Annotated in this window: 211 protein-coding genes and 1 other annotated feature (2 of these 212 running past the window's edge); of the genes, 9 read left to right on the plus strand and 202 right to left on the minus strand. The window is 47.7% G+C overall.

The window, feature by feature from the left end; genetic code table 11:
* The 15 genes from mftF to DCMF_RS09270 all read right to left on the minus strand — a co-directional run.
* On the minus strand, positions 1-657 hold the beginning of the coding sequence (mftF, locus tag DCMF_RS09200) for a mycofactocin biosynthesis glycosyltransferase MftF (protein WP_148134157.1). Its footprint begins 804 nt before the window's first position; the window shows 657 of its 1,461 coding nt (coding positions 1-657); its start codon is at positions 655-657; the stop codon falls past the left edge of the window.
* Between the two features lie 21 nt (positions 658-678).
* Positions 679-1,689 (minus strand): mycofactocin radical SAM maturase, encoded by a 1,011-nt coding sequence (gene mftC, locus DCMF_RS09205; protein WP_148134158.1) that lies wholly within the window; start codon positions 1,687-1,689, stop codon positions 679-681.
* Positions 1,667-1,924: a mycofactocin biosynthesis chaperone MftB gene (gene mftB / locus DCMF_RS09210; protein WP_148134159.1), complete on the minus strand. Its 258-nt coding sequence runs from the start codon at positions 1,922-1,924 to the stop codon at positions 1,667-1,669. The genes mftC and mftB overlap by 23 nt, the downstream gene beginning before the upstream one ends.
* Positions 1,925-1,942: 18 nt before the next feature.
* Entirely contained in the window at positions 1,943-2,833 is an 891-nt protein-coding gene (locus tag DCMF_RS09215) for an electron transfer flavoprotein subunit beta/FixA family protein (protein ID WP_148134160.1), read from the minus strand.
* Positions 2,834-2,854: 21 nt separating this feature from the next.
* Positions 2,855-3,127: a ferredoxin family protein gene (locus DCMF_RS09220; RefSeq protein WP_148134161.1), complete on the minus strand. Its 273-nt coding sequence runs from the start codon at positions 3,125-3,127 to the stop codon at positions 2,855-2,857.
* Positions 3,124-4,434, minus strand: a complete 1,311-nt coding sequence (locus DCMF_RS09225; protein ID WP_148134162.1) for an FAD-dependent oxidoreductase — start codon at positions 4,432-4,434, stop codon at positions 3,124-3,126. Before DCMF_RS09225 ends, DCMF_RS09220 begins: the two co-directional genes overlap by 4 nt.
* Entirely contained in the window at positions 4,412-5,437 is a 1,026-nt protein-coding gene (locus tag DCMF_RS09230; RefSeq protein ID WP_214659217.1) for an electron transfer flavoprotein subunit alpha/FixB family protein, read from the minus strand. Before DCMF_RS09230 ends, DCMF_RS09225 begins: the two co-directional genes overlap by 23 nt.
* Positions 5,438-5,459: 22 nt before the next feature.
* Positions 5,460-7,418: a mycofactocin system FadH/OYE family oxidoreductase 2 gene (locus DCMF_RS09235; RefSeq protein WP_148134164.1), complete on the minus strand. Its 1,959-nt coding sequence runs from the start codon at positions 7,416-7,418 to the stop codon at positions 5,460-5,462.
* Between the two features lie 10 nt (positions 7,419-7,428).
* On the minus strand, positions 7,429-9,381 hold the full coding sequence (locus tag DCMF_RS09240; protein ID WP_148134165.1) for an oxidoreductase: 1,953 nt from the start codon (positions 9,379-9,381) through the stop codon (positions 7,429-7,431).
* A gap of 66 nt (positions 9,382-9,447) precedes the next feature.
* A complete protein-coding gene (gene mftA, locus DCMF_RS09245) occupies positions 9,448-9,555 on the minus strand; it encodes a variant-type mycofactocin precursor (protein WP_148134166.1) in 108 nt (35 codons plus the stop codon).
* Between the two features lie 48 nt (positions 9,556-9,603).
* Positions 9,604-10,707 carry a zinc-binding dehydrogenase gene (locus DCMF_RS09250; RefSeq protein WP_148134167.1) on the minus strand — a complete coding sequence of 368 codons (1,104 nt, stop codon included), beginning with the start codon at positions 10,705-10,707 and terminating at the stop codon, positions 9,604-9,606.
* Positions 10,708-11,000: 293 nt separating this feature from the next.
* Positions 11,001-11,876, minus strand: coding sequence for a methyl-accepting chemotaxis protein (locus tag DCMF_RS30060; RefSeq protein ID WP_269467160.1), 876 nt, complete (start codon positions 11,874-11,876; stop codon positions 11,001-11,003).
* A 326-nt stretch (positions 11,877-12,202) separates the two neighbouring features.
* Positions 12,203-12,763, minus strand: coding sequence for a helix-turn-helix domain-containing protein (locus DCMF_RS09260; RefSeq protein ID WP_148134168.1), 561 nt, complete (start codon positions 12,761-12,763; stop codon positions 12,203-12,205).
* A 295-nt stretch (positions 12,764-13,058) separates the two neighbouring features.
* Complete coding sequence (locus tag DCMF_RS09265) at positions 13,059-14,540, minus strand: amino acid permease (protein WP_148134169.1); 1,482 nt, start codon at positions 14,538-14,540, stop codon at positions 13,059-13,061.
* 124 nt (positions 14,541-14,664) lie between these two features.
* Entirely contained in the window at positions 14,665-16,089 is a 1,425-nt protein-coding gene (locus DCMF_RS09270) for a class-III pyridoxal-phosphate-dependent aminotransferase (RefSeq protein WP_148134170.1), read from the minus strand.
* A gap of 410 nt (positions 16,090-16,499) precedes the next feature.
* Between DCMF_RS09270 and DCMF_RS09275 the strand changes: the two genes are divergently transcribed.
* On the plus strand, positions 16,500-17,168 hold the full coding sequence (locus DCMF_RS09275) for a nitroreductase (RefSeq protein WP_148134171.1): 669 nt from the start codon (positions 16,500-16,502) through the stop codon (positions 17,166-17,168).
* 112 nt (positions 17,169-17,280) lie between these two features.
* Positions 17,281-17,949 carry a DUF998 domain-containing protein gene (locus DCMF_RS09280; protein WP_148134172.1) on the plus strand — a complete coding sequence of 223 codons (669 nt, stop codon included), beginning with the start codon at positions 17,281-17,283 and terminating at the stop codon, positions 17,947-17,949.
* Positions 17,950-18,008: 59 nt separating this feature from the next.
* On the opposite strand, the gene DCMF_RS09285 is transcribed toward DCMF_RS09280, so the two are convergent.
* The 78 genes from DCMF_RS09285 to DCMF_RS09675 all read right to left on the minus strand — a co-directional run bounded on the left by DCMF_RS09285 (position 18,009) and on the right by DCMF_RS09675 (position 113,504).
* On the minus strand, positions 18,009-19,508 hold the full coding sequence (locus DCMF_RS09285; protein ID WP_148134173.1) for an Ig-like domain-containing protein: 1,500 nt from the start codon (positions 19,506-19,508) through the stop codon (positions 18,009-18,011).
* Positions 19,509-19,633: 125 nt separating this feature from the next.
* Positions 19,634-20,080, minus strand: coding sequence for a DUF7878 domain-containing protein (locus DCMF_RS09290; RefSeq protein WP_148134174.1), 447 nt, complete (start codon positions 20,078-20,080; stop codon positions 19,634-19,636).
* Positions 20,056-20,829 carry an RHS repeat-associated core domain-containing protein gene (locus DCMF_RS29150; protein WP_214659218.1) on the minus strand — a complete coding sequence of 258 codons (774 nt, stop codon included), beginning with the start codon at positions 20,827-20,829 and terminating at the stop codon, positions 20,056-20,058. Before DCMF_RS29150 ends, DCMF_RS09290 begins: the two co-directional genes overlap by 25 nt.
* Positions 20,822-21,076, minus strand: a complete 255-nt coding sequence (locus DCMF_RS30470) for an RHS repeat-associated core domain-containing protein (RefSeq protein ID WP_148137817.1) — start codon at positions 21,074-21,076, stop codon at positions 20,822-20,824. Before DCMF_RS30470 ends, DCMF_RS29150 begins: the two co-directional genes overlap by 8 nt.
* A gap of 81 nt (positions 21,077-21,157) precedes the next feature.
* A complete protein-coding gene (locus DCMF_RS09305) occupies positions 21,158-21,649 on the minus strand; it encodes a hypothetical protein (protein ID WP_148134175.1) in 492 nt (163 codons plus the stop codon).
* Positions 21,650-21,664: 15 nt separating this feature from the next.
* Complete coding sequence (locus DCMF_RS09310; protein WP_214659220.1) at positions 21,665-28,462, minus strand: RHS repeat-associated core domain-containing protein; 6,798 nt, start codon at positions 28,460-28,462, stop codon at positions 21,665-21,667.
* A 942-nt stretch (positions 28,463-29,404) separates the two neighbouring features.
* Positions 29,405-29,974, minus strand: coding sequence for a helix-turn-helix domain-containing protein (locus tag DCMF_RS09315; RefSeq protein WP_148134177.1), 570 nt, complete (start codon positions 29,972-29,974; stop codon positions 29,405-29,407).
* A gap of 114 nt (positions 29,975-30,088) precedes the next feature.
* Positions 30,089-31,456, minus strand: coding sequence for a PFL family protein (locus DCMF_RS09320; RefSeq protein ID WP_148134178.1), 1,368 nt, complete (start codon positions 31,454-31,456; stop codon positions 30,089-30,091).
* 195 nt (positions 31,457-31,651) lie between these two features.
* Positions 31,652-31,927 carry an ACT domain-containing protein gene (locus tag DCMF_RS09325; protein WP_148134179.1) on the minus strand — a complete coding sequence of 92 codons (276 nt, stop codon included), beginning with the start codon at positions 31,925-31,927 and terminating at the stop codon, positions 31,652-31,654.
* A 98-nt stretch (positions 31,928-32,025) separates the two neighbouring features.
* Positions 32,026-34,800 (minus strand): isoleucine--tRNA ligase, encoded by a 2,775-nt coding sequence (ileS, locus tag DCMF_RS09330; RefSeq protein ID WP_148134180.1) that lies wholly within the window; start codon positions 34,798-34,800, stop codon positions 32,026-32,028.
* A 61-nt stretch (positions 34,801-34,861) separates the two neighbouring features.
* Positions 34,862-35,077: a binding site (T-box leader), on the minus strand.
* 64 nt (positions 35,078-35,141) lie between these two features.
* A complete protein-coding gene (locus DCMF_RS09335; RefSeq protein ID WP_148134181.1) occupies positions 35,142-35,432 on the minus strand; it encodes a DUF167 domain-containing protein in 291 nt (96 codons plus the stop codon).
* A 22-nt stretch (positions 35,433-35,454) separates the two neighbouring features.
* The gene (locus DCMF_RS09340) at positions 35,455-36,243 is read right to left on the minus strand and encodes a YlmH family RNA-binding protein (RefSeq protein WP_148134182.1); all 789 of its coding nucleotides are present in this window, start codon (positions 36,241-36,243) and stop codon (positions 35,455-35,457) included.
* Positions 36,244-36,254: 11 nt separating this feature from the next.
* A complete protein-coding gene (locus tag DCMF_RS09345; protein ID WP_148134183.1) occupies positions 36,255-36,512 on the minus strand; it encodes a YggT family protein in 258 nt (85 codons plus the stop codon).
* Positions 36,509-37,333, minus strand: coding sequence for a pyrroline-5-carboxylate reductase (proC, locus tag DCMF_RS09350; protein ID WP_148134184.1), 825 nt, complete (start codon positions 37,331-37,333; stop codon positions 36,509-36,511). The genes DCMF_RS09345 and proC overlap by 4 nt, the downstream gene beginning before the upstream one ends.
* Before the next feature lie 15 nt (positions 37,334-37,348).
* Positions 37,349-37,792: a cell division protein SepF gene (locus DCMF_RS09355; protein ID WP_214659221.1), complete on the minus strand. Its 444-nt coding sequence runs from the start codon at positions 37,790-37,792 to the stop codon at positions 37,349-37,351.
* Positions 37,793-37,873: 81 nt separating this feature from the next.
* Positions 37,874-38,563: a YggS family pyridoxal phosphate-dependent enzyme gene (locus DCMF_RS09360; RefSeq protein WP_236860227.1), complete on the minus strand. Its 690-nt coding sequence runs from the start codon at positions 38,561-38,563 to the stop codon at positions 37,874-37,876.
* A gap of 20 nt (positions 38,564-38,583) precedes the next feature.
* On the minus strand, positions 38,584-39,570 hold the full coding sequence (locus DCMF_RS09365; protein WP_148134187.1) for a biotin/lipoyl attachment domain-containing protein: 987 nt from the start codon (positions 39,568-39,570) through the stop codon (positions 38,584-38,586).
* Between the two features lie 4 nt (positions 39,571-39,574).
* Complete coding sequence (pgeF, locus tag DCMF_RS09370) at positions 39,575-40,402, minus strand: peptidoglycan editing factor PgeF (protein WP_148134188.1); 828 nt, start codon at positions 40,400-40,402, stop codon at positions 39,575-39,577.
* A gap of 255 nt (positions 40,403-40,657) precedes the next feature.
* Complete coding sequence (locus tag DCMF_RS09380) at positions 40,658-41,896, minus strand: (Fe-S)-binding protein (RefSeq protein ID WP_148134190.1); 1,239 nt, start codon at positions 41,894-41,896, stop codon at positions 40,658-40,660.
* A 1-nt stretch (position 41,897) separates the two neighbouring features.
* Positions 41,898-43,292: an FAD-binding oxidoreductase gene (locus DCMF_RS09385; RefSeq protein ID WP_148134191.1), complete on the minus strand. Its 1,395-nt coding sequence runs from the start codon at positions 43,290-43,292 to the stop codon at positions 41,898-41,900.
* Between the two features lie 89 nt (positions 43,293-43,381).
* A complete protein-coding gene (locus tag DCMF_RS09390; protein ID WP_148134192.1) occupies positions 43,382-44,698 on the minus strand; it encodes a lactate racemase domain-containing protein in 1,317 nt (438 codons plus the stop codon).
* Positions 44,699-44,784: 86 nt separating this feature from the next.
* The gene (locus DCMF_RS09395) at positions 44,785-45,420 is read right to left on the minus strand and encodes a hypothetical protein (protein ID WP_148134193.1); all 636 of its coding nucleotides are present in this window, start codon (positions 45,418-45,420) and stop codon (positions 44,785-44,787) included.
* A 2-nt stretch (positions 45,421-45,422) separates the two neighbouring features.
* A complete protein-coding gene (gene hisD, locus DCMF_RS09400; protein WP_148134194.1) occupies positions 45,423-46,718 on the minus strand; it encodes a histidinol dehydrogenase in 1,296 nt (431 codons plus the stop codon).
* A gap of 7 nt (positions 46,719-46,725) precedes the next feature.
* On the minus strand, positions 46,726-47,397 hold the full coding sequence (locus DCMF_RS09405; RefSeq protein ID WP_148134195.1) for a hypothetical protein: 672 nt from the start codon (positions 47,395-47,397) through the stop codon (positions 46,726-46,728).
* A 91-nt stretch (positions 47,398-47,488) separates the two neighbouring features.
* Positions 47,489-48,601, minus strand: a complete 1,113-nt coding sequence (locus DCMF_RS09410; protein WP_148134196.1) for a sugar ABC transporter substrate-binding protein — start codon at positions 48,599-48,601, stop codon at positions 47,489-47,491.
* Positions 48,602-48,705: 104 nt separating this feature from the next.
* Entirely contained in the window at positions 48,706-49,734 is a 1,029-nt protein-coding gene (locus DCMF_RS09415; protein WP_148134197.1) for an ABC transporter permease, read from the minus strand.
* Positions 49,735-49,770: 36 nt separating this feature from the next.
* A complete protein-coding gene (locus DCMF_RS09420; RefSeq protein WP_148134198.1) occupies positions 49,771-51,255 on the minus strand; it encodes a sugar ABC transporter ATP-binding protein in 1,485 nt (494 codons plus the stop codon).
* A 70-nt stretch (positions 51,256-51,325) separates the two neighbouring features.
* Positions 51,326-52,591 (minus strand): histidinol dehydrogenase, encoded by a 1,266-nt coding sequence (hisD, locus tag DCMF_RS09425; RefSeq protein ID WP_148134199.1) that lies wholly within the window; start codon positions 52,589-52,591, stop codon positions 51,326-51,328.
* Between the two features lie 40 nt (positions 52,592-52,631).
* Positions 52,632-53,630 carry a zinc-dependent alcohol dehydrogenase gene (locus DCMF_RS09430; RefSeq protein ID WP_236860228.1) on the minus strand — a complete coding sequence of 333 codons (999 nt, stop codon included), beginning with the start codon at positions 53,628-53,630 and terminating at the stop codon, positions 52,632-52,634.
* A 21-nt stretch (positions 53,631-53,651) separates the two neighbouring features.
* Complete coding sequence (locus tag DCMF_RS09435) at positions 53,652-54,416, minus strand: SDR family NAD(P)-dependent oxidoreductase (RefSeq protein WP_148134200.1); 765 nt, start codon at positions 54,414-54,416, stop codon at positions 53,652-53,654.
* 243 nt (positions 54,417-54,659) lie between these two features.
* A complete protein-coding gene (locus DCMF_RS09440) occupies positions 54,660-55,331 on the minus strand; it encodes a GntR family transcriptional regulator (protein ID WP_148134201.1) in 672 nt (223 codons plus the stop codon).
* A gap of 249 nt (positions 55,332-55,580) precedes the next feature.
* A complete protein-coding gene (gene sucD, locus DCMF_RS09445) occupies positions 55,581-56,453 on the minus strand; it encodes a succinate--CoA ligase subunit alpha (RefSeq protein WP_148134202.1) in 873 nt (290 codons plus the stop codon).
* A 3-nt stretch (positions 56,454-56,456) separates the two neighbouring features.
* A complete protein-coding gene (gene sucC, locus DCMF_RS09450) occupies positions 56,457-57,578 on the minus strand; it encodes an ADP-forming succinate--CoA ligase subunit beta (protein WP_148134203.1) in 1,122 nt (373 codons plus the stop codon).
* Positions 57,579-57,776: 198 nt separating this feature from the next.
* Positions 57,777-58,241, minus strand: coding sequence for a pyridoxamine 5'-phosphate oxidase family protein (locus DCMF_RS09455; RefSeq protein WP_148134204.1), 465 nt, complete (start codon positions 58,239-58,241; stop codon positions 57,777-57,779).
* 198 nt (positions 58,242-58,439) lie between these two features.
* Positions 58,440-59,891: a trimethylamine methyltransferase family protein gene (locus DCMF_RS09460; RefSeq protein ID WP_148134205.1), complete on the minus strand. Its 1,452-nt coding sequence runs from the start codon at positions 59,889-59,891 to the stop codon at positions 58,440-58,442.
* Positions 59,892-59,936: 45 nt separating this feature from the next.
* A complete protein-coding gene (locus tag DCMF_RS09465; protein WP_148134206.1) occupies positions 59,937-61,670 on the minus strand; it encodes a hydantoinase B/oxoprolinase family protein in 1,734 nt (577 codons plus the stop codon).
* On the minus strand, positions 61,663-63,726 hold the full coding sequence (locus tag DCMF_RS09470; protein WP_148134207.1) for a hydantoinase/oxoprolinase family protein: 2,064 nt from the start codon (positions 63,724-63,726) through the stop codon (positions 61,663-61,665). Before DCMF_RS09470 ends, DCMF_RS09465 begins: the two co-directional genes overlap by 8 nt.
* Before the next feature lie 220 nt (positions 63,727-63,946).
* A complete protein-coding gene (locus DCMF_RS09475; protein WP_148134208.1) occupies positions 63,947-65,356 on the minus strand; it encodes a sigma-54 interaction domain-containing protein in 1,410 nt (469 codons plus the stop codon).
* 190 nt (positions 65,357-65,546) lie between these two features.
* A complete protein-coding gene (locus DCMF_RS09480; protein WP_148134209.1) occupies positions 65,547-66,995 on the minus strand; it encodes a sodium:solute symporter family protein in 1,449 nt (482 codons plus the stop codon).
* 35 nt (positions 66,996-67,030) lie between these two features.
* Entirely contained in the window at positions 67,031-67,156 is a 126-nt protein-coding gene (locus DCMF_RS30065; protein WP_257790953.1) for a hypothetical protein, read from the minus strand.
* A 382-nt stretch (positions 67,157-67,538) separates the two neighbouring features.
* Complete coding sequence (locus tag DCMF_RS09485) at positions 67,539-69,191, minus strand: L-aspartate oxidase (protein ID WP_148134210.1); 1,653 nt, start codon at positions 69,189-69,191, stop codon at positions 67,539-67,541.
* A 53-nt stretch (positions 69,192-69,244) separates the two neighbouring features.
* Positions 69,245-70,234 carry a cytochrome b/b6 domain-containing protein gene (locus DCMF_RS09490; RefSeq protein WP_148134211.1) on the minus strand — a complete coding sequence of 330 codons (990 nt, stop codon included), beginning with the start codon at positions 70,232-70,234 and terminating at the stop codon, positions 69,245-69,247.
* A gap of 16 nt (positions 70,235-70,250) precedes the next feature.
* Positions 70,251-71,108, minus strand: coding sequence for a fumarate hydratase (locus DCMF_RS09495; RefSeq protein WP_148134212.1), 858 nt, complete (start codon positions 71,106-71,108; stop codon positions 70,251-70,253).
* An 18-nt stretch (positions 71,109-71,126) separates the two neighbouring features.
* A complete protein-coding gene (locus DCMF_RS09500) occupies positions 71,127-71,627 on the minus strand; it encodes a fumarate hydratase C-terminal domain-containing protein (RefSeq protein ID WP_148134213.1) in 501 nt (166 codons plus the stop codon).
* Between the two features lie 18 nt (positions 71,628-71,645).
* Positions 71,646-73,277 carry an FAD-binding protein gene (locus tag DCMF_RS09505; RefSeq protein WP_148134214.1) on the minus strand — a complete coding sequence of 544 codons (1,632 nt, stop codon included), beginning with the start codon at positions 73,275-73,277 and terminating at the stop codon, positions 71,646-71,648.
* A gap of 12 nt (positions 73,278-73,289) precedes the next feature.
* Positions 73,290-73,970: a 4Fe-4S dicluster domain-containing protein gene (locus DCMF_RS09510; protein ID WP_148134215.1), complete on the minus strand. Its 681-nt coding sequence runs from the start codon at positions 73,968-73,970 to the stop codon at positions 73,290-73,292.
* Between the two features lie 5 nt (positions 73,971-73,975).
* Positions 73,976-75,313, minus strand: a complete 1,338-nt coding sequence (locus DCMF_RS09515; RefSeq protein ID WP_148134216.1) for an MmgE/PrpD family protein — start codon at positions 75,311-75,313, stop codon at positions 73,976-73,978.
* A gap of 46 nt (positions 75,314-75,359) precedes the next feature.
* On the minus strand, positions 75,360-77,243 hold the full coding sequence (locus DCMF_RS09520; RefSeq protein ID WP_148134217.1) for a TRAP transporter permease: 1,884 nt from the start codon (positions 77,241-77,243) through the stop codon (positions 75,360-75,362).
* Between the two features lie 92 nt (positions 77,244-77,335).
* A complete protein-coding gene (locus DCMF_RS09525) occupies positions 77,336-78,337 on the minus strand; it encodes a TAXI family TRAP transporter solute-binding subunit (protein ID WP_148134218.1) in 1,002 nt (333 codons plus the stop codon).
* A gap of 132 nt (positions 78,338-78,469) precedes the next feature.
* Positions 78,470-80,011, minus strand: a complete 1,542-nt coding sequence (gene citF, locus DCMF_RS09530; RefSeq protein ID WP_148134219.1) for a citrate lyase subunit alpha — start codon at positions 80,009-80,011, stop codon at positions 78,470-78,472.
* Positions 79,992-80,897: an HpcH/HpaI aldolase/citrate lyase family protein gene (locus DCMF_RS09535; protein WP_148134220.1), complete on the minus strand. Its 906-nt coding sequence runs from the start codon at positions 80,895-80,897 to the stop codon at positions 79,992-79,994. Before DCMF_RS09535 ends, citF (DCMF_RS09530) begins: the two co-directional genes overlap by 20 nt.
* A gap of 15 nt (positions 80,898-80,912) precedes the next feature.
* On the minus strand, positions 80,913-81,185 hold the full coding sequence (citD, locus tag DCMF_RS09540; RefSeq protein WP_148134221.1) for a citrate lyase acyl carrier protein: 273 nt from the start codon (positions 81,183-81,185) through the stop codon (positions 80,913-80,915).
* A gap of 235 nt (positions 81,186-81,420) precedes the next feature.
* Positions 81,421-82,128, minus strand: coding sequence for a FadR/GntR family transcriptional regulator (locus tag DCMF_RS09545; protein ID WP_236860229.1), 708 nt, complete (start codon positions 82,126-82,128; stop codon positions 81,421-81,423).
* Positions 82,129-82,542: 414 nt separating this feature from the next.
* Positions 82,543-83,337 carry a methyl-accepting chemotaxis protein gene (locus tag DCMF_RS09550; RefSeq protein ID WP_214659222.1) on the minus strand — a complete coding sequence of 265 codons (795 nt, stop codon included), beginning with the start codon at positions 83,335-83,337 and terminating at the stop codon, positions 82,543-82,545.
* 50 nt (positions 83,338-83,387) lie between these two features.
* Complete coding sequence (locus DCMF_RS09555) at positions 83,388-84,353, minus strand: EamA family transporter (protein WP_148134223.1); 966 nt, start codon at positions 84,351-84,353, stop codon at positions 83,388-83,390.
* A 249-nt stretch (positions 84,354-84,602) separates the two neighbouring features.
* Positions 84,603-86,144, minus strand: coding sequence for a citrate lyase subunit alpha (gene citF / locus DCMF_RS09560; RefSeq protein WP_148134224.1), 1,542 nt, complete (start codon positions 86,142-86,144; stop codon positions 84,603-84,605).
* On the minus strand, positions 86,125-87,030 hold the full coding sequence (locus DCMF_RS09565) for an HpcH/HpaI aldolase/citrate lyase family protein (protein ID WP_148134225.1): 906 nt from the start codon (positions 87,028-87,030) through the stop codon (positions 86,125-86,127). The genes citF (DCMF_RS09560) and DCMF_RS09565 overlap by 20 nt, the downstream gene beginning before the upstream one ends.
* Positions 87,031-87,045: 15 nt before the next feature.
* Positions 87,046-87,318, minus strand: a complete 273-nt coding sequence (citD, locus tag DCMF_RS09570) for a citrate lyase acyl carrier protein (protein WP_148134226.1) — start codon at positions 87,316-87,318, stop codon at positions 87,046-87,048.
* Positions 87,319-87,439: 121 nt separating this feature from the next.
* Positions 87,440-88,246: a dihydropteroate synthase gene (locus DCMF_RS09575; RefSeq protein WP_148134227.1), complete on the minus strand. Its 807-nt coding sequence runs from the start codon at positions 88,244-88,246 to the stop codon at positions 87,440-87,442.
* 20 nt (positions 88,247-88,266) lie between these two features.
* The gene (locus DCMF_RS09580; RefSeq protein WP_148134228.1) at positions 88,267-90,741 is read right to left on the minus strand and encodes an oxidoreductase; all 2,475 of its coding nucleotides are present in this window, start codon (positions 90,739-90,741) and stop codon (positions 88,267-88,269) included.
* Positions 90,742-90,775: 34 nt separating this feature from the next.
* On the minus strand, positions 90,776-91,255 hold the full coding sequence (locus DCMF_RS09585; RefSeq protein ID WP_148134229.1) for a (2Fe-2S)-binding protein: 480 nt from the start codon (positions 91,253-91,255) through the stop codon (positions 90,776-90,778).
* Positions 91,255-92,136 (minus strand): FAD binding domain-containing protein, encoded by an 882-nt coding sequence (locus DCMF_RS09590; protein WP_214659223.1) that lies wholly within the window; start codon positions 92,134-92,136, stop codon positions 91,255-91,257. The genes DCMF_RS09585 and DCMF_RS09590 overlap by 1 nt, the downstream gene beginning before the upstream one ends.
* Positions 92,133-94,421 carry a xanthine dehydrogenase family protein molybdopterin-binding subunit gene (locus DCMF_RS09595; RefSeq protein WP_148134230.1) on the minus strand — a complete coding sequence of 763 codons (2,289 nt, stop codon included), beginning with the start codon at positions 94,419-94,421 and terminating at the stop codon, positions 92,133-92,135. Before DCMF_RS09595 ends, DCMF_RS09590 begins: the two co-directional genes overlap by 4 nt.
* A 29-nt stretch (positions 94,422-94,450) precedes the next feature.
* The gene (locus tag DCMF_RS09600; RefSeq protein WP_148134231.1) at positions 94,451-95,329 is read right to left on the minus strand and encodes a UPF0280 family protein; all 879 of its coding nucleotides are present in this window, start codon (positions 95,327-95,329) and stop codon (positions 94,451-94,453) included.
* Positions 95,330-95,434: 105 nt separating this feature from the next.
* Positions 95,435-96,958, minus strand: a complete 1,524-nt coding sequence (locus DCMF_RS09605) for an indolepyruvate ferredoxin oxidoreductase subunit alpha (RefSeq protein WP_148134232.1) — start codon at positions 96,956-96,958, stop codon at positions 95,435-95,437.
* A 25-nt stretch (positions 96,959-96,983) separates the two neighbouring features.
* Positions 96,984-98,234, minus strand: a complete 1,251-nt coding sequence (locus tag DCMF_RS09610; protein ID WP_148134233.1) for a methylaspartate ammonia-lyase — start codon at positions 98,232-98,234, stop codon at positions 96,984-96,986.
* A gap of 72 nt (positions 98,235-98,306) precedes the next feature.
* The gene (locus DCMF_RS09615; RefSeq protein ID WP_148134234.1) at positions 98,307-99,653 is read right to left on the minus strand and encodes an amidohydrolase; all 1,347 of its coding nucleotides are present in this window, start codon (positions 99,651-99,653) and stop codon (positions 98,307-98,309) included.
* 191 nt (positions 99,654-99,844) lie between these two features.
* Positions 99,845-100,708, minus strand: coding sequence for a fumarate hydratase (locus tag DCMF_RS09620; RefSeq protein ID WP_148134235.1), 864 nt, complete (start codon positions 100,706-100,708; stop codon positions 99,845-99,847).
* A 13-nt stretch (positions 100,709-100,721) separates the two neighbouring features.
* Positions 100,722-101,300 (minus strand): fumarate hydratase C-terminal domain-containing protein, encoded by a 579-nt coding sequence (locus tag DCMF_RS09625; protein WP_335582429.1) that lies wholly within the window; start codon positions 101,298-101,300, stop codon positions 100,722-100,724.
* Between the two features lie 154 nt (positions 101,301-101,454).
* Entirely contained in the window at positions 101,455-102,051 is a 597-nt protein-coding gene (locus DCMF_RS09630) for a UbiX family flavin prenyltransferase (protein WP_148134237.1), read from the minus strand.
* Between the two features lie 149 nt (positions 102,052-102,200).
* On the minus strand, positions 102,201-102,413 hold the full coding sequence (locus DCMF_RS09635; RefSeq protein ID WP_148134238.1) for a 4Fe-4S dicluster domain-containing protein: 213 nt from the start codon (positions 102,411-102,413) through the stop codon (positions 102,201-102,203).
* 30 nt (positions 102,414-102,443) lie between these two features.
* Positions 102,444-104,162, minus strand: a complete 1,719-nt coding sequence (locus tag DCMF_RS09640) for an FAD-dependent oxidoreductase (protein ID WP_148134239.1) — start codon at positions 104,160-104,162, stop codon at positions 102,444-102,446.
* Between the two features lie 44 nt (positions 104,163-104,206).
* Positions 104,207-105,652 carry a UbiD family decarboxylase gene (locus tag DCMF_RS09645; RefSeq protein WP_148134240.1) on the minus strand — a complete coding sequence of 482 codons (1,446 nt, stop codon included), beginning with the start codon at positions 105,650-105,652 and terminating at the stop codon, positions 104,207-104,209.
* Positions 105,653-105,884: 232 nt separating this feature from the next.
* Positions 105,885-107,357: a tripartite tricarboxylate transporter permease gene (locus tag DCMF_RS09650; protein WP_148134241.1), complete on the minus strand. Its 1,473-nt coding sequence runs from the start codon at positions 107,355-107,357 to the stop codon at positions 105,885-105,887.
* Between the two features lie 15 nt (positions 107,358-107,372).
* Positions 107,373-107,825, minus strand: a complete 453-nt coding sequence (locus DCMF_RS09655) for a tripartite tricarboxylate transporter TctB family protein (RefSeq protein ID WP_214659224.1) — start codon at positions 107,823-107,825, stop codon at positions 107,373-107,375.
* Positions 107,826-107,877: 52 nt separating this feature from the next.
* Complete coding sequence (locus tag DCMF_RS09660; RefSeq protein WP_148134243.1) at positions 107,878-108,891, minus strand: tripartite tricarboxylate transporter substrate binding protein; 1,014 nt, start codon at positions 108,889-108,891, stop codon at positions 107,878-107,880.
* A 1,370-nt stretch (positions 108,892-110,261) separates the two neighbouring features.
* Positions 110,262-112,178: a sigma 54-interacting transcriptional regulator gene (locus DCMF_RS09670; protein WP_148134245.1), complete on the minus strand. Its 1,917-nt coding sequence runs from the start codon at positions 112,176-112,178 to the stop codon at positions 110,262-110,264.
* Positions 112,179-112,379: 201 nt separating this feature from the next.
* Positions 112,380-113,504 (minus strand): AbrB family transcriptional regulator, encoded by a 1,125-nt coding sequence (locus DCMF_RS09675; protein WP_148134246.1) that lies wholly within the window; start codon positions 113,502-113,504, stop codon positions 112,380-112,382.
* 755 nt (positions 113,505-114,259) lie between these two features.
* Here DCMF_RS09675 and DCMF_RS09680 point away from each other — a divergent pair.
* Complete coding sequence (locus DCMF_RS09680) at positions 114,260-114,952, plus strand: FadR/GntR family transcriptional regulator (protein WP_148134247.1); 693 nt, start codon at positions 114,260-114,262, stop codon at positions 114,950-114,952.
* Between the two features lie 108 nt (positions 114,953-115,060).
* Here the strand turns inward: DCMF_RS09680 and DCMF_RS09685 are convergent, their stop codons facing one another.
* The 75 genes from DCMF_RS09685 to DCMF_RS10040 form a co-directional block, all read right to left on the minus strand.
* Positions 115,061-115,609 (minus strand): 2-oxoacid:acceptor oxidoreductase family protein, encoded by a 549-nt coding sequence (locus DCMF_RS09685; RefSeq protein ID WP_148134248.1) that lies wholly within the window; start codon positions 115,607-115,609, stop codon positions 115,061-115,063.
* A 1-nt stretch (position 115,610) separates the two neighbouring features.
* On the minus strand, positions 115,611-116,432 hold the full coding sequence (locus DCMF_RS09690) for a thiamine pyrophosphate-dependent enzyme (protein WP_148134249.1): 822 nt from the start codon (positions 116,430-116,432) through the stop codon (positions 115,611-115,613).
* Between the two features lies 1 nt (position 116,433).
* The gene (locus DCMF_RS09695; protein ID WP_148134250.1) at positions 116,434-117,573 is read right to left on the minus strand and encodes a 2-oxoacid:acceptor oxidoreductase subunit alpha; all 1,140 of its coding nucleotides are present in this window, start codon (positions 117,571-117,573) and stop codon (positions 116,434-116,436) included.
* Positions 117,563-117,766 (minus strand): 4Fe-4S binding protein, encoded by a 204-nt coding sequence (locus tag DCMF_RS09700; protein ID WP_148134251.1) that lies wholly within the window; start codon positions 117,764-117,766, stop codon positions 117,563-117,565. Before DCMF_RS09700 ends, DCMF_RS09695 begins: the two co-directional genes overlap by 11 nt.
* Positions 117,767-118,100: 334 nt before the next feature.
* Complete coding sequence (locus DCMF_RS09705; protein WP_148134252.1) at positions 118,101-119,828, minus strand: hydantoinase B/oxoprolinase family protein; 1,728 nt, start codon at positions 119,826-119,828, stop codon at positions 118,101-118,103.
* Positions 119,829-119,832: 4 nt separating this feature from the next.
* Entirely contained in the window at positions 119,833-121,890 is a 2,058-nt protein-coding gene (locus DCMF_RS09710) for a hydantoinase/oxoprolinase family protein (RefSeq protein ID WP_148134253.1), read from the minus strand.
* Positions 121,891-121,915: 25 nt separating this feature from the next.
* Complete coding sequence (locus DCMF_RS09715) at positions 121,916-123,010, minus strand: M24 family metallopeptidase (RefSeq protein WP_148134254.1); 1,095 nt, start codon at positions 123,008-123,010, stop codon at positions 121,916-121,918.
* A 41-nt stretch (positions 123,011-123,051) separates the two neighbouring features.
* Entirely contained in the window at positions 123,052-123,336 is a 285-nt protein-coding gene (locus DCMF_RS09720; protein ID WP_214659226.1) for a DUF6092 family protein, read from the minus strand.
* Positions 123,333-123,857, minus strand: coding sequence for a nitroreductase family protein (locus DCMF_RS09725; RefSeq protein WP_214659227.1), 525 nt, complete (start codon positions 123,855-123,857; stop codon positions 123,333-123,335). The genes DCMF_RS09720 and DCMF_RS09725 overlap by 4 nt, the downstream gene beginning before the upstream one ends.
* Positions 123,858-123,903: 46 nt before the next feature.
* On the minus strand, positions 123,904-124,680 hold the full coding sequence (locus DCMF_RS09730; RefSeq protein ID WP_148134257.1) for an aspartate/glutamate racemase family protein: 777 nt from the start codon (positions 124,678-124,680) through the stop codon (positions 123,904-123,906).
* The gene (locus DCMF_RS09735; RefSeq protein ID WP_148134258.1) at positions 124,680-125,654 is read right to left on the minus strand and encodes an ABC transporter ATP-binding protein; all 975 of its coding nucleotides are present in this window, start codon (positions 125,652-125,654) and stop codon (positions 124,680-124,682) included. The genes DCMF_RS09730 and DCMF_RS09735 overlap by 1 nt, the downstream gene beginning before the upstream one ends.
* A 12-nt stretch (positions 125,655-125,666) precedes the next feature.
* Positions 125,667-126,638 carry an ABC transporter ATP-binding protein gene (locus DCMF_RS09740; RefSeq protein WP_148134259.1) on the minus strand — a complete coding sequence of 324 codons (972 nt, stop codon included), beginning with the start codon at positions 126,636-126,638 and terminating at the stop codon, positions 125,667-125,669.
* On the minus strand, positions 126,631-127,548 hold the full coding sequence (locus DCMF_RS09745; RefSeq protein ID WP_148134260.1) for an ABC transporter permease: 918 nt from the start codon (positions 127,546-127,548) through the stop codon (positions 126,631-126,633). Before DCMF_RS09745 ends, DCMF_RS09740 begins: the two co-directional genes overlap by 8 nt.
* The gene (locus DCMF_RS09750) at positions 127,549-128,571 is read right to left on the minus strand and encodes an ABC transporter permease (RefSeq protein ID WP_148134261.1); all 1,023 of its coding nucleotides are present in this window, start codon (positions 128,569-128,571) and stop codon (positions 127,549-127,551) included.
* Positions 128,572-128,857: 286 nt separating this feature from the next.
* Positions 128,858-130,591 carry an ABC transporter substrate-binding protein gene (locus tag DCMF_RS09755; RefSeq protein ID WP_236860231.1) on the minus strand — a complete coding sequence of 578 codons (1,734 nt, stop codon included), beginning with the start codon at positions 130,589-130,591 and terminating at the stop codon, positions 128,858-128,860.
* A 55-nt stretch (positions 130,592-130,646) separates the two neighbouring features.
* Entirely contained in the window at positions 130,647-130,985 is a 339-nt protein-coding gene (locus tag DCMF_RS09760) for a cupin domain-containing protein (RefSeq protein WP_148134263.1), read from the minus strand.
* Positions 130,986-131,027: 42 nt separating this feature from the next.
* Entirely contained in the window at positions 131,028-131,570 is a 543-nt protein-coding gene (locus tag DCMF_RS09765) for a helix-turn-helix domain-containing protein (protein ID WP_148134264.1), read from the minus strand.
* Positions 131,571-131,931: 361 nt separating this feature from the next.
* Positions 131,932-132,318 carry a 4Fe-4S binding protein gene (locus tag DCMF_RS09770; RefSeq protein WP_148134265.1) on the minus strand — a complete coding sequence of 129 codons (387 nt, stop codon included), beginning with the start codon at positions 132,316-132,318 and terminating at the stop codon, positions 131,932-131,934.
* A gap of 230 nt (positions 132,319-132,548) precedes the next feature.
* Positions 132,549-133,697, minus strand: a complete 1,149-nt coding sequence (locus DCMF_RS09775; protein WP_148134266.1) for an NAD(P)/FAD-dependent oxidoreductase — start codon at positions 133,695-133,697, stop codon at positions 132,549-132,551.
* A 1-nt stretch (position 133,698) separates the two neighbouring features.
* Positions 133,699-133,965: a (2Fe-2S)-binding protein gene (locus DCMF_RS09780; protein ID WP_148134267.1), complete on the minus strand. Its 267-nt coding sequence runs from the start codon at positions 133,963-133,965 to the stop codon at positions 133,699-133,701.
* Positions 133,955-134,458 (minus strand): 4Fe-4S dicluster domain-containing protein, encoded by a 504-nt coding sequence (locus tag DCMF_RS09785; protein WP_148134268.1) that lies wholly within the window; start codon positions 134,456-134,458, stop codon positions 133,955-133,957. Before DCMF_RS09785 ends, DCMF_RS09780 begins: the two co-directional genes overlap by 11 nt.
* Entirely contained in the window at positions 134,452-135,546 is a 1,095-nt protein-coding gene (locus tag DCMF_RS09790) for an NAD(P)/FAD-dependent oxidoreductase (RefSeq protein ID WP_148134269.1), read from the minus strand. Before DCMF_RS09790 ends, DCMF_RS09785 begins: the two co-directional genes overlap by 7 nt.
* Positions 135,543-135,848 carry a (2Fe-2S)-binding protein gene (locus DCMF_RS09795; RefSeq protein ID WP_148134270.1) on the minus strand — a complete coding sequence of 102 codons (306 nt, stop codon included), beginning with the start codon at positions 135,846-135,848 and terminating at the stop codon, positions 135,543-135,545. The genes DCMF_RS09790 and DCMF_RS09795 overlap by 4 nt, the downstream gene beginning before the upstream one ends.
* Before the next feature lie 244 nt (positions 135,849-136,092).
* Complete coding sequence (locus tag DCMF_RS09800; RefSeq protein WP_214659228.1) at positions 136,093-137,844, minus strand: sigma-54 interaction domain-containing protein; 1,752 nt, start codon at positions 137,842-137,844, stop codon at positions 136,093-136,095.
* Positions 137,845-137,956: 112 nt separating this feature from the next.
* A complete protein-coding gene (nrdG, locus tag DCMF_RS09805) occupies positions 137,957-138,463 on the minus strand; it encodes an anaerobic ribonucleoside-triphosphate reductase activating protein (protein ID WP_148134271.1) in 507 nt (168 codons plus the stop codon).
* A gap of 129 nt (positions 138,464-138,592) precedes the next feature.
* Positions 138,593-140,605 carry an anaerobic ribonucleoside-triphosphate reductase gene (nrdD, locus tag DCMF_RS09810; protein ID WP_148134272.1) on the minus strand — a complete coding sequence of 671 codons (2,013 nt, stop codon included), beginning with the start codon at positions 140,603-140,605 and terminating at the stop codon, positions 138,593-138,595.
* 23 nt (positions 140,606-140,628) lie between these two features.
* Complete coding sequence (gene nrdR / locus DCMF_RS09815) at positions 140,629-141,081, minus strand: transcriptional regulator NrdR (RefSeq protein ID WP_148134273.1); 453 nt, start codon at positions 141,079-141,081, stop codon at positions 140,629-140,631.
* Positions 141,082-141,235: 154 nt separating this feature from the next.
* Entirely contained in the window at positions 141,236-141,514 is a 279-nt protein-coding gene (locus DCMF_RS09820) for a YlmC/YmxH family sporulation protein (protein WP_418219642.1), read from the minus strand.
* A 179-nt stretch (positions 141,515-141,693) separates the two neighbouring features.
* On the minus strand, positions 141,694-142,329 hold the full coding sequence (gene spoIIR / locus DCMF_RS09825) for a stage II sporulation protein R (protein ID WP_148134275.1): 636 nt from the start codon (positions 142,327-142,329) through the stop codon (positions 141,694-141,696).
* 151 nt (positions 142,330-142,480) lie between these two features.
* The gene (gene sigG / locus DCMF_RS09830) at positions 142,481-143,254 is read right to left on the minus strand and encodes an RNA polymerase sporulation sigma factor SigG (protein ID WP_148134276.1); all 774 of its coding nucleotides are present in this window, start codon (positions 143,252-143,254) and stop codon (positions 142,481-142,483) included.
* 296 nt (positions 143,255-143,550) lie between these two features.
* Positions 143,551-143,781 (minus strand): hypothetical protein, encoded by a 231-nt coding sequence (locus tag DCMF_RS09835; RefSeq protein WP_148134277.1) that lies wholly within the window; start codon positions 143,779-143,781, stop codon positions 143,551-143,553.
* 26 nt (positions 143,782-143,807) lie between these two features.
* On the minus strand, positions 143,808-146,903 hold the full coding sequence (locus DCMF_RS30220) for an ATP-binding protein (RefSeq protein ID WP_148134278.1): 3,096 nt from the start codon (positions 146,901-146,903) through the stop codon (positions 143,808-143,810).
* Between the two features lie 23 nt (positions 146,904-146,926).
* Positions 146,927-148,249, minus strand: a complete 1,323-nt coding sequence (locus tag DCMF_RS09845) for a B12-binding domain-containing radical SAM protein (protein ID WP_148134279.1) — start codon at positions 148,247-148,249, stop codon at positions 146,927-146,929.
* A gap of 4 nt (positions 148,250-148,253) precedes the next feature.
* Positions 148,254-149,618, minus strand: coding sequence for a B12-binding domain-containing radical SAM protein (locus DCMF_RS09850; protein ID WP_148134280.1), 1,365 nt, complete (start codon positions 149,616-149,618; stop codon positions 148,254-148,256).
* 19 nt (positions 149,619-149,637) lie between these two features.
* Positions 149,638-150,972 carry a B12-binding domain-containing radical SAM protein gene (locus DCMF_RS09855; RefSeq protein WP_148134281.1) on the minus strand — a complete coding sequence of 445 codons (1,335 nt, stop codon included), beginning with the start codon at positions 150,970-150,972 and terminating at the stop codon, positions 149,638-149,640.
* The gene (locus DCMF_RS09860; protein WP_214659229.1) at positions 150,953-151,615 is read right to left on the minus strand and encodes a class I SAM-dependent methyltransferase; all 663 of its coding nucleotides are present in this window, start codon (positions 151,613-151,615) and stop codon (positions 150,953-150,955) included. Before DCMF_RS09860 ends, DCMF_RS09855 begins: the two co-directional genes overlap by 20 nt.
* Positions 151,616-151,639: 24 nt before the next feature.
* Positions 151,640-152,668, minus strand: a complete 1,029-nt coding sequence (locus DCMF_RS09865) for a GNAT family N-acetyltransferase (RefSeq protein WP_148134283.1) — start codon at positions 152,666-152,668, stop codon at positions 151,640-151,642.
* Complete coding sequence (locus DCMF_RS09870) at positions 152,623-153,711, minus strand: GNAT family N-acetyltransferase (RefSeq protein WP_148134284.1); 1,089 nt, start codon at positions 153,709-153,711, stop codon at positions 152,623-152,625. Before DCMF_RS09870 ends, DCMF_RS09865 begins: the two co-directional genes overlap by 46 nt.
* Before the next feature lie 38 nt (positions 153,712-153,749).
* Positions 153,750-155,108, minus strand: coding sequence for a B12-binding domain-containing radical SAM protein (locus DCMF_RS09875; RefSeq protein ID WP_148134285.1), 1,359 nt, complete (start codon positions 155,106-155,108; stop codon positions 153,750-153,752).
* A gap of 159 nt (positions 155,109-155,267) precedes the next feature.
* Positions 155,268-156,476: a uroporphyrinogen decarboxylase family protein gene (locus DCMF_RS09880; RefSeq protein ID WP_214659230.1), complete on the minus strand. Its 1,209-nt coding sequence runs from the start codon at positions 156,474-156,476 to the stop codon at positions 155,268-155,270.
* A gap of 8 nt (positions 156,477-156,484) precedes the next feature.
* On the minus strand, positions 156,485-157,138 hold the full coding sequence (locus DCMF_RS09885) for a cobalamin B12-binding domain-containing protein (protein ID WP_214659231.1): 654 nt from the start codon (positions 157,136-157,138) through the stop codon (positions 156,485-156,487).
* Positions 157,139-157,196: 58 nt separating this feature from the next.
* Complete coding sequence (locus DCMF_RS09890; RefSeq protein WP_214659232.1) at positions 157,197-157,925, minus strand: GntR family transcriptional regulator; 729 nt, start codon at positions 157,923-157,925, stop codon at positions 157,197-157,199.
* Positions 157,926-158,109: 184 nt separating this feature from the next.
* Positions 158,110-158,751: a cobalamin B12-binding domain-containing protein gene (locus tag DCMF_RS09895; RefSeq protein WP_236860232.1), complete on the minus strand. Its 642-nt coding sequence runs from the start codon at positions 158,749-158,751 to the stop codon at positions 158,110-158,112.
* 53 nt (positions 158,752-158,804) lie between these two features.
* Positions 158,805-158,981 (minus strand): hypothetical protein, encoded by a 177-nt coding sequence (locus DCMF_RS29160; protein WP_214659233.1) that lies wholly within the window; start codon positions 158,979-158,981, stop codon positions 158,805-158,807.
* A gap of 17 nt (positions 158,982-158,998) precedes the next feature.
* On the minus strand, positions 158,999-160,171 hold the full coding sequence (locus DCMF_RS09900) for a uroporphyrinogen decarboxylase family protein (RefSeq protein ID WP_148134288.1): 1,173 nt from the start codon (positions 160,169-160,171) through the stop codon (positions 158,999-159,001).
* A 362-nt stretch (positions 160,172-160,533) separates the two neighbouring features.
* Positions 160,534-163,872: a UvrD-helicase domain-containing protein gene (locus tag DCMF_RS09905; RefSeq protein WP_148137824.1), complete on the minus strand. Its 3,339-nt coding sequence runs from the start codon at positions 163,870-163,872 to the stop codon at positions 160,534-160,536.
* A gap of 189 nt (positions 163,873-164,061) precedes the next feature.
* Positions 164,062-164,727 (minus strand): NUDIX hydrolase, encoded by a 666-nt coding sequence (locus DCMF_RS09910; protein ID WP_148134289.1) that lies wholly within the window; start codon positions 164,725-164,727, stop codon positions 164,062-164,064.
* A gap of 197 nt (positions 164,728-164,924) precedes the next feature.
* The gene (locus DCMF_RS09915; protein WP_148134290.1) at positions 164,925-165,443 is read right to left on the minus strand and encodes a hypothetical protein; all 519 of its coding nucleotides are present in this window, start codon (positions 165,441-165,443) and stop codon (positions 164,925-164,927) included.
* Positions 165,444-165,552: 109 nt separating this feature from the next.
* Positions 165,553-165,720 (minus strand): hypothetical protein, encoded by a 168-nt coding sequence (locus DCMF_RS29165; protein WP_214659234.1) that lies wholly within the window; start codon positions 165,718-165,720, stop codon positions 165,553-165,555.
* A complete protein-coding gene (locus DCMF_RS09920) occupies positions 165,717-166,172 on the minus strand; it encodes a DUF4870 domain-containing protein (RefSeq protein WP_148134291.1) in 456 nt (151 codons plus the stop codon). Before DCMF_RS09920 ends, DCMF_RS29165 begins: the two co-directional genes overlap by 4 nt.
* 255 nt (positions 166,173-166,427) lie before the next feature.
* Positions 166,428-167,126 carry an RNA polymerase sporulation sigma factor SigE gene (gene sigE, locus DCMF_RS09925; RefSeq protein WP_418219643.1) on the minus strand — a complete coding sequence of 233 codons (699 nt, stop codon included), beginning with the start codon at positions 167,124-167,126 and terminating at the stop codon, positions 166,428-166,430.
* Between the two features lie 50 nt (positions 167,127-167,176).
* Positions 167,177-168,076 carry a sigma-E processing peptidase SpoIIGA gene (spoIIGA, locus tag DCMF_RS09930; RefSeq protein WP_148134293.1) on the minus strand — a complete coding sequence of 300 codons (900 nt, stop codon included), beginning with the start codon at positions 168,074-168,076 and terminating at the stop codon, positions 167,177-167,179.
* A gap of 397 nt (positions 168,077-168,473) precedes the next feature.
* The gene (gene ftsZ / locus DCMF_RS09935) at positions 168,474-169,523 is read right to left on the minus strand and encodes a cell division protein FtsZ (protein ID WP_148134294.1); all 1,050 of its coding nucleotides are present in this window, start codon (positions 169,521-169,523) and stop codon (positions 168,474-168,476) included.
* Between the two features lie 30 nt (positions 169,524-169,553).
* Entirely contained in the window at positions 169,554-170,789 is a 1,236-nt protein-coding gene (ftsA, locus tag DCMF_RS09940; protein ID WP_148134295.1) for a cell division protein FtsA, read from the minus strand.
* A 142-nt stretch (positions 170,790-170,931) separates the two neighbouring features.
* Positions 170,932-171,702 carry a cell division protein FtsQ/DivIB gene (locus tag DCMF_RS09945; protein ID WP_214659235.1) on the minus strand — a complete coding sequence of 257 codons (771 nt, stop codon included), beginning with the start codon at positions 171,700-171,702 and terminating at the stop codon, positions 170,932-170,934.
* 135 nt (positions 171,703-171,837) lie between these two features.
* Positions 171,838-173,196, minus strand: a complete 1,359-nt coding sequence (murA, locus tag DCMF_RS09950; protein WP_148134297.1) for a UDP-N-acetylglucosamine 1-carboxyvinyltransferase — start codon at positions 173,194-173,196, stop codon at positions 171,838-171,840.
* A 20-nt stretch (positions 173,197-173,216) separates the two neighbouring features.
* Positions 173,217-173,354, minus strand: a complete 138-nt coding sequence (locus tag DCMF_RS29170) for a hypothetical protein (protein ID WP_214659236.1) — start codon at positions 173,352-173,354, stop codon at positions 173,217-173,219.
* A 21-nt stretch (positions 173,355-173,375) separates the two neighbouring features.
* A complete protein-coding gene (murC, locus tag DCMF_RS09955) occupies positions 173,376-174,773 on the minus strand; it encodes a UDP-N-acetylmuramate--L-alanine ligase (protein ID WP_148134298.1) in 1,398 nt (465 codons plus the stop codon).
* Between the two features lie 93 nt (positions 174,774-174,866).
* Positions 174,867-175,988: an undecaprenyldiphospho-muramoylpentapeptide beta-N-acetylglucosaminyltransferase gene (gene murG, locus DCMF_RS09960; RefSeq protein ID WP_148137825.1), complete on the minus strand. Its 1,122-nt coding sequence runs from the start codon at positions 175,986-175,988 to the stop codon at positions 174,867-174,869.
* Between the two features lie 5 nt (positions 175,989-175,993).
* Positions 175,994-177,100: a stage V sporulation protein E gene (gene spoVE / locus DCMF_RS09965; protein WP_148134299.1), complete on the minus strand. Its 1,107-nt coding sequence runs from the start codon at positions 177,098-177,100 to the stop codon at positions 175,994-175,996.
* Positions 177,101-177,111: 11 nt separating this feature from the next.
* The gene (murD, locus tag DCMF_RS09970) at positions 177,112-178,476 is read right to left on the minus strand and encodes a UDP-N-acetylmuramoyl-L-alanine--D-glutamate ligase (protein ID WP_148134300.1); all 1,365 of its coding nucleotides are present in this window, start codon (positions 178,474-178,476) and stop codon (positions 177,112-177,114) included.
* A 155-nt stretch (positions 178,477-178,631) separates the two neighbouring features.
* On the minus strand, positions 178,632-179,615 hold the full coding sequence (gene mraY / locus DCMF_RS09975) for a phospho-N-acetylmuramoyl-pentapeptide-transferase (protein WP_148134301.1): 984 nt from the start codon (positions 179,613-179,615) through the stop codon (positions 178,632-178,634).
* Positions 179,616-179,685: 70 nt separating this feature from the next.
* Positions 179,686-181,173: a UDP-N-acetylmuramoyl-L-alanyl-D-glutamate--2,6-diaminopimelate ligase gene (locus tag DCMF_RS09980; protein ID WP_418219644.1), complete on the minus strand. Its 1,488-nt coding sequence runs from the start codon at positions 181,171-181,173 to the stop codon at positions 179,686-179,688.
* 140 nt (positions 181,174-181,313) lie between these two features.
* Positions 181,314-183,473 (minus strand): stage V sporulation protein D, encoded by a 2,160-nt coding sequence (locus DCMF_RS09985; RefSeq protein ID WP_148134302.1) that lies wholly within the window; start codon positions 183,471-183,473, stop codon positions 181,314-181,316.
* A 16-nt stretch (positions 183,474-183,489) separates the two neighbouring features.
* Positions 183,490-184,017, minus strand: coding sequence for a cell division protein FtsL (gene ftsL / locus DCMF_RS09990; protein ID WP_236860322.1), 528 nt, complete (start codon positions 184,015-184,017; stop codon positions 183,490-183,492).
* Positions 184,018-184,025: 8 nt separating this feature from the next.
* Complete coding sequence (gene rsmH / locus DCMF_RS09995; RefSeq protein WP_148134304.1) at positions 184,026-184,985, minus strand: 16S rRNA (cytosine(1402)-N(4))-methyltransferase RsmH; 960 nt, start codon at positions 184,983-184,985, stop codon at positions 184,026-184,028.
* A gap of 29 nt (positions 184,986-185,014) precedes the next feature.
* Positions 185,015-185,452 carry a division/cell wall cluster transcriptional repressor MraZ gene (mraZ, locus tag DCMF_RS10000; protein WP_148134305.1) on the minus strand — a complete coding sequence of 146 codons (438 nt, stop codon included), beginning with the start codon at positions 185,450-185,452 and terminating at the stop codon, positions 185,015-185,017.
* A gap of 197 nt (positions 185,453-185,649) precedes the next feature.
* A complete protein-coding gene (locus tag DCMF_RS10005; RefSeq protein ID WP_148134306.1) occupies positions 185,650-186,795 on the minus strand; it encodes a M20 metallopeptidase family protein in 1,146 nt (381 codons plus the stop codon).
* 67 nt (positions 186,796-186,862) lie between these two features.
* Positions 186,863-187,594, minus strand: a complete 732-nt coding sequence (locus DCMF_RS10010) for a tetratricopeptide repeat protein (protein ID WP_148134307.1) — start codon at positions 187,592-187,594, stop codon at positions 186,863-186,865.
* 119 nt (positions 187,595-187,713) lie between these two features.
* Positions 187,714-187,932, minus strand: a complete 219-nt coding sequence (locus tag DCMF_RS10015; protein ID WP_148134308.1) for an FmdB family zinc ribbon protein — start codon at positions 187,930-187,932, stop codon at positions 187,714-187,716.
* Positions 187,933-187,984: 52 nt separating this feature from the next.
* A complete protein-coding gene (locus tag DCMF_RS10020) occupies positions 187,985-189,274 on the minus strand; it encodes a vWA domain-containing protein (protein ID WP_148134309.1) in 1,290 nt (429 codons plus the stop codon).
* A gap of 1 nt (position 189,275) precedes the next feature.
* On the minus strand, positions 189,276-190,169 hold the full coding sequence (locus DCMF_RS10025; RefSeq protein ID WP_148134310.1) for an AAA family ATPase: 894 nt from the start codon (positions 190,167-190,169) through the stop codon (positions 189,276-189,278).
* 53 nt (positions 190,170-190,222) lie between these two features.
* Positions 190,223-190,612 carry a Fur family transcriptional regulator gene (locus tag DCMF_RS10030; protein WP_214659238.1) on the minus strand — a complete coding sequence of 130 codons (390 nt, stop codon included), beginning with the start codon at positions 190,610-190,612 and terminating at the stop codon, positions 190,223-190,225.
* 75 nt (positions 190,613-190,687) lie between these two features.
* Positions 190,688-191,047 carry a YlbF/YmcA family competence regulator gene (locus tag DCMF_RS10035; RefSeq protein ID WP_148134311.1) on the minus strand — a complete coding sequence of 120 codons (360 nt, stop codon included), beginning with the start codon at positions 191,045-191,047 and terminating at the stop codon, positions 190,688-190,690.
* Between the two features lie 112 nt (positions 191,048-191,159).
* A complete protein-coding gene (locus DCMF_RS10040; RefSeq protein WP_214659239.1) occupies positions 191,160-191,930 on the minus strand; it encodes a histidinol-phosphatase HisJ family protein in 771 nt (256 codons plus the stop codon).
* A 199-nt stretch (positions 191,931-192,129) separates the two neighbouring features.
* On the opposite strand from DCMF_RS10040, the gene DCMF_RS10045 reads away from it, so the two are divergent.
* Complete coding sequence (locus DCMF_RS10045; protein ID WP_236860235.1) at positions 192,130-192,438, plus strand: DUF6951 family protein; 309 nt, start codon at positions 192,130-192,132, stop codon at positions 192,436-192,438.
* A 111-nt stretch (positions 192,439-192,549) separates the two neighbouring features.
* On the opposite strand, the gene DCMF_RS10050 is transcribed toward DCMF_RS10045, so the two are convergent.
* Both DCMF_RS10050 and DCMF_RS10055 read right to left on the minus strand, forming a co-directional pair.
* Positions 192,550-193,446 carry an MBL fold metallo-hydrolase gene (locus DCMF_RS10050; RefSeq protein ID WP_148134314.1) on the minus strand — a complete coding sequence of 299 codons (897 nt, stop codon included), beginning with the start codon at positions 193,444-193,446 and terminating at the stop codon, positions 192,550-192,552.
* Between the two features lie 162 nt (positions 193,447-193,608).
* Positions 193,609-194,379: a class I SAM-dependent methyltransferase gene (locus DCMF_RS10055; RefSeq protein WP_148134315.1), complete on the minus strand. Its 771-nt coding sequence runs from the start codon at positions 194,377-194,379 to the stop codon at positions 193,609-193,611.
* 202 nt (positions 194,380-194,581) lie between these two features.
* On the opposite strand from DCMF_RS10055, the gene DCMF_RS29175 reads away from it, so the two are divergent.
* Complete coding sequence (locus DCMF_RS29175; RefSeq protein WP_214659240.1) at positions 194,582-194,731, plus strand: hypothetical protein; 150 nt, start codon at positions 194,582-194,584, stop codon at positions 194,729-194,731.
* A 37-nt stretch (positions 194,732-194,768) separates the two neighbouring features.
* On the opposite strand, the gene DCMF_RS10060 is transcribed toward DCMF_RS29175, so the two are convergent.
* From DCMF_RS10060 to DCMF_RS10075, 4 genes are all read right to left on the minus strand, one after another.
* Positions 194,769-195,113 (minus strand): MGMT family protein, encoded by a 345-nt coding sequence (locus DCMF_RS10060; RefSeq protein WP_236860236.1) that lies wholly within the window; start codon positions 195,111-195,113, stop codon positions 194,769-194,771.
* A 109-nt stretch (positions 195,114-195,222) separates the two neighbouring features.
* Positions 195,223-195,543 (minus strand): DMT family transporter, encoded by a 321-nt coding sequence (locus tag DCMF_RS10065; protein WP_214659241.1) that lies wholly within the window; start codon positions 195,541-195,543, stop codon positions 195,223-195,225.
* A gap of 574 nt (positions 195,544-196,117) precedes the next feature.
* Positions 196,118-197,206, minus strand: a complete 1,089-nt coding sequence (locus DCMF_RS10070; RefSeq protein WP_148134317.1) for a BPL-N domain-containing protein — start codon at positions 197,204-197,206, stop codon at positions 196,118-196,120.
* A 2-nt stretch (positions 197,207-197,208) separates the two neighbouring features.
* Positions 197,209-198,678 carry a sodium/proline symporter gene (locus tag DCMF_RS10075; RefSeq protein WP_148134318.1) on the minus strand — a complete coding sequence of 490 codons (1,470 nt, stop codon included), beginning with the start codon at positions 198,676-198,678 and terminating at the stop codon, positions 197,209-197,211.
* Between the two features lie 452 nt (positions 198,679-199,130).
* Between DCMF_RS10075 and DCMF_RS10080 the strand changes: the two genes are divergently transcribed.
* Positions 199,131-200,393 carry a MerR family transcriptional regulator gene (locus tag DCMF_RS10080; RefSeq protein ID WP_148134319.1) on the plus strand — a complete coding sequence of 421 codons (1,263 nt, stop codon included), beginning with the start codon at positions 199,131-199,133 and terminating at the stop codon, positions 200,391-200,393.
* 81 nt (positions 200,394-200,474) lie between these two features.
* Here the strand turns inward: DCMF_RS10080 and DCMF_RS10085 are convergent, their stop codons facing one another.
* The 17 genes from DCMF_RS10085 to DCMF_RS10165 all read right to left on the minus strand — a co-directional run bounded on the left by DCMF_RS10085 (position 200,475) and on the right by DCMF_RS10165 (position 214,261).
* Positions 200,475-200,951, minus strand: a complete 477-nt coding sequence (locus DCMF_RS10085; protein ID WP_148134320.1) for a GNAT family N-acetyltransferase — start codon at positions 200,949-200,951, stop codon at positions 200,475-200,477.
* A 201-nt stretch (positions 200,952-201,152) separates the two neighbouring features.
* Positions 201,153-202,325 carry a pyridoxal phosphate-dependent aminotransferase gene (locus tag DCMF_RS10090; protein WP_148134321.1) on the minus strand — a complete coding sequence of 391 codons (1,173 nt, stop codon included), beginning with the start codon at positions 202,323-202,325 and terminating at the stop codon, positions 201,153-201,155.
* A gap of 115 nt (positions 202,326-202,440) precedes the next feature.
* Positions 202,441-203,292 carry a 3-methyl-2-oxobutanoate hydroxymethyltransferase gene (gene panB, locus DCMF_RS10095; RefSeq protein WP_148134322.1) on the minus strand — a complete coding sequence of 284 codons (852 nt, stop codon included), beginning with the start codon at positions 203,290-203,292 and terminating at the stop codon, positions 202,441-202,443.
* 66 nt (positions 203,293-203,358) lie between these two features.
* Positions 203,359-204,747, minus strand: a complete 1,389-nt coding sequence (locus tag DCMF_RS10100) for an amino acid permease (RefSeq protein WP_148134323.1) — start codon at positions 204,745-204,747, stop codon at positions 203,359-203,361.
* Between the two features lie 120 nt (positions 204,748-204,867).
* Positions 204,868-205,665 (minus strand): alpha/beta hydrolase, encoded by a 798-nt coding sequence (locus DCMF_RS10105; RefSeq protein ID WP_214659242.1) that lies wholly within the window; start codon positions 205,663-205,665, stop codon positions 204,868-204,870.
* 193 nt (positions 205,666-205,858) lie between these two features.
* Complete coding sequence (locus tag DCMF_RS10110; RefSeq protein WP_148134325.1) at positions 205,859-206,680, minus strand: DNA-binding domain-containing protein; 822 nt, start codon at positions 206,678-206,680, stop codon at positions 205,859-205,861.
* Positions 206,661-207,965, minus strand: coding sequence for a sensor histidine kinase (locus DCMF_RS10115; protein WP_148134326.1), 1,305 nt, complete (start codon positions 207,963-207,965; stop codon positions 206,661-206,663). Before DCMF_RS10115 ends, DCMF_RS10110 begins: the two co-directional genes overlap by 20 nt.
* Before the next feature lie 41 nt (positions 207,966-208,006).
* Positions 208,007-208,546 carry a methyltransferase family protein gene (locus DCMF_RS10120; protein ID WP_335582402.1) on the minus strand — a complete coding sequence of 180 codons (540 nt, stop codon included), beginning with the start codon at positions 208,544-208,546 and terminating at the stop codon, positions 208,007-208,009.
* Positions 208,547-208,686: 140 nt separating this feature from the next.
* Entirely contained in the window at positions 208,687-209,280 is a 594-nt protein-coding gene (locus DCMF_RS10125; RefSeq protein WP_148134327.1) for a DJ-1/PfpI family protein, read from the minus strand.
* 160 nt (positions 209,281-209,440) lie between these two features.
* On the minus strand, positions 209,441-210,205 hold the full coding sequence (locus DCMF_RS10130; RefSeq protein WP_148134328.1) for a GNAT family N-acetyltransferase: 765 nt from the start codon (positions 210,203-210,205) through the stop codon (positions 209,441-209,443).
* A gap of 86 nt (positions 210,206-210,291) precedes the next feature.
* Positions 210,292-210,666 (minus strand): DUF4870 domain-containing protein, encoded by a 375-nt coding sequence (locus DCMF_RS10135; RefSeq protein WP_214659243.1) that lies wholly within the window; start codon positions 210,664-210,666, stop codon positions 210,292-210,294.
* Positions 210,667-210,789: 123 nt separating this feature from the next.
* Positions 210,790-211,230, minus strand: coding sequence for a DUF3788 domain-containing protein (locus DCMF_RS10140; RefSeq protein WP_148137830.1), 441 nt, complete (start codon positions 211,228-211,230; stop codon positions 210,790-210,792).
* Positions 211,231-211,262: 32 nt separating this feature from the next.
* Positions 211,263-211,781, minus strand: coding sequence for a GNAT family N-acetyltransferase (locus DCMF_RS10145; protein WP_148134330.1), 519 nt, complete (start codon positions 211,779-211,781; stop codon positions 211,263-211,265).
* A gap of 91 nt (positions 211,782-211,872) precedes the next feature.
* Positions 211,873-212,487: a methyltransferase family protein gene (locus DCMF_RS10150; RefSeq protein WP_214659244.1), complete on the minus strand. Its 615-nt coding sequence runs from the start codon at positions 212,485-212,487 to the stop codon at positions 211,873-211,875.
* A gap of 235 nt (positions 212,488-212,722) precedes the next feature.
* Positions 212,723-213,139, minus strand: a complete 417-nt coding sequence (locus DCMF_RS10155) for a DUF3795 domain-containing protein (RefSeq protein WP_148134331.1) — start codon at positions 213,137-213,139, stop codon at positions 212,723-212,725.
* A 59-nt stretch (positions 213,140-213,198) separates the two neighbouring features.
* Positions 213,199-213,663: a VOC family protein gene (locus tag DCMF_RS10160; protein ID WP_148134332.1), complete on the minus strand. Its 465-nt coding sequence runs from the start codon at positions 213,661-213,663 to the stop codon at positions 213,199-213,201.
* 154 nt (positions 213,664-213,817) lie between these two features.
* The gene (locus DCMF_RS10165) at positions 213,818-214,261 is read right to left on the minus strand and encodes a DUF3795 domain-containing protein (RefSeq protein WP_148134333.1); all 444 of its coding nucleotides are present in this window, start codon (positions 214,259-214,261) and stop codon (positions 213,818-213,820) included.
* A 511-nt stretch (positions 214,262-214,772) separates the two neighbouring features.
* On the opposite strand from DCMF_RS10165, the gene tnpA reads away from it, so the two are divergent.
* The 3 genes from tnpA to tnpC all read left to right on the plus strand — a co-directional run bounded on the left by tnpA (position 214,773) and on the right by tnpC (position 217,171).
* A complete protein-coding gene (gene tnpA / locus DCMF_RS10170) occupies positions 214,773-215,084 on the plus strand; it encodes an IS66 family insertion sequence element accessory protein TnpA (protein ID WP_148132924.1) in 312 nt (103 codons plus the stop codon).
* On the plus strand, positions 215,075-215,431 hold the full coding sequence (gene tnpB / locus DCMF_RS30070) for an IS66 family insertion sequence element accessory protein TnpB (RefSeq protein ID WP_148132925.1): 357 nt from the start codon (positions 215,075-215,077) through the stop codon (positions 215,429-215,431). Before tnpA ends, tnpB begins: the two co-directional genes overlap by 10 nt.
* A gap of 108 nt (positions 215,432-215,539) precedes the next feature.
* On the plus strand, positions 215,540-217,171 hold the full coding sequence (gene tnpC / locus DCMF_RS10180) for an IS66 family transposase (RefSeq protein WP_148132926.1): 1,632 nt from the start codon (positions 215,540-215,542) through the stop codon (positions 217,169-217,171).
* A gap of 156 nt (positions 217,172-217,327) precedes the next feature.
* Here tnpC and abc-f read toward each other — a convergent pair whose 3' ends face one another.
* The 11 genes from abc-f to DCMF_RS10235 all read right to left on the minus strand — a co-directional run.
* Positions 217,328-219,016 carry a ribosomal protection-like ABC-F family protein gene (gene abc-f / locus DCMF_RS10185; protein ID WP_418219645.1) on the minus strand — a complete coding sequence of 563 codons (1,689 nt, stop codon included), beginning with the start codon at positions 219,014-219,016 and terminating at the stop codon, positions 217,328-217,330.
* Between the two features lie 488 nt (positions 219,017-219,504).
* Positions 219,505-220,395, minus strand: coding sequence for an alpha/beta fold hydrolase (locus DCMF_RS10190; protein ID WP_148134335.1), 891 nt, complete (start codon positions 220,393-220,395; stop codon positions 219,505-219,507).
* A 180-nt stretch (positions 220,396-220,575) separates the two neighbouring features.
* Positions 220,576-220,983 (minus strand): molybdenum cofactor biosynthesis protein MoaE, encoded by a 408-nt coding sequence (locus DCMF_RS10195; protein ID WP_148134336.1) that lies wholly within the window; start codon positions 220,981-220,983, stop codon positions 220,576-220,578.
* Positions 220,984-221,003: 20 nt separating this feature from the next.
* Positions 221,004-221,237, minus strand: a complete 234-nt coding sequence (locus DCMF_RS29180; RefSeq protein ID WP_214659245.1) for a RidA family protein — start codon at positions 221,235-221,237, stop codon at positions 221,004-221,006.
* Positions 221,213-221,413: a hypothetical protein gene (locus DCMF_RS29185; RefSeq protein WP_214659246.1), complete on the minus strand. Its 201-nt coding sequence runs from the start codon at positions 221,411-221,413 to the stop codon at positions 221,213-221,215. Before DCMF_RS29185 ends, DCMF_RS29180 begins: the two co-directional genes overlap by 25 nt.
* 249 nt (positions 221,414-221,662) lie before the next feature.
* Positions 221,663-224,170 (minus strand): WG repeat-containing protein, encoded by a 2,508-nt coding sequence (locus DCMF_RS10210; RefSeq protein ID WP_214659247.1) that lies wholly within the window; start codon positions 224,168-224,170, stop codon positions 221,663-221,665.
* Between the two features lie 69 nt (positions 224,171-224,239).
* Positions 224,240-226,147: an S-layer homology domain-containing protein gene (locus DCMF_RS10215; RefSeq protein ID WP_148134338.1), complete on the minus strand. Its 1,908-nt coding sequence runs from the start codon at positions 226,145-226,147 to the stop codon at positions 224,240-224,242.
* Positions 226,148-226,491: 344 nt separating this feature from the next.
* Complete coding sequence (locus DCMF_RS10220; RefSeq protein WP_148134339.1) at positions 226,492-227,790, minus strand: hypothetical protein; 1,299 nt, start codon at positions 227,788-227,790, stop codon at positions 226,492-226,494.
* A 186-nt stretch (positions 227,791-227,976) separates the two neighbouring features.
* Positions 227,977-228,795 carry a metallophosphoesterase gene (locus tag DCMF_RS10225; protein WP_148134340.1) on the minus strand — a complete coding sequence of 273 codons (819 nt, stop codon included), beginning with the start codon at positions 228,793-228,795 and terminating at the stop codon, positions 227,977-227,979.
* Positions 228,796-229,096: 301 nt separating this feature from the next.
* Positions 229,097-229,918 (minus strand): CPBP family intramembrane glutamic endopeptidase, encoded by an 822-nt coding sequence (locus DCMF_RS10230; protein ID WP_148134341.1) that lies wholly within the window; start codon positions 229,916-229,918, stop codon positions 229,097-229,099.
* A gap of 605 nt (positions 229,919-230,523) precedes the next feature.
* Positions 230,524-230,686: the 3' portion of a hypothetical protein gene (locus DCMF_RS10235; RefSeq protein WP_236860238.1), read on the minus strand. 608 nt of this gene lie beyond the right edge of the window; only the last 163 of its 771 coding nucleotides appear in the window; its start codon lies beyond the right edge, outside the window; it ends in the stop codon at positions 230,524-230,526.

Below are 230,686 nucleotides of genomic sequence, written 5' to 3' on the forward strand. Positions count from 1 at the left end.
GTCTACGGCACTGGATTGATAATAGCCGGCGACAAAACCGCCCATGGCCCCAATCCCGGGTAAACTAAAAAAACGGACCATCTCCTTCAGCCAAGAAGGGCTCACGGTACAATCGCTGTCCAGGAAAGCCAGAATCTCCCCGGAGGCGGCTTCCCCGCCCCGGTTCCGGCATGCTCCCGGCCCTTTACAAACATCATGAGAAACAAGCTTTACGCCGAATTCCCGGATCACTCCGGCCGTATCATCGGTAGAGGCATCATCCACCACGATGATTTCCAGCTTCTCTTTCGGATAGTCCAGGTTGCCCAGAGAGCTCAGGCAATCCCGGATATCCTCCGGCCGGTTTCTCACCGGGATAATAACCGTAACGGCGGGGAGGCCGGGATCCTGCTCCTGATCCCCATCCTGGCTGCTCAGCTCCAGAAATCCTTTGGCGACCAGGGTAAAGATCACTTCCACAATTTTTTTCTGCTCCGGCCAGGTTTTGGGGCCGGTGATCCCATCCAGGCTCGCTCCCGCGCTGATCATCTTGATGATTTCGTAAAGCTGCTGATTCAAGCGCAAGTAACGGATGGGCGTTTGGGATGTGATGAAATAGCGATCATCTTTTTCCATCAGAGTGATGCCGCGGGCTAATTTGAAAACAAAGGGAAACATCTCCCCACCCCCTTCCGTTAATCACACATTACAGATACAGGCCGGATCCGGGTAATCCAATGCTTTCTTCAGGAAGAAAGCAACCGCCGGACAGCCCCCGTGACAAAAATCAAAGCGGGCACAATTTTGGCAGGATTCTCCGCGCAGATTTCTGATCCTGTTAAATACGGTTGCCTCTAGCCAGATTTCCTGTAAAGATTGTTCCAGGATATGGCCCGAAAAAAACTCTGGCTCCTGGAGAAAGGCACAGGGATAAACACTGCCGTCCGGGGCCACGCTGCAGGTCATTTTTGCCGCCCCGCACATATTCAGGCCCAAATGCTTCCGGTCTGCCGCCGTAATGGAAAAAAAGGAATCACCGGTCAGCACGTCCTTGTGTTTGCTTAAAATATCGGCCAGTTCCCGGGTTTGTTCTTTGGTAAGATGGTACTCTTGCCAAACCTCCTTGGCACTGCCCGAGGGTCGGAACCGGGAGAGCCTGGTTTTCGCCCGGTAGAACTTTCCCAGTAAATACATCTCTTTGATCTCCCGGAAGTTCTTGGCCGTGACCACGGTATTGATGCTCAAATGGGGAAAATGATATTTGTTCAGGTTTTCGATCCCGGAAACAGCTGCGTCAAAGCTTCCTTTTCCTCTGATCCGGTCGTTTGTTTCCCGTGTCGCCCCATCCAAACTAACCTGAATATAAAGCAGGGCCATTTGAGACAGCCTTTGGGCCAAGGCCTCATCCACCATGGTCCCGTTGGTGCTGACACAGGTGACAATTCCTTTTTGGTGGGCATAGTCCAGAATATCAAGGATATCCTCCCGCAAAAAGGGCTCGCCGCCGCCCAGGTTTACCTGGAAAACCCTGATCCGGGCCAGGTCGTCCATAAAATGGCGGCACTGTTTTAAGGTCAGATCCGGCGCCCCCGCCGCCCTTTGATGAGCGGAAAGGCAGTGCACGCAGGATAGATTGCATTGATGGGTAATCTCCCAGGTGACATTGACGGGAGCTGAAAGCCGTTTTTCATGAAGATTTTGTCTCTGCACGGAGAAGCCCCCTTTTCACTAAGTGATGCAGAATACCTTGAATTTTTTGATTGGTCTCTCCATCCCTGTCCAGATAGTCTGAGTCCGGACTTTCTTTTTCCAGCGTCTCGACCCGGATCAAGCTGCCGCTTTTGATAAAAGTAAGGTTGGTATTCCGGGTATTGTAAAACAACAAGCCAAATGACTCTTGGCGCACCTTGATGTCAGGGGACAATTGATAATAAATTGCGCTCATATTTTGCCTCCGCCCCTCCTAGTTTTCCTGGCTTCGCTTTGTGATGAGATCCGCTGCTTCCAAAAACGCCACCATCGCCCGGGCCGCCTGCTCAGGAGATCCCTGGACCAACTCCGACTTCTTCCCGGACATTCCCCCGGATACCACACGGTTGATCCGCTCCGCCCCGGGCAAGGAGCAATCGGGGCTATCGATGCTCTGGGCCGGCGGCCTCAGGGGCCGGACCTGATAAATCATGTCCCGGGACACATGGGGGGGAATCATGCGGGCTACCGTTCCTAAAAGCAAGGGGGCGACAGGAATCTCAGCCTGCATCACCGCCAGAAGATCCGGCATCGCCCACCGCCGGGGCTGACTGAAAGATTCTGACAGGGCCAGCAGGGCAGGCAGCTCACAGCGCAGCACCTGTCTTTTTCCTTTTTCCAGCTTTCTTTTCACGGTCATTGTCTGTAATTTTTCTTCCCTATGTAAAGCCACGACACCTGTGATAAAAGGCAGGTGCAAATATTCCGCCAGCCAGGCCGGGACTTCCGAAGCGTGAAAATTTCCTCCGCCGTCCCCGCACAGGACTAAATCACAGGGCATTTTTTTAATAAAATAGGCCAAAGCAAAGGCGACAAAATGAGGGGCGCATACATTTTCCCAGTCATCTTCCCAAATGCGCAAGACCTGATCGGCCCCCATAGCCCATGCTTCTCTTAAACTTCTCTCGGTCCGGGCCGGACCCAGGCTAAGCACGGAAACCCGGCCTCCCAGCTGCTCTTTCAGGGCCAAAGCCGCTTCCAGGGCAGAAAGATCGGCTGGATGCGTCACATAAACGGAACGCTTTTCCTCAACCCGCCCTGTGCCAGGATCGATTTCTACCGAACCAGGGTCGGCTACTTGTTTTAAACACACCACGATGTCCATCCCAACCACTCCTTGCCTTTTCTAAGCCTCCCGGAAGCTTACCCCGCAGCCCCCTTTGGGATAATGCCAGGTAATACTTTTCCCGGGACAGATCACATAACAAGTGCCGCATTCCAGACATCCCTCATGGCTGTATAAAACCTCCGACTCGGCCAGAGTAAACATCCCGGCCGGACAGGCAAACAAGCAGGGTTTGCTTGCACAGGCGGCACACTTTTCCTGGTCGATGGTAATATGGCTTTGCCGGTCCAGGCGGAAGCGGAGCAAATTGATTTTATCCTGCACATTGATCATGCTAAGGTCCTCCCGATTTGGATGACGTCCTTGACCATTTTTCCCACCGATAATCCGGATTTCTTCAATTCGGCTAATCCTAAGCCGGCCAGCTTCGGTACCGGTCCCCGGTCCACCCGGTATAAGGACTCCATAAAACTGCACACAAATTCCGGATATACATTCTGAATATGGGGGTTGCTGACAAACTCCGGCGTATGCCTGAATTTCTTAAAAGTAGGCAAGACCTGATTATCGGTTAAATATTTTTCGTAAAGAGCCATGCTGGGGCTGGAAAAATCCCCTTTTTTCGCTGCCGCCGTCACCGCATCGGCGGCAGCCGCCCCGGACAACATGGCAAAATTGATGCCCAGCAAAAGATAGCCCGTGACCAGGACAAAACCGGCCGCATCCCCCGTCACCAGCAGGCCTGGGGCGTACAGCCTGGGAAACATCTTCCAGCCCCCTTCCGGAATCATATGGGCGGCATACTCTTTTGTTCTTCCCCCCCGGATCAGAGGCCGGATGGTAGGATGATTCTTGAAAAGCTCTAAAAGCGCATAAGGTTGGACCCGGTATTGCATGAGGGTGGAAATTTGGCCCACCACCCCGAGGGAAACGCTGTCCCGGTTGGTATATAAAAAACCGCCCCCGTTCACTTTTCCCGTAATGGCACCCACCGTTTCCATGGCGGTCCCTTCATTTCCGTTTAATTGGAAGCGGTCTTCGATGATCTCAGGGGAGAGCTGAATCACTTCTTTTACGCCCACCGACATCTCATGGGCGTGAAATTCCCTTTGCAAACCTGCTTCTTTGGCTAAAAAGGAATTCACCCCGTCAGCCGCGATCACCGCATCGGCAAAGAGATCCCCTTGTTCCCGGTCGGTATGCACGCCCACGATCTGTCCCTTTTCTTTGATTAAACCCGTGGCGACAGTTCCGCAAATTAAGCATGCCCCGGCTTCTTCCGCCCGTTCCGCCAGCCAGCGGTCAAACTTGGGCCTTAAAATGGAGAAACCGTTAAACGGGAAGGCGGCAGCCCTCTCGTTTTTAAAGTCAATCAACAAGGAAGAAGTGTCCGTCAAAAATCCTAATATTTTACGGGAAATACATCTTTCCAGAGGGGCAGTCTGGGAAAAACCCGGAATTAAATTTTCCATAAAGTCCATGCCATAGAGGGCGGCACCCGAAACATTTTTTGCCCCCGGATATTCACCCCGCTCCAGAAGGGCCACTTTCAGGCCGGCCCGGGCTAATTTCAGAGCGGCGGTGGAGCCGGCGGGGCCTGCCCCCACTACAATGGCGTCAAATTGCTTTTTCTCTTTCATGTTCAACCAGCCCCTCTTCCCTTTTGGGCAGATACTCCCCTAATTGTTTTACGAAAGCGGGCAATATTTCCCGCACGTCCCCGATCACAGCCAGGTCTGCAGCCTGGATGATCTCCGCCCGGGGATTTTTATTCACGGCGATTACCTTTTGACAATCCTTGATCCCCATCCTGTGCTGCACCGCTCCCTCAATACCCCAGGCCAGGTACACCCGGGCCCGGAGCACTTTTCCGGTGGCCCCGATCATGCGCTCCGGCGGGATCCATCCTTTATCCTGGGCCACCCGGGATCCCCCGAGAGACCCGCCCATCAGGTCTGCCGCTTGTTGGAGCAAGGCAAAGGTTTCTTGGTCACCCATGCCGTTGCCCCCGGCCAGCACCAGATCCGCCTCCGCCAAATCAATTTCCCCCGGGTCGGAAACATAGGTATCCACATGGTGCACGCGTAAAGGGGAAGGACACACCCGGTCAATGGATACGATCCTGGGACTTGCCGCCGCCGGCTTCTCAATGCCCTGGATGTCCGGAGGAATCCCTAAAATCACGGCTTGGGGATTTTTCAGCGTTACCAATTCCTGACCGAAACCGTCAAACCGGAACCGGGTCACGGCCGCTTCCCCGGCCCCGCGCCAGGAAATATCCCCGCATCCGGCAATAAATACCGTCCTCAACCGGGCGGCCAAACGGGTGCCCAGATCACGCCCGTTCGCCGTCATCCCGCACAAGACAAACTCCGGCTGCTGTTTCCGGATCAAACTCTCCACGGTGGCCAGATACAGCTCCCCGTTATAATGATTAAAATCCGCATGCGCGCCCAGATAAACCACCTCCGCCCCGTAAGAAGCCAAGGCGTCTGTCAAGTGGTCATATCCTGCGCCTAAAACAAGGGATGTTAAAGAAGCGCCTGTTTCCCGGGCAAATCTTCTTCCCACACCCAACATTTCTTTGGTTAAACCCGTAATATCTTTCCGGTCATATTCGGCAACCACCAAAATCTCTCTCATCTTTGCCCTCCTTAGCAGCCCCTTATAAAGCGCTCCCGGTTTTAAACCCCTCGGAAACGGCGGCATCTAAGCGCCGGGGAGCTACACAGTCCCCAATGCGATAGAGCTCCCGGACCTTCCCTTTGAGAGAAAAATAGAAGGCATCATTGGCCCGGTGGGGTACGGCAAGAACGACATGATCGATATGCTCCCACAGCAACTGCTGGCCGGAATAATTATGAATCCCTTTCACGGTATCACCGTCCACGCCGAGGAAGGATACGTTGGGGGTGAGGACAATCTGCTTTTTCCGGGCTCTCTGATACCACAGGTCTAAATCCAGGGTGCGCCCCAGCCCTTGCCCCACATAGAGGGAGGAGGATAAAATTTCCACCTTTTTCCCCTGGTCCGCCAACATTTCCGCCACGCCGGTAGCCTGATAAAAGCCCAATTGGTCTACAATTAAAACCTTTTCTCCTAAAGGCACATCCTGAGTGAGAAGCTGCAAAACGGTAAGAACATTCTTTTGATCACAGCCCGGCACCGGAAGGGCCTGAGGCAGTGAGCCTGTAGCCACGATTACGGCATCAGGGCTTTTCTCCGCCACTTCTTCTGACCTGATTTCATGCCCCAAATACACCTGGACAGGAACCGTCTTCAGCTCATTGAGCAAATTGCGGATATGATCGCCAAATTCCGACCGGTAGGGCAGCCGGCTGGCGAATCTTACCTGTCCCCCCAGCTCATGGTCCTTTTCAAAAAGGCTGACCCGGTGCCCCCGTTGGGCAGCAGCGAGAGCGGCCTGCATTCCGGCCGGTCCGCCGCCGATGACATAAACCTGTTTGGTCCTGGGAGCCGGTTTCACCATCCCCTGGCCCCAGATTTTCTCTTTGCCCACCGCCGGGTTTTGCACACAGCCGATGGTTTGGTTCAGGCCCACCCGGCCGATGCAATCCTGGTTGCAGGATAAGCAGCCCCGGATCAATTCTTCCTGCCCATTGAAGGATTTCCGGGCAAAATAGGCGTCCGAGATTTGGGCCCGGACCATGCCCACCAGATCGGCATGCCCTTGCCGGAGCACCTGTTCCCCTTGATGAGGGTCTTTGATCCGGCCCACGGTAATCACAGGCAGCTTCACCGCCTGCTTAATGGCGGAGGACATGTAAACCGCATAGGCGGGAGGCAGGCACATGGGCCCTTCTACCAAATAAAGGGCATGGGTCGCAATCCCCACACTGGTATTCAAATAATTAAAGAGATCCATTCCCTCGATGCTGCGGGCAATGTCTACCACGTCGTTTAAGGTCAGTCCCTGATCCACAAATTCTTCTCCGGACAGCCGGATGCCTAAACAGAAATCCGGTCCCACCGCCTCCCGCACCGCCTGCCCCACTTCCCGGAGCAAACGGATGCGGCCCTCGGCACTCCCGCCATAGCCGTCCCGGCGCCGATTGGTATAAGGAGACAAAAACTGGCGCAGCAGGGAGGAATGAGAGCCCTGGAACTCTACCCCGTCAAAGCCGCCTTCTTGGGCCAGAAGGGCGGACTTGGCATAAAACCGGATCAGCTCGTCGATCTCCACCTGATCTATTTCTTTGGGAACTTCGCAAAACAAGGGATCGGCCACCGGGGAGGCGCCCCACACAGCAAGCTGGTTATACAAGCCCGTGCCCTGGTTGCCGTTATGATTCAGCTGGGCAAAGATCCTGGCCCCGTATTGATGCACCATGCCGGTGATCATGCGGTACCCCGGCAATGCTTCTGCCGAAAAGGCATCGACCAGCTTCTCATAGGCATGATCGGAAGGATGTACCGACAATTCTTCCGTAATGATTAGACCGGCTCCCCCTTTCGCCCGTTCCCCGTAATAATAGGCATGCCGCTCCCCGGGCAGATTCCGCTCCGCAAAATTCGTCAGGTGTGCGGAAAAAACAACCCGGTTCCTTAACTGGATATTGCCGATCTTGATGGGACTTGACAAATAAGGAAATTGTTTTGACATCTTACACCCCTCAGATTCTGCTCCCGGCTTCAAAGCCTTCTCTCACTGCCGCACCGTAATTTCTCGGGGCCACACAATCGCCTGCCGTCCAGACTTCGATCCCTCTCCCGAGCAGGCCTTGATATAAGTCATTTTGGGGAACATTGGGGGCAGCCAGAATCATCCCGTCGATGCCGCCGATGCTCCATTTTTCCAGGGAAAATTTATCCCGCACCTCCATGCTATTTCCCCTAATACGGGTTACTTCCGTCTGGGGGATAAATTTGATCCCATAACGGCAGGCCTCCTGATACAACCTAACAAACTCCCCTTTGGCCGCCAGTTGCGCCCCCACAAAAAAGTCGGACGTGACGATGTGCACGGATTCCGCCTGATCCGCCAGGGCGACGGCCGTGCCGAGGGCGGGCCAGGACCCCTCCAGGTCAACTACCATCAGGTTTCCCCTAATTTTACTGCTGTCTTCTAAAACTTCCTCCGGGCGGAATATGCGCGCATCCGCATCGACGTCTAAAGAAACCGGGGCCGGTTTGCTCCCGGTGGCCAAAACGATGGCATCAGGCGCTTCTTCCTCCAGTGTATCCAGGGAAAATGCCCGGTCCATCCGAAATTCCACCCCATGGTCCCGGGCGGTCCGGAAGAGGTAATCAATGGCCCGGGGAAAACCCCCGTTGCCGGGAATTCTTGCCGCCCATCTCAGCCTTCCCCCGGGAATAGGCTCCTTTTCAAACAAAACCACTTGATGCCCCCGGGCCGCAGCGCTCGCCGCCGCCTCCAGACCCGCCGGACCTGCCCCGATCACAAATACTTTTTTGCGCCATAAGGGGGGAGAGATTTTCTTCCGGCTGGGGTCACTTTCTCTGCCTGCCCGAGGATTCATGGCGCAGGACAGGGGGGGATTGGTGATCAAATGGGTATAACAACCCTGGTTGCACAAAATACAGGGCCGGATTTTCTGCTGAAGTCCTTCACGGTATTTAAGGGGTAACTGAGGATCGGCAATTAAAGGCCGGGTCATGTCCACCATGTCTATGCCATCCCGTACCACCTGCTCTGCCAAATCCCCGCCGGCAATGCTTCCGGTGGCGCAGACAGGAACATTTACTTCCTTTTTGATCACCTGAGCGGGACCAACTGCATAATTCTCAGGAACCCGCATGGATGCCATGGTCATGTGAACCGTAAAAATGCTTCCTACTTCCACGGCAATATAATCCAGGGCAGCATGCTCACATAAGTAACGGGCGATTGCTCCGCTTTGTTCCGGCGTCAATCCCCCCCAGGGGGCATATTCATCGCCGCATAATCTCAGTCCTAAAATGATCTCGCCGCCGATCTGTCGGCGTACCCTTTTTAAAGTTTCCAGGCAAAGCCTGGCCCGGTTTTCCGGAGCACCGCCGTAGGAATCGGTCCGGAAATTGGTCAGGGGGGACAAAAACTGCCTCAGCAAAGAAAACTGACCGGCATTGATCTCGATCCCGTCCAAACCGGCACCAATAATTTTTTCCGACCCGGCAGCAAAACCGGCGACCAGGGCTTCCATATCTTCTTCTTCCATCACCTTGGGTACTTCTCCCGAATTGACCTCCGGGACAGGGGAAGGCGCCCATGATTCCCGCCCGGAGAAGCCGCTCACCGCCTGACCCCCGTAATGATTCAGCTGGGCCACCAAAAGACAGTCATAGGGCCGCACCGCCCGGGCTACTTTTTCATACCCTTCCGGCGCACCTTTCTCGCAAATATTCAGCGCCCTTTCATAAGGGTAATCAGAAGGAAGTACGCTACACCCCTCGACAATGATCAAACCTGCTCCGCCCCGGGCCCTTTCCCCGTAATACAGGGCATGCCAGTCGCTTAAAACATGTTTTTCCGCCCGGTTCGTCCGGTGCGGGCCAAAAACAAGGCGATTCTTCAATTGACGCTTTCCCAATGAAAGGGACCGGAACAAACCTGATTCCTCACCCATGGCCGGTCACTTCCCCCCTTTCCCTATTTATTGCTGCAAAGCCTCTCTTAAGCCCCGGGTACCTGCTTAATACACGCCGCAAATTCCATCGATGGCCAATTCTTCCACTTCCACCTCTTCCAGGATTTCCGGACTTTCCTGATTCTGGCATTTCTGATTTTCCTGTTCCGGCATGTTCAACCCTCCTTTAGGCAAAATAGGTATGCTGTTTACCGGCGGCCTTTAGTACCGAATAATCCCGCAAATGTTCTTCCCGGCAAACATGTCTGCATATCCTTCATTGATCTGGTCCAGGGTATATTCTTTGGTAATCAATTCATCAAACTTGATCTGACCCGCCTTGTACATTTCGATCATTTGCGGGACCAGTTCAAAGGGACTTCTTCCCCCATAACAGGTTCCGGAAATCCGTTGTTGGTACAAGGTCATTTTCCAGGTATTTAATTCTACATGGGTTTGAGTGATGGGCGCTACGCCCACGAAAACGGCATGGCCCCCCTTATGAATGGCTTTGACGCATTGGGCCTGCACTTCTCCTAAGCCAATGCAGTCAAAGGAATAATCCACCCCGATCCCGGTGATTTTATAAACCTCTTCCACCACATCCTGCTTGGACGCATCAATATAATGGGTGGCGCCGAATTCCCGGGCCCATTTCTCTTTGTCGTGAATATCCGCGGCAATAATCACATTGGCATTTACCGACTTCAGGCCTTGAATCACGTTCATGCCCACACCGCCTAAGCCAACCACCAGGGCGGTACATCCATGGTGAGCCTGGGCAGTATGAACCACCGCTCCCCACCCGGTGGGTATCCGGCAGCCCACAACAGGAATCTTGTCCAGGGGGAGAGAGGGATCGACTTTAATGCAGCACTTTTCATTGGTGACAATATAATCGCTGAAGGTACCTAAAAAGGAAAGCTGCCAGCAGTCCCGGCCGTCTTTCATATGTACCCGGAAGCTGCCGTCATCCCGGGCCCCGTCCATTAAGTGCTCTCCCCGGTCGCAAAGCTGTCCTTGCCCCTTGACACACCAGGGGCAGACGCCGCAGGAAGCCATCCAGGACATCACAATATGATCGCCCGGCTGGACCTTCGTTACATTCTTGCCCACAGCTTCCACAATACCGACCCCTTCATGACCGGCCAAAATGGGAAATTGGACGTCATAATCCCCGTTGATACAGTGCCAGTCTGAATGGCACAATCCGCTCACAACTACCTTCACAGCTACTTCATCGTCTCTGGGATCATCCCACACCACTTCTTCAATTTCAAAGGGCTGATTCAATCCTTTCAGAATAGCGGCTCTTGAAGTACGCATATTTGCCACCTCTCCTCTTATTTTTGTATTTTAAGTGCATGACACTTTTTCGTACAGTATTTTTGCGCCTCTGCCGTCACCGTTCACTGGTTCCCGGCAGGTCTTTTCTCCCAAGGGCTCTTTTTTCATCGTCTTCTTACCCAGTTCAACAAAGAGCAGCTTGCCCATATTCCTCAGAACCGCTCAATCCCTCTAGAGAAAAAGTAAAGTGTGACTGTACAATTTAATTCTATTATTCTATGTTCAGTCTAATTTTCCTTCACACAATTAAAAATATTTCTGCAATTAATTATTTATGTCTGATATTCCTTATTTTGGCTGTCCTTGGACAGGCCCTGGGCCATCATCACCAGGGTATTTGCCAATTTGATCAGTTCTTCCAGGGCCGGATTCGCATCTGTGAGCACCTGGGCCTGATGGTTGGCAACGGCTGACACTTCCTTGACCGCGGCATCAATTTGCTCCACCGCGTTTTTAATGCTGTCCAGGGTACTTTTAATGTTTTTTGTGGACTCTCCGCTGGTGTGGGCCAGCTTCCGCACTTCGTCGGCCACCACGGCAAAGCCCCGGCCATGTTCCCCCACCCGGGCGGCCTCAATGGCTGCGTTCAAGCCGATTAAATTGGTTTGTCCGGCAATTTTGCGGATCACTTCGATAATTTGGTCCGTTTCTCCCACCTGGGCATGGGTATGCTGAGAGATGCCGCCCAATTCCTGGCCCGTGGCCGACAATTCTTCCGCTTCCGCCGCAATCTGCTGAAAGGTATGATCAAAAGTTTGAATATGCTGCTCCAAGGATTGGGCAATGGCCAGAAGCTGTTCTCTCTTTTCCGTCAACTGATAAAGCTCGATCCCCCCCACCACTTTGTCCTGTTCATAAATGGGGACGGCCACGCAAATATAATTGACTCCCCACACCTCTTTGGGCACCTCTTCCACAATGCGTCTTTTTTGCCGCATGGCATGATAAATGGGCAGATTATCCTCCAATGGGTCTCCTACATAGGTGGGCCGATCAAAGCTAAATACCTGCAGATTCAGATCGTCCCAAATCACCTTTTCCGTGTCACAAATCGACAATCCCATTTCCTCCACGCTAAATTGCCTGATGTAAGGTGCAATCGCCAGTAAATGCTGAAGCATGTGACATGTTTCATGATCCTTTTCCACCGTTGCTCCCCCCTATCCCTCTTAAAAATCAGATTCGGTTTTTAGTCCAGCGTGACTGTACAATTTTTACTCTTATTATTCTGTGTGCATTTTAAATTTCCTTCTCTGCTTAACAATATTTGCCTAACTGAGAGATATCTGTCAAAAAAAATTAGACTCTCTAAATGAGAGTCTAATGAAAGATCCGTTTCTTTTTTGATGCGAACCCTATTTTTGAAGCAAGTTCTTAACTTGGTAAGTGCTTTTCTTATCAAGTTTTAGAACTGCAAATGCATGACTAACTTGGCGTTGACTCCCGGCGGGAGACCTACGCCAAGTTAGTCAGGTTAAAATAAACTGGAGGTGGCGGCAATTAAAAAATAAGCGGTTTTATCCGTAAAGTTCTTGAAAATATGTTTTTTGCTGCTGTCAAAACAGCCGCTGTCCCCTTCGTTCAAGACATATTTTTTATCTTCCAGGAAAAGATTCAGCTCACCGCTCAGGACCAAAAAATACTCTTTCCCTTCATGCTTAAAAGTATCCACTTTTTCCCGGTCCGCATGGGGCGGCACTTCTATGACCAGAAACTCCATATTGTCCCGCAAACTTGGCGTAAGCAGATAATAGATCATGGAAGAATTAGGAATGATAATCTTTTTCCTGTTTTCCTTTCTTACCACAACCTCTTCCTCTTCTACCTGGGTATTTTCTATTTTAAATACTTCGGTAATCGGTACTTTTAAAGCAATGGAAATTTTCTCCAGGGTGGGCAGTGAGGGAAGCACCTCTCCCCGTTCCACCTGGCTGATTAAGCTTTTCGACACGCCCACCATATTTGCCAATTCCGTAATGGTAATGTGCTGGGACTGTCTAATTTCTCTAATTCTACTACCCGTAGTATTAATCAATCGGAATGTCTCCCCTTTAACAAGAACTCATGGCACACAAAATCAAATCATGGGGCCGGTGGAAAATCTCTTTTTTCCCTCCCGGAACCCTTCCCCATGAAACCATTTTCACCCCATTTTCCACTTAAGTCATACCACCTCTTCCAGTATACAGTATTTTTAAACTAATGTCATCAAAATTCCCTTACCGCCACCTCCTTCTTTCATCTTCTTGCCGCAAAATAAAAGACCACAGGAAGACATCTATCCTGTGGTAATTGTTTTGCGACACCTTGCTCCATGCAAAGAGATCTGCTTATTCCTTGATGCCGTTGGTTTTCAGGAATTGCTCAAAAACATTTACCCCACCCAACCCGGCTTTATGTTTTTCTTTATCGCCGAACAAATGATACAGGATCATGGGAACCACCAGCATGGGAATGCCGATGTAGGAAGAAATGCGCAGATCCGGATTGATAAAGGTATAGAGCATGATCACCGCCATAATCAGGATAGCAAAGCAGGTCACATAGGGGAAATAGGGCATGGTGAATTTTAGGGTCTTCTTCGCATCCACGCCCATTTTCTCCAGACGGCGGCGAAAATTGTACTGACACCAGCAAATGCAAATCCAGGATAATAAGCCGGTAAAGCCGGACAGGGAAAGCAGGATGGTATAAATCTGGCCGCTGGTGTCCAGGGTATAAGCAAATAAAGCAATCCAGGCCGGTATCATGCAAACAATGACGGCAGCATAGGGTACGCCCCGGCGATTGGTTTTTGCCATCCATCTCGGCGCCATGCCGGTTTGCGCCATGCCCACCACGGCCCGGGACGACCCGTAAATCCCGCTGTTGGCGCAAGAAACGGCGGCCGTTAAAACCACCAAAGACATCACCACGCCAGCCCAGTTAAAACCGTAGGCATTCAAGGCCGCCGCAAAAACGCTTTCTTCCAGTCCCGCCTGTTTCCAGGGAAAGATGACGGTGAGCAAAAGGGTAGGAATACTGAACATGGCGACGATGCGGAAAGTAACATTGCGCACCGCCACCGGAATCGCTTTTTCCGGCTGCTCGCTTTCCCCGGCCGCAATCCCAATCAGTTCGGACCCTAAATAATTGTTGATGATCAAGGACATACTCAGTAAGACAATGACAAATCCGCCCGGGAAGAAGCCCCCGCTGCCTAAAAGAATTGAGGTGCCTAAGACATGACCCTGTTGGTTGCCGATCAGCCCGAAAAAGATGAGCACCGCCAGCACGGTGAAGATGACAATGGCGCATACTTTGATTAAGGCCAGCCAGAATTCCAGTTCTCCAAAGGTTCCTACATACAACATGTTGACGATGGTCAAAATAATGCCGAAAATAATGGACCAATAGAGAGGGTCAACAGCAGGAAAAAAGTTGTTCATGATGATCCCGGTAGCAATAAACTCAGCCGGGATGTAGACAACCCAGTTGGTATAATAGGACCACCCCACTCCCGCCGCCCAGGTGGGAGAAATCAAATCGTTGGCGTAGTTCACAAAAGAACCGCATACCGGCATCGCCACCGCCAATTCCCCCAAACAATAGGTGACCATAAAAACGATCATGCCGCCAAAAAGAAACGCCAGACACGCCGCCGGGCCCATGGTATCAATCAGGTAACCGTTGCCCAGGAAATAACAGCTGCCGATAATCCCGCCCATGGCAATCAACTGGATATGACGATTTTTTAATCCCCGTTGCAATGCGACTTGCTCCTGGCAAGCCAGGTTTACCCCTTCTTGGTTTCCTATGCGTTCCAAATCCATGCAGCAAATCCCCCTTTATCCTCTTTATACTCTATACTCTCTTTTTGGGAATTGATTTTTTACTGACAAAATCACGCTGCTTATTCATGTACCGTCTGATGCACCATAAATTGCCTGCTCTATTTTAAACCATGGTATCCAAATAATCCAAGGCATAATCCAAGGCGTCAATGGCTTTGTCCATATCTGCCTGAGAAACGGTGAGAGAGGCGCCGATTCTTAAGGTATTGGGGACAAACCCGCCCAGCAGAACTCCCTTTTCCAAACACTTGCCTAAAACAATGCCCGTGGGATTTTTGCTCTGGTCCCCGGCAAAAGCGGTGTACCTGTCCGCGGCAACAAAGGGTTCTCTCGTCTCTTTGTTTTTCACCAGTTCCACCTGCCAAAACATCCCTGCCCCGGCCACCAAACCGACGGTCTTATGCTTCTGCTCCAGTTCCTGCAATTTGGCCCCAAAATACGCGCCTGCTTTTTCGGCCACTTGGGGAATGTTGTGTTCAATCATATACTCCAGGTTGCCCTGAGCCGCAGCCAAGGCAATGGGATGGCCGGCAAAAGTACTGACATGATTCCAGCGCATCCCATCCATGAATTGGGCAATTTCCTTGTTCACTAAAACCGCCCCGCAGGGAACCTGAGAACTGGTAATCCCTTTTGCCATGGTCATGACATCCGGTTTTAAATTTTTGCCGTACTTTTGGTGACCAAACCAGGCGCCCAAGCGGCCAAAGCCCATCAGCACTTCGTCAACAATCCAAAGAATGCCCAGTCTCCGGGTCATCTCAGAAATTTGGGGCAGGTATTCTTCCGGGGGAACAATGGTGCCCGCCCCATAGGCCGGCTCCGTAATAATGGCCGCAACCTGGTCCACCCCATGGTTCAAAATCAGCCGTTCCGTGTTGAGCACGCAGGGAAGCTGGGTGCCGCAGGATTTGCACGCCGGATAGGTATGTCCCAAGGAGCACCGGTAGCAAAAAGGCGTGGGGCAAACAAAAGAATTAAAGAATCCCTGTCCCGGAACATTGCGCACAGTTTGATCACTGCCTCCGCCGGACAAATGGGAGCGTCCGGGATAGACCCGGTTTAAGGAGACGGCGCCGCCGGTCACCCCATGGTAAGCATGCTCTCTGGTCGCAATCAGCGACTTTCCCGTGAAGAGCCGGGCAATGATGCAGGCAACTTCCACCGACTCCCCGCCGGAATTGGTGTAGCGGATCTTTCCCGGCCAATCCTGGCTGCCCAGAATATCCTCAATAATTAACTTCGCCACTCTTGCCTTGTAATCCGTGGTATAAATATCCCACACAAAGCCATACCGGTCTAGAGCCTCTTTAATGTACTCCACAATTCTCGGATTCTTCTGGCCCACGTTGACGCAATAGAGCTGATTAAAAAAATCCAGCAGCCGTGTGCCGTCAGGCATAATCAGATAATCCCCTTCCGTTCTTTCCACCGGCGTCCAATGATATTCTTCCTTGGTGTAAAAGCACTTCATTACATATTTGGTATTCCACTCTTCAATTTTTCCCCAGTCTATGGTGTGTTCCATGTCTTTCCCCTCCCGCTCCTTAAAGTAATTACACCTTACAAAAGACTCCGCTCCGGAAACACCTCCCTCGTCCTGCTTCCCCCTTGGTATTTAAGATTCTATTACATTCCCGGTTTATTATATTGGGAAATTCCATTATATATGTTCTAAGTTCATTATTATTTTCCTGCTTGTTTTTAAAATTTTTCCATATATAATGGAATTATTTTAGTTATATAGAACCTCCTGGTCTTACCTTCCTAAAATTAAAAAGGGCCCCTTGGGGTGGAGTCCCTGTTTGCTGCCTCATTTAATTTTTTTATTTTACTGCCTAAACATATTTTTCCCCACTTCAACCCATAATATGGTATAATTTCAAAATAACATTTAGCCTTTTGCATCTTTAAATTTGAACCAGGGAGGTTTACACAATGGATGTGATCGAAGCTTTAAAATCACGCCATAGCACCAGGGCTTATCAGCCTAAGGCAGTAGACAAAGAAACCATTCTGAAAATAATGGAAGGGGCAAACAGCACGCCGTCATGGGCGAATACCCAACCATGGGAAGTGTTTGTGGCGGTGGGAAAGACACTGGACAGTATCCGCAGCCGTTACCGGGAACATTTCACAAACCAGGTTCCCCTCAATCCCGACATTCCCAGACCTCAACAATGGCCTGAGGCCCATCAGGAACGCACCCGGGAAATGGGCGCGGCTCACCTGAAACTCCTGGGCATTGACCGGGATGATCAAGAAGCCAGGGCAATTATGGTGGAAAGAAACCTGAACTTTTTCGGGGCGCCGGCAGTGATCTTTCTCTGCCTGGACAAGGACTTGTCCCAGTGGTCCCTCTATGATCTGGGTTCTTTCTCCCAGAGCATCATGCTAGCGGCTCAGCATTACGGGTTGAATACCATCCCCGCTATTATGCTGGTAGCCTATCCGGATGTGATCCGTACAGAGCTTAAAATCCCGGCCCACTTGAATATTGCCATGGGTATCGCTCTAGGCTACGGGGACTCGGATCACATTGAGAGTAAATTCATCACCACCCGGAGACCCGTTGCTGAATTCGTCAGGATTTCAGGCATTGAATAACGAAAACAGGATGAGTAAGAGCCAAGAGGTCTTCCTTTTGGCTCTTTTCTAACAAAACGCCGCTTCTCAGCCTGTTGGCTTAAAGCGGCCTTTACCTCTGGAGGATGTAACCATGTTTCATGTTCAAACAAGAAAACTTTTGATATCAGGAATTATGGCAGGTCCGGTATTTACACTTTCCTGGCTAATAGCCGGCGCTACGCGTGCAGGATATAATCCGCTGCGCCACCCTATCAGCTCTTTATCAATCGGCCATCTCGGCTGGACGCAGATTACGACCTTTCTTGTTGTCGGTATATTACTTTTCGGTTTTGCTATTGCGCTCATGCGCATCACAAAATCTCAAGGCGTTTCGGTTTGGGGGCCACGTATTATAGCACTTTGTGCAATTGGGCTGATCGGGGCTGGTTTTTTCACAACCGATCCCTTGAGCGGTTATCCGTCAGGCTTGCACACACTCCGCGAAAACAGGAGCCTGTCCGGGGTATTGCATGATCTCTTTTCCGCATTTCTTTTCATCGGATATCCGTTTGCCGCTTACAAATTCGCCCGAATCTTCATCAAGAAAAAAGAGACTGGTTGGGCAATTTATACGATAGTTTCAGGGCTCGCTTTCATCTGTTTTTTTATCATAACAAGCATCGGGTTTGCACAAGTAGCGGGCTTTGTTGAGTACGGCGGCCTGTTTCAGCGTATCACGATCACCATCTTATGGTGCTGGATGACGTTAGTTGCCATACATTTTTTGCGTGTCTATGACAATATTGTCCCGAGGGAATAGGGAAGTGCGACAGGGGAGAACCATCCTCTGTCGCACTATTTTTTAACTCCTGATATCCCCTATAATACAGAAACCTCGCAAGTCGCTGTAAAGCTTCCATCAACGGTCGTAACAGTTATTATGGTTTCACCTGCACCCACTCCAGTCACTGTCCCATCCGAATCAACTGTGGCAATTTCTTCGTCACTGCTTGTCCAAATCACAGCTTTATTTGCAGCATTTTCTGGAGATATTGTTGCCATTAAAGTTTCAGTACTTCCCGTATTAATACTGATACTGCTCTTATTTAAACTTACTCCCGTCACTGCTATAGGCTGCGCTTCTGTCACTGTTACCTCGCAATCTTCCGTAAAGCTTCCATCAACAGTCGTAACAGTTATTATAGCTTCACCCGCACCCACTCCAGTCACTGTCCCATCCGAATCAACTGTGGCAATTCCTTCGTCACTGCTTGTCCAGGTCACAGCTTTATTAGCAGCATTTTCAGGAGATATTGTTGCCACTAAAGTTTCAGTACTTCCAGTTTCAATACTGATACTGCTCTTATTCAAACTTACTCCCGTTACTGCTATAGGCTGTGCTTCTGTCACTGTCACCTCACAATCTGCCGTAAAGCTTCCATCAACAGTCGTAACAGTTATTATGGTTTCACCAGCACCCACTCCAATCACTGTCCCATCCGAATCAACTGTGGCAATTCCTTCGTCACTGCTTGTCCAGGTCACAGCTTTATTAGCAGCATTTTCAGGAGATATTGTTGCCACTAAAGTTTCAGTACTTCCAGTTTCAATACTGATACTGCTCTTATTCAAACTTACTCCCGTTACTGCTATAGGCTGCGCTTCTGTCACTGTCACCTCACAATCTGCCGTAAAGCTTCCATCAACAGTTGTAACAGTTATTATAGCTTCACCAGCACCCACTCCAGTTACTGTCCCACTGGAATCAACTTCAGCAACTTCTTCGTCACCGCTTGTCCAGGTTACAGATTTATTGGTGGCATTTTCTGGGGTAACAATTGCCACCAGTGTTTCAATGCCATTTACAGGGATAGTAGTGGTTGTCTTATTTAAGCTGACTCCCGATACAGCGGCACCGGCTTCTGTAGTAAAACTGAAAACCAAATTATTCTCTAGGGTGTTTCCCATACTATCTTGTATGGCTCCTACCGGGATAATGACGGTATAAGATGTATTTGCAACTAAACTTTGGGTCGGTGTCAGGCTCAATTTGCTTCCATTTATATCATATGTATATTCTGTGGCTGTTTCACCCTGCCTGATGGTGATGTCACTTATATTACTTCCTGACTGAATTTCCTTAGCAAAAGTTACTTCAATTACTTTCCCAACCGACACATTAGAGGCCTGATCCACTGGGTCGATAGAGACAATATTCAATAGCTCAACCCCGTTACTGGCAATACTCACCAGGTTGCCTGAATCATTATAAGTGTAGGTAAGAACTTTTCCATTAGAAAAAGTGACCGTGGAAATACGGTTGGCGTCATCATAGGTATATACAGCCGCATTAACCGGTATAGTAAGAAAAAGCATCATTATAACTATACATATTGTTAAACATAAACGGGTCTTAATTGTAATCCCCTCCCTATCTTATTCTTAATTATCATGACACATTACTTATGTAATTGTAAGCCAAATGGGATCAGCCTCTATTATGTTTATATATATATATCCATGTCAATATTGTACCTATTCATCAACTGATTCTTTATGTTTTCCAAAAACTTATCTACTTCGTTTAGTAATGTATGTAAATCAAATTTTATCCCCACATCAAATTTTTGCCATATAGAGATTATTCTCCAACCGTCTTGGTCTTGTATAAAACCTAGAATCGGCCCGTCATCATGGTCCATTGTGTGATATTGAAAATTTTCCACCATACCTAATTTGACAGTTCTTAACCATTTTGTTAGAGCAACCCCTAATTCCATCAATAGAATATATTGGTCATAAAAAAATATCCTCCCATTAATTAAAATGGCTAATTCTCCCTCGATATCTGCAAGAACTTTGAAATTCCTAGTCATAACAAGTTCGTGTTCTATTGTTTTATCTAAATCAATTTTAAACTTTATCTCTATTTTATTGGGAATGCAGTCCATATTTTTCCATCATCTCCTATTATTACTCGAACTTTTGTTTCACCTTTTGCACCTATGCTTCTGCCAAGATCCACTTCAATTTTAAATGAGTTTGGTTGGTTATTAGGTAAGAACTGAGCATTCTGTGATTCAAGAGCTTCTTTTATTATTCTGTTTACTTTGTTAGCATCATTTGTGTTGAACTTGTTCCAGTTGCCTCCTGCACCATATAAATGCTTATTTGATACCGTAAAACTATCAATATTATCGGCTGCTTTATAGGCTGCTTCAGATGCTTTTTTTAATACACTATTTGCCTCAGCCGCAATAACTTTCTTTGCTGTTTTAGTAGAAGTAACCATTTTGTCTATTACTTTTATTCCGGTCTTGACTGCCCCGCCAACGGCTATGGCTTCCTGTATGACATAGCCCAGGTTTTTGCCATATTGCTGGACTTGCGCATCGGTGGGATCGCCAAACCATACTTTTCCGCTGTTGGCCATTAGATGCTTGATTGGACCTGCTACTGATTCACCTAAGGCATCCGCTAAATCTTGCAGAGATAAGTTGCCATTTTTAATGTCTTTCACTAATGCCCAAGCTGCCAATGGTGAATAAATAATATCCTTGATGGATTCGCCAAGTGATTGAACAAGCCCATACAGAAGATCGTCAACCTGGTTACACCTCATGTTTCCCGACGGGTCCGTATAGGATATAGGATTGTTGCCGCAGTATGCGTACAGGTTATGCGATAAGGGATTATCCACTTCTCCTGCAACGGTGGGTAATAAATCTTCCTGCCGCAGGGTCGTAATACCGGGCTCTCAGATAAATGAAGCCGCTTTGGTCATAAAGTTCTCCGGTAAAAAGAATACTGTTCTCTACGGTTTCCCGGATCACGGTGGGATTGCCGAAAGCGTCATATTTGTACTTGTTCTTTACATCTCCCGCTTCGTCCGTGATGACCAGGATACTGCCTAACCCGTCCTGATGGTAATAAAAGGTTCCGTCCAGAGCAGTGAGTCAATTGGGCCACCCTCATTGACCCAAGGTACATACCTTTAAATACGGTAACCGCCATGTGTACGATATTAATTACTCAAACTCTACTTCAAGTACTGGTGTAGCCATCATCTTATATCCCTCATATTTATAAAGGTTATAAGCAGCAGTACCTATATAAAAATCCCGACATTTACTTATTTTGTACTGTTTTTCTATCCATTTTTTATAAGCGTTGTACTTGTTACTTAACCATTTATCTTTTGAGACGTTCTGCCCTAGTGTATTAAAGTATTTAGTTTCAACCCATAACCTTCCATACTGCACTTGATTCTGATTTCTTATCATGCTTCTCGAGTATTCAATTAAGTCTGAAATTAGTACATCAATAAAACCATTACTACTGTAAACAATTTTTGACTGCTGAGATAAAATGTAAAATATTGATCTATTGGAGTTAATAATATCTTCACTTGACAAAACTTTTCCCATATTATCAACTAAAGTATCACCAAATTCTTCTATTAATTTGATAAATTCCTTTTCATCCTTATTTAACATAAAGAACCTGATTTGATTCCCCATTATTATACCTCCGAATTAATTATATGGTACAAATTCCACCTTATATCCTGCCTTCTCTAAATCAGCCTTAGCTGCTGCTTCTCTTGAAACAGGAGCTCCAGTTTTAGTTTTTTTGCCAATTTGTACTATAAATTGTTCTCCAGTCTTAGGGTCAGTAACTAACAAATCACCATATCGAGCATTCTTAGAACCTCCTGGGTTTTTTACATAATACTCCAGTTTAACTTCATACCCTTGCCCTTCATATTTTGCTTTTATATCCTGAATTTTACCTTGGTGTGCTGGGCCACCACTCCTACCATATGGGTTAGGTACTTTTTTCTCTTCGGCCGCAATAACTTTCTTTGCTGTTTTAGTAGAAGTAACCAGTTTGTCTATTACTTTTATTCCGGTCTTGACTGCCCCGCCAACGGCTATGGCTTCCTGTATGACATAGCCCAGATTTTTGCCATATTGCTGGACTTGTGTATCGGTGGGGTCGCCAAACCATACTTTTCCGCTGTTGGCCATTAAATGCTTGATTGGACCGGCTACTGACTCACCTAAGGCATCCGCTAAATCTTTCAGAGATAAGTTGCCATTTTTAATGTCTTTCACTAATGCCCAGGCTGCCAATGGTGAATGAATAATCCCTTTGATGGATTCGCCAAGTGATTGAACAAGCCCATACAGAAGATCATCAACCTGGTTACACCTCATGTTTCCCGACGGGTCCGTATAGGATATAGGATTGTTGCCACAGTAGGCGTACAGGTTTTGTGATAAGGGATTATCCACTTCCCCTGCGAGGGTATCCTGGGTAATAAATCTTCCTGCTGCAGGGTCATAATACCGGGCTCTCAGATAGATGAAGCCGCTTTGGTCATAAAGCTCTCCGGTAAAAAGAATACTGTTCTCTACGGTTTCCCGGATCATGGTGGGATTGCCAAAAGCGTCATATTTGTACTTGTTCTTTATATCTCCCGCTTCATCCGTGATAGCCAGGATACTGCCTAACCCATCCTGATGGTAGTAAAGGGTTCCGTCCGGCCCGATCCGGCTGTATAGTCTGCCCGCATAGATGTAATTGTAAGTTTCGTCTCCTGCTTTTTCCACAAGCAGACGGGGAAGTCCTGCTGAATAATCATAGAGATATCCATATTCTTCTCCATCGCCATATACGGAACCGGTCACGGTCTTTTTGATGAGGTTCCCGTCGCCGTCATAGGTATAATTGATCGTTTTGTTTTGATCCTGAAAGAGGATAAGTCGATCTTCATAATCATAGTTTAGATATACGGCCCCTGAAACGGTTTCCAATATGTCCGGGGCATTGCCGCTAGTTGTAAGCCGGTTTCCCACTGGGTCGTAGGTGTATTGGGCAGATGTCCCGTCGGGATAAATGACCTCAGTCAGCTGTCCCAGAGGATCATAGGTGAATTCGGTAAGATCGTCGTTTTCGTCGGTAATACTCAGTCTGTTGCCATTTTGATCCAAGGTATAGGCAGCTTGCGCCAGGACAGTATCAGCCAATTGATGTTTAAGTAAAGTGAGCCTTCCGCTCTGATCATACTGATAGGTGACCTCTACTCCGTTAGGCATGGTCTCTCCTGTACGCAACCCCAGCTCATCATAATCGATATCCAGGATTTGGCCGTCTACCGTTGCGGAATCCAGCAGGTTTAGCTCGTTAAAGCTATACTCTGCTTCCATGCCGTCGGGGTAAGTGATTCCGGTGATGTTTCCGGCAGAGTCATAGGTGTAGGAAATAGTGTCTCCGTCCCGGGTTATACTCTCCAAGCGATTGTTTTGATCATAGGTATAAGTGGTGGTGCCATTGGAGTCAACCATGTATAATCTTTTTCCCGTTGGATCGTAGGAATAAGATACTTCGCTCTGATCCGGATATGTGATCCGGATTAAACGATTATTATCGTCGTAGGTGTAATCAATGGTTTCATGATCGGGATTAGTCCTGGTAACCAGGTTTCCTACGGCGTCATAAGCCTTTGCTTTTACGTTGCCCAGAGGATCTGTTTCTGTGATGAGCCTGTTTAAGGCGTCATATTCGAAGGTACGTTCTTTTTCCCGGGCATCGGTGATAGTTTCCAAGTTTCCGTTGGCATCATAGGTGTAGGAGGTAATCTGATTCAGTGCGTCGGTGACTTGAGCTAAACGTCCGAAGTCGTCGTAGGTATACTCGGTGCTTTCTCCATTGGTGTCGATACGGGAAATAATATTGCCACACCCGTCATAGGTGGTCCGGGTGGAGTGGTTTTCAGGATCGGTTGTTTTGATCAGCCTGTTTACATCATCATAGTCGTAGGTCCAGGTTCCTTTGGCGTTGGTCATGGACAATTTATTGCCCACGGGATCATAGTCGTAGGTGATGGTATGACCAAAGGCATCCGTTTCGGTGACCAAGCGGGACAAGGCATCATAGGTATAGACCGTGGTGTGATTATTAGCATCGGTTACCGCCGTTTGATTGCCGTTGGCGTCATAGGCGTAGGTAATGGTGTCTCCAAGAGGGCTGGTTTCAGTAAGGAGACGACCCAGTTCATCATAAGTATTTTCCGTGGTCTGTCCGTTTTGGTCCGTATTTGCGATGAGGTTGCCGGTACTGTCATATTCAACTTCAGTGAAGTATCCGTCCGGATCTGTGACCTGGATGAGCCGGTTGGCATCGTCATAGGTGTAGGCCCAGGTTTTCCCCCGGGCATTGGTCATGCTGAGCTTGTTTCCTACCTGGTCGTAAGTGTACGTGGTGGTGTTGTTTAAAGGATCGGTCACGGTTAGGAGTTGGGCATCTTCGTTATATGTATAATTTATGGTTTGTCCTTTGGCGTCGGTTTCATTGGTTTTGTTGCCCAGGGCATCGTACTGGATCTGCCGGATGCCGCCGAGGGAGTCAATGACTGTGGTTAGGCGGTTTAGGACATCGTATTGATACTGGGTCACCTTGCCGTTCTGGTCCGTTTTTGTGAGGATGTTGCCGTTGCCATCCAGGGTGTAGCTTTCTGTATTTCCGACCGCATCGGTCCCTCCGGTCAATCGGTTGCGGTCATCGTAGGTGTAGGTAGCAGTATGTCCGTTGGCATCGGTTACCGCTGTCTGGTTGCCATTGGCATCATAGGTGATGGTGGTGCTATGTCCTAAGGGATCGGTGATTTCGATCAGTTTGTCATTTTCATCATAACTGAAGGTAGTGGTATTTCCCATGGGATCCGTTTTGCTTAAGAGATGATTGACGGCATCATAGGTATTGGTGATAACACCGTTTAAGGGATTTGTTTCGGTGAGAAGATTGCCGTTGTTGTCATAGGTATAGGTCCAGGTATGGTTCCGGGCATCGGTCCGGGTCAGTTTTTTCCCCACAATGTCGTAAGTATAACCGGTAACATTATTATTAGGATCAGTGGTCTGGATCTGGTTTCCGTGCTGATCATAAGTAACCTGACTGGTCTTGCCGTTGGCGTTTGTGATTGTGACAACCTGTCCATACTGATCATAGGTGTAACTGGTCGCGGCTGTTTGTCCGTCGATAGTTTTACTGGACTGAAGCAGATTTCCTTTGGCATCATAGGTGAAATTGGTGATATGTCCCGCCTCATCTGTAATACTGGAGGGGTTATTTTTACTGTCATAGGTGTAAGTAGTAGTATAGCCAAGCGGGGCCGGGGCTGCCTGAGTCAACATATTACCCATGGTGTCATAAGTGTAGATGGTGGCATTACCCCTGGCATCGGTCTCACTGGTCTTATTGTAGTCGTTATCATAGGTATATGAAACGGACGTGGCGTCCATGTATTCTATTTTGGTATTCCGGTATTTGTCGTCATAATAATAGGCAGTGGTTTTGCCCATGGCGTCCGTAAAGATATTTTTCTGATTGGTAGTATCATAACTGATGGCCACCATTTGCCCTTTGCTGTCCAGTTGCTGTATGACCCGGGATTCATCGTCGTAAGTGTTCCTGACGATATAATGGTTTAAAGGATCCAGAATGGAGGTTAGTCCATATTGTCCATAAGTGTAGGTAGTAATTCCTCCGTTTAAGTCAGTAAAGGTGACCATATTTCCATTGGCATCGTAACCAAATTGCAGGGTTCGCCCGGCAGGATCCGTGATTTGTTGCAGCTTACCATCCGAATAATAGGCAAATTGCAGTGATCGGCCACCAGGTTCTGTGACTTGAGTTAATAAAGAATTGCTGTATGCTAATTGAGTTATATTATCATTTTTATCAATAATCTGAATTAGTCTGCCATTGGAGTCAAAAAGGTGTTTGAGCTGATCTTTGAAAGTAAGAGTGTAGGTGTTATCTGCATTCTTTTGTAATTTTTCAAAGCATCCTGCAGGGTGTGTGTATACACCGTTTTGCCATGGAAACACCGCACTGTGGCCATCACCATAATAGACGGTTACCGAATTATCCTGATTATCAATTAAGTAAGAATTGTAATTATATGTCCACCCCTTGCCCAAAGAGCCGTAATAGTCTGAGCGGGAATTATATGACCGGACAAATTCCAGGGGAACAGATTTGGTATTGATACTTAAATCTTTATCGGTGGAATAGTAGTTGCCTGTGGTAATATTTACCGGCTCGGCTACTGAGGTGCACCATTGTACGTCTCCCAAGCTTAGCTTAAGTTCTTGGAGGGTTGTACTAGGCTCAATTAGTCTGTTCCATACAGGAACATAATTAAACACATACCCCGTGTTAAATGGTTTCGTTAATTCCAGAATGTTGAATTTAGATTCTAAATAATCCTCAAAGCTCACCCTTTGTGCTCCACTTCCACTCAATAAAACTTTATGGGTTCCTGTTGCAACGAAGTTATAAAAACTACCTGCTCCATACTTTTGAGTAAAATCTCCTTTTACTTCGAGCGTCCCTGCTGTTAAATATCCAGAATGGACACGTTTACTTCGAGTTACAAAATTCCCTCCTACCTGCACATAATCTGCCGAATTTACCATCTTTAAATATCCATAACTAGAACCACCACTTTCTGTCTGGATCCAGTAATTCCCTATTACATTTAATCGGCCTCCATTTACATAAAGTGTTCCGTCTGTTTGTATTAAATTTCCATTTACCGAAAGGATACCACTATTTAAATCCAGTGTTCCCTGGTTTTGATACAGATTGTTTTCTACAGTAAGGCTACCGCCATTTAAATTTAATGTTCCTGCGCTACCATGCGGAGTATTTCCTAGAGTAAGGCTGGAACTAGTAAGGCCAAATCCATTTATATTTCCACCCAATGCATTTACTGTTCCCTCAATGACCAAATCATGCTGTAATGTCCAGTCGTCCCATAGTCCTAAATCGTAATGCCAGTTCCCTCCGCTCACTATGGCTGTCCCTGATAAATATAAATTAATGCCGTTAACAATTGGCGTTGTAGTTGACTTTAATTCTTTCCTTACTTTGGCCAATACAAAATTTATACCGGCTGCAGAAGTGTTTGTTATCTCCAATATATTGAAGTATGGGTCAGGAATTTGAAAGTCTACTGTTTGTGCTCCAGTCCCACTCAATAGAACCTTATGGGTTCCCGTTGCAATGAAGTTACTAAAACTACCTGCGTATCTTTCAGTAAAATCCCCTTTTACTTCAAGTGTCCCTGCTGTTAAATATCCAGAATGGACACGTTTACTTCTAGTTACAAAGTTTCCTCCTACCTGCACATAATCTGCCGGATTTATCATTTTTAAATATCCATAACTAGAACCACCACTTTCTGTCTGGATCCAGTAATTCCCTATTACATTTAATCGGCCTCCATTTACATAAAGTGTTCCGTCTGTTTGTATTAAATTTCCATTTACCGAAAGGATACCACTATTTAAATCCAGTGTTCCCTGGTTTTGATACAGATTGTTTTCTACAGTAAGGCTACCGCCATTTAAATTTAATGTTCCTGCGCTACCATGCGGAGTATTTCCTAGAGTAAGGCTGGAACTAGTAAGGCCAAATCCATTTATATTTCCACCCAATGCATTTACTGTTCCCTCAATGACCAAATCATGCTGTAATGTCCAGTCGTCCCATAGTCCTAAATCGTAATGCCAGTTCCCTCCGCTCACTATGGCTGTCCCTGATAAATATAAATTAATGCCGTTAACAATTGGCGTTGTAGTTGACTTTAATTCTTTCCTTACTTTGGCCAATACAAAATTTATACCGGCTGCAGAAGTGTTTGTTATCTCCAATATATTGAAGTATGGGTCAGGAATTTGAAAGTCTACTGTTTGTGCTCCAGTCCCACTCAATAGAACCTTATGGGTTCCCGTTGCAATGAAGTTACTAAAACTACCTGCGTATCTTTCAGTAAAATCCCCTTTTACTTCGAGCGTCCCTGCTGTTAAATATCCAGAATGGACACGTTTACTTCTAGTTACAAAGTTTCCTCCTACCTGCACATAATCTGCCGGATTTATCATTTTTAAATATCCATAACTAGAACCACCACTTTCTGTCTGGATCCAGTAATTCCCTGCTACATTTAATCGGCCTCCATTTACATAAAGTGTTCCGTCTGTTTGTATTAAATTTCCATTTACCGAAAGGATACCACTATTTAAATCCAGTGTTCCCTGGTTTTGATACAGATTGTTTTCTACAGTAAGGCTACCGCCATTTAAATTTAATGTTCCTGCGCTACCATGCGGAGTATTTCCTAGAGTAAGGCTGGAACTAGTAAGGCCAAATCCATTTATATTTCCACCCAATGCATTTACTGTTCCCTCAATGACCAAATCATGCTGTAATGTCCAGTCGTCCCATAGTCCTAAATCGTAATGCCAGTTCCCTCCGCTCACTATGGCCGTCCCTGATAAATATAAATTAATGCCGTTAACAATTGGCGTTGTAGTTGACTTTAATTCTTTCCTTACTTTGGCCAATACAAAATTTATACCGGCTGCAGAAGTGTTTGTTATCTCCAATATATTGAAGTATGGGTCAGGAATTTGAAAGTCTACTGTTTGTGCTCCAGTCCCACTCAATAGAACCTTATGGGTTCCCGTTGCAATGAAGTTACCAAAACTACCTGCGTATCTTTCAGTAAAATCCCCTTTTACTTCAAGTGTCCCTGCTGTTAAATATCCAGAATAGGATTTGGCACTTCTAGTTACAAAATTCCCTCCTACTTGTACATAATCCGCTGAATTTACCATCTTTAAATATCCATTACTGGAACCGCCACTCTCTGTCTGGATCCAGTAATTCCCTGCTACATTTAATCGACCTCCATTTATATAAAGTGTTCCACTTGATTGTATTAGATTTCCATTTACTGTCATTATATGACCATTCAAATCAACCGTTCCACTATCAATATAAACATTACCCTCATAAGTTACATCTCCAGTTAAAGTCATGTTTAAAGTAATATGTGTTGTATCTGCATAAGTTGGCATAAAAGTAATTGTAAATATCGTTAAAAAAAACATTACAAAAAATAGACTCCATTTTACTATCTTTCTCACAAAATTGCCTCCTTAAGATTTATAAACAATAAATGAATTGAGATAAACTACATAATTTCACAAAATAAAACATTATTCTTTTAATGTTATTTTATAAGTCAAAATAATAATTGTAAATAATTACTAATCGACATTAATTTTATAATTGATCCCCAATTTCGACATTATAAGGGCACAAGGTCTATGTCTAAAAAAAACTAGACCCTATATCAGAGTCTAGTTTCTATAATATTAAAGTTGTTTTATAACATTTTTCGTTTTTCAGTATCGTAATTACAGCTTCGGAGAAGTAGCGGCAATGAGAAAAGAACCTTTTTTACTGGAATTGTTTCTCCACACATGTCCGTGGCTGCTGTCAAAACATCCGCTGTCCCCTGCGTTAAGCGAATATTTATGATTCCCGACCACCAATTCCAACTGACCTTCCAGAACCAGGAAGTACTCTTCCCCGTCATGCTTAAAAGTCTCAATTTCACTTTCTTCTTTTACCGAGTTGGGAGGAATTTCAATGATCAAAAACTCCAAACTTTTCCGCAAAGTGGGGGTTAACATATAATAAACCATCGATGAATTAGGCATGGTGATCTTTTTTCGGTTATTTCCCCGCACCACAATATCTTCCTCGGTTATTTTCGGCGACTCGATCTTGAAAAATTCCGTGATTTCCACTTCTAAGGCATCGGCAATTTTCTCTAAAGTTTGTAGAGAAGGAAAAATATCCCCTCTTTCCACTTGACTGATCAAGCTTTTTGACACGCCCACTATACTAGCCAATTCCACAATGGAAATGTTCTTACCTTTTCTAATCTGTCTAATTCTTCCTCCGGTAATTTTAGAAACCAAGTTCTTTGTTCACCCCATTAATCTTATTCTTGAAAGGATATGTCTTAAGTATACAGTATATATAAACTTCTGTCATGCAAAATTTAGTGTGCCTGCATCACGGCACCAAAGTTCCTAATTTGTCAACGCATTGATGGGGGCGGGGATTCTCCCCCCTCTTTGGACAAATTTACTGGATTCGTACTGATTGACCGGCATCACAGGTCCTTTTCCCAGCAACCCGCCAAACTCCACGGAATCCCCCACCTTTTTCCCGGGGGCAGGAATAATTCTTACGGCGGTAGTTTTGTTGTTAATCATGCCGATCGCCGCTTCATCGGCAATGATGGCGGCGATAGTTTCCGCCGTGGTATCGCCGGGAACAGTGATCATGTCCAGTCCCACGGAACAGACACAGGTCATGGCCTCCAGTTTGTCTATGGACAAAGCATTTTCCTCTACCGCCCGGATCATTCCGGCATCTTCGCTGACGGGGATAAAGGCGCCGCTCAGGCCTCCTACATAGGAAGAGGCCATGGAACCGCCTTTTTTCACCGCATCATTGAGCATGGCTAGGGCTGCCGTCGTACCATGAGTCCCACAGCGCTCCAAACCCATGGCCTCTAAAATATCCGCCACACTGTCGCCGATGGCCGGGGTAGGCGCCAAAGACAAATCGACAATGCCGAAAGGAACATTCAGTTTCTTTGAGGCTGCTCGTCCTACCAATTCTCCCATGCGGGTAATCTTAAAGGCCGTTTTCTTGATCACTTCCGCCAGGGTTCCTAGATCAGAATCCGGATGTTTCTTCACGGCATTCAGTACCACTCCCGGTCCGCTTACACCCACATTGATCACGGCCTCCGGTTCCCCAATGCCATGGAAGGCCCCGGCCATAAAGGGGTTGTCCTCCGGAACGTTGCAGAAAACCACCAGCTTGGCGCAGCCGAAACCGCCTTTTTCTGCCGTCAGCGCCGCTGTTTCTTTGATCACCCGGCCCATTTCCAGTACGGCATTCATATTGATTCCTGCTTTGGTCGTGCCAATATTCACGGAAGCACATACTCTTTCCGTTGTGGCCAAAGCTTGGGGAATCGCTCTGATTAAATTCCAATCGCCGTAGGTGAACCCTTTATGTACTAAAGCGGAAAAACCCCCGATAAAGTTTACCCCCACATCCTTCGCCACCCGGTCCAAAACTTCCGCGTAGGGCAGGTAGTTTTCCCCCTCCGACGCTTCAGCGACTAAGGCAATAGGGGTTACGGAAATCCGTTTGTTGACAATGGGGATCCCGTAATCCGACTCAATATTTTCTCCCACTTTAACTAAATCCCGGGCAAACTTATAAACCTTATCATAAATCTTTTGGCAAGCAATCTTACTATCGGAATGGGCACAATCCCTTAAATTAATCCCCATGGTAATGGTCCGAACATCCAAGTTCTCCATTTCCACCATATGGATCGTTTCCCTGATCTCGTTTGGATGAATCGTTAATGGCATGTCTTTCTCCTTTCTATTTATAACCTAACCGGTGAGTGATTGAATGTTCCCATGATAATCTCCGGAAACAACGAGGATAACGAGGACGAAAAATCCGTCCGTAGTCTATTGTTTTTATAAAAAAAGCAAGAGGCTTTTCAGAAGACAGTTGACCGTAAATAATACCTGCCCCGGCACCAGGATCCCAGAACCCGTTTAGATCCGATGCATAAACTGGAACACTTCTTCATGCTGCACGGTAATCTTAACGCCGATGCGGTCTCCTTCATCGTCCAAAGTGTTTTTCAAAGCCGATAAATCCATGATGGCGCCGGACATATCACAGATCATGATCATCATGAAAAAATCCTGCATAATGGTTTGACTGATATCCAGAATATTTACATTCGCCTTCGCTAAAGCGGCCGTCACACCGGCAATAATACCCACCTTATCTTTTCCTACCACGGTGACAATTACTTTCTCTTTCATAATTTTATCTCCTTTGCAAAATATAACGGATTTAAGAAATTTTATCAGAAAACAGGAAATCCTGCAACCGCTCACCTGGTTGCAGGATTCGAGTGATCTTACAAGTCCTTGACTACGTCCAGACAGCGCTGGCACAAAGTGGGATGCTCCCCGTCTGCCCCTACCGTTTCCGAATAGGTCCAGCACCGCTCGCATTTTTCTCCCGGCGCCCCGCTGACTTGAATAAACAGGGGCATATCTTCCGCTTTGTTTGCTTCCTCGGGAACCTTTTCTCCCGGGGCATACAACCCGGTGGAAGAAACAATAAAAATCGTGGACAGTTGATCTTCCACCGGTTTCAAGAAATCGTATATTTCTTGATCGGGGTACAAGGCTACCGCGGCATTTAATGAATGTCCGATGACCTTTTGCTGGCGGGCAATCTCCAGTTCCTTGGATACTTTTTCTCTGATCGCCAGAATCCGGTCCCACTTTTCCTCCAGGGGGCCATTGATATAGGACTGATTCACTTCCGGCATCTGCACCATCTGCACGCTGACCGGAGCGTCGCCCTCTTTGGGCAGATAACGCCAGATCTCCTCAGAAGTAAAGGCCAAAACCGGCGTGATTAACCGCACCAAAGCATGAATGGTTTCGTACATCACGGTCTGGGCCGCCCGGCGGCCCAGGTCCTGTGCCGGCGACGTATAGACCCGGTCCTTCACAATATCCAGGTAAAAGGCACTCATATCGACGACACAGAATTTATGAATAGCATGATAGACGATGTGAAACTCGTAATTCCGGTACCCGTTGGTAACCCGTTCAATGAGTTTATGCAGCTTGTGCAGGGCCCATTGATCCAATTCCCGCAGGTCCTCATAGGCTACCTTATCTTTGGCCGGATCAAAGTCGTAAAGATTGCTCAACAAAAACCGGGCCGTATTGCGAATTTTCCGGTAGGCTTCCGAAACCTGCTTCATAATGCTGGAAGAGTTGGCCAGGTCGGAGCGGTAATCCGCCGATGCTACCCAGAGCCGCATCACATCCGCGCCCATTTGTTCGATTACTTTTAAAGGATCGACCACATTGCCCAGAGATTTAGACTGTTTCCGTCCCTGTTCATCCACCACAAAGCCATGGGTGAGTACAGTTCTGTAAGGAGCATGTCCCTTGGTCGCCACAGCGGTGGACAAGGAAGAATTGAACCAGCCCCGGTGCTGGTCGCTGCCCTCTAAATACAGATCGGCGGGCCAGCGATGGTCTGCCCGGGTATCCAAAACAGCGGCATGGCTGGACCCGGAATCAAACCACACATCCATGATATCCGTTTCTTTGCGGAAAGCATGGTGACCGCATTGGTCACATTTTAATCCCTGGGGAATCAGGTCCTGCGCCTCTTTGGCAAACCAAATCTGGGACCCGTGCTCCCGGAACAGCGCTTGAATGTGGCTGATAGTGGCATCATTAATCACCGGGTGGCCGCATTCCAGGCAATAGAAAATGGGGATGGGCACGCCCCAGGTGCGCTGGCGGGAAATACACCAGTCGTTCCGGTCGTGGATCATATTGTAGATGCGGTCTCTGCCCCAGGAGGGAATCCATTGTACCTGATCGATTTCCTTCAGAGCCAGTTCCCGGAAGCCATCTATAGAGGCAAACCATTGTTCCGTAGCCCGGAACAAAATGGGGTTCTTACAGCGCCAGCAATGGGGATACTGATGCCGGATGGAAATCAGCTTGAGCAGAACTCCCTTTTCATCTAGTTCTTTGACCACGGCTTTATTGGCATCCCCGGTCTTCATACCCTGGAACTGGGCTCCTTCCGCCGTAAATACGCCCCGGTCGTCCAGAGGGGAGATCACAGGCAGCTTGTATTTCCGTCCCACTTCAAAGTCTTCCGCCCCATGTCCGGGAGCGGTATGGACGCATCCGGTGCCCGCCTCCAGCGTCACATGTTCTCCCAGAATGATCAGGGAATCCCGGTCCATAATGGGATGGCGGCAGACGATATATTCCAAGTCCGACCCTTTAAATTCCTTGAGGATGGCGGCATGTTGCTTTTCGATATCTTTCAGGAAGGGCTCCAGCAGTTCTTTGGCCACGACCAGTTTTTGCCCCTCTACATCCGCCAGCACATAGGTAAAGTCCGGATGGAGGCAGATGGCCACGTTGGCCGGAATGGTCCAGGGCGTGGTGGTCCAAATCACAAAATAGCAATCCGGGTCCAGGATGCCCTTGCCGTCCTGCACGGGAAACTTGACATAGATGGAAGGCGATTTGGCATCCGCATACTCAACTTCCGCTTCCGCCAGAGCGGTTTCACAATCGGCACACCAGTACACCGGCTTCAATCCTTTATAAATGTAGCCTTTTTTGGCCATCTCGCCGAAAACACCGATCTGGATCGCCTCATATTCCGGAGCCAGGGTCAGATAAGGGTGCTCCCAGTCCCCGCGCACACCTAGTCTTTTAAACTGTTCCCGCTGGATATTGACATACTTCAGGGCATAGTCGGCACACTTCTGCCGGAACTCCACCGTGCTTACCTTATGCCGGTTTAGCCCCAGGTCTTTAATGGCCCGCTGCTCAATGGGGAGGCCGTGGGTATCCCACCCGGGAATATAGGGGGCGTCAAATCCATCCATGGACTTGAACTTGACGATGATGTCCTTCAATACCTTATTCAGCGTGTGTCCCAGGTGAATATCCCCATTGGCATAGGGGGGGCCGTCGTGCAGAATGAATTTCGGTTTCCCGGCCGTCTCTTGCTGCACCTGTTTGTAAAGGTCTATTTCCTCCCAAAACTTCAAAAATTCCGGTTCCCTTTGGGGCAAATTTCCCCGCATGGGGAACTCGGTTTGCGGTAAATTCAGTGTTTGTGAATAATCCATGCTTGGTCTCCTCTCAATATAAAAATAAAATAAGGAAAATAAAAAATCCTTCCAATCCCCTCTTAGGGACGGAAAGATCCGCGTTACCACCCTAGTTGCTTCCCGGGACAAAACCCTGGGAAACCCCTCTCTCGTTTAACGGCCGATACCGGATAACCTTACTGCTCTTTCAGGCTACCACTCCTGGGTGATCATTTCAACAGTTCAGGACCCGGCTTGCACCACCCCGGATTCGCTTTACGCTTAGCTGTTTACTTATCCCAATCATCGTTTTTTCATTTATTGTCGATTGTTACTTGTTATTATATGAATATTAGGCAAAAAGTCAACCATGAGATCCATTATTCTATCTGAAAGGCCTTTTTCGCCTCGCTCAGGGAAAGGCCGGAAATCTCCACAATTTTGTTTCGGGATAACAGTCCGGAAATAATGGCAATATCTTTGGCTGGTTTGCGGAACAAATCGGCGAAAAACCGGATCACCGCCTCATTGGCCGCCCCGTCCACGGGAGGAGAAGTGATGCGCAATTTCACGGCATCCCCGATGATGCCGGCGATCTCACTTTTGGACGCCCGGGGCTGTACTTTCACCTTAAAGGCAATTCTGTTGCCTTTGTCTACGAGATCGATCATAAAAGATCATTCCTTTATTCGTTCACACATATCGGGAAACATGAATAAAATACCGGCCTTTTTGGGTCGGCCCGGAAAAGGAATCCACCACCATCCGTCCTTTTCCCCGGTAGGAGATGGTGTCTCCGGCCTGGATATGAAAAGAGGGATCGGTAGTCACTTTCCAGTTGACGCGGATTCTGCCCCCTTTAATATCAGGGAGCGTTTTGGTGCGGGAACAACTGAACCCCACCCCTAAAACGGCATCCAGCCGGGGCGACGCCACGGTGGATGTAATTTCTTTTCTCTCCTGAACCGGTACCGTTAACTGGTGCGGTGAAATTTCTTTTACCCGTACCGAAACACAGTTGACCTTTTCCCAGTTTGCCGTCACATAGCGGGCAATGTCCTGATCCAATATCACCTGGCACCCGTTCTCTATTATTAAGATATCTCCAATTTTTTCCCGCCCTATACCTAATCCCAGCAACGCGCCCAAAAAATCCCGGTGATTTACCTCTTTAAATTTAAAGTTTCCTTCCACCTGCAAAAAAGCAAGCTGAAAGTCAAGAGAAGTCTCCGGGCAGGCGGGAGGAAAAATGATCAGTCTGGCCCTTTCCGCCCCGTCATAGCCGCCCCATGCGGAAAACAACAGGTCGGGAAGTCCCCGGAGCATCCCTTCTCCCGCCTGACGAAAATAAGGGTCGAGAAATCCTGTAATTTCCCAACTATTCCGCACATAGGCCCGCTCCCATTGATCCAGCAGGCGAATCATGGCCTGGCGCAATTCTTTGTCCGTGACGTGGGTAAGACATTTTTCCCGGTCCAGCATGCTCTTTTTACCTAATAGAACAGATTCAAAATAACATGCTCAATAAACTGGAGAATCAGGATCGCCAAAAAAGGGGAAAAATCAATAGGCATGCCCGGTCTCATCGGTATCAAGCGCCGGAAGGGAGCTAGCACAGGCTCGGTAATTTCATAAATAAACTTAATCACGGGGTGATAAGGGTCGTGTCTGATCCAGGAAAGCAAAACCCGGATGATAATCAACCAGTTTAATACCTCAAATGCCGTTCGGATGATAAAAACAACCGTCATTTTTTCCCTCCTTCTTCTGAACCAAGTTCTTGAGAGCGCTCCGCAGCAGCCATAATGGCATCCATAAAGGCCACCCGCACCCCGGCCCGTTCCAGGACATGAAGTGCCGCGATGGTGGTCCCCGCGGGGGTGATTACCTTGTCCTTCAAAATGGCCGGATGGGTCTTGGTGCTGTTCACCATGGCCGCCGCTCCCATCACAGTCTGCACCGCCAAATCCAGAGAAATTTCCCGGGGCAACCCGGCCCGCACCCCGGCGTCACATAAGGCTTCAATCACCAAAAAGATATAGGCCGGACCGCTGCCGGACAACCCGGTCACCGCATTCATCAGTTTTTCCGGAAGAATATGTACCGCCCCTACTGAACCCATGATATTCAAAGCCAGGTTTTTTTGTTCTTCCGTGATATTCGCAGAAAAGGCCAGTGCGCTGACCCCTTTCCGAATCAGACAAGGGGTATTGGGCATGGCTCTGATCACACTGACACTCTTGGGAATATACTGATATAAGGAATCAATGGAGAATCCGGCCACAATGGAGATCACCAGCTGCCCTTTGGTGAATTTATCTTTCAAGTGCAAAAGCACCTCGCGCACATTCTGCGGCTTTACCGCCAGAATTACCACATCGCTGGTTTCCACCAGCTCCTCGTTGTCAGAAACAGTAATGATACCATATTTTTCTCTCAGATACGCCAGCCGCTCCTCTTTGGTGTCACTCGCCCGGAGAGACGCGGGCAAGTACTCGTCGGTCTTCAGCAAACCGCTTATAAAGGCTTCCGCCATGGCGCCGGCGCCCACAAACCCGATATTCGAACCCACAATATTGCCTCCGCCCTACTTTTTTGTCCAGGAAAAGCCTTTAAAAAACGCTTTTTCCCGATCCTCTTCGTTGATTTGCCCTACCACATCCACATTGCAGGTGGCAAAAAGGAAGGTGCCGGCCGCTACTTTTTGCACGGAGCCGTCTAAAGCAAATACAGACCCGCTTAAAAAATCCACCATCCGTTGTGCCGTGTCTTTATCCGCTTCATCAAAATTGACGATTACCGGTCGCCGTTCTTTAATATTCTGCGCCACAGATTCTACTTCGTCAAAAGATTTGGCTTTGATCAGCATCATTGTCACCGGCCTTTGCGTAGGAAGGCTTAATAAATTAGCCTTCTTTTGTCTTCTTATTCTGTCCGAGTCCTCCATCTGGGATTCCAACCGGTCCTCCGTTTCACCGTCTTCCACCTCAAAGCCGATCACACCCATGACTTTGTCAATTATTTTGCTCACCTTAAGACCTCCTTTTAATAACAATGTTTGGGGACACACCTCTCTATCAGGCATTTCTATCCGCCGAGGAATGTCCCCAATTTATATTCTTTTCCCAAATATGGCACTGCCAATACGCACAATATTGGCTCCTTCCTCAACGGCTACATGATAATCGTTGGTCATGCCCATGGATAAATATTCCATTTCCACCCCGGGTAAGGCCAAGCGGTGAATCTCATCCCGCAGGGTCCTCAGTTCCCGAAAAACCGGTCTTACCTCTTCCGCATCTTCCACCAAAGGTCCAATGGTCATCAGTCCCTGAACCCGAAGATGGGGGTAGCGGGAAATTTCTCTGATAAAATCAATGGTTTCCCGGGGCGCCACGCCAAACTTTGTTTCTTCATCGGCCACATTCACCTGTACCAGAACGGGCATCTCCCGTCCTGCCTGTCCGGCCCGCTTGTCTATTTCCCCGGCCAAAGATAGGCTGTCCAAAGAATGAATCAAGGATACCTTGTCGATAATGTACTTCACCTTGTTGGTCTGGAGATGTCCGATCAAGTGCCAGTCCACTTTTCCCTTTACCTGATCATATTTATTCAGTATTTCCTGGACCCTGTTTTCCCCAATGGCAGAAATACCGTACCCCACCGCTTCATTCATCTTCTCCGCCTGGACATTCTTTGTCACAGCCAAGAGCAGCACCTCTTCAGCCGCCACAGCACTTTTTTGTTGGGCTTGCCGGATCACTGCCCGGATATGGTCGATGGCCCCCAAAATTTCCGACACCTGTATCACTCCCTTACACCCTAATCTAGCCGCTGGCCTTCCCGGACCCAAGACGTGTTCAGGATGTACCGGCTGCCCACGTCAAGTCCGGAAACCACCACCTGGTCCTTGACCGATCCCTTCACCTCTACTTCCGTCCACCGGCATACGCCTTCCCGGTCCATAAAGACTCCGGGTCGGCCGTCTTTTTCCACTAAAGCTTCCTTGGCGATCGTCACCCCTTCATAGGAGCCCGCGATGATATTTAAGGTCATAAATCTATTTTTCAAATCCAAATCAGGGGCATCCAGTATTTCGCCGATGGCAACAAGCTGATCATTACTCTTTTTTACCTCCCGGAAAACAATCTCTGTCTTGATGCCGTCGGAGAACTTCACCGTCATGCTTTTCCCTTTCACCGGAACAGGAGTAAGCCCCGCCGGGTAGGGAAGATACACATAAGGATTTGCCAAATTATCTACTATTTTTAACAGGGGCTTGCCCCGCTCCGCTTTTGGGGGCGCGGAAACGCCTCCCTGCTTGTCCGCCAGCAATTGAGAAATTTTCTCAATATCTAATTTATCCAGCATGTCCGGTTTTAAAACGCCCTCCAAATCATCGGGATGATAGGATACCAGCCCGGCCCGGGGCGCTTTCACCGCAATTTTCACCAGATCACTTGAGGAGGTAGCCGCTTGGGTTTGCACATAGCCAATCACTCTCCCTACCGCCACCTTTTCCCCTTCGGGGACAGCCGGCTCAAAGGTGCCGTCCGCCGGAGCGGCGACCACCGTTTCATCCCTGATCAGGGCAGCTGCCACCGGCTCAGACTGCTCCAGAACCTTCCATTCCGCAGTGCCGTATTTAACCATTTTGGTCACAACCATATTTTTCACGGGATGATAGACCAGCCAGAGACCAAATACGAGAAGCACCAGCACGAGTACTTTATTTTTAACGGTACGCCCTTCCCTTTTAGGCATAGTGGCAGGTTTTCTGGTTTTGGCCTTCGGTCTCACACGTGCCATGATCTTAATTACACCCTTCTTTGAGCATGATCAGTGCTGCCTGTCTGCCCGTCTGCCCCTGCTCTTGCCGATGGGAAAAAAAGATGTCGTGGTTACACGCCGTACACAGGTTGCTCTGTGTGATGTTTTCCCCAGGGATCCCTGCACGGATCAACTGTTGTTGATTCAATTTGGGCAGGTCGATCTGCCATTTCCCTTGCCCGTCGGCCAAGCAAAAACTCTCTGGATTGGTAAATGTTTGGGCAAATTGCTCAAAAACCGGCCGGTCCACCTGAAAACAGCAGGGCCCGATGGAAGGGCCGATGGCTGCCAAACAGCACCCGGGATCCGATCCAAATACCTCCCGCATGCGGTGCACAGTTTCCCGGGCAACTTGCTGAAGGGTTCCTTTCCAGCCCGCATGGGCCAAAGCAACCGCCTTTTTAACCGGATCCAATAAAAATATGGATACACAATCCGCATAGTACATACTTAACAGCATGCCCGGGACATTGGTGATCAAGGCGTCTGTCTGGAGAATGGCATCCTCCATGGAAGCGCTGCCTCTCCCCCCATCCCGGGATTCCACCACGTGCACGTTCCGGCCGTGGACCTGTTCCGCAGCCACCAGCCGGTCTAAAGATGATCCCAGTAAATTGACCACCTGGCGCCGGTTGTTCCGGACCGCCACAGGATCGTCTCCCACATGGAAAGCCAGATTCAGGGAAGCATAATCCCCTGCGCTGGCCCCGCCCAACCGGCAAGTATAGCCGTGTGCTACCAAGTTGGTTGCCGTAAAAGAAGGAACGGTAAAAAAATATGTATTTTCTCTTTGTTCTTTCACAAAGCCCATTTTTAATTCTCCTGCTACAAGACCTTACTCTGGATATTATACCATTTGTTTCCCTCCGGTACAACTAAAGAAAAAGCGCGTAGCTAGGGACGCGCTTTTTTCCTGTTTTTTCTATCTTGAACGTTATTTCATTTTCTGTCCCACATTCCGCAGCCAGTTTATGGGCATACAACCCTTCCGGCTGGGCGAGGCGGGATGCCGCCGGACCAATCGACTGAAAGCCATTCTTGGTAATACGCTGATGGGTAACCATCTTTAAAAAAGTTCCACAGTATGCCTGACCTGAAGATTCAGGCCTTTTCGGACGATCGCATCTTCCAGCTGCATGCGGCAGGCCAGACAACCTGTTGCCACAATGTCCGCCCCGGTCTCAGACAGATTATTTAGGCAATGGTCTGTAATTTTTGTGGCTAAGTCGTAATGCTTTAAGCAGAAAGAGCCTCCGGAACCGCAGCAATGTCCCTGTTTCGCTTCGATAAAGGTGAGCCCGGGGATTCTTTTGAGTATGTCCCGGGGCTGCTGCGTCACTTTCAGGCCATATTTTAAATGGCAGGGATCATGATAGGTGACTTTTCCTTCCCTCCTGCCCATTTCTGGGGCAAAGTTTCTTTCAGAAATGAACTCTGTGATGTCCTTTACTTTCTCTGCCACTTTCCGTGCCATTTGCCCCCAGGGATCCTTCTCTTCAAAGAGTTCCGGATAATGTTCCTTTAAAGCCAGGCCGCAGGAACCGCAGGAAACCACAACCGCATCCACGTCCAAGCCGGCCAGTACTCTTAAATTCTCTTTCGCCATGATCCGGGCAGTAGCCATATCACCTGAGGAAAACACCGGCATGCCGCAACAGTGCTGCAGTGGAGGAATCATTACTTCGACCCGGTGCTGGTTTAGGACCCGGACCAGGGCTTCCCCTACCTGGGGATAAATATAATTGGCCATACATCCGCTGAAATAGGCCACCTTCAGCACCGGAGAAGGAACTGCGTTTACTTCAGCCAGTTTTTTCTTCAAAGTCTGAGGAGCTAAAGGAGCAAGTACCCGTCTCCGGTCCAAACCCAAAGGGATCCGGGGCAGCATGCCTTGCCCGTGGGGGCCGGGACGGAAAAGGATTTTCTGGCCCCATTTGCCCATGCGCAAAGTTGCATTAAATATTCCTCGTCTCGGCAGCAAAAGCCTGGCAATCAGTTGATAAAGGAGGGAAACGCCCAGCTTCTTTTGCATTTCCGCCCGGCCCCAGCGAATGATGGTATCCCCTTCCGCTCCCCCCGGACAATTTGCCGTACACTGTTTACATTGGAGACACAGGTCCAGCCTTTTGGTCAGGCCTGGTGTGCTGTCCAATTCCCCCTGCCGGAGCGCCTTAACCAGGCTGATTTTACCCCGGGCTAACCCTGATTCCACACCGAGTTCTTGATAAACCGGGCAGACGGACTGGCAAGCGCCGCACCGATTGCATTTCTGCACGAGATCTGCTATATGGTCCCGGTACGCCATATCACCATCTCCTGTTCCCAAACATTTTTCCGGGATTGAGGATATTTTGGGGATCTAGGGCGTCTTTCACGGCCTGCATCACATGCATTCCCTCTCTTCCTGCCTCCCAAGGAAGAAATGGCGCCTTCACTATTCCGACACCATGCTCTCCCGTAATGGTCCCCCCCAAATCAAGGGCAGCTTTAAAGAGTTCCGGAAGTGCCTGCCGGACCCGGTTCATTTCTTCGCTATTTTTTTCGTCGGTGAGAATATCTGCGTGGAAGTTCCCATCACCGGCATGAGCCAGGATGGCGACGGTCAATTGATAGGCTTCCGCAATTTTACGCACCTGGCTGATTGCCTGGGGTATTTTATCACGGGGAACGGTAACATCTTCCGATAGGATCGTGGGATAATTTCTGGCAATGGCGCCAAAAGCCCCTCTTCTGGCCGCCCAAAGTCTTTCTCTTTCATCTTCGGAACTGGCGGCACGGATTTGCATTGCCCCCTGGTCCCGGCAAATTTTTTCGATCTCGCTGATTTGATCATTTAATGCGTTTTTCGGGCCATCGACTTCTATTAAGAGTATACCTTCCGCGTCTAAAGGAAGACCTGACGGCATAAAAGCTTCGATATGATGGATAAAGACCTGGTCCAGTAATTCTAAAGAGGAGGGGATCATCCCCCGGGAAAGAATTTCTACCACCGTTTCCGCCGTTTGATCAAGATTGGGGAAGGAGGCCAGTACGGTCTGCCTGGCCTGGGGCATGGGAAGCAATTTTACTGTGATTTGGGTGATGATTCCCAGGGTGCCTTCTGATCCGGTAAAAAGCCGGGTTAAATCATAACCGGCGACACTTTTCATCGTCGAGGCCCCGGTTCTGGTGATACTCCCGTCCGCAAGGACAACTTCCAAACCGAGGATATAATCCCTGGTTACCCCATATTTTACCCCTCTTGGCCCGCCGGCGCACTCCGCCACATTCCCCCCCATGGTAGAAAAAGCCAGGCTGGCTGGGTCAGGCGGGTAAAACAAGCCCTGTTTGGCCAGCTCTTCTTGAAACACTCCCGTAACAACTCCCGGTTCCACAACAGCAATCATATTCCGACCGTCAATCCTGATAATCCGGTTCATCCTGGTCATTTGAATAATCATGCATTCCGCCAAAGGTACACTGCCCCCGCTTAAATTGCTCCCGGCCCCCCTGGGGATCACCGGAATTTGACAAGCAGCTGCCAATTTGATGATCCGGGAAATTTCCCTACTATTTTCCGGCAATACAACAACGCCAGGCATGGATGGCTGTTCAAAAAGAAAGCTGCCGTCATAAGTGTAGCAAAACAAATCTTCCTTTTCGGTAAAAACATATTCCTTCCCCACAATTTCCCTAAGCTGGGAAATGATTTCCGGTTTCATGTGATATCCTCCCTTAAAAGGTCAGGGGACACACCTCTATATCAGGCATTCCTATCCCGCCGAGGAATGTCCCCAATTTACCCAAAAGCTTAGTCCCGGCAAAAAGCATAAGAAATTCCCCCATAAGGCATGGAATATACGACCTTTGCTTCAGGCATCAGCTCTATTGCTCTTTTAAGCAAATCATGAATATCTGAGAACAATTCAAATACACCCAATTTAGTCCCCGTTTCCGCCGGTATCGCCGGGGCATAAACCAAAACCTGATGTCTTTTTGCCATTTCCGTTAAAAATTGCAGCATATATTTTTCATCCAAATTCATTTCCTGGGAAAATTGCTCCCGGATATCCACCATCCGCTCCGTACCGCATTCCTTGGCAAAAGTACGCATGAAAGCTGCCGGCAAAAAATACTCCGGAATTTTCATGTCGCCAATCCCGTTGCTGCACCGCATCAAAGCAATTAATAAGCCATCCTCTTTAAGTGCTCCCGAAGCGTTTGCTAAACACTTTGTGGCCTGTCTTAAATCAATATCCATGGGGTGAGACCCGGTGATCATCACATCGGCCTTTTCAGGAACCAAACTCCCATATATTTTCTCGGCCAGCCGGCATCCTTCCCGGTGTGCTTTGACAGGTTCTCCGCAAAACACGCCCACAGGCTCTCCTTTGACATTAAGTACGGTATTAATCAGCAAAATCTCCCCGGGAACCTTTGCTGCCCCTTCTTCGATCATTAAGCGCGTGGGACACTCTTCACCCATTTTCCCCACTCCGCTGAATCTTTTGGAAGCAGGCCCCATTAAATGGGTAGCGCCGATCGTTTTTATCCCGGCACATCCCGGAATAATATTTTTTAAACCTCCGCCAAATCCAGCCAATAAATGAGGTTCGATTGTCCCAATAGAGATGATCAGATCAGCCTCACAAACATGCCGATTCACGATGATTTCTGCTCCGCCGCTTGTTTTCCCTAAATTGGCCAACATTTGGTCCTGATAGCAATTATGGTTTATCACGGGAAATTGGCCCCATTCCTTTGTTCCCAAACGTGCGCAAATTTCCTTCTCACCCATGGAAGAATGGGTCCCCAAGGAAACCACCACGGTGATTTTAGCAATTTCAGCGCCTGCTGAAAGCAGCCTTTTCATCACCTCGGGAAAAATCAAGTGTACAGGGGTAGGCCGGGACACATCATCGACAATAACGGCAATTTTGCATCCGGGCAAACTCCTTGCAGATAAAGGAACCTGATCGATCGGGTTCTCCAATGATTGGTCCAGCATTTGCTTCATGTCTGTCAGTGGTCTGAAATCATCGGGTAAGATTTCCCTTTGGAAATTCCATGATTTCGGCAGGGCAATATTCATAAAATCCTGCTTTCCCCACGGCAACATCACATCCATAAAGTTTTTCTCCTCTGCCTCAAAAAATATTGCATGCTATCTGGATTCAACCTGCATGCAGTTAAGGACAAATTTTTTGAGAAGAATTATTCCATCTCGATTTCGTAACTGATACTTCCTGCAACACCGGATGTTCTTCCTTTTCTGATTTCGTTTAATGCTAATGCCCGGTTTAAGGCAACCCCAAAAGACCGGTAGATTGCTTCCCAAATATGATGTCCATTATGGCCTTTGACCAGCTCCACATGGAATGTACAATTTGCCCCCTGGGTAAAACCTTCCAGAAATGTTTCCAGATCATCGACAGACATTTCTTCTGTTACTGCAGGTATTTCTATATGGTTGTAGTCAATCGCAAAAAACGTCCGGTGTTCAAAACTTAGAGCAGAAATGGCCCTGGCTTCGTCAATCATTGCCATGCCGTCTCCAAAGCCCATAACTCCGTTTGAGGCATTATCTCTGAAATATTCCGCCACAACTTTGCCGAAAGTGATCCCCACATCTTCACAGACTAAATGGGTCAAATTAAATTCATCAAGCTGCACTTCAACTTCGATATTCATATCTGACCTCCAGGCAATATGTTCGATCAGGTGATTTAAAAATGGCAATGGTGTGGCAATTCTCTTCCGGTAGTCTTCTTTAAATTCATTAAAATCTAATGTTACCCTGACCAAAGATTCACTTGTTTTTCTTCTTACCGTATAAATTGTATTTTTCATACTTATGACCTCTCCTTCACAGCCAAGGCATGGGTATCGAATCCTTCAACAACGGCAATTTTATACGCATAGTCGCGCACCCTCTCAAAGCCTTCTTTGCTTGCATAGCCTACTGAGGAACGTTTAACAAAGTCCATCACCGAAACACTGGAATATGTTTTGGCAAATTGGCCTGTAGGCAGGATGGCATTTGGCCCCAAAAGGAAATTACATAAGGTGATCGGCGTGTATTCTCCCAGTAAGATTTCTCCGGCATTTTTAATTTGCGGAAGCACACCGAAGGGATCCTGGGTCATCACTTCCATATGCTCCGGTGCATAGAGATTGACGAAATCAATAGATTTCTGCACAGAATCGGTCAGAATGACGCCGCCGTAAGTGTTGTAATTCGTATTAACAAAATCTCTTCTCTTTTCGGAGAGCTTCGCCAGCTGCCTGTGCACAAAAGGCAGGACCTTTTTAACCAATTCTTCGCTGTGCGTAACCAACAAAGCCGCTGAATCCGGGCCATGTTCGGCTTCAATCATCCAATCCAGCGCTACCTTTTCAGGATCGGCAAATTCGTCGGCCAAAATGATCGATTCACTGGGACCGGCTGGCAGTCCGGCGTCAATATAGTTGCTCAGAACACGTTTGGCAGCGGTAGCATATGAATTGCCCGGACCTATCACCTTATGGCACTTGGGAATAGTTTCCGTACCGAAGGCCACGGCAGCGATGGCTTGAATACCACCCACCTTATATACTTCATCGATGCCGATTATTTTACAGCACGCTAATAAGGAATCATCAATGCTGCCCTCTTCATTAGGAGGTGTCACTACCACGATACGAGGAACTTTGGCCACTTTTGCCGGAATACCTAACATTAATAATACCGAGGGAAAACTGCCTTTACCGCGCGGTACATATAAGCAAACGTCGACGATTGGGGTAGTCTTCTCTCCCGCCATCAATCCCTTGTCAACATTAGTAAACCACATCTCTTCAGGCATTTGGGCAGCGTGAAAATGGGTGAGATTTTTCGCGGCATACGCAAGAGCTTCCCTGGTTTCGGCATCCAGGCGCTGATATCCCTCTTCGATCTCTTCCGGTTTAACTTTCATGCTGCCGGCAGTCAGTTTTACCTGATCGAATTTTTCCGTATATGCCAAAACCGCGGCGTCGCCTTCTGTTTTGATCCTGTCCGACACTTCCTGGGCCAGTTTCATATGTGCGCTGATATCAAATTCCGCCCTTTTTAAAACAAATTCCTGTTTTTCTTTTGATAGTTCTTTCCATTTATAAATGTTCATCATATCCTCCTTAAATCAAAGATGCATCTCCCATACCTTCCTCTGCGTAAAACGGATTATTCTTTGCTATTCTCCATGGATTGGTGGCATATGCTGCTCTTAGCGCATTACCCAACGCCATGAAAGCCGATTCCCATACATGGTGGGGGTCTCTGCCTTGCAATAGATCGATATGGATGGTCGCAGGGAATCCCTGGGCAAAACCTTCAAAAAATGCTACAAAATCAGCTGTTAAGATATCTTCACATATTTCATTACGGGAACCGGGGCAATCCTGTCCGTAAGTAATAAAACAATTTCTGCGGCCTTCCATATTCACCATTGCCCTTACCAATGCTTCGTCAAGGCCAAAGACCGAGAACCCGTCAATATTGATCCCCTCATCCTGCATTTTACGATAGAATAATTTCTTTAGACCTGCGCCAAAAGTAATTCCTAAATCTTCGGCGATGGTATGGGTTGACCGGTATTTGCCCACATCAACTTTACAACCTATGGACATATTCATGGCCCAGCCCAGATTCCACATGAAATGGTCAAGGATATTGATCGTCGTTTCGGGTTTGAGATTATGATCGAAAACAGTAGAGATCTCAACCATAATATCAACTTCTTGCTGATACTTTTGGATCTTGACATAGTTTTCACTCTCTTTATGGAGTGTAAAGAGTTTCGTCATCATTCTATCCTCCAATTATTAATGAAGTATCATTGGGGCACATTGATCCGTGCTCAATTGATTGTGCCCCATATGCCGTATTGTTCCTCAGGTTTTACCATTTTTTAAGCATATTTTCCCACAACCGTTCATCATCGGCAGAAACTTCGGTAGGAATCAGCTTACCCTGGACAGCCAGGTATAAGCCATCCGCATTGGGACTTTGGGTTTTGATATCTTCAACTACGGCAGGCGACCAGATGGCGCCTTCTTTGGTAATGGTATCGCCAATCTTCGGCAGAGGTATGCCCTGATTCATATCGTCTATGTATTTTACGGCCAGATTCGCGCAGTCATAGCCGGGGAATTCAACCGTGGCCAAAACCTTACCTTCTTTGATATACTCCAGCCATTCCGGACCGATGTGGATGCCGCATACCCCATAATCTTTGGGGTCAAGATTTGCCGTCTCGATCGCCCTGACAGCGCCGGCGCCCATGATATCCGGGGTTTGAACATAGACTCCGACTACTTTATCACCGTAACGGGTCAACAGTTCCGCAGTCCTCTCATAGGAATCCTCATTGTTCCATTTGCCTTCTCCCGGAGCGATGGTAAGCTGAGGATATTGAGCCATCACTTCCTGGAATCCTTTATCGATCAACCCGGTGATCATATCCTGCAGGGCACCGGTGATGTATATGACTACACCTTCGGGGACCTCACCGTTGTTTCTGGCCTTGATACCCTCAATAAATACATTGGCTGCTCTCTTGGTTTCATTGATGTTGTCGAAGTTAACAAACATATCCACATGGCCCCCTTCAGGACAACTGTCCAAGGCCATGACAGGAATTCCGGCCCCATTCAGTTTTTTAATGCCGGGAACTACTCCTTTCAGGTCGATGGCGCCCGCCATAATATATCCGCTAACTCCCTTGCTGATGAAATTGTCGATATGTTCAAGGATCTGCAAATTATCGCCGCGTCCGTCCTGAACGTCAAGGGTATACCCCAGTTCATCGCATTTTGCCTGTGCGCCCTTAATCATCGCTATCACATAAGGGGTATTAATATCTCTGACTACCATACCAATGATCTTCTTTTCCGCGTCTGTAGAGGGTGCAGGTTCATCGTTAGCGGCCGGTTCCTGTGATGAGCAAGCTGTCAGCATCATAATCAAACAAAACATCATTACACTAATTAGCAATACTGAAAACTTTTTCATAAAATCCCCTCCCTTATCTTTTCATAATTCTTTTTTACTAACGTGGGATAAAGTCTCTAACCTCCTTTCGTATCTGTACTGCCTTGAGCATATTTTCTAATGTATCAAGTTGCATTCATCGACGTAGAATGATCAATATCATGCAGAACAGCTCTTTTTTGTTCTTGCTGCATAATATTGTTTCTCATTTTTGTTTTATATCTGTCCAACAGAATTGCCACAAATATCAAACCGCCTTTTACGGCATAAACCAAGTTGATCGCTACACCCAGCATGGTCAGTGAATTGGAGATCATTTGCAGTAAAAGAGCCCCGCCCAGCATACCGATGGCAGTACCTTTCCCGCCTGACAAACTGGCCCCGCCCAGAATCGCACCGGCAAATGACATCATCACCATATTCTGGCCCATGGAATTAGCGATGGAACCGGCGCGGCCGGTGGCCAAAAGACCTGCCATAGCAGCTAATAATCCGCTCAAAACAAACGCGATCATCAGCATTCTGCCGGTATTGATTCCTGCGATATAACTGGCTTTGGGATTGCCGCCGGTAGCCATAAAGCAACGTCCGAAAGTTGTATATTTCAAGACATACTCGAAGACGGCGAAAATGATCAGTACGATAGGGATGGCAGCCTGCACGCCCAAAACATAACCGGAACCGGCAAAGATATATACCGGGTCTATACTGAACAAGGAAAAAGGCAACAGGAACAATACGATACCCCTGAGCATAATATTGCTGGACAAAGTCTGCAGGAATGGGTTAACCCCAACCTTCGCGACAAGCACCCCATTAAAGAGACCTACGCCGGCGCCTGCCAGTAAAGTTACCAAAATACATAAATAAGGATTCATCCCGTTGGGCAGCCATTGAGTTGCCAGCAGCAAAGCGATGCCGGGAGCAAATGCCATGGTGGATTCGATGGAAAGGTCCATCTGACCGATAATCAAAATCAGACCTTGCGCGAGGACCAATAAGGCGAGTATAGTGGAGTGATATAAGATGTTGACTACGTTGGTTGGCGTGGCAAAGTTCGGCGTAAAAATTGCGTTGATAGCAAAATAGAGTAAAACAAGTACCCAAATCAGATTATCCAATAAAAACAATTGCAGTTTCATTCTTTTATTCATCTTGACCTTCCCCCATCAGTTAAATTGCTTTTGATATTAACCCTGAATCGCCATAAAAAGCTCTTTTTCGTCTACTTGGCCGCGATGATATTCTTTTACGATTTGCCCTTTATACAGAACCAAAATACGGTCGCAAATCAAAAGCAGATCTTCCAAACCGGGAGCTGTGATGATTACTCCAGCATCTTTATCAAGTTTCTCTTTGATAATATGCAAAATACTGTCTTTAGCCGATATATCCACGCCCCGCGTAGGTTCGTCAAGCAAAAATATTTTCGGCTCGGCAGCAGCGATTCTGCTCACGACAACTTTTTGTTTATTGCCCCCGCTCAATTGATTGACCTCTTGCTCGATCGTAGCTGTCTTTACCTCGAATTTCTTAACCAAATCATAAGCAAATGCACGTTCGTCTTTATTGCTGACGTGAAAGACCTTGGCAAACTTCTTTAACGAATTCAAGACCAGATTTTCCTTCACACTTAAAATGCTGATCAGGCCCTCCGACTCCCTATCCTCAGGCAGGTAGGCGATTCCGGCTTTGGCTGACTGTGAAGGCCTGCGAAAACGGGTCTTCAGACCTTTTATTTCTATTTCGCCTATGTCCGGCGGTTCGATCCCGGCAATGCCTTTAAGTATTTCGGTTCTTCCGCTCCCGCGCAGACCTGCCAAACCCAATATTTCCCCCTGATAAAGATCAAAAGAAACATCTTTGTAAGCACCATAACGGGTGAAGTTTTCAACTTTCAGAAGAACGTCATGATCGCTATGTTCTTTTTCACGATAGGACCGGAATTTGAAACCTTCACCCACAATCATCCCGGCAAGCTTTTCCATATCCAAGTCGGCACAATCTTTTGTTTCCATCGTCCTCCCGTCACGCAGCACTGTCACACGGTCGCATACATCGAGAAGTTCATCCGTACGATGTGAAATGAATAAGATGGTACCGCCTTTTTGTTTTTTATCTTCTATGATCCTGTAAAGTATCTTTTGATCTTGATGAGAAAGAGAAGCAGAGGCTTCGTCCAGAATAATAATTTTAGAATTCTCCACATAACAAGCTTTCAGTACTAAAAGCAATTGCTGTTCTGAAACAGTTAGATCACGTGCTTTTTTCCGAACATCAATGCTAATTTCCGCCGCCTTGATCATCTTTTCAGTCTGTTGGTTCATCTCTTTCCAGTCAACACGGCCATGCTTTTTGATATAATCAGGCATAAAAAGGTTTTCCGCAACCGTAGCTTCAAGTACCATCTGCGGTTCCTGAGGCACAATGGAAATTTTCTCCCGCCGGGAACTGATCCGAGACAATGTGGTAAATTTTTTCCCTTCCAGAAAAATTTCACCTTCAGTCGGTGTCACCATACCGGCAATAATGCCCACCAAAGTAGATTTTCCTGCCCCGTTTTTCCCAATCAGCCCGTGAACTTCTCCTTTTTTGATCTCGATATTAACTTTTCTTAAAGCAATGGTGCCGGGATATATTTTTGAAATATTCTTCAAGGTGAGAATAGTATCCATAGGCTTCCCTTCCTTTGAAGCAAATTCTCAATATATGGGGGACATTCCAGTCCAGGGAAACATTCTTGTATTATTTTTTCATTCTTAATTGAGCGGAACGCTGATGGGCAAGGAGTCCTTCCACACCGGCCAGGTGAGCGCACGGACCGGCAAGCACCGCGGCTCCCTCCGCTGTTACAACTTGATAGGATGACATTTTTAAGAAGGTACCTACCCAGACCCCATTGCTGAAACGGGCTGTCTGCATGGTGGGCAGGGTATGATTGGTGCCGGATACATAGTCTCCAAAAGCCACCGGGGCACTATGTCCGATAAATAAAGAACCGAAATTTCTTAATTTGAGGGCTAGTTCATCATGATGAGCAGTCATTAACTGCAGGTGTTCCGGAGCAAATTGGTCAGATTCCGCTACCGCCTCATCCAGGGAATCCACCAGGACAATCTTCCCGTTCTCTTCCCAGGTTTTCCTGGCCAATGCCGCGGTACCTAAGGTTTTCAATTCGTTTTCGATTTCTTCTTCCACTTGCTCCGCCAATTCCCGGCTGGTAGTCAACAAAATGGCAATGGATGCGGAGTCATGTTCGCATTTTGCCAGCAAATCCACCGCCACACTGACAGGAGATGCGGTCTCGTCTGCGATAATCAGCACCTCACTTGGCCCGGCCAGCATATCAATACCCACCATTCCATTGACTTGTCTTTTCGCTTCTGTGACAAACCTGTTGCCCGGCCCGACAATGACATCTACCTTAGGAACACTTGCCGTACCAAAAGCATAAGCAGCAATGGCCTGGGCGCCGCCCATACAATAAACATCGTCGACCCCGGCAATATCCAGGCCAACCAGAACCGCCGGGTGAATACGGTCGTATCCTTTTGACGGGGGCGAACAAGCGGCAACCCTTTCCACACCGGCTACTTTAGCCGGAATCACCGACATTAATGCCGTGGAGGGAAGCGGATACCGGCCGGCCGGTACGTAAGCCCCACAGGTTTGAATCGGCACCAGCCTGCTTCCCAGGGTGACACCGGCAATGTGGGAACATTCTACCGGCTGCAGACAGGACATCTGTTTTTCCGCAAAAAATCTGATCTGTTCCGCAGCAAATTCCAAAGCCTTCACTGTTTCCGGGGATACCTGACTGTAGGCTTTTTTCAACTCCGTTTTGGGAACCTGAATCTCCTCTAAATCAACACCGTCATACCGTTTGGTTAATTCCAAGACTGCTTTGTCACCTTCATTTTTTACCTGATTGAGAATATTCAGCACGATTTCCTGTACATGATCCTGTTTCCAAGCCGTATCCAAAAGGTTATCCTTTAATACCAGCACCATAATACCTCCCCTTTACTCTATTTCTTCTTTGGTTTATATGTTAGGGTTTGAATACCACTTTTGCCGCACTCTTATCAGATGAATTCAACAGTGCAAAGACCTTTTGACCTGCATCAAGAGGGAACTCATGGGTGATCAAGAAATTTGCCTCAATATCCCTGCCTGTGATCAGGTCAGCCGCTTTTTCCAAGTCCTCCCTGGTATATCCGTTGCAGCCGGTTACTTTAATTTCCTTGCAGACGATGACATTGGGATCGAATGAGACTGTGTTTTCAAATAAACCAACCACTAATAAGGTTCCCCCCGCCGCCACAAGATTAAGGGAGCCGTTTAAAGTAGCCTCATTCCCTGCCGCTTCCACAACTTTATCGTATTCTAAGCCCATCCTGTGATCAAAACCGGTCATGATGGAGTTTGCCCCGGCCCGGGAGGCCATCTCCAGACGTTTTTCCGAAACATCTATCGCCGTAATATCTTTGACCTTACATATTTCCCTCGCCAGCAGGACCGTGAGCAGCCCAATGGGACCGGCTCCCACAACCGCAATATGATCTTCTGCTGAGAACCGGCCTTTTTCGCAAATATGCCAAGCGACCGCCAACGGCTCTGTGAGAACGGCCTGTCTGACATCCTCCGAACTCTTTAGCTTGATCAGCTTTTCTTTTTTTACCGCCAAGTACTCAGCAAAGCCCCCCGGAGAAACTTCTCCAATAAAACCCAAGGCGGCACAAGTATGATATGATCCCTTCAGGCAGCTGCTGCACTGACCGCAGGGGACCCGGGGATCTGCCACCACATAATCTCCCACCCTAAACTCCTGCGCATCGGATCCGACCTGTTCAATCACCCCAACCAATTCATGTCCCATGGTTTCCGGAATATTTACCATAAACATTCCCCTCCGGTAAATATGCATGTCGGACCCGCACACTCCGGCATATAAAACCTTAACCAGCACTTCGTCCCCTTGGAGTCGGGGCTTTTCGATCTCTTCAACCCTGATATCTTGGATTCCATAGTACCGAACCGCTTTCATCATTTGCCACCTCCTTTCGCCTTACTAACTGGCCAACCACCCTCCATCAACAACAATGGTCTGTCCCGTAATATAATCCGAAGCAGGACTGGATAAAAATATCACCGTACCCGCTAAGTCCTCAGCAGTGCCTACTCTTCCTGCCGGAATCCTTTCTTCGATCCATTTTCTATGGGCGGGGTCCTGAAAAAAGGGCTCGGTCATCCCGGTGCGAAAATATCCCGGGGCAATGGCATTTACCTGAATATGATGTTTTGCCAGTTCAATGGAAAGGGCTTTGGTAAATTGGAGCACAGCCCCCTTTGAAGCGCAGTACACCGTGGAGCCGGCCAAGCCGATAAAGCTGCCCAAAGAAGCCAGATTAATGATTTTACCGCTCTTTTGCTTGATCATATACTTTGCCCCTTCCTGGGCCAAAAAGAAGGACCCTTTCAAGTTTACAGACATGATGGCATCGAAATGCTCCGGCCTGACATCGGGAATATCTTCCGCAATTTCCGTCCCGGCATTGTTTACCAGGATATCGATCCTCTGATATTTTTGGACAATCTTTTCCATTACTTTTCGGATCGTTTCCAAATCTGTCACGTCACCTGAGACAGCTTCCGCATAGCCGTTTCCTTTTTCAATTAAGTCAACGGTTTGGCGCAGGGTATCCAAATTTCGCCCCAGACAAAAAACGACTGCTCCAGCCCCGGCAAGTGCGGACGCAAAGCCTCTTCCCAAGCCTTGGCCGGCACCGGTAACTAAAGCAACCTTGCCTTTTAAGCTAAAAAGGTTATTTATCATAATAAAGTACCTCCCGACTTTTAATGAATCATTTTGATGTAACTTTATTATTTTTGTTTTTTTACGGGATGTTCCCACGATAACGGGCGGTCAGCCCACCAATTCTATTTTGGCAGGACCAGTGACTAGTGTGCAGTGAGGATTTTTTGCGTAGTATTAATGAGAAGAAAATATTGGGTTTGCATGCCAGCTGTATACAGGTTTCGACAAAATTTTTTTCCCTACGACCCAATTTTAAAAATGTTAAGCATTTCTCGCCACATTGTCAGCACCTTTTCTGATATGGTCATCAAGGACAGGCAAGATTTTTTCCATATTCCTTTCTTTCAATAAACTTAAGATCTCCAGGTGCTGATTAATCGATTCTTTTTCGTTTCCTAGGGCCTGGGCGGAAAGACGTTGGTACCTGAAAATGCTTTGCCTGATCCCGTTAATAATACTTTTTAGGTACTCATTATTACATTTATTTACGATCAGCATATGCAATTTTCGGTCAAGCTCAGCAATAAGATCAAAATCAATTCTTTGTCCCTGATCTGCTTTGTCCCTCAAGGAAAGCCATTCTTGTTCAATTTGTTCGATTTCATGGTCCGTAATATTTTTTAATGACGTATGGAGTGCTGCACATTCTAAAGCAGCTCTGACCTCAAAAAATTCATAAATCTCTTTTGCCGTCATATGTTTGACAAAAATTCCCACACCATTATGGATTTCCACCAACCCTTCATTTGCCAAAACTTTAAGGGCTTCACGAATTGGCGTCCTGCTCATCCCCAAAGACGCCGCAATCATATGTTCACTCAAATGGTCGCCGGGCTTTAAGTCATTATTAACAATGGAATTTTTTATCGTTTCATAAGCGACATTCGTTAAATTTTTAATTTTTGGATCTTTACCAGCCAATATTTTGGTCAAAGTTAATAATGCTCCTCTATTCTAAATTTTTTACCATCATTTATGATCTTAACACCACATATATACCTCCTGTATACAGGTTACATCACATGATACCCTTTGTCAATACTATTGTTTTCCTGATCATAAATTGATGGTTGTCAATTATCTTTGGTAAAAGAAGGTGTTTATAGCAGACCAAGGGGGCGGTTCTACCGGCTCAAACAAGCTTGAGCCAGTAGAACCGTCTACCGTCTCCTTGGTCACACCTTAGCGATTTAAAGCCTTCTGCACCAGCTCCGGCACCTCAAAGGAGAGGGAGGCCACTTCCACGCCGGCTGCGTTCAAAGCCCGCACCTTGCCTTCAAAAGTCCCCATGCCCCGTTCAATAATCGCCCCCGCGTGTCCCATTCTTTTTCCGGGGGGTGCGCTCTTTCCGGCCAAGTAGGCCACAACCGGCTTGGTGATATGAGCTTTGATGTAAGCTGCTGCTTCTTCTTCCGCGGTGCCGCCGATTTCACCTACCAGTACGATCGCCTTGGTTTCTGCATCCTTTTCAAACTCCGCCAGCACATCGATAAAGTTTAATCCCACCACCCGGTCTCCTCCCAAGCCTACCACGGTGGTGGTGCCGATGCCGGCGGCCGCCATAGCGCCCACGATTTCATAGCTTAAGGTTCCCGAGCGGGCCACCACCCCTACCGGTCCCGGTACGAAATACCGGTTGGGCGGAATGCCGATTTTGCATTTTCCGGACGAAGCCAAACCAAATGTATTGGGCCCGATCACGGTGGTCCCTTTGGATTTTGCATAGCTGACAATGGCCATGGCGTCGTGCACCGGGATATGCTCCGGCAGCAGCACCAGTACCTTGACCCCGGCGGCGATGGCTTCAAAGGCGCCATCCTTGGCAAAAGCGGCCGGTACAAAAAGAATGGAGGCATCAATGGCATGGTGTTCTATTGCTTCCGCCACCGAATTGTACACCGGAATGTAATCTATTTTCTGGCCCCCTTTCCCCGGAGATACTCCCGCGGCCACCTTCGTCCCGTACTGCACCATCTGCCGGGCATGAAAGGTGCCCTGGTTTCCCGTGATTCCCTGAATCAAGACCTGGGTATGGTCATCAATATAGATCGCCATTTCTCATTCCTCCTCTCCCGCGTTTTTTGCCAGCGCAACGGCCTTTTGGGCCGCTTCGTGCATGGTATCAAAGGCTTCAATGCCAACTTCCCGTAAAATCTCCCGGCCTTTTTCCTGGTTCGTGCCGACCAGCCGGATCACCACCGGCACGGGAATGCCTCTCTTCTTTTTTACGGAAGCAAAAGCACTGGCCACGTCGTCGCAGCGGGTAATGCCGCCAAAAATATTGATCAGGATCGCTTTGGGGTCATTTGCCATAATTAATTCCAGTGCCTTGGCGGTGGCTTCTTCACTCGCACCGCCCCCGGCATCCAGGAAGTTGGCCGCGGCGCCGCCATAGTACTGAATGGTGTCTAAGGTGGCCATGGTAATGCCCGCCCCGTTGGCCATCACGCCGATATTCCCGTCCAGGTCCACATAGGCCAGTCCCAGCTCATGGGCCTTCTTTTCCGACTCCGACCGCTCCTCCACCTGGGGCAGGTCTGGATGCCGGAATAAAGCATCATCATCGATGGTGACCTTGGCATCGGCGGCAATCACCCGGTCTCCGCTCACCACCAGGGGATTGATTTCCACCAGTTCCCCGTCCAGGGCGACAAACATGTGGTATAGTTTTAGCAGGATATCCTGCACCTGCTTGGCCTCATGGGCAGGAAGGCCCAGGCGGCGGGTGATTTCCCGGGCACAGAAGGGCATCATGCCAATGGCGTAGTCAATATAGTACTTGATCACGTACTCTTCCGGGACTTCTTCAATGTCCATGCCTCCCTGGACGGAGGCAAGCACCACGGGACACCTTCTGCCCCGGTCCACCGTAATGGCAAGGTAATATTCCTTATCGATTTTTAACTTTTCTTCCACCAAAAGGGCCTCAATGGTGAGCCCCCGCAGTTGGCTCCCCAAAAGGGCCGCCGCGAATTCTTCCCCTTCCCTGGGATCGGCGGTAAACTTAATGCCCCCCGCTTTGCCTCGTTTTCCGGAGAGAATTTGTGATTTGATTACAGAGTCACCGATCTCAGCTGTAATGTCCGCCGCGTCTTGAGGAGTCCTGGCTACCCTTCCTTTCGGGACCGGAATACCGAACTTGAAAAACAGCTCTTTCCCCATGTACTCAAACATTTTCACAGTGTCATCACCCCTCCCGCTTATTCTGGCTTTTCCCAAAGATTACGTTAAATAAAATTGCTGCCAGTTAATTATCATTATATGGAATCTGTCCACCTAAAACTAGGCAATTTTTTGTCATCTTTTTCAGATGTTCTTAAAGAAAATTTTCTTCCCCTGGGGATGATGTCACAAAGCGGTCCCTCATTGGCCGGCCCATTATTTTCGGGCCTTCCCCGTCATATGATGAATATCGATCTTGATCACCGTTGTTTCTTCTTTTGCATTTTCAATATATTTCTTTCCCTTTTCTAAAAAATCGTGCGCATACTTATGGATCAGTTGAAACAAGACCTCTTCTTTTAAATCACCTGTTATTTCACGGGCCGAGCCAAAAGCCACCACGCTTTTATATTTTGTGCTGAACTTCTCCGGCAATACCTCCGTATCCGTAACGACACAAAAGGACACACGGGGATTTTGATGCATGTTTTCCAGCTTATGGCCTTCCCCCGCACAATGGAAAAAAATACCCTGATCATGATAGACATAGTTTACAGGTACCGTATAAGGATATCCATTGTCACTGATCGTGGAGAAAAATCCATATTCCCCTTTTGTTAAAACTTCTTCAATTTCTTCCGGAACCATTTCCCGGTCTTTTCTTCTCATTTCTTTGAACACAAGCCATCCTCCTTATGGGCTTTGCCCTGTTGCCTAAAATCCGCTGGTCCTGCCCTTTTCCTTAAATTCTAACTTACTTCCAAAGGATCCACAACTGCAAAAATGCTTCTATCGGCAGCAAAAAAAATGTTCTCCTGATTGAAGCAAATCAAGAGAACGTCGCCTTCCCAAAGACCTGAATGGAATAATTATCTCCGGTTACAGCAAGTCTTCTCCCTTAATCCCCGGGAACATGCGGCGGATTTCCCCCTGAACCTTGGGATCAATGGGAGTGGCCCTGTGGTCCTTTAATATTTTGGCGGCAATTTTATGGGCCCGGGCATGGGCATCCAGGCTCCCTCTTTCATTCCAGGTGATCCGGTTCCATCGGTCTGATACTTTGGGAATCAAAAATTCCCGGCGGAAGTAGGCCGCTGTATGATTATGGGCCAAAAAATTCCCGGCAGGTCCTACTTCTTTAATTACGTCAATAGCCAGAGAATCTTCATCCACTTCCACACCCCGCAGCACCCGCAACACATTGGCCAGGATTTCATTATCGATCACTGTTTTTTCATAGGAAACGGTGGTGCAGCATTCCAGAAGGCCCGCCGCGTCATGGATCCAGTTGGCTCCGGAAAGCCCCAATACCATAGCTTGGCAGGCGCTTTCATATCCCGCCTGGGCGTCGTTCAGTTTGGCATCAGACTGGCCTCCGGTGGCATAGAGGGGCAAATTATAGTATTGAGCCATCTGGGCGATGCCCACGTTGATCAGGGAGGATTCAATGGCTCCCGCCACGTAGGTCCCCGTATTCATATCCATGATGCTGGAGGTGGTACCGATCAGTGCAGGAGTCCCGGGATTGACCAGCTGGGTTAGGGTCAATCCGGCTAAGGATTCCGCCAGGTTGATGGTGATGGTGGAGGCCAGGGTCACCGGTGCGGTGGCGCCAGCCAAGGGTTCCGAGGGAACGGCCAAAGGCAGCCCTTTACTTGCCACTTCAATGAGAAAATCAGTATAGGTCCAGTCCATAACCAGTGGGCTGACCATCAGGGTAATGAAGGAAACAAAGGGACGTTCCCGCAGTTTGTCAACCCCGCCGGCCACCATTTCCGATATTTTGATTGCTTCCCTCAGGCCCTGCATGGTATACATACCGCCCATAACCGGTTTGGTGGTATTGGTGATGGCCCAGTAAAACCGGTTCACATCCACATCGGCTTCCGGCACATCCGCCGGATAGGTGTGAATCACATAAAAGGAGATATGCTCCATCACATCCACCAGCCGGGCCAAATCCCGGACATCATGGGTAATGGTGGGTCTTCTTTCCCCGGTCTCAAAATCCAGGGCATAACAGACCGTACCCCCGGTGCCGAAGTGCACCCGGTCCTTTTTCAACACGGCATCATGTTTTTCATCCCGCCCATGAATCGTTACTTGGGACGGGGCCGTCTGGATCGCCTTTTCCAGTATGGCCCGGGGTATTTTCACAATTTCTGTTACAGGATCCACGCAGGCCCCGCCCTTTTCAAAGATCTCCAGCGCCTGTTTGCTTTTAACCTTCATGCCTACTTCTTCCAACAGCCTGACCACACCCTCATGAATGGCACTCACCTGGATCTCATTGAATAAACGAAGCTGACGGCCGCTAAATGCCGGATACATATCTTCAGTCTCCTTTCCTCGAAGCAAGTTAAGGTTAATCCTCTGTTAAGCGGAAAGCTTTTCTTGCCTCAACTTGCGGGTTTCGTTTTCCTCAATCTCTAATGTGGCTGCATTGATGGCCACACCGTAAGCGGTTTTGGCCCGTTCCACGGAGATGAACCCCTCCATCACATCCCTGAGCACGTCTTGGGGATCCCTTTCCCAGGGTGCCCCCATCCCCCCGGCCCCAGGCGTTTGATAGATAATTTTGCTGTTTGCCGGTATCACTGTGGTAATCCGGGCCGGCAACACCTGAACCGCGCCGTCCTGTTCCAGCAAGCAATGGGAGTTCCTCCCGGGTTTGCCCCCGAACAACCCCCAGGGTTCCGTAAATGACCTTTCCGTACTGATGGTGACATGGGCCTCATGGTCCAGGATCACGATTTCCCGGGTCAGACCTAAACCGCCGCGATATTTTCCCGGACCATCCGACTCCGGAATTAAACTGTATTTATTGACAAACAGGGGAAAGGCCATCTCCATCACTTCCGTAGGCGTGTTTCTCGTGTTGGTCATATTGGTATGCACCCCGTCCATGCCGTCTAAGTTGTGCACCGCGCCCATTCCTCCTCCATAGGTTTCCACATAGGAATAATAGGTGCCGGTCCTGGGATCAATCCCTCCAATGGTGAGCAGACTCATGGTTCCGGCGCAGGCCGCCATGGCCCGGTCCGGCCGCACCTGGGCCATGGCCCCCAGCATACAGTCGGTAATTCTCTGGGAGGTATTGATGTTGGCATTGGAAACGGCGGCGGGAAATTGGGGATTGACTACGGTTCCGGCCGGTGTAATCACTTCCACCGGCCGGAAAGCGCCCCCATTGGACGGTATTTCCGGATCCGTCATGGCTTTCACGGCATAGTAGACACAGGCCAGGGTTACGCCCCTGGTACAGTTGAGAGAACCTTTAACCTGCCCTCCCGTCCCGGTAAAATCCACCGTCATATGATCGTCCTCGATGGCAATGGCGACCTTGATGGGAATTAAATCGGCCTCTCCCATCTCCAGAAAGTCTTCAAAAGCATACACGCCCGGTTTCATTTCTTTGATCCGGGCCCGCATTCTGCGCTCCGAGTAATTAAGCATTTCTTCCATATAGATTTTAATAAAAGGCGCGCCACATTTTTGGGCCAGTTCCTTGATGCGTTTTTCCCCCACATTATTGGCCGCTAATTGGGCCTCCATGTCACCCCGGAATTCAAAGGCGGTCCGCACGTTGTTGGTGATAAATCCCACCAGCTCTTCATCCAGCTTTCCCTCTTTGCGCACTTTTACCGGGGCGATTCTGATCCCCTCCTGGAAGATTTCCGTGGCATTTACCGGCATGCCGCCGGGAGCCATGCCGCCAATATCGCAGTGGTGGGCCAGATTCGCCACGATGGCCACCAGTTCACGGTCAAAGAAAACCGGCGAGAACACGCAGACATCGGGCAGATGGGATCCGCTGATGTATGGGTCATTAATCATGATAGCATCCCCGGGTTTCAGCATGTTCGGAGGGTATGCTTTAAGGACTGCCTTCATGATCGTCGGCATCAAGCCCAGGTGGAGGGGAATATGTTCTGCCTGAGCCACCAAATCCCCCTGGGGTGTGTAAATGGCGGTGGAGCAATCCCGCCGGTCTTTGATGTTGATGGACAGGGCGGTGCGGATCAAGGTTACGCCCATTTCTTCCGCAATGGACTGCAATGCGTTTCGCATCACTTCTAAAGTCACGCCGTCAATGGCGATATTAGGCATTTTTCTTCCCTCCTTTAAGTTTAATGATCATATTGCCAAAGGCATCCACCGTGGCGTCCTGATCCGGGAAGATGACGGTCGTAGAGTCCAACTGCTCCACAATGGCCGGTCCCCTAAGCATGACACCATAACGAAACTTTTTGCGGTTGTATACAGCGGTAGGCAAAAATCCGTGCGAAAAATAGACTTCCCGGCAAGCAACCGGTTCCGGTATCGCCTGATTGCTTTCCTGTTCTTTGACTAATTCCATCCTGGGGAGCTTGCCTAAAGCCACCAGGCGCAGATTCACCATCTCCACAGTTTCCTTTTCCCGCCGGTAACCATAAGCCTTTTCATGCTCCAGATGGAAATGTTCTTTTGATCGCTGAATCTCATCAAGGGTTAATGTTCCTCCCCATACCGGGATGGAAATTTCATAGGCCTGTCCCCGGTACCGCACATCGGCGGACCGTAAGAAAACCATATCGGAGGGAGAGAAACCTTCCTGGGCTAATTGTTCGCTTCCTTGCTTCTCCATCTCGCCAAATAAATCGGTCAGTTCGGCGCCGGTGATTTCCGCCATGCTTTTCACATGGGTGCGTACATAATCGTGGCGTACATCGGCCACCAGCATGCCCAAAGCCGAATTAATCCCCGGATTTTTCGGTACGATCACTTCCGGCATCCCCAATTCTTCCGCCATCTCTACGCCGTGTACCGGTCCGGCCCCCCCAAAAGCCACTAAAGAAAACTCCCGGGGGTCATAGCCTTTTTCTACGGATACCACCCGGATGCCACGTACCATGTTGGCATTGACCACCTTAATGATCCCTGCCGCCGCCTCGATCACCGTGAGGCCCAGAGGTTGGGCGATCTTTTTCTCAATGGCCTGGTATGCCTTTTCCACATCCAGCTGAAAATCTCCGTCCAGTAAATAGCGGGGGTTTAACCGGCCTAAAACCACATTGGCATCCGTCACCGTAGGCTCTTGGCCTCCTTTGCAGTAACACACAGGCCCGGGAACGGCTCCCGCACTTTCCGGCCCTACTCTTAAAGCCCCGCCGGAATCAATCCAGGCGATGCTTCCGCCGCCGGCGCCAATGGTATGGATATCAATCATGGGTAATTTAATGGGATAACCCCCAATGTGACTTTCCGTGGTATATTTGGGCTGCTGATCGGCAATTAAGCAAATATCCAGGCTCGTTCCGCCCATATCCACCGTGATCAGATTGTCCCGGCCTGTTTGGGCGCAGACAAAAGTACCGGCCAGGGCCCCGCCGGCCGGACCGGATAAAACCGTGCGGGCGCTTGACTCCCGGGCTGTCTCCGCCGTAATCACGCCGCCATTTGATTGCATAATGTATAAACCGGACTTCACCTCCAACTTGTGCAGCTGTTCCGCCAGATCCGCCACGTATTTATTCACTTTGGGCATCACATAGGCGTTAATACAGACGGTGCTGGTCCTTTCATATTCCCGGAACTCAGGCAAGATTTCACTGGATACCGTAATAAACAATCCGGGTAATTCTTCGATCAGGATTTCTTTGATTCTTTGTTCGTGCCGGGGATTGGCGTAAGCATGAAGAAGGCAAACGGCCACAGCGTGCACATCTTTTCTTTTCATGTCTCGCGCTATTTCCCGTACCCTGTCCTGATCCAGTTCCCGCCATACTTTTCCCGTATGAAGAATTCTTTCCGGGACTTCATAGCGCAAATGCCGCGGGATGATCGGTTTTGGTCTGTGGGCATAAAAATTATACAAGGATGGCCGGGTCTGTCTGCCAATGTGAAGGACATCCTGAAAACCCTCCGTAGTGATCAAGGCTGTTCTCGCCCCTTTTAATTCCAGCAGCGCATTGGTCGCTACGGTGGTGCCATGAATGAAAAAATCAATGTCCCGGGGCGCGATTCCTTCCTTGCCCAAAATATCGATCACCCCGTTTACCACCGCTCTGGCCGGATTGTCCGGCGTAGAAGGAACCTTGGTTACGGCAACGGCACCAGTTTCTTCATGAATTAACCCGATATCGGTAAAAGTTCCCCCTGTATCCACTCCTAACCTGAAGCCCATGATTCATCAACCTCCTCCTGCCCTAGTATTCTTAGACTTCGCCCACGTGACTTTCTCCTATTGCAAAAAAGATGCCAGTTAGCCTTTGCTGTTGCCCGCCTTGCTTAAAGCGGCAGAGCTAAGGTCTCCCAGGATTTTTTTACCTTTGGCCGGGAGGGATGCCAAAGGTTTGCGCAAACAGACTGTTGCAATTTCGCATACAAAAAAAAGGCTGTTGCCCTTAAGCATCAGCCTTGATCCGGTATTTTTGGATTTTGCGCACCAAAGTGGAGGGATTTACGCCCAGGGCCGCCGCAGCCTTTCGAATGGACCCGTGATTTCTCAGGGAAGAGCTGATCACCTGCTTCTCCACATAATCCACAATTAATTGAAGCTGCCCCGGAGCATTGACTTCATCTAAATTCAACCCGGCCGTAACCAGTCGGGGGGGCAGGTGTTCCAGGCCAATCTCATCACCGGTGCTAATGATGAACAAATATTCGATCAGGTTTTCCAACTCCCGGACATTTCCCGGCCAGGCATAATTGCTAAAGATATCAACGACTTCCAGCGGAATGGTCTTTTGCTTTTTATAGCGCTTATTATGCTTTTCCAAAAAATAATAGACAAAACCGGGGATATCCTCTTTGCGCTCTTTCAGGGGAGGGATGGTGATGGGAATCACATTTAAGCGGTAGAATAAATCCTCCCGGAATTTACCCTTCTGCACTTGATCACTGAGATTCCTGTTTGTGGATGCTAAAATCCGCACATCCAACTTGACCGGTTCTTTGGCCCCGATGGGAAATACTTCTTTTTCCTGGAGCACCCGGAGCAATTTTGCCTGGACCTCCAGGGGGACTTCCCCGATTTCATCCAGCAAAATCGTTCCCCCCTGGGCCAATTCAAACATGCCGGGTTTTCCCTGATGATTTGCCCCGGTAAAAGAACCTTTGGCATAGCCGAATAGCTCGGATTCCACTAAAGTAGCCGGAATCGCGGCGCAATTTACTTTGATAAAGGGTGCTTCCCGGCGAAAGCTTTGCTGGTGGATAAACTTGGCCATCACCTCTTTACCCGTACCGGAATCACCTTGGATCAGAACAGTATTATCAAAGGGGGCCGTCTTTAAGGCTAATTCAATCACCCGTTTCATCGCTTTGCTTGTGCTTACCACTCCTGAATTGTCCATTTGCTGCTGGCGCAGTTGAAATAATTCATGAGAATACTTATTGGAAAGATTTTTTGTCGTCTCTACTTCGTTGCGCAATTTTATCAGTTCCGAAATGTCCCTGACATTACAGACCACCATAATAATATCTCCCGTTTCATTAAAAACCGGATTACCTGTGGCCAAGGCAATTCTCCCTGTGACATATTTATGAATGATGGACGCGGGAATCTTTTTTTCCAGCACCACCAATACGGTAGAATGTTCAAAAAGCTTTTCCGCCAGCAAATCCCTCATGTTTCTTCCTACCAGCTGTTCCCGGCGCAACCCGGTAATTCTTTCATAAGCAGTATTTACGTACAGGGTATCCCCCTTATGATCTGCAATCCAGATGCCATCAAAGGAGGATTCCAAAATGGACATAAATAACCGGTTGTGCACAATATCCTCCGGGGCTTCCATTAGAGCAGAAGCTGCCACGCTTTCACCCTCTTTCAGACAAAAAGTACTTGCTCTTTATTTTCGCTAAACCAGGATTTTTTCCTCCCCATTTTCATACTTTTCAATCAACTTCTTTTATCTAAATAATTTTTGTGCTGGGAACGGAAAAAGCCAGGGGCAGCCTGGAAAGGAAGCTCCCGGCTGCCACTGGCAAAGCGCTAAGGGTGGGTTATCCTTGGATCATACCATTCGTTGATACAGTTTTTTTGGTGTGAACCTCCAGAATTACGCCCACGATCAAAATCAGGAAAGTTACAGGCAGCCCCAGGACCACCGGGTCCCAGGTCCAGATAAATGCCGTGCTCCCTTGGGCCGCAGCATTTGCCGCCGCCTGCTTTTGCACCAATTGGGCGATCAGAGTGGTGGAGGCGCCCAATATCATGGCTAGCAGGGTGGATATCCTTGCCCTTCTGGCCGCCGGCCAAAATATGATGGCCATGAAAACCGGAGCCAGCCCGGCGGCCATGATCCTGCCCCCCACCCACAATAGTTCCAGGATATAGGGCAAAGATTTTCCAATAATCACCGCAATGATCGTAATAATGACCGTACTAATTCTTTGAATTTTTACCAGGGCTTTTTCTTCAATGTTTTGCTGAATGATCCGTTTGTAAATATCCAGGGTAATGTTAGAGGTTACAGTTAAGATACAGGCACTGACCGTTGACATGCAAGCTGCTAAAAGAACAATGACAAAGAGTACGCCGATATGTGGGCCAAACATCATCGCCAGTTTAATAAAAGCGTCTTCTCCTTTAATGCCGGGGAACAGCACAAAGGCACAAATCCCTAGGACATAAGGGACCATGTACCAGAGGAGAGAGAGTAACCCGCCATAAATAAATGACTTCTGGGCCGTTTTCGTATCCTGGGCGGACAATCCCCGCTGGAGCAATGTCTGGTAAGCAAAGGTAATAAATAATCCATTCAAAATCCACCCCACCGTTTGTTTAAAACCAACATTCAACACGGCTGTGTGGGTGGCCGGTATCGCTGCGCTAAACTCGCTCCAGCCCCCGATATGAAAAACCGCCATCGGGATGAGCAAGGTGGAGCCGATAATGATAATGGCTGCCTGAATGCTGTCGGTCACCAAAACTGCCCAAGCGCCGCCGGTGATGGTATATACAATGACTACTCCTACGGTAATCAATAAGGCTACGTTCGTAGAAACCTGAAATAAATACTGGAAAATCACGGCCATGCCGTAGGCCACGCCTGCCGTTACACCCAGGTCCCGGGCCAGTACTAAAACCACGGCGATCATACGGTGGGGCAAGCCAAAATATCGTTCAAACAATTCAGGAATCGTGGTGATCTTGGAAGCACGCAATTTGGGAATCGCCCAAAAACCGAGCCAGGTGCACGCGACCATAAAGGCTCCCCCGGACCAGTAACCGGCAATCCCGCTGGAATAACCGACGCCGGTATAACCAATCAGCGTGGCGGAGCTTACCCAGGTGGCAAAAATACTCCCGATCACAATCCAGAGAGGAGCTTGCCTCCCGGCTAAAATAAAGGCATCCGAGCTTTTACTGGCCTTCCGTTGAAAATAGATACCTACAAAAATCATCGCGGCAAAATACAAGCAGATCATAAACAGGTTATATGCCAACATTTTTCTCCCCCCTTATTAACAATTGATTAGGGTTATTAGGTTAATAGAAAACGCCAAAAAAACATATACAATAAAAAGATTAAAAAGACGCCCAAAAAAGACAGCACCAGCCAGAGAGGTTTTGCTTCAATCTCATCCATGGGATCCCTTTGTTCCACCAATCCTTTCACCCCCTTTTACTGTTTTCAGGACCTTTCTCCCCAAAGCTCTTCTGTTAACTTGTGATATTGCAATTGTAATACCAATTGTTTAATTTTTAGGAGTGAGAATATATTTTTCCGGCCGGACTTTGCGTATCACACATTGTCACCCATATCAACCCTCCTTGGGAAATGTGACTCCCCGGAAAAGTTGAAAACCATTGTTGCATTTTTGCATACAATCACAGACGAATTGCATTTTTCAAACAGGCCAACAAACCATATAAATAAAAAAACGAAAATACTTTCATTCATCAAAGAACAACTCAAAAAGTATAAAAAAAGAGAGTATTGGGCCTTTGCCAATGCTCTACTTAGAACCCCTGCTTATTTTTGAACTCAATCAACGATAAAACCCGTGGGACGGTCTAAAATCTACCCTAAAATTGTGCTCCTCCATCATCGCAACCTCCACGGATCCTATCCACCGGGTATTCTCCCGGGGAAAATCCTCCCTGAAGTGGCTTCCCCGGCTTTCTTCCCGGCATAAGGCCGCCCGCACCACGGCTTCCGCCACCTGACACATCCCTTTCAGCTCCAAGTATTTCGCCCAATCACGGAAACCGGCACAACCCCTGCGGCTCAATCTTTCTCTACAATGCCGGATATTTTCCCACGCTCTGGACAAAGATTCTTTCGACCGGATAATGGAGGCATTTTCCCACATCGTTTTACAGAGAAAATTTCTGATTTCGGCACAGGTTTCTTTGCCCGTACCACCATCGGGCCAAACAATCCGGGGCGGCGGTACTTTAAGATTACCTGCTTTTGCTGCAAAGCTTGCCGCCCTCTCTCCGGCAATGCTGCCGAAAACAACCGCTTCCGTGAGGGCATTGGTGGCCAGCCGGTTCGCCCCATGAACCCCTCCTGCGCATTCCCCGGCCGCGTAAAGCCCCTCCAGGCTCGTTTCGCAACAGGCATTGATCCGGATGCCGCCCATGGAAAAATGGGCTGCCGGGCTCACCGGCAGCCAGTCTTTTTGCATATCTACGCCGTGCTGCTCTAAATATTGTTTTAACCGGCGGTGGCTCCGCTCCAAGGCTGGGGCGGGAATTCCCGTGCAGTCGAGATAGACCTGGTCGGCAACAGCTCTTTTTGCCCCTATTTCCCCAAAAATCGCCTGGCACATTTGGTCTCTTGTAGCCATATCGGCATCCTGAGGCGCATACTTTACCATAAATTTTTCCCCCAGGGCGTTTCGCAATACAGCGCCATCCCCAAAAAGAGTATTGGAAAGAGTTAGCTTGACCGGATCATGCAGCATAGTGGGATAAAACTGGACGAATTCCATATCCCGCAGCGGGACTCCCGCGTTCAGGGCCAGACTAAAGGCGTCTCCCGTGATTTCGGCGCTATTGTTGTTCCGGGAAAAAAGCCTTCCCGCCCCGCCTGCTGCTAAAATGACCGCTTGTGCGGAAAAATAAATCAATTCTTCCTGGGCCAGGTCAATACCCAGTGCGCCAATGACCCGGTCATCCTTTTTCACAAGCTGAATGACTGCCACGTGATCCATCAACCGGGCTCCCGCTTGGGAAACCCGGTCCCGCAAGGGCCTCAAAACCGCTAATCCCCGGATGGTCTGTTCCCGGGGACCAAATTCACAATAGAGGGATCGGGGACAGCTGTGTCCCGGGGCATGCTTAGACATGAATTCCCCATTCAGGCGCATGAATTTTACGCCCCATCCTTCCAGCCGTTCGATGGCCGGTGCCGACTGACGGGCTAAAATTTCTACCAGGGTCCGGTCATTCATTCCTTTCCCGCTTTCCATGGTATCCTGAACATACCGTTCACAAGAATCATCCCCGCCGGGTAGAAACGCGGCAAAACCCCCACCGGAAACCAGGGTATTTCCACTCATGCCTGACTTCCTTTTGCAGAGTACGGTTACCCGGGGTACCGTCCGGACTGCTTCCAAGGCTGCCGCCAGTCCGGCCAGTCCGCCCCCAATAATGAGCACATCGCTCTCCACCGATCTGATTGGTCCGGGCAGCATCGCATTCAAACACCTCTTTCCTTCGGTTTATCGTTACCAGCACTTTCGTCTCCTTATGCTTTCGCCGAGCCCCCCTGATCAATCAGGGGGGAAACAGTCTGGACCGCATAGGCCGGTTCCGACTTTCTCTCTTCTTCAGGGAAAGTTAAAGCAAATTTATGATTCGTGTACAGGCGAAAACGGATTAAATTTCTGCTCACCAGTTTCCGGTACAGATGAGTCACGAAAGTCACATCCATGATCACGGCCCAGACAATGTGAATCACGGTAATACTTTTCAGGCCGGGAGTAACCCCAAAGGTGGTAAATTTGGCCGCACCCGTGAGTCCTAAGACAAAAAAACTGCCGATCACAATCAGGTACCAGCATTTCTGCCCCGAATTAAAGTCCCCCTGAAATAAGGAATGCCGATCCTTTCCTGTGAGATACCGGTAAGCATCTTTCAGCCACAAAAGATCTTTTGGGCCGAAAGAAAAAACATTTCTCAGGATTCGTTTCAGGTGATGCCGGTCAAATAGATAAAAAATAAAGGGGGTGCTCAAAAAACCCAGGGCAAAAATCCGATGCAGCAGCGCCATAATCAAGACAAAGGAGCCGGACCAGTCACTCCGAAAATGGTTCAGCCCGATTCCGGTAGCCGCCAAGCCGAAATAGCACAGGACGAGAAACCAGTGGACCATTTTTTCTGCTAAGCGGAACCGCACGGCAAAATTCTTCAGCTGTTTATCCACCTGAGGACAGGAGCCGATGCAGGAGTAACACCTGATACAGCTTTCTCCCACTGCCTGCTCCAAGAACATGGAGGTTCTATTGTTGGAAGCATCTAAAGCCTGATATTTTCTCAATACCTGGGGACAGGCATCCACACAATTGCCGCAGGCCATGCAGGCCCGGTCTCCTATGGCATGCTCACATTCCGGCAGGCAATGGGCGGAGGAAAGGCCTTGGGAAAGCAGCCGAAACCGGCCTACCGGGGGTAAGTTTTCATCCAATATGGTTTGGAGAATCCGATAATTCTGCTTTAATGCCCAGTACGTACCCATGATTTATCCTCCTCAACTACGCTAAGACTACGGTAGCTTTTCTGGGGTCGAAACAGCAGCCTAAGCGGAGGGAAACGATGCGCACCCCGCTGGCCCGGGCCGGTCCGATTTTCACAAAAGCGGCCAGCGCTGTGATATCGCCCCCTAATCCCAGGCTTCCGCATGCCGTCTCATTTACGATGCCGGTGACCATGCTTTCTGCTTCGCTCTGTTTGGTGAAATCTGCTTCCGCCATCGCCTGAAGCATCAGATGGGACGCCTCATAATGGGTTCTTCCCGTGCCGATGCAGGGAATGGCCGGGGTGCAACCCAGCTGAATCACCTCCTGGGCCGCCCACTTGGCCGCCTCTTCCAGCACAGATTTCCCTTGATGGCGGTGGAAAACCCGGTAAGTTTTCCCTCGGATTTCCGGACCGCCCCCCAGCATCAGCACCGTAATGGCCAGCTCCTTACCCTTTTGCGGAAGAACAGAAAAAGGCGCCGGGGCCAGCATGCCGGGGTCGTCATACATGCCTTGACTCTGTCCCAATAAGTCCCAGCCCTCTCCTTTCACGGCCATAGGCCGGGCCGGAAGGTCACGCAAGCCTGCCGCCACCCCCTCACTGAGGGCGGAAAAAAGGCTGCCCTTTACCTCCGCATCCTCCCCGATGCGCACAAAAACATGGGGGATGCCGGTATCGTCACAAAGAGCCAGCTTCTTGGCTGCTCCTACTTCCGCATCCCGGATGATTTGTTCCAATACCCATTTGCTCTTGGCACTGGTTTCCCGTGCCAAGGCGGCTTGATAAGCGGCCATCTGATCAGGCCGGAAGGTGGTACTTGCCTGCACCAAAGCATCCCGGGTAGCATCAATAATCTCCCGAACCGGTATCATTTCTTTTTCCTCCTTCCCCTAAAAAATGGACTGCCCGTGGGCAATGGCGACAATTCCGGGCAGGTTCTTCACCGTCACTTCATAAAAGGCCTCCATGCCCAGTTCCGGAAATGCCACGACTTTTTGATCAAGGGTATTGTCCGAAAAAAGGGCGGTCACCGGCGGCGTAACGACAAATATGGCATGATATTCCTGCAAGGACCGGACCATCTCCGGGCCAAGGGCCCCTTTCCCCAGGTGAATCTTGATGCCTGCCTGGGAAAGGACCGGGATGCTTCCGGCAATTTCCAATTTATTGCTCGTGGTCGGGCCGATGCCGGCCGGGCTGACGGCAGTATGAAAAACGACCCCTCCCTGCAGCACGATACCATAGTCCTCTAACCGTTCTTCTTGAACCAGGGAAACAATTTTCGGCAAAACCGCATCCCGGCCGCAAAAGATTTTCCCCGAAATATAAATGGTATCGCCGACACCCAATTGATCAAGAATCCCGTCGCTAATCGGCGTGACTACTTCCATGAACAAAACCTCCCCTTTCTAATAGTACTTTCTTTCCTTCCTTTCCGGGTTGATATAATCCGGCAAAAGAATGGGCGAGCGCAGTTTGGGCACATCCATCCGGTCGGAAAACTCCTTTTTGAATTTTCTTAAATGTTCCAGGGTTCCCGGACCATATGGAGTTATCTTTTCCGCATATTGGGCTGCCCCCACCCCGGCCCTGCGCCCAAAAACGAACACATCCACCAGGGAATTTGCCCCCAGCCGGTTTCTCCCGTGCACACCCCCGGCCACTTCTCCGGCCAAATAGAGGCCGGGAATTTCACTTTCCCCGCTGCCGCTGATCATTTTCACGCCGCCATTTTGGTAATGCTGGGTGGGATACATGAGAATCGGCTCTTTGTCGATTTCAATGTTGTACTCTTTGAAACGGCGGTAAATTCCGGCAAATTGCCTGGCCGCCTTCCCTTTCCCCCCAATCAGATCCAGCATGGGCGTATCCAGCCACACCCCATCCATTTCCGTCGGTGTGCGCACCCCTTTTTTCCGGTCGGTGCATTCCCGGATCATCGCGGAAGATACGGTGTCCCGGGTTTCCAACTCGTTGATAAACATTTCCCCCTGGGCATTGACCAGGTGGGCGCCGTTGGCCCGGATGGCTTCCGTAATCAATTGCCCCAGCATTTGTTCCGGCCAGGCCACCCCGGTAGGATGATACTGGACCGCGTCCGCATAAATCAGGCGCGCGCCGGCCCGGTAAGCAAGAACCAGGCCGTCCGCCGTGGCGCCATAATGGTTGGACGTGGGGAACTGATTCATATGCAGCCGCCCCATCCCCCCGGTGGCTAAAATCACGGCCTTGGCCTGCACCACCAGATACTCCTGGGTATCGAAATTATAGAGCAGAGCGCCGCAGCATTTTCCCTCGGCATCGGTTAATAATTCAATGGCCGGGCTAAATTCCAGAACAAAAATATTCTCCCGGTTGCGCACCTCATCCCGGAGCACGCGCATAATCTCCAGGCCCGTCAAATCCTTGCAGGAATGGGAGCGCCTGCGGCAGTGGCCCCCGGGGGCATGGGTGAGGATGGAGCCGCTGGGAAGGCGGTCAAACATCACGCCCAGATCTTCCAGCCATTTTACCGTCAAGGGAGCTTCCAGGACCAACGCCTCCACCAGCTCCGGCACATTTTTATAACCGCCCCCGCCCATGGTGTCCAGGTAGTGCAAAACCGGGGAATCGTCCGGCTCCGTAGCGGCGGCAATGCCCCCTTCCGCCATGATGGTATTGGAATCACCAAAGCGCAGCTTGGTCGCCAGGATCACTTTCGCCTTTTGGGACTCGGCCATGAGGGCGGCGGAAGCCCCTGCGCCGCCGCCCCCGATAATCAGGACGTCGGTGCGATAATCAATGCGGTCCAGATTGACCTTATCGGGATCCACAAAGGGCTCTCCTTCCAAAACCTCGGCCAGTTCCTGGGGGACCGGCTCCCCTTTATTCGGACCGATTCTGAGCTCCCTTTTCCCTTCCGGTTTATAGTCAGGATGGTACATCTCCAGCAATTTTGCTTTTTCTTCCGCCGTTAACCGGGGAAAGGGATGGTCCATCCGGTATTTTCTTGTTGCCTCCACCTGCTTGATGGAATTCTGCATACTGTTCGGATAAGGCATGATCTCACCTCCCTAGAATTTTTTCTGCACAATATCTCTTTGGGCATACAACTGTTTTAACTCCTCCGGAGTCATTTTCTTTAGCCGGTTGATTTCCTCCGTATAGATGCCGGCATTAATTTCCCCGGTTCTTTTTTCCAGCTGGTCGGATTTTTTGCCCAAGAACTTTCCGCAGATTCTGCGCACATACATGGCAATATTGTACTGGGTTAACTCCGCCGGACACCTGGACACACAGATGCCGCACATGAGACAGTCGAAAGAAAGCTCGGCGGCTGTCTCAAAATCACCCCTGAGACTGGCCCCGATATAATCCAGCACCTGAATCTTTTGGGGACAGCTTTTGGTACAGGCGTTGCACCCCATGCACCGGGTCACCTCGGGATATAATTTGATCAATTCCCCGTAAAAATCGGTCAGCCGGTCCAGGTCATAGGTCTTCTTCTGGGGAGGATAAAAGGGAATCTGACTCAAGATCATGCCTGCTTCAATGGAGGTCTGGCAGGCCAGGGCTACCCGCAAATGATGATCCCCATCCAGCCGGTACACAGTGGCGCAAGCACCGCAGGCCCCGGCCCGGCAGCCGCAGCCCCGGATCATTTTAAAGCCTGCGTATTCAAAGGCTTTTAAGATGGTATACCCCTCCGGAATATCATAGCGTTTTCCCATAATATAAATAGGCAATCGTGCCATTGTCTTCACCCCCTATGCAATTGGATCATTGATAAATCGGCCAGATCCTCGACATGATCTAAAATATTTTTTTGGGCCTCCCATTGATTGGGGTCCAGAACGGAAGAAGCCAAATTGGTAAACTTCGTCCATAATTCTGTAAGCGTGAGAGGGTTTTCCGGATCTCCCTTCCGGCAGGACACACGTTTGATGTACCGGTTGTTTTTGGTTTTCACTTCCACCACGGCCCCTCTTTTCCCGGGGAAAGACTTCTCGCATTCCTCGTCTCCGGCCAGGTGAACCATGTTCATCAACCGGACCAGGCTCTGGGGAGGCGGCCAATGCAGGAAGTGATCAAGGACGACTTTCCCGTCCTGAAGGGCGCAGGCAACACAATAAGGAATACTGAATTTGGCCTCGGTGGTGCTCCGGGGACTGCCCTTTCCCGCTACCTGGAGGGCAGCCCCGTAAGTACCGACTTTGATTTCCTCAATCAGTTCCGGTCCCGCCGGGCAGTCATCCTTCAGGGCCAGCACGGCGTCAATGGCGGGATGGGTATGCCCGCAGGAGGGATAGGCTTTAAAAGTGGTATCTAAAATGGTGTACCCTTTCCCCAGGGAGGCGAAAATGGCTTTTTCCGCGCCGGCAAAGGCGGACATGGCTTTCAGGAAACCACGGGGACCGTCTAAAATCGCCGGGGGCCCCGTAAATCCTCCCAGCGCCAATAGGGCCGCCAATACGCCGTTCATGGCCGCTTTTCCGGCATGAAGAGGCTTTGCCATGGTACCCGTGCATTCCCAGAGGCCGGCGGCCTGGGTTCCGGCATTTCCCAGGGCCCAAATGATTTGTTCCTCATTCGCTTTCAGCAGCTTACAGGCCGCCGCAGCCGCCCCGAAAGTCCCTACGGTTCCTGTGGTATGCCAAAATCGATAGTGGCTGGGATTTACGGCGGCGGCCAGGCGGTTGGACACCTCATAGCCCAGGACCAAGGCGGTTAAAAAATCTGCTCCGTTACTTTCACTGGCTTCCGCCACAGCGAAAGCCCCGCTGATCACCGGCGCCGCCGGATGGTAGAGGCCGAACTTGTAAATGTCGTCAAATTCAATGGCATGAGACATGGTACCGTTGATCAGGGCTGCCGTCAAACAATCCCCGCTTTGGGTATGCCCGATGAAGCGGCACTTTCCCCTGTTATTTTCCGGCACTAGCACGTCTAGCATCACCCGGACCGGCTCCAGACGGGATCCGGCGCAGGCACAGGCAAGCCAATCCATCAAACACGCCTTCGCCTTTTCTCTCACCGCCTGGGGCAAATCCTCGTACCCCGTATCTAAAATATAGCGGGCAATTTCCTCGGATAACATGCGGTCACGCTCCTACCTTTCCAAATTGAAGCAAGTTCTTAATAGGTTAAACAACCGTTTCCCTCGGCCTTTCTTTTAAAAAGAGAAAGCCTTTCGGCACCAAATAAACAGCCACGATCAGCGCCAGCCCGATCATGCTGCTGATCAAACCCTGTTTGACCATCAATACGGCCCCCACAAAACAGATGGCCCGGCTCAGGATAGTCAGGTTGTGGCGCAGCCAGCCTACGGCAAAAGCGGCAAAACCCAACGTGCCGATGGCGGCACTGAAAAAGCTGATCAGAATTTCCCATACCGTCCCTTGCATGTTCAGGGCCGGCGAATAGATAAACATAAAGGGACAAATAAATCCGGCGATGGCAAAACGCATGGCCGCCCAGCCTGTTTTCAAGGGGTGGCTCTCGGCAATACCCGCCGCGGCATAGGCGGCCAAAGCCACAGGGGGCGTAATGGGAGCAAAAGCCGTGTAGTAGAAGATAAACAGGTTCGCCACCAAAGGAGATAAGCCCACCTTAACTAAAGCCGGGGCGGCCATCGCAGCAATCACAATATACGCGGCCGCAGGGGGCAAAGCCATGCCCATGATGATAGTGGCCACCATGGTCATGAGGAGGGCCCCCACCAGCCATTGGCCGGCCAACTCCATCAGTACATTGGTAAATGCCAAACCTAACCCGGTCAGGGTAATCACGCCGACCACAATCCCTACGGCGGTACAGGCAATACTGACCATCAGGGTCCCTTTCGCGCCGGATTCCAGAGCCTCCAGCAAGCTTTTCAAAGTCATGCGGTCTTTTCCCCCGAAAATCAGGTTGAACACAACGGTGGCCACAATCCCCCAGAAAGCGGCTTTAATGGGGGATGATTTCGCCACCAGGAGCAAATAGAGGAGAATGGCTAGAGGGATGAAAAGAGGCAGCCCCCTTTTCAGGACAGGTCCCACCCTGGGCAGGTCCTCTCTGGGCAACCCTTTGATATTGCTCTTCACGGCTTCGAAATCAATAGAAAAAAACAGGCCCAGGTAATAAAGAATGGCCGGAATCGCTGCCGCCACAATAATCTGGCTGTAAGGGATCCCTGTCAATTCCGACATAATAAAGGCGCCGGCACCCATAATCGGGGGCATAATCGCTCCTCCGGAACCGGCCACCGACTCAATGGCGCCGGCAATTTCCGGCCGGTAGCCCAGCCTTTTCATTAAGGGAATGGTGAAGGCCCCGCAAGTGACCACATTGGCCACCGGACTGCCGTTAATCATGCCCATCAAACCGCTGGAAACACAGGCTACTTTGGCCGGGCCGCCCCGGGCCCAACCGGCAACCGCGAAAGCCAGGTCAAAGAACACGGAGGCGCCGCCGGACTTGGTGAGAAAAGCGCCAAACAGGATAAATATCACTAAGTAAGTGGCGGCAACACCCAGGGTGACCCCAAAAATACCTTCTGTGGTCAGATACAGGTGGTTCACCACCCGCACCAGGGAATAGGCCCGGTGGCCGAAATCCCCTGGAATCAGGTGACCCCAGAAGACATAGGCCAAAGAAACCAGAGCCACAATGGTCAGGGCCCACCCGGTGGTGCGGCGGGTCGCCTCCAGAATGAGCAGAATCAAAAGGCTGCCCAGAATAATATCCAGGGTGTTGGGATTCCCTACCCGCATCACCAGGTCTTTAAAAGTAAATAGAATATAGAGCCCGCTGGTCAGACTGGCCCCCACCAGGAGATAATCCAGCCAGCGCCAGCTCTTATTTTTCACCGGGTAGCATAAATAGATTAAAACGAGGACAAAACTTAAGTGTACGGTCCGCTGGATCATCGCCGTCAGAAGGACAACCCCGGCCGTATAGAGCTGAAACAGGGAAAAAATGATCGAGATGTAAAAAATAATTTTAACCAGGTATTTTCCGGATATTTTGTTTTGCCCTTCCTCCATTTCATTCAGACCTCCTTTTCCTTTCAGATATCCCAGATTCACGAGAAAAGGGGGCCAGAAAAATCCTTGCTTCTGTCCTGACCCCCAGAACCTTAATCGGTGATATTGTTGTCCTGATAGTACTTTTCCGCCCCCGGGTGTAAGGGAATCACCGTGGGCAGGGCGTTATCCACATTGATTTCCGCTCCCAGGGCGTGGGCAGCTTTGATTTCATCGGTGTATTTCAGCATCGCTTCCGTCAAAGCATACGCAGTGGCCTCGTCCATATCCGCCCGGACACAAATCAGAATCGCCGCCCCGATGGTACTGACGTCATAATCTATTTCTTCATAGGTCCCTTTCTGCATCACTGCTTTTTGGAAGTAGGGATATTTCGCAATCACGGTATTAATTTCGTCATCCGTCATATTGATCAGGTCAAAGTCCAGCGAGGACCCTAAATCCATTACGGCGGCCGCCGGAGCGCCAACGCCCATGATGGCGGCATCGATTTGCTTATCCTGGAATGCGGTCACCGCTTCGTTAAAAGATAAAAACTTTTCATCAATATCCTCATAAGACATGCCCAGCGCTTCCAGTATTAATTTGGTCTTATGCTCGGTGCCGCTTCCCGGCGAACCCACGGCCACCCTTTTTCCTTTCAAGTCTTCAATGGATGTGATGCCGCTTCCTTTCAGGGAAATAATGTGGGTGGGCTGGTTATAGGTAGTCATCAGCGCCAGAATATTTGCGGGTTTTGTGAAGTCAGCGCCAATCCCCTTGTAGGCCTCAAAGGCGGTATCGGCGGAAATAAAAGCAATGTCGGCCGACCGGCTGTCAAAGAGCCTGACATTCTCCACGGATCCTCCCGTGGCTTCCGCGGAAACATTGAATTGAGGATAGTGGTCATTAATCACCTTTGCCATTCCCCCGCCCAACGGGTAAAATGTTCCCCCGGTTCCGGCAGTGGCAAAGGAAAGTTGCATCACTTTTTCAGTTGCCTCAGGCTGTTCGCCGGCACTTTGCTGATCACTGTCTGTGTCTTGGCCGCAGCCCAGAGCAAACAAAATCATTATCAGCATTAAAATACCCAGCATGAATTTCTTTGTTTTCAAAATACTGACCTCCTTTTTCAATCAAAACCCCAGCGTCCTGACACATGAAATTTTCCAACCACCTCCAGCACATTTTTTACATCCCGGCCCTTTTTCTTCTCTCGCTAAATTTCACCCTGTATCGCTTTATCTCTATTTACATTTACGAATCACATCAATAATACTGCCGTCACGGTACTCCACCACGGCCACGACTTCGTCGGCAGTTGGCGGCGGCGGCGCCGGTATCCCTGTCATTTTGTATGCTATACGCTGTAATTCTTCTATCTCCATGATGGGAAGACTGCTGTCCCGGAGATGATCAAGCAGGTCTTTTCTTCTCGGATTCACAGCTACCCCATAATCTGTGACGATTACATCGACTGTCTCACCTGGAGTAACCACGGTATTGACCCGGTCCTGAATCATGGGCCGCCTGCCCCGAATTAAGGGCAATACGATGATCGCCACCTTTGATCCGGCAGCCGTATCCGGGTGTCCCCCGGGAGCTCCCATCAGTTTGCCGTTGGAACCCGTCAGCACATTGACGTTAAAATCCAGATCAACCTCAGTAGCACTGAGAATAACAAAATCCACATTATTGACGATCGGTCCCCGGGTATGGGGATTGGCATAAAATGAAGCCGAAATTTCCACATGAAGCGGATGCTCTTTGAGGGATTTAATCGACGGGGTATCGAAAGTCTGGACATCAATCAGCTTTTTAATGAGACCTTGCTCATGCATCTCAACCATGACCCCGGTGATACCGCCCACCCCAAAGGATGCCGCTATCCCCTGCTGGTGCATTTTTTCTTTGATAAATTTGGCTGCGCTCAGGGATGCTCCGCCGCTGCCCAGCTGCAGGGAAAAGTTGTCTTGAAAGTACCCGGAATATTCCATCACCTGGGCAGCATACTTTGAAATCACCAGTTCTTTGGGATTATTGCTGATGCGCAGGGATCCGGTGGCGATGCCATTGGGATCCCCAATCTTATCCACCACGACAATAAAATCCACCAGGGTCTGAGGAATACTGATCGGGTACAAGGGATGGGGAACCAGGTGATCGGTAATGGCCACCACCTGATCGGCATAAGCCGCATCAACCATAGGGTACCCTAAGGACCCGCAAGCGGAGGGTCCGTCCACGCCGTTGATATTACCGTAAGTATCACAGGTGGGCGCGCCGATAAAGGCCACATCAATATGGGTTTCGCCGCTTTCGATGGCCCGGGCCCGCCCCCCGTGGGTGCGAATGATCGCCGGTTTGGCAAGCCTGCCGGAGCTGACCAGGTTACCCAGCTGTTCTCTGATCCCGGTAGTTTCTATGGCTGTAATCACACCCTGCTCCAGATAAGGAATAATACAATCCTGGACCGCACTCAGCGAGCTGGGTGTAATGGTTAAATCTTTTATTCCTTTCCGGGCGATGGCATCCATCACCATTTTCATCACATAATCACCGTTGCGAAAATGGTGATGGAAAGAGATGGTCATGCCGTCCCTTAGTCCGGTGGCATCAATGGCCTGATCCAGTGATTTGAGCAGCTTCTCTTTTCCGGGAACATGAACCGGAGTTTTCGGACCGGCTAATCTTCCCGTCGGCTGATACGCAAAGGCGCCTTGAAAGGGTCTGATTTTATTTAAACCCGGGATACTTTGGGGGATTTCTCTACCTACCGCATTCTTCATCACTTTGTTCCTCCCTTATGACGCCAAGTGCCGCAGCATACTGCATCACCCGCTCCGCTCTTGCCACAACCGGACGGTCAATCATCTTTCCATTTAAGGCGACGACACCGGATTTTTTCTCCAAAGCCTGCTGGTAGGCCGCTAAGACTTTTCGCGCCTGATGAATTTCTTCCTCACTTGGCGTGTAGATTTCGTGAACCATGGGTACCTGATTGGGGTGGATCACCGACTTGCCGTCGTAACCCAGCATCTTGCCGAACTGGGTATCCTTTCGAAAGCCCTCTTCATCCCGCGTATCGGCAAAGACCTGATCAATCGCTTGTACCCCGGCGGCACGGGCCGCATATAAAACCTGACTTTTGGCAAACCATAATTCCTGACCGTCCCGGGTCCGGCTTCCTTTCAAATCTGCCATTAAATCTTCCGCACCCATGCCGATGGCGATAATCCGGGGACTTGCGGCAGCTAAATGATACGCCTGCAAAATACCTTTGGCCGTCTCAATTGTCAGCATGATTTTGATGGCCCCTGATTCAAATCCGTATTTTTTCTCGGCAGCACCAATTATTTGGTCTAAAGCCTGAATGTCTTCCACCTGTTCCGATTTGGGCAGCCGGATAAATCCTGGTTGAGCAGGCAGTACAGCTGCTAAATCATCCTGACCATAGGGTGTGTCCAGACCGTTGATTCTTACGCCGATTTCACTGGGATACGGGATATGCAGGATGGCATTACGCACCAGGATGCGGGCGGCATCCTTTTCATTTACGGCCACGGCATCTTCCAAATCAAAAACTAAACAATCGGGCCGGTAGATTCCGGCGCTTTGCAGCTTGCCGGGATCGTTTCCGGGAATAAATAACATCGTTCTGCGCAGTGTGCTCATTTTTTGTCCTCCCACTCACGCCATTGCTCGCAGAATGGCTGTCTCCACCCTGGCGCGAATCGCAAAATCCAAGGCTCCTTGATCCTTTAAGACAACTCTTGCGTCTTGGATCTCATACTTTTTAAGCATTTCCTCAACCAGGGACCGGATCTGGGTGCCAAACTCGTATGCGACCGGGCTGGACAATTCCATACGAATTCCGGCCCCAGGTGCTGCCGGTTCCAAAGTGACGAGAATATCACTCTTCTCATTTGTTCCAGCCTGACCCATTCTTTGTAACAATGCCATACCAACTCTCTCCTTCTCTCAGCATTCACCTGTAAAAAAATATCCCATTGATCCGGCTCATTCACCTTCCCTTCCCGATCATAGCTTTGCCGCCCCTCTCACACTGGTTTGTTCTCTCGGGTATCACCCCGGAGAATTGGATTGATGGATCATTGGTCGATCCATTTTCCGGCAAGAAACGCACGGAAGCACCATCCAAGAAGGTTTTTCATGATCCCGGCAGAGACACCTCTCCTTATCCTTTAATCAAAAGATTTTCCGCTTCTTTGATACGCTGTTTAATATTGCGCAGATGAATCCGCTGCGCCAGTTTGGCCGATTCCTTGTCCCTGGATTCGATCGCTTCCCGAATGGCCTGATGTTCCCGCATCAGCTGGGCAACCTGATCCGGGGAATGCAAAGTCTTGGCCCGGATCCGGGCTAATAATTCCAGGTTGATTCTGATATAACTGGTAAAAACCACATTCTGCGCTGCTTCCGCCACCGCCAGATGAAAAACATCATCCGCATCCACTGGAGGTACGGCGCCGGATCTTCCCTGATTTGCCAAAAGAGCCTCTGCCTCCCGGATGTTGATGAGATCCTGTTCCGTTGCTCTTTCACAGGCCAATTCAACAATTCTGCTTTCCAAGGTCTCCCTCGCCTCTAATAAATCCCAAATGGCGGCTTTTTCCAGATCGTCCAAGAAGATTTGCTTGTCGTATTGTTTCGGCAATCCCACAATATAACGGCCGTCTCCCGGTTTCGTGACCAGGATCCCCTGTTGTTCCAAGACGCGGAAAGCTTCCCGGAGCGTACTGCGGCTCACCCCGACTTGCTCCGCCAGCTCTCTCTCTGGAGGCAATCGATCACCCATAAGCAATTTTTTTTCTTCAATGTGATTCAAAATCTGCTGAATAATGTCTTCGTAAAGACGTCGATATCCCATCCGCTCAAAGATCAACAACAATCAACTCCTTTGGTCTGATTGGCCATCCAATTTTCAATTTATCTATATTAATCAATTGGAAGTTTATAACTATTTTTTTGCTTTTGAGGGGATATTTTTTTCCATACACTTTAGTGCCGCTTCTTTGCTCTTGTATAAAACCCACAAAACATTAGTGAGAGGACTTATGGCATATTATCCCTTTTGTCTTTTTCACCTAACTAAAGGGTACAACAAAGCCTCACCGACATAAAAAACGTTCCCATGATAGGTAACATCATGAGAACGTTTCTCCCTAAAAATTTTATACAGTTTCCTTGACAGACACTTTATACTCTTTTTCCTGACCTCAGATCGCTTACTTGGAAAAATACAGCAAATAATTATCCTCTGTTCTTACTATTATATAAATAGGCCGCCTGTGCCAGGTTACAGGATCTGCGCTATTTTTTCCACATCAACGGCGGAAGCTGCCAATTGCTGCATAGAAGAGGCTATTGCTTCCGTGGATGCAGCTTGGCCTTGTCCCAGTATTGCTATTTCATCGATGATACTTAAAATATTTTTTGCTTGACCTTGAATATCGTTCAAAACTCTCTTAATGTCCTTGACCGAATTTCCACTGTGCGTTGCCATTTTACGAATTTCTTCTGCCACTACAGCAAATCCTCTGCCAACTTCACCGGCTCTTGCGGCTTCTATAGCTGCGTTTAGGCCTAGTAGATTGGAGTTTGCTGCTACATCACTAACAAAACGTAAGATGCTTTCAGTCTTTTCAATTTCGTTAACAACATCCTGAGAAGCAGTTCTTAATTTATTTAATTTACTGGACAAGGTAGATGCGGAAGATGCCACTTCTTCAGATGAGGCAGTTATTTCTTCTGAAGTAGCCGCAATGGTTTCTGCAGCTTGCTGTAAAGTGTGCTGAGTGGCTAAGCTGGTAGAAGCAGCTATGACGCCACAAATTCTGCCATCTTCATATACGGGAACACTAATGGTTTTGACCGGAAATCCATACCTTTCCTTGGGTACTAACCTTTGCACTTCCTTGCCTGTATCCAGGCATTGGGTTACAGATCCTCCGGAAATAACCTTTGAGCCTTCCGTAATGTCCAATTTGAACTCTTTGGCATTGATAAATCTCAATACTGTGCCCTCAGAGTCTGCAATTAATACTGTAGTATCCAGGGAGGAAAGTTTGGAAAATAAATCCGCATTTTTCACCAATTCTTCCAATAAGGTAGCTATTTTTCATTCTCCTTTCATCACTCGAATTATTTACAGTACATGATAAGAATTGTGCCTGCCAAAATTAAAATAGTACTGCTAACAACTGCTACATTCACTCTTCCCTCTTTTCCAAGCAGAATAGGACCAAGGAATAAGGGAACCAATACTCTTATGTTAAATAATGTATTAACTACTATTATCGAGGAAAGGCTTAGGGCTGAATTCAAAAACAAAATCGCCAGCCCCCCGACTGTGCCGCCCAGCACTAATGAGAGCATAGAACGACGACTTAAACAGCTAATTTCCCCCCAACGCTTTTGTATACAAAAAGTGGAACTATAAACAACTAAAGCGCAAAAGCCTCCAATAGCAGAACATAAAACAGCAGAGGGCAAAACACGTAAACTAAGCTTACGCAATAAATCTGACAGGCTATAGGCGAACCCGGCTAGCAAGGCCAGGATTACACCCATGAAACGTGGTCCAGACAAGTATGTTTTTTTTGCTACACTTTGATGATCCCCGAACTGAACGGCCTGTTCATTAATATTAACAGCCAGTTCATTCATATTACTGGAATCCAGTTTAATCTGTTCCCGAGATAACCATAGCACGCCTCCCACAATTAGCACAATCCCGACCATAGACCAACGGTTGGGCGCTTCGCTAAGCAAAAAAGCACTATACAAAAAAGCAAACAAAGTCTGAGTAAGAGCAAGAGAGACAGCACGCGCAGAGCCAATACGCTTTAATGCTGAGTAATTAAAGGTGCGTCCCAAAACGTTTCCGGCTAATCCGCCCCCTAATGCGAATAATACCCCGGCAATTCCAATAGATGGTAACCCGTGAAACAAAAACTGCCAAACCAGTAACAACCCGAATGTAATGTTGTTACAGATTAACGCGACTATAACCCCAGCAGGAGCACTGGCTTCTCTCATACCCCGTTGGGCTAATATTTCACTTAGACCAAAACAAAGAGCTGATGTAACTGCCAATATCTCACCCATTACGCGGCCTTTCTCTACCTTCTTTTCCCTGCGCCGGACTTGCCTTCAATAGAATTGCGCATACTTTCATCACTCCGTTGACGCCGGCGATGTTCCTCCCGTCTTTAGGGGACGGTTTCCCTGTAAACCGATAAATAGCTGAAGATAGGGATTCTCTATGATCTGCTCCTCATAGCACATATCAAATTCTATCATTGTAATTAGAATTTTTAAACATGAATTATACAATTTCCCAGTAAGCTTATTATTTTATTTAGACTTACGGATTACATCAATAATACTCCCGTCACGGTACTCAACTACTGCCACAACTTCATCGGATGGGGGCAGAGGCGGTGTTGGGATACCGGTCATTTGGTATGCTTTGCGTTGAAGTTCTTCTATCTTCATCACTGGAAGGCTGCTGTTCCGGAGATTATCGATCAGATCTTTTCTTTTCGGATTAACAGATACCCCATAGTCCGTGACGATCACATCGACTGTCTCACCAGGAGTTACCACGGTATAGACTCTATCCTGTATCATGGGCCGCCTACCGCGAATTAAAGGTAAGACAATAATCGAGACACTTGATCCGGCAGATGTGTCCGGATGCCCGCCCGGCGCCCCCATTAACCTTCCGGTGGAACCTGTAAGTACATTCACGTTGAAATCCACGTCAACTTCCGTAGCACTTAGAATAACAAAGTCAACATTATTGACAATAGGCCCTCGGGAGTGGGGATTTGCATAAAGGGAAGCAGAAACCTCCACATGGCAAGGATTTTCTTTTAGCGATCTGATGGACGGAGTATCAAAAGTCTGTGTATCAAACAACCTTTTAATTAATCCTTGCTCATGCATTTCAACCATCACACCTGTGATACCACCCACTCCAAATGACGCGGCAATTTTTTGTTTAAGCATCTTTTCTTTGATAAATTTCGCTGCGGTAAGAGAAGCACCCCCGCTGCCGAGTTGAAGGGAAAAGCTATCCTTAAAATATCCGGAATATTCGATGACTTCAGCGGCATAGCGGGAAATCACCTGTTCCTTGGGGTTATTGCTGATACGTAGCGACCCTGTGGCTATCCCATTGGGATCTCCGATTTTATCCACGACAACAATAAAATCGACTAGGGATTGGGGAATACTAATCGGGTATAGGGGATGGGGAACGAGATTATCGGTAATAGCTACGACCCGATCCGCATAGGCCGCATCTACCATGGGATACCCTAACGAGCCACATGCCGACGGACCATCCACGCCATTAATATTGCCATAAGTGTCACATGCCGGAGCCCCAATAAATGCTACATCTATGTGGGTTTCTCCGCTTTCTATGGCCCGGGCGCGCCCCCCGTGGGTCCGGATAATCACTGGTTTTGAAAGCTTGCCGCTGCATACCAGGTCACCTAGCTTTTCCCGAATGCCGCTGGTTTCTATTGCGGTAATAACACCACGGTCAATATATGGGATCAGACAATCTTGTACAGCACTTAGGGAACTTGGTGCGATGGTTAAATCTTTGATTCCTTTACGGGCAACTGCTTCTATTACCATCAGCATGACATAATCGCCATTACGAAAATGATGATGAAATGATATAGTCATCCCGTCCCTAAGACCGGTTGCTTCGATAGCCTGGTCAATTGATTTGAGTGTCTTTTCCGTGCGGGGAACATTTACCGGGATTTTGGGACCTACTAATCTTCCCGTAGGTTGATAAGCGAAGGCTCCCTCAAACGGTCTTATTTTATTCAGACCCGGAATATTTTCAGGGATTTCTCTACCCACAGCATTTTTCATAACTGTATTCCTCCCTTATCATGCCAAGCGCTCTAGCATATTGCATTACCCGTTCGGCTCTTGTCACAACCGGACCGTCAATCATCTTTCCATTTAACGCAATAACACCCGATTTATTCTGCACTGCTTCCTGATATGCTGCTAAAACATTTTTCGCAAGGTCTATTTCTTTTTCACTCGGGGCATAAATCTCGTGTACAATGGGAATATGATTGGGGTGGATCACAGACTTGCCGTCATAACCAAGAATTCTTCCCCAATTTGTATCTTCTCTAAAGCCTTCTTCATCATTTACATCAGAAAAAACATTGTCAATGGCCTGAACCCCGGCAGCACGCGCAGCATACAATATTTGGCTTTTAGCAAATAACAGCTCGTTACCTTCCCGGGTGCGGCTTCCTTTCAAATCAGCCACTAAATCTTCAGCACCCATGCCGATACCAATAACCCGTGGACTCGCTACCGCTAAATGATAAGCACTCAAAATCCCTTTTGCTGTCTCAATCGTTAACACGATCTTGATCGTACCGGACTGAAACTGGTATTTTCTCTCAGCAGCACTAATAATTCGATCCAATTCTTGAATATCATCCACTTTCTCGGCTTTCGGCAATCGAATGAATGCCGGTTTAGCGGGCAGAATAGTTGCTAAATCATCGCGGCCATACGACGTATCAAGCCCATTGATTCTAACCCCTATTTCACTAGGATACTCGATGTACATGATGGCATTACGTACCAGGATGCGGGCCGCATCCTTTTCATTTACTGATACTGAATCTTCCAAGTCAAAGACTAAGCAGTCTGAGCGATAGATCCCGGCACTTTGTAATTTCCCAGGATCGTTGCCGGGAATAAATAACATAGTTCTGCGCAGTTTACTCATTTATTATCCCCCCATTTAGGCCATTGCTCTTAGTATTGCTGTCTCCACCCTTGCCCGAATTGTAAAATCCCAAGCCCCTTTATCGTTTAAGACAACCTTAGCATCCATGATATGATAGATTTTAAGCATTTCGCCCACCAATGATTCGATACAATTGCCAAATTCGTATTTTACCGGGCTGGTTAGCTCCAAACTAAGCTTGGCTCCAGGCTCCGCAGGCTCTATAGTAACTAAAATATCATTTTTCCCTTCTGTTCCAGCCACACCGGTTCTGTGCAACAAGGTCATCACAACCCCTCCTTCATCAAAATCGTAGCAAAAAATAAAGATGGTTATGCCATAAGTCAGTCCAATAGACCTACAGATACATAACATTGATTGAGCCGTTTTTTATTCCCTCGTCAATTGCTCATTTATCAGCCATACTACATAACCCTTTAAGGTACCCATTAAGAAAATCACAGCAATAGGGATCATGGCCCAGCAGCATTCGGGAAATCAATAGGTCTGCCTGCACGCCTTTATCAAGCGGGTTTAGAAAAAAAGTCTGTACACCTACAGTCATCAGCTGTATCATAAAGATTCGATTAATCCGGTTTCTGTTAGGCAGCCCAAAAGAAATATCTGACATGTTACAGGCAAAATTGACCTCGGGGAAATCTTTCTTGATCATCAAGATCGTTCGTAATACTTCCTGGCCTGCGTTCGCGTTGAGACAGATTGGTTTAAGCAGCAAGTCAAGATAAATATCTTGCGGGGCTACTCCATTCTCTTTTAGTCTGTTGATCAGCTGACCCGCTAAGGTATACCGTTGTTCCGCGGTATCGGCGGTACAGACGTCATCCATCAGCAGCCCTAAAACCATTGCCTTGTATTTTAGAACCAGCGGCAATACCTCATTAAATCGTTTCTCTTCACATGAAATAGCATTGACTATCGGTTTTCCGTAATGGCATAAGGATAATCCCGTATCCAGGACTTCCGGATGCACACTACCAATGCATAGCGGCACATCAACAGTATCCTGAATAAGACCGACAAACCACTTCATGATTTCCCTTTCCCGGTCCCCAAAGCTGGAAGAATTTACTTCCAAATAATGAGCTCCCGCCTCTACCTGCTGTTTGGCCAGCTGCCTAATTAAATCTCCATCCCCATTTTTGGCTGCTTCAAAGACCTGTGGACGTCTAGTGGATATCAATTCACCAATTATCATTGGGCGTAACTCCCCTTAGATTAAATGACAATTTCCCTGAGGACATCACAACGCAAACAACGCCTGCATTCCACCAAGGCAGACTTTTCCGTCAATCCTTCCTCTACTTCAGCAAAATCACCCTTCCTGCTCTCTGGTGGAATCAAGGCCGCCTCCGGTCTCCCTATTTCATCCTCGTTTACAGGACCTGACAGTTGCCTGACAAAGAGCTTTTTCGATATAATCTGCCCATCACCGCCCAAATATCTGTCGAGGGAAAGTGCCGCCTCTTTGCCATATTTAACGGCTTCCACAACGGAGCTAGGCCCGCTGACACAATCACCACCGGCAAAAACCCCCTCAACACTGGTTGCACAGGAGGCGGATATTTCAAGCAGAGAATTCTTTCCTATCTTGATTTTGCTGGCAGAAGGGTCAAATGAGTCATCAACCACCTGACCAATAGCAACGACAATCCGGTCTATCTCTAAATCTAAGGTTCGATTTTCATCATATGCCGGGTTAAACAGACATTCACGATCAAAAATCGATGTACAGGATTTCAAGGTTATTCCTGTAACCTTTCCATCTTTTCCAGTAATGGTCCTTGGGCCCCAACCATTATTAATCATAACTCCTTCTTTTACGGCTTCGGCTACTTCATCCGCATAGGCCGGCATCTCCTCCCTGCTTTCCAGGCAAAAAATCTGCACCTCTTTAATACCCATCCGGGTAAGACTCCTTGCCACATCAATAGCTACGTTTCCGCCGCCAATAACCGCTACCCTTTTACCGTAAAATTCCATCTTTTTCCCTAAGTTCAGGTCGCGCAAAAAATTAACTCCCGCATAAACGCCCTGATAGTCTTCCCCTTCTACCTGCAGCGGCCGATTTTTGTGGGTACCTAAGGCCAAGTAGATCGCCTGATACCCCTGCTCTTTTAACCCTTCCAGACGAATGTCCTGCCCCAGGGTGACGTTCGTCTGAATTTTCACGCCCATTTCCCGCAAAACCTTCACTTCTTCGGCAAGCAAACTTTTCGGCAAACGGTACCCCGGTATTCCCACCGCTAACATTCCCCCTACCACAGGAAGCTTTTCAAACACAGTAACCTGATAACCCTTTTTTCTTAAATAGAAAGCACAGGTCAATCCGGACGGTCCTGATCCAATGATCGCAACCCTGGTATCCTTTTCTGGAGCAACGGGAGGCACAGGCAATTTTTTTTCCTGGGCCAAAATCCGGTCCGCCGCAAAACGCTTAAGTAACCTGATGGCAATGGGTGCGTCAATTTTCACCCGGTTACATAGACTTTCACAAGGGTGGTTACATACGCGTCCGCAGATCAGCCCCAGCGGGTTTTCCCATTGAATGACCTGATACGCTTCCCGGTATTTCTTTTGGCCCACCAAGTCCACGTAAACCGGAACATCTACATTAGCCGGGCAGGCGTTCTGGCAGGTATATCTCATACAATGGATCGGAGCTTCCAGATCATGTCTTTCATACAGGCACTCACTACAATACAAGCACTCTTTCATGAGGTCATCACGCTTTTGCCGGACATGTTCTACCCACATGGTATCAGCAATCAACGGTCGGGCCAAAGCCACCAAGTCGGCCCTACCCTCCCGGATCACACTCTCGGCAAATTGGGGGTTACCCAGTTTTCCTACTGTCATCACCGGTATCTTAACCAATTTTTTTATTGCTTCCGCAAAATACACGTTGGGACCGTCAGGAAACTCAATGGTAGGTTTACCCCTGACATCGCTGTAACCTTTTAAGCCTGCATCATCAAACCGCACGCCGACACTGACATCAAGACAGTCTATACCAGCCTTTTCCAATTCCCCGGCAAAAATACCGGTATGCTGAAGGGTGTTTCCCCCCACAACAAATTCTTCAGCGTCAAATCTTGCCAAAAGAGGATAATCCGGCCCCACCACTTCCCGGATTTGTTTAATAATTTCCAAATGAATCCTCATGCGTCCGAAAATATCGCCCCCGAATTCATCGGTACGTTTGTTGGTGCGGCGGGATAAGAAGTCCGCTAAGGTGTAAGTGTGGGCAAAATGTAGTTCACTCCCATCAAAACCGGCCTCCACTGCCCTTCTGGCCCCGTTGACCATATCGGCTACGATCTCAAAGACTGTTTCACGGGAAAGATCAGCCGGTTTTAGTCCCACGCCATGAATAGAATGGGCAAGCTGAATGGCAATTTTGCTCCCCTCACGATGTACTGCATCAACCAGCTTCCTTAACCCATCAATATGTTCATCTTTGCTGATTTGTAGACGTTTGCCGGGATGAATGTAATAAGAATTGACGCTGGTATGCTCAATGATAATTAACCCTACTCCTGAATGAGCCCTAGCCACATAGTGCTTGATATTGCCGTCGGTAACACCGCCGTCGGTGCCGGCTGTATTCGTAAACGCCGGGGACATGACGATCCGGTTGGGTAATTCCATAGCATTGATTCTAATCGGGGTAAATAATCCAATTTCCGTCAATGTCTTCCCTCCCTGAGAAATAATTAGGTCTCGCCTAAAATTTATGGAGCTTCTTTGCCGCAATTTTCACAGCATCGACAAATTGGCCATATCCAGTACAGCGGCACAGATGACCGGATAATTCGGTTTTAATCTCCTCTTCCGTAGGCATCCCATCCTTATCCAGTAAAGCTTTGGCAGAAAGAACCACCCCCGGGGTGCAATAACCGCATTGGATCGCTCCTGCCTCGATGAAAGCTTCCTGGATTGGATGCAATTCCCCATTATTACTGATTCCTTCAATCGTGACCACTCTTTTGCCTTGTACCTTCATGGCAGGTACAAGACAGGAATTAACAGGTTTTCCCTCCAAGAGGACGGTACAGGCACCGCATTCCCCCTCGCCACAGCCTTTTTTAGTGCCGGTGAGCAGCATTTTTCTCCTCAAGACATCTACGAGCGGCTCATCCGGCAAAACACCAACCTGTACTTCCTCGCCATTCAAGTTAAATATTAAAGGTTGTGCTTTAGTCATTAAATCTGACCCCCTATTAAGTTTGTGGCGGCTGCGTTTAGGGCCCGATGCACCAAATCCTTTACCAGCGCCCGTCTATACGCCGCGGAACCACGTAGAAGACTGTCGCGCGGGTTCGCTTCCTGACCGGCCATGAAAGCTGCCTCCTCCCATGCGGCCCCATCATCAAGTTTTTTACCGATCAAGGAAGCTTCTGCTTTAGCGGGGCAAAAAGGCTGCGTTGATACAGGGCCCATGCTGATTCTGGCCTGGGTAATCCGGCCATCCCCGGAGCCAACACATACCGCACAGTTCAGAATTGGCAAGGCCAAAGCTTCCCGGGGCGCAATCCGTAGGAAACTCGTGCTGCTTCCCTTTTCCAACAAGGGAAGCATAATTTTAGTAATGACTTCTCTCCGACTATCCACCTTGCTTTTTCCTATGCCTGCATAGAGGTTTTTCACCAGTTCCACACGGCTTCCCTCCGGAGAAGCAATCTCCAAACTGGCGCCCAGAGCGATTAAGGCAATAGCTGAATCCGCGGCAGGCTGGGCACTGACTACGTTTCCGGAAAGGGTCCCCATATTCCGCACTTGAGGAGACCCTACGCTCACACAAGCATCAGCCAGAGCAGGAAACAGCTCATTCATCCTGGGATCGGCAGCTACCTGAGCATGTGTCACGGCTGCTCCTAAAACTAAGGTATCATCTTTAATTTCCCATATCTTCAGCTCCGGTATTTCAGTTACGTCAACCAGAGCCTTAACCTCCAGCTTTTTCTCTTGTAAGGACAGCATCACATCGGTGCCGCCGGCAATAATACAGGCTTCTCCTTGATAGCTCGCCAGCATTTTTAGGCACTCTTCCACAGTCTTAGGGGTCAGATATGCTTCCATACTCATTTCTCCCCCTCCTTTACATGGTTCTGCAAAGCCCAAAACATTTTCTCCGCTGTAATGGGCAGATCATGAATACGAATCCCCACTGCGTCCTGAATAGCATTGGCAATGGCCGGGGCAGTCGGTATTAAAGTCGGCTCACCAATTCCTTTGGCACCAAACGGGCCCACAGGGTCATTTGTTTCCACCAAAATCGGTTCAATTTTCGGCATGTCTTTGATGGTCATTAAAATATAATTTCTCAAACTGGCATTTTGAGGTATGCCGTTCTTTTGAATTTGGTTCTCATATAAAGTCCACCCAATTCCCTGGGCTACACCACCGGAAATCTGTCCGAAAACCCCCTGGGGATTGATTACTGCCCCTACATCATGGGCCGTAACAATTCTCAGCACTCTTACCTGACCTGTTACAGTATCAACCTCGACCTCAACACCATGGGCACCATAGGTATAAGCGCTGGAATAATCCCCGTAACCGGTACTGTCATTTCCTTGCGTCGGCGGGTCGTAAGTAATATAGGCAGTCAATTCCGCAGCTTCCCTGGTTCTAATTCCGTATTTGCATATCTCGGCAAGAGAATACTTATGGCCCGGATCCATCCTGTTATAAACAACATCATCATTAATTTCCAGCCGGCCACTATCCACTCCCATCTTTTTTGCGGCCAGTTGCAGCAATTGATCCTTCACTTTTTGCACAGCCAGTTGAACCGCTCTGCCTCCCACCGTGGTAACCCGGCTGGAATAGGTCCCGTAACAAAAAGGGCTGATATCGGTATCCAAGGGCATGACAAAGATATGATCTACCGGCATTCCCATCGTTTCGGCGGCGATTTGCGCAAATACCGTCTTGCAGCCCTGTCCCAGATCGGCCTCTCCGGAATATACCATTAATTTTCCGTCCTCGTGAAAACGTACCATTGCTGAGGAACCATCAAAATTATCTCCGCCCCGGTTCCCAGAAACATGATTCATACAGGCCAGACCAATTCCCCTCTTTATCCTGCCGTTCTGTGCTTCCGCAGGCAACCGGTTTACCTTGATCGCCTGGGCAGCCTTTTCAATACATTCCGCCAAACCGCAGCTGCGCAGCTTCCAGCCATGAAGGGTGGTGTCTCCTTGCCTTGAGGCATTCTTTAACCGGACTTGGACCGGATCCAAGCCAATTTTGCGGCAGCAGATATCAATCATGGACTCCAGGGCAAAATGCATTTGGCTATTTCCATAGCCGCGGAACCCGCTGGTAGGAATTAAATTTGTATAGACCAGTTTGGCATCGGTTCTTGTGGATTTGAATCTGTACAGGCAGTCGGTTCGCATCGACATGTTCAAAAGAATCTTCGATGCCGCCCAGGTATAGGCCCCGTTGTCCGCCAGGATCTCAGCCTGTTTGGCCACCATTGTGCCATCCTGCATCATCCCCAGCTTCAGCCTCATTTTGGGTGCCACCCGGGGCCGGGTGGTCAGCATTTCTTCTTCCCGGGTTAAAACAATTTTCACCGGACAGCCGGTTTTCTTCGCCAGCACCGCAACAATCGGGTGAAAATTCCGGATCCATATTTTACCTCCAAATCCGCCTCCGATAAACGGCTCTTTTATATTTATCAGGGCTGGACTAATGCCTAAAGCCTTGGCAATCTCGTTTCTGCCGTGAAACACAGCCTGCAAGCCAGTCCAGATCGTGAGCCGGCCGTCATGCTCCCACCTGGCGATAGCGCCAAAAGGCTCCATATAACAGGCCGAGACCCTGCTGGTACTGAATTTCTCCTCAAAAACATAGTCGCAACGCACAAAATCTTCATCCACATTACCCCGTTCGAAATGATAGGTCTTGGCTACATTGCCTATCTTATCCTCATGAACCAAGAGCGCCCCCAGAGCCACGGATTCCTCCACATTTGTAACAGGCCTAAGTACCTCGTAGTCCACCTTGATCAGGGAGAGGGCAGCCTGGGCAATTTCCTCACTGGTGGCAGCGACTGCCGCCACCTCATCACCCACATATCGTACTTTATCTTTTGCCAACATGGTCACATCCGCGATTTCCAGGCCAAAATAGTTGGACGGACAATCATCTGCCGTAATCACCCCTTTGACACCCGGGAGTTTTAATGCCTGCGATATATTAATGGCCTTAATTTGCGCGTGGGGATGAGGAGAACGTAATATTTTACCATATAACATACCGGGAAAACTCAGATCGTCAAGATAGTTTGCCTGACCGGTTACCTTTTCTTTAGCATCAATAAATTCTTGCTTTAGTCCCACATATTTACGTTTTCCCATGCTTTCACCTCCAGAAAATTTCCCATCTACTAATTGCTCTTTTTAAGCGTAATCAGGGACTCCTCCAAATCAGGCGGCCAGACACCGATTGCTCCTTGCACAAAAATCAGGGCTCCTTTGATCATTTCCTGTGCATATAATTGTTGAGCATATTTGAGGCCGTTGGTCACGGCAGCTTGGATACTAGGCCGGCTTAACTTTCTCACTTCTTTCGTCACAATGTGCCCGAAGATATCCGTATGGTAATCCAAGTCTTGGGCAAAACATCTGATTACTGCCGGATCACTGCAGTCAGTGGCATTGGCTACAGCAGTAGCCGCCGCATCGGCCAGGCCGCTGTTTTCGGCTAATATGGTTACCGCAGAGGCTACCCCTTTAGTCAGACTCCGCCCGCCGAATCCGCTGGTAGCTACACCGCTGATGCCGTCTCCGGGACCGATGCTCACCACTTGGGTGACGATACCTTCTGCCAGATCCCTTAAGATACCGACACGGATCGGTTGATCCTCATTGCCCAGAAATAAGGCGATATCTCCCCCGTTGTTAACGAAAATCCGGTCTGCTCCGGCATCGACGGTCCGTCTCACCACCAGGTCTGAAAAGCAACCGGCCACAGCCGCCATGGGAGTGAAATCAGGCTGTTCCAGCAACCGAACAGAAGATATCATCTTTTGTAATATTTCCGGGTAACATCCGTCCCTTTCCGGCCTTAATCGGCCGACCGGCATACGGGCAATCTCTAAAAATTTCACTAAATCCTCAAAATAATCAATAGCTGACTCTGCGCCGGCAACTGCTGCCGTGTGATATGGACAGCCTTCCTTATTTGCACTTATTACCATGGTAATCGGCCCATAGTCGACGAGCACCTGGCCCGGTCTGAGCATCCTGTACTTCATCTGGTCCATAAAACAGCGCAACCTCCCGTTTAAGCACGCACACCGCATCATCAGGGTAGGGGAGAACCCGCTGGCAACAAGCCGGGTTCTCCACGTAAAATTTGTCAACAAAAATTATTTACTTTGCCTGAACCAAGCATATCGTCCTTCTTTAATTACATCACTCAACGGCCTGATGCTTGTGATGTGGCCCCCAATCCGGGCATACTTATCACGGATGATGGTATATTCGATCGGGGCCACCACCGCCGGTGAGGTCGTATAAGTAAAAGGATGAGGAATCATCTGCTCTAAATCCGCCAAGAAGGTAATCCCTCCCCCCGGCATCACAAAGGTGGGCGCACCTGCTATGGTCAATACCGCGTCACCTTGATGCACGGCTTTGGTCAGCATAATCGGGTTTACAGTTACTCCCGCCCGGGCACTGCCACCTACACCGGCATAATACATACCCGTTACCCGGCTATCTTCGCAGTTGCCTGCGGCCATCTGTCTAAACGCTTCCAGTTCAGGGGTTAAAGGGATGGGAATGGGTTCTCCCTGGGTATTGATTTCAAACAGAGCCACTTGCCGCCATGTGGTTTCTGCCACCAGGACCTTCATTCCTGCTCTGGCCCGGGTCATATCAACGGACTTGATCGCATCGCGGGGATTATTAATATTGGTGCCGCCCCATCCATTGCCGTGTTCAAAGAAGTAACGCCCGGTTGTCGCCAACCTGCCTACCGGCTGGATTCCACTGGGGGGTAATTGTTCCGCCCCGGCAGGGTGGGCCGTAAAGAGCCCGGTAATATGGTGGTCAATGATAATAGCTTCATCCACCAACTGGCCCAGGTGCTTGGCAAATAAGCCGCAGCACGCCCCTCCGCACCCTACCCGCATTTTAGTATCTTCCACCCCATCAATAATCGGATGCTTTCCCACCTGCAGGTCAAGAGTATGACCGTTTTCGATTTTTAACTGCACAGTTTCCCGATTGCCCAATTCCGTCATGGTCTTGACCACGGCCAAGCCATCGGGCCCCTTCACCCTGTTTATACCCCCTAAAATCATCACATGAGATCCATACTGTTCCGCAGTCATCATGCCAACGACTTTTCCGTCCCGTTTGACGCAAGCGCCCTCATCGCCAATATGAATATTGCTATCAATTTTTATCATCATGGAGCTGTAGGAAATAGGCGCTTCAGTTACTACGGTGACTACATCGTAATCTTCCACCTGCTCTTGGACGATATAGGGCGCCGGGTGATAATCGGGATATGCGGCACCTGCTCCAACCGCACTGATCAAGGGCCGGCTGATGGCAATCTTTTCCCGGTCGACGGGGTTCTCTTGCCGGATATGCAAGGGCCTGTTGCGGACTAATTCTCCTTTTTCGTTGGTAAACCGTTTGCATGCGCCCACCAACCCCTCCGGTATCTCACAACGGACACCGCATTTCATACACACTACACTGGCCGGTACCGCTTCCCCAACAGAAATAGCCTGGGACTTACATACATTTAAACAGGCCCGGCACATAGCACATGTTGGGCTTACCACAGCCTTCTTCTCTACTACTTTTACAGCCCCCAAAGGGCAAGCTTTTTCACAAAGCTTGCACCCGATACATTTCTCCCTATCAATAGCTATCATCAGGGATACCTCCGAGCTATGATTTTTAAAGTTTACCTGCTTTTTTGGCGCGCAGGATAGTCAAAAGTCGTTCCTGTTCGTTATTGACGATCATGACTCCTTCATCCACGCCCATTCCCGGCTTCCCTGCCATGGCAAAGGGTTGCGTGGCCAGGGCCAAGTTAACACAGACAACAGCCGATTTATCAGTTTCATTGCAGGTACCGCCCTGGTAGGCTAAAACACCATGTGCCTTGCAATACAACACGGCTTCTACGATGTTGTTGATACCGCCCAAGTCGATCGTTTTAACCTGAACCATATCAGCAGCCTTTTCATCCACCCAGACTTTGATTTCTTCATAGGTATTCGCATATTCATCAATAATCAGCTTAAGGGCGGATCCGGCTGCATCCAGTTTTTTGCGCATATATTTAAAAGCCTGCAATTGCCCTTCGTTAGATTTCATGTCCACCGGCATTTCAACGAATACTTCAAAAGGCTTACAAGCCTTCTCAACCTGGAGGAGATATTCCGTCACCCGGTCCAGATCATTATTAAAAGCCTTCCCCATGCACCCATAGACGTCAAAACGGAGCACCGGACGATAACCCTCAGGTCCGATGTCCAGAATGCGATTCACTACCCACTTAACCCAGTTTAAAAATATTTCTCCGTCTTTCCCAAGCTTCTCTTCCACGTTATTGATCAGTCCATGAGGCATCATGCCGACCTGTTTGAGAATCATTTTATCCACGTTGGTATAGCGTTCGTCTCCTGACTGGGCATTAATCCGGACCGGCTTAAGTTCGAGGGTGAGTCCGTATTCCTCGGCAATTACTTCCGCCATGGTCAGGTGCCTGGCCTTCGCCACGGTTTCCAAAATGGCCTGAGTTACACCGTAGCGAATAGAGGCAGGAAGCTGCTCTCCATCTATTTTCATACGGTCAAACTCTTCCGCGGCCTGACGGAAACTGGTTATATCCTTTCCTTCAAACAAAGGAACAACCTTCTCTTCCAGCACCCGGATGATATCCTTAGACCGCATGGGAACTTCCCGCCCACCGCTGGCGGCATACTGGGCAACGGCGCAGTCGCCATACACGATATCATTATTTTCCAGAATGAACATCACGGATACCGCCTCACCGGTTTGCCTGATAGTATCAAAGCCGGGGGTTCTTGGTTCCCCGCGATAAATAAAGCCGTCGGATTTGGCACCTTCCTTGATCGCTTCCTTGTCATCCATATAAAAGCCTGTAAATCCGGGCGCACATAGTACTTTTTTGATCTTCATTTTGCAATTCCTCCGTTCGAAATTAATGTAAAAGAAATCCTATTACCGTGCTCTAAATTATTTTAATCCTTCTTAAGCGCAGCGTTTCCCGTCTTTCGCGACTCTTCTTCCGCCGATAAAGATTTGTTCCACCTTTGAAATTTCAGGATAGGAAGTAATTAAAACATCTGCCGTATAGCCCTTCTGGAGTAATCCCAAGTTGGGCGCAATGCCGGGAATCGCTTCCAGAACATTCTTAGTGCCCAAAGCAATTGCCTTTGGCAGTGAAATAACATGATGTTCGATGCCGTGCTGCATGGCTTCTAACATGGAATCAAAGCTCCCTGCGGCAAAGTCGGTAGAAATGATATCCACCACATCTTCTTTGAAGAAAGCAAACAGATTATCGGGAACAGCTACCAGTCTTTTTGCGCCAAAAGGATCGTGAACAGCGGCATCAATGATGATGCCCGGATACTGGCGCAGTTTCTTCGTATTCTCCAAGCACTCTTCCAATGTAAAAAGATAATTTGAATGGGCCGCGATTAAGCGCTTCACCCCCACCCGGGCAATTTCATGCACCATCTTCATAGAAGTCGGGGCGTTATGGACTAAAAGAGGTACATCCAATTTTTGGGCCATCAGGGCGGCTTCCATGTAACCGTCCAAGGCTAACTTAACTGATGCTAAAGTTGTGGCGAAAACAATATCTTTGGTTTGCTCCGGAGTTAGGAAGCCGTCCAGATGATGCTCTTTCAAAGCCTGGGCTACACGATCCCGGTCATAGTACGACCCCTCGATGTATCTCCCCAAGACGGATAACTTCATGGCCCGAGCCTGTAAATAGTCCATATCCCTTCCGGTGGCGTTCTTGACTGCTTTAGGAATATAAAGATAATCTTGGCCGCCGCCACCCAACGTGTGACCGCCGCCAACTTCACCGATACAAATTGCCCCATCTTCAAACATTTTTTCCACAGTCATGAGGGCATGCTTCTGTTCCAATCCGCTCCCATCACACTTTAATCCGGCTTCATAATTAATCGGCATATGCGTGGTGGCAGTTTTTATCCGAATCGGATGGTTTTTTTGTGTTTCCTTTACCTCATCCATAGTCACGAATCCATCCACATTCATTACCGTGGTATGTCCCTGCAGCAAGTTTCTGTCCAAAAGCTCCAGTATTCTCTCCCGCCCGTAATTTTGAGCGCCGCTGGCAAAAATCGGTCCAAAGGTGACACCGTGCTGATGGTGATTAATCATGCCGGGTAATATTGCTTTTCCTTCACAATTAATAACTTCTTCTGCATAATTTTCAATGCCAGGATCATACCCCTGCACTACATCGGATATCTTTTCCCCCTCAATGATTAATGAGCCTTTCTCCATTAATGTTTGCCCATCCCCTGTTACTATTGTCCCATTCTTTAATACAAGCATTGTCTATCCCTCCTTATAGCTATCACAAATGTAATTGTTTTGCATTGATATACTGCAAACTTTATGCCAAAACATTCCCCAGTTTTAGCATAAAGTGTGTAATATATATCTCTCACGGAAAACTGATATCAGATTAGTCGCCTAACGCCGGCTTTACGAATGCCCTCGTGTTAAAATATTGAACGTAACGTTTATTTATTTAACGTAAGCGTAGCCCGCCTAGGGTCAAAACAACAACCTACCCGCATCGATACGATCCTGACTCCGCTGGCCCGCTGAGGTCCCACCTTCAGGAAAGTAGCTAATACGGTGTTTTTTCCTCCTAAGCCAAGGGGTCCGATGCCCGACTCATTAACAGCATCAGTAATCCTTTTTTCTAAATCACTCTGTACGGAAAAATCCCCCTCTTTTGCTGCTTCCAACGCGAGTGAAGCAGCTTCCACATTAGATCGGCCAATGCCGAATATGAGAACGCACGGCAGGCAACCCAGTTTGTCGGCACCCTCCGTGGCCCATTGGACCATTTCTTTCAATACAACATCAAGGGAGTGCTGATGAAAGATGCGTTGGGTTTTTCCTCTGATCTCCGGCCCTCCCCCCATCATCAGCACGGTCAGTTTGATCGCGTCTCCCGGTATGGTTCTTACCTGGATAGGAGCAAGAGCCAAAGCTGCCGGATCATCCGACATTCCCGCCGACTGGCTAATTCTCTCAATGTCATTACCCCTTACCGCCATAGGCCTACCGGGCAGCAAGTGTAAACCCTTAGCTACTCCCTCCTCAACAGCTCTAAAAAAATTAGGGGGAACAGCTACCTCAGAGCCGATTTCTAAAAACACATGAGGTATTCCGGTATCATCGCACAAAGGTAACTTCTTTTCTTCTGCAATCAGGGCGTTTTCCAGCACTGTTTCGAGAACCCAGCGAGCATGGCTATTCTCTTCCCCTGCTAAAGCAGTACGATAAGCCTGGATTTGATCCGGGCGGAAAGTATTGCTGGCTTTAATCAGGGTTTCTGCCGTTTTATTCACAATCTCTTCATAACTAGACTTCATGGCTTATTCTCCTTTACTTTTCGAAAATGGAAACTCCATGGGCGATGGCCACAATGGCAGGAAAATCCTCGACTTCCAGTTCATACAGGGCTTCCATTCCTTCTTCAGGAAACGCAACCACGCGCTGAGATTTCAATTTTGCAGAGAAAAGGGCCGTCACCGGCGGCGTAATGGCAAAGATGGAGCCACACTCTTTTAGTGCTTTTACCGTACCCTGATTTAGGCTGCCCTTCCCCAGGTGGATTTTTACCCCTGCTGCGGACAACACCGGGATGGATGACTCAATGTCTAACTTGTTGCTGGAAGTTGGCCCAATCCCTGCAGGGCTCACAGCAGTATGAAAGACAACGCTTCCTTCCAGATCAATGCCCATCTGTTGCAGGCGGCACTGTTCGAAGGCCTTCACTAACTTAGGTAAGGCAGCGTCCCGACCGGCAAAGATTTTGCCGCTGATGGTAATTTTGTCATAGGCTCTGAAATTCTCAACCTTTTTTATCGATACAGGTGTAAAAATATTCATTTTTTCCCTCCTTTTCTCTTTTTCGCCAGAGCAATTTACTTTTTTTAAAATTTTTTTCTCGTTGCCAGTGATGTCTTACCGCCGGACTTGTGAATAAGTTTTAACTATACGGCTGCAAACTGTTTCAATCTTTAGATCGCAACTCCGCCGCCACACTGAAATATCTTTAGGGAGCGGCGGAGTTCCAATGTTCTACGGCTTTCTCAAACTGAGCCTGGGTATTTGTTTAAGGTCCCGGGAACTCGATCTCATTTGTTTCTCTGCTAACGCATCCCTTCCATCTAACAGCAGATTCATTAGCAATTCCAAGTTGATCCAGGATCCTGTTTGTCAGGTGATCAACTACCTCTATGAGCGCAGCAGGTTTATGATAAAAGGTTAACATCGGCGGCATCACTACTACGCCCAAGCGGGCTAGCTTTAACATATTCTCCAGATGAAGGGCGTTAAGCGGAGTCTCCCTGGGAACTAGGATTAGTTTTCTCTGTTCCTTTATGTTGACATCTGCCGCACGAGCAATGAGACTATCGGCGTATCCGTTGGCGATTGCAGAAAGCGATTTCATACTGCAGGGAATCACCACCATGCCCGAGGTCAAAAAAGAACCGCTGGCGATCGACGCGCTCAGGTCCCTGTTATTGTGACAGTATCCGGCTAAAGCCTCTACGTCGGCAACCCTGTAATCTGTTTCCATTTCAATATTCCTTTTTGCCCAATCACTGATAATCAAGTGTGTTTCTACCTTTTTCTCCTGCAGCTTTTCTAATAGTCTGATACCACAACCCACGCCGGAAGCTCCCGAAATACCTACAACAATCCTCACGATCTTCCTCCTTTGTTTTCTTACAGATATTCACCATAACAATCCCCAAAGAGTGCCTAACGGCGTTATAGCTGAGCATCATTGCATCTTTGGCTTTCCGTAAGGCCTGAAAGATGATGCAGCGGTCTTTACCTGTGCACTGCAGCACCTCACCAGGGTAACGGCTTAGGCTGGCCCCGCTCGGGACTGACATGAATTGCTTGCTGAGGGCACAACAACTCGCATAAATAACAGCTCATGCAGTCCGCCTGATAAGCGATATAGACTTCCTTTCCCGCCAACCTATAAACGTCCATCGGGCAAATATCCCAACATTTATGGCAACCGCTGCACCGGTTGTAGTCAATGGATTTTACAGCCATCTAAACGTCACCCCCTAATTTTATAACCGGCTAACGCGGAATATATTTTTCCCGAGGAGGATCAAAATATGGAGTAGGAAAAGACTCGCTCCATACACGTATCCCTTGTTCGTTTCTGCCTAGCATAACCCACTTTAACCAGTTAACATTGTCTGTAAGAGGATAGTCCTCCCGGTAAACAAACCCGCGGCTTTCCTGACGAAACAAAACGCTTCGCAATATCATTTCCGCGATAGCACCCATACTGCGCACCTCAAAGGCCTTGACCAGCTCGTGAGGATCACGGGCAGATACTTGAGGAATTTCTTCTCTGTTAAGTGTGATAATTTTGTTCAGAGCATCACATAACCTGGTTTCATTACGAAGATAGGCTACCCGGTACGGAATAAGAACGGCCAAAATATGATAGACAATTTGGTCGGAAGTAATGTTAAGCGGACGGCGCAAAGGGGCTAACAATTCGGCTACATTTTCTGTTATTTGGGACTCTAGTTCCCCCCAGCCAGGGGGTATTGGTACGGCTTTCTTGCTGTATTCGGCTGATGCCAGGCCGGCCTGGTAACCGGACACGAAACAAAAGGTCAGATTGAGACCGGTCAGGGACCAGGTGCCGTGTTCCGGCGTACAAGTAGTGTCGCCGGCGGAAAAAAGTCCTGGCACATTGGAAGCGCAATTCGTGTCGATGTGAATGCCCCCGCCATGTACCAGGGTGCCTTCGAAAGCGGGAACCCATTCCAGAGCCTGGCCAAAAGGATCCACACCCATTCGTTCAAAAGCACGGAATCCTTCAGGAAGTACTTTTCGGAGCATCTGTTGATCATCCGGCCCAACCTTCGTCAGATCCAAATAAATGGGACCCCTCCCCGCCTCTACTTCTTTTGCCATGCCAATGACCAGTTTTGTAAGGCGGGCACGGCTGCCCACTTTCGGGTCATAACGAAACATGAATTCTTCTCCCTGCCCGTTCAAGAAACGACCTCCTGACCCGACCATCAGGCTTAACCCGTGAATATCGGCATCCCGGGAGGTTGAATTGGACATAGCCTGATCCAGGTTTCGCAGGGTTGCTCCAGCCCTGTAGGCCATATACTGAGCTTCACCGGTAAGATTGTTGTGACCGATAAAAAGGCTCTTAAAGCCACAGCCGCCGGCAGCTAAAACCACGCTGCGCGCCTTAATCAAATAGATTTCTGCCGTACGGCAATGGAGACCCAGAGCACCAACGATTTGTCCCTGATACTTAAAAAGATGCGTCACCATAATCCGTTCCAAGAGTTGTACCCCGGATTCGATGACTTTTTTGCGTAAAGTGTCCATCATGGGACGGGCGTGAATAATGGCAGTCAATGTGTTGATGTTTCCCCGGGCTTTCCTTCTGACAATCCGGCCATTCGCGTCTTCTTCCAAAACCTTCTGACCGTACTTTTTTCCCCACTCCCGAATCTCATTGACTCTTTGCCATCCTTCATCCAACTGAATTTTGACCCATGTTTGATCATTAAGGTACTCTCCCCGGGTGACAATTTCCTCAAACCAGTCCTCGTGGTTGTCCTCGGGCAGGCAAACATTGATCGCCCCGGCGGCAAAAGGGCTGCACCCGCTGTAACCAACCTTGCCCTTGTCCACCATTAATACCTTAACACCTCTGAGGGATGCCCCAATGGCGGCATAGCAACCGGCGGAACCACCGCCGATTACTAGCACCTCTGTTTCTAAGATATGGTTTACAAGATTTTCAACCGTTTTCACTGCTGACCCTCCCGATATAAATCCCCTGAATAACTCTATTTCTGTTATTTTTGTGTCACCGGAAATAGGTGCGCCCACTTCTCGGTTATCATTTTCACCGCGGCCGGACTGGATGTAGCTACCTCCGGGAAGGTTCCCGCGAGAACTCTGTCATAAGACCTGCACGCATCAATAATCACCCTGTTGTTGAAGATGTTCTGGCCGACCGGATAACTTAAGGGATCAAGCCGCGTACTCCAACATTTTTGGAGAATTTCATAATCTACGGTAGGATCCGCTCTGGTCAGCATCGCCCACAACACTTTGTTCGTATCCATAATGTCGATATCATCATCCACCGTAATTACCATCCTGTTGGTATAGGCTCCCCCATGACATTGGGAAGCGATGAGACCTGCCTGACGGGAATGGCCGCCATATAATTGTTTTATTGAGACAATCAGCAAAAGGCGTCCTGCTCCTGCTTCGTGCGCCCATACACCTTTAATTCCAGGTATTCCCGCCGCTTCTATTTCATTCCAAACAATGGCGGAACGCAAGGGACTGCGGAAATAGCTGGTATCCGACGGGGGTACCGCCGGACTGGAACCTAAAATAATCGGATTGTTCCGGTGCAGTATGGAAGTTACGGTAATTACCGGCTCCGGCCGAACCCCTCCGGCATAGTAGCCGGTCCATTCTCCGAAAGGACCTTCGTCACGCATATCGTTCGGCCGTATTTCCCCTTCGAAGACCAGCTCGGCATCGGCCGGAACTGGAATACCTGTTTTGGGACCTTTCACCACTTCTACCGGGCGTCCCTGAACCGCTCCGGCGAACTCATATTCCGTTACCCCATAAGGGATTTCCATTCCTGACACCATGTAAAGCAGAGGATCTTCCCCTACAACTACTGCCACAGGGCAGGCCTGGCCCCGGGACCAGTATTTCTCCAGCATAATTCTGCCGTGTTTACCGTTGGAAATCATCAAGCCAAGATGTTTTTCATCATGAACCATGACCCGATAGGTACCGGCATTTACCCAGTCCTGGTTATCCGGATCCCTTGTAAGTACAAGGCAGGCAGTTCCCACATATCGTCCGCCATCCAGTTCATGCCACTTGGGAGTAGGAAAAGCCATACAATTGATCCGGTCATCCAGCAGAACATTTTCCAGCACGGATCCGGCTTCTTTTTGCACCGCAGGAACCGGTTGGAAGTCCCGCATCTTATGCCGCCAACTGTCAACTATTTCCATACCGGGGACCCCGTAATTCAATCCCAAGGAAAAGGCGATCCGGTTCAGTGAAATTACGGAATTGGAGAGAACCCGATAACCTTTAGGGTAGCCGGGAATATTGTCGAACAGCAGGGCCTGAGAACCCGGCTTTTGTTGATAGATATCAGTGATTACGCCTATTTCTTCCTCCACGTCGGCACCGTCCACCTGTTTGATATCGCCAAACTCTTCCATTTTTGCAATCCATTCACGCAAGTCTTTTACAGCCATAATACTTTTTTCCTCCTTATAATTTTAATAGGCTCCCGGCATGGACCGAGGCAGTTGGAACAAGGTTTTCCTGAACCAACTTTATCGTATTCTCCTTACTCTTAGCGGAGAATTTGATACTTTTTTTTATTAAGCGACCTGTGACTTCTCTGATGCTTTCGACAGCATCCTCCTTCTCATGATGAACACGGAAACAACCACTGCCGAAGGATAATCGAGGAAGCCGTCACTCTTAAACAGCTTTTCCCACTGCCTTTTTAATACCGGTTTTAATAAAGGAACCAAAAACCGCGTATAAGACAATCAGCAATAAAAACGCAGAAATAGGCTTGGTTACAAAAGATGAATATCCCGCAATCATCAAAGTCCGGTGGAAATTCTGCTCCATCATGGAGCCGAGGACAAAACCTAGAATCAAGGGCACCTGGGGAAATTTGTAGGATTTCATGAAGTATCCTAAAACTCCGGCTACCAACGCAACGCCAATATCACTGAATGAGCTCGCGTAAGCGTAGGCACCAGTAACACACAGCACAATGATGATTGGAGCAAGATACTCATTACGCATCAACGTAATTAAGGTGAATGGCTTGGAAAGAGACAAGCCCATAATTAAATACAAAATGTAGCTCAACAGAAGACCCACAAACACACTGTATACAACTGAAGCGCTTCCCGTAAAAAGCTCTATCCCAGGTTTAAGGCCCTGTGTCATCAGACAAGAAAGGAAAAGAGCTGAAGCTGCGCTGCCGGGGATACCCAAAGCGAATGAGGGAATCAGCGCACCACCCTCAACGGCGCAGGCCGCGGCTTGGGGAGCAATAACTCCTTCAGGATCGCCCTTGCCAAAGGTTTCCGGGTGTTTGGAGCTGCGCACGGTCTCATTATAGGCTAACAGGTTCGCCGTGGTAATCCCTACCGCGGGAGTCGCCCCCAATAGTGCTCCCATCACCGCCGACTTAATTAGCGTAACCGGGTATTTAAAGGTCATTTTAATACCATCCCAAACGCTGCCTTTTACTTCACCTTTTTGAGCAAATTCCGATTCCACAGCTAGCAGTATCGCCTGGCTAATGCCGAAAACCCCGATGAAAAAGGGCACATCGGGAATTCCGTCTTGCAGGAACTCAACTCCAAAAGTAAACCTCGCCCATCCGGTAAGAGTATCAAACCCGATATAAGCCAACATCAACCCGATGCATCCGGAAATAAAGCCTTTTTTATACGATCCTTTTGAAGAGACCACAATTAGGCTGAGGCCCAGTAAAGCAAGCATTAAATACTCCTGGGGTCCGAAGAGCAAGGTGACCTTAGCCAGCAAAGGAGCGAACAGGACCAAAAAGCTGAGGCCGACCAAGCTGCCGAAAAAAGAACCCATGGTCGCTAATCCCAAAGCAACCGCACTTTTGCCCTGCTTAGTCATGGAATAGCCATCATAGCATGTGGCAACAGAACCAGGTGTTCCGGGAACCCCAATCAGCACAGCAGAAATGGAGCCGCCATATGTTGCTGCGCCATAAAGAGTGCCCAGCAAAATCAGAGCTGTTGCCGAATCCATCCTATAGGTGAAAGGAAGTGCCAGCGCCAAAGCAATTGTGGGACCTTCTCCCGGCAAGATTCCGATAATAATGCCTATCAAGCAGCCAACTACAGCAACGATTAGCGTCTCGACGTTAAACACATTCTGGAATACTTCGACTAGCATTTACCACTTCTCCTTTCAGAATAGGAATCCCTGGGGCATGTGTATATGGAAAAACTTGCCGAATAGCAACCAGCAACCAAGGGCAACAGCGGGGCTTAGAATATAGAGCACTTTTCCCCGTTGTCCCAGCAAAGCCATTAGTGCTGCCATAAACAGGAGCGTACTGACGACATACCCCAAGATGTTCATCACTGCCATATAAGCAATAGCTGCCACACCTGTGAAAAGACTTTTGTTCTTATACCAAACCGTTACCTGATAATGGGAATCTTCCTTATCTTCAGCCTTTTGTTTTTCAGCCCTTTGATCCTCGATAATCTGCAACACTAAGAGTACTATAGCGATAAAAGATACGGCTTCGGGAACCTGTCGGCTGGTCGCCGGCAGGCTGAGGGACTGCACAAATATGGTCAAAAAGATAATTAAGAGACACCCAGAAAAGACTATCTTTTGCACTTTCTTGGACATTTGTACCATCCTTTCCATGAGAGAAGAACCTGAACCCTCTAAGTCTGGGAGGTTACTGCTTTTGATTAGCAATCTCAGCCTTTAGATCGGGCAAGTACTTGTTCAACTGGTCATAGACAAACAATGCCTCTTTTTTGTAATCTTCGGCATTCAAAGGCTTTAGGCCAGTATTGGACTTCTTCGCCCAGGCAAGGAATTCCGGATCGGCATTTGCCTTTTCCAAAGCATCCGAAAGAACCTTTGCCACCTCGGCAGGCAGGCCCGGAGGTGCCACGATTCCTATTTCACTATCCGAAAGCATGTCCGCGTACCCCAGTTCCTTAAAGGTAGGAGCATCCGGCCAGCTAGGCACCCGGTCATTTGCATAGACCGCCAATACCCTTACCTGATCCTTAAAGCGTTCCACAAGGGATAAGCTACTAAATCCTGCCGTAACCTGGTTCCCTAAAACTGCTGTTACGGCTTCTCCGTCACCGCCATAGGGAACAAACTTGTGGGGGATATTGGCGGTTTTGCGCAGCATCATACTGAGCAACTGGTCTGACGAGCCAAATCCACCGCCGGTGGCGATGCTGCATTTTCCTTCCTCACCAAGCTTTTTCAGATCATCGATGGATTTTACAGGAGAGGAGGCATTAACAAAAATCACTCCGCTATCCCCACCGGTAACATTGCCGATATAAGTAAAATCCGTCGTTTTATAATTACCGTCAAACAGCAATTCACCCAATTGAAGTGAAGGCATACCGGTCATAAGAATAGTGCATCCATCGGCTTTCGCCTTAAAAACTTCAGCCCTGGCGATCCGTCCCCCTGAACCTTCCTTATTTTCCGGAACCACGGCGACCCCAAGTTCCTTCGACAAGTAGGGAGCGATATTTCGGGCGGCTGTATCTACCGTACCACCTACTCCATGGGTAATGACCAGTTTAATGGGGTCGGCAAACTTGAATTCCTTCGCATCACTCGTAGAGGAATCAGCAGTCGTTTGATTAGTTCCGCAACCAGTTGCCAACAGAGTGACCAAGGCGACTGCCATCAAGGAAAAAATCCATCTTTTTTTCATTTATTCTCCTCCTCAAATAATCATAGATTTTTTAATTCGCCGGGTTCTCCACCTATAGATTTATGATGTATTCATCAATTTCACATATTTCCGGTATGCTAAGTACAGATTGCCGGGTCTCTTTGTTAAAGCCATGTGGCAGGGCAATTAATAATGCATGATCGTCTCTATCATTCACCTCCTTCAGCCTTATCCGTTTCCTAAAATCCAGCCCCCCTTCCCTTAAATCTGCGGCCAGCAATATTAGTTTTTCAGTCCAAAATCTGCGAAACCTTTTCATATCGCTGGTTGTGATAATGTTTAATCAGCAACATTACCTAAATAACACATAAAATCCAAAATACGTAAAAAAGAATATGTTGCACATAGGATCCCCGTCCCATAATACAACTTAGTCAAATGGCTTGAACCGGATTTATTATGTGTTATCTATTCTGTTTTATCTTTATACGCAACTATCGTGCCAAACAAAGCTTAAAAAAACTTTTTATAATTTTTCTTAAGAATTAGCCTTAGATCCAGCAAAAAGGAAGGAAAAAACCAGTCAAAGAATAGGTTGCGCACCAAAACGTTCCAGCTTTATATCAAGATCAACTACTGAATTATTTCGTTTTGCAATACCTGGTTTTCAAATCTGTCTGTCAAAGGGAGGTAAAAATATTCAGCCGCATCCGGGTTTAAATTTTAAACAAAACTGTTCATATTTTTAACGGAGTTAATGGACAAGGCTAGCAACTCAAAATTTTGAAGTATTGAACTGATAAAGCTTGGCCCAGATATACCAGCCAATAATAAGGTTGTATTAACCCGTTTTTATCCCCGCCATTTGCAGTTAAGGTCCCGGGTAGCCTTGCCCCCTTCCGGGGACCTGCAGAAACCCGATGATCATGGTGGCCTCATCACTTGGAATCAGCCAGAATTGGAAGACCATTCCTGCCTGCTACTGGTCAAGAATGGTCTTCCTCAATGCAAACCAAAAAAAAGGAAAGAACCTTCCTCCGGGGAATTTTTTTCTTTTTTTGTGGTCTATGTTGCAACGATCATGGCACTTATTCCGTAATCTCAACAAGAAACGGTTTCACCGAAATGTTGGTAAAAGAAACTTGAAATATCGTGCAAAGCGGCTTGGTTTATGCTCCACGGAATCTGGAAAGCCATGCAGGATCCGGTTTTATTGGGCTAGAGGATGCATACTTCGGTACTCCGGACAAAAAAGACAAACGTGGCAGAGGAACCATTAAAGCAAGGTAATGGTTGGTTTGTCACTTGATACTAAAGGCCAATTTTACCGGATTCCTAAAAAACTATACTTGTCCTCAAAGAATTAAGTACACTAAATAAGGGCGAATCATTTTGAAAAATTTTTAACTTTAATTCTCCGCCTCCAACTCTTTTAATTTACTCCACAAATTCGTCCTGCTGATCCCCAGCAGCCTGGCCAATGACGCTTTATCTGAACTATAGCGCTGGAAGAGGATTTCAATAATCTGTTTTTCCATTTCCTTGAGGGTTCCTAATTCAATGGTTAGAGACTGGTCCAAAGAATTTAAGGGGTTCATCTTATAATAATTAAAATCAAAAAACAATTCTTCCAGGACAGAGTAAATATCTTGCCCATCCTGGTATAAAACACAGAACTTTTCTACTACATGCTCTAGTTCTCTTACATTTCCCGGCCAACTATAATTTTGCAGTCTCTTCATAAATAAATCTGGCATATTAATTTTGCTATCTTTTCCCAGGTATTTTGTAATAAAAAACTTAACCAGAAGCGGGATATCTTCTTTTCGCTCGCGCAGGGGAGGGATACGCAAATGTAAAACATTAAGCCGGAAAAACAAGTCTTCTCTAAATTGACCTCTTTTTACTCTCTGGGGCAGATCAGCATTACTGGCCGCAATCACCCTCACATTCACCGGAATGACTCTATTTCCCCCTATGCGTCTAATCACCTTTTCCTGTAAGACTCGTAATAACTGTGCTTGAGCCGATTGTGTTATTTCGGAGATTTCGTCAAGAAATATTGTGCCGTTGTTAGCCAGTTCAAAGAGTCCGATCTTACCACCTCGTTTAGCTCCGGTAAAGGAGCCTTCTTCATAACCAAAAAGCTCACTTTCCAAAAGATTCTGGGGCAGGGTAACGCAGTTTACAGCAATAAAAGGCCCATTACTATGGGGACTTACATTATGAATACTATTGGCGAATACTTCTTTTCCTGTCCCGCTTTCGCCGGTGATCAAAACGGTTAGATCCGTATTTCCATAGCTTTTTGCCCGGTTAATAACACTCGTGATGCTTTTGGAGCAGCCAATCACATCGGAAAATTGATAACGGGTCTGATGGCCTTTGTTACGCGGACCTTCATTCTTTTCTGAAGAACTGTTTACCGTTTCAGGAAGATAAGATAATTTAAGGGCATATCCCATCAGTTCTCCGGAATTTTGAATGACAGTCTTATTGAGCGATAAGTTAACATCTTTGATGTTTACCTTATAATTTTTCTGGTCCAGGGAATAGTCTTTCAAAGCAGGTATGGTTTGAAAGACTTCGCGAGCGCTTCTGCCTATATTTTTTTTGGAGTTCAGTTTTAATAGCTTGCAGGCCGGCACACTGATATAAATGATTTTTTCCCGCAGGTTTAGCAAGATTAGGCCGGTAAAATCGTCATCGGCCATCGCTGTAAAATATTTTAGCAGTTCTTTACCTTGATAGAGCTTATTTAGGATGTCTTCCGCCTGTTGAAAGGCATTATAAATAGCCTCCTTGGTGGAGTGCACCATGATAGTTTTTAAGCCGCGTTCCCGTACTACCTCGCGACTATAGGTGCCTGTGGTTACTATGACATCTACAGAACTGGCACAAGCTTGGTCAATTTTTTTTTGCAGTTCCTCTTCATTCTGAAAATAGAGAATTTGCAAATCTTTTTCACTAATGTTCAGTATATCTCGAATAAGGTTAAAATCATGGTATTTTAAGCCGTTGGAGTACTGTAAAAAGGCAAGTCTTTCCCCATGTTTTCTGGCATTATACAGGGTAAACAAAATATCAAAAGTTGTTATATCAACAAGTATCACAGGAATATAAACCGCTGCTCTAATCAGGGTTCCTGTCATACCACGACTGATAATTAAATCAAATCCCTGAGCTTCATACCTTTTTGCTAGTTCAACCGCTTTATCTAATACCGCGATAGCAAACTCCAAATGATATCCTTTTTTCTGAATTAATTCTTCTGCTGCTACCGTCATATCAGGATACGCAGAATAGATAACCGCTATCTTATACACGTTAATCTCCTTCTGAAGTCATTGGCCTAGGCGATAACCTGACTTCCTGGACATTTAATAATTATGTTAGTTCGAAAGCCTAAAATTCACCCGTCCAAAAAACGTCTTAACTCAGAGTGGCCGGCAAGGATCCGGCTGTTGCCGTCTACTGCCAATCTGGAAATAGCCCTAAAAAGGATCCAGTTAGCCAATTATAGGGAATTACTTAGCGGAGTCGAAGCTGCAATCGGCATGCTTTTTTCTTGTATGGTACCTGTAAAACCACTTAAGCAGGGGAGGGACAGCAAAATTTACAAATAAGACACGAAACATTTGATACCCGGTAACTATCGATACGTTAGCAGAGATTACGCTTGCAACGATGCTCATTTGGTCAGAACTTCCCGGAGCAAGACACAGGAAACTCGTTACAGTTCCTATCCCATGCACTTTTATAAGAATATAGCTCAAACCCAGGGCAAAGAGAATCATAATAATGGTGTTTATGATCGATAAAAGTACTACTTTTACTTTGTTTTGCAGCTTACCCGGTTCCAACAATAAACCAAGGTAGCAGCCCATAGTGAACTGGGCGATCATCAATAGAACAGGTGAAAGTGACGGCGCGTGAAATCCTAAAATATTGAATATGGCAACTCCGAGAATGGGACCTACAAAATATGGGGTTGGAAACTTGAGTCTCTTTGACGATATAGCGGACAAGACAGATATTGCGGCAAATAATACGATTTTGGGTATCAGCACATCCCATGGTTCGGAAGCGGTCTGGGCGACAGCAGTTGTGTAAGCCGATTTCTCAGCCGCATACAAAGGGCTAAAAACAATCAGGGGAACGCAGGAAACCACTAGAATCAACCTCATAACTTGAAGGAACGTAATTACTGTTAGATCCAAGCCTCCCATTTCCTCTGCCAGAATCACCATCTGAGTAAGGCCTCCCGGGATCCCACCTGTAAGTATGGAAGGATAATCAATTTCCGTCAGCTTGGAAACAAATACTGCAGTGATAGCGCTGAAAGCGATTAGAGTTACTGTCATCACCGCCATCCAGGGCAGTTGCTGCATAATTTGATAAAGGGTCTCCTTGTTGATAGACGAACCACTAGCATACCCAATGATGATTAGTCCTAAGTTCCTCTCTTTCAACGACCAGTACAGATGGATATGTCCAAGCTTGGAAGCTATGATCAATACCACCATCGGTCCCAGTACCCAGGGCAGAGGCATGTGTATGCGTGTAAAAATCACGCCACCGACTACTCCCAGCATCATGGTCACCAATAGTCTAACTAATTTGCTTTCTCGATTAAGATTTATTATCTTCATGATATCTCCAATAAGTTAAGTAAATTCAGGGACGGTTCTTGAATCGAATAATTATTTGAATTTATATGCCAATTTATGTCTAGATTCTTAAAAGAACAAATACACTGCCAGAAAAAACGGAGAAATGTATCTGTTTTAAACTCTCTTTTGAAGCAAGGACGTCCAGCATGATAATACATAAAGACGGGCTGGCGGTTACGCCAATTTCCCTTCTTTAATGTAAAATGTTATAGCACTAAATCAGTCCCAGAAAAACATACTTTAAGAGCGCGATTATGTTAAAATTTTGAACGAACATCCTTATAAGATACTAATCATGTTATTACTGATAACCTAAGTTCTTTTATTTCATTTCTTAAATTTTTACAAACCGCCATTGGCCTGGTGGATCATTGGTTGATCCAGTTACAGTTGACTAAAAGCTCCTTACTGGCAATATCCCTTCCCTTTTAATAAGAATAAAATTAATTTTCTAACATGTTTTTCTTGATTTAACAGGTTTTTCTAATTTGTTTTTAGAACTAAAAACATTTTGTAATCACTATGGGGTCAGTCTTTATACAATTTATATTATTATGAATTGGGCTATTGGTCAATTGGACCATCCAATACAAGGTATAGATTCTCTATATTGGTATTTTATCCTTCTAAAAAGTCAAAATTCTTAAAAATATTTTTTTGTTTAGTTGAAAAGCCCCCTTTACCATCATATAATATAGATTGGATAAGCCAATTGACCAGTGGAGGTGAAATCTTTGACATTTGAGCGAGCCGGATATCGCAGATTATATCAGGATATCATTCAACAAATAATTAATAAATTAGAAGAAAAGCAACTTTGTATTGGTGATCGCTTACCCTCTGAGCGGGAACTTTCTGAGGTAATCGGCGTGAGCCGGAGTACCCTCAGGGAAGCCTTTCGGGTATTAGAACAGCAAGGAATCATTGTCACAAAACCGGGAGATGGGCGTTACATCGCCGGTCTCCCAAAGGAAAGCGATAAACTCTCGATATTTGAAAAATTTGAAAAAGCAGCTATTTGGGACCTTTTAGAGGCGAGGGAGACTTTAGAGACCAGGATTGTCGAATTAGCTTGTGACAGGGCTACAGAAGAAGATTTGATTAATATCAGAGACGCGGAACACCTGTTGGATCAAGGGGCAGATATAAATTTGTCTCCTTTAGATTCCGACCATGCTTTTCATCTGGCAATTGCCGAAGCAAGCAAAAACGTGATGTTTTCCAGCTTTATTCAAATCAACCTTGAGCTTTTGGCTAAGATTCGGGAGAAAACCCTTTATTCTAATGAACGGATTGAGCAGATGGCAAAAGAACATAGAGCCATACGCGAGGCCATTGAAGCCAGAGATAAGGAGTCTGCCAAACTGGCCCAGCAAATTCACCTGCGTAACATTCGTAGAAGAATCGAAGAAATCAAAAAAATTTAGCCTTCTTTCTGAAGATATTGCCAAACCCGCAAAGCAAAAACCCTGGTCGGATTAGACTCAGGGTTTTGCCATGTTGAAAGCTTATTTAATTTTGCCCAGTTTAGAAACCTAAGCTTCGATTTCCGCCCCGGCATGCAACCCGCTGTTCAATGCTTTGAGATTCATCTCTTCCGTCCCGGCGGGAATTCTGTCCAACACCGCTTCTTGCAGGGCTTCCTCTGTCACCACTTTGGTTACACCCACGATAGCCCCCAGGGCGACGATGTTGGCCGTCATTTCTCTACCCGTTTCTCTTTTGGCAATTTCCGTAATAGGGATCCGGTAAATGTGTGCCGCCTTGCTCGCCCCGATATTCGTAACCAAAGTGCTGTCAATGATCAGGATTCCTCCCTCTCTGAGATCCGTAGCGTATTTATCATAGGCCTGCTGGGACATGGCCAGCAGGATGTCCGCTTCCCCGATTTTGGGGTAGTTGATCTCCCGGGTGCTGATGATCACTTCGGCTTTGCTCGCCCCGCCCCGGGCCTCAGGCCCATAGCTTTGGGACTGGACAGCCTTGTACCCGTCGAGGATCCCCGCCTCGGCCAGAATGATGCCGCCCAAAATCAGTCCCTGCCCTCCGGTGCCGCTTAGTCTCACTTCCCATTTATCCCCCATGCTATTTCTCCCCTCCCTGTACTCTGGCAATGAGCTTGTCGTATTCCGCCGTGTATTCGGGAGCTGCCGATTGATGAAGTTCTCCGATGAGGAATTTTCCCTCCAGTTCGGCCGGTGTCATTTTCACCGCACCTTTGCTCGTGACGGCATGGTCTTTGAACCAATTGACCATTTCTAAGGCATTTTTCATTTTGTTCCTTCTCCCGTAGCTGACCGGGCACTGAGAGACGGCTTCAATCACGGAAAAGCCCTTGTGTTTCGCCCCGGCGACGATGAGGTCGGTGAGCTGTTTGGCATGATAGGTAGTGCTCCGGGCCACATAGGTGGCCCCGGCCCCTTTGACCAGTTCACAAAGATCGAAGTTCCTTTCGATCATGCCGTAAGGAGCGGTGGTGGCTTTTTTCCCTGTGGGCGTGAGGGGGGAGTATTGACCTCCGGTCATGCCGTAAATATTGTTGTTGATGATGATGGCGGTGATGTCGATGTTCCTTCTACAGGCATGGATCAGGTGGTTCCCCCCAATGGCGGAACTATCCCCGTCTCCCAGGAAGACAAAGACATTCAGTCTTGGCTCGGATAGTTTGACTCCGGTGGCAAAGGCCAAGGCTCTGCCGTGGGTGGTGTGCAAGGTGTTGAAGTCCAGGTAGGTGGTGGCCCGGGAGGAGCAGCCGATGCCGGAGATGACCACGGTTTGATTTTGATCGATGTTCAGTTCTGCCATGGCCCGGGCAAAGGCCCCGAGCACGACGCCGTTGCCGCACCCGGGACACCAGATGTGGGGGAGCCGGTCCTGCCGGAAGTATTTTTCGTAAGCTTGCTGCATGTTATTGGACCCCCTTTACCGCATCGATGATTTCTTGGGGTGTGATCAGTTCTCCGTCTATTTTGTTGACGCCGATGACCTTGGTCAGCCCCCTCGCCGCCCGTTCGATTTCCAGCTTGAGCTGTCCCATGTTCATTTCGGGAACAATAAGGGCTTTGACTTTGCCGGCGATTTTTTTGATTTCTTTTTCGGGAAAGGGCCAGATGGTGATGGGCCGGAAGAAGCCGATTTTATGCCCTAAGGCGTTTAACCGGTCCATGGCTTCTTTGGCGGATCGGGCGCTGCCTCCGTATGCGATGAGCACGATTTCCGCGTCTTCGATGTTCCGGCTTTCCCAGGCCAGGATGTCGGCAAGATGCTTTTGGATTTTGGTGCTGTTTCTTTGGTTCATGCGCGCTACCGCCTGGGGCGCCATGGTGGAGAACCCGCTTTCGTCATGGGTGAGTCCGGTGACGTGGTAGCGGTATCCGGTACCGAAGGGAGCCAGGGCCGGAACACCGTCTTCTCCCGCCCCAAAGGGGATGTATGCTTCCGGAGAAACTTCCGGTTTTTTCCGCTCCAGGATGTCCAGCTCTGCGACCTCGTCGAAGTCTAAGGGCTCTCTTAAGTGGCCGATCACTTCGTCCATGAGCAGGATCACCGGGGTCATGTATTTCTCCGCCAGATTGAAAGCCCGTACCGCCAGGGTGTAGCATTCTTTGATGGAGGCGGGACAAAGGGCAATCACCGGGTGGTCGCCGTGGGTGCCCCACCTGGCCTGCATCACGTCGCCCTGGGCAGGACTGGTGGGCAGACCGGTAGAAGGACCTCCTCTTTGCACGTTGACAACGACGCAAGGGATTTCGGCAATACAGGCATAGCCCAGGTTTTCTTGTTTTAAAGAGAATCCGGGTCCGCTGGTGGCCGTGAGCGCTTTTTTCCCAGTCAGGCTGGCCCCGATCACGGCCGCCATGCCGGCGATTTCGTCTTCCATTTGGATGAACTTGCCCCCCACTTTGGGCAGTTCTTTGGCCATGACTTCGGCGATTTCCGTGGACGGGGTGATGGGATACCCGGCAAAGAATCTCACCCCGGCTTTTAAAGCCCCCAGGGCACAGGCCTCGTTCCCTTGCAAGAGCCGGATATTTTTCTTACCGGTCATGATCTTCACCTACCTCAATGCAAAAGTCGGGGCAATGGAGGGCGCAGATTTTACAGCCCGCACATTTGTCCGCCTCTTCTACTACGGCTTTGCCCAGATAGTTTTCCCGGAATACTCCTTTGGGGCACAACCCGATACAGATACCGCACGCTTTACAGTGTTTTTCGTTGACACTGACACTGTACTTTTTCATGTCTTGCCTCCCTTGAAAAATAGAATAACGCCAAACGCGTTTCCAGCGATCCCAGCCGTCATCGGCTTTCATCAATCCTGAGCCAAAAAAAATTAAACTCTCTTTTAAGATTTAATTCAAGCAATTTCTGTGCCAAAAAAAGCGGCCTTTCGTTTCAGGTGTTATTTTACTATAGTTTTGTCAAAAAATAAACTTTTAGTTTTTGGTGATACTAGTAACTTCATTTACATTTATTTTATGGAATGGCTTTGTGTCAGAAATCTGACACTTATGGAGGGCCTATAAAAGAAGGGATGGGGCTATCCGCCCCATCTCTTTAAGAATTTTTATAATTTCATTTCCCGCGCAATTGTTGGGTCCTTTCCCAATGAATCTGCCTGGTTTCCGGGTCCACAACCACACCGTAATCTTTTTCGGCAATTGCACAGGTAATGAACTCATCCTTAACATCCTGCAGAACTTTTTCCGCCGGGCGTTCCAAAGGATTTCCGTAGCCGCCTCCGGTGCCGCTGATAAAGCGGACCAGGTCTCCTTTGTGCATCACATAATTGGAAAAGGTAGCACCTCTCAAGGGCTCGGCGCCGTCGGCGTAATGGATTTCCACCACGTTGGGAGAGCCGTCTTTACCGCCGGCAAATCCCCAGGCGGGATATTTATGTTTGCTCACAATAGTCGTCAATTCCGCAGAAGAATTGAGGAGACGATAGTCCCGGATCAGGCCGAAACCACCCCGGAATTTTCCCGCCCCGCCCTGAAGATTGAAGGCATATTGCTCCACAATAATAGGATAGCGATATTCCGCTACTTCGGCAGGAATCATAAAGGTTTCTCCGTCATCGATGGCCACCAGGCCGCTTTCCCCGTCTTTGTTGTACCCGGCGCCCCATCCCCCGGCCTGGGGCTCGCACAAGACAAAAGGCTGCTTGGTATCGTCTTCGATCCCGGCCAGAATGGTGCCGATAATACTTAAGAACTGGCCGGCGCACACCCGGTCGGGCATCACGGGAGCTAGGGCCTTGGAGACCAGGTCGGTAATATGGGCTAGGGCTTCCCAGTTGGTGGACACGGGAGCCGGCCGCACCGCGGCAAAAACGCTTCCTGCCGGGGCAATCACTTTGATGGGAGAATAGAAGCCCTCATTGGGCTCCGCATCTGGATTTACCAAAGCATGGAAGATGATCCGGCCCGCGGAGGCGGCACCGAATTTGGTGCAATTAATGGGCGCGGCAATCTGTTCCCCGGAACCGGTGAGATCAATTTCAAAACAGTCGTCGCTAATGGTTACTTTCGCCCGGATATAGACGTCGTCGTAGCCGTTGGCATTGGCGTCAATATAGCTTTCCGCCTCAAAAGTTCCCTTAGGCATTTTTGCCAGCTCCTGCAGGGCCAGTTTCCGCCCATTCTCCAAATAGGTCTCCATGCTTTCTAAAACAGCTTCTTTGCCGTGCTTTTCAAACAATTCCAGCACCCTTTGCTCCGCAATACGCAGGGAAGCTGTTTGAGCATATAAATCACCCAGGGTCATATCCGGGGTCCGGCAGTTGGCCCCGATCATATCCCGCACGGCTTCATTCAGTTTTCCTTCATCATAAATTTTGATAATGGGAAATTGGAGTCCTTCCTGATAAATTTCCGTGGCATTGGTGGACCAGCTGCCCAGGTTCTTGCCGCCGATTTCATTCCAGTGCCCTTTATTGGCGGCAAAAGCCACCACCTCACCCTCGTAAAAGATGGGCAGCACCGCCGAGACGTCGCACAGGTGGGTGCCGCTTCCCGTAAAAGGATCGTTGGTGAGAATAATGTCACCCGGTTTCAGGTTTTCTACCCCAAACTTCTCCAATACGGAAATCACGGAATAGGTATTCGCCCCTAAAAAGCCGGTAACCCCATTGGCTTGGCCAATTAAATTCCCTTTGGCATCCGTAAGCCCGCAGGCGTAGTCCAGCACTTCATAAATAATGGTGCTCTGACTGGTGCGCCCCCAGGTTAAGAACATTTCCTCCGCCGCCGCAATCAGTCCTTGGGTAATATTTTCTCTTGTAAAAGGATCAACTTTTGCCATCACTCTACACCCCCGTATCAATGATCAAATTGCCGTATGCATCTACTTCCAGGGTCTGGCCCGGATAGAGAAGGGTGACAGATTCCGTCTCCTCCACCGCCGCCGGCCCTTCTATCACAAACCCTGGTGAAAGCAGTTCTCTGTCGTAAACCTTACTTGCCAATTGGCCATGCTGCTCATAATTGATCACCCGTTCCCCCTTCTGAGGATTTTGTCCCCGGTTCCGGTCCGGATGGATCTTTTCAATTTTCGCTTTTTGCACCGTGCCGAAAGCGGTTAAATTAAAGTTGACAAACTCCACTGCCGCATGTTCCAGGCTGAAGGTATATTGTTGATGGTGAATGCGGTCAAAAGCCCGGCGCGATTGGGCCAGGGATTCCTCTTGAATCGTCCCGCTCTGCACGGGCGTGCGCACCGTATGCTCCTGCCCCACGTAACGCAAATCCGCCGTGCGGGCAAAGACGATGTCATGGGGGGAAATGCCCTGTTTTTCGTAAATCACCATGGCTTCCTTTTCCATTTCTTCATAAATGGCATTGACCCTGGCCAAATCGCAGCCGGCTAAGGGCATGATCTGGGTTTGAATGAAATCCTGGCGCAAATCTGTCATAAGCATACCCCAGGCGGAAAATGTCCCCGGCAAATTGGGGATAATCAGTTTTTTCACCTTTAATTCCGCGGCCAGGAAGGGGCCGTGAATGGCCCCGTTTCCCCCCATAGCGACCATGGCAAAATCTCTGGGGTCATGACCTCTCCGTACAGAAATCAGCTTCAGGGCATTTAACATATTGTTGTTGGCTGTCTTAATTACGCCCAAGGCTGCTTCTTCTACACTAAGGCCAAAATGATCGGCAATCGGCTGCATCGCTTGGCGGGCTAAATCCACCCGCACCTTAAACTGGCCGCCCAGGAAATAGTCCGGGTCGATGCGTCCGGTAATAATATTGGCGTCGGTCAAGGTAGGCTCGGTACCGCCCAGGCCGTAACAGGCCGGTCCCGGGTCGGCTCCGGCGCTTTGGGGTCCTACTTTCAAAACCCCCACCTCGTCAACCCAGGCAATGCTGCCCCCGCCGGCCCCGATTTCAATAATATCCACCACCGGCACCTTTACAGGATAGCCGGCAAATTTCGGCGTCCATTCCAGCTTGTACTCGGTGGTAATCTTCACTTCGCTTTTGTTGATCAAAGCCGTCTTTGCCGTCGTCCCCCCGATATCGAAGGTGATCAGATTGCTTTCCCCCATGATTTTTCCTAAGGCATGGGCCCCAATCACGCCGCCCACAGGACCGGATTCCACCATACTGATGGGGACTTCTTTGGCCCGGGCAAAGGTGGCTGTGCCGCCGTTGGATTGCATGGCATGAGGTTCTACCTGGAGACCCATTTCTTTCAGCCGTCCCTTGAGAGAATCCAGGTACAAACTCGCCGCCGGTTTCACGTAAGCATTGAGCACGGTGGTGCTCGCTCTCTCGTACTCCCGCCATTCCTTAATCAAATCCGAGGAGATGGTTACTTCCACTCCGGGAAGCTCCTGGTGCAAAATTTCCCCCACCAGGCGTTCATGCTGGGGATCGGCATAGGAATGGAGCAAGCAGACCGCTACCGCATCCACCCCTTCCGCCCGGATCTTTTGGGCAACCTTTCTTACTTCCTCCTCACTCAGGGCCTTTAAAACCTCTCCCTTGTAGTTCAGGCGCTCGTCCACTTCAAAACGCAGCTGCCGGGGCACGTAGGGTCTGGGTTTCTTGTAGAAATAGTTGTACAGGTCCGGACGGTTGGCCCGGCCGATCTCCAGGGCGTCCCGGAAACCTTTGGTGGTAATGAGGGCCGTTTTCGCTCCTTTTCTTTCCGTCACGGCATTGATCACCACAGTGCTGCCGTGCACAAAGTAGGCGGTCTCATGCAGATCAATGTCGGTTTTTTCAATGGCATGGATCACCCCGTCCGCAAAATTTTTCGGAGTGGTATGCGCTTTCGTATCAATAATTTCTCCCGTCTGTTCATTGAGACAAACAAAATCAGTAAAAGTACCTCCAATATCAACTGCCACCCTAAAACCCATGGTTCACCCCTCCACACATATTTTCTCAAACTTCTATTAACTCCCGGGAAAAATGGTTAAAACGCACCGGACCGGCCGGGGAAATCCCCGCAATGTCTTCGATCCGGACCCCAAACTGCCCGGGTAAATAAATACCGGGTTCAATGCTGAAGGTCATCCCTCTGGCCAGTTTTTCTTCATTGCCTGAGACCAAATAAGGATCTTCATGGCAATCCAGGCCAATGCCGTGTCCCGTACGGTGGATAAAATACGGCCCGTACCCGGCCCGGGCAATCACATCCCGGGCTGCCTGATCCACCTTTTCACAGGCCGTTCCTTCCCGGGCCGCGGCAAAACCGGCTTCATTAGCCTCCTGTACGGCCCGGTACACCCTTTTTATTTCCTCGGAGGGTTTTCCTAGACAGAAGGTCCGGGTAATATCGGAACAATAGCCCTGGAACACGCCGCCGAAATCCAAAATCACCAGATCTCCGGCGCTTAGTTTCCTGTCTCCCGTATGGTGGTGCGGAGAAGCGCCGTTAGCCCCTGAAGCGACGATGGGTTTAAAAGAAAGGTCTTCCGCCCCGTATGCTCTCAGCCGGCTTTCAATAAAAAAGGCCACTTCCTTTTCCGCGAGACCCGGGCGCAATTCTTTCATCACTTCTCCCATCACCTGGTCCGCCCGGGCGCCGGCCTGCTCTAAAAGAGCCATCTCCGCCGCATCCTTGATCACGCGTACCTGTCCCATCAAAACCGAGGCGCCGAAAAACGCGCAGTCCGGAAAAGCTGTCCTTAAGGCCAAAAAATGTCCCGCCCACATCCTTTCATCGATGGCAACCCGGCGGCATTCTTTATTGATCACGGGAAGCAATAAGCTCACCGGATCTAACCCGTCACCCCAGGTAAGTAAGTCAAAATTTTTCTCCGCCAGATGCATGGCCGCCTCTTGATACATTTTGGGCAGAACCAGGATTGGCGTACCTTCGGCCGGCACTAAAAAACCTTGGAATCTTTCATCTGCCGTTGTCTTTAATCCCGTAAGATAAAACATCTGGGATGAAGGAGCCAGGACCAGGTAATCTGTCCCCTGGCTTTTCATAATCTCTTGAATTCGCTTCACCCTTACGGCAAAAGTTCCCATAGAATCCCCCCTGTCATCCATACTTTCCCAATTTCTCCCCATCAGGGTTGGCGCGCCATCTTCATCACCAGCTCTTCCAGGAAGGAAATAAAGGCTGCTTCGTCTGTCATCACCAAAAACTTGCCCGCATCAATCTCCTCCTTCAAGGAAAGGAGAAAACTGTCCGCTTTTTCTTCTTTTTCTAGAAGTGTCACCAGTCTGCTCACGGCGTCCACCAAACGCAAAGGTCCATACAACTTAGGATCAACGACCAGTTCTTTGGCACTGGAGACCAAATAGCCGATCAGGTCATAATATCCCTCCAGATTCCCTGCCGGGGCGCTCACCGGTCCTCCCACCTTTCCCAATGCAGCACTTCTTTTACCGGCCTGCGCCCGGGGGGTTGGGGCGCTTCTTTGGCCACACCCACAATGATCAGCAGTTCCGGTATGATATTTTCCGGCATGCCCAGAATAATCTGGGCCGCTTTTTGGTCAAATCCCTTAAGCACACAAGTGCCCAGTCCCATGGCATGGGCTTGCAGCATGATATTTTGGGCCGCCATCGCCCCATCCAGAAGACACATCAGGTCCCGGCCCATTTCCCCGGCCTTTTTCAAGGCCCGCTCCCGGTCTGTGCACACAAAAATCATTGCCGGGGGAACCTGAAACAGGCCCGGAGAAAAACGCAGCACTTTTTTCATGAGGGCCGGGTCCGTCACAATCAGGTACTCCCAGGCCTGGGCGTTGCTTCCGGACGGTGCCCAGCACCCGGCCTCCACCAGTTTCGTCAAGGCCTCTGTAGTCACGGATTGGTCGGTAAACAACCGGATGCTGCGCCTGCTCTTGATCGCTTCCCACACATCCATACACATCCTCCTCCTTTTCCTCTTCGGAAAGTGACGTTATCTGTTTTCACTCCCATAAATCCGGTACCCGATACTGGTCTTCCAACTTCCATTCTTTTATTTCCCGGAGCGGAGGTGTTTCAAATCCTCCCACTTTGCTGGTGATCCAGCCCAGCCCCTCTCTCAGGGCTACCAAATACTCCGCGTGTTTAAAGGGAGCCAGCACCGCATCGATCACAGGCACGCCCAACACCTTCTGGAGCTCCCGGTAAAAGCCGAATTGCACCGTACAGCCGAGAATCAGCACTTCTGCCCGGTCCTCTGTGATCGCCTTGCGTCCTTCCGTAATGAGAAGATTTTCCGTATAAGACTCATTTTGGTGAAAGTCCAGCACCCCCATGTCCAGACTGCGGAAGGAAGCCAGCTTTTCTCCGTACCCGTATAGACGAACGTTCCGGTGCATGGCAGGAATCCACTTTTTTCTTCCCACCATGATGGAAAAAGTATCTCCGTACAGGGCCGCCAGCTGCAGGGATGATTCCGCCGGTGCCGTGACGACCATCCGCGTGCAGATTTCCCGGGCTTCACGGAGGAAAGGGTCATAGAAACAGCCGATCACCGCCCCGTCATAGCCCTTTTTCTCTGCCTCCTTGATGGTATGGAGCAGTTCTCCGGCAATCAAAGCCTCATAATAATGGTACTCCAGGTGATGGGGCCCCTTCTTCAGGGAGACCACATCCACCTCGGTGGCATCCTCTTTATAGGCGGTCAAATAGTTCTTGACGTCAGCGTCCCATGTTTCATGACCCACAGGGTTGATAAACAAGATTTTTTTCTTTTTCATCAGCACACCTCCTGGCAGGCATGACAGCGCACAAAGTGACCGGGGGAAGCTTCCTGCATCACCGGATCCGTTACGGAACAAATATCCCTCTTCCAGGGGCAGCGCAGGTGGAAACTGCACCCGGGCGGAATATTCACCGGGGAAGGAATTTCTCCCGTGGACACAACTTTTTCCGGCTTTAATGCTTCTTCTTCCTCTGAGATCACAGGAATAGAGGAAAGGAGCATTTTGGTGTATGGGTGAAGGGGCTTCTTAAAAAACTCCCCGGTATCGGCGATCTCGCATACCTTGCCTAAATACATGATGGCAATCCGCGTGGCAATGTTTCTCATCAGGCTCAGGTCATGGGTAATAAAAAGATAGGTCAGCTGCTGTTCTTTTTGCAGTTTCAGCAGCATATTGATAATTTTGGCCTGGATGGAAACATCGAGAGCCGAGGTAGGTTCATCCAGGATCACAAAAGCCGGGTTGGAGGCCAAAGCACGGGCAATGGATACCATCTGCCTTTCCCCGCCTCCAATGGCGCCGGGAGATTTGTACAAGTAATTAGATGAAAGCTCCACATTGTGCAGGATCTCCACGATCTTCTTCTCCATCTCGCTCTTCGGGACAATTTGATGCACGCGCAAAGGAAGCTCTAAAATCTGGCGGATATTTTGATGGCCGTTGAGAGAAGACCCCGGATCCTGAAAAACAATCTGCAGCGCTTTTTTTAAGGCAAGAGGCCTTTTATCACTGGGCATATTTATTTTTTGTCCCTGAAATTGGATTTCCCCCCCGGTCGGTTGATACATGCCCATCACCGTATAAGCAATGGTACTCTTCCCGGATCCGGATTCCCCCACCAGACCCAGAATTTCCCCCTTTTTCACATCCAGGCTGACTTGATCCACCGCTTTCACATACACGCCTTGGGCCCGGTTCACGGGAAAATAGGTTTTCAAATCCTTAATTGATAAGATCACTTCACTCATATTCATCACCTCTTATTCTAAGAAGCAAGCGACCTGGTGGCCGTCTCCCAAATCGACCATGGGGGGTTTTTCTTCCTGACACTTGGGCGTTGCCTTGGGGCAGCGGGGATGGAAACGACAGCCTTGGGGGGGCTTCAGATAATCCGGAATATGCCCGTAAATCCCTGCCGCCAGCCCGCCTCCGGCCAGCCTGGGCACCGAGGACATCAAGCCCAGGGTATAGGGATGACAAGGCTTGGCAAAAAGGTCCCCGGTTTTCGCCACTTCCACAATACTGCCCGCATACATCACATAAATGCGGTCCGTTAATTCCCGGGCCACGCCCAGGGAATGGGTAATCATGATCAGGGACATGCCTTTCTTTTCCACCAGTCCCTTGAGAATCCGGTGCACCTGATCCTGAATGGTCACATCCAGAGCGGTACCCGGTTCATCCGCAATGAGCAGTTCCCGGGGTGTGACGATGGCCATGGCAATGCAGATGCGCTGCTTCATGCCGCCGCTCAACTGATTCGGGTAACAATCAAAGATCCGTTCCGCGTCAGGAATATAGACTTCTCTGATCGCCTGCAGGGCCATTTCTTTGATCTTTTCTTTTGCCAAGCCTTTGCCCACAAGGGAGTACCTGATGATATCGGCGATCTGGGTTCCCACGGTAAAGACCGGGTTTAAAGCCGCGGAGGGCTCTTGAAAAATCATGGAAACGGCGCCTGCCCGGATCGCCTGAAGATCCCGTTCCGGCATGGTCAGAATATTTTTCCCGTGAAAGAGGATGGCACCCTGAGGCGTGTGCGACTGGCCTTCCGGTAAAATGCGCAGCACCGAACGCATGGTGGTGGTTTTCCCGCATCCTGCTTCCCCCACCAGGCCTACTTTCTCCCCTTTTTCCACAAACAAATTCACGCCGTCCAGCACCCTGGAGAAGCCGGCATAGGTACGGTACCAGACATGCAGATCCTTAATATCCAGAATCGGATTACTCATTGCCTTTCTCCCCCTTTGCCAACATATCACGGACCCCGTCTCCCAGCAGGTTAAAGCCTAGAATAATCAAAACAATGGCCAAGGAGGGGAAAATTGTCATCCACCAGGAATCCGGCATATAGCGGGAACCGTCGGACACCATTTGACCCAGGGAGGGAGTGGGCGGTTGTTCTCCCAGCCCGACAAAGCTTAAAGAAGCGCCGATCAGGATCACCCAGCCCACGTCTAAAGCCATTTTCGTGAAAATGGGGGAAAGACAGTTGGGTAAAACCTCTTTAAAAAGGATATGTCCTCTACCGGCGCCGATCAAATCGGCCCCAATCACAAAATACTCGTTGCGCAAGGACGAAGCCATGCCGTAAACCATCCGGGTATACCAGGGCCACCACATCACAGTCACGGCAATCATGGCATTGGTCAGGTTGGGTTCCAGGACAGCCGCGATGGCAAGGGCCAAAAGCAACGGAGGCACCGCTAAAAAGATATCAGTGATACGCATAATCACCGTATCGATCCAGGTACCTTTAAAATATCCCGCTAAGAGCCCCAGAAGAACGCCCACAGGCACCGCAATGGCCAAAACAACCAGGGCCATGAACAAAGCCCCGCGAAAAGAAAAGATAATGCGGGATAAAATGTCCCGGCCGATCACATCGGTGCCGCAGAGATATTTGGCACTGGGCGCCAAATTGGCGTTTTGATAATCCACAAATTTCCCGGCATGTTCCGGGTAAGGCGCGATGAAAGGCGCCAAAAGAGCGGTCAAGATCACCGCCAAGACGATGGCCAGCCCGATCACGGACAACTTATTCCGGGAGAATTTGTACCAGTTCTTTTGCACGTTCTCCTTAAACCGGCTGGAAAAATCGGGGACGATCATTTCCCCACTTTGTGGTACGTTGCTTTCCATTTATGATTTCCCCCCTAACCGGATGCGCGGATCAAGATAGGCCACTACCAGGTCAACCAGGATATTAACCAGGACAAAGATAAAGCCGAAAATAATAATCACCGCCGAAATGGCGTTTAAATCCTTGCGCAGCATGGCTTCCATACCATAACGGGAAATGCCCGGCCAATTAAAGATCACTTCCACCAAAAAGGCATTGCTCATTAAGGAGGCAATATCCAGCCCCATCACGGAAACAGCAGGAATTAAAGAGGGTTTTAACAAATATTTGCCCATAATCACCCGGCTGGGGATGCCGTATCCGGTCACTAAGGCCAGATAGTCTTTCCCCATATTGTCCGTCATCGCCGTACGGACAATGCGGGCGTCCTGAAACAAAGGACCCATGGCCAGGGCGGCGGCAGGCACAATAATATGTTTCAAGGCATCCCAAAAAGCGGTAAAATTGCCCGTGATTAAACTGTCTATGGTCACCAGGCCGGTAATGGTGGGAGGAGGAATAATCCCTGCACTTAACCGGCCCAGCACCGGGATGATAGGCCAAATATAGCCGAATAAGAGCAGTAACAAGACAGCCAGAACAAAAGAGGGCACGGCAACCCCCGTATAAGCCAGCACCCTGATCAGGGCATCCACCCATTTGTCCCGGTATTTTGCGGCCAGGGTGCCGAAAAAGATGGACAAAAGCACCACCAAAACGGCGGAAACAAGGGCCAATTCTAAAGTGGCGGGGAGAAATTCCCGCACATCGTCAGCCACAGCCCGCCTGGTCGTAAGAGATTTTCCCAAATCCCCTACCAATACCCCTTTGATCCAATAATAATATTGGACGGCAATGGGCTGATCCAGATGCATCTCCTGCCGCAGCGCATCCACGGCAAATTGGGGAGCACGGGGCCCTAAAGCCATCCGGGCCGGGTCCCCGGGTACGACCCGGGAAATGATAAAAATAACCATGGATAAACCTACCAGCACAAAAACAGAAAGCAATAGTCTTTTGCATAAATAAGAACGCAGCTTCATTCTCGCGACCTCCCTCCCTACTTACTTAAAATTATGTCGGTGCCACATTTGGGAAGGGGCCCTCCGCCAAAAAGGGCCAATTCCAAACAAAGATTTTTTCGGCATCCGGGTACAGGTTACCGGGATCCGGGAAAGAGCCAAACAGGTGCCGATGCCCTCATCATCATGAGGAAAATAAAAAATGGGAGAGCGGAGTTCCAGGTCGGTTGCTCTCTTTCGGGAAAGAACAACCGGCCTGAACGGTCCCGCTCTATTTTAGGGGGTTATTACAGGTCACCCTACAAAATTATTGTCCCATTTTATCAGGAAAAACCTTGTAATCATGGAAATAGAAATTGTAGCCCATAACAGGATTTACAGGCTGGCCGGCCTTATTTGCTTCGGCTCCCGGCCAGGTAATATAGTTCTCCTGGTAAGCCCTCTTCTCGGCCTGGTCAAAGACCCAGATCGTGGGGCACAGATCCACAATGGTTTGTTGAATGGCTTTGTATTTCTCCATCCGGGCCGTTTCATCCACGGTACCGATGGCATCTTCAATCGCCGCATCTATATTGGCATCCTGGAGCCATTCCGCCTGTTCCCAGGTGCCCGTAGACTTGGAATGGTACCGGGAGGAAAGGGTGGAGCCGGCTTCATTATAGCTGGGCGAAACAAATACGGTGGCGGCATTGGGCGTAGTCTCCTTGGTCGCTACCTGATCCACGAAGGACAACCAGGGCGTTTTCACGATATCGACGGTAATGCCCAGTTCCGCAGCATTGGCCTGGAAGAGCAAGGCAATCTTTTCTTCATCCGGTACCTCGGCAATCCAAACCAGTTCTACCGGATAGTCCGCCAGCTTGTCTGCGTACTTGGATTGAGCCAATTCCGCTTTTGCCTTGTCCACATTCCTTTCATACTGAGGCAGGCTGTCGTTGAATCCCGGAATGTTAAAGGGCACCGGTCCCCGGGCCTTCTTCGAGCCGGGGAAAAGCTTATCCACGACCGTTTGATAATCAAAGAGATAGGCCAAAGCCTTGCGGAAATGAACATCATCCGTAGGTGCTTTTTTGGTATTGAGCATAATATTGAGAATACTGCCCGTAAAAGCGGCATCCACGCCCACGCCCGGCATTCCATCCAAAGCTTTCAAAGCTTCTTCCGTCTGCCACTGGTCGGTGATCTCCAATTCCCCGGTGCTCATCAGGGTCCGGATGGTGGCAGTTTCCGTGGTACCGACAATTTTAATGGTATCGGGAGCGTCCGCATCCCAACCTTCAAAATAATCCGGGAACTTGGTGGCCAAGAGATGTTCCTGTTTTTTAATTTCTTTGACCATGTAGGGTCCGCTCCCCGCGTCATTGGAAGCGAGCCATTCTTTTCCGTAATCCTTAAATTCTCCGTAAGTACCCTCTTGCAGGTTGGCCATCACCTGGTCCTGATTCACAATATACAAACGCACCAAGGTGGACACAAAGGGGCCAAAGGTTTTTTTCAAGGTAAACTGGACTTTATAGGGTTCCACCGCTTTTACTTCTTTCACCACGTCGGTAAAGAGGTAGGCAAATCCTTCCCCCATGGTTAACAGCCTGTTCATGGAGAACACCACATCATCAGCGGTTAATTCGTCCCCATTATGGAACTTCACACCCTGCTTCAAATTAAAGGTCCAGGTGAGACCATCGGTACTGGAGTCCCAATCGGTGGCAAGCATAGGTCTGACGGACCCGTCGGCATTGGGGAAAACCAGTGTGCTGTAAATGTTGCACGCCGCAGTGGCGCTGGAATAGTCGACGCCCACACCCGGATCGATATTGGGCACATCGGAAGCACTGATTCTAATGATTTTCTCCTTCGGAGCAGTGTTTTGCTGGTCCTCTGCGGCATTTTGCTGCCCCCCGCATCCCGTTAATAACAAACCCGCCGAGACCAGCAAAATTCCCAGTAATAATAGGCTCTTATTCACCTTATGAAAAGCTCTCATTTCCCTTTCTCCTTTCATTTCATTCATGGGGCCGATCCTTGATATCTTCCGGCTCATCACCTCCCTGTTCCTGTACAGCATCTAAATGAAAATACCCGAACGAATCCTGAATTTATTCTTTTTCCACCAGCGCCCAGATCAATTCACAATCTTCCGTTCCATCGTTGCAGGACCAATGGGCTTCACCGGCAGGAATCAAAGAAGCCTGACCGCCGGAAAGGCGGTACTCTTTATCCCCGCTCATGGTAAGAAGGGATCCCCTGATCACATAAGCATATTCATCTTCCTGATGGGCGCCCACTCCTTCTGCTGGCACTCTTGCCCCCGGGGGAAACACGGCCATCCCCATGGTTACCCGGGCCTGCTCAGCCGCCCCCGGACCAAAAAGGGTTTTCATCGTCACATCGGTACGCTTGTCCGCTTCCACATTTTTCACGGTCACAATTTTCATCACATCATCCTCCTTCGATATTGGTGGCCTTTCTGCTCTTTCCTAAAAAATGACCGGTGTTAATACATTAATAAAGACCGATTTTTTTTGCAGGGGATTGGAAATAAAATGGGGTAAATTGGAGGGATAATGGATCGATTCCCCGGCTTTCACCAGATATTCCTTGCCATCCACATTAAAGATGACAGCCCCTTCCAGAATATAATAAAACTCCTCTCCCGGATGGTTAAACACTTGATCCTGGGTGTGCCCCGGCTCTAAGGTTACATAAAGAGGTTCCAAGGTTCTGTTGGGAAATTCTCCCCCCAACCTGCAATACTCGGCGCTTCTTCCCTCAATTTTAAAAGGCCGGTAGTCGTCAAGCTTCACATGATAGGTATGGTTGGTAACGCTGTCAAAAAAATAAGTGATGGGCACATTAAAAGCGTCGGAAATTTTCTTTAAGGATGTAATCGCTAAAGATGAGGTTCCTCTTTCCACCTGGGACAGAAAGCTAATCGACAAGCCTGTCTTTTCACTCAGTTCCTTCAAAGTAAGATTCTGTTGATTTCTAAGTTCCCGGAATCTAATTGCAATTTCTTCCAAGCCATTTCCTCCTCAGCATTTTTTCACGCCAGCAAAATTAAATTATTTGTATAAATTACGATATTATTGTAATTTTTCCTGCCTCACGGTAAAATTTTTTTGAAAAATTTAAATATTTAAAATAAAAAAAGACATCCATCCAAACAAACCCTGTTTGGAGGACGTCTTTGCCCTCTCCATTACAGTAGAGCTACATTTTTTGTACTTATACTTCATTTTTTATAGTATACACCCCATTTGGGAAAAAAACAATCCTTCTTTTTTTCACTGTTAACTTCCAAAATACCGAGAGCGCTGGGACATCCCCATGATGCATCAAAGTGGGGTTGACTTCTTTTTTCAGAAACAGGAACCGGTTAGGTTAATAGGCTTCAATTTCAATGGCTCCGGAGGGGCATTCCTCGGCACAGAGCCCACAGGCAATGCACTTGAAGGGTTCCGTCAGTTCATCATGGGCATACATGGTTTCCGTGGGGCAATTCTCCACGCAGGTGAGACAGCCCACACAAATGTCTTCCCTAATTCTCACAATGCCGTTTTCATCTTTCTCAATGGCCGGCACCGGGCAAATATCGGCACAGTGGCCGCATTGGTTGCACACATGTACAATATAGCCTTTGTCGCCGTTCTCCTCAATTCTAATGGCACTTTTTTTCCCGTTTTTCTCTTTTCTATATGCTTGGGAACAGACTTCCTCGCACAGACGGCAGCCTATGCACAATTCGGATTTCGCAACCAGTCTTTTCAATCCTCTTCACCCCCGAATTTTTCTCCGACCTCCATATTCCCTCTGCACCCTGTAAGACTTTCCCGAATCAGAACTGCATCTTTACCAGCCTCATTAGAAATGTCAATAGGTTTACCTGCCCGGCCGGTCAGGTAACGCAAAGTTGACCGGCAGAAATTACATCATACCGGCCGGTCAACTTGAAGTTTATATGATATTTTTATCTGTTCATTTTCCGGGATGAGATGCCTTTATACGACAGAAGGCTCCAAGAGCAGTTCCCCGCGACGGAACCGGTCCAAACCAAATTTTTCAATGGGCATGAAGCATTTTTCGCCCATGATTTTTTGTGCTACCAGTACGGAGGTCTGAGGGCCGACCATGAATCCGTGTCCGCTGAATCCGGCCAGCACCCACATTCCTTGGACATCCGGAACCTCATCCAAAATGGGGTTGGCATCGGGACTCATATCGTATAAACCCGACCACTGGCGCACGACTCTCAGGTTCTTTAAGAGGGGCAATACGGAAAGGACCTGACGGGACACATCCTCAAGAAAGTCCCAACTGGAATTAATGTTAAAGTCTTTTGGTTCATGGGGGTCACCCACTCCCATGATAAAGCTGCCGTGGGGCGTCTGCTGGCAGTAAAGCCGGCGGCTGAAAGAAATCACCATCGGTCCCTGGGTCGGTTCCACAGGTTCGGTGACCAGGGCCTGGTGTCTCTGGGGGTAAAGGGGTAAATCAAAATCTACCATTTTGCAGACCTTGCCGGCAGCATAATTCGCTGCATTAATCACTAAAGGCGCATCGATATTTCCCCTGGTCGTCTCTACGGTCTTTACTTTGCCGTTTTCCGCCACAATACCGGTTACTTCCGTATAGGTTTCAAAGACGACGCCCAGTCTTCTTGCCGCTTTGGCATAAGCGTCCACCACATGGAAAGGATTGGCATGGCCGTCCGTCTGACAGAAAGTGGCCCCAAATAAGCCGTCAATATTTAAGTGAGGAACGATCTCTCTGGCTCCTTCCGGGGTCACCATTTCCACGGGAATGTCCAGACTTTTCTGCACGGCGACATTTTTATGAAACTGGGTCCACTCGCCTTCCGTGTAAGCAACGATCAAATACCCGCCCTGTTTGAATTCAATGTCCATATCATATTCTAATTCTTCATTCATCTGTTCAAATCTTTTTACGCTGTCCCGGGCTAAAATCGCATTGGTTTCCGTTCCCCACTGCTGTCTCACGCCGGCACCACACCGTCCGGTAGCTCCTGAGCAAAGATATTCCTTTTCCACCACCACGATGTCTTTCATGCCGCGCAGAGCCAGCTCATAGGCCAGGGAACAACCGATCATGCCGCCCCCGATAATTACTGCATTTGCCGTTTTTTGCACGTTACTCACCCCCTGCATAAGTTCCCAGTTTAACCGGCTTCACCGGCGGCCGGAAAGTAGGCATAATAACCTCTTCCACACTGACTCCGAAAGCCTTTGCCAATTCCTGGGCAATCAGCATCCGGCAGGTCCGGCCCTGACAGGGTCCCATGCCCGCCCGGATCACCCGCTTAATTTCATCAATGGTCCGATATCCTTGATCGATGAGCGCTCTAATATCTTCCAGGGTGACATCCTCACACCGGCAGACCATCACCTTATTCTCCATGTGCAACCCCTCCCAGACGAATATTGCGCACTTCCATGCAAAGCTCCTGAGGAACAGCAATCCAAACCGTATAGGTCATGTTTTTCTTTCCACCTGACACGACTTTTTTCACTTCAAAGGTGCCTACTTCTTCTCCCGCTCTGTTTAAACAAACCACTTTTTGTCCTACCTCGGGTACCGGCACAAACTCGTAAGGAATCCGGACAATGGCTTCCGTGGGGCTATAGGAGCGGTCTACAACAAAGATGGCCAGGCCAGGACAGCGGCTGATGCATACGCCGCATCCGTTGCATTTGGAAAAATCCATTTCCGGTACATCGTTAATATCCGCCATGGGCAAAATTGCGCCCTGTTTGCAGGCTTCCGTACACGGATTGCAAGGAATCTTCTGGAAGCACTCAATAATGGCCACCGGTCCTTGCTGCATCCTTTCTTCGGGCGGATAAACCTTTTTCAGATCATCCACAGTAGGAACTCCTGTTTTGATTAGCATGCTACCCCCTCCTTGCCTGTCAGTTTCAAAATTCCCTTCATGGTCTTCTCACCGGCAGGACCGGAACGCAATTCATTCAATTCTTCCTGGGCTTCCGCCTGCAGTTTCGGCGCCACATCCTTGCCGTATCCTAAGCTGAAGGCGGCAGAGATGCCGGCCAGTCTTCCTTCTACCATGGCGGAGCTGGCTTCTTCCACCCCGCTCACATCGCCGGCCACATACAGTCCGGGACGAGTGGTTTCTAAGAAATCATTGCGCACAGGCACATGACCGGAGAGTTCGGGCACATACTTCATTTCACATTCTGCCTGCCAGCACAGTTCCGTCAAGGGGCTCAATCCCACCGCCAGACACATAACATCGGCTTTGATATCCTGTTCTGTTCCGGGGATGGGCTGCCACTTTTCGTCCAGCTGCCAGATGATGGCACCTTCTAAGGTATTTTCCCCATAGGCTTCTTTAATGGTATGGGACGTGAGAATTGGTACCCCCGCCCGGCGAATCTTTGAAGCATGGACCAGGTAGCCGCCGATCTGAGGAGCGGCTTCGATCACCCCGGCTACTTCCACGCCCGCCTGCATCAGCTGGTAGGAAACAATGAGACCAATATTCCCGGCCCCTACCATGAGCACTCTTTTTCCCGGAACGACACCGGCTACGTTCATCAATGTCTGCACCGCACCGGCCCCGTAGATCCCAGGCAAGTCATTGTTGGGGAACACCAAAAACTTTTCTGCCGCGCCCGTGGCGACAATAATTTTCTCCGGTTTAATCTTGATATGTTTGCCGTCGGCTTCGGCGGTGACCACGCCGTCTTCATAAATACCTAAAGCCGTAGTATCTTTCCAAACTTCCACTTTAGGATCCTGCTCCACTTGGTCTAAAAGGAAATCACCGATATGGATCCCCCGGTCTCCGGCATATTGCTTCTTGGAGCCAAAGAATTTATGGGTCTGTTTCACCAGCTGGCCTCCCGGCTTGCCGTCCCTTTCTAAGATCAGAACACTGGCGCCCAGTTGGGCAGCAGCGGCAGCGGCACACAGGCCGGCGGGTCCTCCCCCGATCACTAATATTTCCGTTTGCTTCATCTCAGGCACCCCTTCCCCTTCTGAGTTTCCACCTGTATACCGGGTTGTACTTTTTCCACACAGATTCTCACATTGGGTTCACCATTCACAACCATCAGACAGGAGGAACAATTGCCGATGGCACAGAACAATCCCCGGGGACGGTGCAATTCAGAGCTATGCCCTAAGATCCGGATCCCTGCCGCATGTAAGGCGGCAGCGATTGTCTCCCCGGCGTAACCGTCAACAGGCTGTCCATCAAAGAAAAATGATACCTTTTCACCCCGCTGAAAATCTAAGATTGGGTGCTTAACAATACGCATTACAGTCACTCCCCTCCAGTAAATAGATTCCTGTCATGAAATAAGTAGCAGGCTGAGAAAGGTGCTTGCGCAAAAATTCTCAACCTCAAAGCATTTCCATATAAATGTCTTAACATTGCAAATTTTATGCCAATATATAAAAAGGCTGGCCCCGGTGCTGGAGCCAGCGGAAAATACTCATTTTGCATCCCTTTCGTGTCTAGTTTCTGCACACACGTGTCAACTATCCGACACATCATTCCCTTTACTGTTTTATATCCAATTTTTTCATTTTATAATAGAGCGTGCTCCGGGGAATCCCCAACCGTTTTGCCGCCTTGGATTTATCTCCCCCCGCTTCCTCAAGGGCCTGGAGAATAATCTCTTTTTCCGTACGGTCGGTGATATCCGTTAAAGTCGATTCGGTACTGGCGATTTCTCCGGCGGTGAATCTCTTCAGCTTCATGGAAGAAGGCAAATGGTCCTGGAGAATCATCTTGTCCTCGGCCAGAATGACCATCCGCTCCACCACATTGCGCAGCTCCCTGATATTTCCTGGCCAGGGATAGTTCAAGAGGGTGGTCATCACCTCCGGAGCAATTTGGACCATATCCCGGTTTTGCTGGAGACAAAACTCCCGGATAAAAAGGTAAATCAATTCCGGGATATCTTCCTTTCTCTGCCGCAGGGGAGGTATTTCTAAAGACACGACGTTGATGCGGTAATAAAGGTCCTCCCGAAACAGGCCGTCGTTGATCATCTGCTCCAGATCCCGGTGCGTAGCGGCAATCACCCGCACATCCACGTCAATGGGATCACTGCCGCCCACTTTATAAAAACGCTTATTTTGCAGGACTCTTAGCAGCTTCACCTGCAAATCCAGGGGCATTTCTCCTATTTCATCGAGAAAAATAGTCCCTTGATGGGCGATTTCAAATTTGCCCGGTCTTCCTTTCCGGTCGGCGCCGGTAAAGGCCCCGGACTGGTAGCCGAATAATTCACTCTCAAACAGGGCGGCCGGAATCGCCCCGCAATTAATAACCACAAAGGGTTTATTGCGGCGGGAACTTTCGTTATGGATGGCTTCGGCAAACAGTTCCTTTCCGGTACCGCTTTCTCCCCTGATCAGCACCGCCACATTGGTATTGGCCACCCGTTGCGCCAAACTGATGCTGTCCCTTAATTTTTTGCTGTGCCCGACAATTTTTTGAAAAGCATCATTGGGCCGGTGAATTTTGGTAATTTCATTTTTGAGCTGGCGCACCTCGGAACTGGCCTTGGACAGCTCGTTATGCAAGCTTACGGTCTCGGTAATATCCCGTTCGGAGCAGACGCTCCCCAAAACCTGGTCCTGATAAACAATGGGAGAAGCATTGATCAGCACATGGGTACCGGGAATCGGTTGATGGTAATCATTGCGCACCCCTTTTTTCTTCATCACGTCCTTGCTGATCACATGGGTGACCACCAGGCTGGAAAAGAAGCGGTTAATTTCCTGGCCCACAATGGTATGGGCGGGAATGCGGTACAATTCTTCCGCCCTTTTATTCCAGCCCACCACCACATTCTGCTGATCAATCATGGTAATGGCTTCGTTTACCGTATCCATCAGGGTAGTCACGGAACACTCCAAATGAAGCATCTGCTCCCACAATAAGGACAACATCCGCCCTGCCTCGATCACCCCAAGGGGGAAGCCCATTTTATCAATCAAAACGCCCAACTGGCCGGGAAAAGAACGGATGAGGTCAATTACCTTTGCCAAAGGGGTATCGACCGGAACGGGGAAACCCTTCACCGCCAGGTCTCCAATTTTTCCCCTATCCTCCAATTTCAGAAACTCCGAAGCCAAAACCACATTCCAGGAACTGTCCGGGCTGGGCCAAAGCATGGCTGCCAGCTGCTTTTCTCTGATATTGAACCGCAACACCTCCGGGCTTTGCTCGGGATCGATTAACGCTACCGGTTGGTAAATCAAATCTTCTATTTTCAGCGTTTCACTTGCACCTTTGAACATGGCAGCACCTCAGGCATCCGTGATTTTGGGACATGATTCTTAATCCTTATAATTCGACTGAATTTAAAAAAATCCTTTCTGCCAAAAAGATGCATTCCCCCGGCTGAGTGCTTCAACGCCCTTTCCACTCTACGACGGTGCCATTTTCCAGGGATTCCGGCACATCAATAATTCTTTGGTTTGGCGAGCCCCGGTAGGCCAAATTCAGGTCCCGCCGCTCATGCATATAGGGGCCGTCAATCAATAGATCCGTTAAATGGAGCAGTTCCCTCACCGGGGCATCACGCCGGGCCCTTTCGGTTAATTGTTCGTATGTGTACCCGGAATATACGTTCACATTTTTCCCCATCTTTTTTGCTGCTCTGGCTAACGCGGCACATGCTTCCGCCTGGCAAAAAGGCTCTCCGCCGCTTATTGTAATTCCCGCAATCATGGGCAGTTCCTGGAACTGATCGATGATCGCGGCTACCTCCCAAACCTGACCCCCCTGAAAATCGTGGGTCTCGGGATTATGACACTGGGGACAGTGATGGGGGCAACCCTGGACAAAAACCACAAAACGGATACCCGGCCCATCCACGACACTTTCCGGCACGATGCCGGCTACTCTGATTTGCATCCATATCAACCTTCCCTCAGCTGATTAATTCATAGCGACTGCATCAGGCCGACCTACATATACTACGGTACTCCCGGTCAACCCTAAAAATAAGGGAGCTGATTTGTTCGCTCCCTTTCTTGCCATCTTCTACATATGGGCCTTTCTGTCTCTCAGCTCGGCCAGCTTGGAGTCATTGAACCTATCCACCGTACTGAAATAACCGGTAATGCGCCGCACTCTCCGGATCGCGCCGCTGCCGCAAACCGGGCACTCATCTTCGTTAATCACCCCAATGTGGCTGCACCCCAGACAAAAGTCAATGGGAAAGTTGATGCCCGCATATCCCATATCGGAGGCGGCCATGTGCCGGATGATGGCCTCCACGGCCTCTACATTATGCAGGGGCGGTGACGCCAATTCCACATAGCTGATGTGCCCGGCGTTGCAGAATTTATGATAGGGGCCCTCCAAAGACAATTTATGAAACATGGAGATATCAAAACTAACAGGGATATGGAAAGAGTTGGTATAATACTCCTTGTCCGTAATCCCGGAAATGAGGCCATATTCTTCTTTGTCATGGCTGACGAAGCGTCCCGACAGCCCTTCGGCTGGCGTAGCCAGAAGCGTATAGTTCAGGTCGTAGTCTTCGCAAAATTGATCAATCTGCTTGCGCATATGCGCCACAATTTCCACGCCTAATTCCTGGGCTTCTTGAGACTCCCCGTGATGCTTGCCGGTAAGGGCGGTTAAGGCTTCCGCCAAACCAATAAAGCCAATGGACAGGGTCCCGTGTTTAATCGCTTCCTCAATCCGGTCATAAGGGCCCAGCTCTTCCGAATCCAGATACAAATGCTGTCCCATCAGGAAGGGCATATCTCTCACTTTCAGATTGGCCTGCACCTGGTACCGGTGGTAGAGCTGACGGGCTACCAAATCCAGGATATGGTCCAGCAACCGGTAAAAATTATCCACATTGCCCTTTGCCTGCATCCCTAAACGGGGCAAATTGATGGAAGTAAAGGAAAGGTTTCCTCGTTTTTCCGTAACCTCCGGACCCCGGCGGTTGGCCATCACCCGGGTGCGGCATCCCATATAACTGACCTCTGTGCCAAATTGTTTATTAAAGCTGGCATCCATAAAGCTGAAAGTGGGATTCATGCGCCGGGCGGCAACCCGCATGGCCAGTTCAAAGAGGTCCCGGTTGGGATCTCCCGGATTGAGATTAATACCTTCTTTTAAACGGAAAATGATATTGGGGAAAATAGGATTCTCCCCCCGGCCCAATCCTTTTTCATAGGCGAGCAGTAAATTGCGCACTACCTTCCGCGCCCCTTCCGAGGTTTCCGTTCCCACATTGAGGCTGGAAAAAGGCACCTGAGCGCCCGCCCGGGAATGCATGCTGTTCAGGTTAAAAATCAGGGCTTCCATAGCCTGATAGACTTCTTCCTCAGAAGCTTCGTCCACATAAGGGGCCACGTCCCGGTCGAAAAAAGCAAAAGATTGGCCTCCGTGCATATCATTCTGGGAACTCTGTAAAATGATGGCCGCTAAAGCGGCGGCAGTACCAGGCCGCTTGGGCGGGCGGATATAGCCATGCCCGTTGTCAAAGCCGTCTTTTAACAATTGGCCCAGGGGAATCTGGACACAGGTGAGGGTTTTGGCATAAAAATCCAAATCGTGGATATGAATATCCCCACGGCGATGCGCCAAAGAAAATTCTTCCGGAATCAAGCGGGACAAATAATAGGTTTTGCTTGCTGCGCTGGCAATCTGAAGCATTTTGGCGGACGGGGAATTGCTCACATTGGCGTTTTCTCTGCTGGTTTCTACCAGAATCTGCCGCACCGCTTCCATCAGGTCCGACTTACCGTCTCTTACCCGGTTGCGCCTGTCCCGGTAAATAATATAAGCTTTCGCCGTCCGGGCATGTCCAGACTCGATCAGCACTTTTTCTACGGCATCTTGCACGTCTTCTACGCCGAAAACATTGCCGTTGTATTTTCCTTTTAAATATTTCAGTACTTCCAAAGTCAGCTCCATCGCGGTCTGCCGGTCTTCACCGCCCACAGCCTTAGCCGCCTTAAAAATGGCGTCCGTAATTTTCTTTTCGTTGAAATCAACCAACCGGCCATCTCTTTTTCGAATCGTCGTAAACACCAAAACTCCCCCCGATTTCTCTGTCATTTTTTTTGTAAAAGCAAAATTTCTTCAATGAAAGTATTTATGTCTTTAAATTGCCGGTATACGGAAGCAAACCTGACATAGGCCACTTCGTCCAGATTTTTTAGTCTTTCCATCACCATCTCACCAATGGTCTGGGAAAAAATCTCCCGCTCCAGAGAATTGCTCAAATCCTTTTCGATATCTTCCACTATCCCCTCCAGTTTGCTGAATGATACCGGGCGTTTTTCACAGGCTTTAATGATTCCGTTTAATACCTTTCTGGAATCAAAGACTTCCCTGCGCCCGTCTTTTTTCACCACGATTAAAGGCAGTTCTTCGATCTTTTCATATGTAGTAAACCTGCGTTGACACTTTAAGCATTCCCGGCGCCGGCGGATACTGCGCCCTTCTTCGGCAGGCCGGGAATCTAACACTTTTGAATCCTCAAAACTGCAGAACGGGCAACGCATTTGTCCTTCCCTCCTTCGGCATGTAAAGGAAATCACCTGGTATCTCTGGGATTCATTTTATCCCTGATCAAGAAAAATAAACCCAGGCGCAATATATAGTGCCTGGATATATTATATGATACCAAATCTAGAGGTGTCAACTAAATCCCGCTAATTAATCTACAAAATTTTCCTCTTTTTCTTGGTGCTTCAGCTCTGTAAACCCATGTACCTCCACCAGGATTACATCCGCCCCAATTTTTTTGATTTGGTCCCAGGAGATCGCCACATCGTCGTACCTGCCAAAGATGCCGAGAAATCTGCTTGTACCCGGTAAAATCAACGATTGAATTTTCCCTCGCTGGAGATTTAATTCTATATCTTTAATAAATCCTAAACGTTTTCCGTCCACGATATTAATGATGTCTTTCATGCGCAGCTCGGATACTTTCATCACTTTCTCCCACCTCCTTAAGAATAGTATATGAGGCTGGACAAAAAAGTTCCCTTATTTTTGTTACAAGCTTTCTTAAGTAAGAGGTGCGTAACCTGGGGCGGCTGCCGGAGGATACAAAAAAGGAACCGAAATCTCAGTTCCCTATTCATATCATGCAAAATTGTTAATTACTTTTACTACTTTGCCCGGGCCAGGGACCTTTTCCCAAAAAGGCTTTTTACTTCATCCAGAATCTTAAAGCGGATCACCACATGAGCTGGTTGGGCATTTACCGGCTGCGCTTCTTCCATGCGGTCCGGCAAGTCCCCCACCTGGACGGCCAAAGTGCTGGAAATATCAATGAAACATAAGGGAGGATATAGGACACACCACCAATTGCGCCCGCTGCCTTCCCCCAGCACCACTCTTAACGCCTCATAGCGTCCTGAGGGAAGAACCAAATCGCCGTATGCTTTGGCAGGAAAATCAAAATCTCCCAGTTTCACCGACGCATCATACCCTACTCCTAAGGAAGCCAAGTATAAGTCGGCACTTTTTTTGATCTGGGGAATTTGTTTTACCGCCATCGCCCTGGCCTCTTCCACCGTTTCTGCCTCTTTAAAGTAGGGCGCCATTAATTTTATCACCTGGTCCCGGACCAACAGCTTCACCTTTTGGTCATAAACGGAGTCGCTATTGGCAATCACATGCAACCGGATCAAGTTGTTCGCCGCCAGCGGCGGGGCAATGTATTCCCGATACGCCAACACAAATCCCCCTATGCCAATGGCCAACGCAATCAGGATCATCCCTATTTTTTTTCGGTTTAACATAATATCCACCTCTCCAAATCCTTTTAATTGGGGACATTCCAGTCCCGGGAAACACTCTTACGCTTCAGCTGGTGTGTCCCCTTTCCATACATTGGGGACATTCCAGTCCCCAGACACACCCTCCGGCTTTAGCTGGTGTGTCCCCTTTCCATTAAATATGTTTTTTCAAGTGCATTAAGGCACCCTTTTCCAGCCGGGAAACCTGAGCCTGAGAAATACCAATTTCTTCGGCCACTTCCATCTGCGTTTTCCCGTCAAAAAACCGCAAAGTAATAATTCTTTTTTCCCGCTCGCTCAGTTTCCGCAACGCCTCTCGTACGGCAATCCCCTCGAGCCACTGAAGATCGTGGTTTTTTTCATCCCCAATTTGATCCATTACGAAGATGGGATCCCCTCCGTCATGATAAATGGGTTCAAATAAGGAGATTGGTTCTTGAATGGCATCCAGCGCAAAGACGATTTCTTCCCGGGGAATCTTTAATTCTTTGGCAATCTCCGTCACCGAAGGTTCCCGGGAATGTTTGTTGACCAGTTGATCCCTCACCTGCAATGCTTTATAAGCAATATCCCTTAAAGAGCGGCTGACCCGGATCGGATTGTTGTCCCGCAAATAGCGCCGGATTTCTCCTATGATCATGGGTACGGCATAAGTGGAAAATTTTACATTCTGGGACAGGTCAAAATTATCCGTTGCCTTCATCAGGCCGATGCACCCTACTTGAAATAAATCATCCACATTTTCTCCCCGGTTGGTAAACCTTTGAATCACGCTGAGCACTAACCGCAAGTTTCCGTTGACCAGTTTCTCTCGAGCGCTTTTATCCCCATTCCGCATAGCCACAAATAGTTGTCGCATCGTTTCATTTGACAATACGGGCAATTTGGAAGTGTTGACACCACAAATTTCGACTTTGTTTATCAGCACAATCACTTACCCCCCATAAGGGATTTTTTCAATTTATCATAATTATTGCCAAGGCTAGAAACAAATATACCTAGCAAAATCTGCATTAAGTGAATGGAATAATGGGGGATTGCCGGTTTTTCCCTTCTTTTGTTTTTGGTTGGCGGAAAACGATAGGCACACTTACTTGATTAAAATAGAAAAATTGCAAAAAAATAGAGACGGTTGGAATTGATCCATTCCAAAAACCGTCTCTTTACCTGTGAGAAAACCCCTAGCTTCAACCCTCAAGGTTTTCTCTATTTTTTTCGATTCAGCTAAATTAAGTTCGCTTGCTGCGGCATCCTCCTCACCATGGCAGCTTTCAGCCCTGGTATTTCATCCCTGCTCAACCGTATCACACAAAAGTCCGGAGGGGATTTCCCGGCCTGCTCAATAAACCGGCCGTAATCCTCTTTTGAGATGTCTTTCCCTTCACAACAAAGCAAAAGTGCAAAAAGCCCCCTGGTTTTTTCTGCCCGCCACTCGAAGGGCAGGCCTCTCATCATCCACAAGTACTGCCTTGATCATCTTCTTATTCACTCTCCCTGCTGTTTACCGGAATACACCATGTAACCTCCGTTCCCTTACCCGGACTGCTATTGATCTGAAGTCCTTTTCCATAAAGCTTTCTCAGCCTGCTATCTATATTTAACAGACCGGCACCGCTTCCAAACCCATTTTGAAAAATATTGCCTACCTTTTCCTCTTCCATACCGACACCATTATCCTTAACCTTAAAATGCAAAGCCGTCTTATCCCTCTTAATCCCTATCTCAATACGCCCGCCTTCGTCTTTCGGCAGGATCCCGTGTATGACCGCATTTTCCACAATGGGTTGAAGGATGAGGATGGGAACCCTGTCCTCCAGATCATTGGGCAGGTCATAAGCTACCTCTATCCTTTCTTCAAAACGTGCCTGCTCAATCTCCAGATAGGCTCTGACAAGCTCCAGTTCATTTTTTAACGGTGCCAGCTGGCTTAAATCCTTGAAATCAAAGCTCCTCCTCAGGTAATTGCCAAACTCCGTGATCAGATTTCTTGCTTTATCCATGTCATATAATGAAATTGAGACAAAGGTATTTAAAGCGTTGTATAAAAAATGGGGTTTGATCTGGGCCTGTAAAAAGGCCAGTTCCGAAGCCCTGGCCTGATCCACCGATTGCTTGAGCCGGATCAGGGTCTTCACCCGGGCCAAAAGCTCATCCGTATCAAAAGGTTTGGCCAGGTAATCATTGGCTCCTGCTTCCATGCCCATCACAATGTCCTGTGTTGTTGTCCTGGCTGTCAGCATCAATATGGGCAGCTCGGAAACCGTGAAGTTTTTTCTGATTTCCCGGCAGATCTCATAACCCGACAGTCCCGGCAGCATCACGTCCAGAATGACCAGGGACACCTCGCCTGCCCCTCTAAATTCTTCCAAGAATTGTTCATTTGAAGTTACTGCCGTGATGGAATAGTTCTTCATTCTAAGAATGCCGGCAAGGGACATGAGGTTTGTCTGATTGTCATCTACCAGCATGATATGGGGTCCGTCAGACTGAAATCGGCAGGGAAACTCCTCCAGATGCTTTTCGCCGTATCCTGCAGCAGCTATTTCAGCTTCTGCCCTTTCATAGGACCAAGATTTTTCCTGGGCAGCTTCGGGGGCAACCGGCATAGAAAAATAGAATTTTGAGCCTTCTCCCATCTTTGATTCCACACGTACTTTTCCGCTATGGGCTTCCACCAGGTATTTGGTGATGGAAAGCCCCAGCCCTGTGCCTCCGCTGCTCCGGGTCAGGGAAGCTTCAAGCTGTTGAAACGATTCAAATATGATGTCAAGCTTGTCTTCCGGGATGCCTGTTCCCGTATCCGCAACGCAAACCTCAACCCTATCCCCTGCTTTGGCTGCCGATACCCTGATGTATCCGGCTTCGGTAAATTTTAGCGCATTGCCGATAAGATTGTACAGGATCTGAAGCAGCCTGTTTTCATCCGCATAGATATGGGGAAGATCCTTAGGGATGTCGAGCAACATTTGCACGCTTTCCGTCCCGTTTAACCTTCCAAGTACATTGATTACGCTTTCCGCAACCCGTTTTAAATTTACTGTCTGAAAATTCATTTGGAGATCGAGATTTTTAAGCTTTGCATAATCCAGAATATCATCGATCAGATTTGACAGTCGTTTCCCACTGCTTGTAATGAGAGCGAGAGCGGCTTTCTGATTTTGATTCACCGCCCCTTCCGTTCCCCTGGATACCACCTCTGCAATGTTTATCATGGCGTTGAGGGGGGTCCTCAGTTCATGGGATGTATTGGCAAGGAACTCGTCCTTCAGCTTGTCAAGCTTCATCAGCTTTTCCGACAGCATCTGCGCGTCCTTGAAGGCCTCTGAAAAGCGTCTTGCCAGAATAAAGGCATTCAGGAAAAGAAAGATCAGGAAACCAAAGGAGGAAAGCTCGCCGAAATAGGAGGATATGATGTTGTCGTGATAAAGCACGTCATGGATTCCCCCCAGGGTAACAATCAATGCTCCCGCCAATATCAGCGCAGAGTCTCTCTTGTTTTTCGCATAGGCCATGGCGACACAGACCACGGCATAGGCTGCCATGGCAAGCCCGATAAATTGTAAGGGATATAATAGGATGGTATAGATATGTATGGGAAAAACTAAAACAATCAGCAAAATGAAGGCAGCGTAGATAGCAAACAGTTTTTTTAGTTTCGGTGCAGTTTGCTCCGGAAAAAGCTCTCCCATCAGAAAGACCAGGGCAATGGGAGCCCAAGTCGTTACGACATAGTCTATGGCAACAATCACATGATAACCTGCCCAGGGCAATATTCTATTGATCACATAGTCCCCGTAAATAATGGTCATACTGATGGCAATCAGACAGAGCAGGGTAAAGTAGAGACTGCTCATGCCCTCCTTCCGCATGAAAAAAATGCAGAGATAGAAAATCGCCATAATTAGGAAAGCACCCACTAAAAACATATCCTTATAGCCGATGGTTTTGTCATACTTTCCCACATTTTCCGCAGAGCCCAGAAAAATAGGATTCCAGACACCGCCCCGGGCATAGGAAAAGTTTGCCACCTGAAGGATGATCTCAAAGTTCTGGGATGGGGGGATGAATTCAGCCAGCATCGGTCGGTATTCGGGCAGATATCCCTGCTTGTCCGCAGCTACCCTACCATTGGAAGCAATCAGCCTGTCGTTTATGTAGAGGTTGTAAGCGGCGGAAACAGTAGGCATTCTGATTGCTAGTGCTTGTCCTTCCTGGGCATTCTGGATCTTTAGCCTGTAGGTGGCATATCCAAAACCGGGGCAGCTTTTGCCGTTAATCTGGTAACCATTCCATACCTCGGGTACTTCAGCCAGCAAGTCAGGTTTGAGGTTACTGTGATGCAGGTTATGGTAGCTGAGGAGCTTTTGCCAATAAAACTCCCATTCACCGCTAAGGTTGATAAGTCCATTTTGCGTCGGTTTCCAGGCGGACAGGTCAAGGATGCCCTGATGGGGCGACGGCCTCTCAATGGGTTGATCCGTTGGTTTCAGCCATCCGGCCAAAAGGTAAAAAGCGGCTGCCAGCATCATGGCCGAAAGCAATATTTTTAATAAACTTTTCTTTTTTATCCACTGCATAGGTCTAACCTCTTGAATCAAACTCAAATGATATTGGGCGGGATGCCTTTTTTGATATCCTTCCGGTAAACCAGATTCACCAAAAAATAAAACAGGTGATCCAACGGCCTATTCAGGATATTCCGGTTCAGCAGGGTTCTTTTGATGATCGACTTGAAGCTAAAAACCTTGTTATATAAGTCCCAGTATGCATCCGTTAATTCCCGGGCAGACATTTTTGCCGGCACATGGACCGCCTCCGTGCCGTTGTATGAATAAATATTTCGATTGATAATTCTTCCTTCCTGCTCCATTTGAGAAAAGAAATCGGTGCCGGGGATGGGGGTGAGAATGTAAAACCTGGGCACCATGATTTTGTTTTCTTCAATAAACCCGGCCGTTTTGCCGATGCTCTCCAATGTGTCCCCATCGGCCCCTACCACCATCTCCGTGCTTACTTCAATTCCGGCCCGGCGGATTTTTCGGATCAGTCCGGCATACGAGGCGGGATCGGCCCAGGCTTTGTTCAGCTGATTCAGGCTTTCCCGGGTAATGCTTTCCAAACCGAAGCTGAGTGCCTGGCACCCGCTTTCCGCCAAAGCCTGGAGCAGGAGATCGTTTTTTGCCACCGTCAGGGCACATTGACTCAGCCAGGACATCTTTAATTTTTTGATTTCCCGGGCCAGCTCCAGCATATATTCTTCATCGGCAGCAATGTTGTCGTCCAGGAGGAGAAACTTTTTAAAGCCCAGGGAGCGCACGTGCTGAATATCCCGGATCACTTCCTCAATATTTCTCTTGAGATACTTTCCCCGGTAAAGACAAGAGACGGAACAGAAGGAACAGGCGTTGGGACAGCCCCGGCCTGCCTGGACGGGAAGAAAATCGCCGATTTTCTTGCCCCGCACCAGATCATACCGGGGCAGAGGCAATCCGTTCAGGGAAATAAGTTCCTTCTTGTAAAAGGGTTTTAACTGGCCCTGTGTCCAATCCTGCAGCAAGCCGGCCCATACCCCTTCCGCATCGCCGATTACTACCGCATCGCCGTATTTTTTCGCTTCCTCCGGCATCAGGCTGACCATATAGCCGCCCAGCGCCACGGTCTTGCCCCGCTTCTTAAACTCCTGAGCCAGGTCAAGGGTTCTCAGCACACCATGTCCCATACTGCTGATGCCGATCAGTCCGGCATCCGTATCCCAGGGAATATCCTCGATGGTTTCCATGATGATTTCTACTTCCCAATCTGCCGAGGTCAAAGCAGCCAATTGGGGCAAAGCAAGCCCTACAAAATAGAGCTTTTTTCTTTTGATAGGCCGGTGGTTTCTGTCATAAGGCGTGGGCTGGATCAGCAAAACTTTCTTTTTCATCCTGTTATCCCTTCAGCATCAGTCGAAGATAAATTACGAGAAACTTTCCGGATCCCTTGGCCACCCGGAAGAGAGTGCGCCAGCCGAACTTACGCACCAAATAAGAGGCATGATTCAGCATCAGGTTAACATAAAGATTCGTTATTAAGACCTCAAAATAGTACCGGCGCAGGCTGATTTTCTTGGGTAAAATGGATACGATGGAATAACTCCACCGGTGATACTCTTCTTTCGGGTAAATCACCCGGTCCCGGTACTTGTGATACAGGGAACTGCCCGGAAAGGGGGTCATGGGCGTTAAGGAAGAGATTTCCGGTCTCAAGCTTTTCAGGTATTTTCTCAATTCCTTAAAGTCATCCCCGCCCCAGTCCGGGTGGAGAATAAAGGAAGCCCAGCAGTCAATGCCGTATTCTTTGAGAATTCCCGCCGCCGTGAGATTGGTTTCCCGGGTGGCTTTTTTATGATAACCGGCCAGTTCCTCATTGCTGAAGGACTCGTATCCCACCAGCACTGCCCTTAACCCGTTGTCTCTCAGTCTTTTCATGGTGGGGCCGTTGGCGAGGATACTGCGGACGCTGCCGTAGCAGATGAAATTCTTTTTGATTCCCCGGGCCTCCAAGAGGTCGCAGAATTTTTCCAGCCGGTCCCGGTTGTACAGGAAATCATTATCAAAAATCATGATGCTGGATTCCTTGATCTCCTCAATTTGCGCCATGATTGCTTCCAAAGGCTCGTCCTTTTCCCGGTTCCCTTCAATAACCCAGCGCATGCAGAAATGGCACATGGAGCTGCATCCCCGGGAGGTCTGCATAAGGGCCGCCGGTTTGAAGCCAAAGTAACTGTAATGGCTACGGTATTTTTCCGTGGCAGTCCGGTCGGGCCGGATATAGGCATTGATGCCGGGAACCCCGGTGCCCTGAAAATGGTGCGTCCTGCTCCGGATGCCGTCCAGCAAAGGAACCTTTTCTCCTCTTTCCAGGCAGGCAAAAAGATGTCCCAGATTTTCTGCCGTGGTATATTCCACCACATGATCCATGTCCGGGCAAAAGAAGCTTTCCGGGGCTACCAGGGCCTGGGTGCCCCCCACCAAAGTGATCACCCTTTCCTGAAAGCCCTTCGCCCGGGCGGCTAATTCCAGCACGCCGGGAACGTCAATGCACAAAGAGGTGAACCCGACGGCATCCGGTTTCCACCGGCCGCATTCCGTGAGAAAATCTTCTGCCCCCGCCATTAAATCCAGTATCCTCACCTCATGATCGTCTTTTAGCAGCGTAAAGACGCATTCCAGTCCGATCGGTTCGGAAAACATGAATTCACCGAGGGTGATCGCCTGCTTTCTTCTCCCCGGTCTCACCAATAAGATGCGCATGGTCCCTCCCTCTATGCTTCTATCCCCGCATGATTTTTTTCACATACTGCCAGGTAATTCGTAAAACGCCCGGGAAAAGTTTTAGATTGGGGTAAAACCCGTATTTCAAATTTTGGCCTACCGCTCCCCCATTGAGGGTGATAAGAAAGTATACCTTCAGGATATTAAAATAATAGCGTCTGGGGGAGATCCTGGACGGCTTGAGCACCAGATTGGCCAAATCCCACTGCTCACAGCGCGCCCTGGGCACCAGCCATTGATCCCGGTATTGGGCGTATAAGTCGGTGCCGGGCAAAGGGGTTAGGGGCTGCAGATTGATAAAACGAAGCCTTTGTTTTTTCAGCCACTGGTAAAGCCGGCGAAAGTCCCGGTCATCCCAGTCCAGGCCCAAAATCAGCGTGGCATAACAGTCAATGCCATATTGAGCCAGCACCTTAATCGCCCTTTCGTGCACCTCCACGCCGCTTTTCTTATCGTACTGCTTCAGTTCCTCAGGGTTAGGGGATTCCACCCCTACGATCACGGCTCTCAAGCCCAGTTGGGCAAACCGGGCCATCAGCTTTTCGTTACCGGCGATAAAATCGGCCCGGCCGTAAATGAGAAACCGTTTTTGGATCTGGTGCTGCTCCAGCAGGTCGCAGAAACGGTTCACCCGGTCCCGGTCCACTAAAAAGTTGTCGTCCACAATATAAATTTCCGGTTCGGCAATCTCTTTCACTTCTTCGATCACACCGTCCAAATCCCGGGTGAAATAATTTCCCCTGGTAATTTGACGGCAAAAGCAAAAGGTGCAGGAAAAAGGGCATCCGTAAGAGGTTTTCAGGAGGGCACAGGGCCGGTGATAAATATAATAATAGCGGTGCCGGTATGGAGCGGTGATGCGGCGATCGGGGAAAAAAGCGGGGATCTCCGCATCTCCCTTGATAATCTTCTCTTCTCCCAGGGCCGGTGTATTTTCTGCTCCCTGATCCATCAAGCGGCGGAAAGCGGCCGCCCCGCCTCCGGAGAGGATCCAGTCAATGTGGGGGTCCAAAAAATCCTCCGGAACCACATCGGCATGGACTCCCCCGACAATCACGCGGATATGGGGGTCCGTATCCTTAATGATCCGGGCATAGTCCTTGACCACACCGATATGGGAAATATAAGCGGTCAGCCCCACTACCTGAGGCCGGTACTTCTGAATAAAAAATTGTAGCGGTTTTTTTTCCAAAATCATATCCACCAGATCCACCTGGTGGCTGTCCCGGACCGCCGCGGCCAGATATTCCAGTTCCAGAGGCTCGCAGACCATGATGCTCTGCAAACCGATGGTATCCCGGTGGGGCCTCGGTCTAATGAGAAGAATTTTCATGGTTCCTGCGCCGCCTTCCCATACTGAGAATAATATTGGGCATAAAAAAACCGGTGGGCACCCTTTTTTGCCCCCAAAGGCAAAGGCCTGCCTGCTCCAGCATTTTTGCCGTCTCCGGGGCAGAGGGGTAAAAGGCCCTGCCCGTAGTCAGCTTCACCAGGCTTAAGGCAAATTTATCATAGCCGGTGTTTGCGGAAGCCTGTACGAGCAAAAGAGCTCCCTCCGGTTTGACCACCCGGGCCAATTCTCTTAAAGCAGCCATTTGATCCTGATAATAGGGAAAAGAGTGGCAGCAGGTGACGATATCGAAGCGGCCGTCAGGGAAAGGCAGGTTGTGCACATCACCGGCTAAAAACACGGCCCCGGGAATCTTTTTTCCCTCCGCCTCTTCGATCATTTTCCCGGCAGCATCCAGTCCGGTGATCTGAAGGGCAAACCCAGGAAAGGCGCAGGCCAGTTCTTCTGCCAGCTGTCCCGTACCGCAGCCGGCATCAAGGATGTGCACCGGTTCACGGCCGGCAGTTCCCAGCAATTTTCCTATTTCGCCGATCACCAGTTCCCTGGTTGGTCCTAAAGAGGTTCGCTGCACCCAGAGATTTTCGTACCGGACCGCCCAAAAGTCCCAGATATTTTTTGATTTCATGATCATCCCGCCCTATCCATACACTTATGATTTAAAAACTTTAAAATGGTGCCGGGGCGGCTGATAGCCCAGGAAGCCGATGCACCGGTTGGCCAGGGTATCGAGGAACCGGTTGGAATGAGCCAGGTACAGCTTCCTCTGCTTCATCAGGCATCCCAGCCGCATTTTTGTTTCCTCGGCGGTCTGGCCGAAATCTATGCTTTTGAAGCCTTGATGGATCCCGTAATGAACAATTTGCAGTAAAAGATTAAGGTACGTGTCAAACTTGGGACTAAGCTTATAGTCAAACCCGGTGAAAAGAAAAACCAGCTGGTCCCCATTTTCAATTAACAGCACAAAACCCAGCACCTGTCCCCCATGACTGGCCCTCAGCACTTTGGCGGGCAGAGGCAGGCCCCGGAAAAAATCCAGGCCCAGCTTTTCCAGCTTGTATGGGGACCTGTGATACACCCCTTCGTACTGCCGGTACATTTCCTGATCAAAATTCTCCGGGTTCACACAATCAATCTTCACTTCCGCCCATTTGGACCGGGCTTTTTTAAAACGGTACCGGTAGTGGCTGCGCATAGCGTCTAAGTATGCTTCAAAGCTGGTCCAGTCCAGGTCCAGGACACAGGTGGGCAGGGTTTCGCCCCTGGTTCCCGGCAGGGATGTTTCCCCGTTCAAAATCAGCTTGGCTCCCCTGATCCTCCTGATATCCAGCCAGAGCTGCTCCTCAAAACCGGGGTGCGCGGCAAAACCCTGTTTGGATAAAGAGCAGGGAATTCCCACCGTCCAGACCGGGAATTTCAGGCACAGGGAACTAAAGGTAAAAACATCCAGCTTGAGCCGGTAAAGCACATAAATTCCTTTCAGGCTGCCCTGGTGAAACAAAAGCCGGTAGCGCTGCCGGCATCGGTTTACCTGTTCCAGATGGCCTAAAAATTTTTTCCGCAAAAAAATATTGTTTCCCGCCAACCGGTCCCACTCATCCGGGATTTCTTCCACCCGGTCATACTCTTCCCAGCTCAGAGCGGCATCTCGAAGGCCTTGTACTTTTTGTATTCCTGGCACCCGTTCCCCTCCCAGTGCAAACCCAATCCCTTGGATTTGGTATTGTTTTCTTCCACCCAGCCGGCCTCGCAGTACCGGTACCTGCCCCGCACCAGGCGATATAGCTGGTCAAAGAGGCCGATCACCACGCCGGTGCCCTGGCATTCGGGCCTGACGCCGATTTCCGCGATCTTGATCCGATCCATCCTCCTGGGAAAACCCATTTTGCTCTTGAGCAGCGTGGCTAAACCGATCTCCCGGCCGGGGGCAATCAATTGATTAAAGTCCGGATACCAAAGCATAAATCCGATGGGGACGCCGTCTTTTTCCGCCAGGATCAGGTTTTCTCCCCGGATCAACCAGCGGAAGGGGTAAAAAAGTTCATAATCCTCTTCGTAGGTACGGTCCGCCCACCACAAGTGGTTCTGAAAGCAGGCGTTATTTAAATCGGTGTAAATCTTGATTTCCCCCGGAAGGTTGCGGAAATCGGCCCGGCGGAAAGTATATCCCTTTTTGCCCAGGCGGGCCAAAATTCCCCTTTCTTGGGCCAGGTGAAACTGTTCGATATCCGCCAGAAAGGAGGTAAACCGGTATTCCGTCCACCCTTTAAAATAGTCCAGATAGTATGCATGGGTGTATGGCAAGCCAAAACATGGGGCCACATCAAAGTGGGAAGCAAGAAAGCCCACCCCATAATTCAAATGGGCGTCCAACCCCACAACCATCCTTTTACACTCTTTTGCTGCCGCCAGGATTTTCCCCCGGGCCATCATCAATTCCACGGCATCCTGGGCCCCCCGCTCCGCTTCAAAGAAAGAAATCATCAGGATATCTTTCATTTTATAGTTTAAAACGTAGGCGGCCCGAAGCACAATCCTCCCCTGATCCAGAATAAAAAAGGGATGGATCTCTCCATTTTTCAGATAGGCCGTTTTATGATCCAGGAACATCTTCACAATATCGGACATGGAGTCGCGAAAGTAGGGATTTCCCCGGTACACAGCAGTGCCAAAACGAACAAAGTCCTTTGCCTCTTCTTTGGTTGTAATATATTTAAGTTCCATAAACCACCTGTACGCTCCGTTTTTTCTTTTTCCTCCGGCTAACTGGGTCCAACCTTTGCATTTCCCCTGCCCATAAAGCTTAATTTTTGTCGCAAACCTTTGATGAAGGCCCTCCCCAAGTGCAAAAGCCACTTCCCCTGGTTCATCCGGAGAACCTGTACATAAAACCGGTAAAATTCAAAATAGAAGCGCCCTTTTCTCATGTTTCCCGGGGCCGCCACCAGGTGCAGGAAGTCCCATTGCCTGGGGTCATCGGTGATCAGCCGGTCCTTAAATTTTTCGTATTGGGCGGTCCCCGGCAGGGGAGTAAGGATAGCGGCTGTGGCCAGGGCCAGCCGGTGCTTTTTCACATAGCGGGCCAAAATATCGAAATCCTTTTTTGTGGCATCAATATCCAGGATAAATAAACCGGTACACCCAATGCCGTGTTTCTTCAGGATATCCAGGCATTTTTCATTGACGGCGCAGGAGGTCTGCTTATGATATTCCCCTAAGCGGTCGTCATCAAAGGCCTCCAGCCCCACCAGCACCATCTTTAGTCCGATATTTTTGAGCAGAACGATCAGTTCTTCATTTTCCGCAATAAAATCCGCCCGGTAGTAGACGATAAAATTCTTTTGGATCCCCCGTTCCTTGATCAGCCGGGCAAAGCCCCGGATCCGCCCGGGATCTAAATAAAAGATATCGTCCAAAATCCAGATATAATCGCAATCGATTGCGGCAATTTCTTCTACCGTCTTTTCCAGGTCCCGGCAAACATATTTACCGCCGTTCAGGAGGCAGCAGTAGCAGAAATTGCACCTGCCGGGACAGCTGTAGGCGGTTTTTACCGTGGCGCAGGGGCCCAGGCCCGCATAATGAAAATGATCCTGGTGGGCATAGAAAAAAGACCGGTCCGGAATAGGGATCTCATCAGGATCCATCTGTATTTTCTCATGAAACACCCATGTTTCATCATCTTGGCGAAAACAAATTCCCCCGATCCCCTGGGGAGACAGATCTTCCCGCCCGATCAGTTTTTGAAAGGGCTTGATCCCTCCGGAATGGACGATAAAATCCACTGCGGGGCCGTAAAAATCCCGGTAATTCAGTTCCGCATGGACACCTCCGATGATCACTTTCACGCCCGGAATCACTTTTTTGGCGGTTTCCGCATAACGGCATATGGAATTTTTCTGCGTGATATAACCGGTGATCGCCACCAGATCAGGCCTAAATTTTTGCAACACCGGAACATAAGGTTCCTCTTGGACCACCCCGTCCCAAATCCGGCATTGATGACCGGCTTGGGCGGCTACGGTAGACAGAATTTCCAGTTCCAGGGGCTCTACCGTGACGATGTCCATGTGGGAGAAAATACTTTCATAACCCGGCCGCACCAGCAATATTCGCATCATCCTGTTCCCCCGTCTTATTTCCCGGCCCAAAAAGATCTTTTTATCTCTTATCTAGATTCTATTCGACTCTTTTCTTTAATTCCCTGTCAAAAATAAAATCCCTTCCCCAGGGAATAAACTGGAAAAGGGAAACATGGTCTGATTTGGCGTTACCTTTCCTTATTCATAATATCCAAATTCCTCCACGCTTTGAAAAAAAGCCTGCACATTTTCGTGCTTTGCCGATAAGGGGACGGTGCAACCGGAGCCCAGAATGAAGCCCCCCTGCCGCCCTACCTCTTTCATTAATTTCCGGCAATAGCTTTTCACCCGTACCGGAGACCCCAAAACAAACAAATGGGGGCTGACATCGCCCAGAAGGCACGAATGCCCGGACAGGACCCGGCCCGCGGCAAAAATATCCGTATCGCCGTCTAATTCCACAATTATTTTTCCCGGAGGCAGCTCCAACAGGTAAGGAATATTTTCGCTCCAATCGCTGTCCAAATGCAAAACCGGCACAATTTCCGCCTGGATTAAGGCCAGAATCAGTTGTTTTACATAAGGCCAGGAAAAGCGGTCAAAAAACTTGCGGGAGAGAAACTGCCCGCAGACCCTGGGCAGTCCGATAAAGGTGCGGAAAATCCCGGAATCCCGGGCATCCTGAATTCCTTCCCGGATCACGCTCTCCGTAGTTTTTTCCAGTACTTTTTCTAAAAGGTCCGGCACCTGAAACATATCCCGGACAAACTGTTCAAAAGACCGCATTAAGGAGATCACGACCGGGGCAGCTAAGACGTACCCCCCATATAAAAAAGCCTGCCCTCTTTTCCGGGAGTCGGCAATTTCCCTTTTGATCAAATCACTCCTGTGGCGAAGCGCCGCAGCGATGTTTTCCTCGCTGCACCCATGAATGCGCTGTAAATACCGGTGATAAAAATAATCATACCCGGCCTCGAGGATCACATGGTAATCCTGCCGGGATACGGCTTCATATTCAAGGGATTGGAATTCCCGATCCGCCGGTATATCGATGCCGGGCATTTTGGTTTTGATAAATAGGATGCTATTCTGGTAAGGGCCGTAAAACTGGGAATAGAGAGAACGGCGAATATCCCACTGGGGATATTGTTGGGACAAAAAAGCCAAGGATTGTTCCGCTTTTTCATAGTCAAACATATATTCGTAATTGGAAAACCCGGCATATCTCCCGGCATAACTTTCCATGAGGGGAGCACAGGGAATCCGGTCCGGCTGCTTCAAGCGGATCACGGTCTGCAATCTCTCTTCGGAGGTCATCATCTGATTTCTTTCACCCCAAACTAACCGCCTGGCCGGGCGGCACAATTGGGAATCGTCATCCCACTGGCCCATCGCCACCATATTCATCCTGCAGCTCACTGGCAGTGAAAAGCAGCTTGTCCCGCTCCCGTGATCAGGAAATCGCATAAGTCCACGCCGTCCGCACAGTCTTTGGCCCAATAGTCGGCTCCCACATATTCTTTAATATCGTCATTGACCAGTCCGCCGATGATAATTTTGATCCTGTCTCTTAAGCCGGCGGCTTCTACCGCCATCACGGTCCTTTTCATGGCATCGTAGGATGACGTGAGCAATCCGGACAAACCAAGAATCTTAGCCTGGGTATCTTTTAAGGCAGCGACAAAAGTCTCCGGTTTCACATCCACGCCCAGGTCACAAACGTTGATCCCCATGGAGCGCAACAACCCCGCGGTGACATTTTTGCCGATATCATGAATATCCTCTTCTACCGTGCCGATGACGATGTGAGCCATCCTGCCGTTTCCCGGGTCAGGAAGGGGCACCAGGGAGAGCACATGCTTGAAAATCAGGGCCGCCATGATCAGGTCCGCAATGTAATAGGACCCATGCTGGTACATTTCCCCGACTTTATCCATTCCTTTTCTTACTTCCTCAATCAAGATCACCGGACTAATTCCTTCTTTCAGGCCCAACTCAAAGAGCCGGACCACTTTATCTTCGTCCAGCTTTTGCACCGCCGTCACCAACATCCTCTGAATTCCCTCCAAAGGTTTCCCCTCCCCCTGACAAAACTTGTACCAAAAGGAACCGGGATCATGGAAAAGATTAGAATTTGTGCAGCACTTGATTCCTTTGATATTGACTGGAAATCGCCTCCAGCCTAAAATAATCGCAATGGCAAAAAGTCTTGCCCCAACCAATTACCTTATGATCCGCTGAATATAATTTTTGTTCCACCACCAGCAAGGGGCTGGATGGTTCCACGCCTAATTTTTGGGCGCACTCCTGGTTCGCGGCGGCGGCAGAAATGGAAACTTCATTTTTCACCGAGAACAGTTCCCCGTGCTTTGCCACCATCTCCGGGAAAGGCACATTTTGAATTTCTCGCTCCACCACCGGCTTTCCTTTTTCATAAGGAAGATATTTCACATCATAAGCGGAAGGATTTCCTTCGGTATACAACAATCGTTTCACCACCACGGTTTTTCCGCCGGGAAGCAGGTTCAGGTGCTGCCTGATCTCCGGGGTGGGATCTTCCATGTTTACCTCCAGCAGTTTTACCCCTCCGGGAGCTCCCCCGGTAATCTCCATCTCATTAAAACGCACGGTGAAAATATCATAACGGGGCCAATCCACATAATTCCCTTTGCCCGGGACAGTTTTCAGGTACCCGGCATCGGAAAGCAGAGTCAGCCCCTGCCGTACGGTCATTTTGCTCGCGCCGTACTCTGCAGACAGCTGTGTTTCCGAGGGAATCAGGTCACCGGGTTTAAATTCCCCGTTTTTAATTTTATTGGACAATCCATAAGCGATTTGGTAATACAAAGGTCTCACAATATTCACCGCCAAAAATATTTTAGCTGATCATTCTTTTCGATACGCTGGATAAAATTCCTGCAAAAATTGTCTTTTTTGTTCATGGTTTCACTCCTATCCTTTTTACATCAAGTCCAGGGCCAAAACGGCCCTGGACCTAAACAACAACATTTATCCGGCACAAATATTTTTGCCCGGGCTTTTACTTTTTGCTGACCCCGAAAACCTGGTCTGCCACGGTAACCGCTTCATCGGCGGATTTACCGAAATAGTCCGCCCCGCAAAACTCCAGCACCTTCTCATCCACATAGTTGCCGCCGATGAGAACTTTTACGTCGGTCAGCCCGGCGGCTTTTACAGCACTGATGGTTTCTTTCATGGCATCCTGGCACCCGGTGAGCAGCACGCTTAAGCCCAGCAAGCCGGGTTTGTGCTCCTGGACCGCCTGAACCACCTTTGCTTCCGGAACATCCACGCCCAAATCGATCACATGATAACCGGATCCTTTCAGCAGCATTACCACAATATTTTTCCCTAAATCATGAATATCGCCCCGCACCGTACCGATCACCACCGTGCCTTTTGTTTCCTGGGTGACCCCGGCCAGCTTCGGTTCGATGATCGCCATGGCTTCCTTCATGATTTCCCCGCTCATAATCAGTTCGCTCAAGAAGTATTCACCCCGGGAAAATTTTTCTCCAATCATCACCATCCCCTTCTGGAGCTTTTCGACTAGTTCCAGAGGATTGATTCCTTCCCGGAGCGCATCGTTGATGATGCCGGTTACTTTCTCCCCTTGCAATTCCACTAATCCATTGGTCAGTTCCTCTATATTCATTGCCATCCTTTCGTCCCCCTTTAATTAACATCTGAAAACAACCGGTCAACTCCTGCATCTTAACGCTGCACCCACCACCAGAGGTAGACGTAGGCAAAGGCCTCCAGCTTTTCCCACTCACTTTTGATGATCTCCTCCTTGCCCATGATGGTCCCCATTTTTTTCACCTGTTCATCCCAGGGGATACAAACTCCGGGTATGCCCGGATATGTTTTTTTATCAGCGGTTTCCGTCATACAGCCTGCCTCCTTTCTTAATAAACCCCATATTCCCGGGTGGTCTCAATGAGGGCCCGGATGTTTTCTTCCTTCGCATCCCATTGAATGACGCCGCCGGCATCCATGATAAAGCCGCCGTCTCCGGCCAGCTCATCAATGAGCTTCTTGCAATAATCACGTACCTCACTGGGTTTGCCGTAGGCCAGCAGGGTGTTGGGCACATTTCCGCTCAAGCAGAACTTTCCGCCTAAAATTTTCTTGGCCTGGTACATGTCGGTCATATCGATGTGGAATACAATACTTTTTTCCGGCAGCTCGGCAAATCGTTCCAGGTAAGGAGTCCAGTTCCCCTCCGCATAGAAGAGGGTTCTCTTCCCGTAAGACCATAAAGTTTCAATCACCTTTTTCAGCGTAGGCCAGTAGAATGTATCCCACTGTTTGGGATTCAGGAAAGGAAAGCTGCCCCGGTGCAAGGGCATAAACAGCGGGAATTGGGTATCGCCGGCAGCGGTGGCCATGCCGTAATAAACATTATGTGCTACTAACACATCCAGGGCCGCTAAAAGCTTTTCCGGGCACTTGTGCATATCCATCATGATGCCGTGAAGGCCCCGCAGGGTATCCCCCAGGGTATCGAAAGGCGCCTTGCTCATGCCGCCTATCGCCGGAGGTGTAGCATATTCCTTGACCCAAACGGACCCGGCCTGGGCGTTTTGACCCAGCATGGTGGCAAATGCGAAGGCGCCTTTGATCAAAGCAAGATTGGCTTCAAAGGATCCCGGCACGGCAAATTCCTGGTGCAGACGGGGAAGAAATGTATTTAAGATCCATTGGGTCGGATTGGCAATAAATTCGTCATAGTCTTCTGCTTTCATATATTGATCTTCCAGGAATTGGAACTGTTTATTTTCCTCCAGTTCTTTTCCGGCAAATTTCAGGTATTTGGCCCCGGTGGCATCGTGCAGGGATGCCCACCACAAACTGGGCGCCGTGACCTGGGCGTCCAGATCAAAATCCTCCAATACCTTGTTCACAGAAGCGTAGTTTTTGTCAAGCTGGTAATATACTTCTTGAAGCGTATAGCCTGCATACTTGGCTTGAAATTCTGAAAGAAATAATCGGATGGGTACTTTATCAGGTTTTCCCAACTCCATGGCGGTAATATAACGGTTTAATTTCTCCTGATAAATCTTTTCTTTGTCTTCCATGTTCCCAAACAACCTCCTTCATTTTTCCCTCACAAACAGCTTGATCCGTGTCATCTATTGAGCTCTCCGATGCTAAGCCATCACCCTCCTCTCCGCTCCCATAGGTTTATACTTGTCTATACCGGTATGTTAAACATACCATTTAATTCCACGTCCGTCAACACTAAATTCAGTAAATTCAGGGACGGTTCTTGAATTGAATTTTTGGCTATAATTTTTCCTGCCATAGCCTGAAAAAGTCCTTCCCACAGTTCTCCAGCTATTTATTCTAGCTTTGTTTCGCACTAATAAAATAAAAATTGAATGGATAAATCTTACCAAGATTTATCCATTCAATTCAAGAACCGTCCCTGAATTTACTGTTAATCAAAAAGGCTGACTTGCTTGTACTGGGGTGCTTGTCTCTGGGGATAGGCATGCTCTGTAAGCAGTTGCTCGTGAGCGATGTCGCCAAGAAAAGGCGATGGGGTCCGGGATGTGAGCAGGACCAGCTCATCCCGGGCTCTTGTCATCCCCACATAGAAAAGTCTTCTCTCCTCATCCAGATCAAAATCTGCTCTGCTGTTCCTTAACGGGATCATGCCGTCGTTCACCCCACAAATGAACACGACAGGGAATTCCAAGCCTTTTGCTCCATGCATGGTCATGAGGGAAACCGCATCGGTAGCATATACCTTGCTCCCGCTTCTGACCACATCGCTTTCCCGCCCCAATACCAGGTTTTGTATAAAAGATCCCATATCGGCATACATCACAGAGGTATTTAAAAGCAGTTCCATGCATCTGGTCCCGGACAGGCTGTTATCCGCCACCCAGGATTCGATGATTTTGGCCGGCTTTTCTTTATGCACCATAGGCTGATACTTATGCAGCATTTCTATGAAATTGAGGGGTTTGCCCGGCTTGTCCAGGGGTAGTTGAGCCTCTTCTATCATCCTGGCCAGGGTTAATACGCTTCTCTCCCCTGCCGCGTAGCTTTCCAACACTTTTTGGTTCCCATCCGAAGCGATATTTTCTGCTTTCAGGCAGATCAAAAGAGAAGCCAGATCCCCCGGATTGAGCAAAAACCGGAAAAAGGAAATTGCTTCCCGGATCAGAGGATGGGAAAGAAATTCGTCCCGCCCCATCACCAGATAGGGAATACCCTCTTTTAAAAGGCACTGCTCGATCATTTCCGCCTGCCGATTGGTGCGGTATAAGACGGCAATATCGGAAAAACCTTTGGGCTGTTTTGTCCCGGGTCTTTTTTTGTGGGGTGCCGCCAGGACATGACTGTCAAGCATATCGATCCCCCCCACCATCCGGTTTATTTCCTTCGCCACAAATAATGCCTCGGAAAATTCTTCGTTGGTCCCGATCAGGCGCACTTTGGCGCCGCTTTCCCTTTGGGCGTTCAGGGCACAGGCAGGCCCCCCGGCAGTTTTCTTCGAGATCACCGATTTAGCGGAAGTAATAATCTGGGGCGTGGAACGGTAATTCTGAGTTAATTGGACCTGCTTCATAGCGGGGAAATCCTCTTGAAATTTATCAAAATAGCGGAAATCCGAGCCCCGGAACCCATAAATGGACTGGTCCGGGTCACCAATGATAAAAATGCTCTCGCTTTTTTTGCCCCATTCTTTGATCAAGCGGTATTGAATTTCGTTGATATCCTGGAATTCATCCACCAGCAAATGGGAGAAAGAGTTGTCCCGGCTCGCCTCCGGGATATCCGTTCTGTCTTGACCCTCAAACTGCCCGAGTACTTCCAGGAGAATATCGTCATAATCCATCACGCCGTAGCGCTGGAGCTGGGCACAGTAGGAATCGTATAACAGGGCGGAAATATCCGAGTTTTCCTCATCCGTCCCCGGTGACAGACCGCTTTTTTTCAGCCCGATCCTTTTCATGGCGTCCCGGAGAGAAATTCCCCATTTCCGCTCCTTTAATATTTCTTCCACGATGGCCCCAGCATGATATTCATCAATAATTGCGATGGCATCCTTGCCCTTCCAACGGGACAAAAGCTTCAGGCAGATGGAGTGGAAGGTGCCGATGGTCATGGCCCTTGCGGTCCCCTGATCCCCGAAATGCTTCTCCATGCGGACGCGCATCTCATGGGCCGCCTTATTGGTAAAAGTAACGGCGGTGATCCCGGAGGGGTCCACCCCGCATTTTTCCACCAGGTACGCGATACGGCTTACCAGTGTTTTTGTTTTTCCCGTTCCCGGGCCGGCAATGACGGCAATGGCCGGACTGGAGGAGGAAACAGCTTCCCACTGCTCTTCATTTAAATCATAGGGAATATTGGATGCAGTCTTCACCGGCTGATTATGATCTTTGAGCAGATCGTAATCATCTGAAACAGGTAACCGGTCAGCCTCATGGGCCAGGGTCTTGATCCCCGCTATGGCCCTGGGAGAACACTTCCCGGAGATACCTTGATCATTCATAAAGCTTAACTGGCCGGAGAGTATGTCAATTTCACTTTTGTCCATCACTTTAATTTTTCCGTATTCCCCATCAAATCCGGGTTTTATTTCCACCTTGCCGCATCTCAGTCTGCGGATGCCTTCCGCGATATAGGGGCCGGCCGCCAATGCAATATCCTCCAACGGGGCCTGGCGGAGGATCTCCAACTCGGGCCCCAGGTTCCGGATCAGGTCGTCGTACTTCTCTTTTACCTTTCTGCTGGCAACAGTCGCGCCTATGGAAGAAGCGATGACCTCAGGAAGGGGCACCAGACGCTGAAACTCCTTTGCCTTAAGTGGTGCAAAGCCTTCTTCCCGGTCTGCCAAGTCTTCCACCCGGTGCAGTACGCCTACGGTAATCCTGCCTCCGCAGACCGGGCAGATGCCTGCTGCGGCTTTTGTCTCCGCAGGCGTGCAACACACCTTGCAGTTCCTGTGCCCGTCATAGTGGTATTTTCCTTCCTCGGGAAAGAACTCGATGGTGCCCAGGAACTCCTTGGTGGTGCGATTTTTTAACGCCTGCGCGATACTGGGATAAGAAAGCCCGGTATCAAAAATATTGGCTTCTCTGGCCAGGTTGGCCGGAGAGTGGGCATCGGAGTTGGACACCAGGGTAAAGTTATCCAGGGCGGAAAGGCGCCAATTCATGGGCGGGTCTGAGGAAAGGCCTGTTTCCAGGGCATAGATATAGCCTGTGAGATCCTCGAAGCACTCCCTGATATCGTCAAAACCGGAGTAAGCCCCGAAAAGAGAAAAATGGGGCGTCCAGATATGGGCAGGTATAAAGATGGCGTCCGGGCAGATATCCAGCACGATTTCCAACAAATCCCGGCTGTCCAGACCCAATATGGGCCTGCCGTCCGAGTGCAAATTACCGATGGCCTCCAGCCGGTGGGAAATTAATTCCGCATCCTCCAGGCTGGGAAGAAGGATCAGGTTGTGCACCTTCCTCACCTTTCCGTTCTTCTTATAAATGGAGCTGATTTCGGCGGATACCATGAATTGAGGAGGGAAATCTGCCCCCGCTATGGCATCCTCCTGGCGGAAATCATTCTTCAGGGTATAAAGGCCTTCACCTGAAAGAACCAGCTTCTCCTTCAGTTCCTCGCGCCAGGCCGGATGCGTAAAATCGCCTGTTCCAATCACGCCGATTCCTTTGCGCCGGGCCCACATTTCCAGCATTTCCGGGACACATTCCCTGCTGGTCGCTCTCGAGTATTTTGAATGGATATGAAAATCAGCAATAAACATAATCAGTCCTTCCACCTTCCTGCCTGAGCTGGAGATGTTTTCCTTCCTTTAGCTTTTTGCCTTATTGTATCACCCCACAGAAAAAAGAGTCAACGAGAACTCGTTCGATAAACTTTTACCTCTATTGGAAAACCGTGCCACATAAAAAAGGGCCAACAGACTTTTCTCATCCCTTGGCCTTCCTTTGCATCATTTTTCGCTCCCTGCCTTATGAAGAAAATCCCGAATAAATACGGCCGTAATCCCCCAAATGATTTCCTGACCGTACCGGTAAACATAAACCCGGTGCTTCCTTCCTTTCCAGGGTGTATCATATTTTTCCGGTACATGCAGTTCTTTGGCCGGGAAAAAAATTTCCTCGTCGCCCGCTTCATTGATTCCCCGGGGATGGACCATTACTTGCACTTGGTACTCTTCCGGCTTAACTTTTTCCAAAAAAGAAACCGGCACGGTAAAAACATAGGCTACCTCGCGCGGGTCCACCCGGACCTCTCCGGGATCAAAGTCCCCCACCCCTACAAAACCCTCAACCAGTACTCCCTGAGGTGTAATTAAAGTATCCGTCCTTCCCAGCACGCCAATTTTTTCCCGCGCAATGCCCAATTCTTCTTTCGTTTCCCGGAGCGCAGTATCCAAAAAATCCCGGTCCTGCGCCGGATCAAATAATCCGCCGGGGAAGCAGACTTCTCCCCCCTGCCTGATGGAGGGACCCCTTTTTTCAAAAACAAAATGATACTCCCCGTCTACCAGCACCAAAAGGATCATAATCCCCGAATTAATGAAGTTTTCCCTTCCCATAATACCCGGTTGTGCGGGCAATTTTTCTCTTAATTTCTCCAGATCCTCGTGTTTCATATCCTTCCCCCAGTAGATCCCTTGATCATACCTCCTATTCTATCAGAGCCTGAGGGAAAATAAAATTATTTTCCGCCTGGATAAAAAAAACCAAAAACAAAAATACCGGCATCGGCCCGGTACTTTTCCGCGTGCAGTTCCTACCCCGATATCAATCACAAAAAAGCCCGGGGGTTTGCCCGAAGCTCATAAGAAGATTATTTTTCTTTGGCCATAGAATAAATAAGGGGAAGTTTTCCATCTTTTCCTCTCACCTGATGATCCGGAAATAAGGTATCTGCGCCCACCTTTGAAACAAAAAAGCCGCACAGGCCGCCAAAAACGGCATGGTCAATAAAGCTTAGTATCGATGATAAGGGCTTTTTACTGTTCACCGTCAGTTGAAGCCTGGGACCTAATCCAAATAGGGCCATCCACAACAATGATGTTACGCCCATTCCTTTTACTACAGCCTTGTCCCGGCCTGTGGCAGAAAGCAGATAGGTGACCAAGATCCCGGTGAGGCTAATCATGGTGTGGTTAACGATAGAACCGATAACCCTTGCTTCTTTCGTATCCGACTTCCTCTTGGGCAAAAATAAATTAGAGGCCATTTGACCGTATTTGACGTCCGTTAATCTCAAATGATACTCGATATCGTTAACAACCCTGCCTGGCATGCCGCAAATAATACCCGCTGCTATTCCCAGCAGAATCCGGTCCCCTATTTTTCTCATAACAGCACCTCCGGCTGAAGCTATTGACTTTATTAATACTTTTACCCATCCTAACAAATTGATACGATACATATTTTGGCATGGCAGAGCACAACAGATCTTACGGCGGTCACAAGTGGGTTCCCTTTTCAAAAGATTTCACTTTTTCATCTGTCCTGAAAGAAACACCCTGCATTGTGCTATTTTGTGAAAGGAGCAAATATGGAAAAATAAAAAAGCCAACAGATTTTTTATCCGTTGACCCAGCCCCTGAACCTTTTTTCAGTTCAGATCTCATTTAACGGCACTGCTGGCCAGTTTCTCCGCCCAGCCGCCAACAAAAGGAATTTTATATTTTTTGTAGCGGTATCCTTTGACCATGGCAATCAGTGCAAAAACCAGTAATATGATAGCAACAACCATTCCTAACACCTCCAGTATCCCAAGGGCACCCCTGCCGCCCACGGGACTGACCGCCGCTACAGAAGTAACGCCTACCACAGTGATGATACCGGCAACCAGGCCAAAAACGATCCCTACAGCACTGAGCATAAAAGCTTGCATGGCATGAAAGCGGACAAAAATGCTCTGTTTTTCCACGAAAAAAAATCCTAAAGGTGCCAACCAGGCAATATATCTGATTCCAGGTATAAAGGCAAGTACTACTCCGGTAAGATAGACCACAAGAACAGCTACATTGGCGTCCATGCCGAGAGATGATCTATGAGGTTGAACGGTCTTCCCCGACATAATATTTAGATACCTCCTTTCAATTAAAATAAATTACCCTTATTTTTACATATTCACTTGTTTCCTCACTTATACTTCCTTAAAAACAATTTTTTCCCTCAGACAGCTTTTAAATCCCCCAGGTCGATTTTCCAGAATAAAGGAACTGGACCGGTTATGAACGGAAAAAGCCTGAGACAAAAGTCCCAGGCCAAAAAGGAGGTATTTTATCAAAATCTTAGGGAAAAGAGGAGTATTTTTTTAGCCTTAGGCCCATCACTCCATCTTATGGATCTCTTTCCGGAGTCTTTTAATGATGCGCTTTTCCAGCCGGGAAATATAAGACTGGGAGATGCCCAAAAAATCCGCCACTTCCTTTTGGGTTTTTTCCGTCCCGTCTACCAGGCCGAAGCGCAGCTCCATGATCTTTTTTTCCCGGGCATTCAGTTTGGTCATGGCGGCATTTAAGAGCTTTTTTTCCACTTCTTCTTCGATGGATTTATAAATGACGTCGTTTTCCGTGCCCAAAACATCGGAGAGCAGCAGCTCATTACCGTCCCAATCAATGTTTAAAGGTTCATCGAAGGACACCTCGGAGCGGGTCTTGTTGTTGCGCCTCAAATGCATGAGGATCTCATTTTCGATGCACCGGGAAGCGTAGGTGGCCAGCTTGATTTTCTTTCCCGGGTCAAAGGTATTCACCGCTTTAATCAGACCAATGGTACCGATGGAAACCAGATCCTCGATGCCTACGCCGGTATTTTCAAATTTCCGGGCAATATAGACGACCAAACGCAGATTCCTTTCGATCAGGACCTCTTTCACGGTTTTATCTCCGGTTTCCAGCCGGGATAATAAAAATATTTCTTCATCATTGGTTAAAGGAGGAGGCAGTGCCTCGCTGCTTCCTACATAAAAAACATCCCCGTCCAGGTGAAACCTTTGCAAAATCCGCAGATACCAGAATTTTATCAACCACTTAAACTTTCTCCAGCCTTTGTGCACCCCGTCATCCTCCTTTGACATTATGCTGCCGCTTCAAATACTTCAGGATTTAATACTGCCCGATACCCGCCCGAAGTACTGAGGGGTTTATGATACAGGCAGATGATCACATCTTTGGTGCATGTTTTTTGCTGCCCAAAAATGGTTACTAAATCAGGCTTATAACCCAAAAGAATGCCATGGTGTTTGCCGATCGAATTAAAAGGAACCATGCGCACTTTCGTAGTCCAGACAGCCCCGCCGGAATGCTCCATCACCTTTGTCACATCCTCGGCGCCATATTTTTCATACCACTGCCGGAAGTCCGCAGGCAAAATATTTCTTAACGCTTGATATTCCACAATGATTACCGGTTTCTGGCTCAAAGGATCCCTCAGCTCATTTCCGGTATCAATGAGTGCTTCTACCATCAAGGATTTTTTTTCAATCATGATTTCCAGAGAAACCCGGAATTGGGTCCTCTGCCAGTGCCGTTTTAAATGCCCGAACCCCCAGTATCCTAAAAACAGGGCCATCGCTGCGCCAAAAAGCAGTCCGGTGGTTTTGATATCTAACCGCTGAAAAAAGAAAGAATTATGGGCCAAAAAGGAACTCCCCCCCAAAACGGCACCGGCCATGGCAAAACTGATTACATAAAAATAAGCGGTAGCCTGGAGAAACTTTCTCACTGTTAATCTGGGGAAAGAAACCGCCACGATTAACAGGGAAAAAAGTATCTTTACCGACACGGCATATAAAAAAATTGTCTGGGGATATACCATTAACACACCGTAAAGGGCTCCGAGCAATGCCCCTAAAAACAGGCGCAGGTGAGAAGTGGCAATGTGGCCGAATTTTGCTGTAGCCCATAAAATACCATAATCAAGAAAAAAATTCGTCAAAAAAAGCACGTCGGCGTACACAATATACGTGGGCTGCATCTATCTTCACCGTTCCTTTACACCCCGAAAAAAGCCATCAAAAAAAGCGGGCAAAAAAGAAAAAATGAGTTACTTAAATATATGTACCAATCAATAGACCTATTCTCAAATACATGATTAATTATAATCAATAGGAACCTAAAAAGATGTCAGATGATGCTCCCCCAGTACAAAACCTTACCCAAAAAATCGAGCAAATTGGTGTTTCGCTAAAAGCCCAAAAGAATTTTCAAGATCCGGGTGCCGGTTACCGGGCACACCCCATAGGCAGATCCTTGTAGCATAAAAGTGAAACTACAAAAAAGGGCTGAGGTCCGGGAAAAATAAAAAGGGAGCCGATGAGGCTCCCCGATCAAACTTTTATTCCTATGCAAAATATGATAAGTGGGTTTCTTTGTTATACTTTCCGGCGCAAAAAAGCGGGTATATCTAAATCATCAACGGTAAAAGGCTTAATCTCCATTTCCGGCGGCTCCACTTTCTTCACTACTTTGCTGTCGAAGCCCGTAGCAATTACCGTGACCCGGACGGTATCATCCATTTTTTCATCAATCACCGCACCAAAAATAATATTTGCTTCCGGATCTGAGGCGGCGGCAATAATTTCTGCCGCTTCATTGACTTCAAACAAGCTCAGATTGTTGGACCCGGTAATGTTTAAAAGAACCCCTTTAGCCCCGTTGATGGATGTTTCCAATAAAGCACTGGAAATCGCGGCCTTGGCAGCCTCGGCAGCTCTGTTATCACCTGACGCGATACCAATTCCCATTAAAGCGGAACCGGCTTCTTTCATAATGGTTTTCACATCGGCAAAGTCCAGGTTAATCAAGCCGGGTACCGCGATTAAATCAGATATCCCTTGCACCCCTTGGCGCAATACATCGTCTGCAATCAGAAAAGCATCAGTAATGGAGGTCTTTTTGTCAATCACCTGAAGCAATTTATCGTTGGGTATGGTGATCAGGGTGTCCACTCTGCTCTTTAAATCCGAAATCCCTGCTTCCGCTTGCTGGGCCCGGCGCCGTCCTTCAAAGGTAAAGGGCCTGGTGACTACCCCCACGGTGAGGGCGCCCATTTCTTTCGCTACTTCCGCCACCACCGGGGCAGCTCCCGTTCCCGTACCGCCGCCCATTCCGGCTGTGACAAATACCATATCGGAGCCTTTTAAAATCTGCCCCAACTCTTCCCGGGTCTCTTCCGCCGCTTTTTTACCAATTTCCGGATTTGCTCCCGCTCCTAAACCTTTTGTCAGTTTGCTTCCGATTTGAACCACAATTTCCGCATGGGAGTGCTGCAGTGCTTGCGCATCCGTATTGACGCCGATAAATTCCACACCCTTTAAATTGCTCCGGATCATGCGATTAACTGCATTATTTCCTCCGCCACCTACACCGACAACCTTTATTTTGGCGTATTGTGCAATTTCATAATCATCAAATTCAAGCATTCAAAATCCTCCTTAGCTTTATCACTTTTCTTATGCAAAAAAATCCTGAAATAGATGTTTAAACTTGTTTATGATTCCACCAAAAAAACGTTCTCCGGTAGGTGCAGCTTGTACATAAGACAATTGCCTTGCTCCATATAAAACCAGTCCTGCAGCAGTAGCATAAGATGAATTCTGGATACAGTCGCTCACTCCATTCATCTTCTCCGGACAGCCTATTCTGGCCGGCAAATCCATCTCCTCAGCCGCCAGTTCGATGAGTCCGTTTAATTGCGCTACGCCACCGGTGACGATCAGGCCACCGGGAAGCACGCCACGGTACCCGGATCTCTTCAGTTCGTTTTTGATCAAAGAAAGGATCTCCCGGCTCCGTGGTTCAATGATACTCGCCAAAAGCTTTTTCGAGACCTTTTTCGTTTCATGGCCCAGCATATCCGGAATCGGGATCATTTCATTATCCGGCATGAGGCGGGGAAAAACACATCCGTGTTCTGTTTTCAAAGTCTCGGCAGCTTCTACAGGTATTCTCAACCCAATGGCAATATCATTGGTAATCAGATTTCCTCCAACCGGTAAAACACTGGAAAACCATAATCTACCCTGGTCGAATACAGCAAACTCCGTGGTACCTCCTCCAATATCAACAATCAAGCAACCTAAGTTCCGTTCTGCAGGAAGCAACACTGCTTCTGCCGAAGCCAATGCGGCAGGCACCAGTTCCTCTTCTTGCAGGCCTGCCTTCTGAATACATTTTAAAAGGTTCTGCAGGGCAGTGCCTGAGGCCGTAACAATGTTTATTTCGGCTTCCAGCCTGGCACCAGCCATGCCAATAGGATCAACGATGCCATCATTTCCGTCTATCGCATATTGGCGGGGATGAACATGAATGATTCTGCGGTCTTGGGGCAAAGCGACGACTTTTGCCGCCTGAAGCACTCGATCCACATCTTCCGGAGCTATTTCCCTGTTTTTGTTGGTAATCGCTACCACACCTTTATTATTAACAGAGGAAAGATGGGGCCCAGATACGGCCACGTAAGCATTCTGCACACGACACCCGCTCATTTGTTCTGCTTTTTCCGTCGCGGCAACAATACACTTGATCACAGCTTCTAAATCTACAATACCGCCTTTTCTAACCCCTTGGGTGGGTTGTTCCCCCACACCGATGATTATTACTCCGCCCTGCTGATCAATTTCAGCAACTATGACTACTGTTTTCGTTGTTCCTACATCCAATCCCACTACTATATTGTGGCCGCTCAACCTTCGCACCCCCCCGGCACGATTCAGCTAAATTAGTGCACGGAAAATAATGTTTAAACTGTAAAGTTCAACATAAATTCTGATTTCCCTGCTAGATATTGTCTTTTTTATGAGTTAAAATTTGCCATTTAATCCCTCAAAATTAGTTCTTTCGATAAAAAACAACAGGTTTGTCGCTAAAGCTGACGTCTATATATTCAATGTCCTCTAAACGGTCCATCTCCTCTTCCTTTTTCAGGACTTGGAGGAACCTGGTGAATTTCTCCTGAAAGCCGTCGGCCCCTCCCAATCGGACCTCGGCTCCTTGAACCGTAAAGACCCTTAATTTCTGCGGGTCAAAAACATCTACCTCGGCAATCACTTTTTTGGCTTCCGCATCCATTTGAGCAATCATTTTTAAACCCATGGCCAATTTTTGAGAAGTCAATTGTTTTCCCACGGCGATGGTATCGGGAAGATCCACTCCGGTGACGATGGGCAGAGGATACTTGTCGATAGCACTGACCTTCTTCAGGATATATCCGGCCACGTCGATTTGGATTAATCCTCCGGCGATAGGAACGAGAGCCACGGGAGTTCTTTCCGTGACCAGAACGGCTACCGTACCGGGGAGATGCCTTTCGATCTCCACATCATCCACCATGGGACTCATGAGGATCTTTTTCTCTGCTTTTTCCCGGTCGATCTTAAATATATTTTGCCCTTTTGCCAGGCCGGAAAGTTCCACAATATCTTGCACGGAAACCAGTTTCGTGCCGCTCACCTTGATGGAGGATACGGCAAAAAAAGGTGAATTAATAAAAAAATAGCTGGCGAATAAAATTAAAATGAGGGTTAAAATCTTCATTAACCATTTAATACTACCCGGTCTTTTTCTGCGCCGGACATATTTGACCCCTTTTTTCCTGTGCAACCCTATCCCTCCAGTTGCCCGGTTCATCCATCTGTATTTATATACCATTCACCGTGCGGTACCGCTCTTCCTTCTTCTTGTCCCAAAATGCATCAAAAAAAAGCACTCTTCTGTGCTTCACATGGTATGTAAAAATTAAATTTTATAATTTAACTCCATTTCCTTATGGCTGATCAAGGGGAATTTTTCTTGCTGGTCCCGGGAAAGACCGTCCTGCTTGATCTCCTGTTCTTCCTCTCTCGGCATTTTTTCTCGCACAATCCGGGCCCCCAAGAGGGCGTACTTTTGCTCTAAACGGTGGTATCCCCGGTCAATATGACCGATATTTTCAATCACCGTGATCCCCTCTGCAGCCATCCCTGCCAACACCAGAGCAGCTCCCGCCCGCAAATCGGTGGCCTCCACCATGGCTCCCGTGAGTCTTTTCACCCCTTTTACAACTGCGACTCTTCCCTCCACGATAATATTGGCACCCATCCGGCGCAATTCATCCGCATGTTTAAAGCGATTTTCAAAGATGTTTTCTAAAATCACCGAGGTGCCTTGGGCTACTGTCATTAACGCCATCATTTGGGGCTGAATGTCGGTAGGGAAACCCGGATAAGGCATGGTCTTAAGATCTACGGATTTGACTCTGGGGACACCGCGCACCCGCAGCCCTTTGCCGTTCTTTGATACAATGACACCAGAGGCGCGCAATTTTACCGTCAATGGCTCCACATGTTCGGCCACTGCGTTGCGCAGCACCAGGTCTCCGTTAGTGATCGCCGCCGCCAGCATGTAAGTCCCTGCCACAATGCGGTCGGGAATCACCGTATGGTCCGCACCATGCAGTTTTGCCACCCCTGTGATCTGGATATTATCGCTCCCGGCCCCTTCAATTTTCGCCCCCATACTTTTCAGAAAAAGGGCTAAATCAACGATCTCCGGCTCTCGGGCCGCATTCCGGATCATTGTCACTCCTTCCGCCAGAGTCGCTGCCATCATAATGTTTTCCGTGGCACCTACGCTGGGAAAATCCAAATAAACCGTATCGCCCGTAAGCTTATGGGCGTAAGCTTCAATATTGCCGTATTTTTCAATGATCGAGGCTCCCAGCTGTTCTAATCCTTTAATATGATAGTCCATGGGACGTGATCCAATGGCACATCCTCCGGGAAAAGGAGCCCGTGCACTATGAAACCTGCTGAGCAAGGGGCCAAGGACTAAATTTGACGCCCGCATTTTCTTCATGGTCTCTTCCGGAACCTCGGTGGGGTTGATATTAGACGCATTGACAATCAATGTCTTCTTTTCCCATTTTATTTTCGCGCCCAGGTACTCCAGAATCTCCACCAACAACACTACGTCCTGAAGTTGAGGAACATTATGAATCACGCAGGTTTCCGCGCTTAAAAGAGTAGCTGCCAATATCGGCAAAACCGCATTTTTCGCCCCACAAACTTCCACTAAACCGTGTAACCGGGTCCCTCCCGTGATGATATATCTCTCCAACGCTGCTGCACCCCCATCGGTTACCTTGCCTCTCCCACGATCTGAATCTCTCTTTCCAGATCAATATGAAATTCTTCCTGGACCCCCATTGTTATTTTTTCCAGCCGTGAAATCACACCTTGCGCCCGACCATCTCTTTTTCCCTGTTCATTGATCACCTCAACTTTTTGGCCATGAATTTACATCTCTTGGCCCTCCAAACACCGGATTTCCCGGGCAAAGCAAAGGCCTGCCTGACGGATGTTGCCCGCGCCCAGCGTGAGCACCAAATCCCCCGGCTTGGTTTTCTGGCAGAGAAAGTGCACAATTTCCTCCTCCGTGGCGCAATAAAACACATCTTTTCTCTGATCCGAGTTTTGAATGGCATTCATGATCAAATGGGCCGTGACGCCGGGAATGGGTTTTTCCGAGGCACTGTAAATCTCATTAATCACCACCAGATCGGCATCATGGAAAGAATCCCCGAATTCAAACTGTAACAGCTTTGTTCTGGTATAGCGATGAGGTTGAAAGACCGCCACGATTCTTTCAAACCCGGCAGTTTTTGCCGCACTCAAGGTAGCGCGCAACTCGGAGGGATGGTGAGCATAGTCATCCACGATGGTAATACCCTTGATTTGGTCGATGAATTCGAACCTGCGCTTGGCCCCGGTAAACTGCTTCAGGGCGGCAGCCGCCTGGTCGAAGGTTAAGCCCAGCCTGATTCCCGTAGCAATGGCGGCCAGGGCATTAGATATATTATGCTTTCCGGGCACATTTAGTTCCAGCACGCCCAGTTTATTTCCCCGGTAAAAAACCTCACAAGCGGACTGGATCCCATGAAAGGATAAATTCCGGGCGGTAAAATCTACCTCCGGGGTGTCAAGTCCGTAGGTCACATAATCCGCCTGAATGGTATCCTGGATTTTGGCTAACTCTTTATTATCCAAACAGATCACGGCAAAGCCATCCTCCGGCAGTTGCTCCACAAACCGGGTAAAGGCGTTGACGATATTCTTTACGGACCGATAATAATCCAAGTGGTCATTTTCAATATTGGTAATCACCGCTATTTTGGGAAATAATTTTAAAAAGGACCCGTCGCTTTCATCTGCCTCAGCCACCAGGTATTTTCCCCTGCCCAATTTGGCATTGCTGCCAATTTGCTTTAAGTCTCCTCCGATTACAATGGTCGGATCCAAATTGTTAGCCTCCAGCATTAAAGAAATCATCGCTGTGGTCGTCGTCTTACCATGGGCTCCTGCAACGGCAATGCTTTCCTGTCGGGCCATTAATATGGCCAGCATTTCTGCTCGGGCCATCACCTCTAATCCCCGTTTTTTTGCCTCTATCATCTCCGGATTATCCTGGGGAATAGCCGAGGAAAATACGACCGTTGTTACATCCGGGCCGATGTTCTGTGCTTGATGGCCAATTTCTATGCTTGCTCCTAATTCCCTGAGCCTTTTGGTGGTCTCCGATTCTTTCATGTCTGATCCGGATATCTGAGCGCCCAGTTGAAGCAGAATCTTGGCAATGCCGCTCATCCCGGTACCCCCGATGCCAATAAAATGAATCCTTCCTTTTGTCAATGTCATTCAGTCATCTCCTTCCCAGAGACGCAGGAATAAGGAAAATTCCCGTAACATACCATTATCATATGCCGGGAAGAAAAAGATGTGACCTGAGCCTTATCTTTGCTCCGGTTTACTTATCCCTACGATTAATTGGGTAATTTCATCCAACGCATTAATTTTTCCCATTCCCTTGGCGGCCTCTGCCATTTCAGCACGAAGAGACACATTATTTATTATCTCCTCCAAGGCAGTAAATAATTTCCCCTGCTCTAATTCTTGATCCAGGACCATTTTGGCCGCCCCCTTCTTTTCCAAGGAACGGGCATTATATTCCTGATGGTTGGCTGCGGCATAGGGGTAGGGCACTAATACCGAGGGGAGGCCCCGAAGCATGATTTCCGATAAGAAGGAAGCTCCTGCCCGTCCCACAATGATGTCGGCAGCCGCCAAAGCGTATTCCATTTCATATAAATAAGGGACTATTCTTAAATTCTCCCGGCCGTCCAGGGAAATATTCTCCTGGGCCAGGAAGGAGAGCATTTCTTCATAGCCTCCCGGCCCGGTAATATGATAAAATTGGACCTGATCTCTTTGGAGCAGCTTCCCATAGGCCCGGCTCATGGCCAGGTTTAAACTGCGCGCCCCCCGGCTGCCTCCGGTCACCACAATGGTGGTCTTGTTTGCCGACAGGCCCAAGGCTTTGATCCCGGTGAGCCGTTCCATGCCCATGATCTCCTGACGCACAGGCAATCCGGTTAAATGGACCTTTTCTTTGGCGGGAAAATACTTCAGGGAATCTTCAAAAGTGACGCAAATCCCATCGACCAAGCGGGCTAAAATTCTGTTCGTTAAACCGGGAACGGCATTTTGCTCATGTAATAAAGTAGGAATCCCTAAAGTTGCGGCGGCAAATACCAACGGCCCGCACACATAGCCGCCGGTGCCGATAACCACATGGGGTCTGAAGGCCCGGAGAATATGCCAGCCCTCCCAGCAGCCTTTGCACGCTTTAAAAACACTGGCCAAGGTCCGGTAGGAAAAGGGGCGGGATAAGCCTTCCACGCTGATGGTTTGAAAGGGCAACCCGGCCTTGGGCACAATTTCTGCCTCCAGACCCTTCTTTGTGCCTACATAAAGAATCTCCGCTTCCCTGATTTTGTTTTGCAGTCCTTTGGCAATGGCTAAGGCAGGATAGATATGCCCCCCTGTGCCGCCGCCTGTGATAATGATGCGCATCCTGCTCACCGATCCAATCCTGCGTACCTGGACACATTTAGTAACAGGCCGATCCCGGCCAAAGAAAACAATAAGGAGGACCCCCCATAGCTGATAAAGGGCAGGGTAATCCCCGTCACCGGTAAGGATCCGGTCACCACGCCTAAATTGATGATGGCCTGGATGCCCACCATGGAGGTGACGCCGATAGCCAATAAACTGCCGAAGGAGTCTGGGAAAGATACCGCCACTTTTAGACCTCTCCAGACAAATAATAAAAAGAGAATAATGACGATGGCCCCGCCAATAAAGCCCAATTCCTCGGACAAGATGGAAAAAATAAAGTCCGTATGTCTTTCCGGCAAATAAAAGGTTTTGGCCCGGCTGGCGCCTAAGCCCACGCCGGCAAAACCGCCCGATCCGATGGCTAAAAGGGACTGCACCGTTTGAAAGCCTGTATCCTGAGCATCCTTCCAGGGATCCCAAAAGGCCATCAACCGCTCCATGCGGTATGGCTCAAGAACGATCGCCGCCAGAATCAAGGCAATCCCGGCCACAGCTAATAGGGTCATATGGGTCTTGCGTGCTCCCGCACACCACAGCATCACAAAGGTAGTACCGGCCAGGGCCAGGGCCGTGCCCAGGTCCGGCTGAAACATAATCAAAGCACAGGCTGCTCCCATGATGCCCAGAGGAGGCAAAAAGCCTTTCGTGAAAGACTGCATTAAATGTTGCTTTTCACTCATAAAGGCCGCCATATACATGACCATAGTCACCTTGATCAGCTCGGAAGGCTGGAACTGGAGAGGCCCCGCGCCCAACCAGCGCACAGACCCCTTGCGCTCAATACCGATACCGTCGATCAATAATATAGCTAAAAGAACGAAAGAAACGATTAACGCTGGTTTTGCCAGTCCTTTTAGCTTCTGATAATTGACCTTCATCACAAAAATCATGGCCCCAATCCCCACCAAAGCATTAAAAAACTGACGGCGCAAAAAATAGAATGAATCCTGATATTGATAAAAGGCGGCATATTGACTGGAGCTGAACACCATCACAATGCCGATGCTTAAAAGCAGCAGCACGGTGAGAAAAATCACAAAATCCGGAGCCCCTTTTTTCAATTCCATATTTTCCCCTCCTATTTCATCCCTAGAACCAGCTGTTTGAAGAGATTTCCCCTCTCTTCATAGTCGGTAAACATATCCCAGCTGGCACACGCGGGAGAAAGCAATACCACATCACCGGGCCGGGCAATCCTCTTTGCCGTGGAGACCACCTCTTGATAATCCGCCGCCTGGTAAATAGCATCAAAGCCTTGCTTTTCCACCGCATCCCGAATGGTCGGAGCCGCTTCTCCTACTAAGATAAGGGCATAGACCTTCTTTTTAATCAGTTTGGCCATTTTGCTAAAATCGCTGCCCTTATTTTTTCCCCCGGCAATTAAGATGATCGGCTGATCGTAGGCCTCCAAAGCCTTCATCGTGGAGTCCGGATTCGTGCCCTTGGAATCATTGACATAGGTGACACCGTTCATTTTTCCCACAAATTCCAGCCGGTGCACCACGCCCGGAAAACTTTTCAATGTTTCAGCCAGATCCTGGGGGGAAACCCCCAGACAAAAACCGGCGGCTGTCGCGGCCAAAGAATTTTCCAGATTGTGCCTGCCCTTAATATATATGTCGGCCGTGTTGACAACATTAATACAATCATTCGCGGTCTTGACTGTGATGATGCCGTTTTTCACAAACACGCCTCTGTCCAGTGCCGTTTTTTGGCTGAAGAAGACCACCTGGCCCGGTGACCGGGCCGCCAGTTTTCTCACTCTGGTATCATCATAGTTTAACACCGTATAATCATCGGGATGCTGGTTTTCAAAGATGCGGGCCTTGGCATCCGTATACCCTTTCATCGTTTTATGCCGGTCAAGATGGTCCGGCGTAATATTCAGGATCACGGCGACTTTGGGGCAAAAGGTTTCAATTGTTTCCAACTGGAAGCTGGACACTTCCGCTACCACCACATGGCGGGGCGTCAATCGCTCCATCTCCGTCACCAGGGGTGTACCGATATTTCCCCCCACAAATACGGGAATCCCGGCATCGGAAAAAATTTGTCCCGTCAAAGAGGTGGTCGTGGTCTTGCCATTTGTTCCGGTTATGGCCACAAAGGGAGATTGACTATACCGGAAGGCTACCTCTAATTCTCCGGTCAAGGGAATGCGCGCCCGGCGAATTTTTTTCGCCAAAGGAATATTTAAAGGAATTCCCGGGCTGATCACAGCATAATCGAAACTGCCGGGTTTAATGTCCGGTTCCCGTCCCAGGATGTAATCGATTTTGTATGGCTGAAGGGCTGCTAAGGCATGGCCCAGTTTTTCCGCCGGTTTGGCATCCGTGAGGGTCACCAAAGCCCCTTTTTGGCTCAAAAAGCCTGCTACGGCCAGACCGCTGCGCGCCGCACCAATCACCAGTATTTTCTTGTCTTTCACATTTGCATCCCACATGGGTAAAACCTCCTTCTCCGGGAACCGGATCCCCATCCGGGTTCCCCGGTAAAAGCACGATCAATAAAGACTGGGTGTTTCCAGCAGACAGCGAACAGTCCCCTGGTTTTAACAACTGCAAACCGTATTTCCCCGGATCCCGGTTCCCGTATTTTCTACACTGTCACCAGCACCAGGCCCAAAAAGACAAACAAAGCGGACAGGGTCCAGAAAACATGTACCACTTTTGTCTCCCGCCAGCCTAATAATTCAAAATGATGGTGCAGGGGACTCATGCGGAAAATACGCTTGCCGGTGAGGCGGAAGCTTAACACCTGAAGCATCACGGACAAGGTCTCCAGCACAAATACGCCGGCTAAAACCGGAAGCACCAGTTCCGTTTTGGTCAGCACGGCCAAAACGGCGATCCCTCCCCCTAAAGCCAGGGACCCGGTATCGCCCATAAAAATTTTGGCCGGATACCTGTTAAAAAAGAGAAAGGCCAGACAGCCGCCGCAAAGAGCGGCGGCAAAAATCGTCAATTCCAGGTAATCGACGGTAAGCAGGGGGGAATGGGTAACCGCTAAAAGACAAATGATCACATAGCCTAAATAGACCAGGAAAGAGCTTCCCGCCGCCAATCCGTCCAGACCGTCGGTTAAATTGACCGCATTCACCGTTCCTACCACCAGGATCAGGGAAATTAAATAATATAGGTTTCCTGCCTGCCATTTGATCTCCGTAAGGGGTACAATGAGGTCTGTCCCCCTCTCGAAGCTATGTACGGATAAATAGAGTAATAGCGCCGCCAATAAAAATTGGCCCAGTATCTTTTCTCTCGCCTTCAGGCCCAAAGGTCTCTTGAACACAACTTTAATCACATCGTCCAAAAGGCCTAAGAACCCAAAGCCAAGCACCATTCCTGCGGCAAGCAAGGCCTCATCGCTTAACCTGGTCCAAATCATCAGCGTGCCCACCATGGCAGCAATAAAAATAAGGCCTCCCATGGTGGGAGTTCCGGCCTTTTTAAAATGACCTTTCGGACCGTCGTTTCTGACCCGTTGCCCGAATTTCAGCACGCGCAATAAGGGAATCAGCAACGGTCCGATGATCATGCCGATCACCCATGCCGTTAAAATACTAATCAGAGCTATTTTCATTGTAGAAACCGCCTTGTTGTAAATATTATTAATGAGATATTTCCGCCCGTCATACCATATGCGAAAATATTCAGTCTTGACCCAGCTTGTGCAGTTCCTCCCGGGCCACTTCCCGGTCATCAAAATGATGGGTTTTCCCTTGCACGATTTGATAGGTCTCGTGACCCTTGCCTGCAATCACCACAGTGTCTTCCGGTCCCGCCATTTTTATGGCTTGCCGGATCGCCTTTCTCCGGTCTTCCAGGACTTGATACTGGGCAGTAATTTTCGAAATGCCCCCTTCAATTTCCTCAATGATCCGGTACGGGTCCTCCGTACGCGGATTGTCCGAGGTGACAATGGTAAACCCGCTGTATTTTCCGGCGATGGCGCCCATGAGGGGTCTTTTCCCCCGGTCCCGGTCCCCGCCGCAACCAAAAACTGTGATCAGCCGTCCCCGGGTGATCTCTTTGGCCGTGGCCAAAATATTTTCCAAGCCGTCAGGGGTATGGGCATAATCCACAATCACGGAAAAGGGCTGTCCCTCATCGACCAGTTCAAAGCGTCCGGAAACCTGGGGAGCCCGGGTCAGGTAGGCGGCAATGTCCGGCACCGCCATTCCTTCCAGCAATGCCACGGTGACGGCAGCCAACACATTATAGACGTTAAAAGTTCCCGTTAAAGAAACAGACAGGGGAACCTCTCCCTGGGAGCTTTTGAGCAAAAAGGTGGTGCCCCGGGGAGAAATTTTGATCTCGTGGGCCTGGATATGAGCCTTTTCCCGAATCCCGTATGTCCAAACAGGAACTTGAGCGGCCCGGATAAAGTGGGGTGCCATGGGATCATCCCCATTTACCACCGCATACTTGGCGCCCCCTTTTTCTCCTATATGAAGATAGGAAAACAATTTTAGCTTGCTATTCAAATAATCCTCCCAACTGAGGTGATAGTCTAAATGATCTTGGGTTAAATTGGTGAAAAGGGCCACATCAAATTCGCATCCTGCGACCCGGTTCTGTTTCAGGGCATGGGAGGACACTTCCATCACTGCGGTATGAGCGCCCATATGCACCATCTGGTCCAAAAGGCCGGCCAGTTCCCATGACTCCGGCGTGGTATGGGTCGAGGCAATTTCCTCGTTTCCCACTAAATTATGGATGGTTCCTACCAATCCGACAAGCCCGCCCTTTTGCTCCAAGAGACCCTTGATTAAATGAGTGGTGGTGGTCTTACCATTGGTCCCGGTAACCCCTATCATGCGCAATTTATGGCAGGGGAAATGGTACCAGAAGGAAGAAAGCCGGGCCAGAGCCTCTCTGGTGTCGGCCACAATCACTTGAGGAATACTATTGGGCAGATCCGGAACAGGCTGTTGGGCCAGGATCGCCGCCGCTCCCTTTTCCAAGGCCTGGGGAACGTACGCGTGTCCGTCGCTTTTGGTCCCGACCATACAAACAAATAAATCTCCCGGCGCCACTTTCCTGGAATCATAGTTGACTCCCGTAATCTCCACATGGGGATCTCCCTGAACACCTGCTTTTAAATATTGGACAATCGCTGACAGCTGCAACCAAAACACCTCCCAGGGTGAATTTCCCATAGCACCCATTATCATAACTCAAATCGCCTAAGTTTAAAACCAAATTCCGGCTTTTTCCAGAATTATTTTCCTCCATGAAAAAAAGGAGTTGACAAGGATACCAACTCCTGATCATCCCATTAGGGGCCAATCGTTTCCTCCGTGGCTTCCTCCTCGGAGAAGTATACTTTGACCGCATCTCCCGCTTTGATCTTAGACCCGGGAATGGGCTCCTGGCGCACCACCGCACCCCGGCCCTCAGGATCCAATTTCAAGCCCATGGCACCCAACAAATCTGCGACTTCCCGAATCCGCTTGCCTGTAAGGTCAGGGACCGTCACAGTACCGGGAATCAGGGATTTGTCTGCCGTCCCTAAGCGCAGCAGGACGGTACTGCCTTCCTTCACTTTGGCCAACCCGGCCGGAGTCTGCTCGGTGACCACTTTTCCCGTACCCTTGATCTCCACTTTTAAACCCTCTAGTTTCAAAACCTTCGTTGCTTCTTCGGCAGATAGATTAATCACTTCGGGAACGGTGACCATTTTCACGGTTGCCTCAGGTCCCTGGGCATCTTCCTCCCCAGGAGCATACTGGGCGACTACGCCCAGATAGCGCAGGCTATCTTCCATCACAGCTTTGAAAACCGGAGCCGCGATTTGCCCCCCCTGGTAGGGATACCCCTGGGGTTCATCCAAAATCACTAAAACTACCAGTTGGGGATCATTAACGGGCGCCATGCCGAGAAAGGAGGCCACATATTTCCCCTGCTGGTACCCGCCGGGTCCCGGCTTCTGCGCCGTCCCCGTCTTCCCCCCGACCCGGTATCCGGGTACGTAGCCGTTTCGGCCGGTACCCTGGGAAACCACGCCTTCCAGCAGCTCTCTTTCCACTTGGGCCGTTTGTTCGGAAATCACCCGGCGCACAGGCTTTGGTTGAAAACCCTTGATCACCTTATTATTGGCGTCGACCACTTCCCGGACAATCTGCGGCTCCATCAGCACGCCCCCGTTGGCCACGGCGGACGCGGCGGTAATAATCTGCAAAGGGGTTACCGCAATGGATTGGCCGATGGAAATGGTGGCGATGTTGATGGGCTTTAAGTCCTTTTCCGGAATCATGATGCCGGGGGCTTCTCCGGGAAGGCCCAGGCTGGTAGTCGCTCCAATCCCAAAGGCTTTAATATATTTATAGAAAATGCCTTTTTCCTTATTCTCCAAGCGCAAACCCACTTCCACGAAACCAGGGTTACAGGAATTCTGGATCACTTCCCGGAAAGACTCACTGCCGTGGGGATTGTAATAACGCCAGCACCGGATGCGCCGGTCGCCCACAACGATGTAGCCGGGGTCATAGAACCGGTCGTCCGGCTTAACAACCCCTTCTTCCAGAGCTGCGGCTGTGGTGATAATCTTAAAAGTAGATCCGGGCTCATAAGTATTGGAAACGGCAATGTTTCTCCAGGTTTGGGGATCAAACTTGGCGTAGTTATTGGAATCGTAAGTCGGGCGGTTGGCCAGGGCCAAAATTTCCCCCGTCTTGGGCTGCATCACAATAATGGTGGCACTTTTCGGCTTAGAGGGGCCATTCATCGCCTTATCCAGTTCCCGTTCCGCAAAATATTGGATCGTCTCATCAATGGTGAGGACCAGACTGTTCCCGTCCACGGGCGGGTTGTATTTATGTACGGCCCCGGGCAGTTCCCGGCCCTTGGCATCATATTCGATGACAATATTTCCCGGTACCCCTTTTAATTCCGCATCCCGGGTAATCTCAATTCCTTCCAGTCCCTGGTTATCAACCCCGGCAAAACCTAATACATGGGAAGCCAGCGTATCCTTGGGATAAAAGCGCTGCGATTCCTCCACAACTTTGATTCCGGGCAGATCCAACTGCTTGATCTTTTGGGCCTTGGCAAAATCCACCTTGCGTTGCAGCCACTCAAAGGAACGGGCCGCAGTAATTTTTTTCAAAATCTGATCTTGGGGAATGCCTAAAATGGGAGACAATTGTTTGGCAATGTCTTCCTCCTTCCCGGAATATTTCACCTCGGGGGGAAGGGCATAAACAGAATCGGCACTGACACTCACAGCCAACTTTTTGTGATTGCGGTCATAAATGGTGCCCCGTTTCGCGGCAATGGGAATTTCCCGCATCCGGAGCTGCTCCGCTTTTAGCTGCAGTTCACTGCCCAAGGCAAATTGGAGATACGCTAAACGTAACAATAAAAGAAAGAAGACAGCTATTGCTCCAAAAAAGAGACACGCTATCCTTCGTCTCATCATAATCGTTGTAGTTTGCACAGTGCCCCTCCACTCCTCAGGGGTTAATTTGCTCTGTCCTTGGCTGTTTCCCATTCAGGGCATAATTGGCGATGATTTTATTGACCGCCAACAGAATGGGGTGAATCTGGTCTGCCTTGTTTACTTCAACGACGGCCTTGCTTTCACCCTGCGCCAAGGTCCCGGTATCTGAAGCTTTTGACCCGTTTTTATCATCAAATGCCACGTACTGAATATCCTCTATGCCCGGTTCGACCATGCCCAGTTGGGTCATGGCAATATTCTCGATCCGGTCTAAGGATTTCAAACGCGCTATTTCTAATTTTAGTCTTTCATTGGCATTTTGCAAGTCTGATATTTCTTGTTTTACCTGGATAATGTTGGCATTCCGATCTGTAATTTGGGCATGGGTGGCGGCAAGCATCAAACCGGTGATGACGGCTAAAAAAATGCATCCCACCAGTATTAATTTTTCCTGAACCGGACCGGCCTTTCTTCCCCTTCTTTTCCGGGACACCACCGGTTCTTCATGGTAACTGTAATCATGGGAGATTTGTTTTGCCACTAACAAACTTATTCCACCTCCTGAGAATTTAGAACCCTTTCCGCTACCCTTAATTTTGCGCTGCGGGCTCTGGGGTTTCTCGTCACTTCTGCCTCTGAAGGTATGATCGGTTTCCTGGTTACAACTTTTAAGATCTGTTTCTTCCCGCAGGTACAAACCGGAAAGCCGGGCGGGCAGGAACATAACCCGGATAGATTCTGAAACTGCTGTTTGATGATTCTATCCTCCAGGGAATGAAAGGATATGATACAAATCCTTCCCCCGGGTTTTAAAAAGGAGGCAGCATCGGCTACTACCGACTCTAGTAATTCCAATTCGTTATTTATGGCAATCCGGAGAGCCTGAAAGGTCCTTTTGGCGGGGTGGGGACCGTCTTTTCGGGCTCCGGCCGGAATCGCTGCTTTGATGATTTGAACCAATTCCCCTGTGGTCTCGATGGGTTTTTGGGTGCGGTATTCTGTCACAAACTGGGCAATCCGCTTCGCCCATCGTTCCTCTCCATATTTAAAAATAATCTCGGCCAGTTTTTCCCCACTGGCTGAATTCACCAGATCGGCGGCTGTAAAGGTGAGGCGGTTCACATCCATCCTCATGTCCAAAGGGGCATCCTCCATGTAGGAAAACCCCCGTTCCGCATGGTCCAGCTGGTAAGAAGAAACGCCGATATCGAAGAGGAAGCCGTCAACGCCTGTAATATGTAAGCGGTTTAAGATTTCTTTGATATTGCCGAAGTTATCATGAACAATGGTCACCCGGTTTCCATATTCTTTCAGCCTTTCCCGGCCGGTTTCCACCGCTTTTTCATCCTGATCCAGCCCAATCAATGTTCCGTGGGGAGATGTGCGCTCCAGAATTGCTTTGGCGTGGCCCGCCCCTCCCATGGTACAGTCCACGTATAGACCCGTATTCTTTAGTTTTAACATTTCCATACATTCTTCAAGCAGAACAGGAACATGACCAAAGTCCACTTTCAGCCCACCTGTCATATTTTTTCCCGCTACAGCTCCAAGTCAAAATCCACCAGCTTTTCCGCCAGATTTTCGTATTCTTTTCCGGCTTGCTCATTGTAAGCGGTCCAGCGTTCTTTACTCCATATTTCCACCCGGGAGGAGACGCCAATGACGACGACCTCTTTGTCTAACAGGGCATATTCCCGGTGATTAGCGGGGAGTAATATTCTGCCCTGTTTGTCCAGCTCACATTCGGTGGCGCCGGAAAAGAAAAGCCGCATAAAGGCCCGGGCATCTGCCTTGGTAAAGGGCAAAGCTTTTAATTTCGTCTCCAGGGTCTTCCATTCATTCATGGAATAAGCAAACAGACAGTTATCCAGCCCTTTAGTAACTACGAAGGTCTCGCCGAGACCTTCTCTAAATTTGACCGGTATAAATAGCCTGCCTTTGGGATCAATCGTATGTTGAAACTCACCCATGAACATGGCATTTGCCCCACTTTAGCTTAATCTCGCACCACTTTAACCCACTTTACACCACTATATTCGCGATAAATCCTCTTTTCCCTGCTATCCTCCGAGAAAAAATTAAAAATTTTTTTTAAAATTTTTTAAAAAAAGGATAAAAATGAGAAAAAGCCCCTCAAGGGAGCTTTTTCCGGATCCGCTTTTACGGTTTTATTTTATTTTTGAAGAATTTTTCGTACCGCTGCCGTCATCAGCATCGTTCCCAGGGGCAAACAATCTTCTTCGATATCAAAGCGATTGTGATGCAAGGAAAAATGTTTTTCTTCACTTCCACAGCCCAAAAAGAAATAGGCCGCGGGGACAGCCATGCCATAATAGGAGAAATCTTCCCCAATCATCAAGGGTTTGTCCATGGGAACCAGTTCCAACCCAGGCATGCCGGCCACCACATCCCGAATCACCTGGGCCGCCTGGGGGCTGTTCACAACCGGGGGATAGCCGTGTACATAATCCAGCACATAGTCGGCTCCCCATGCCGAAGTGATACCGGTTAAAGTTCTCTTTAAGGAGACGATAATTTGTTCACGCACCGATTGATGAATGCTGCGGATGGTCCCGGTAAGCACAACTTCCTCGGGAATGATATTTTGCGTCGTTCCTCCATGGATGGTCCCTAAGGAGAGAAGGGCCGGTTCTGTAGGATCCACCTGGCGGCTGATAATATGCTGGAGGCCCTGAATCACCTGGGCTGCGACCATAATGGGATCCGCGGCCAAATGAGGGACCGCTCCGTGCCCCCCTTTCCCCTTAATGGTTAAGGTAAAATCATCGGCAATCGCCATGATCACGCCATCCTTAATCGCCACTGTGCCCACAGGATAGGAAGGAGAAACATGAAAGCCCAACACGGCATCTACCTGCGGATTCTTTAAAACACCGGCCGCGATTAAAAACTGAGCTCCCCCCGGAGGCTTTTCCTCACTGGGTTGAAAAATAAATTTCACGGTACCCGCAGGGGGTTCTTGCACCAGCAGGGAAGCTACCCCCAGCAATACCGCCATATGGGCATCATGACCGCAAGCATGCATCGCCCCGGGATTCATAGACAAATAGTCATGACGATTCTGTTCTTCGATGGGCAAAGCATCCATATCGGCTCGTAATGCCACACATTTTTCTCCCCCGGTCCCGTTCAGCTCTGCCATCAACCCATATCCCGCTATATTTTCATGAACGGTAAAACCCATTTCCGATAACTCCCGGGCAATGAAAGCGGCTGTATTTTTTTCCTGGCCCGCTGTTTCCGGGTGCATATGGAACCAGCGCCGCCAAAAAACCAGTTTTTCCCGATCTATGTTCATGGAAAACAACCCTCTCTCTTTCTCAAAAATAGAAGCCTTGACCCCATAGGTCAAGGCTTGAAATAAGCTATTCTTTTTTGTCTTGCGCCTGGTTTTTATTATCGGTGTTTTGGGTCTTATCTCCGTCTTTTGGGGCCTTGGCTGCTTCTTCCAGCTGGTCGATCACTTTGATGAGCTGATCCGCTTGGGCAATGCGCTCATCCCCGGTTTTTAAAAGGGCCTTGTACTTGTTTATTTCTTCTTTCGCCCCTTTGATATCCTGGACATAAAAGGCCAGGAAGAGGACGTAGTTATACCGGGTCTCAAAATCCTCCGGAACCAATTGAATGGCCTGTTGATATAAAGACCTGGCTAGGTTCTGCTCATCGCCGCTGGAGGCACAAGTGGCGGCTTTCACCATCAGATCCGCTTGTCCCTTCGCATTAAGCTCTGGCGGCATATTATCCAAAGCGACTAAATAATTTTGCATGCTTTTGTCATAAAGTGCTTTGCTTTTCTCTTTATCCCCGGTTTGCGTATACAATCCGGCTTGTTGGGATTGTACTGACGCCAGGCTTGTTAAAGTGCTGAAATCCTTGGGCTTTGCCTTCAAATCTCCTTCCAGGGTATCGATGCTGACTTGAAGATTCTTAATCTGATCCTCCGGTTTGACCTGATTCTGGCCGGGAGCATTGTTGCTCATATTCGGCGAACTCCAAATTGCAAAAGACCCCACCAAACCTATGGCTAAAACCACCATCATAATGATCAATGGTATACGCATCGTTTTTTTGCTGCGTCGAATTTTTTGCATCACCATCGTGCATTCCCCCTTAAATAAATATATTCGCACACTAGACTCATGATATAGAATCCGTCAGAGCCTGTCAATAAATAAATTTTAGCATCTAAGCCAATCGGGTTGGAGAGACCTCCGTGTCACCTTTTCATCCCGCACGGAGCGCCCGTGGAAGGGCAAATGCCGCCGGTATTTCTCACATCACACCCGGAGCCGGTAATCACGCCCACCGAACGGTAATCCTGTCTTTTATCCCCGCTGCCGCACTGGGGGCAGACCACCTTTTCTTTCTCCTCCCAGGGCACATTTACCGTAAACTCCGTACCGCATGTGTTACATTGAAAACTATATTTCGGCACAACGATTCCTCCTGTTTTCTAAATAATCATGATCTGGGCAGATCACAGATGATCAATTAGCCAACTGTTTGCGCAAAGCATTGGATAAATGGGCCAAGGAACTGCACTCCCACATGGTGGCATGTTTTTTGAACAGTTCTACGGTAGGATACTTGGACCACTGCCCTCCCGGCAAAGGATTTAACCAAATGATTTCTTTAATCATCTGCTTTATTTTTTTCAGCTTTTCCGCGGCCAGCTCCGCCTGTAAAGATTTGGTATCGCTCAAGATGATTAAAACCGTGGACGGCCGCAGCAGCCCTTGATAGGTGGTCAACAGCTTGTTTAAGGAGACATTCAGATTGGTGCCCTCGCCCCATCCCGTACTTTGGGCCAAACGCGCCAAAGAAAAGCCGGTTAAATCAATTTTCTCCAAGGCATCGGCAAAGACAAAAGCCTGCATCCGGGGCAAGACCTCCGCCAAACCGCTCATAAACTGGAGGGTAAACTGGGAGTACTTGAGCATGGAACCGGACACATCGCACAACAAAACAATCTCCGGCTTCTGGACCTTTTTCTGCCGGTATTTCAGGTCCAGCAAGGTGCCGCCGTATGGGATACCCGCCCGGATGGACCGCCGCACATCGATCCTTTTAATTTTGGAACTGCGTTTATACCTGCGGCTGATCCTGGTCGCCAGCCGGCGCGCCAGCTTACGGATTAAAACCGTCGCTTCCGTATAGTCATTTTCCCCGATGGAGGCCATGTTCTGAAAAAATAGGTCAATCACCTCTTTGTGATGGGCGACCTGGTGCAGCACCGCATCCAGCTCTTCCACCCCGGTTAATTCCACGGGAAGCATGTGAGGCAGGCTGCTGTGGGTCCGGTGATACTCCAAAGCCCCTTTAATCACATTTTCCACAATGGGCTGAAACTTCCGGGAAACATTTTTCCCTTCCGAAGTCTTTTTTAAGAACTCTTTCATCTGCTCCCGGGCCTCAGCCGGCAACTGGGCATACATATCTCGATACTGTTCGTCCAAGTCTAAGGGCTGATCCTGGAAGGCCAAATCTTTTTTTGCCTCTTCCACCTCGTGCACATATTCTTTTTTCTCCTCCACCTGCTGTGCTCTGGACGGAGACTCCACAAAAAATTTCTCAAAGGCACTGTGAAACAGGGGGTAATGGACCGCGTCCTTCACCAATGTGGCCTGAAGGGCAGATTGAAACTGTTTTTTATCGGTCAAATCAATGCTGCGCACCGCCATCAGTGCATCATAAGTCTCTGAGGTGCCGATCTGCAGTCCGAGGCTTCTGAGAATTTGCACAAAACGAATGATATTGTTTTCCAAAAAATTATCCACACTACACCGTCCTATGGCATTCGCATGTCAAAGAGGTCTGAAGCATTTCCTTGGCACCGCCTTTTTCCCGGAACAAGTCGATATCTTCCTTGTCCTTAAGGAGCAGGTTCAGCGTTTGGTCCACCAAATGCTCCGTCATCCTTTGGGCATTGAGGGTCAATAAAGCCTGGGCCCAATCCAGGGTTTCGGAAATGGACGGCTTTTTCTTCAAGGCCAGATGATTTCTCAAATAGGCTACGCTTTTTGCCAGCTGCCAGGTAAGCTCCGTGCCCAGAGCAGGAACCTTGGCCTTGATGATCTCTACTTCTTTTTCCGGAGCAGGAAAATCAATGTGCAGAAAAATGCATCTCCGCTTTAAGCCGTCGGACAGGTCCCGTTCGCCGTTGCTCGTCAAAATCACCACCGGGATCTCCCGGGCTTTGATCGTTCCTAATTCAGGGACAGAAACCTGGAAATCGGATAAGACCTCAAACAAAAAAGCTTCAAATTCCGCATCGGTTTTGTCTATTTCATCGATCAGCAATACCACCTTTTTAGGGGCCAGGATCGCTTTCAGCAAAGGCCGCTCCAGAAGAAACTCCTGAGAAAAAATGTCCTCAGTGACTCCTTGATCGTTTTTATGGGCCTGAATCAGCAGCAGCTGCTTTTGATAATTCCATTCATATAGGGCCTTATTTTCATCCAGTCCTTCATAACATTGCAGGCGAATCAGCTCTGTATCCAAAACTTTGCTCAGGACTTTGGCAATCTCGGTCTTCCCTACGCCCGGTGCCCCCGTAATCAAAAGGGGTTTTTGCAGCTTCAAAGCCAAATACACGGGAACAAGGATGTCCTCGTCACAAATATAATTTTGTTGTTTGAATTTCTCTCCGATCTCTTTTACCGTATACTCCATTTCAACACCCTTTCTGAAATTGGTCCTAAAGGAAACGCCGAGTAATCTCGGCGCTAATTGGCTTCTTTTTCACATTCCTGGCATCTTCCATAGAACTCCAGCCTGTGATACTCTACAATTCCGTCTACCGCATGCGCCGCAACATCATTTAGGTTCGCTACCACATCCATATTCACGTCCATCACCTTTCCACAGGTCCGGCACACGAAATGATAATGGGGGGAAATATTGCCGTCAAACCTGCTGAAGGTACTGCCATATTTCAGTTCCTGAATTTCATGTTCTTGAACAAGCAGTTGCAGATTCCGATAAATCGTGCCCAAGCTGATTTCCGGAAGCGTTTCCCGGGCTTGCTCATAAATCCAATCAGCCGTAGGATGACAGGTGGTATTACGCAGGATTTCCAGGATCGTTTTTCTTTGCTTTGTCATCCGTTTTGCCATCTTCACTCAACCACCTTTAAAACTGATCTTACTGAAAACATCTCCATCATGGGGCCAGTTTATCGTACCGCCTGCTTAATTCACATATTTTTTCATATGGTCCAAGTCAATCCAAAGATCCAGTGCTTCTCCGATAATGCGCTGAATATCCGTCATCACACGGGCTAAACGGTATTCTGCCGTGAGAAACTCATTAATCGTAGGATTTAAACTTAAAATTTCGTAAATCCGTTCCAGTTGTTCCGCATTTTTTTCGATGTCTTCTCCCGACATTTCCGCGATTTGAAGTTCCAATTGCTTTCTGCGGAACTCCTGCAGCATATTGGCATTCTCTTCGTCCCGCTGCAGCTTTTCTTTGGCCTCGGAATATTTTCGGTACTCTTCACTTTCTTGAAGTGTCCTGGCTAACTCATGAGCTCGATCGTAAACACTCACACAGCCACCCCCAAGTCAATTCTCCATTTTATCTTGATCTTTTCTGCACATTTTTAAAAATCCCTGCTTAATCAGTGACCAATATTGTATTATCTCCTGTCAAGGTTCTTCGCTAAATCTTTTTCAGAATCATTTTTCCCTGCTCAAAGGTAGCGATTTGACGAAATCCGACCTTTTTGGCCAGACTACGGGCCGCCTCCAACTCCCGCCCCACATCTTCCCAGCGATGGGCATCGGAACTGAGCGTGACAGGAATCTCCAGCTCAAAACATCTTTTCAGAATGTCCAAGGCAGGATAAATCTCTCCTACCGGCTTAAATAATCCGTTGGTGTTTATTTCCACCACCAACGACCTTTCTTTTATGATTTCCAAAAGATCGCCCATTAATGAGAGCACCCGTTTTTTGGGCCGAAAGCCAAAAACCTTCATTAAGTCCAGGTGGGCCATAATTTGATACAAACCTGATGAAGCGGCATGTTTGACCGTTTCAAAATACTCCCGGTACACGTCGTCAATATTTTTGCCATTGTACCGTTCCACGTGCTCGGGAAGGTCAAACATCCATCTGCTTTCTCCCAAATGGTGCACGCCGCCGACCACATAATCAAAAGGCTGATTTCTTAAAAATGAGGCAATCTCCTTTTCCCGGCCGATAATATGGTCTACTTCCAAACCGACCCGGATCGTCACCTTGGGGTATTTTTTTTGGAGCTTCTTAAATAGTTTAAAATCCGGGTCTTTGCACACCCAGTCGTGGTCGGTAAAACCGATCTCCCTAACCCCTTTTTTTATGGCCTGAATCACAAAAGGCTCCAAGTCAGCCATGGTATGTTCCCTTTCCCCGTGCCCCATGGCATGAACATGGTAATCCACTAACAACACTACCACTCTCCCGCTTATCCGTAGTCTCTCTGATGCCAGTACCATTATAGCATATTATGTCGATATTGAAGATATTTTAGGTCAGATATTCCGGTCAAATTCACATTCCGGTTAAATTCATCTTGCGCCTAGTGGGAAAACGAGGTATAATTTTCCCATACCCCCGCAGGGTATATTTTGAGCATAGGAGGCACCTCTGATGAATGTTTGTATCCATTCCGGCGTATGCGGTTTTATAACCACGGTACAGGCGGAAACCGACAGCGATTACCAAACGAAACTGCAGGTGGAAAGTCAGTGCCCCAATGTTAAGAAAATCATCGAAGCACTGGGCACCTTAAACGTGATGAACGAGTTGTTTAGAAAGGGTCAATCGGAGATTCTTTCCCTAAGCGCCCAGCATCTCCCTCACGTCACCTGTCCCGTGCCCATTGGCATGTTGAAGGCACTGGAAGCCAGTGCCGGGATGGCTTTGCCGAAAGATGTTTCCATCAGTTTCACCAAGTAAATTTTCTTGGCCAAAAAACAGACTGCCCTCCATGGAGGGCAGTCTGTTTTTGAGCCACCTCATCTGCTCTTTATCTTATCTTTGACGCGTGATCAATTTAAGTTCCCGTCTTTATTCCTTTTTCTCCCGCCACATCATTTTTCCCCGTTCAAAGAAACAGTCCACTTGCCCTTCCTCGTAAAGGTAGGTTAGGAAGGAACGGATGGTACTGGACACAAGAACATACTGGGTGGGATTAAGCGTGATATCATAAAGGGTGCACATGTGCTCCAATACCTCTTCCATGGTGACAGGGGCATGACATACGCCCCGGATCCGGGCCATAATCTCATATATCTTTCCTTTATTGACTTCTATTAACGCGTCTACCTGCTCCTGCTTCTCCCCGTGACTGGGAATAAAAAGATCCGCCTCCATGTTTCTCAGCCTTTCCAGGGTGTCCAGGTGGGCCCTGATGTCTAAAAGGTAAAACAGATGATACTTACTGATCACATATTCCGGAAAAAGACTGTCTGCGATAAAAAAAATGCCATCCGGCGTTTTTACGCCAATCATGTCAAAATAATGTCCCGGCAGGGGAATCGCGTGCAGGCCGGTACCCAGGATTTCAGCCGAGGAAGAAATCACAGAAGTCACCAGGGAAGGTTTTGCCACTAAAAATTTGTTGTGCAAGTCCCGGTTGGGAAAGCCGCCGTATAAAAAAGCCGCCTCCATCATGGGGTCGTTGATAAACGCGGCTTCCATCCGTGTGGCGGCAATCAGACAATCTGTTTTATCCTGCAAATAAGCGTTGCCGCCGATATGGTCCGCGTTGGAATGGGTGTTGACAATCAGTTTCAGGGACAAACCCTGCTCCCCAAGCAAGCGGAGAATCTGCCGGCCCGCTTCTTTGTCATTCCCGCTGTCTATTAAAATAGCCTGATCGTTGTCCACAAAGACCCCGATATTTGTGGGTGAAGGGATGTAATACGTATTCCCCTTAATATGTTCTAAAGTTAACCTGGCCATAAAAACCTCCTAAATTAGGGATATGCGCACCGGTTCGGTCCGGAACCATTCTAAATAGATCCGGTATTTAGACCCTGAAGGGTCTTTTCTACAAATTCCTTAGGCAGGGAGCTTCTTTTCACCATCTCATCAGACCTGCCGGCAAGACGCTCCTCTATGCCGTTAACGTTTCTCCTCTGCTTTCTTTTTCAGGATAAAATTCATGAACATACTTGTTTCCTTGAATGGGGAAAAACAATAGTCCCCATAAATATCCTTTACTCTAAATCCGGCATTTTCCGCCATCCTGATGAAATCATCTTTTGTTAGAAGAGAAAAACAGATCTCTAAAAAACGTTTATCACATAGTTTGTGATGCTGGTCATATATTTCATAAAACTGGACCCCGGTAACCTTCCTGGTTTTTGGATCAAACTGATTATAATAAGAAACAATCAGATTCTTATCGGGATCAATGGGGAAATTCCCTAAAATCCTTAGCTGTCCATCCGCAGTTTTGATGCGGTGATCCGGATTATATAAGGTACAAACAAAGGTGCCGTTATGCTCCAAATGCTGAAATATTTTGATCAGGGCGGTTTCCTGCCTTTGACTGTCAGAGATTTCGGAAAATGAGTTAAAGGGAATAAAAATAAAAGCATATTTTTCTTCCAGATTTAAAGCACAGACATCCTGACAGATTAACCCGGGGGAAATACCCAGCGCTTTAGCTTTATTTTTAAAGACATTTAGCATTTCGCTCGAATAATCCACACAGGTAAGGTCTACCTGCTCCTGCAATAAGGGTATGGATACTCTGCCCGTACCGCACATTAATTCAAGGCATTTTTCCGGAGTCCGTTTTGCCAGCTTTTTAAAAAATTCCACATCAAAGTCCACGGTCACATAAGTATCATACAAGTCTGCCACAAAGTTAAAATCAATACTCTTCATCCCAAACCTCCCGTTTTACCTCATACGGTATTTTTTTACCGCCGATTGGATTGTTTTCTTACGACCGGATGGGCTCGGCCCAAGGCGTGTCGGAGCACGGGTTATCACATGGGGCCGTGAAATATTAGGTAAAATATTAAATTTGAGAGATTGGCATAAACACAACTGATTCGTAATACCCATCCTATCGGGAGGTGAAAATATGACCAAAAAAGCCATTTTCTTGATCATTGTGGCGTCTATCCTACTTTTCTCTTCCGGCTGGCTCATGGGGCACAGTACCGCTTTGTGCAAATGCACCGGTCAATGCTGTCCGACCGCACAAAACATCCAGACAGAACCGGGTAATTAGAATCTTATTGTTTTGCACCAAAAGGTGCTTTTTTTCTCTAGTTCCTGCTTTTCGTCCATTCATCCTGTCCGGCATTACCGTCCCATAAGTGCCTGGCCAGATCCACTTTTCCATCTTTCGTAAAAGTGATTCCTTCCCGTTCCAGTAAAGCTCTTTGTATTTCTTTACGTCCGAAAACATAATCCGGTGCTAGTGTACCGGTCTTATTGACCACCCGATGACAGGGCAGGTGCATTTCCAGAGGCGCTGCGCGCATGGCCCAACATACTACTCTTCCATTCCTAGGCTGTCCTAGCAATAACGCTATTAGACCATAAGTGGCAACCTTACCTTCAGGAATCTTCCCAACTATTTCATATACGCGTGCAAAAAAATTCTTCACGTCATAATTCATCCTTCATTCATAAGTATAGGTTATCGGATCAAACACCCGCACAAATTCTCAAAAGGTAACCCATCATCAATGACAAACACGATCAAGGGGAAACAACCTAATTACCGGAAACCAGATTGAGGCCGATTACTCCAAATATGATCACGCCCAAAAAGAAAATCCGCCAAAATTCCCGGGGTTCGCCTAAAAAAACCATGCCAAGAACAGCCGTGCCCACGGCGCCTAACCCTGTCCAAACAGCATAAGCGGTGCCCGTAGGCAGGGTTTTCATCGCCATGGAAATGAACCAGATACTGATAAATGCCGCCAGGCAGGTTAAAATCGTTGGCACCAGCTTTGTATAGCCATCTGCCTTATCAGCAAAAAAGGCAAAAACCACTTCGCAAATTCCCCCGGCAATCAAGTAAAACCACGCCAAAATCCTCACTCCTTCATTTCTTTTGTGATTTTTTCCTCCCCATGGGGATCGCATCACCCCAGGGTTTTTGCTCCATAAAACCTTTTTCATTGGCAACCCTAGCCCTGGGTAAACTTCATTATTTCTTATTTCTGCATTTTCCAACAATATCCTTTCTTTTAAAAACATTCAATTCAGGGACGGTTCTTGAATTGAATGAGTTTCACTTTCCTCTTGCATTCAATTCAGGGACGGTTCTTGGCTTGAATAAGTTTAATTTTCCTCTTGTAACCTCTTCTTTGTAATCGTGCTCTAACCCCTGTATTTTATTCATTCAATCCAAGAAGAATGAAATCGCTAGCGCGATGGCTTTTATTACCATCTACCGAAAATAAAATTAAATAAAAGTGAAAAAGTATGCCCTTTTTGAGGAACATACTTTTTAAGAGTAAATTCAGGGACGGTTCTTGAATTGAATGGTTTCATTTTTCTGGCGCAGTCTCTTCTCTGTACTCTTGCTCTAACCCCTTTAAGTTAATTTATTCAATTCAAGAACCGTCCCTGAATTGAAAGAACTGAATTGAAAAATGATTTTTTAGCAGGCTAAATAGAATAAGCCGTTATAGATGAGGAGGAAATTAAGGCTGTCTGCTCTCGGTCCGTAGCCGATATTGCCCATTTCGGGATGAGGTGAGTAAAGCAGGAGCTTATGCCCATAATACTCTCCCTCCGCGAAAGCGCATTTATTGCGCAGCAGTTTATCAAAAAGCTCTGGGGTAAGACCGTTATACCAGCTTTTGACCGCCTCGGCCGCCATCGTATTATCGAGCATATCCCAGTGGGGCTTCAAAGGATCTTTGCCGCTGGCCAGCAGGCTTTCAAAATGGGCCAAAGGCTTCACATTATTGCCGGTAATGGTAATGGCGGGGCCTTCCCAGTACACCAAATTTATGGTGCTGGAGCTGCCCAAAGCCACGGCTGCGAAAATAGGGTGTTGATCGTTATCGATCCGGCAACGCACAAAACCGCTCCCGCTGCGCCAATAGTCCAAATCCTCGTTTTCCGTAGCATCTACGATGTTCAACCAGTAGGGATTCTTTTGATGATAGGAAGTCAAAGGCAAATAGGCACCGCCGCAAATGCCTAGATAATGACCGTGATCGGCAACAAAAGAACGGATCCGGTCATAGCCTTTATCACCCAACCCGGCATAATAACATTCGCCTGCGTCGGGGCTGCCGGGCACCATCAAGACATCAAAATGGGCCAACTTGCCTTCCCGGATCTCCTTATCGCTAATATAGCTGTGGGTAAAGCCGCCCATGTCCAATACTTCCAGCAAAGGGTCCGAGAATTCCCTGCCCGCGCCCCGGCCGTCATAAACAGCGATATTGATCGGCTTAACCATAAGGGAAGTCTGCGGCATGGCATCAAGCATTTCATAAATGATGCCGTTATCTTCCAGGATCGTTTGGGCTTCGGTGGTGTCATCCAGGGAAAAACCGCATTGATAATAATGACCTTCCGGCCAAAGCTGGGTGCCCGGCAAACGCAGGCCATTAACGTGCCAGGCCAAGGATATCCCTTTGCTGAGCAATTTGTTCAAGGCGCTAAAAGTACCGCTGATACTCTTCTGAAAAGAAAACAGACCGATTCTGTCGGTTGGGATAAATATTTTTGCCACTCTTAGTTTGCCCCTTTCTTCTTAAGCTTGGTAATAAAGCTTTCATAAACAGCTATGGTCTCTTGATCGGCACCGCCGGAGAGCTTGGTGCCTAACAGAAGGGCCAGGCAGCTGGCGATAAAACCGGGGATGAGCTCATAAAGATAATTGGACATGCCGCTATAATACCAGATGATCACCGTGACTAGACCAACAATAATGCTGGCAATAGCACCGGTTTTATTGACATGTTTGCTGTAGAGACTGAAGATGACCAGGGGGCCAAAAGAGGAGCCCAGACCGGCCGCCGCCAATAAAGCAACAGTAAAGACCAAATCCGATTTGAGGGACATGAGAAAAGCCAGCAATGCAATGACGACGACGGCGAACCTTTCCAGATTGACAACTTTTTTCTCATCGATATCTCTGGCATACTTTTTAATGATATTGGCGCCAAAAGCAGCTGCAGCTACAATCACATAGGCACTAACCGAAGATAAAATAGCCGCCATGACCGCAGAAGCGAACAATCCCAGAAGATAGGGCGGGAAATAAGTGCTGCCCATAGCAAAGAAGACCTGCTCGGGATCGGCGATATTGGGGAAGAGATAAGCGCCCAGCATACCGATGATCACCGCACCGAAAGTGGAGATGCTGACCCAGGTGGTGGCAATGAAAGTTGAGTCTTTGATCTCACTAGGATCCTTGATCGCCATGAAGCAAGTTGATACATGAACCATGCCGAAATAGCATAAGCCTACGCCCAGACCGCCGAGGATAATCGACAAAGCAGGGAAAAACCGGGTTTCGCCGTTGAGGAATTGGAAGAATCCCGGCGCTTGCTGATAAAGACTTTCGATGGCCGGACCATAACCGCCCATTTGAACGAGCACAGCGACAGGTACAAAGAGCAAGGCGAAGAACATCAGGGTACCCTGGAAAAGATTGCTCCAGCTGACCGCCATATAGCCGCCCAGGAAAGTATAAAGGACTACAATGATCAAACCGACGACGATCCCTACGCTATAATCGAGGCCAAAAGTGGCGTTGAGCAATTTGCCGCTGCCGATGATTTCCGCGGATGAATTAATGATCATAAAAACAATAATCGCAATACCGGCGCACAAGGCAACTGAACCGGTCTTATCGTTGACCCGTTTTTCGAAGTATTCGGTGATCGAAAAAGCATTATAGACTTCCGTAGCTACACGCAGACGGTTGGCAATGAAGATCCAGTTGAACATAGTACCGAAAATAAGACCGATAATGATCCAAATGGAAGCAAAACCTGCCGCATAAGCAGAGCCGGGGAGACCCATTAATAACCATCCGCTCATATCGGAAGACTCAGCGGAAATAGCGGTGACCCATTTATTGTTGGAACGTCCGGCCAGCGTATAATCCGAATAGGATTTAGCCCTTAAATAAGTAATAACACCGATAGCAACCAAAACCAACAGATATAATACAAATATCACTGCACTGGCTACCATTTTAATCACCTCCTAAAAATTTGCTTTTTTGTAGAACAAGTAAGAAATTAGGATACTGCTCCAAAGAGGAGTAAAGAAAATAAACCAGGCGCCTCCTGAAACCATCCTCTTCGCCTCCCTTCCTGGTGATTATGTAAATGCTTATGGCACATACACCGAAAGTTGTCTCAAAATAGCAAATTGTTTATTTTTTCTCTCAAAGAACTTTTAGAAAGAAAGAAAAAGATGATTGTGGTTTTTTTATCCAGTTTATATAATGAAATTGTCCTTTGATCTATCTACTTAATCTGTCATTATTACTATCATACCAAGTAAAGTAAGGTATACCTCAATAGGTTTTTAAGCATAAAATTATTGCTTTACGTAACTCTGTTTATTTTTCAAGGAAAAATATGCCTCAGAACATAAACTTCTCTAGTTAGGTATAGAAATTGGTCAAAAGGAGGATCGGCATGAAAATTAGTGAATTCAGCCAGCATTTCCATCTTGCTCCGGAAACGATTCGGTACTATATCAACAAGGGCCTTCTGGTGCCTGTCACAAAAAACGACCGCTATAATTTTCGTGAACAAGATATCGAAGATATGGAATTATTACTGAGACTTAAATCCTTTCGCTTTTCCATTACTGATATCCATAAAATACTTTCCTTAAAAAGGCTAAGCAATTTAGATAGCTCCGAAGAATTGAACGACTATATTAATATCCTGAAGGCACAAAAAAAAGTGCTTTTAGGTGAAAAAGCACAGCTGCAGAAATTGATCAACGACCTGCAACAAGAAATATCTACCAGTTCCGGCAAGCATACCGGGGCCATCAAGCGGAAGAGCGGCGTGCCTTTGACCTTTTTGCCTTATCTCTCGTGCCCCCATTGCCAGGGCCAGTTGAGCATCAGCAATTGCAATATCGAAAGAGACCAGATCATCTCCGGGGGCCTAAACTGCGCCTGCGGCTTTAAAGCAACGATTCAAAACGGGATCATCATCGGACAGCCGGGCAAGATCAGCGTCTATGACGGCCCCGATGTGGAGCGCAATAGCTACCGGATGATGAGCCCGTCCCTGATCACCCTGATGCAAAAGGCTTATCACTGGATGCTGGAACGTTTAAACAAATGCAACACCAAGGGAAAACTTGTCCTGGAGAATTTTGTTAATAATTACTGCTTCTGCTATTCCAATTTTGAATCTATGGACAAAGATGCCTATTATATCATCACTGATAAATATCCCGAAATTGTTGCAGTCTATAAAAGCCTGATCGATAAGCTGAATTTGGATCTTCAGGTTCTTTATATCGCAGCGGGCAGCCATTTATTGCCCTTGAAAAATAATTGCATCGACATCTATATTGATCTTGACGCCTCCAATGAGTATGCCATCTTTCATAACGGTTATGCGGTCGATGCCCTGACCCGTTATTTTCATCAAGACACCTATGCCATCGGCGCATTCTTTTTCTTTAAACCCGGGGGACCTTCAGCCCAGGAATTGCTTCGCCAATATCCCGAAACATGGGAAAAAAGTTTCGACATCGTCCACTTTCGCAAATATTTGCAGGAAATGTGGCAGGATACTCTTGATTACTACAATATCGGCTATGTAACCGATTCAGGTGAAGGGGAATCCTTTTCGTATCATATCCCCGGCGAAAAGCTGGGCTTAAACACTTATTTTATGCATGGCTTCAAGAACTCAAACAAAAAAACGCTATGATTTTTACACATTCAATTCAGGGACGGTTCTTGAATTGAATTTTAAGAAAAATATTCGCAGAAAAAATGGAATTTATTCAATTCAAGAACCGTCCCTGAATTGAATGATCTTTCTCATGGGAATGAATCGAATGCCGTCTCTTACTTGTTCGGCGTCTAACGGTTCAAATCCCATTTTTCCATATATATTCAGGGCATAAGGTGAAGAATTTACTTCCATCTCTGCGGCCTGCGCTTTTTCGACAGCCAAAGACACCAATTTCTTTGCGATACCTTTTCGCTGGTAACGATCATCAACAAACAATAAAGCAATGTGATTCCCATTTCTAACTTCAATCATGCCTATAATTTTCTGCTCAAAAATTGCGATCAAGCAAAATGACGTTCCTTCTGCCCATCTGCTCATCATGGCGTTGGGGTGACAATACATCCGGAAAGTCAATTGGCCTTCCGGTGCATACCCACATCCAACATACTTATCAAACACGCCCAGAACCAGCTCAATTATAGCCGGCACGTCTTGAGGCTGCGCCTCTCTAAATTGAATATCTTTCTCCAATCTCGCCACACTCCCGAATTTTTCCTTATTTATCCCCTTAGTTCTTTATTTTTTGAGAATTCCCTTCCCTTTTATGGCATGTTCTTGAAGATTATTCCAGCCGGGTTTAGCTGTAGCGAGGATAAGCAACCCCCGGCGGCTCACACTACCGGGGGCGATCATAATCATTTTTTGAAAAAACGTCTGTCCCTATCCCAACACTTAAAGATGCTGTACCGCTTTATCTATGCGCTCCAAAGCCATCTCAATCTGATCGATGGAGGTGGCATACGAGAGTCGCAAATAACCTTCTCCGTAGCTACCGAAGGAGGCGCCGGATAATGTGGCCACACCTGCCCGGTACAAAAGGAAATCCGCAAATGCCTTGCTCCCCATCCCTGTTCCCTTGATATTGGGGAAAGCGTAAAAAGCACCGTCCGCCTTTCTGCACCTAATTCCTTTGATGCTGTTTAATCCGTCGACGATGATTTCACGTCTTTTTCTAAATTCCTCCACCATTTTGGCCACAGCATCTTGGGTTCCCGTCAAGGCTTCGATCCCGGCAATTTGGGTAAATGGGGCCACACAAGAATTTGAATTAATCATCAGGTCCGTGATCTTCTTGGCCAATTCCTGCCGCATGATTCCATAGCCCAGCCGCCATCCGGTCATGGCATATGTTTTGGAAACCCCATCCAATACAATGGTCCAGTCCTTCATACCGGGGAGAGATGCGATGGATTTTACCGATCCGCGATAGACGATTCTCTGATAGATTTCATCAGACAGGATATAAATCCCCTTTCCTCGAATGGCGTCGGCAATTCCATGGATGTCCTCAGGGGTGAGCATTCCTCCTGTAGGGTTTGCCGGAGAATTGATAATCACCAGCTTTGTTTTTTCCGTAACTTTCTGTTTTAACTCCGCCACATCAAGCCGAAAGTCGTTTTCTTCCCTGAGAGGAATGGACACCGGAGTGGCTCCCACAAATTTAATGAGGGACTCGTATATCGGGAAACCCGGGTTGGGATAAATGACTTCATCCCCTTCATTTACAAGGGCCAGCACAGTATAAAACATGACCGGCTTACCTCCGGGGACAACTACCACTTCCTCCGTAGTGCAGTCAATTCCTTTATACTTTTGCGCATATGCCACCACTGCTTCCCGGAAGGGGAGATAGCCCTGGGCCGTGGCATAGTGGGTAAATCCCCTGTCCAGGGCCTTTTTCGCTGCTTCCACAATATTCCGGGGCGTAGCAAAATCCGGTTCTCCTATTTCAAAATGAATGATACTTTTTCCTTCTGCTTCCAGTGCTTTCGCTCTGGACAGCACCTCAAAAGCAGACTCGCTACCCAATCGGCCTAATCTTTCGGCAAATCGATGATCCGCCATTTGATACACCACCTTTTACACAGCTAGTATTCCAGTCATTTACCAATAACCGTCCCCCTCTAATCCCCATTTAGGGACCTGCTCTTGTGTACCCACATCCCTTAAACTAAAAAAACTATTTGAACTCATTGAACAAAGCCTCAAAGGCTTCTTTACTGTCTAAGGCATGATAGGCATGTTTATCTTCGGGAAACCTTTCATTCTTAACATCATCAACGTATGCTTTGAAAGCGTTTATGATTACTTCTCCTACGTTGGCATATTTTTTTACGAATTTTGGGGTAAAGGCCTGGAACAACCCCAGCATATCCCCGCAGATGATCAGCTGTCCGTCACAGGGAAGCCCTGCCCCGATGGAATAGACCGGAATCGTTAATTTCTCCGCGATAAAACCGGTCAATTCCGGGGGAATCGCTTCCAGAAGCAAGGCCCTTGCTCCCGCTTCCTGGATGGCAATGGCATCTTTGATTAAATCCCTGGCGCTGTTCACATCTCTGCCCTGTGCCTTAAAACCGCCCATCTGTCCGGAACTCTGGGGGGTTAATCCGATATGCCCAAATACTACAATCCCGGCCGCACAGATGGCCTTAATCTTGCTGATGACTCTTCTTCCCCCTTCCAGCTTGATGGCATCCGCATCTGCCTCCTTCAGAAACCGGCAGGCATTTCTTACGGCTTCTTCGTCCGACACCTGGTATGAGCCAAAAGGCATATCCCCCACGACAAACGTATTGGGAGCCCCTCTCCTGACTGCCTGACAGTGAAGAATACAATCATCCATAGTAACGGGGACTGTCCCCTGGTATCCCAGCACCACCATGCCCAGAGAATCTCCCACCAGGATCATATCCACGCCGGCCTGCTCTGCAAAAGAACCCATGGGAAAATCATATGCCGTGACCCAGGTTGCCTTTTCCTTTTTCTTCTTCATTTCCAACAAATCAAAGATTGTTTTTTTCTTGGCCATCACAATTCCTCCTTTAATTTCTGTCTCTCCTTAATGACAATAAAACCGACTACAGGAATAAATAGGCTATTTGCTGATGCCTATCCCGGCTGCTTTCTGTTCTCCTTTTCTTAAGAAATGATACAGGATCACTAATAGCAGCACCCAGACCGGGGCCACATAAAGAGCTACCCGGGTCACCGCTAAAAAGGCCATGGCAATAATCAGAAAGGCCAGGAAAGCCAGGCCCAGGTAAGAAGAAACGGGCCAAAAGGGCATCTTGAAAGCAGTCTCTTCACCGGCAGCCAGTTTCTCTTTTCTGAATTTTATCTGGGCGAGCAGGATTGTTCCCCAGGCCGTGATAATCGCCACCACGGTTACGGAAGAAATGATGTCGAAAACTTTTGCCGGTACAATATAATTCAGGACAACGGCAATTAATGCGACCACAGCGCTGAACCAGATGCCGACATAAGGTACCCCCGCTTTGTTGACTTTACCGAAGGCTTTCGGCGCGTTATTGTTTAAGGATAAGTTGTACAGCAACCGGGTAATCGCATATAAAGCGCTGTTCATCCCTGAAAGGGCAGCTGTCAGCACGACAAAGTTGATGATGGATGCCGCCGCCGGAATGCCCACCTTATCAAAAACCAGCACAAAGGGGCTCCCCTGGGTGCCGATTTGATTCCAGGGATAAAGGGTGACCATCACGGCCAGGGCACCGACATAGAAAATCATAATGCGCCAGAACACCTTGTTGACGGCCTTGGGAATCGATTTTTGGGGGTCATCTGCCTCCCCTGCCGTCACACCGATTAGTTCCACGCCCCCAAAGGCGAAAGCCACCAGGATAAATACCATCAGAAAGCCTTTTAGCCCACCGGCGAAAAAGCCCCCATTCACCCAGAGATTAGATAAACCGACCGGGTTCCCCCCGTTGCCAAAACCGACGAAGATCATCAAAATACCAAAAATAATCATACAGATAATGGCCACCACTTTGATCAGGGCAAACCAAAACTCGAACTCGCCGTAAGCCTTTACATTGATTAGATTTACCGTAACCAGCAAGGCCAGGATGACTAAAGCGGTAATCCATTTGGGAAAATCGGGAAACCAAAACTGAAGATAAATCCCTACGACGGAAAGCTCCGCCATCACGGTAGTGATCCCTTGGAACCAATAGGTCCAGCCGGAAAAAAAGCCGGCAAAACGGCCCAGATAGAGGGTGGCATAAGCACTGAAGGATCCCGAAACCGGGGTTGCCACGGAAAGTTCCCCCAAGGCGCGCATAATCAAAAAGATAAAGAAACCGCCAATTAAATAGGCCAGGGTAATGGAGGGACCGGTCATACTGATGGCCCCGGCTGAACCGTAGAATAGGCCGACACCGATGGCCCCGCCGATGGCAATCATCTGAATATGCCGGTTTTTTAAATTTCTCCTTAACTCTTCTTCTTTGATACTGTGATCCATCTTTCTTCCCCCTTTTTTATTTATTCACATCATTGGGTCCACGGAGAGATTCCTCTATCCCCCTTTCTTTTCTTTTTATTGATCCGGAGCAAGTTTTTACAGTTTTGCCCCGGTAAAAAATCAGATCAATTTTGCGGCAAACCAACAGACCGTCTCATCTAAAAGCTCTTGTTCATGGAGGTAAGTATCAAAGCGGTGCCCGGCTCCTTGAATATAATGGACCCGGCTCTCTGGATGCCGGAATGCTTGCTGGTAACGCATGGCGTCCACCGGGAATATCACTTGATCCTGTGTTCCCTGGATTAAAAGAGTCTCTTGGGGATATTTTTTGATCTCTGCTACCGGGTCCACATCTCTAAGTCCTTGAAAAAAATGGGGCCCCACCCGGTCGCCGTCCGGCGAGTCCACCCAGGCGCCGGCCAGTCCCCTGCGTAAATTTTCCTCGCCCACATAATTGGCTACATTCCGGTAAAGATTTGACGCAGGAGCCCATAATGCCAGCGTGTCGATGCCGCCATCAAGAGGTGCAGCACAGGCTGCAACTGCTCCCCCTAGACTATAGCCTAACAGCCCTATTTTGGTGTCTTTCCCGGTTTGGGGCCTCTTTCTTAACCAATCCAAGGCCTGGAGGGCTTGTTCAATATACCCGGCAATGGTTGCATCCTCAAGATCTCCCTCGCTGTCCCCGCACCCCAGAAAGTCAAAGCGCAGGGCTCCGAAACCTTGTGCCGCTAATCGCCGGCCCAGCTTCACAAACATTCTGTGTTTTTCCACTTTATCATCGGCAAAACCGTGCAGCATCACTATCCAGGCAGGAATGTCCTGGATCCCGGGGATATGCAAGATACCGGCCATGTTCTGGTGCTGACAGGGAATAGAAACTTGCTCTTCCCTGGTTTCCTTTTTTCCCAAAACCATCTCAGCTTCTTCCTCCTTCTCCCTGATCCAAATCCTACTATTTTCATTTAAATTGTAATCATACTTTTCAAATCCCATCAAAAAAGATCAAAAATATTTCAAATGAAAGGCAAAAATAAAAGAAAATCAACAAAAAAAAACCTGAGATAGTTTAATGCTATCCCAGGGGGTTTTTGGCAGGGAAGATGCCCATTTAAATTTGGAGTAACAGCCCCTCCATAAATTTATCAATATTGGCCTTGCCGCCCGATTTTCCCTGGCCTTTCAGATAGGCCATTTCCGCTTTGACACTCCCAAAGTCAAAAAGGACACCGGCGTAACTCTGGAACTGTTCATTGTAGTAGTCCTCCAGGCCCAGATAGGCCATATTGGTCAATCCTTTTTTGATCGCCCGACGGATCCGCTGCTTAACAATAATGGGGTTTTCCCCCAAGGCCGAGCAGATTGTGTTCAGGTCACACTCTTCATAGGGCTTTCTCTTCTCGTTCAGATACATGACGATGCGGATAATGTCATTGGTACCCTTTTCCCCCAGCATACCCAAAACACCCAGCAGCCGCTTTACGTCCTTCAGTTTATCCTTTCTCCCGGCAGTCGGAATCAGCTTGCTGTTGATCACCCGCTGGATCTTCCCCAGCATTTTTTGCAGCTCCATCTTTTCCGCAACCAGCTGGGCTACTTTTTCTACTTCCACCTTGTTAATCGGTTTGCTGATAAAAAATTCGATACCGGCTTCATAGGCACTTGTCACCAACTCTTCATGGGAAACCTGAGATACCATAATCAAACAAATATCCGGTTTTGCCTGCTTGATCTCCCTGATCAGGCTAACTCCGTCCAGCTTGGGCATCAAGAAGTCCACCAGAACAATATTCACGTCGCTGACCAGTATTTTTTTCAGGGCTGTCTCGCCATCATAAGCAAACCCCACCACTTCTCCCAGATTGCTTTTCTCGATAATTTTGGTGAGAACCCGTACCATCCCCTCATCATCATCAACGATATAATACTTCATGGCCCGTACCCTCCAGTACCTGTGCAGGTAAAGTAATGCTAAAGGTTGTTCCCTTGTTCTTCTCCGTTTCTACGTGGATCGTACCACCGAACCTGTTTTCAACCAAATCCTTCACCAGTGTCAGGCCCAGTCCCCGGCTGATCTCACCCGTATTGTCATCAAACCTGCTGCTGAACCCCGGCAGATAAATGAACGGCATATCTTCCGGGCTGATCCCTTCGCCATTGTCCAGAACGGCAAAGATCAGGCGATCTTCTTTTCTGCTGATATGAACGGAAACTGTGCCCCCTTTTTCCTTTCCGATTGCCTCAATACTGTTATTGATCAGGTTTTTCAAAATAGACGTGAGATAAAAATGCTGTTTTACCGTGGCATCAGACTCCATGTGGAAACTAATCTTGATATCATAGCCCTCTTTGCGGATAAATTCCCGGGCATCGGCTTCCAGAATTTCCGCGATCTCACTGATGCGCATGCTTTCTATGTCCAGCTCATCCTGGGAGAACTCTTTCAGGCCTTTAATCACTCTGAGATAATCCTTTTTGATTTCATGGACATCTTTGGCAATATCCAGCGCCATATTCTTCACCTCATCCGATTGATTACTCTCGGACAGTTGTTTATACACCTGAAAAGACTTTTTCATCACATCTTCTACCTCGGCAATATTCTTGTTCATGAAGTAGATTTCACTTTTGAAGCTGGAAGTTTTGAGAAACAGTTGCCTGTACCTGGCTTCACGTTCCTCCCGGGCCAAAGTTGTTTTATAATAGCGGAAGATGATAATAATGGTCAAAACAATACAGGCTCGGATCGCGGCAATTAAAAGCAGTCCCTTAATGATGGAAATGCTGATCCCTTTGCCCCGGGCATAAATAAAAATTTCTACAATGTTGGAAAAAACATCGCAGCAGAAAATGGTGATACCGAACCAATAGAGTTCTTTTTTCTTACGCCGGTAATACATCAGGTAATAGACCATGGCATAAGAAAAGCCAAAGATCACATCCGGCGCCGCCACGGCCACAACTTCATGAAAATCCTTTTGACTGTTGTATTCCAGAAAGCCTCTCAAGGAGGGCGTGATAATTCCCGCAATAGAAACAGGTAAAAGGGGATTAAAATCAGCAATGTATTTATACAACAAGAGCGGAATGGTAATGACCGAAAGGGCGATGGTAAATCCCCTAAAATAGAGATCAATATAAAACCGGTTTGTGATGGCAATACATAATAAAAATATGGCCAGTCTTTTATATTTATCCATCCTATCCGTCTTATCCATTTGCCTCTTCCTTCTTCTCTTTGATAGATAGCAGCCTATACTTACAGATAGCGTTTAACGGTATTCATGTAGTTTTTATACTCTTCGCCAAATTCTTTTATACACCATCTTTCTTCAGATAAAATCAGATAATGAACTGAAATTTGAAAGATCATCAGGATAAATAATAAGAGCCATGAACTAGTTAACATACTACCACCCAAAAAATATAAAAAGAAAGCCAGGTACATAGGATTACGAGAAATTTTATATAACCCGCCGGCATTTAAGCCATTTTGATCTGGTTTGGCAAAATGTATCATTGCAATCATGTATAAAATTATACCTATTATGCATGTTCCTAATCCGATAAAATTTAAGACGTGATTAAGCTTTATTTTTAGAAAAATTAAAATAATCATCAGAGATAATGTTGTTATTTGGTAAATCCAAAAGGCTATCTTCTCTTTACCTTCTGTTGGTGGAAAAAATGCCGCGCGTTTGGCGGCTTCTTTACTTAGAATACCTAATAGACAATAACGGATCAATATTATCGGTAATACTAATATAAAACCATTCAGATTAAGTCCCTCCCCCGCCAATCCAATTCAGGCATTCAATTCAGGGACGGTTCTTGAATTGAATTGCATTATTCTCTTTTTGATTTTCTCTCCTAATGCTAATCCTCTGATCCTATTATTCAATTCAAGAACCGTCCCTGAATTGAATGCCTCCATCGAGACTAAAAACTGATATCATATTCCATTCTCTTCGCAGTTGTCCGCGCAACCTCTTTTCCCAAGAGTTTTACAATCAGATAAAAGGACATATTCATTCCGGCTGAAATCCCGCCGGATGTAATGATTGAACCTGCGTCAACATACTTAACGCCTCGTTTCACAGTAACCTTGGGAAATTCCTTTTCCAGCCTATCCATATCCATCCAATGAGTTGTGGCACTTTTACCATCTAACAAACCCGCTTTAGCCAGCAAAAAAGCACCCGTGCAAACAGATGTCATTAATGAAACCTTACTCATTTGGTCTTTTATCCAACCAATAACAACATCATTATAAATTTCAATCTCTTCCGCACCGTATCCGCCAGGGATAATCAGGATGTCGAAGCTAATATCATCCGTAAAACTGTAATCCGGTACAACTTGGAGCCCATTACGCGCTCGGACTGTTTCTTTTGTCTGAGCAACTGTTTTAACGTCAAATGGCTTTAGGTTTGTTCCAGGATAAGTGGATATGGACAATACCTCAAATGGTCCTGCAAAGTCCAATACCTCAACCTCATTAAAAAGTAATATACCAATCTTCCACTGTCGCATCGCTTTCCTCCTCTATTAAATAGAATAAGTAAGGGGGTTAGGCATTCAAAGATCTGTATTCATAGCCGATTATACCTTTTTTGTTCTTCCAGTCGTTATGGTAATATTCAATTCAAGAACCGTCCCCGAATTGAATATTTTCTTTTTGCCATCTCGGGTTTCAGCACGGACACGGCTGGATTGCTTTATGGAACCTGGATTCGCTTAACATTTCGTGGCCGATATACGCGCCGTTCAGAAAAACGCTATGAAGAGAAAAAGCGACGGGCAGATTTTGGGCATCTTCTTTCGTCGCCACCTTGATTGCCTTAAATGCCAATCCATTCTCCTTGGAGAGCCTTTCCGTTTCTTTTAGATAATACTCCGTGAAAGGACACCCGTTTGAATAGTAAATAACGAGTCCTTGTGAAGAAGCAGGCTTTAACGATTTCGTACAGATATTAAAAACCGGATTATCTTCTTTCAGGTTATTCTTCAAGACCATCAATTCAAAGTAGGGATCTGCGATATCACAAACGACAAAACCGGCCTTTTTGAAAAAGGCCTTATCATTCAAAAACGGTTTTTTCTTGCTGCCGACTATGACGGCAATGCCTTTCTTATTTTTGGCGTCATACATACATTCTTCCAATAATCGTTTGCCGATGCCTTTCCCGGCAAACTGTCCGGATACCCAGAAGCACTCAATAAACATGTAGCCATCTGCTTTTATAGGGGCCCAGGCATTTTCGGCGGGTCCATATTGGATAAAAGCTTTTCCTCTAACAGCAGCTTTTTTAAAAACAAAGCCCTCCCGGAACCGGTCTTTCATCCATTTTTTCTTTTCCGATAGGCCATATTCATGTTTTTTGTCCCCTATCGCACAGCAAATGTGCTCCGAGTCAATATTATTTTCATTGATGGTAACTATTTGGGGCAGCGACATGGTATTCCTCCTTCTTACAGGTTTCCGGCTGCAAAGGGGATAAGCCCTCTTGCAGATATAAATACTGGATAATCAGCGTTTATCATCTATTCCCTTCCATAATTATCGATAAATTTACCTATCAAAGGATACCGGTAATCATTCCCTTTATAGGACATAAAAGCAGCATAGATGGCCATCAGAGCTATCGCTCCATATATCACTGACAAGCCAAGGGCTAGCAAGCTGGATGTCCTGCCGAAACTGATACTGAATAATCCAAAGAATCTTACCGTTTTGAATATGAATAGAAATGCACATACAATTAGTTGGAGTCCGACTGCTTGTTTCACTCCTTTTTTGACAAAACAGGAATTGTCCTTTTCTAAAAAGTAGATCACAAAGGCGATAAATAAACCGGGAAAATTAATTAAAATACATAAATGGGCAATGCTAACCAGTGCCCTCTCCTTCGTTTCCAAAGCAATCATCCCCTTAGCTCATTCTCCTGACATCGTCCGAAAGCTGACGATCTATAAAATCGATCACTAATGAAAAAAATAAGCCGATTCCACGACTCATATCTCTTAGATATGAAAGTCTAATTATGACGCAATTTGGGGCTTCAGTCTTATTGCCATCAGTCTCTTTATATCATCGAGAACAGACTTATCTCTCACCTCTATCATCAGCCAACGTCCGCCACAGGAAAAGGATGTTTTTCGGTATAAATTTTGCACGTATGGGGTAAATGTTTCTAAAGCCATTTCTACCTCTTCTTCCTCCTTTGCACCTATCACTACTAATGCAATCACATATCCTTCTAGAGGATACAGCGTACACAATGATTTACTACTCTTTCGATATTTCAAATTCCATCCTGGCTGTGCAGAACATTTACTATATGCCATTTGGGGTTGGATCTGATATGCTCTGTTAATATATGCATGTAGTTCAGACAAAAGCGGTTCTCCTTCACCAATAAACTGTTTAATCTCTTCAAAAGACGGCATCTGATTGATAGTGAATAGCTCGCTCCATTTCATATCCAATCTAATCTCCTTTTCATATCCAAAACCTAAAATTTCCCGCAAGTGCAAAACGAATAAACATAACGGATATCAGTAAGCTTTTTTCCCATGATTTCAAAAACATATTCATCTTGATTATATTGCCATCCACTCTTTTCGTAAAAACGTCTGGCTCGTTGATTATCTTGAAGTACCCATAAGTAAAGGGATTGATAACCGGATTTTTTCAAATCTGATAAAGCACTTTTCAACAGCCTATTCCCATACCCTTTACCGAAATACGCAGGCAACAGATAAAGAGAGACAATTTCACCCCAGCTTGGCAGACTTTTATCTCTGGATCTTCCATAAGCAACACACCCAACCGGGCTACCATGATCCGTAATGATTTGTACGGCCAAAACATTATCTTTTATCCAAACTGAAAAAGCGGATACCCAAAAATCTTCTTTAAGCTCATCTAAGTAGGCTTGTGGAACAATTCCCCCATAGGCTGATTTCCAGCTTAAAGCATGAATACGGCTGATATCTTTAACATCGTCAAGCGTTCCTTTTCTAATTTCCATCTTAATTCTCCCTAATATTTTGTACTTTCTATAACAGATAGGAAGGAAAATCCCCTCTTTTCTGAAGGATGCTGCGTCTAAAACAATTTTATCAGTATATGAAAGGTATGTATCTCTTTGTTCTGCTTTTATATTCCATATATTGTTGTCCATGCACTTTCGTTAAAAAATCTTCTTCACAACGGACTTGGATCTCAAGGATGATGACAAACATCAAATTCAGTAAAAAAATAGTCCATGTTGGCCAAATTACCCATACGCCGATATTTAATATAAAAAGTCCCAGGTACGTTGGATTTCTGATGAACTTATATAACCCTGAGGTAATCAAATTTGTTTTCACTTTTTCATCGATACCTACCCGCCATGACTTACCCATCTTGATTTGGGCGTAAGCACACAATGATAGTCCCCATATTCCGATCAGAAAACCACCTATGTCAAAGGATAAGTTATTCAATGGTTCAAAGCGGCTAAACATTGAGGCAAACTGGTATCCTGTAGCATGAACAATAAAGATAATACACGCATAGGCCGTTAATATTCTCAATAACTGATTCATGAATTTTTGAACATTCGATTCCGACGATTTCATTACTTCCGGATCTATTCCTGTGCTTCTGATTTGATTATTCCTTTTCATTTTCCATAATACAAAATATACCACAAATAATATCACTACAAAAATTGTCTCAATTAACTTCAATTCTTTAACCCCCGAAATAGAATATTTAAAAGACTGATCAAAAAAAGGCAAACTCTACAGTTCTTAGCAATGTTTTACCCTTGCATTTATCGATGGGGAACCCGTTTCCATATGGTCCTCTTACCCCTACTGTCTGTAAAGGGCCTGATCATGAAGGACACCGGCAGGATTCCGTGTTTTGTGAATACGAAAACTACGTAACAACTTTATAATAATTATGTATCAAAAATACTGCTCATTCGATAAATGGAGTTTTGCATACCAAACAAATAGATTTATGTACACAAACAATATTTCCGCATTCTCTGCAAGTCCATTTAATTTCCTCATTGTGTAAAAATTCGTCCATACCATATTGCTCAATATGCTTAAGATTTTCAAGCATACTCATGTGATATTTGGTCCGATACCGTTTATCCAATTGTTTTAGCCTTTGGCAAGGAAATTTGTCACATTCGAAGCAAAACCCTGATTTGTTGCTTTGAAATACCGGACAGTTTTTAATGATGCAACTGGAGCTGCCTTTTGTTTTATACCTTATATCACGCTCATTCCGGCACCCTTTGCAATGATTTTTCTCTCTTTGATTGGCAGTACAAAGTCTGCAGTTCATACCGCATGGAGCAATAAACTCTTCTCTGATTTCGCTCATCTCACACCTCATAAATAACTATGATACCCTTTTCCCTCTCCGTAGCCATCCTTTTAAAATCATATCCCCGTTGTTTTCAGGACAAATTCCTTGGGCATTAATGTTTTCCTGCAAATATCTTCTATCGTCATTCCTGATTGGTAATATCGAACGACTACTGACTCCATTGACTCCCCGACTTCAATGATGTGATAATCCGGGTCATAAAATCGCATTACCCTTTGCCCCCATGGTTGTTCTCTTATCTCATGTATAAATTCTACTTCCAGTTCCATTAATTCTTCATAAACTCTGGAAATTTCTTCCGTTTCAAAATATAATTCAAAGTTATTAGATTTCGTGAGCATATTATGTTGTCCTATCCCGAGCAACTTTCCAAAATGTTCCTCTAAATGAATAGAAAAGCCTCCGTCAAACTCCACGTTCTCACCAAAATCATATTTGATTTTTTGTCCTAACTTTTCATAGAAGTCCCTCGATATTTTAATGTCTTTGACTACAATCAGAGGACATATGTATTTCATTTGCTCCCCTCCAAATCATATCCTACAATTTATTCTTCTATCTGAGGTCCATTGCCAATATCCATTTTGCCCATGTAATACCTTCTTTCGATTTCACCGGATATCTCAATAAATTTCTTCTTTACCTCTCCGTAGCCAGGTAATGCCCATTAAATTAATACCTGGGCATTTTACTTTGTTCCTCATAATATCTTTCCACGCCAATTTCCCTCATCCTATTATTTCTTTCCATCCATCTTTCTCTCATCTTTCCCTCAAATTGCCTCTCGCAGGGATATTCATCACATTGAAAGCAAAAATCTACCTTTTTTTCTTTGTGACAGGTCTTGGCATGGCAGTCAATTGGGCATTTTACATTTTGACTGCTGCAGCCACCACATGACGCCCCGGCAAAAATATTGAGTAATTCTTGAAAATCTTTGAATCCTTCAAAAGCAGGATTTGTTTTTGCTTTTATCAATGCTAACCTTTCATAACCCTTCAATAATCCCTGCAGCCTCCTGCTTAATTTTTTGATTTCTCCATTCTCATAGTCCGCACATCTGCTGCAGTCTAGCCCACATGCTGCAATTTTGTTAACAATTTCACAAAGCGCCATATAATTTACCTCCTAGCAATGCCCAAAAATAGTACCTTCTACTTTGATCGTGCTAAAAACTCGGAAATGGTCCACAATGTAAAATGTCTTATTTTCCCAATTTCATAATTACCGTATCAACTAATCATGACAGAATCTGCACAATACTTCCTTTCTTTTTATTACCTACTTCTGCAATCTTCAGGAATTTCCTTTCTTAAATAATAAATTCTAGAAATAGCCCAGGAAATGCCAACCCTTGCTTGGTGTACGAAGCCGTACGCCCCCAATTCAAAGGACGCCATGGAGGCGGGCAACTATATTAATCTTACATAATATCTGAAATGTAATCCACAACAAATATGACTAGGAGAATTAACAAGCAAATTATAAAAGTTGCCGTAACTCATTAAGCTCGTGTGCTACCTTTAAATAATCTTCATTAAGCGTAATTGTCAAAAACTTTGCACATAGCAACTTCCTTTAAGAATTGGGATAATAACCTCAAAACTATTTAGGGGAGGAATTATCCTTGACTCTTGAAGAGCAGTCCATGATCAGACGCCAGCAGGTAAACGATTTTCGTGCTTCTGGCCTAACTGCTACCGCATGGTGTACGGAACATAACCTAAGCATCAGCACACTTCGGTACTGGCTTACCAAGTGCAATCGCGAAAACAAAGCTGGCCTCAAACAAGAAACCTTTATTGAGCTGAAGCAACCATCCTTAAAAGAAGTTCCGGTCATTCTTAAAATCGGTGTGATTTCTATCGAGCTGTATTCAGGCTTTCAAGCAGAGACTCTACGCGAAGCTATTGCTGCTATTCGTTCCACATGGGTTTAAATGCTGCTGGCCTTAGAATATTCCTTTCTTGCAAGCCCTGCGATATGCGAAAAAGCATCGAAGGTCTTGCTACATTGGTCCAGACGCAGTTACAAATGGACCCTTTTGAAAACTGCCTTTACGTGTTCTGTAACCGGACCTGTGATAAATGTAAGATCCTTCATTGGTCTAATAACGGTTGGTGGTTATACTATCGCAAATTGAGCCGTGGTATCTTCCGATGGAAGTTTTACGAAAACAAACAGGTCCTTGAGGTTTCTGAACGGCAGTTTAGATGGCTTTTAGATGGTTTATCAATGGATCAGCCATCAGCACATAAGCCTGTTAAGCAGCGGATAATCCTTTAACCGGTTTTGCGGAAAAGCACCTAAAATAATTGCTGTATTTCCCCTGTTTCAGGGCTTTTTACCGCTATTATCCTGTGATTTCTCGTTAAATTCTTATATAATAAGGACATGAATAACGAGATAAAGTTACCTCAAAAACCACAACTGAATTACATGGAAATGTCACAAGCAGAACTAGCTGCACACTGCGAAAAGCAAGATAAGGCCATTACCGAACTGACTCAGAATATGAATCGTCTCATTGAGATGATTCGTTTGAATAACCATAAGAAGTATGGTTCCAGCGGTGATTCTGTATCCTATCCTGATGGCTTGGATCAACTCTGCTTATTCAACGAAGTCGAAGCCACTGCTCAGAAAGGAGTGCCAGAACCGACCTTTGAAGAAGCGACGGCGAAGACCCCCAGAAAACCCAAACAAAAGGGTAAGCGTGAACAAGACTTTAAAGATTTGAAGGTCACCGTCATTGAACATGAGCTTCCTGCAGAACAGCAGGTTTGTCCAGTGTGTGACAGTCCTTTACACGATATGAAAGTTGAAATTACTAAGACACTGAAACTTGTACCAGCTCATTTCGAAGTTGAGGAACACCGCCGTCATGTCTATACCTGCCGTACGTGTGAAAAGAATCAAGGTGAAGGTGATAAAATACCCTTCGTTCGTGCTAATATGCCCAACTTGCCGATTCCCGGAAGTTTTGCTACCCCGGAGTTGATCGCTGGCATCATCAATAGCAAATATACCAATGCAATGCCACTTGCCCGGATTGAGCGAGAGTTTGACCGGATGGACAGCGTCAGGATCTCTAGGCAGAATATGAGCAATTGGGTACTCCAATGTTCGGAGGAATACTTTTCAAAGATCTATACCCATATGAGAAATGTCCTTCTGAGCAAAGACATCTTGCACGCCGATGAAACTTGGACCCGTGTCGTGCAGCAGGACAGCAGAGACTCCAAGAAAAAATGCTATATCTGGGTTTACTGCAGCGGGGTCCATGACGAGCCAATTATCTACTATGAATTCCATGAAAGCCGGGCTACGGAATCGGCCAAGGAGTTCCTAAAGGATTACTCTGGTTTTTTGCATACAGATGGCTACGAGGTTTACCATCGTTTGGAGCCGGGAATCACGGTGGTTGGATGTCTCGCCCATATTAAACGCAAATTCACTGATGCTATTAAAGCATTAAGTCCGGAGGAGCAAAAGAAAACCGTTTGCTTCAAGGGACAGGAGTATTGCGACTACCTGTTCCATATTGAAAAGAAATACAAGGATGCTACCCCCGAGGAGCGTCATAACAAGCGTCTCACCCTGTTAAAACCGGTGATGGATGCCTTTTTGTCGTGGCTTAAAGAGACCAAGCCCATTACTGTACCCAAATCCCATGCTTATGAAGCCATAAATTATGCGTTGAACCAGTGGCCGTATTTTGAAAATGTCCTTTTGGATGGCCGACTGGAGCTGACCAATAACCTAGTCGAGAGAAGTATACGTCCCTTCACAATTGGCCGGAAGAATTGGGTCACAATGAAAACGGACCGCGGTGCGCACGACAGCTCCATAGTATACAGCATCGTACAGACTGCGCTGGCTAACGACCTGAAAGTTTATGAATATCTAGTCTATTTATTGAAACAAATGCCGAATACCGATTTCAACCAACATCCAGAACTGATTGAGAAATTTGTTCCTTGGTCGAAAGAGCTCCCGGCTAACTGCTACAAAACTAAAAATTGAGAATCTACGTCCAACCTTTGGGTTGGGCTTTTTTGTTTTGTTTACTTTAGGTGCTTAGGATTTGACAATTACATGGAGGCGGGCAACTATATTAATCTTACATAATATCTGAAATGTAATCCACAACAAATATGACTAGGAGAATTAACAAGCAAATTATAAAAGTTGCCGTAACTCATTAAGCTCGTGTGCTACCTTTAAATAATCTTCATTAAGCTTTCTTTTTTCATCATCACTTAATCTCTCATTCAATTTTCCACCAATAAAGGCTAAGTCACATTCTAGTTGGAGGATACGGTTGCGGATGTTTATTAAATCTGTCTCACCGATATTTTTTATATATTCATTTTTTCTCTTCCCCAGGTAATAATCATAATTACCGTTGTAACATCTCAGCGAACCATGCTCTATCAACATGATTTTGGTGGCAATCCTTTGTACCAAATAAGTATCATGCGAAACAAATAATATTCCGTCTGCATATTGCTCCATGACTTCCTCGATTTTTTCCTTCGCATAGATATCTAAATAGTTGGTAGGTTCATCTAAAACAAGGAAATTTGCGCCCGATAAAATCAACCTGGCAAATGCTACCCGGGATTTTTCTCCCATACTTAACTGGTTTATCTTTTTGAAAACATCGTCTTTCTTGAAAAGAAGACAGGCAAGGAGGGTCCGGATATCTTCTGTTGATTTATTCGCAGCCTTAACGTTGTCGAGGATAGTTCCATCAGCGTGAAGCTCCTCAAATTCTTGAGAAAAGTAGCCTATTTTAAGGGCAGGATCTAAGGATAATTCACCTTGAAACTGATGGTCAACACCGCAAATTATTCTTAAGAGCGTTGTTTTGCCTGCCCCGTTATCACCTAACAGGGCTACCTTATCACCCCTGCTGATGGAAAAAGACAGGTCTTGGAACACGACATTATCTCCATAAGTCTTGGATATTTGGTTCCCCCGTACAATAACAGGAGATAACTTATTACTCTGAACATGAAATTTATTTATAAAGTCAAAAGCCGGCAGGGGAACTTGCAGCGGTTTTTCTATTTTCTTGCTTAATAAGCGTGCAAGCTCTTTCTCTTTTGCCTTTAGGGCGCTGGCTTGTGTTCTCGCGGCATTTTTATAGTCAGAACTTTTTTGTGCACTTGCCAGCCAGTCTCTTCTATTTCGGATAGCCTGATTTAACTGTTCAATTCGCAATTGCTGCTTTTCATATTCCTTAGCAATATGTTTATCTTCATTTTCCTTTTGTATTTTATATGCAGAATAATTTCCTTTATAGGATTTTAATCCTGTAGCAGTTAATTCCCATATTCGATCCGCTACACGATCTAACAAGTATCTGTTATGCGATACGATTAAAACGGATTGTTTGATTCGTTTTATAGTCTTTTCCAGGGACATGGCACTATCTATATCCAAATGGTTCGTGGGTTCATCAAGAATCAATAAGTCAAAATCTCTTGTAAGGACTTTGCAGAGCATGAGTTTCGTTTTTTCCCCTCCGCTTAAACTTGTTGCTTGCTTCTCCCACAAAGATTCGGAGATTTCCATTTGATTGAGCGATTTTTTTACAATGGTACCAACTGATTCATTGATACCGGAATTTTTGCTAACTGCTTGATATAGTTCTTCATACACAGATGCCCCCGGCTGAAAATCCGGGTATTGTTGTAAATATATGATTAACGCATGATGTGGTGTATACTCGATATTACCCTTGTCAGGAATTTCTACACCAGCTAAGATTCTGGATAGTGTTGTTTTTCCAATGCCATTGCTGCCGATAAACCCAATTTTCTCACCATTACTAATTCCACCACTGATGTTTGCCAATACCATCTTATCATGGTAACTCTTGTATAATCCCTCAAATATTAAACTCATTTAGCCCTAACTCCTTTTCTTACGATCTGTGGAGAAGGGCACAAAAAAAGACGATAGAGAACATCTTCGCCTTTGTCCTGAATTGGTTAATTAGGTCTTAGAGCATAGGTTTAAAAACAGTCAGCAATAAAGATGTGCCTTCTCCTGAATTTCAAATTTAGTTTAAGGTCATTCAATAAAGATTCAGTTTTACACATCCTTTTGTACCTCCTGTTCTTCATGATAAATTAAGAATACCATATTTGACTTCAACTAGCAAACGGGGTACTCCAAAAAAAGCCAAACTTTTTTTGTGGAAAAATGAATAAGTTAATAATCGCATACCTCGGAATATACTACCTAATACAAAATAGCTGAGCTGCTGTCCCCCAGATCCGTGCATGGAAACAGGTCTTTTGCGTACGGCTTCGTACAATGATCCGGGTATTCCCTTCTTTGAAACCTTATGTTAAGAGAAAAGTCGTTATTTCTTTGTTAATCAATTCCGGTTTTTCATAGTTGATAATATGGCCAGTATTCTCTATTATTTTGTAATTAAGACTGTTATTCTTCAGCAGATTGATAACTGAAGTGTGATATATCAGCCTGTCTGAATCGCCTATTAAGAATAAAGCTTTGTTCCGTATTATATTAATGGCCCTGCTATCAAAATAGGTCATTTTTTGTTTCACGACCTTACTATATTTCAATAAATAGAACCATGGTTTTTCAATCACATTTAATAAAGGAACATCAGAACTTGGTGCAGTAAATCTTCGCAGTATATTTATGGCATTTTCTTCAGAAAGGTAGAATATTTCGGGTAATAGAATCTTAATTGCTCTGATTACTAATAAGTAGGATAAAAAATAACCGTTAAAACTCTTTACATATGGATAATTTGCCATACAGATGATCTTGTTCACCCTATCAGGATGCTTTGCTGTATAAGCTAATGTCAGGTAACCACCATATGAGACCCCCGCTATGTTTGTCTTAGCAATACCCAATGTATCTAATAGCTTATCGACCCATAAAACAACATTGAATTCTTTTAGATAGCTATCATTGGGTTCACTCTTTCCCGCTCCACCAAAATAATCTACCGCTACAACATAAAAATCATGCACGAATTCCCGTATGTTTGGAAACCAAGTCATAACTGAATTGTCACCAGAACCATGAAAGAGTATCAGAGGGGGATTGTCCGAATTTCCGCATATTATAACATGGGTTTTTCCATATTGAGTTTCTATATCCAGTTCTTTTTTATTAACTCCCCATAAACCTAGTAATTTATCATAAGACTCATAAATCAATCGTTTTCCTTCCGGACTCTTAAATCTTTTGTCCATCCCGCTGTCCCCTTGTTCTTTAATACTAACCAATAACTGCATTTCAGCCAACGTGGCATGGCTTTGCGACGTTTCTGGGCATGAGAACTACTTGCAGTTCTTGGCAAAGATATTTTGCAAATCCACTGTACGATTTAATACGCTATCAAGAAACATGACTCGGCAACCTAAAGTAAATTACTATTTTTGTTCGATTTCGGTTACACATTCGTTTTTAATCTTTCCAACCAGGAATTGCAAGGCATCAACAACATGTGGTCTGATGTCGCCGCCTATTAGTACATACATGATGTCGTCGCCAAGTTCGAGTTGGCCTTCATTAAGCCAAACTCTGACATGGAAGATACCGTCCATCTTATAGGTTTCAGCAACTGCCGCATCAACCTTTGACGTATCATAAGCAAATTCCATTCCCTTTACCATCGAACCGTCGTCAATTCCTTGGCGCACCTTGGCTTTGGGCGTTTGGCGCACAACGCCATTATGAACTAAAAACATCCCTTCCTGTAAAGCCGCTGGATCTGCTTTTGCTTCTTTGAGCCATTCATCGATTGATGGCGATATTTTTTTTATTTTTTCCTTAATCATAAACTAATACACTCCCATCCTTATTTATCGGGAATAAAAGCAATTGCATCAATCTCAAGAAGAAAATCAGGATTTGCCAGTCCTGAAACAAATAATACCGTGATAGCCGGCGGAGGAGATCCTGTTCCGAAAAATTGCTGTGATGTTTGGAATGCAGTTAAAGCACTTTGACCTTGAACAAGATAAATGTTTAGTTTTACAATATTCTCAAAAGAAGCACCGCACGCCTTTAGCGCAGTCTGAATATTTTCCATAACTTGTTTTGTTTGTGTTTGAATACACCCTTGCCAATTATTTCACGACGTGCGTTAACAGCATTCTGACCACCAATATAAATAGTTTTTCCACTTCCCTGGGTTAGGACAATTTGTGAAAATGCAGGATTCTTCATTAATTCATCCGGATTGATGTGCTGGATTTTATCTTCCATAGCAATTCTCCTTTGGAGTCAAATCAAAGACCGCCCCTTGAATTGACTTTATAATTTAAATAATGCTTTTTCATAGTCTTTTACGAAATAGCGCTTCCCTTTCTGTATAACTTCATGACCCTCCATTCTTTGCTGGTCGATACTCCCGACGGACCGGCAAATAAATAGCAATCGCGATCACAATTGCCCGCTTCAAAACTTTTCCTCCTCACAATGGCGGTCAAACGTTTTTCTCGTACGGGTTTCACCTCACTCAAAATCTTTTTTCGCACAGGACAGATATGTAAACCAGATATCTCCCAGCGGGTCGTTTACTGTAAATTCAATTTGCCACTCAACTGCGGGGTCTAATATTGACCCGGGATTATTCCACACCAAACGGTCACATGCCTGCCAAAAGCTCAGCCCGTAATACTCTTCTTTTTCCATCTCTTGATATACAGCCTGGGCATTTTTTGAGGAAAAAGAATCGTTAGGATCTCCATCCATCTCATAGAAATAGTACCCGGTTATCTGCGCTTTCCAACTGTCTTTCCCGTCTGCTGTTTGCCCTTTTTCCAGGTTCTTTAGTTCGTAGATATAAAAACCATGGAAGCTCAAACCTACTGCTGTGTACTTGCCATCCTGATATTCAAGGTACCCTGAGGATTTATGGGTATAGCTTATGTCGCCGAAATATCTTGTTACCGTCTCAGCGAATTGTTCTTTGGACATTGAACCATTGCTCCATTGATGAGGTGTATTTAATACGATAAAAAGAGTAAGGTCATCCCATATGGGGTTTTTGCCCAAAGCAAAAACCGGCAAACAGCGAAGTTCCATAGTATTTGTTCGAAAGTAATCATTGAAAAATCTTTTGGTTCTTTCTGTAATATCCGTTTTCCCATCTCTAATTTGTTGCCTGTAAAAACTCCCCTGATGGGCATATTTCCAGTTATTAAAGGACAGTTGCGCTTCCTCGGAAGGGACCAGGTTCCAGTCAACCGGCGCGGCTTTATAATCTTCCACTCTGATGCCGCCCCATTTTTCGCCCTGTTTTACAAAGATAATATCTTCCGGCACGTTCAGCACATCCATAAAGGCCGCATCCCAGACAGTATCAACCAGAGGTTGGCCCTCCTGGGTCAGATAACCAAATTTCTCGTTTTTCTCAACCTTGATGAATGGTTCAATTTCCTCATAATAGTTTAACTCTACATATTCAAATTCGGGCCGGATAACGATGTTTCCCTCCTGGTCAACAGCTCCCCACAGCCCGTTTTTCTTAACCTTGACAAGCCCATTTGCTTTATTGCCGTCAGGCATTTCGTAATTTGCTATTTCTTCATACATATGGTCAATAATCCTTTGACCCGTTTTGTCATAAAGCCCCCATTTCCCATCTTTTTTAGCAAATATTAAATTTAGCATTAAGTCATATTCGGCAAAACCGGAAAGAATGGTCTCACCCTTGTCATTCAAGAGATTCTTTTGGCCTTCTTTACCAGTTTTAAGACCATATTCTACGGTTTTCTCTCCAGAATCACCAAGCCAATATCTTGCGCTGATCTTTTCGTCCTCCGGGGATTCGGCAATTATTGCTGCGTGCTTTGTTTCTTCTTTTTGAGTCGCTTCATTCTGAGGCAGTGGTTGCTTGTTTCGTACCTGCTCAGTTTTTGTTGTTTCTTCTATTTTCTCATTCGGGTCGGGGACTACTGCTTCCAGGGCGTAGGACAGGAATTCGCCAGTTCTGGTCGTTAGCCCCCGGACCGTAACAGGCGTGCCCGGTGGAAGATGCAAGGTTTCCCAAAACGTGAGTTTGTTCCTCGTTCCTGATGCGGGATCGACTGCCTCTGCTGTCATTCCCCTGGGTAATAATGCATTAACAGTGCCACCTCCTGCAATATCTACTAGCACCCAATCCCCTTCATGCTCCTTTTCACCCGCCGCCACAGCACCCTTAAGCTCTTCCAGTTGACGCTTGGTATCTAAAGATCCACCTGAAACCCCTTGGTAGATTTGTTCTCCCGATTCCGCGTGCAGGGCAATCTCCACTGTGTCTATTACCTGCGTATGGCTATAAGCATCCTTAGGATCCTGAACTGCCGGTCCGCTCGTTGGCACCCAAACCCGCCCATCCGCTTTGAAAAGAACATGCCACACGGGTGTGTTGGCGGGTAAATATGCACCCCCGTGCGCCACTTGATCAAAGGTGGTCAAACGAAGGCTAACCGGTACCAGTGAACCGCGCTTTTGAAACCCTTCCACTTTCGAAAAAGCTTGTTCCAAGAACTGGTCAACGGTCAGCCAATTTTCTTGAAGTGAAATATCATACTGGGGTGATACCTTTTCGGCTGCCTGCCCGGCTTCGGGTAGTGCTTTTTTCGTTTTCTCCCATATTTCCCTTTCTATAGCCTTTACAAGAGCACCATTTTCTGTTGCCACAGCAATGTACTGCTCCGGTTCTAAACCGGCAATTTCGTAAAGTTTGGTTTTTTCCGGAAAATAATTGGAGGAATTATCGGGGAATTCATCAAGTTCATTGGTGGAATGTTTTGTGATCATGCCCAGCATCTTTTTGGTCTCTGTTTCTGCCACGGCTTCATCCGTTACCACGTAGGTGCGGCCATCCCACTTAACGAAAGGATATGCCCAACTAGCCTCTCCGCTTGGGATACTGGTAGTATCCTCAAACCGGGAACAAGCTATAGTAGAAAACACGAGCAATAACGCAAGGGATGCTATAGCAAGTGTTTTGTACGCAGATAGAGCTTTCAAAATGTTAAGCCTCCTTTTTTCCCAATCCTCCCGTCCAGGGTATACCATAAGATATCCGTTCCGATACATTTAAGGCTGATACCATGCCGTAATACCCTGGTACGAAGAATAACCGTAAAAACCGAAGAGATCCTCCTCTTCAGAGAACGGGCCCAATACCTTCTCCGGCTGCCCGCCGTCGGCCCCGATGATCCAGAGGGCGTTGTCCCGCACATACAGGATGTGGTCTCCATCTTTGGACCAGACTGGCTGATAAACGCCCGCTCCGGCGGAGGGCAGAGGATGAGCGCCGGAGCCGTCCGAATTCCGGATCCAGAGTGTGCGTGTCGCCACCCAGGCATTTAATTCCTCAGGTTTTTCAAAGCCCCACACATCGCCGCCCAGCTCCTTGGCGGCAACGAAAGCGATACGGCTGCCGTCCGGAGAGAAAGAGGGGTCGATAGCGACACTGCCTTCGGGATTATTGAGGTCCTGGACGCTACCCGATTCCGGATCTATAATCGCCAGGCTCTTTCTTGTCCAGACTATGCGCCATTCGCCTTTTACTATCAGCAGGCGTCCCTGCGGCGACATGGACAGCCACCCCTGGTGGGCAAGACCGCTGGAGAGGAATTTGGGTTCTGTGTCCCCTTGCCGGAGGCTCCATAGGCCCATACCGTCGGCGGCCAGGGAAGCTGAGTGTAATGGGTCCACCCAGTACAGCAAGCCTTTGCCGTCGGACCACCAGCCAGTTACCTGGATTCCGGCCTGTGGGGCCACCAGTCGTTGAACAGGCTGACCCCCGTCTACAGCAATGGTATAGAGCGCATCGCTGCGGTCCTCTGGTTGATCCGACGGCAAAGTTCCATTGTAAGCCAGATACTTGCCGTCAGGCGACCAGGCCAAATGAAAGGTTCCTTCGGACTGAACCAGCCGGCTCGGTTCACCATCTGCCGACACCAGCCAGACACCATCTTGCATTGTTAGCGCCAGCACATTAGCGGTAGGCGACCAAAAAAATCCCTGCCGCCCGGCCAGTCCGGGCAGCCCCTGAACCTGATGAGCCTGGGAACCATCCCGGCGTACCAGCCAGAGCGGGCCGGTATCGGCCTCTGGGTCTGTGACGTCAATATACGCCAGCCACTGGCCGTCGTGAGACCAGGCTGGCTGCACCGCCCTGCCGGACCCGGTCAGTTGCTTGACCTCTCCTGTTTTGCCATCAAACGCGTAGAGTAAACCCTGCCAGATAAAAGCCAGGTCGCCCTGCTCCTTAAAGGCAGCTGTATTTATATCCGGGGGATTCATGACCGGATTGCTGGAGTCCGGCGAACTTCCCGATCCAGTCTCTTGAGCAGGCATCGCGACAGCCAGGGTTTTTAAGGTTTGGTTTAGAATAGTCGCCAATTCCGCACGGGTTATTCTTTCTTCAGGTTTGAATTCGTTGCCGGTGTACCTCATGATGCTGGTGTTAAAGACAAAGCTGATGTCAGATTGTTGTTTTGGGGTCAAATTAGTTGTATCAAGATAATTCGGCCACATCATTGTGGAAATAACCGATAGCTTTTTTGCTGCAAAAGAGTCAGCTATCGCACTGGCTGCTTCTATTCTGGTAACAGCTTCATGAGGCCTAAATTTTCTATTGGTAATATTAAAGATTTTATGATAGCCCATAACCATCGAAGCCTCACTGTACCATATATTATCTTCTACATCGTCATACAAGTCAGAAGGGACAGGCGCTTTGATAAACTTTAAGTCATCATAATTTAAATTAAAGGTTTTAACTAAACATACCGCCAGTTGTGCCCGGTCGACAAATTCGTCCGGACTGAATTTATTGACTGATGTGCCACGCATGATACCTTTTTCGTAAACAGCTTCAATATCAGCCGAAGCTTGATGGGACTGAATGTCGTCAAAGGGTGTTTGGGCAAAACCTGCCTGCGGGGCTATGAAAAGAATCGATACTAACAAAAACATAAACAAAGCTCTTTTCATTTGTTCTCCTCTTTCCTTACTTGTTTTTTCTGATAGACGATAAAAACCATTATTTGGTTCCGATCATTTAATGCATTTTCGACTTCGTCCTCTTAACCTCATAAAAAAACCTGGTAACTGCACTTTGCCTGATTTGCTTTTATAAAACAGCAAAATGCGTAGCAACCCGCTTATGCCACTACGCATTTAGAATGCCCTCCCGCTGATCGTGTACCACAGTTGATAGATAATTGTTGCATTTGACAAAAGTGCACAAGTTCATCCCTCATTAAAAGCTGTGTATTCCATTATAAATTTGAATTCATTCATCCGTTTTCATACAAAATCGTTGCACTTCCATTGATCTAAGCACTAAATGACGGTGGTTCTCTTTTAGCCTCCGGCTTGATAATAAACTGAGGCCAACGCGACTTGTATGGTTGACCGTATTCTGACAAAAACCTCATTTGCATAGAGTTCTTGGGGCAATGATTCACGCAACCAAAACACAATGAACAGGTTCCCTTTGCCTTTGGACGGCCGTTAATGGAAACAAACCTGTTGACAGGGCAATACCTTAGACAAAAGTTACAGGTCGTACATCTTTTACGCCAAACATATGTCCGATATAAAATAGCATTTATCCACTTATTATCCAACAGAAAGCCAATAAGCACAAGTGGAGTGGGCCACATAACGAAAGGAAGCCCGCCGCCGCCTCCGCTAACAAATTCCTGAGCTGCTTGTTGAACGAATTCGATGTCACTTTTCAGGGGGGTCAATGAATCGATAAACTGCCAAAGTTTCTTAGGTCCTAGCCGAAATGTAGGAATATTCAACGGATATATGCTCCAAGCTCTTCCGATAACCTTGTATCCCTTTAAAGTCAGTAAAATCCACGCGATAATACCCGCATTTTCCGGTCCACCCGCCGCAGTATAAAGCAAAAATGCCGGTTTACCATCCCCTTTTTTTAATTTTTTAATTAAAAATTCCGTTAGCGGCCACGGCGGTTTCCATCCGCTTACCGGAAACGCAAGAACAAGTGCGTCGCCCTTTAACACGGGATCGAAGTCTTTGTAATAATGAAATCTATGTACGATAACCTCTGCTCCATTTTCCCGGGCACTTTCTATAAATGCATGAGCGTAGTGCCCAGTGTTTCCAGAAAACGAACATAAAATTAGATCAATCATCTTAGGTGGTTTATATGCATATGTTCCCCTTATGATTTTCAAACTGTAAAATGCTAGCCATAATAATATAATAGCCAGCAATATGGAGCCAACTATTCCAGTTTGGTAATTATAGGTCAATAATAAGCCTAAACCCAATGAAAACCATAGCGAAAAAATAGTTGCCCTACGCGAGTTCATCCGGTGACTTATAGAAAGTGTAACAGTTGAAACCAGGAGCAGATACCAGGAAGGCCCCAGTTGGGATTCTAATGGGGATACAAAAAGCCAAATAATAGGTAACATCGACATTTCTAGCACTGCCGACCACGAACGATATAATAGTATAATTGGAATCATTGCCCCCATCCAAATAATAAAAACCAACCCAAAACTTAACCGCTCTGCCAACACGGATAGTCCTAGAAGATAAGCAACCGTTATAATCAGAATCATCCGTCTTGCATAATCTGTATTGGTCTTTTTCACACTCAAACACCTCAACAACACTCAATAATAATGCCCTTTCGCTGTCGTCTACCTGTCCGAGTCAACTCAGCGCGTGGGGGATTCCGAGGAAGAGAGGGAATGCCCCCCAGTTTCAAAGAACACTAGGTGACGTCAACCTAGGGAAGCGAAGGAAGCAGAAGAAACCGTCCCCTTGCTTCCTGGTCGTTACGCTTGACTACTCGATGTTAAAGTAACAAAACCAATTTCCGGTCGTACATTAAACCTAATTGGTAATACACTCTCGCCAAGTCCGCCATTAATAATCATGTTGGTATTTTCACTCTTGTAAAGACCGTAATCATATTTCGGGAATAACCCTTGTCCTGGAGCTACAATAGCCCCAATTAAGGGAAGTCTTACTTGCCCCCCATGTGTATGTCCGACTAATACTAAAGGAATCTTTGAAATAATTGCTTTATTAAATATATTAGGAGCATGTGCCAATAAAACGTTAGGCTCATTATCATCAATGGGTAGTAAACATTTATCTAAATCATCCTTACCTAGGTAAGGATCATCAACACCAGATATCCAAATATGAGAATTACCTTTACTGAATTTAAATGATTTGTTTTCTAAAATATGTACTCCTAAAGACTCAAGTGGTTCCTTTATGGTATATCCTGACCACCATTCATGGTTACCTGGAACAAAGAAGATCGGTTTTTCTTTTAACCCTTCTATTAAACTTAAGCCTGGCTCCATTTTAGGATTACGTTTATTTACTAAGTCACCAGTTATAGTGACTATATCAAACTTATGTTTATTAATAGTTTCAAGTAAGTAATCTTGCTTATGCCCAAACCATTTGCTATGTAAATCACTAATATGGAGTATATTAAAACCTTCAAATTTAGAAGGCAAATTTGAAATGATAACAGTGTATTTTGTGACCGCTATAGTAAACTCTTCAAATAACAAATAAGCTGCCAGACCAATGCTTCCAATTAAAAAGGTTCTTCTGGAAATAAGCTTTCCCCCCACTTAAACCCTCCTAGAGAATTACTGTGATAGCGTAATGACATATAACGTTCAGGTGTTATTGTAGCGTCTTTCCATATTCGTCTATGCAAAGTTGCAAAAACGCCGGTATGCAAAGGAATGTGCCCCCAAATTCAGGCTCAATTCTTATTTCTACACCCCTTCAATAATCTTGTATTGTGCTACAAAATCGCCCTTGTAGTAAGTATTAATATGGAATTGAGATTTGTCAATTGCTTGTTTCCTGTCTATTAATATTTCCTCCAATTTCCTGTTATCAAATTTTTCTCTCTTATATTGGACGTTATTCCGGATATTCTTGCTGAAAAAAGAATTTTCTCTCCCTAATTACTATGATAATTGTTAATAAAAGCAGTAGTAATGTTTGTATGATTTTGCTATCTGGGTGTGTTAAGAATATTTCATTAAAAAAACCTGCGGAGATATGAAATACAATTGCCACGAATATATTTCGATTTGTTTTATAGTAAAGCCAGTTCATCAATAAAACATAAGGGATTAGACTAACAGCAAAATTCAAGGAATAAATCCAGGACTCTACTAAATTGGCTTGGTAATACCCCTTTATTCCACTAAGAGGGAAATGCCAAATTGCCCAAAAAACTGCAAACATTATCGATGTCTTAAATAAACTAAAACGTTTGCGTAAACAATCAGTGCCATAAGTGTGCCACGCTAACTCCTCTATTATAGGGGCGATTATAAGCACAAACCATACAGAAAAAATGCCAGCTGTAAATGTGCCACCGGACAGCTTAAATTGATCTATACTATAACCAAAAAGCAAAGAAATAGCTTGAGCAAGAAGTATACTTATAAGCATAAGAAAAAATGTTAAGAAAAGATAAATTGGTTTGATCTTCTTCATACTAAAAAGTCGATTGAATAGGTCACCACGCAGTTCCTGATCCGGTAGTATCATGGAAAAAGCGATTACCATTGGGCCTAACAAGCCAAGGAAACCAAGTATGCTCGCAACCACCACATATAAGTTATTACTCGACGGAATATGACTTAAATATCCCGCCGCGAACCAAAACAACCATGGAATTATTGTCGCTAAACTATAAAAAAGAATGGGGTGACGATATTTTTCAATAGTCATAGTTTTAGCCTCCTGAAGAAATTACCATTTCTCTATGTCCTACAAATTATCAATTGGCAATCCCCATTATTATTATGAAAATCATTACGCCAATAGAAGCAACGCCCGATTTTATGAGATATTGTTTTGAACTTGCTCGGTATTTGAGATATATCATTCCTATCTTTAGTCTTTCATTCATTGTCATCTCTCCAAATAAGCAGAATATATCTGTCTCTCTTTCCGAGTGTTTGCGGCGCACCCAAAATGAATTAACATTAGTGGAAGCAAGGGGACGGTTCTGCCGCTTCCATCATCCCTCAAAAAACAAGTTTTACAAAGATCCCGTTTAAACTTTATCTCTCGTTTGTTTTTTCTTCAGTTGCGTGACAGTCAAAGGAAGCGGGAGAACCATCCTTTGCTTTACGCGAGCTATGAGTCAGGGAACCGTCCCCTGACTCATATTATTTGATTTCTGTTTTCTCCCTCAATATACCCATAAATCCACCCTTTTCTTTCATATTTATAGTAAAATTATATCATTATTGTGGATTTATGTCAGAATTTTGACTACTTTTCACACACTCTGCCAGACCCATGCCTCATGTCTTACATAATGCTTTTCCTTATTCCATTATTTCAGTGAATTCCAAATAAAAAGACATCATTGTAAAAACAACTGCTGTTCCGAAGTATCCATATGTAATAATAGCTATAACAGCAAAAATAAGGGAAGTTGCAACTAATGCATTAGCTATGATACCAATAAGGGCAGTTATTAAGGCAATG

It is taken from the genome of Candidatus Formimonas warabiya, assembly GCF_002777255.1.
Lineage (GTDB): Bacteria > Bacillota > Dehalobacteriia > Dehalobacteriales > Dehalobacteriaceae > Formimonas > Formimonas warabiya.

Bases quoted from the DNA above. Each gene is read 5' to 3' on its own strand.
- DCMF_RS09490 (WP_148134211.1), bottom strand. From the start codon at position 70,234: ATGGGTACGTACTGGGCATTAAAGCAGAATTATCGGATTCTCCAAACC.
- DCMF_RS09875 (WP_148134285.1), bottom strand. From the start codon at position 155,108: ATGATGCGAATATTGCTGGTGCGGCCGGGTTATGAAAGTATTTTCTCC.
- DCMF_RS09230 (WP_214659217.1), bottom strand. From the start codon at position 5,437: ATGAGAGAGATTTTGGTGGTTGCCGAATATGACCGGAAAGATATTACG.
- DCMF_RS09435 (WP_148134200.1), bottom strand. From the start codon at position 54,416: ATGATAAATAACCTTTTTAGCTTAAAAGGCAAGGTTGCTTTAGTTACC.
- sucD (WP_148134202.1), bottom strand. From the start codon at position 56,453: ATGGCGATCTATATTGATGACCATACCCAGGTCTTGATTCAGGGAATC.
- DCMF_RS29180 (WP_214659245.1), bottom strand. From the start codon at position 221,237: ATGGAAAATATTCAGACTGCGCTAAAGGCGTGCGGTGCTTCTTTTGAG.
- DCMF_RS09460 (WP_148134205.1), bottom strand. From the start codon at position 59,891: ATGTATCCGGCATTTAGCGGCCGTCAGCTTCGTTTATTCAATGAGATC.
- DCMF_RS09470 (WP_148134207.1), bottom strand. From the start codon at position 63,726: ATGGGCTTCAGGTTAGGAGTGGATACAGGGGGAACTTTTACCGATATC.
- DCMF_RS29175 (WP_214659240.1), top strand. From the start codon at position 194,582: ATGACCAAAAAAGCCATTTTCTTGATCATTGTGGCGTCTATCCTACTT.
- spoIIR (WP_148134275.1), bottom strand. From the start codon at position 142,329: ATGTTAAACCGAAAAAAAATAGGGATGATCCTGATTGCGTTGGCCATT.
- DCMF_RS29160 (WP_214659233.1), bottom strand. From the start codon at position 158,981: ATGACGGAAACCGCTGATAAAAAAACATATCCGGGCATACCCGGAGTT.
- DCMF_RS29185 (WP_214659246.1), bottom strand. From the start codon at position 221,413: ATGGAAGATAAAATCCAGCACATCAATCCGGATGAATTAATGAAGAAT.
- DCMF_RS10045 (WP_236860235.1), top strand. From the start codon at position 192,130: ATGAATGTTTGTATCCATTCCGGCGTATGCGGTTTTATAACCACGGTA.
- DCMF_RS09900 (WP_148134288.1), bottom strand. From the start codon at position 160,171: ATGGAAGACAAAGAAAAGATTTATCAGGAGAAATTAAACCGTTATATT.
- DCMF_RS10230 (WP_148134341.1), bottom strand. From the start codon at position 229,918: ATGACTATTGAAAAATATCGTCACCCCATTCTTTTTTATAGTTTAGCG.
- DCMF_RS10105 (WP_214659242.1), bottom strand. From the start codon at position 205,665: ATGGTTTTGGGAAAAAAGGAAACCAGGGAAGAGCAAGTTTCTATTCCC.
- DCMF_RS09715 (WP_148134254.1), bottom strand. From the start codon at position 123,010: ATGGGAACTTTTGCCGTAAGGGTGAAGCGAATTCAAGAGATTATGAAA.
- citD (WP_148134226.1), bottom strand. From the start codon at position 87,318: ATGACCTTGTTGCACAGAACCGGTGTGGCTGGAACAGAAGGGAAAAAT.
- DCMF_RS10080 (WP_148134319.1), top strand. From the start codon at position 199,131: ATGAAAATTAGTGAATTCAGCCAGCATTTCCATCTTGCTCCGGAAACG.
- DCMF_RS10195 (WP_148134336.1), bottom strand. From the start codon at position 220,983: ATGATTAAGGAAAAAATAAAAAAAATATCGCCATCAATCGATGAATGG.
- DCMF_RS09880 (WP_214659230.1), bottom strand. From the start codon at position 156,476: ATGAATATGGTGGCGATGGGCCAGTGGGATGACGATTCCCAATTGTGC.
- DCMF_RS09635 (WP_148134238.1), bottom strand. From the start codon at position 102,413: ATGGCTGTAAAATCCATTGACTACAACCGGTGCAGCGGTTGCCATAAA.
- DCMF_RS09740 (WP_148134259.1), bottom strand. From the start codon at position 126,638: ATGAGTAATCCGATTCTGGATATTAAGGATCTGCATGTCTGGTACCGT.
- mraZ (WP_148134305.1), bottom strand. From the start codon at position 185,452: ATGTTCATGGGTGAGTTTCAACATACGATTGATCCCAAAGGCAGGCTA.
- citF (WP_148134224.1), bottom strand. From the start codon at position 86,144: ATGAAAAATGCTGTGGGTAGAGAAATCCCTGAAAATATTCCGGGTCTG.
- DCMF_RS10130 (WP_148134328.1), bottom strand. From the start codon at position 210,205: ATGTCGCTGCCCCAAATAGTTACCATCAATGAAAATAATATTGACTCG.
- DCMF_RS09235 (WP_148134164.1), bottom strand. From the start codon at position 7,418: ATGTCAAAACAATTTCCTTATTTGTCAAGTCCCATCAAGATCGGCAAT.
- DCMF_RS09650 (WP_148134241.1), bottom strand. From the start codon at position 107,357: ATGCTAGTCGAAGTATTCCAGAATGTGTTTAACGTCGAGACGCTAATC.
- DCMF_RS30220 (WP_148134278.1), bottom strand. From the start codon at position 146,903: ATGCAGTGGATAAAAAAGAAAAGTTTATTAAAAATATTGCTTTCGGCC.
- DCMF_RS09595 (WP_148134230.1), bottom strand. From the start codon at position 94,421: ATGGGAAAACGTAAATATGTGGGACTAAAGCAAGAATTTATTGATGCT.
- DCMF_RS10075 (WP_148134318.1), bottom strand. From the start codon at position 198,678: ATGGTAGCCAGTGCAGTGATATTTGTATTATATCTGTTGGTTTTGGTT.
- DCMF_RS09905 (WP_148137824.1), bottom strand. From the start codon at position 163,872: ATGTTTATTGCTGATTTTCATATCCATTCAAAATACTCGAGAGCGACC.
- DCMF_RS09305 (WP_148134175.1), bottom strand. From the start codon at position 21,649: ATGGGGAATCAAATCAGGTTCTTTATGTTAAATAAGGATGAAAAGGAA.
- DCMF_RS10145 (WP_148134330.1), bottom strand. From the start codon at position 211,781: ATGGAAATTAGAAAAGGAACGCTTGACGATGTTAAAGATATCAGCCGT.
- DCMF_RS09585 (WP_148134229.1), bottom strand. From the start codon at position 91,255: ATGACTAAAGCACAACCTTTAATATTTAACTTGAATGGCGAGGAAGTA.
- DCMF_RS09495 (WP_148134212.1), bottom strand. From the start codon at position 71,108: ATGATACCGGTTCGGGAGATTATTGATGCTACCCGGGATGCTTTGGTG.
- DCMF_RS09345 (WP_148134183.1), bottom strand. From the start codon at position 36,512: ATGACGGTTGTTTTTATCATCCGAACGGCATTTGAGGTATTAAACTGG.
- DCMF_RS09380 (WP_148134190.1), bottom strand. From the start codon at position 41,896: ATGGCGTACCGGGACCATATAGCAGATCTCGTGCAGAAATGCAATCGG.
- DCMF_RS10110 (WP_148134325.1), bottom strand. From the start codon at position 206,680: ATGAAGTATTATATCGTTGATGATGATGAGGGGATGGTACGGGTTCTC.
- DCMF_RS09755 (WP_236860231.1), bottom strand. From the start codon at position 130,591: ATGAGCCGGAAGATATCAAGGATCGGCCCCATGAATGAAATGAAAGGA.
- DCMF_RS09270 (WP_148134170.1), bottom strand. From the start codon at position 16,089: ATGGAACACACCATAGACTGGGGAAAAATTGAAGAGTGGAATACCAAA.
- DCMF_RS09555 (WP_148134223.1), bottom strand. From the start codon at position 84,353: ATGGGTGAGATATTGGCAGTTACATCAGCTCTTTGTTTTGGTCTAAGT.
- mftB (WP_148134159.1), bottom strand. From the start codon at position 1,924: ATGAGCGCAATTTATTATCAATTGTCCCCTGACATCAAGGTGCGCCAA.
- DCMF_RS09855 (WP_148134281.1), bottom strand. From the start codon at position 150,972: ATGAAAATTCTTCTCATTAGACCGAGGCCCCACCGGGATACCATCGGT.
- DCMF_RS10190 (WP_148134335.1), bottom strand. From the start codon at position 220,395: ATGGACAAAAGATTTAAGAGTCCGGAAGGAAAACGATTGATTTATGAG.
- DCMF_RS10155 (WP_148134331.1), bottom strand. From the start codon at position 213,139: ATGAGCGAAATCAGAGAAGAGTTTATTGCTCCATGCGGTATGAACTGC.
- DCMF_RS09465 (WP_148134206.1), bottom strand. From the start codon at position 61,670: ATGCCTAATATCGCCATTGACGGCGTGACTTTAGAAGTGATGCGAAAC.
- DCMF_RS10160 (WP_148134332.1), bottom strand. From the start codon at position 213,663: ATGAAATACATATGTCCTCTGATTGTAGTCAAAGACATTAAAATATCG.
- DCMF_RS09290 (WP_148134174.1), bottom strand. From the start codon at position 20,080: ATGGACTGCATTCCCAATAAAATAGAGATAAAGTTTAAAATTGATTTA.
- DCMF_RS09600 (WP_148134231.1), bottom strand. From the start codon at position 95,329: ATGGACCAGATGAAGTACAGGATGCTCAGACCGGGCCAGGTGCTCGTC.
- DCMF_RS10025 (WP_148134310.1), bottom strand. From the start codon at position 190,169: ATGGAGTATACGGTAAAAGAGATCGGAGAGAAATTCAAACAACAAAAT.
- DCMF_RS09240 (WP_148134165.1), bottom strand. From the start codon at position 9,381: ATGGGTGAGGAATCAGGTTTGTTCCGGTCCCTTTCATTGGGAAAGCGT.
- DCMF_RS10030 (WP_214659238.1), bottom strand. From the start codon at position 190,612: ATGGCAAAACGGATGACAAAGCAAAGAAAAACGATCCTGGAAATCCTG.
- DCMF_RS10100 (WP_148134323.1), bottom strand. From the start codon at position 204,747: ATGGATCACAGTATCAAAGAAGAAGAGTTAAGGAGAAATTTAAAAAAC.
- DCMF_RS09645 (WP_148134240.1), bottom strand. From the start codon at position 105,652: ATGGCTGTAAAAGACTTGCGTGAATGGATTGCAAAAATGGAAGAGTTT.
- panB (WP_148134322.1), bottom strand. From the start codon at position 203,292: ATGGCCAAGAAAAAAACAATCTTTGATTTGTTGGAAATGAAGAAGAAA.
- DCMF_RS09870 (WP_148134284.1), bottom strand. From the start codon at position 153,711: ATGGAACTTAAATATATTACAACCAAAGAAGAGGCAAAGGACTTTGTT.
- DCMF_RS10010 (WP_148134307.1), bottom strand. From the start codon at position 187,594: ATGGTGATGCAAAAAATTCGACGCAGCAAAAAAACGATGCGTATACCA.
- DCMF_RS09500 (WP_148134213.1), bottom strand. From the start codon at position 71,627: ATGGAAGTAGTCACGCCGATTAGCGACGGGATTCTTGATCAATTGGGT.
- DCMF_RS09610 (WP_148134233.1), bottom strand. From the start codon at position 98,234: ATGAAGATCAAAAAAGTACTATGTGCGCCCGGATTTACAGGCTTTTAT.
- DCMF_RS09275 (WP_148134171.1), top strand. From the start codon at position 16,500: ATGGATGTGATCGAAGCTTTAAAATCACGCCATAGCACCAGGGCTTAT.
- DCMF_RS09565 (WP_148134225.1), bottom strand. From the start codon at position 87,030: ATGAGTAAACTGCGCAGAACTATGTTATTTATTCCCGGCAACGATCCT.
- DCMF_RS09505 (WP_148134214.1), bottom strand. From the start codon at position 73,277: ATGCCTTATCCGAACAGTATGCAGAATTCCATCAAGCAGGTGGAGGCA.
- DCMF_RS09605 (WP_148134232.1), bottom strand. From the start codon at position 96,958: ATGATAGCTATTGATAGGGAGAAATGTATCGGGTGCAAGCTTTGTGAA.
- DCMF_RS09265 (WP_148134169.1), bottom strand. From the start codon at position 14,540: ATGGATTTGGAACGCATAGGAAACCAAGAAGGGGTAAACCTGGCTTGC.
- DCMF_RS09215 (WP_148134160.1), bottom strand. From the start codon at position 2,833: ATGGACATCGTGGTGTGTTTAAAACAAGTAGCCGACCCTGGTTCGGTA.
- DCMF_RS09520 (WP_148134217.1), bottom strand. From the start codon at position 77,243: ATGGAGGAAGGGCAAAACAAAATATCCGGAAAATACCTGGTTAAAATT.
- DCMF_RS09320 (WP_148134178.1), bottom strand. From the start codon at position 31,456: ATGCCATTAACGATTCATCCAAACGAGATCAGGGAAACGATCCATATG.
- DCMF_RS09285 (WP_148134173.1), bottom strand. From the start codon at position 19,508: ATGATGCTTTTTCTTACTATACCGGTTAATGCGGCTGTATATACCTAT.
- DCMF_RS09785 (WP_148134268.1), bottom strand. From the start codon at position 134,458: ATGCTAATCAAAACAGGAGTTCCTACTGTGGATGATCTGAAAAAGGTT.
- DCMF_RS09820 (WP_418219642.1), bottom strand. From the start codon at position 141,514: ATGAAAGTATCCGAGCTGCGCATGAAAGACATCATTAATATCGTGGAC.
- abc-f (WP_418219645.1), bottom strand. From the start codon at position 219,016: ATGGTATTGGCAAACATCAGTGGTGGAATTAGTAATGGTGAGAAAATT.
- DCMF_RS09660 (WP_148134243.1), bottom strand. From the start codon at position 108,891: ATGAAAAAAAGATGGATTTTTTCCTTGATGGCAGTCGCCTTGGTCACT.
- tnpC (WP_148132926.1), top strand. From the start codon at position 215,540: ATGAATAACGAGATAAAGTTACCTCAAAAACCACAACTGAATTACATG.
- DCMF_RS09700 (WP_148134251.1), bottom strand. From the start codon at position 117,766: ATGAAAAAGTACAGTGTCAGTGTCAACGAAAAACACTGTAAAGCGTGC.
- DCMF_RS09480 (WP_148134209.1), bottom strand. From the start codon at position 66,995: ATGTTGGCATATAACCTGTTTATGATCTGCTTGTATTTTGCCGCGATG.
- murG (WP_148137825.1), bottom strand. From the start codon at position 175,988: ATGCGCATCATTATCACAGGCGGCGGCACAGGGGGGCATATCTATCCT.
- citF (WP_148134219.1), bottom strand. From the start codon at position 80,011: ATGAAGAATGCGGTAGGTAGAGAAATCCCCCAAAGTATCCCGGGTTTA.
- citD (WP_148134221.1), bottom strand. From the start codon at position 81,185: ATGGCATTGTTACAAAGAATGGGTCAGGCTGGAACAAATGAGAAGAGT.
- DCMF_RS29165 (WP_214659234.1), bottom strand. From the start codon at position 165,720: ATGAGATCTGAACTGAAAAAAGGTTCAGGGGCTGGGTCAACGGATAAA.
- DCMF_RS10125 (WP_148134327.1), bottom strand. From the start codon at position 209,280: ATGCGACAGTGGAAGATTGGTATATTACTTTTTAATGAGGTTGAGGTA.
- DCMF_RS09675 (WP_148134246.1), bottom strand. From the start codon at position 113,504: ATGAAGATAATAAATCTTAATCGAGAAAGCAAATTAGTTAGACTATTG.
- DCMF_RS09685 (WP_148134248.1), bottom strand. From the start codon at position 115,609: ATGGGGGATAAATGGGAAGTGAGACTAAGCGGCACCGGAGGGCAGGGA.
- DCMF_RS09395 (WP_148134193.1), bottom strand. From the start codon at position 45,420: ATGAAAAATACAATTTATACGGTAAGAAGAAAAACAAGTGAATCTTTG.
- DCMF_RS09735 (WP_148134258.1), bottom strand. From the start codon at position 125,654: ATGAGTGAAGTGATCTTATCAATTAAGGATTTGAAAACCTATTTTCCC.
- DCMF_RS09340 (WP_148134182.1), bottom strand. From the start codon at position 36,243: ATGCTGGACCGGGAAAAATGTCTTACCCACGTCACGGACAAAGAATTG.
- DCMF_RS09795 (WP_148134270.1), bottom strand. From the start codon at position 135,848: ATGCGTATTGTTAAGCACCCAATCTTAGATTTTCAGCGGGGTGAAAAG.
- DCMF_RS10165 (WP_148134333.1), bottom strand. From the start codon at position 214,261: ATGGCGCTTTGTGAAATTGTTAACAAAATTGCAGCATGTGGGCTAGAC.
- DCMF_RS09485 (WP_148134210.1), bottom strand. From the start codon at position 69,191: ATGCTGCCCGGACCAATCAGATCGGTGGAGAGCGATGTGCTCATTATT.
- DCMF_RS09415 (WP_148134197.1), bottom strand. From the start codon at position 49,734: ATGAATAAAAGAATGAAACTGCAATTGTTTTTATTGGATAATCTGATT.
- DCMF_RS09845 (WP_148134279.1), bottom strand. From the start codon at position 148,249: ATGAAAAAGAAAGTTTTGCTGATCCAGCCCACGCCTTATGACAGAAAC.
- DCMF_RS10115 (WP_148134326.1), bottom strand. From the start codon at position 207,965: ATGGATAAGACGGATAGGATGGATAAATATAAAAGACTGGCCATATTT.
- DCMF_RS09575 (WP_148134227.1), bottom strand. From the start codon at position 88,246: ATGATAATTGGTGAATTGATATCCACTAGACGTCCACAGGTCTTTGAA.
- DCMF_RS09280 (WP_148134172.1), top strand. From the start codon at position 17,281: ATGTTTCATGTTCAAACAAGAAAACTTTTGATATCAGGAATTATGGCA.
- DCMF_RS09915 (WP_148134290.1), bottom strand. From the start codon at position 165,443: ATGAGAAAAATAGGGGACCGGATTCTGCTGGGAATAGCAGCGGGTATT.
- DCMF_RS09535 (WP_148134220.1), bottom strand. From the start codon at position 80,897: ATGAGCACACTGCGCAGAACGATGTTATTTATTCCCGGAAACGATCCC.
- DCMF_RS10090 (WP_148134321.1), bottom strand. From the start codon at position 202,325: ATGGCGGATCATCGATTTGCCGAAAGATTAGGCCGATTGGGTAGCGAG.
- spoIIGA (WP_148134293.1), bottom strand. From the start codon at position 168,076: ATGCAGCCCACGTATATTGTGTACGCCGACGTGCTTTTTTTGACGAAT.
- mraY (WP_148134301.1), bottom strand. From the start codon at position 179,615: ATGAAAATAGCTCTGATTAGTATTTTAACGGCATGGGTGATCGGCATG.
- mftA (WP_148134166.1), bottom strand. From the start codon at position 9,555: ATGCCGGAACAGGAAAATCAGAAATGCCAGAATCAGGAAAGTCCGGAA.
- DCMF_RS09705 (WP_148134252.1), bottom strand. From the start codon at position 119,828: ATGGCAAAAGTTGATCCTTTTACAAGAGAAAATATTACCCAAGGACTG.
- DCMF_RS10140 (WP_148137830.1), bottom strand. From the start codon at position 211,230: ATGAAATGGAGCGAGCTATTCACTATCAATCAGATGCCGTCTTTTGAA.
- DCMF_RS09750 (WP_148134261.1), bottom strand. From the start codon at position 128,571: ATGAAGCTGCGTTCTTATTTATGCAAAAGACTATTGCTTTCTGTTTTT.
- DCMF_RS09760 (WP_148134263.1), bottom strand. From the start codon at position 130,985: ATGAAAATTGTGACCGTGAAAAATGTGGAAGCGGACAAGCGTACCGAT.
- DCMF_RS09695 (WP_148134250.1), bottom strand. From the start codon at position 117,573: ATGACCGGTAAGAAAAATATCCGGCTCTTGCAAGGGAACGAGGCCTGT.
- DCMF_RS09895 (WP_236860232.1), bottom strand. From the start codon at position 158,751: ATGGCAATGAATATAGAGGAACTGACCAATGGATTAGTGGAATTGCAA.
- DCMF_RS09850 (WP_148134280.1), bottom strand. From the start codon at position 149,618: ATGCGCATCTTATTGGTGAGACCGGGGAGAAGAAAGCAGGCGATCACC.
- DCMF_RS10215 (WP_148134338.1), bottom strand. From the start codon at position 226,147: ATGAAAAGAGCTTTGTTTATGTTTTTGTTAGTATCGATTCTTTTCATA.
- DCMF_RS09615 (WP_148134234.1), bottom strand. From the start codon at position 99,653: ATGCTTGTATTAAAGAATGGGACAATAGTAACAGGGGATGGGCAAACA.
- DCMF_RS09710 (WP_148134253.1), bottom strand. From the start codon at position 121,890: ATGGGTTTTAGGGTGGCAGTTGATATTGGAGGTACTTTTACTGATTTT.
- DCMF_RS09325 (WP_148134179.1), bottom strand. From the start codon at position 31,927: ATGAAAGAGAAAGTAATTGTCACCGTGGTAGGAAAAGATAAGGTGGGT.
- tnpB (WP_148132925.1), top strand. From the start codon at position 215,075: ATGGGTTTAAATGCTGCTGGCCTTAGAATATTCCTTTCTTGCAAGCCC.
- hisD (WP_148134199.1), bottom strand. From the start codon at position 52,591: ATGGTGCTGGTATTAAAGGATAACCTTTTGGATACGGCTTGGAAACAG.
- DCMF_RS09800 (WP_214659228.1), bottom strand. From the start codon at position 137,844: ATGTTCAAAGGTGCAAGTGAAACGCTGAAAATAGAAGATTTGATTTAC.
- DCMF_RS09335 (WP_148134181.1), bottom strand. From the start codon at position 35,432: ATGATCGATCTCGTAGACAAAGGCAACAGAATTGCCTTTAAGGTGAAA.
- DCMF_RS09620 (WP_148134235.1), bottom strand. From the start codon at position 100,708: ATGAAGTCTAGTTATGAAGAGATTGTGAATAAAACGGCAGAAACCCTG.
- DCMF_RS09860 (WP_214659229.1), bottom strand. From the start codon at position 151,615: ATGAAATCAAAAAATATCTGGGACTTTTGGGCGGTCCGGTACGAAAAT.
- DCMF_RS10005 (WP_148134306.1), bottom strand. From the start codon at position 186,795: ATGAACATAGATCGGGAAAAACTGGTTTTTTGGCGGCGCTGGTTCCAT.
- DCMF_RS09250 (WP_148134167.1), bottom strand. From the start codon at position 10,707: ATGCGTACTTCAAGAGCCGCTATTCTGAAAGGATTGAATCAGCCCTTT.
- murC (WP_148134298.1), bottom strand. From the start codon at position 174,773: ATGACATTGACAAAAGGAAGGATTCATTTTATTGGCATCGGGGGTACC.
- DCMF_RS09920 (WP_148134291.1), bottom strand. From the start codon at position 166,172: ATGTCGGGGAAGACCGTTCAACCTCATAGATCATCTCTCGGCATGGAC.
- DCMF_RS09725 (WP_214659227.1), bottom strand. From the start codon at position 123,857: ATGGATGTGTGGGAAGCGATCAAGAGCAGGCGCAGCATCCGGTTGTTT.
- DCMF_RS09410 (WP_148134196.1), bottom strand. From the start codon at position 48,601: ATGAAAAAGTTTTCAGTATTGCTAATTAGTGTAATGATGTTTTGTTTG.
- DCMF_RS09420 (WP_148134198.1), bottom strand. From the start codon at position 51,255: ATGGATACTATTCTCACCTTGAAGAATATTTCAAAAATATATCCCGGC.
- hisD (WP_148134194.1), bottom strand. From the start codon at position 46,718: ATGATGAACATTTATAAATGGAAAGAACTATCAAAAGAAAAACAGGAA.
- DCMF_RS09590 (WP_214659223.1), bottom strand. From the start codon at position 92,136: ATGAGTATGGAAGCATATCTGACCCCTAAGACTGTGGAAGAGTGCCTA.
- DCMF_RS09390 (WP_148134192.1), bottom strand. From the start codon at position 44,698: ATGGATGTGATGTTGCCGTGGGGAAAGCAGGATTTTATGAATATTGCC.
- pgeF (WP_148134188.1), bottom strand. From the start codon at position 40,402: ATGGGCTTTGTGAAAGAACAAAGAGAAAATACATATTTTTTTACCGTT.
- DCMF_RS09365 (WP_148134187.1), bottom strand. From the start codon at position 39,570: ATGGCACGTGTGAGACCGAAGGCCAAAACCAGAAAACCTGCCACTATG.
- DCMF_RS09405 (WP_148134195.1), bottom strand. From the start codon at position 47,397: ATGATGACGAAACTCTTTACACTCCATAAAGAGAGTGAAAACTATGTC.
- nrdG (WP_148134271.1), bottom strand. From the start codon at position 138,463: ATGCAAATCAGAGTAGCCGGCATCGTGCCGGAAAGTGTCGTGGATGGG.
- DCMF_RS09780 (WP_148134267.1), bottom strand. From the start codon at position 133,965: ATGGAGAATAAGGTGATGGTCTGCCGGTGTGAGGATGTCACCCTGGAA.
- DCMF_RS09220 (WP_148134161.1), bottom strand. From the start codon at position 3,127: ATGATCAATGTGCAGGATAAAATCAATTTGCTCCGCTTCCGCCTGGAC.
- DCMF_RS09835 (WP_148134277.1), bottom strand. From the start codon at position 143,781: ATGATGAGAGGCCTGCCCTTCGAGTGGCGGGCAGAAAAAACCAGGGGG.
- spoVE (WP_148134299.1), bottom strand. From the start codon at position 177,100: ATGGAATTGAAAAAAGGGGCTCCGGATTTTGTGATTTTTCTCACCGTG.
- ftsZ (WP_148134294.1), bottom strand. From the start codon at position 169,523: ATGCTTGAATTTGATGATTATGAAATTGCACAATACGCCAAAATAAAG.
- DCMF_RS09690 (WP_148134249.1), bottom strand. From the start codon at position 116,432: ATGCAGCAAGCTTACGAAAAATACTTCCGGCAGGACCGGCTCCCCCAC.
- DCMF_RS09510 (WP_148134215.1), bottom strand. From the start codon at position 73,970: ATGGCACGATTGCCTATTTATATTATGGGAAAACGCTATGATATTCCG.
- DCMF_RS10050 (WP_148134314.1), bottom strand. From the start codon at position 193,446: ATGGCCAGGTTAACTTTAGAACATATTAAGGGGAATACGTATTACATC.
- DCMF_RS09225 (WP_148134162.1), bottom strand. From the start codon at position 4,434: ATGAAAGAGAAAAAGCAATTTGACGCCATTGTAGTGGGGGCAGGCCCC.
- DCMF_RS10055 (WP_148134315.1), bottom strand. From the start codon at position 194,379: ATGAAGAGTATTGATTTTAACTTTGTGGCAGACTTGTATGATACTTAT.
- DCMF_RS09745 (WP_148134260.1), bottom strand. From the start codon at position 127,548: ATGGAAAGCAACGTACCACAAAGTGGGGAAATGATCGTCCCCGATTTT.
- ileS (WP_148134180.1), bottom strand. From the start codon at position 34,800: ATGGATTATTCACAAACACTGAATTTACCGCAAACCGAGTTCCCCATG.
- DCMF_RS09430 (WP_236860228.1), bottom strand. From the start codon at position 53,630: ATGATGAAAGCGGTTCGGTACTATGGAATCCAAGATATCAGGGTTGAA.
- DCMF_RS09655 (WP_214659224.1), bottom strand. From the start codon at position 107,825: ATGTCCAAGAAAGTGCAAAAGATAGTCTTTTCTGGGTGTCTCTTAATT.
- murD (WP_148134300.1), bottom strand. From the start codon at position 178,476: ATGTGGGATGCAAATGTGAAAGACAAGAAAATACTGGTGATTGGTGCG.
- nrdR (WP_148134273.1), bottom strand. From the start codon at position 141,081: ATGCGTTGCCCGTTCTGCAGTTTTGAGGATTCAAAAGTGTTAGATTCC.
- DCMF_RS09910 (WP_148134289.1), bottom strand. From the start codon at position 164,727: ATGAAACACGAGGATCTGGAGAAATTAAGAGAAAAATTGCCCGCACAA.
- DCMF_RS09790 (WP_148134269.1), bottom strand. From the start codon at position 135,546: ATGAAGCAAACGGAAATATTAGTGATCGGGGGAGGACCCGCCGGCCTG.
- DCMF_RS09385 (WP_148134191.1), bottom strand. From the start codon at position 43,292: ATGAAACCGGAAATCATTTCCCAGCTTAGGGAAATTGTGGGGAAGGAA.
- DCMF_RS09730 (WP_148134257.1), bottom strand. From the start codon at position 124,680: ATGAAAAAGAAAAAAATCTTGTTTATCAACCCTGTGGGTCATGAAACA.
- DCMF_RS09515 (WP_148134216.1), bottom strand. From the start codon at position 75,313: ATGTTATCCGAGGAAATTGCCCGCTATATTTTAGATACGGGGTACGAG.